197 protein-coding genes, 16 tRNA genes, 2 rRNA genes and 1 riboswitch (1 of these 216 only partly in view) are annotated in these 205179 nt (G+C 42.0%); of the genes, 51 read left to right on the top strand and 164 right to left on the bottom strand.

Annotated elements, in window-relative coordinates; all coding sequences use genetic code 11:
- The 14 genes from addB to FGG79_RS08560 all read right to left on the bottom strand — a co-directional run.
- Window positions 1-1875, bottom strand: partial view of a helicase-exonuclease AddAB subunit AddB gene (gene addB / locus FGG79_RS08495; RefSeq protein ID WP_138777274.1) — the 5' portion only. 1614 nt of this gene lie to the left of the window's left edge; the window shows 1875 of its 3489 coding nt (coding positions 1-1875); it begins with the start codon at window positions 1873-1875; its stop codon lies beyond the left edge, outside the window.
- 240 nt (window positions 1876-2115) lie between these two features.
- Window positions 2116-2502 carry a VOC family protein gene (locus FGG79_RS08500; RefSeq protein WP_138777275.1) on the bottom strand — a complete coding sequence of 129 codons (387 nt, stop codon included), beginning with the start codon at window positions 2500-2502 and terminating at the stop codon, window positions 2116-2118.
- 309 nt (window positions 2503-2811) lie between these two features.
- On the bottom strand, window positions 2812-3360 hold the full coding sequence (locus FGG79_RS08505) for a GNAT family N-acetyltransferase (RefSeq protein WP_138777276.1): 549 nt from the start codon (window positions 3358-3360) through the stop codon (window positions 2812-2814).
- Window positions 3361-3409: 49 nt separating this feature from the next.
- Window positions 3410-4897, bottom strand: coding sequence for a class I adenylate-forming enzyme family protein (locus FGG79_RS08510; protein ID WP_138777277.1), 1488 nt, complete (start codon window positions 4895-4897; stop codon window positions 3410-3412).
- 362 nt (window positions 4898-5259) lie between these two features.
- Window positions 5260-6420: an endonuclease gene (locus FGG79_RS08515; protein WP_481747259.1), complete on the bottom strand. Its 1161-nt coding sequence runs from the start codon at window positions 6418-6420 to the stop codon at window positions 5260-5262.
- A gap of 277 nt (window positions 6421-6697) precedes the next feature.
- On the bottom strand, window positions 6698-7876 hold the full coding sequence (locus tag FGG79_RS08520; protein ID WP_138777278.1) for a thiolase family protein: 1179 nt from the start codon (window positions 7874-7876) through the stop codon (window positions 6698-6700).
- Window positions 7877-7901: 25 nt separating this feature from the next.
- Window positions 7902-8645 carry a 3-oxoacyl-ACP reductase FabG gene (fabG, locus tag FGG79_RS08525; protein WP_138777279.1) on the bottom strand — a complete coding sequence of 248 codons (744 nt, stop codon included), beginning with the start codon at window positions 8643-8645 and terminating at the stop codon, window positions 7902-7904.
- On the bottom strand, window positions 8642-9553 hold the full coding sequence (phaZ, locus tag FGG79_RS08530; protein ID WP_138777280.1) for an intracellular short-chain-length polyhydroxyalkanoate depolymerase: 912 nt from the start codon (window positions 9551-9553) through the stop codon (window positions 8642-8644). Before phaZ ends, fabG begins: the two co-directional genes overlap by 4 nt.
- Before the next feature lie 15 nt (window positions 9554-9568).
- The gene (locus FGG79_RS08535; RefSeq protein WP_138777281.1) at window positions 9569-10573 is read right to left on the bottom strand and encodes a 3-oxoacyl-ACP synthase; all 1005 of its coding nucleotides are present in this window, start codon (window positions 10571-10573) and stop codon (window positions 9569-9571) included.
- 14 nt (window positions 10574-10587) lie between these two features.
- On the bottom strand, window positions 10588-11577 hold the full coding sequence (locus FGG79_RS08540) for a branched-chain amino acid ABC transporter permease (protein WP_138777282.1): 990 nt from the start codon (window positions 11575-11577) through the stop codon (window positions 10588-10590).
- Between the two features lie 4 nt (window positions 11578-11581).
- Entirely contained in the window at window positions 11582-12442 is an 861-nt protein-coding gene (locus tag FGG79_RS08545) for a branched-chain amino acid ABC transporter permease (RefSeq protein WP_138777283.1), read from the bottom strand.
- 12 nt (window positions 12443-12454) lie between these two features.
- Window positions 12455-13162, bottom strand: a complete 708-nt coding sequence (locus FGG79_RS08550) for an ABC transporter ATP-binding protein (RefSeq protein WP_138777284.1) — start codon at window positions 13160-13162, stop codon at window positions 12455-12457.
- Window positions 13146-13910 (bottom strand): ABC transporter ATP-binding protein, encoded by a 765-nt coding sequence (locus FGG79_RS08555; RefSeq protein ID WP_138777285.1) that lies wholly within the window; start codon window positions 13908-13910, stop codon window positions 13146-13148. Before FGG79_RS08555 ends, FGG79_RS08550 begins: the two co-directional genes overlap by 17 nt.
- Window positions 13911-14010: 100 nt before the next feature.
- On the bottom strand, window positions 14011-15234 hold the full coding sequence (locus FGG79_RS08560; protein ID WP_138777286.1) for a substrate-binding domain-containing protein: 1224 nt from the start codon (window positions 15232-15234) through the stop codon (window positions 14011-14013).
- Between the two features lie 347 nt (window positions 15235-15581).
- Here FGG79_RS08560 and FGG79_RS08565 point away from each other — a divergent pair, with 347 nt between their 5' ends.
- Window positions 15582-17087, top strand: a complete 1506-nt coding sequence (locus FGG79_RS08565; protein ID WP_138777287.1) for an HD-GYP domain-containing protein — start codon at window positions 15582-15584, stop codon at window positions 17085-17087.
- 99 nt (window positions 17088-17186) lie between these two features.
- On the opposite strand, the gene FGG79_RS08570 is transcribed toward FGG79_RS08565, so the two are convergent.
- The 4 genes from FGG79_RS08570 to FGG79_RS08585 form a co-directional block, all read right to left on the bottom strand.
- Window positions 17187-20408 carry an AfsR/SARP family transcriptional regulator gene (locus tag FGG79_RS08570; RefSeq protein WP_138777288.1) on the bottom strand — a complete coding sequence of 1074 codons (3222 nt, stop codon included), beginning with the start codon at window positions 20406-20408 and terminating at the stop codon, window positions 17187-17189.
- A gap of 140 nt (window positions 20409-20548) precedes the next feature.
- The gene (lepB, locus tag FGG79_RS08575; RefSeq protein ID WP_138777289.1) at window positions 20549-21109 is read right to left on the bottom strand and encodes a signal peptidase I; all 561 of its coding nucleotides are present in this window, start codon (window positions 21107-21109) and stop codon (window positions 20549-20551) included.
- Window positions 21106-21747 carry a TVP38/TMEM64 family protein gene (locus FGG79_RS08580; RefSeq protein ID WP_138777290.1) on the bottom strand — a complete coding sequence of 214 codons (642 nt, stop codon included), beginning with the start codon at window positions 21745-21747 and terminating at the stop codon, window positions 21106-21108. Before FGG79_RS08580 ends, lepB begins: the two co-directional genes overlap by 4 nt.
- Before the next feature lie 485 nt (window positions 21748-22232).
- On the bottom strand, window positions 22233-24203 hold the full coding sequence (locus FGG79_RS08585) for a S9 family peptidase (protein ID WP_138777291.1): 1971 nt from the start codon (window positions 24201-24203) through the stop codon (window positions 22233-22235).
- A gap of 240 nt (window positions 24204-24443) precedes the next feature.
- On the opposite strand from FGG79_RS08585, the gene FGG79_RS08590 reads away from it, so the two are divergent.
- The gene (locus tag FGG79_RS08590) at window positions 24444-24833 is read left to right on the top strand and encodes a YhjD family protein (protein ID WP_138777292.1); all 390 of its coding nucleotides are present in this window, start codon (window positions 24444-24446) and stop codon (window positions 24831-24833) included.
- Between the two features lie 7 nt (window positions 24834-24840).
- On the opposite strand, the gene FGG79_RS08595 is transcribed toward FGG79_RS08590, so the two are convergent.
- Window positions 24841-25410 (bottom strand): competence protein ComK, encoded by a 570-nt coding sequence (locus FGG79_RS08595; RefSeq protein WP_138777293.1) that lies wholly within the window; start codon window positions 25408-25410, stop codon window positions 24841-24843.
- Between the two features lie 197 nt (window positions 25411-25607).
- Between FGG79_RS08595 and FGG79_RS08600 the strand changes: the two genes are divergently transcribed.
- Window positions 25608-25844 carry an IDEAL domain-containing protein gene (locus tag FGG79_RS08600; RefSeq protein ID WP_138777294.1) on the top strand — a complete coding sequence of 79 codons (237 nt, stop codon included), beginning with the start codon at window positions 25608-25610 and terminating at the stop codon, window positions 25842-25844.
- A 529-nt stretch (window positions 25845-26373) separates the two neighbouring features.
- Here the strand turns inward: FGG79_RS08600 and FGG79_RS08605 are convergent.
- The 3 genes from FGG79_RS08605 to FGG79_RS08615 form a co-directional block, all read right to left on the bottom strand.
- Complete coding sequence (locus tag FGG79_RS08605) at window positions 26374-27645, bottom strand: M48 family metallopeptidase (protein WP_138777295.1); 1272 nt, start codon at window positions 27643-27645, stop codon at window positions 26374-26376.
- A gap of 284 nt (window positions 27646-27929) precedes the next feature.
- Window positions 27930-28241 carry an AzlD domain-containing protein gene (locus FGG79_RS08610; protein ID WP_138777296.1) on the bottom strand — a complete coding sequence of 104 codons (312 nt, stop codon included), beginning with the start codon at window positions 28239-28241 and terminating at the stop codon, window positions 27930-27932.
- Window positions 28234-28956, bottom strand: coding sequence for an AzlC family ABC transporter permease (locus tag FGG79_RS08615; RefSeq protein WP_138777297.1), 723 nt, complete (start codon window positions 28954-28956; stop codon window positions 28234-28236). Before FGG79_RS08615 ends, FGG79_RS08610 begins: the two co-directional genes overlap by 8 nt.
- A gap of 102 nt (window positions 28957-29058) precedes the next feature.
- Between FGG79_RS08615 and FGG79_RS08620 the strand changes: the two genes are divergently transcribed.
- Complete coding sequence (locus tag FGG79_RS08620; RefSeq protein ID WP_138777298.1) at window positions 29059-29616, top strand: helix-turn-helix domain-containing protein; 558 nt, start codon at window positions 29059-29061, stop codon at window positions 29614-29616.
- 203 nt (window positions 29617-29819) lie between these two features.
- On the top strand, window positions 29820-30893 hold the full coding sequence (locus tag FGG79_RS08625; RefSeq protein WP_138777299.1) for a CotH kinase family protein: 1074 nt from the start codon (window positions 29820-29822) through the stop codon (window positions 30891-30893).
- Between the two features lie 51 nt (window positions 30894-30944).
- Here the strand turns inward: FGG79_RS08625 and FGG79_RS08630 are convergent, their stop codons facing one another.
- From FGG79_RS08630 to FGG79_RS08675, 9 genes are all read right to left on the bottom strand, one after another.
- Window positions 30945-32195 (bottom strand): YeeE/YedE family protein, encoded by a 1251-nt coding sequence (locus FGG79_RS08630; RefSeq protein WP_138777300.1) that lies wholly within the window; start codon window positions 32193-32195, stop codon window positions 30945-30947.
- Window positions 32196-32323: 128 nt separating this feature from the next.
- On the bottom strand, window positions 32324-33226 hold the full coding sequence (locus FGG79_RS08635; protein WP_138777301.1) for an AEC family transporter: 903 nt from the start codon (window positions 33224-33226) through the stop codon (window positions 32324-32326).
- 70 nt (window positions 33227-33296) lie between these two features.
- Entirely contained in the window at window positions 33297-34619 is a 1323-nt protein-coding gene (locus tag FGG79_RS08640; protein WP_138777302.1) for a 2-hydroxycarboxylate transporter family protein, read from the bottom strand.
- 185 nt (window positions 34620-34804) lie between these two features.
- Window positions 34805-35515 (bottom strand): response regulator, encoded by a 711-nt coding sequence (locus FGG79_RS08645; RefSeq protein ID WP_138777303.1) that lies wholly within the window; start codon window positions 35513-35515, stop codon window positions 34805-34807.
- Window positions 35512-37104, bottom strand: a complete 1593-nt coding sequence (gene dcuS / locus FGG79_RS08650; protein ID WP_138777679.1) for a DcuS/MalK family sensor histidine kinase — start codon at window positions 37102-37104, stop codon at window positions 35512-35514. Before dcuS ends, FGG79_RS08645 begins: the two co-directional genes overlap by 4 nt.
- A 106-nt stretch (window positions 37105-37210) precedes the next feature.
- On the bottom strand, window positions 37211-37579 hold the full coding sequence (locus FGG79_RS08655; protein WP_138777304.1) for a nuclear transport factor 2 family protein: 369 nt from the start codon (window positions 37577-37579) through the stop codon (window positions 37211-37213).
- 59 nt (window positions 37580-37638) lie between these two features.
- On the bottom strand, window positions 37639-38568 hold the full coding sequence (locus tag FGG79_RS08660) for an alcohol dehydrogenase catalytic domain-containing protein (RefSeq protein WP_138777305.1): 930 nt from the start codon (window positions 38566-38568) through the stop codon (window positions 37639-37641).
- Between the two features lie 63 nt (window positions 38569-38631).
- Window positions 38632-39375, bottom strand: a complete 744-nt coding sequence (locus tag FGG79_RS08665) for an aminoglycoside 6-adenylyltransferase (RefSeq protein ID WP_171050841.1) — start codon at window positions 39373-39375, stop codon at window positions 38632-38634.
- 506 nt (window positions 39376-39881) lie between these two features.
- On the bottom strand, window positions 39882-40658 hold the full coding sequence (locus FGG79_RS08675) for an enoyl-CoA hydratase-related protein (protein WP_138777307.1): 777 nt from the start codon (window positions 40656-40658) through the stop codon (window positions 39882-39884).
- A 118-nt stretch (window positions 40659-40776) separates the two neighbouring features.
- On the opposite strand from FGG79_RS08675, the gene FGG79_RS22020 reads away from it, so the two are divergent.
- A complete protein-coding gene (locus FGG79_RS22020) occupies window positions 40777-41130 on the top strand; it encodes a hypothetical protein (protein ID WP_205688809.1) in 354 nt (117 codons plus the stop codon).
- 43 nt (window positions 41131-41173) lie between these two features.
- On the opposite strand, the gene FGG79_RS08685 is transcribed toward FGG79_RS22020, so the two are convergent.
- The 3 genes from FGG79_RS08685 to FGG79_RS08695 all read right to left on the bottom strand — a co-directional run bounded on the left by FGG79_RS08685 (window position 41174) and on the right by FGG79_RS08695 (window position 44633).
- Window positions 41174-42730, bottom strand: a complete 1557-nt coding sequence (locus FGG79_RS08685; RefSeq protein WP_138777308.1) for a fatty acid--CoA ligase family protein — start codon at window positions 42728-42730, stop codon at window positions 41174-41176.
- A 170-nt stretch (window positions 42731-42900) separates the two neighbouring features.
- Window positions 42901-43887 carry a lipoate--protein ligase gene (lplA, locus tag FGG79_RS08690; protein WP_138777309.1) on the bottom strand — a complete coding sequence of 329 codons (987 nt, stop codon included), beginning with the start codon at window positions 43885-43887 and terminating at the stop codon, window positions 42901-42903.
- 11 nt (window positions 43888-43898) lie between these two features.
- Complete coding sequence (locus tag FGG79_RS08695; protein WP_138777681.1) at window positions 43899-44633, bottom strand: MBL fold metallo-hydrolase; 735 nt, start codon at window positions 44631-44633, stop codon at window positions 43899-43901.
- A 196-nt stretch (window positions 44634-44829) separates the two neighbouring features.
- On the opposite strand from FGG79_RS08695, the gene yhfH reads away from it, so the two are divergent.
- Complete coding sequence (gene yhfH, locus FGG79_RS08700) at window positions 44830-44964, top strand: protein YhfH (RefSeq protein WP_138777683.1); 135 nt, start codon at window positions 44830-44832, stop codon at window positions 44962-44964.
- A 61-nt stretch (window positions 44965-45025) separates the two neighbouring features.
- On the opposite strand, the gene FGG79_RS08705 is transcribed toward yhfH, so the two are convergent.
- The 3 genes from FGG79_RS08705 to FGG79_RS08720 form a co-directional block, all read right to left on the bottom strand.
- On the bottom strand, window positions 45026-45778 hold the full coding sequence (locus FGG79_RS08705) for a FixH family protein (protein ID WP_138777310.1): 753 nt from the start codon (window positions 45776-45778) through the stop codon (window positions 45026-45028).
- Window positions 45779-46249: 471 nt separating this feature from the next.
- Complete coding sequence (locus FGG79_RS08715; protein ID WP_138777311.1) at window positions 46250-48448, bottom strand: YhgE/Pip domain-containing protein; 2199 nt, start codon at window positions 48446-48448, stop codon at window positions 46250-46252.
- 119 nt (window positions 48449-48567) lie between these two features.
- Entirely contained in the window at window positions 48568-49143 is a 576-nt protein-coding gene (locus tag FGG79_RS08720; protein WP_138777312.1) for a TetR/AcrR family transcriptional regulator, read from the bottom strand.
- Between the two features lie 185 nt (window positions 49144-49328).
- Here FGG79_RS08720 and FGG79_RS08725 point away from each other — a divergent pair, with 185 nt between their 5' ends.
- Window positions 49329-50735, top strand: a complete 1407-nt coding sequence (locus tag FGG79_RS08725; RefSeq protein WP_138777313.1) for a glycoside hydrolase family 18 protein — start codon at window positions 49329-49331, stop codon at window positions 50733-50735.
- 171 nt (window positions 50736-50906) lie between these two features.
- On the opposite strand, the gene hemY is transcribed toward FGG79_RS08725, so the two are convergent.
- The 3 genes from hemY to hemE all read right to left on the bottom strand — a co-directional run bounded on the left by hemY (window position 50907) and on the right by hemE (window position 54480).
- A complete protein-coding gene (gene hemY / locus FGG79_RS08730; RefSeq protein WP_138777685.1) occupies window positions 50907-52310 on the bottom strand; it encodes a protoporphyrinogen oxidase in 1404 nt (467 codons plus the stop codon).
- A gap of 118 nt (window positions 52311-52428) precedes the next feature.
- On the bottom strand, window positions 52429-53358 hold the full coding sequence (gene hemH / locus FGG79_RS08735; RefSeq protein ID WP_138777314.1) for a ferrochelatase: 930 nt from the start codon (window positions 53356-53358) through the stop codon (window positions 52429-52431).
- Window positions 53359-53448: 90 nt separating this feature from the next.
- Window positions 53449-54480, bottom strand: a complete 1032-nt coding sequence (gene hemE, locus FGG79_RS08740; RefSeq protein WP_138777315.1) for a uroporphyrinogen decarboxylase — start codon at window positions 54478-54480, stop codon at window positions 53449-53451.
- A 277-nt stretch (window positions 54481-54757) separates the two neighbouring features.
- On the opposite strand from hemE, the gene FGG79_RS08745 reads away from it, so the two are divergent.
- Both FGG79_RS08745 and FGG79_RS08750 read left to right on the top strand, forming a co-directional pair.
- A complete protein-coding gene (locus FGG79_RS08745; protein ID WP_138777687.1) occupies window positions 54758-55264 on the top strand; it encodes an antibiotic biosynthesis monooxygenase family protein in 507 nt (168 codons plus the stop codon).
- Window positions 55265-55428: 164 nt separating this feature from the next.
- Window positions 55429-56004, top strand: coding sequence for a cysteine hydrolase family protein (locus FGG79_RS08750; protein WP_240794222.1), 576 nt, complete (start codon window positions 55429-55431; stop codon window positions 56002-56004).
- Window positions 56005-56112: 108 nt separating this feature from the next.
- Here FGG79_RS08750 and FGG79_RS08755 read toward each other — a convergent pair whose 3' ends face one another.
- From FGG79_RS08755 to liaF, 3 genes are read right to left on the bottom strand one after another with little or no spacing between them, the layout of a single operon-like run.
- Window positions 56113-56748, bottom strand: a complete 636-nt coding sequence (locus FGG79_RS08755; RefSeq protein ID WP_138777689.1) for a response regulator transcription factor — start codon at window positions 56746-56748, stop codon at window positions 56113-56115.
- Window positions 56749-56783: 35 nt separating this feature from the next.
- Entirely contained in the window at window positions 56784-57812 is a 1029-nt protein-coding gene (locus FGG79_RS08760; protein WP_240794223.1) for a sensor histidine kinase, read from the bottom strand.
- 31 nt (window positions 57813-57843) lie between these two features.
- Entirely contained in the window at window positions 57844-58650 is an 807-nt protein-coding gene (gene liaF, locus FGG79_RS08765) for a cell wall-active antibiotics response protein LiaF (RefSeq protein ID WP_171050842.1), read from the bottom strand.
- A 241-nt stretch (window positions 58651-58891) separates the two neighbouring features.
- Between liaF and FGG79_RS08770 the strand changes: the two genes are divergently transcribed.
- A complete protein-coding gene (locus FGG79_RS08770; RefSeq protein ID WP_138777317.1) occupies window positions 58892-60289 on the top strand; it encodes a hypothetical protein in 1398 nt (465 codons plus the stop codon).
- Between the two features lie 54 nt (window positions 60290-60343).
- On the opposite strand, the gene FGG79_RS08775 is transcribed toward FGG79_RS08770, so the two are convergent.
- Complete coding sequence (locus FGG79_RS08775; protein ID WP_171050843.1) at window positions 60344-60937, bottom strand: phosphatase PAP2 family protein; 594 nt, start codon at window positions 60935-60937, stop codon at window positions 60344-60346.
- Between the two features lie 99 nt (window positions 60938-61036).
- Here FGG79_RS08775 and FGG79_RS08780 point away from each other — a divergent pair, with 99 nt between their 5' ends.
- Complete coding sequence (locus FGG79_RS08780) at window positions 61037-62239, top strand: M20 family metallopeptidase (RefSeq protein WP_138777319.1); 1203 nt, start codon at window positions 61037-61039, stop codon at window positions 62237-62239.
- A gap of 36 nt (window positions 62240-62275) precedes the next feature.
- Here FGG79_RS08780 and FGG79_RS08785 read toward each other — a convergent pair whose 3' ends face one another.
- The 4 genes from FGG79_RS08785 to FGG79_RS08800 form a co-directional block, all read right to left on the bottom strand.
- On the bottom strand, window positions 62276-62683 hold the full coding sequence (locus tag FGG79_RS08785) for a DoxX family protein (RefSeq protein WP_138777320.1): 408 nt from the start codon (window positions 62681-62683) through the stop codon (window positions 62276-62278).
- A 143-nt stretch (window positions 62684-62826) separates the two neighbouring features.
- Window positions 62827-63531 (bottom strand): EcsC family protein, encoded by a 705-nt coding sequence (locus tag FGG79_RS08790; RefSeq protein ID WP_138777321.1) that lies wholly within the window; start codon window positions 63529-63531, stop codon window positions 62827-62829.
- A gap of 63 nt (window positions 63532-63594) precedes the next feature.
- Window positions 63595-64827, bottom strand: coding sequence for an ABC transporter permease (locus FGG79_RS08795; RefSeq protein ID WP_240794224.1), 1233 nt, complete (start codon window positions 64825-64827; stop codon window positions 63595-63597).
- Window positions 64817-65560 carry an ABC transporter ATP-binding protein gene (locus FGG79_RS08800; RefSeq protein ID WP_138777323.1) on the bottom strand — a complete coding sequence of 248 codons (744 nt, stop codon included), beginning with the start codon at window positions 65558-65560 and terminating at the stop codon, window positions 64817-64819. Before FGG79_RS08800 ends, FGG79_RS08795 begins: the two co-directional genes overlap by 11 nt.
- A 705-nt stretch (window positions 65561-66265) precedes the next feature.
- Between FGG79_RS08800 and FGG79_RS08805 the strand changes: the two genes are divergently transcribed.
- Window positions 66266-66688, top strand: a complete 423-nt coding sequence (locus FGG79_RS08805; RefSeq protein WP_138777324.1) for an HIT family protein — start codon at window positions 66266-66268, stop codon at window positions 66686-66688.
- Between the two features lie 173 nt (window positions 66689-66861).
- Complete coding sequence (locus tag FGG79_RS08810; protein WP_138777325.1) at window positions 66862-67398, top strand: tryptophan transporter; 537 nt, start codon at window positions 66862-66864, stop codon at window positions 67396-67398.
- A gap of 67 nt (window positions 67399-67465) precedes the next feature.
- Here the strand turns inward: FGG79_RS08810 and yhzF are convergent, their stop codons facing one another.
- On the bottom strand, window positions 67466-67660 hold the full coding sequence (yhzF, locus tag FGG79_RS08815) for a membrane protein YhzF (RefSeq protein ID WP_138777326.1): 195 nt from the start codon (window positions 67658-67660) through the stop codon (window positions 67466-67468).
- A gap of 166 nt (window positions 67661-67826) precedes the next feature.
- Between yhzF and FGG79_RS08820 the strand changes: the two genes are divergently transcribed.
- Entirely contained in the window at window positions 67827-68198 is a 372-nt protein-coding gene (locus FGG79_RS08820) for a YtxH domain-containing protein (RefSeq protein ID WP_171050844.1), read from the top strand.
- On the opposite strand, the gene FGG79_RS22270 is transcribed toward FGG79_RS08820, so the two are convergent.
- Window positions 68179-68307, bottom strand: a complete 129-nt coding sequence (locus tag FGG79_RS22270) for a hypothetical protein (protein ID WP_276607957.1) — start codon at window positions 68305-68307, stop codon at window positions 68179-68181. The genes FGG79_RS08820 and FGG79_RS22270 overlap by 20 nt on opposite strands.
- Window positions 68308-68654: 347 nt before the next feature.
- On the opposite strand from FGG79_RS22270, the gene FGG79_RS08825 reads away from it, so the two are divergent.
- Complete coding sequence (locus FGG79_RS08825; protein WP_138777693.1) at window positions 68655-69230, top strand: HTH-type transcriptional regulator Hpr; 576 nt, start codon at window positions 68655-68657, stop codon at window positions 69228-69230.
- 1 nt (window position 69231) lies between these two features.
- Here FGG79_RS08825 and FGG79_RS08830 read toward each other — a convergent pair whose 3' ends face one another.
- Window positions 69232-69561, bottom strand: a complete 330-nt coding sequence (locus tag FGG79_RS08830) for a DUF1878 family protein (RefSeq protein WP_138777328.1) — start codon at window positions 69559-69561, stop codon at window positions 69232-69234.
- Between the two features lie 183 nt (window positions 69562-69744).
- Here FGG79_RS08830 and FGG79_RS08835 point away from each other — a divergent pair, with 183 nt between their 5' ends.
- On the top strand, window positions 69745-70281 hold the full coding sequence (locus tag FGG79_RS08835) for a DUF3267 domain-containing protein (RefSeq protein WP_138777329.1): 537 nt from the start codon (window positions 69745-69747) through the stop codon (window positions 70279-70281).
- A 198-nt stretch (window positions 70282-70479) separates the two neighbouring features.
- Entirely contained in the window at window positions 70480-70659 is a 180-nt protein-coding gene (locus FGG79_RS22110) for a hypothetical protein (RefSeq protein WP_138777330.1), read from the top strand.
- 262 nt (window positions 70660-70921) lie between these two features.
- Here FGG79_RS22110 and FGG79_RS08845 read toward each other — a convergent pair whose 3' ends face one another.
- From FGG79_RS08845 to FGG79_RS08855, 3 genes are all read right to left on the bottom strand, one after another.
- Window positions 70922-71008: a YjcZ family sporulation protein gene (locus FGG79_RS08845; RefSeq protein ID WP_082051156.1), complete on the bottom strand. Its 87-nt coding sequence runs from the start codon at window positions 71006-71008 to the stop codon at window positions 70922-70924.
- Window positions 71009-71125: 117 nt separating this feature from the next.
- On the bottom strand, window positions 71126-71209 hold the full coding sequence (locus FGG79_RS08850) for a YjcZ family sporulation protein (RefSeq protein ID WP_032089274.1): 84 nt from the start codon (window positions 71207-71209) through the stop codon (window positions 71126-71128).
- An 88-nt stretch (window positions 71210-71297) separates the two neighbouring features.
- Window positions 71298-71384, bottom strand: a complete 87-nt coding sequence (locus tag FGG79_RS08855; RefSeq protein ID WP_138777695.1) for a YjcZ family sporulation protein — start codon at window positions 71382-71384, stop codon at window positions 71298-71300.
- Window positions 71385-71571: 187 nt separating this feature from the next.
- Here FGG79_RS08855 and FGG79_RS08860 point away from each other — a divergent pair, with 187 nt between their 5' ends.
- Window positions 71572-72522 carry a peptidylprolyl isomerase gene (locus FGG79_RS08860; RefSeq protein WP_138777331.1) on the top strand — a complete coding sequence of 317 codons (951 nt, stop codon included), beginning with the start codon at window positions 71572-71574 and terminating at the stop codon, window positions 72520-72522.
- Window positions 72523-72577: 55 nt separating this feature from the next.
- Here FGG79_RS08860 and FGG79_RS08865 read toward each other — a convergent pair whose 3' ends face one another.
- The 7 genes from FGG79_RS08865 to FGG79_RS08895 form a co-directional block, all read right to left on the bottom strand.
- Window positions 72578-72757, bottom strand: coding sequence for a sporulation YhaL family protein (locus FGG79_RS08865; RefSeq protein WP_219165677.1), 180 nt, complete (start codon window positions 72755-72757; stop codon window positions 72578-72580).
- 117 nt (window positions 72758-72874) lie between these two features.
- Window positions 72875-73816, bottom strand: coding sequence for a 3'-5' exoribonuclease YhaM (gene yhaM, locus FGG79_RS08870; protein WP_138777333.1), 942 nt, complete (start codon window positions 73814-73816; stop codon window positions 72875-72877).
- A 185-nt stretch (window positions 73817-74001) separates the two neighbouring features.
- The gene (locus FGG79_RS08875; protein ID WP_138777334.1) at window positions 74002-75207 is read right to left on the bottom strand and encodes an MFS transporter; all 1206 of its coding nucleotides are present in this window, start codon (window positions 75205-75207) and stop codon (window positions 74002-74004) included.
- Between the two features lie 143 nt (window positions 75208-75350).
- Complete coding sequence (locus FGG79_RS08880) at window positions 75351-78326, bottom strand: AAA family ATPase (RefSeq protein ID WP_171050845.1); 2976 nt, start codon at window positions 78324-78326, stop codon at window positions 75351-75353.
- 17 nt (window positions 78327-78343) lie between these two features.
- Window positions 78344-79549, bottom strand: coding sequence for a metallophosphoesterase family protein (locus FGG79_RS08885; protein WP_138777336.1), 1206 nt, complete (start codon window positions 79547-79549; stop codon window positions 78344-78346).
- A 145-nt stretch (window positions 79550-79694) separates the two neighbouring features.
- Window positions 79695-80945 (bottom strand): ABC transporter permease, encoded by a 1251-nt coding sequence (locus FGG79_RS08890; protein WP_138777337.1) that lies wholly within the window; start codon window positions 80943-80945, stop codon window positions 79695-79697.
- The gene (locus FGG79_RS08895) at window positions 80938-81837 is read right to left on the bottom strand and encodes an ABC transporter ATP-binding protein (protein ID WP_138777338.1); all 900 of its coding nucleotides are present in this window, start codon (window positions 81835-81837) and stop codon (window positions 80938-80940) included. The genes FGG79_RS08890 and FGG79_RS08895 overlap by 8 nt, the downstream gene beginning before the upstream one ends.
- Window positions 81838-82030: 193 nt before the next feature.
- Between FGG79_RS08895 and FGG79_RS08900 the strand changes: the two genes are divergently transcribed.
- A complete protein-coding gene (locus FGG79_RS08900) occupies window positions 82031-82216 on the top strand; it encodes a YhzD family protein (protein ID WP_138777339.1) in 186 nt (61 codons plus the stop codon).
- Between the two features lie 128 nt (window positions 82217-82344).
- On the opposite strand, the gene FGG79_RS08905 is transcribed toward FGG79_RS08900, so the two are convergent.
- The 6 genes from FGG79_RS08905 to FGG79_RS08930 all read right to left on the bottom strand — a co-directional run bounded on the left by FGG79_RS08905 (window position 82345) and on the right by FGG79_RS08930 (window position 89501).
- On the bottom strand, window positions 82345-83139 hold the full coding sequence (locus tag FGG79_RS08905; RefSeq protein WP_171050846.1) for an enoyl-CoA hydratase: 795 nt from the start codon (window positions 83137-83139) through the stop codon (window positions 82345-82347).
- 117 nt (window positions 83140-83256) lie between these two features.
- On the bottom strand, window positions 83257-84870 hold the full coding sequence (locus tag FGG79_RS08910; RefSeq protein WP_138777341.1) for a long-chain fatty acid--CoA ligase: 1614 nt from the start codon (window positions 84868-84870) through the stop codon (window positions 83257-83259).
- A 301-nt stretch (window positions 84871-85171) separates the two neighbouring features.
- Window positions 85172-86668: a coproporphyrinogen III oxidase gene (locus FGG79_RS08915; protein ID WP_138777342.1), complete on the bottom strand. Its 1497-nt coding sequence runs from the start codon at window positions 86666-86668 to the stop codon at window positions 85172-85174.
- Window positions 86669-86809: 141 nt separating this feature from the next.
- Window positions 86810-87682 (bottom strand): Cof-type HAD-IIB family hydrolase, encoded by an 873-nt coding sequence (locus FGG79_RS08920; RefSeq protein WP_346764033.1) that lies wholly within the window; start codon window positions 87680-87682, stop codon window positions 86810-86812.
- A 230-nt stretch (window positions 87683-87912) separates the two neighbouring features.
- Window positions 87913-88266 (bottom strand): YlbF/YmcA family competence regulator, encoded by a 354-nt coding sequence (locus FGG79_RS08925; RefSeq protein ID WP_138777343.1) that lies wholly within the window; start codon window positions 88264-88266, stop codon window positions 87913-87915.
- Window positions 88267-88361: 95 nt separating this feature from the next.
- Window positions 88362-89501, bottom strand: coding sequence for a DUF445 domain-containing protein (locus FGG79_RS08930; RefSeq protein ID WP_138777344.1), 1140 nt, complete (start codon window positions 89499-89501; stop codon window positions 88362-88364).
- 131 nt (window positions 89502-89632) lie between these two features.
- On the opposite strand from FGG79_RS08930, the gene FGG79_RS08935 reads away from it, so the two are divergent.
- The 4 genes from FGG79_RS08935 to FGG79_RS08950 are packed head-to-tail and all read left to right on the top strand — an operon-like array spanning window position 89633 to window position 94629.
- Window positions 89633-90970: a YheC/YheD family endospore coat-associated protein gene (locus FGG79_RS08935; RefSeq protein WP_171050847.1), complete on the top strand. Its 1338-nt coding sequence runs from the start codon at window positions 89633-89635 to the stop codon at window positions 90968-90970.
- Window positions 90971-90974: 4 nt separating this feature from the next.
- A complete protein-coding gene (locus tag FGG79_RS08940) occupies window positions 90975-92066 on the top strand; it encodes a YheC/YheD family endospore coat-associated protein (protein WP_171050848.1) in 1092 nt (363 codons plus the stop codon).
- A complete protein-coding gene (locus FGG79_RS08945; RefSeq protein WP_138777347.1) occupies window positions 92066-93439 on the top strand; it encodes a YheC/YheD family endospore coat-associated protein in 1374 nt (457 codons plus the stop codon). Before FGG79_RS08940 ends, FGG79_RS08945 begins: the two co-directional genes overlap by 1 nt.
- A complete protein-coding gene (locus FGG79_RS08950) occupies window positions 93436-94629 on the top strand; it encodes a YheC/YheD family endospore coat-associated protein (protein WP_138777348.1) in 1194 nt (397 codons plus the stop codon). Before FGG79_RS08945 ends, FGG79_RS08950 begins: the two co-directional genes overlap by 4 nt.
- Before the next feature lie 41 nt (window positions 94630-94670).
- Here the strand turns inward: FGG79_RS08950 and FGG79_RS08955 are convergent, their stop codons facing one another.
- Complete coding sequence (locus tag FGG79_RS08955) at window positions 94671-95069, bottom strand: ferritin-like domain-containing protein (protein WP_138777349.1); 399 nt, start codon at window positions 95067-95069, stop codon at window positions 94671-94673.
- A 126-nt stretch (window positions 95070-95195) separates the two neighbouring features.
- On the opposite strand from FGG79_RS08955, the gene FGG79_RS08960 reads away from it, so the two are divergent.
- Both FGG79_RS08960 and FGG79_RS08965 read left to right on the top strand, forming a co-directional pair.
- Window positions 95196-95405, top strand: coding sequence for a YheE family protein (locus tag FGG79_RS08960; protein ID WP_138777350.1), 210 nt, complete (start codon window positions 95196-95198; stop codon window positions 95403-95405).
- A 96-nt stretch (window positions 95406-95501) separates the two neighbouring features.
- The gene (locus FGG79_RS08965; RefSeq protein WP_138777351.1) at window positions 95502-95690 is read left to right on the top strand and encodes a hypothetical protein; all 189 of its coding nucleotides are present in this window, start codon (window positions 95502-95504) and stop codon (window positions 95688-95690) included.
- A 44-nt stretch (window positions 95691-95734) separates the two neighbouring features.
- On the opposite strand, the gene FGG79_RS08970 is transcribed toward FGG79_RS08965, so the two are convergent.
- Window positions 95735-95995 carry a metal-sensitive transcriptional regulator gene (locus FGG79_RS08970; RefSeq protein ID WP_138777352.1) on the bottom strand — a complete coding sequence of 87 codons (261 nt, stop codon included), beginning with the start codon at window positions 95993-95995 and terminating at the stop codon, window positions 95735-95737.
- A 149-nt stretch (window positions 95996-96144) separates the two neighbouring features.
- Between FGG79_RS08970 and FGG79_RS08975 the strand changes: the two genes are divergently transcribed.
- The 3 genes from FGG79_RS08975 (at window position 96145) to FGG79_RS08985 (ending at window position 99083) form a co-directional block, all read left to right on the top strand.
- A complete protein-coding gene (locus FGG79_RS08975) occupies window positions 96145-97062 on the top strand; it encodes a PucR family transcriptional regulator (protein ID WP_138777353.1) in 918 nt (305 codons plus the stop codon).
- A 96-nt stretch (window positions 97063-97158) separates the two neighbouring features.
- A complete protein-coding gene (locus FGG79_RS08980; RefSeq protein WP_138777354.1) occupies window positions 97159-98256 on the top strand; it encodes an ABC transporter ATP-binding protein in 1098 nt (365 codons plus the stop codon).
- 608 nt (window positions 98257-98864) lie between these two features.
- Complete coding sequence (locus FGG79_RS08985) at window positions 98865-99083, top strand: alpha/beta-type small acid-soluble spore protein (protein WP_034763234.1); 219 nt, start codon at window positions 98865-98867, stop codon at window positions 99081-99083.
- Between the two features lie 98 nt (window positions 99084-99181).
- Here FGG79_RS08985 and fumC read toward each other — a convergent pair whose 3' ends face one another.
- The 8 genes from fumC to FGG79_RS09030 form a co-directional block, all read right to left on the bottom strand.
- Complete coding sequence (fumC, locus tag FGG79_RS08990; RefSeq protein WP_138777355.1) at window positions 99182-100567, bottom strand: class II fumarate hydratase; 1386 nt, start codon at window positions 100565-100567, stop codon at window positions 99182-99184.
- A gap of 68 nt (window positions 100568-100635) precedes the next feature.
- Complete coding sequence (locus tag FGG79_RS08995) at window positions 100636-101421, bottom strand: SDR family NAD(P)-dependent oxidoreductase (RefSeq protein ID WP_171050849.1); 786 nt, start codon at window positions 101419-101421, stop codon at window positions 100636-100638.
- A 21-nt stretch (window positions 101422-101442) separates the two neighbouring features.
- A complete protein-coding gene (locus tag FGG79_RS09000) occupies window positions 101443-102579 on the bottom strand; it encodes a thiolase family protein (protein ID WP_138777357.1) in 1137 nt (378 codons plus the stop codon).
- Window positions 102576-104036 carry an AMP-binding protein gene (locus FGG79_RS09005; protein ID WP_138777358.1) on the bottom strand — a complete coding sequence of 487 codons (1461 nt, stop codon included), beginning with the start codon at window positions 104034-104036 and terminating at the stop codon, window positions 102576-102578. The genes FGG79_RS09000 and FGG79_RS09005 overlap by 4 nt, the downstream gene beginning before the upstream one ends.
- Before the next feature lie 131 nt (window positions 104037-104167).
- Entirely contained in the window at window positions 104168-104731 is a 564-nt protein-coding gene (locus FGG79_RS09010; protein WP_138777359.1) for a biotin transporter BioY, read from the bottom strand.
- Window positions 104732-105240: 509 nt separating this feature from the next.
- A complete protein-coding gene (locus FGG79_RS09020; RefSeq protein WP_138777360.1) occupies window positions 105241-105975 on the bottom strand; it encodes an amino acid ABC transporter ATP-binding protein in 735 nt (244 codons plus the stop codon).
- An 18-nt stretch (window positions 105976-105993) separates the two neighbouring features.
- Window positions 105994-106698, bottom strand: a complete 705-nt coding sequence (locus FGG79_RS09025) for an amino acid ABC transporter permease (protein ID WP_138777361.1) — start codon at window positions 106696-106698, stop codon at window positions 105994-105996.
- Window positions 106682-107506 carry an amino acid ABC transporter substrate-binding protein gene (locus tag FGG79_RS09030; RefSeq protein ID WP_138777362.1) on the bottom strand — a complete coding sequence of 275 codons (825 nt, stop codon included), beginning with the start codon at window positions 107504-107506 and terminating at the stop codon, window positions 106682-106684. Before FGG79_RS09030 ends, FGG79_RS09025 begins: the two co-directional genes overlap by 17 nt.
- 204 nt (window positions 107507-107710) lie before the next feature.
- On the opposite strand from FGG79_RS09030, the gene FGG79_RS09035 reads away from it, so the two are divergent.
- Window positions 107711-108319: an NAD(P)-dependent oxidoreductase gene (locus FGG79_RS09035; RefSeq protein WP_138777363.1), complete on the top strand. Its 609-nt coding sequence runs from the start codon at window positions 107711-107713 to the stop codon at window positions 108317-108319.
- A gap of 72 nt (window positions 108320-108391) precedes the next feature.
- On the opposite strand, the gene FGG79_RS09040 is transcribed toward FGG79_RS09035, so the two are convergent.
- The 7 genes from FGG79_RS09040 to FGG79_RS09070 form a co-directional block, all read right to left on the bottom strand.
- The gene (locus FGG79_RS09040; RefSeq protein WP_240794225.1) at window positions 108392-108886 is read right to left on the bottom strand and encodes an endolytic transglycosylase MltG; all 495 of its coding nucleotides are present in this window, start codon (window positions 108884-108886) and stop codon (window positions 108392-108394) included.
- The gene (locus FGG79_RS09045; protein ID WP_138777364.1) at window positions 108883-109260 is read right to left on the bottom strand and encodes a hypothetical protein; all 378 of its coding nucleotides are present in this window, start codon (window positions 109258-109260) and stop codon (window positions 108883-108885) included. Before FGG79_RS09045 ends, FGG79_RS09040 begins: the two co-directional genes overlap by 4 nt.
- A 213-nt stretch (window positions 109261-109473) precedes the next feature.
- Window positions 109474-110496: an ABC transporter permease subunit gene (locus FGG79_RS09050; protein WP_138777365.1), complete on the bottom strand. Its 1023-nt coding sequence runs from the start codon at window positions 110494-110496 to the stop codon at window positions 109474-109476.
- Window positions 110489-111391, bottom strand: coding sequence for an ABC transporter permease family protein (locus FGG79_RS09055; protein ID WP_138777366.1), 903 nt, complete (start codon window positions 111389-111391; stop codon window positions 110489-110491). The genes FGG79_RS09050 and FGG79_RS09055 overlap by 8 nt, the downstream gene beginning before the upstream one ends.
- 126 nt (window positions 111392-111517) lie before the next feature.
- Window positions 111518-113536, bottom strand: a complete 2019-nt coding sequence (locus FGG79_RS09060; RefSeq protein WP_138777367.1) for an ABC transporter ATP-binding protein — start codon at window positions 113534-113536, stop codon at window positions 111518-111520.
- Window positions 113533-115290, bottom strand: a complete 1758-nt coding sequence (locus FGG79_RS09065; protein ID WP_138777368.1) for an ABC transporter ATP-binding protein — start codon at window positions 115288-115290, stop codon at window positions 113533-113535. The genes FGG79_RS09060 and FGG79_RS09065 overlap by 4 nt, the downstream gene beginning before the upstream one ends.
- Before the next feature lie 580 nt (window positions 115291-115870).
- Window positions 115871-117142, bottom strand: coding sequence for an MFS transporter (locus FGG79_RS09070; protein WP_138777369.1), 1272 nt, complete (start codon window positions 117140-117142; stop codon window positions 115871-115873).
- A 973-nt stretch (window positions 117143-118115) separates the two neighbouring features.
- Between FGG79_RS09070 and FGG79_RS09075 the strand changes: the two genes are divergently transcribed.
- Entirely contained in the window at window positions 118116-118640 is a 525-nt protein-coding gene (locus tag FGG79_RS09075) for a universal stress protein (protein ID WP_171050850.1), read from the top strand.
- A 60-nt stretch (window positions 118641-118700) separates the two neighbouring features.
- Here FGG79_RS09075 and FGG79_RS09080 read toward each other — a convergent pair whose 3' ends face one another.
- Window positions 118701-119153 carry a helix-turn-helix transcriptional regulator gene (locus FGG79_RS09080; protein WP_138777371.1) on the bottom strand — a complete coding sequence of 151 codons (453 nt, stop codon included), beginning with the start codon at window positions 119151-119153 and terminating at the stop codon, window positions 118701-118703.
- Between the two features lie 404 nt (window positions 119154-119557).
- Here FGG79_RS09080 and FGG79_RS09085 point away from each other — a divergent pair, with 404 nt between their 5' ends.
- Window positions 119558-120964, top strand: coding sequence for a cryptochrome/photolyase family protein (locus tag FGG79_RS09085; protein WP_138777372.1), 1407 nt, complete (start codon window positions 119558-119560; stop codon window positions 120962-120964).
- Window positions 120965-121088: 124 nt separating this feature from the next.
- On the opposite strand, the gene FGG79_RS09090 is transcribed toward FGG79_RS09085, so the two are convergent.
- Window positions 121089-122333, bottom strand: coding sequence for a dicarboxylate/amino acid:cation symporter (locus FGG79_RS09090; protein ID WP_138777373.1), 1245 nt, complete (start codon window positions 122331-122333; stop codon window positions 121089-121091).
- A 384-nt stretch (window positions 122334-122717) separates the two neighbouring features.
- Between FGG79_RS09090 and FGG79_RS09095 the strand changes: the two genes are divergently transcribed.
- Entirely contained in the window at window positions 122718-123146 is a 429-nt protein-coding gene (locus tag FGG79_RS09095) for a low molecular weight phosphatase family protein (protein ID WP_138777374.1), read from the top strand.
- 47 nt (window positions 123147-123193) lie between these two features.
- Here FGG79_RS09095 and splB read toward each other — a convergent pair whose 3' ends face one another.
- The 8 genes from splB to FGG79_RS09135 all read right to left on the bottom strand — a co-directional run bounded on the left by splB (window position 123194) and on the right by FGG79_RS09135 (window position 129420).
- On the bottom strand, window positions 123194-124222 hold the full coding sequence (gene splB / locus FGG79_RS09100; protein ID WP_138777375.1) for a spore photoproduct lyase: 1029 nt from the start codon (window positions 124220-124222) through the stop codon (window positions 123194-123196).
- Window positions 124223-124468: a transcriptional regulator SplA domain-containing protein gene (locus FGG79_RS09105; protein ID WP_138777376.1), complete on the bottom strand. Its 246-nt coding sequence runs from the start codon at window positions 124466-124468 to the stop codon at window positions 124223-124225.
- 127 nt (window positions 124469-124595) lie between these two features.
- Complete coding sequence (locus tag FGG79_RS09110) at window positions 124596-125375, bottom strand: TatD family hydrolase (RefSeq protein WP_138777377.1); 780 nt, start codon at window positions 125373-125375, stop codon at window positions 124596-124598.
- Window positions 125368-126105, bottom strand: coding sequence for an ABC transporter ATP-binding protein (locus FGG79_RS09115; RefSeq protein WP_138777378.1), 738 nt, complete (start codon window positions 126103-126105; stop codon window positions 125368-125370). Before FGG79_RS09115 ends, FGG79_RS09110 begins: the two co-directional genes overlap by 8 nt.
- A gap of 1 nt (window position 126106) precedes the next feature.
- On the bottom strand, window positions 126107-126868 hold the full coding sequence (locus FGG79_RS09120; RefSeq protein WP_138777379.1) for an ABC transporter permease: 762 nt from the start codon (window positions 126866-126868) through the stop codon (window positions 126107-126109).
- Window positions 126865-127158: a thiamine-binding protein gene (locus FGG79_RS09125; RefSeq protein ID WP_138777380.1), complete on the bottom strand. Its 294-nt coding sequence runs from the start codon at window positions 127156-127158 to the stop codon at window positions 126865-126867. Before FGG79_RS09125 ends, FGG79_RS09120 begins: the two co-directional genes overlap by 4 nt.
- A 12-nt stretch (window positions 127159-127170) precedes the next feature.
- On the bottom strand, window positions 127171-128157 hold the full coding sequence (locus FGG79_RS09130) for an ABC transporter substrate-binding protein (protein WP_138777381.1): 987 nt from the start codon (window positions 128155-128157) through the stop codon (window positions 127171-127173).
- A 171-nt stretch (window positions 128158-128328) separates the two neighbouring features.
- Window positions 128329-128438, bottom strand: a riboswitch (TPP riboswitch).
- 76 nt (window positions 128439-128514) lie between these two features.
- Window positions 128515-129420, bottom strand: coding sequence for a phosphotransferase enzyme family protein (locus FGG79_RS09135; protein WP_138777382.1), 906 nt, complete (start codon window positions 129418-129420; stop codon window positions 128515-128517).
- A gap of 86 nt (window positions 129421-129506) precedes the next feature.
- On the opposite strand from FGG79_RS09135, the gene FGG79_RS09140 reads away from it, so the two are divergent.
- Complete coding sequence (locus tag FGG79_RS09140; RefSeq protein ID WP_138777383.1) at window positions 129507-130409, top strand: aldo/keto reductase; 903 nt, start codon at window positions 129507-129509, stop codon at window positions 130407-130409.
- A gap of 79 nt (window positions 130410-130488) precedes the next feature.
- On the opposite strand, the gene FGG79_RS09145 is transcribed toward FGG79_RS09140, so the two are convergent.
- The 5 genes from FGG79_RS09145 to FGG79_RS09165 all read right to left on the bottom strand — a co-directional run bounded on the left by FGG79_RS09145 (window position 130489) and on the right by FGG79_RS09165 (window position 134653).
- The gene (locus tag FGG79_RS09145) at window positions 130489-130674 is read right to left on the bottom strand and encodes a Fur-regulated basic protein FbpA (RefSeq protein ID WP_138777384.1); all 186 of its coding nucleotides are present in this window, start codon (window positions 130672-130674) and stop codon (window positions 130489-130491) included.
- A gap of 88 nt (window positions 130675-130762) precedes the next feature.
- Complete coding sequence (locus FGG79_RS09150; RefSeq protein WP_138777385.1) at window positions 130763-131656, bottom strand: cation diffusion facilitator family transporter; 894 nt, start codon at window positions 131654-131656, stop codon at window positions 130763-130765.
- A 10-nt stretch (window positions 131657-131666) separates the two neighbouring features.
- A complete protein-coding gene (locus FGG79_RS09155) occupies window positions 131667-133778 on the bottom strand; it encodes a heavy metal translocating P-type ATPase (RefSeq protein ID WP_138777386.1) in 2112 nt (703 codons plus the stop codon).
- Complete coding sequence (locus FGG79_RS09160) at window positions 133768-134139, bottom strand: ArsR/SmtB family transcription factor (RefSeq protein WP_138777387.1); 372 nt, start codon at window positions 134137-134139, stop codon at window positions 133768-133770. The genes FGG79_RS09155 and FGG79_RS09160 overlap by 11 nt, the downstream gene beginning before the upstream one ends.
- A 184-nt stretch (window positions 134140-134323) precedes the next feature.
- Window positions 134324-134653 carry a hypothetical protein gene (locus FGG79_RS09165; RefSeq protein WP_138777388.1) on the bottom strand — a complete coding sequence of 110 codons (330 nt, stop codon included), beginning with the start codon at window positions 134651-134653 and terminating at the stop codon, window positions 134324-134326.
- 302 nt (window positions 134654-134955) lie between these two features.
- On the opposite strand from FGG79_RS09165, the gene FGG79_RS09170 reads away from it, so the two are divergent.
- The 3 genes from FGG79_RS09170 (at window position 134956) to FGG79_RS09180 (ending at window position 138515) form a co-directional block, all read left to right on the top strand.
- Window positions 134956-136281: a hemolysin family protein gene (locus FGG79_RS09170; protein ID WP_138777701.1), complete on the top strand. Its 1326-nt coding sequence runs from the start codon at window positions 134956-134958 to the stop codon at window positions 136279-136281.
- Between the two features lie 152 nt (window positions 136282-136433).
- Complete coding sequence (locus FGG79_RS09175; protein ID WP_138777389.1) at window positions 136434-137720, top strand: GntP family permease; 1287 nt, start codon at window positions 136434-136436, stop codon at window positions 137718-137720.
- An 18-nt stretch (window positions 137721-137738) separates the two neighbouring features.
- Window positions 137739-138515, top strand: coding sequence for a 3-hydroxybutyrate dehydrogenase (locus tag FGG79_RS09180; RefSeq protein ID WP_138777390.1), 777 nt, complete (start codon window positions 137739-137741; stop codon window positions 138513-138515).
- 458 nt (window positions 138516-138973) lie between these two features.
- On the opposite strand, the gene FGG79_RS09185 is transcribed toward FGG79_RS09180, so the two are convergent.
- Window positions 138974-140584, bottom strand: a complete 1611-nt coding sequence (locus tag FGG79_RS09185; protein ID WP_138777391.1) for an SLC13 family permease — start codon at window positions 140582-140584, stop codon at window positions 138974-138976.
- Between the two features lie 221 nt (window positions 140585-140805).
- Here FGG79_RS09185 and FGG79_RS09190 point away from each other — a divergent pair, with 221 nt between their 5' ends.
- Window positions 140806-141435 (top strand): YczE/YyaS/YitT family protein, encoded by a 630-nt coding sequence (locus FGG79_RS09190; RefSeq protein ID WP_138777392.1) that lies wholly within the window; start codon window positions 140806-140808, stop codon window positions 141433-141435.
- Between the two features lie 41 nt (window positions 141436-141476).
- On the opposite strand, the gene FGG79_RS09195 is transcribed toward FGG79_RS09190, so the two are convergent.
- From FGG79_RS09195 to FGG79_RS09210, 4 genes are all read right to left on the bottom strand, one after another.
- Entirely contained in the window at window positions 141477-141821 is a 345-nt protein-coding gene (locus FGG79_RS09195; RefSeq protein WP_138777393.1) for a hypothetical protein, read from the bottom strand.
- Window positions 141822-141945: 124 nt separating this feature from the next.
- Complete coding sequence (locus FGG79_RS09200) at window positions 141946-143358, bottom strand: SpoVR family protein (RefSeq protein ID WP_138777394.1); 1413 nt, start codon at window positions 143356-143358, stop codon at window positions 141946-141948.
- Between the two features lie 411 nt (window positions 143359-143769).
- Window positions 143770-144963, bottom strand: coding sequence for an MFS transporter (locus tag FGG79_RS09205; RefSeq protein WP_138777395.1), 1194 nt, complete (start codon window positions 144961-144963; stop codon window positions 143770-143772).
- Window positions 144964-145398: 435 nt separating this feature from the next.
- Window positions 145399-145701, bottom strand: a complete 303-nt coding sequence (locus FGG79_RS09210; protein WP_138777396.1) for a DUF3889 domain-containing protein — start codon at window positions 145699-145701, stop codon at window positions 145399-145401.
- A 166-nt stretch (window positions 145702-145867) separates the two neighbouring features.
- On the opposite strand from FGG79_RS09210, the gene FGG79_RS09215 reads away from it, so the two are divergent.
- Window positions 145868-146122: a YhdB family protein gene (locus FGG79_RS09215; RefSeq protein WP_138777397.1), complete on the top strand. Its 255-nt coding sequence runs from the start codon at window positions 145868-145870 to the stop codon at window positions 146120-146122.
- Window positions 146123-146306: 184 nt separating this feature from the next.
- On the opposite strand, the gene FGG79_RS09220 is transcribed toward FGG79_RS09215, so the two are convergent.
- From FGG79_RS09220 to FGG79_RS09240, 5 genes are all read right to left on the bottom strand, one after another.
- Window positions 146307-146846, bottom strand: a complete 540-nt coding sequence (locus tag FGG79_RS09220) for an NADPH-dependent FMN reductase (RefSeq protein WP_138777398.1) — start codon at window positions 146844-146846, stop codon at window positions 146307-146309.
- A gap of 21 nt (window positions 146847-146867) precedes the next feature.
- Window positions 146868-147503, bottom strand: coding sequence for a response regulator (locus tag FGG79_RS09225; protein WP_138777399.1), 636 nt, complete (start codon window positions 147501-147503; stop codon window positions 146868-146870).
- Window positions 147504-147515: 12 nt separating this feature from the next.
- The gene (locus FGG79_RS09230; RefSeq protein WP_138777703.1) at window positions 147516-148631 is read right to left on the bottom strand and encodes a GAF domain-containing sensor histidine kinase; all 1116 of its coding nucleotides are present in this window, start codon (window positions 148629-148631) and stop codon (window positions 147516-147518) included.
- A gap of 189 nt (window positions 148632-148820) precedes the next feature.
- Window positions 148821-150572 carry a phospho-sugar mutase gene (locus FGG79_RS09235; protein WP_171050851.1) on the bottom strand — a complete coding sequence of 584 codons (1752 nt, stop codon included), beginning with the start codon at window positions 150570-150572 and terminating at the stop codon, window positions 148821-148823.
- Between the two features lie 189 nt (window positions 150573-150761).
- Complete coding sequence (locus FGG79_RS09240; protein ID WP_138777400.1) at window positions 150762-152303, bottom strand: bifunctional GNAT family N-acetyltransferase/carbon-nitrogen hydrolase family protein; 1542 nt, start codon at window positions 152301-152303, stop codon at window positions 150762-150764.
- 416 nt (window positions 152304-152719) lie between these two features.
- Here FGG79_RS09240 and FGG79_RS09245 point away from each other — a divergent pair, with 416 nt between their 5' ends.
- Window positions 152720-153145, top strand: coding sequence for a disulfide oxidoreductase (locus FGG79_RS09245; protein WP_138777401.1), 426 nt, complete (start codon window positions 152720-152722; stop codon window positions 153143-153145).
- Window position 153146: 1 nt separating this feature from the next.
- Entirely contained in the window at window positions 153147-153620 is a 474-nt protein-coding gene (locus tag FGG79_RS09250) for a thioredoxin family protein (protein WP_138777402.1), read from the top strand.
- A gap of 182 nt (window positions 153621-153802) precedes the next feature.
- Here the strand turns inward: FGG79_RS09250 and FGG79_RS09255 are convergent, their stop codons facing one another.
- Entirely contained in the window at window positions 153803-154198 is a 396-nt protein-coding gene (locus FGG79_RS09255; protein ID WP_138777403.1) for a YhcU family protein, read from the bottom strand.
- Between the two features lie 177 nt (window positions 154199-154375).
- On the opposite strand from FGG79_RS09255, the gene FGG79_RS09260 reads away from it, so the two are divergent.
- On the top strand, window positions 154376-155275 hold the full coding sequence (locus FGG79_RS09260) for an RluA family pseudouridine synthase (RefSeq protein ID WP_138777404.1): 900 nt from the start codon (window positions 154376-154378) through the stop codon (window positions 155273-155275).
- Window positions 155276-155355: 80 nt separating this feature from the next.
- Here FGG79_RS09260 and wrbA read toward each other — a convergent pair whose 3' ends face one another.
- The 7 genes from wrbA to FGG79_RS09295 all read right to left on the bottom strand — a co-directional run bounded on the left by wrbA (window position 155356) and on the right by FGG79_RS09295 (window position 164375).
- Complete coding sequence (gene wrbA, locus FGG79_RS09265) at window positions 155356-155970, bottom strand: NAD(P)H:quinone oxidoreductase (RefSeq protein WP_138777405.1); 615 nt, start codon at window positions 155968-155970, stop codon at window positions 155356-155358.
- Between the two features lie 447 nt (window positions 155971-156417).
- The gene (locus FGG79_RS09270) at window positions 156418-157248 is read right to left on the bottom strand and encodes an aldo/keto reductase (protein WP_138777406.1); all 831 of its coding nucleotides are present in this window, start codon (window positions 157246-157248) and stop codon (window positions 156418-156420) included.
- Between the two features lie 228 nt (window positions 157249-157476).
- The gene (helD, locus tag FGG79_RS09275; protein ID WP_138777407.1) at window positions 157477-159756 is read right to left on the bottom strand and encodes an RNA polymerase recycling motor HelD; all 2280 of its coding nucleotides are present in this window, start codon (window positions 159754-159756) and stop codon (window positions 157477-157479) included.
- 555 nt (window positions 159757-160311) lie between these two features.
- Complete coding sequence (locus FGG79_RS09280; protein WP_138777408.1) at window positions 160312-161580, bottom strand: ATP-binding protein; 1269 nt, start codon at window positions 161578-161580, stop codon at window positions 160312-160314.
- 142 nt (window positions 161581-161722) lie between these two features.
- A complete protein-coding gene (locus FGG79_RS09285; RefSeq protein ID WP_138777409.1) occupies window positions 161723-162655 on the bottom strand; it encodes an ATP-grasp domain-containing protein in 933 nt (310 codons plus the stop codon).
- A 95-nt stretch (window positions 162656-162750) separates the two neighbouring features.
- The gene (mscL, locus tag FGG79_RS09290) at window positions 162751-163212 is read right to left on the bottom strand and encodes a large conductance mechanosensitive channel protein MscL (protein ID WP_138777410.1); all 462 of its coding nucleotides are present in this window, start codon (window positions 163210-163212) and stop codon (window positions 162751-162753) included.
- Between the two features lie 203 nt (window positions 163213-163415).
- Entirely contained in the window at window positions 163416-164375 is a 960-nt protein-coding gene (locus FGG79_RS09295; RefSeq protein ID WP_171050852.1) for a LacI family DNA-binding transcriptional regulator, read from the bottom strand.
- A 218-nt stretch (window positions 164376-164593) separates the two neighbouring features.
- On the opposite strand from FGG79_RS09295, the gene FGG79_RS21725 reads away from it, so the two are divergent.
- Window positions 164594-164734 carry a hypothetical protein gene (locus FGG79_RS21725; RefSeq protein ID WP_171050853.1) on the top strand — a complete coding sequence of 47 codons (141 nt, stop codon included), beginning with the start codon at window positions 164594-164596 and terminating at the stop codon, window positions 164732-164734.
- A gap of 36 nt (window positions 164735-164770) precedes the next feature.
- Here FGG79_RS21725 and FGG79_RS09300 read toward each other — a convergent pair whose 3' ends face one another.
- Window positions 164771-165079 carry a winged helix-turn-helix transcriptional regulator gene (locus tag FGG79_RS09300; protein ID WP_138777412.1) on the bottom strand — a complete coding sequence of 103 codons (309 nt, stop codon included), beginning with the start codon at window positions 165077-165079 and terminating at the stop codon, window positions 164771-164773.
- A 150-nt stretch (window positions 165080-165229) separates the two neighbouring features.
- Here FGG79_RS09300 and FGG79_RS09305 point away from each other — a divergent pair, with 150 nt between their 5' ends.
- Window positions 165230-165841 (top strand): nitroreductase family protein, encoded by a 612-nt coding sequence (locus FGG79_RS09305; protein WP_138777413.1) that lies wholly within the window; start codon window positions 165230-165232, stop codon window positions 165839-165841.
- Window positions 165842-165888: 47 nt separating this feature from the next.
- Here FGG79_RS09305 and cydC read toward each other — a convergent pair whose 3' ends face one another.
- The 3 genes from cydC to FGG79_RS09320 all read right to left on the bottom strand — a co-directional run bounded on the left by cydC (window position 165889) and on the right by FGG79_RS09320 (window position 171195).
- Window positions 165889-167607 (bottom strand): thiol reductant ABC exporter subunit CydC, encoded by a 1719-nt coding sequence (gene cydC / locus FGG79_RS09310; protein ID WP_138777414.1) that lies wholly within the window; start codon window positions 167605-167607, stop codon window positions 165889-165891.
- Entirely contained in the window at window positions 167604-169337 is a 1734-nt protein-coding gene (cydD, locus tag FGG79_RS09315) for a thiol reductant ABC exporter subunit CydD (RefSeq protein WP_138777415.1), read from the bottom strand. Before cydD ends, cydC begins: the two co-directional genes overlap by 4 nt.
- A 214-nt stretch (window positions 169338-169551) precedes the next feature.
- The gene (locus FGG79_RS09320; RefSeq protein ID WP_138777416.1) at window positions 169552-171195 is read right to left on the bottom strand and encodes a M20/M25/M40 family metallo-hydrolase; all 1644 of its coding nucleotides are present in this window, start codon (window positions 171193-171195) and stop codon (window positions 169552-169554) included.
- A 246-nt stretch (window positions 171196-171441) separates the two neighbouring features.
- Between FGG79_RS09320 and FGG79_RS09325 the strand changes: the two genes are divergently transcribed.
- Window positions 171442-172743: an NCS2 family permease gene (locus FGG79_RS09325; RefSeq protein ID WP_138777417.1), complete on the top strand. Its 1302-nt coding sequence runs from the start codon at window positions 171442-171444 to the stop codon at window positions 172741-172743.
- Between the two features lie 45 nt (window positions 172744-172788).
- Here FGG79_RS09325 and FGG79_RS09330 read toward each other — a convergent pair whose 3' ends face one another.
- The 3 genes from FGG79_RS09330 to FGG79_RS09340 all read right to left on the bottom strand — a co-directional run bounded on the left by FGG79_RS09330 (window position 172789) and on the right by FGG79_RS09340 (window position 174373).
- Window positions 172789-173364, bottom strand: a complete 576-nt coding sequence (locus FGG79_RS09330) for a histidine phosphatase family protein (protein ID WP_138777418.1) — start codon at window positions 173362-173364, stop codon at window positions 172789-172791.
- A gap of 58 nt (window positions 173365-173422) precedes the next feature.
- Entirely contained in the window at window positions 173423-173755 is a 333-nt protein-coding gene (locus tag FGG79_RS09335) for a tetratricopeptide repeat protein (RefSeq protein ID WP_138777419.1), read from the bottom strand.
- Between the two features lie 81 nt (window positions 173756-173836).
- Window positions 173837-174373, bottom strand: a complete 537-nt coding sequence (locus FGG79_RS09340; RefSeq protein WP_138777420.1) for a GNAT family N-acetyltransferase — start codon at window positions 174371-174373, stop codon at window positions 173837-173839.
- A gap of 304 nt (window positions 174374-174677) precedes the next feature.
- Between FGG79_RS09340 and FGG79_RS09345 the strand changes: the two genes are divergently transcribed.
- The 3 genes from FGG79_RS09345 to FGG79_RS09355 all read left to right on the top strand — a co-directional run bounded on the left by FGG79_RS09345 (window position 174678) and on the right by FGG79_RS09355 (window position 176869).
- Window positions 174678-175628 carry an L-lactate dehydrogenase gene (locus tag FGG79_RS09345; protein ID WP_138777422.1) on the top strand — a complete coding sequence of 317 codons (951 nt, stop codon included), beginning with the start codon at window positions 174678-174680 and terminating at the stop codon, window positions 175626-175628.
- Window positions 175629-175716: 88 nt separating this feature from the next.
- Entirely contained in the window at window positions 175717-176208 is a 492-nt protein-coding gene (locus FGG79_RS09350) for a transporter (protein WP_138777424.1), read from the top strand.
- A gap of 7 nt (window positions 176209-176215) precedes the next feature.
- On the top strand, window positions 176216-176869 hold the full coding sequence (locus tag FGG79_RS09355; RefSeq protein WP_138777426.1) for an SIMPL domain-containing protein: 654 nt from the start codon (window positions 176216-176218) through the stop codon (window positions 176867-176869).
- A 332-nt stretch (window positions 176870-177201) separates the two neighbouring features.
- Here the strand turns inward: FGG79_RS09355 and proC are convergent, their stop codons facing one another.
- The 4 genes from proC to FGG79_RS09375 all read right to left on the bottom strand — a co-directional run bounded on the left by proC (window position 177202) and on the right by FGG79_RS09375 (window position 180716).
- Complete coding sequence (gene proC, locus FGG79_RS09360) at window positions 177202-178008, bottom strand: pyrroline-5-carboxylate reductase (RefSeq protein ID WP_138777707.1); 807 nt, start codon at window positions 178006-178008, stop codon at window positions 177202-177204.
- Window positions 178009-178242: 234 nt separating this feature from the next.
- Complete coding sequence (locus FGG79_RS09365; RefSeq protein ID WP_138777428.1) at window positions 178243-179265, bottom strand: phosphotransferase enzyme family protein; 1023 nt, start codon at window positions 179263-179265, stop codon at window positions 178243-178245.
- 23 nt (window positions 179266-179288) lie between these two features.
- On the bottom strand, window positions 179289-179594 hold the full coding sequence (locus tag FGG79_RS09370) for a YciI family protein (protein ID WP_138777430.1): 306 nt from the start codon (window positions 179592-179594) through the stop codon (window positions 179289-179291).
- Window positions 179595-179726: 132 nt separating this feature from the next.
- Complete coding sequence (locus tag FGG79_RS09375) at window positions 179727-180716, bottom strand: Gfo/Idh/MocA family protein (protein ID WP_138777432.1); 990 nt, start codon at window positions 180714-180716, stop codon at window positions 179727-179729.
- 89 nt (window positions 180717-180805) lie between these two features.
- Here FGG79_RS09375 and rpiA point away from each other — a divergent pair, with 89 nt between their 5' ends.
- Window positions 180806-181474 (top strand): ribose-5-phosphate isomerase RpiA, encoded by a 669-nt coding sequence (gene rpiA, locus FGG79_RS09380; protein ID WP_138777434.1) that lies wholly within the window; start codon window positions 180806-180808, stop codon window positions 181472-181474.
- Window positions 181475-181565: 91 nt separating this feature from the next.
- Here rpiA and FGG79_RS09385 read toward each other — a convergent pair whose 3' ends face one another.
- From FGG79_RS09385 to queG, 9 genes are all read right to left on the bottom strand, one after another.
- Window positions 181566-182057, bottom strand: coding sequence for an STAS domain-containing protein (locus FGG79_RS09385; RefSeq protein ID WP_138777436.1), 492 nt, complete (start codon window positions 182055-182057; stop codon window positions 181566-181568).
- Window positions 182058-182188: 131 nt separating this feature from the next.
- The gene (yhbH, locus tag FGG79_RS09390; protein WP_481747272.1) at window positions 182189-183349 is read right to left on the bottom strand and encodes a sporulation protein YhbH; all 1161 of its coding nucleotides are present in this window, start codon (window positions 183347-183349) and stop codon (window positions 182189-182191) included.
- Window positions 183350-183942: 593 nt separating this feature from the next.
- Window positions 183943-184116, bottom strand: a complete 174-nt coding sequence (locus FGG79_RS09395; protein WP_138777440.1) for a hypothetical protein — start codon at window positions 184114-184116, stop codon at window positions 183943-183945.
- 78 nt (window positions 184117-184194) lie between these two features.
- A complete protein-coding gene (locus FGG79_RS09400) occupies window positions 184195-184377 on the bottom strand; it encodes a hypothetical protein (RefSeq protein WP_138777442.1) in 183 nt (60 codons plus the stop codon).
- A gap of 102 nt (window positions 184378-184479) precedes the next feature.
- Complete coding sequence (locus FGG79_RS09405; protein ID WP_138777444.1) at window positions 184480-186375, bottom strand: PrkA family serine protein kinase; 1896 nt, start codon at window positions 186373-186375, stop codon at window positions 184480-184482.
- A 700-nt stretch (window positions 186376-187075) separates the two neighbouring features.
- Window positions 187076-187825, bottom strand: a complete 750-nt coding sequence (gene nfsA, locus FGG79_RS09410) for an oxygen-insensitive NADPH nitroreductase (RefSeq protein WP_138777446.1) — start codon at window positions 187823-187825, stop codon at window positions 187076-187078.
- Window positions 187826-187912: 87 nt separating this feature from the next.
- Entirely contained in the window at window positions 187913-188386 is a 474-nt protein-coding gene (gene trmL, locus FGG79_RS09415) for a tRNA (uridine(34)/cytosine(34)/5-carboxymethylaminomethyluridine(34)-2'-O)-methyltransferase TrmL (protein ID WP_138777448.1), read from the bottom strand.
- 66 nt (window positions 188387-188452) lie between these two features.
- Window positions 188453-189322 carry an amidase domain-containing protein gene (locus FGG79_RS09420; RefSeq protein WP_138777450.1) on the bottom strand — a complete coding sequence of 290 codons (870 nt, stop codon included), beginning with the start codon at window positions 189320-189322 and terminating at the stop codon, window positions 188453-188455.
- A gap of 92 nt (window positions 189323-189414) precedes the next feature.
- Complete coding sequence (gene queG / locus FGG79_RS09425; RefSeq protein ID WP_138777452.1) at window positions 189415-190548, bottom strand: tRNA epoxyqueuosine(34) reductase QueG; 1134 nt, start codon at window positions 190546-190548, stop codon at window positions 189415-189417.
- A 118-nt stretch (window positions 190549-190666) separates the two neighbouring features.
- On the opposite strand from queG, the gene FGG79_RS09430 reads away from it, so the two are divergent.
- Window positions 190667-191338: a B3/B4 domain-containing protein gene (locus FGG79_RS09430; RefSeq protein WP_138777454.1), complete on the top strand. Its 672-nt coding sequence runs from the start codon at window positions 190667-190669 to the stop codon at window positions 191336-191338.
- Window positions 191339-191497: 159 nt separating this feature from the next.
- Window positions 191498-191935 carry a hypothetical protein gene (locus tag FGG79_RS09435; RefSeq protein ID WP_138777456.1) on the top strand — a complete coding sequence of 146 codons (438 nt, stop codon included), beginning with the start codon at window positions 191498-191500 and terminating at the stop codon, window positions 191933-191935.
- A gap of 150 nt (window positions 191936-192085) precedes the next feature.
- Here FGG79_RS09435 and FGG79_RS09440 read toward each other — a convergent pair whose 3' ends face one another.
- The 27 genes from FGG79_RS09440 to FGG79_RS09570 all read right to left on the bottom strand — a co-directional run.
- Window positions 192086-193054 carry a sugar phosphate isomerase/epimerase family protein gene (locus FGG79_RS09440; protein ID WP_138777458.1) on the bottom strand — a complete coding sequence of 323 codons (969 nt, stop codon included), beginning with the start codon at window positions 193052-193054 and terminating at the stop codon, window positions 192086-192088.
- Window positions 193055-193067: 13 nt separating this feature from the next.
- Window positions 193068-194108 carry a Gfo/Idh/MocA family protein gene (locus FGG79_RS09445; RefSeq protein WP_138777460.1) on the bottom strand — a complete coding sequence of 347 codons (1041 nt, stop codon included), beginning with the start codon at window positions 194106-194108 and terminating at the stop codon, window positions 193068-193070.
- A 15-nt stretch (window positions 194109-194123) separates the two neighbouring features.
- On the bottom strand, window positions 194124-195152 hold the full coding sequence (locus FGG79_RS09450; protein ID WP_138777462.1) for a Gfo/Idh/MocA family protein: 1029 nt from the start codon (window positions 195150-195152) through the stop codon (window positions 194124-194126).
- A 22-nt stretch (window positions 195153-195174) separates the two neighbouring features.
- Window positions 195175-195900 (bottom strand): ThuA domain-containing protein, encoded by a 726-nt coding sequence (locus FGG79_RS09455; protein ID WP_138777464.1) that lies wholly within the window; start codon window positions 195898-195900, stop codon window positions 195175-195177.
- Between the two features lie 15 nt (window positions 195901-195915).
- Window positions 195916-197490, bottom strand: coding sequence for a response regulator transcription factor (locus FGG79_RS09460; protein WP_138777466.1), 1575 nt, complete (start codon window positions 197488-197490; stop codon window positions 195916-195918).
- On the bottom strand, window positions 197471-199282 hold the full coding sequence (locus FGG79_RS09465; protein WP_138777468.1) for a sensor histidine kinase: 1812 nt from the start codon (window positions 199280-199282) through the stop codon (window positions 197471-197473). The genes FGG79_RS09460 and FGG79_RS09465 overlap by 20 nt, the downstream gene beginning before the upstream one ends.
- Window positions 199283-199424: 142 nt before the next feature.
- Window positions 199425-200699, bottom strand: a complete 1275-nt coding sequence (locus tag FGG79_RS09470; RefSeq protein WP_138777471.1) for an ABC transporter substrate-binding protein — start codon at window positions 200697-200699, stop codon at window positions 199425-199427.
- Window positions 200700-200781: 82 nt separating this feature from the next.
- Window positions 200782-201609 (bottom strand): carbohydrate ABC transporter permease, encoded by an 828-nt coding sequence (locus FGG79_RS09475; protein WP_138777472.1) that lies wholly within the window; start codon window positions 201607-201609, stop codon window positions 200782-200784.
- Window positions 201609-202550: a carbohydrate ABC transporter permease gene (locus FGG79_RS09480; RefSeq protein ID WP_138777474.1), complete on the bottom strand. Its 942-nt coding sequence runs from the start codon at window positions 202548-202550 to the stop codon at window positions 201609-201611. The genes FGG79_RS09475 and FGG79_RS09480 overlap by 1 nt, the downstream gene beginning before the upstream one ends.
- Window positions 202551-202940: 390 nt before the next feature.
- A tRNA-Gly gene (locus tag FGG79_RS09485) sits at window positions 202941-203014 on the bottom strand.
- A 3-nt stretch (window positions 203015-203017) separates the two neighbouring features.
- A tRNA-Leu gene (locus FGG79_RS09490) sits at window positions 203018-203101 on the bottom strand.
- A gap of 8 nt (window positions 203102-203109) precedes the next feature.
- A tRNA-Cys gene (locus tag FGG79_RS09495) sits at window positions 203110-203183 on the bottom strand.
- 7 nt (window positions 203184-203190) lie between these two features.
- Window positions 203191-203265: transfer RNA gene (locus FGG79_RS09500), tRNA-Gly, on the bottom strand.
- Between the two features lie 4 nt (window positions 203266-203269).
- Window positions 203270-203341, bottom strand: a tRNA-Gln gene (locus FGG79_RS09505).
- Window positions 203342-203380: 39 nt separating this feature from the next.
- Window positions 203381-203456, bottom strand: a tRNA-His gene (locus FGG79_RS09510).
- A gap of 11 nt (window positions 203457-203467) precedes the next feature.
- A tRNA-Trp gene (locus tag FGG79_RS09515) sits at window positions 203468-203541 on the bottom strand.
- Window positions 203542-203661: 120 nt separating this feature from the next.
- Window positions 203662-203745 (bottom strand) — tRNA-Tyr (locus FGG79_RS09520).
- Window positions 203746-203761: 16 nt separating this feature from the next.
- Window positions 203762-203837, bottom strand: a tRNA-Thr gene (locus FGG79_RS09525).
- A gap of 13 nt (window positions 203838-203850) precedes the next feature.
- Window positions 203851-203926, bottom strand: a tRNA-Phe gene (locus tag FGG79_RS09530).
- A 102-nt stretch (window positions 203927-204028) separates the two neighbouring features.
- Window positions 204029-204105, bottom strand: a tRNA-Asp gene (locus FGG79_RS09535).
- A 146-nt stretch (window positions 204106-204251) separates the two neighbouring features.
- Window positions 204252-204325 (bottom strand) — tRNA-Met (locus FGG79_RS09540).
- 75 nt (window positions 204326-204400) lie between these two features.
- A tRNA-Val gene (locus tag FGG79_RS09545) sits at window positions 204401-204476 on the bottom strand.
- Between the two features lie 40 nt (window positions 204477-204516).
- Window positions 204517-204591 (bottom strand) — tRNA-Glu (locus FGG79_RS09550).
- Between the two features lie 19 nt (window positions 204592-204610).
- Window positions 204611-204702: transfer RNA gene (locus FGG79_RS09555), tRNA-Ser, on the bottom strand.
- A gap of 6 nt (window positions 204703-204708) precedes the next feature.
- Window positions 204709-204783, bottom strand: a tRNA-Asn gene (locus FGG79_RS09560).
- Between the two features lie 7 nt (window positions 204784-204790).
- Window positions 204791-204907 (bottom strand): 5S ribosomal RNA (gene rrf, locus FGG79_RS09565).
- A 156-nt stretch (window positions 204908-205063) separates the two neighbouring features.
- Window positions 205064-205179: ribosomal RNA gene (locus FGG79_RS09570) — 23S ribosomal RNA — on the bottom strand; the annotation flags it as partial.

Genomic DNA, 205179 nt, shown 5'->3' on the forward strand with positions numbered 1-205179 from the left:
ATCTTCATCGGAGAGGACCCCGTCTTCATTCATCTTCGCAGGGAGAACTCCATCATTCGCTCCGATGATAAAAGCTGCTTTAATATCCCCAAGCCTTGATTTCTCCAAATCAGCGATAATAACCTGGTCAATGGCTGGCGGCACTAACGAGAACTGCATCGTTTCAATTCCCGCATCCAGGATGGCGGAAAATTTCTTCATCGTTGTTTCTTCATCACCAAGCATCTCTACGTACTGATCAAGCAAGTCCATCACCGCTGACCATGCTTGATCATGCTCTCTTGCAGCAATCAAGTCCCCTTTTTCTTCCGCCTCGATCCGTAAACGCTCAAGCTTTGCCGGGATATCCAATTCTTCCAGATACAAATAGAGAGATTCGCAGAATTCCCGTCCGGTCGATTGCTTTTTTAAACGTTTTCCGAGACGGATGATCGGCGCAGAAATAAATAATCGCAGTTCGTTAATCTCATGCTCAAGCTCCCGTTCACGATCCGTTTGCGTGGCATCAACATGCTCAAGACCTCGGAATCGACGGTATTTCCACCTATCTTTCTTCGTCCAGCGGTCCCCTTTAATCCCATAAGCCAATACATAGTTCTCTAACCTATCCATCTTTTCACGGAGATCGGTAGGATTCTTCTGATAGGGGAATAAGAGATCTGTTTTCACTGCCCGAAAGACAGGTTCATATCTCCAGTTTGTGTTCATGATTTCCAGTGTTGAACGAATCAATTCAATGAGGGGGTGATTCAACATCGTCCGCTTCTGATCAAGGAAGAATGGAATCTCATAGTCTTGAAATACCGTCTCTACCTTATCACGGTAATCCTGACTATTTCGGACCAATACGGCGATATCCTTATAGCGATAGCCAACTTCCCTTGCAAGCTTTCTGATTTCCCTCGCAATCCCTTCCACCTCTGCACGGCGGTTGGACGCTTCCAGAAATTCTATCTCCCCATTCCCTTTTTCAAATGGAATCGTAGGACGTTCTTCAAAATGACGCTCTAAATGGAGCATCGATTCATTATGAAAGCGAATCGGTTTGATCATTACGTCTTCTTCTCCAGATGCCCCTGCACTATGACAGATGTCTTGAAGCGTTTGATAGGTTTCGTTCGTCATCCGATACAAGCTTAATTCGTTCATGGCACCCATTTGTTGTTCCGGATCTGTTGTAAGAGCAACCGTCACCTTCTTCGTCTGTTGAATAAGCTGCTCTATGATCAGGTACTCCTGGGGTGTAAAGCTATGAAAGCCATCAATGTAGATTTCTGCCTCTTTCAGAAGCTCAGAATTTTTCACATTATCAGCCAGCAATTGAAAGTAATCTTCCGAATCAATGTATTTGCCGAGAAGCTTTTCCTCGAATTTTTCATAAATCAGTTCAAGGTCATGTAGTTTATCCCTCAGCACCTTGGTGCCTTCTCTTTCACCTTCTCTATCAAATTGATGAAGGTCCATAGGTGTGATGCAGTATCGTTTGAACTCGGTCAACATCGCTTCCACATGATGAATGAATCCCGGTTTTTCTGAAGACTTTGTGAAAATATGTAGATTTTCTTTGTTTTCATCTATAATCTTTCGAATCATCATATTCAATCCGACATCAGACAGGTGATACCTGCTCATACCGCCGGTTTCCTGGAGGATTTTCCACGCCAATCGTGTGAAGCTGAACACTTGTCCACGGATCATCCCGTTCAATCCCGGCGTATTCACAAGCTCGTATTCCGATATAAATGACATTTGATCCGGTACGATGTAGATAATAGGATCCCCGTTCGGCTTTTCTAATAAGCTTTGCTTCATCTCATCCAATATGCGAAAGGTTTTCCCCGTACCGGAGCGTCCGAGAATAAATCGTACAGACATTCCCTCACTCCTCTTCTTAATCTTATCTATTTTAACTCAGGGGTTATACGAATCATTGTATAGGTTCATTATAGTACACTAGGGCAAATCTTTCCCGTCTCAGTCTTGAATGAAAGGAATTGGAACATCCTCTTTAGTGAAGGTCATCATCCTGTAACTCCATTACGTTCAGACCTAATTCTGCATTCATGGAGGAGAGGGTCTATTATCATAACGGGAGGACAAGGACGACATGGAGGTTTATCGCCATACGTCCATTCTTTCTTGCAGGTTTGACGTGTGGAGCTCAAATTGGACATTATCGGGGGTTAAAAAATTCACACTCCAGCCTTTTCCTCTTTTTAATGGGGCTCTAGTCATATTCACATTATTCTCTTCTAACGTTTGAACAGCTTCCCAGAATCCTTCTTCATCTATGGTGAAGGCGATGTGATCGATTCCATATCCCCTGTTCAATTTAAGGTCGCTTTTTTCCTGGAGGCAGATCCATACTGGCCCCCATTCCATATAAGCATCCCTTTTTCCCTTGTGCACAAGAGTAGCTTGTAAGATTTCCAGATAAAAAGGCAATGATTCTTCTAAACTCCTGGCGTTGATCGTGACGTGATTGAAGCCTGTGATGTTCATAGGTAGTCCTCCTTTCTTTTTTTTGCAAAAAAATGAAGGGTTTCGCTCTATTAATAAAGGAAATAAGGGAGATTTTACAATTTTTATATTCATGGAACCCTAAAATCTACGCTATATTCGCTTTATTGCGTCGTTTTCAAGCTTTATGCGTCTATTATATGGTTATTGCGTCGTTTTTCTTTTTTATGCGTCATTTTAAAATTATTTGCGTCATTTATCTTGGTTTATGCGTCTATTAGTAAAAACAGCAATTGACTGAACCCTCGGTCGCTACAGCCCAATGTTCTCACCAAAAAAAGAAGGACGGCATCATCCTTCTTTCACACCTGCATTCCATTCATCTACTAGTAGACCATATAAGAGCATATCATATCGTTTTCCGTCTCTTTGTAGAAATTTGCGGTAGCTTCCTTCTTTCTGAAATCCCAATGATTCATATAATCGGATGGCTCGCTCATTATATGAAAAGACCGTCAACTGTACACGGTATAAATTCAATTCATGAAAGGCATACGCTAAGAGACATTCTATCGCTTCCTTGCCGTATCCATATCCCCATGACTGTTCGTCCCCTATGGATATGGCTATCCCTCCCACTCGATGGTTCCATAGGATGCCATCCAATTCAACAAAGCCAATGATCCTGCCATTATCCTTTAGTCGGATTGCAAACCGAAACCCATTGTGCCCTGGATTGCCCATCCATTTCTTCATTTCCTCTTCTGATTTCGGTTTGTGGGGGATGGCATCAAGTAATCTCTGAACTTCTTCATTTTGATTCCATTCCCTTATGGCCAATATATCTTCATCCTGAAAACCAGAAAGGTAGACTCTTGACCCTGTTAATAAACGTTTCATCTTTTTTCACCTCGACATATGTATTTCGGGGTCTTCCCCTCCTTTTCCTTTATTGCCCTTGTGAAAATGCCATTATCGCTTTTTTATCGACTTTACCCACGACGGTTTTCGGGAGTTCATCAATGAAATGATAGTCCTTGGGAATTTTGTATTTGCCAAACTTTTGTAAGCAATGTACTTTCACATCCTCCGTGGTCATGTTAGCACCGTTTCGAAGTGAAATATAAGCCGTTACGATTTCTCCCCATTTTTCATGAGGCAAACCGATTACTGCACACTCAGAAATGGAAGGATGCTCGCTCAGCCAATGCTCAAGCTCTTCGGGATAAATATTTTCTCCTCCTGATATGATCATGTCTTTTTTCCGTCCAACAATATAGTAATCTTCATCCCTATCATACTTCGCCAAGTCACCTGTATGCAGCCAACCGTCTTTTAATACCTCCTGTGTTTGTTCGGGATTTCGCCAATATTCCTTGAATAAATGATCTCCTCCCAATAATAGCTCTCCCACTTCCCCCTGCCGGACCGGGTTTCCCCTTTCATCGATGACTCTCACACGATTCAACATCATTGCTTTTCCCACTGACCCTTTTTTCATTCGGGATGGATCGATGTAAAAATTATTTGGACCCGCTTCGGTCAAACCATAGCCTTCTTTAAATGGAATCCCTTTCCCCTTGAAAAATTCATATACCTTCCCTGGACAAGGTGCTCCTCCTGAAAGGAATACTTTCATTTTTGGAAACCGAACATGGACGAAATCCTTATTTTCCATTAGCAAGTGATACATCGTAGGTACTAGTAGCACAATGGTGCAACCATATTCGTTCAGGGCGTGTATCGCTTGATTGGGTTCAAATCGTTCAGCAATCACGACTTTCCCACCAACCATCAACAGGGGGATCGATAAAGCATTTAAGCCCCCTGTATGAAACATTGGTAAATAGGTCATCGTGCAGTCATCCTCAGACAAATTCCAGCTCACTACCGTATTCAGGGCATTGGAAGTGATCGATTGATGGGAAAGAACGACTCCTTTTGGACTCCCCGTCGTTCCCCCTGTATAAATCATCATCCACGGATCCGAGGATAAGAGACTCGTACATAGTACTCCAGTATTCTCCTGTGAGTATACTTCCTTCATCACATCGTCTATGCAATGCCGGTGGCAGCTAAGAGGCAAATCGTGAACAAGGGATTGGAATCCGTTCTTATAAAATAATAGGGTTGGCGTACAATTGTCCACAATCGCCCTGATTTCAGATGGAGATAACCGCCAATTCAAGGGTACAAATATAGCACCAATCTTTCCACATGCAAACAACAGCTCGAAGCAGACCGTATGGTTAGTGGAAATGAACACCACCCGGTCTTTCTTCTTTATTCCGGTATCATTCATATATTGAGCCCACTTAGATGCCCGTTCATCTAAAGTGCGATAATCGATCATTTCGTTCGTAGAAGCATTTATTAATGCAACGTGATTAGGAGAGATCATTGATCGCTTCTGCAACCAATCTGTAGCTCTTTCCATGTTCATCTCCTCCTTTGGATGGTTAATTTCATGATAGATGGTGGAGGTTACAAATGAGTTACAATTGGAGATAGACCCATGGCTGATGGATAAGTTGGATTCTGAAGAGGTCATTCAGAAATCCGTTTGTGCCACTACAATTTTTTTAAAAAGGCTGTTTTCGTAAACTTTGTTGCTTTTTGATAGTGTGTAGTGATTTCCGCAGCAGGTGCTCGCTTTCCGCTGGGCGTGAGCTTGAGCCTCCTCACCATCTATCGCACTCACTCATAGACAAAGCCTTGACAGCTCCTATGTTAGAAAAAAACAATCTTTGCGAAAATAGCCAAAAAAAAGAGCCTGGGAAATCCCAGGCTCAACTAAGCTTACCAAATCATTTCTGCCCACTCAGGGTGGTCAATAAATGGGTTTCGGTTTCCTTGATATTGTTCATAAATGATGTTATTTCTGCGAATTTCCCTGGCATCGACTGGATCTTGTTCATTCCATTCAAGAAGGACGGACATTTTCCCCATATAAGGGGCACTTCCGTTGTTGACGTTATTGTTCAGTTCTAAATCCAGTTCACCACTGTCCCCTTCATAGCGGACGTCCATATAGAAAATCATACGTGCAACGTCACCTTTTACTTCATCACGGGGTTCCCAGGAATCGCTGTCGTAGTAGTTGCCCGGCGCTTCGCTATGCTGAGTCCCACCATTATCAAAGTCTAGATTTCCTCTTGTAGAGTTGACCGATACATCGGTCGGTCTTAAATGATGGAGGTCCGTTCCTGGTCCTTGGGCCGTCCCAAAGTCTCCATGGGATTTCGCCCATACGTGCTCACGGTTCCAGTCGTTTATTCCGCCGCCGTTTGTCGTTTTCGATTGGGAGCGACCGGAATATAGAAGGATGACGTTATTCGGATTGTTCGGATCTTCATCCGTATTGCGTAACGCACCCCACACAGCATCATAGGAAAGGGTTTGATGGTCGTCGATGATGTTATGTAATGTCGTTTTCAACGATTCCCCCGTTTTCCCTTCTGCTGCATTATAGTATTCTTCATAAGCAGGTGGATCGCTTGGATCTGTTCCGCCATCTTCCACTGATTCAAATGCAGTTGTCGACTTCACTCCCGGATGGGAGAAATAAGCCGTTATACTTCCGGTCACTTTGATTTTTTCACCCATCAAAGCCGGATTGCTTTGCAGTCCATAGCTTGATCGATAAGAAGATGGAATTTGAACATACACCATCTGATCGGTACTGGATTCTGACGGTGTGGATGCTAATGCTAATGCATAATCGTTCGGAAAGTTACTCGTGACAACGGATGACGTCGAAGTGGGCTGTCCGACCACATACCCCTCCACTGTCTGGTTGAATCCATTTTGATTCGATATGGCTTGATCCACTGTGTAAGGGGAACTCCACGTCCCGTTTCCGGCAGCACTCATTTGACTTGGAGATACCTGACTGCACGCAATCGTAAAAAGAAATACAAAAGCAAAAATGCCAATGACCTTTTTCTGTAATACCTTCAAACTACTTCGCCTCCTTGTAATGTGACTACATATTTAGCGTACTACACCAATTGTCATAATAGAGTAAATTTTGTGTAAATAAGGGAAAATGAGTCTAATTGCATATCTCCATTGTGTGAACGATTCGATAATTAAAAATATCTATTGATATCAGTTAAATGACTCTTTTTATTCGAAGGTATGGTATTGGTTCGAAAATTGAGTCATGATTGAATTTCGATAATCTTTATAGTAGAACAAAAAAAGCACCAGCCCCTATAAGGACCAGCACTCCCTTCTACATTCCTTCTACGAAAACCGAAGCTCCCATGCCCCCGCCAACGCATAATGAGGCAATTCCTTTTTTCAATTCACGACGCTTCAACTCATGAAGTAAAGAGACGACGAGTCGAGCACCTGTGCACCCGACCGGATGTCCGATACTGATGCCGCTTCCATTCACGTTAACTTTTTCCCGATCAAGACCAAGTTCTTTTTCTACGGCTAAATACTGTGCCGCAAATGCCTCGTTAATTTCGAATAGATCAATATCATTCAATGACCAATTATCAGTCGTATGTAACCCCTTTTGAATGGCCGGTACCGGACCGATCCCCATCACCTTCGGATCGACGCCTGCCACAGAGTAACCGACGATTCTCCCAAGAGGCTGTAATCCTCTTCGCTCTGCTTCCTCTTCACTCATTAAGATCAGGGCGGCTCCTCCGTCATTCAGGCTTGAAGAGTTTCCGGCAGTAACCGTCCCTCCTTCACGGAATGCAGGCTTCAAGTTCTGCAACTTTTCCACCTTCAGCCCTTCTCGGGGACTTTCATCTTTATCAATGACCTTCTCACCTTTACGTTCCTTTACGGTAAGTGGTACGATTTGTGAATCGAAATAGCCTTTTTCCATCGCTGCTACCGCCCGCTTATGACTGAGAGCTGCAAATTCATCTTGTTCTTCCCTGGATATGGAGTGTAATTCGGCAAGGTTTTCGGCGGTTTCCCCCATCATTATGCCATGAATTGGATCTTCAAGTACCTCCCAAACCGAATCACGAATTTCGCCGTGTTGAAGCCGTTGACCAAATCGGTGCTGTTTCAAAATATACGGACTGGAGCTCATTGCTTCGACCCCTCCTGCCAGCACAATATCCGATAAACCTGTTTGAATTTGCATGGCTGCTGAAATGATGGCCTGCATGCCACTTGCGCATTGACGTTGAATCGTATAGCCCGTCGTGGTGTCATTGAACCCTGCCAGTAACGCTGCCGTTCTTGCCGTATTCGGCTGATCGGTCCGTTGGATGCAGTGCCCGAGGATCACCTCATCTATATCACTTGAGGATAATCTGCTTTCTTTCGCTACTTCTTTCATGACAGGTACGATTAAGTCTGTCGGGAGAAGGCCCTTTAATGCCCCTCCAAATGCTCCAACCGGTGTTCGGAGAGCTGATGTGATGACTACATTTCTCATTTTGTCACTTCCCTTTCCTATCAAATTACATCATGATGCCACCATCAACATGGAGTACGGTGCCATTTACATAGTCACTATCATCTGATGCCAGATACAAGTATGCCTTCGCGATATCATCCGGTTTTCCTAATCTCCCAAGAGGAATCATCGCTTTCATTTGATCTATGACTTTTTCAGGGACTTCTGCCACCATGCTCGTTTCAGTAAAGCCAGGTGCAACTGCATTGACGTTGATTCCTTTCTTTCCTAACTCCTTTGCCCATGTTTTCGTCATTCCGACTACGGCTGCTTTTGTTGCAGCATAGTTGGTTTGACCGACATTTCCGTACACACCGCTTACAGAAGAAGTGTTGATGATTTTCCCTTTTCCATTTTCGATCAGGTGGGGGAGAACCGACTGAGTACAATTGAATACACCCGTTAAATTCACATCCAGTACCTTCTGAAAATCCTCTTGGGACAGCTTATGAACCATACCGTCCCTAGTAATCCCCGCATTATTGATCAATATATCGATCTTTCCGAAATGTTCCTTTACTTCTTTAACAAAAGAATCAACGGATGAGCGGTCCGCTACATCTCCTTGAAAAAAGGTTGCTTTTCCCGTACCCATTTTGTTCAACTGTTGTGCTTTTTCTTCCCCGGCATCCTGATTGAAATCCACCAGGGCAACATGACACCCTTCTTTTACAAATGTTTCTGCGGCTGCATATCCAATGCCGTTTGCAGCGCCCGTGATTAAGGCAACTTTCCCTACAAGTCTCATGCCAGCTCCTCCTTCGTTTGCAAGAACGATTCTATTACTTCAAGCAATTGATCTATATCATCTATTAGTGGGGAATGCCCACTATTCTTTAATTCTACAAATGTAGCGTTTTCTCCTATATCCTCGACAATTTCCTCGGTCATTTCTTTTGTAATCACATAATCCCTGTCTCCTCTTAACACCAGGACCGGGATTGCAATGGAGCCCGCTTCTCCTGTACCATCAACAAGACCATTGTGGACGTCGCTTATATTAAATGTATTTAATGCTTGATAAATATCGGCCAAATTCCGTTGGGTCCTCATATCATCGATGTATTCTTCGTATCGTTCCTCTTCCGGCTGATTATGGGAATAGATCAGGGCATTCCACAGGGTGCGTAAGAACTCCCGGTCATTTCCGTCATAGGCAGCCTGAACCGGGACTGTTTTGCCACTGTCGTCTATCACTTCATCAATCGTACCCAGGCGATTTCCTAAATCAGGTGTGCCGTCCGCTTTCGTACCGAAGAATGGATAGCCTCTTGTGGAAGCGGAAGCCAGTAAGATCAGATCTTTGCAATAATCGGGATAATCGACGACAAATTGCATGGCGACCGCTCCGCCTGTCGACCACCCCATCATGGAAAAACCACTGAGCCCTAGCAATTCCACCCAATCTTTCAAATCATCTGACAAGTCTTTTATACTCCCAATCTCACCATGATAGCTGGACTCCCCGAAACCTCTCATATCAACAGCATAAATCTTATAGCTTTCATCCATTTTATCGAGAACCACATCCCAATGTTTGGATGAGGTCATATTCCCATGCACCAGGACCAACGGGATATGTCCCCCACTCCGTTCCCTGTAAGCGAACGTTTCTCCATTTCCAAGCAATACTTTCTTTAGTTGAACCGTTTCCATATTGTTTTCCCCCTTTTATGAATTCCCCCAAAGTATGGTGGTCGCTCCCCAGGCATACCCAATACCGGCACTGACTAAGACAACTACATCCCCATCCTTCAGCTTCCCTCTTTCTTCAGCCAATTCCAGTGATAGTACTTGATCAAATTGCCCTATATGTCCGTATTCTTCAAGATAGATGGATTGCTCTTCCGTGAGTCCCAATTCTTTTAATACGTAACGATGTGCTGACTTTTTCATGTGAAGCATGGCAACATAGGAAATATCTTTTTCGTCGAATCCGCTCTGATAGAGGGATTCTCTGACGACCTTTATGAAATGGTCCATTGATTTCTGTTCTAGTCTCCTTTTCATGCCTTCAGGATCGGTCACGTCAAGCTTATATCTACCTAAGGATTCTCCTGTCAGGGGCTCTATTGTTCCGCCTACTGGGACAATGACGTCTTCTGAAAATGAGCCATCGGTGATGATGGCTGTTTCCAATACAACATTCTTCTTAAGGTTTTTTTGGAGAATTACCGCTCCACCGCCAGCGGCCAGGTTGAACATAAATCGGGTTCTGCTATTCTCATAGTCTATGAAATCACTGTTACGGTAACCTCCTGCAAGAAGCACTGTTTTAATGGAAGGGTCCGTTTCCATTAAGCTTTTTGCAAGTTTCATTGCCATAATGGTCGTTCCGCATCGCAAGGAAACGTCAAATGCCCAGGCATTGTATGCGCCGATTTCTTCCTGGAGCTTGATACCGGCTGTCCAAAGGAGGTATTCTTTATGTTCTTCCCCCACATAAATGACCACATCGATATCTTTGGGCTCGATGCCTGCTTTTCCAATTGCTTTCTGTGCCGCTTGAATCCCCATGGCACATGTATGATCCCCCGGACCTGGAACCGTTTTCTTCTTGATTCCCATTTTGCTTTCTACAACCTCTAAAGGAAGTCCTGCTTTTTCCGCAATTTCCTCACTTGTCATGATAGTTGAGGGTAAATAGAATCCGGTACTTAGTATGCCGATTGTCATGGGTATCCTCCCTTTTAACTTGCGATATTTTTCTCTTCTTTCTGTTCTTGTTTCACACGTTTCCTTTTCTTGATTTTCTTGAATGAACCCACAATTCCTGCCGGGAAGAACATGACAGCCAGAATATAAAGGATACCGAAGAAAATGATCCAACGTTCAAATATCGGATACGTTTTGGCCAGTTCTACTAACCAGTGGTGGGCAAATTCAATCAATGCAGCACCGACAATCGGACCAATCAGTGTCCCGACTCCACCGATGATGGTCATCAATAAAGCGTCCAGGGTCACATCCATTGTAAATACACTTGTATTCACGAATCGTAATGACATGCCGTACAATGAACCGGCGAAGCTAGCTACAACGCCCGCAATCACACTGGCTATTATTTTATAATGAAGAACCTGGAATCCGATTGACTCAGTCCTTTGCTCATTTTCACGGATCGCCTGAAGAACCGATCCTGCGGGAGAACGGGTAAACCTCTTTAATAACAGAAAAATGACGACCATAGCACCGAGACAGATGAAGTAGAAAACGAGACGGTCCTTCATTAACTCTGGTGTCCGAAAAGTGAACCCATCATTTCCAAAGGTTAAGCTTCTCCACTTTTCAGCACCGACAAGGAACAATCCTGCGAATGCAAGGGTCAGCATGGCATAGAAATGACTTTTAAGCCGTAACGTCAAGAGTCCGACGATATAGCTGACGATTCCCGCTATGACGGAAGCGACCAGGATGGAGACAACTAGCCAAAACATAGTAGGTTCCATCCGGTCGAGAAAGATGCCTGTCGAGTAGGCTCCGATACCAAAGAACATAGCATGCCCGAAGGAGACAATCCCTGTATATCCAAGAAGAAGGTCGTAGCTCATGGCGAAAATGCCAAAGATAAATACTTGTGTCAGGAGAATCATCATGCTTCTCGAATCATTGAAGAATGGATAGACGATAAGAATCCCTAATGCTATCCCTAAAAAGACGTTGTACCGAAGAAGCTTCATTTCCTCACCCCTTTAATGTAAATAATCCCTGTGGTCTGAAAATCAGAACCAGTGCCATTAAGATCATATTGATGGCAAGGGAAAGTTCAGGAACATAATAAGTCATAAACGAGCCTGACAATCCGACTAAGATCGCCGCAAACAATGATCCAGGAAAGCTTCCCATACCGCCGATCACTACTACGATGAATGCAAGAATTGCAAACTCCATGCCCATTTCGGCATAAATGACACCGGAGTAAGGAGCAAGCAGGACACCACCCAGTGCAGCAAGTGCAGACCCTACCATGAAGACGAACATAAATACTCTCCTTATATTAATACCAAAGGCTTCGACCATTTCTTTATTCATGACACCTGCCCGGACAATCAATCCGATTCTTGTTCTGTTCAATATTAGCTGAACAATGGTGAAAATGAGCAATCCTACGAGGATGATGAAGATGCGGTATTTAATGACGATTATATCCCCTATCGCCCAACTTCCCGCTAAGTAGTCTGGCGCTTTAGCAGGTAGCTGGTTTGGTCCCCATACGACCTTCAACATTTCGGATAGAACGAGCATGAATCCTAACGTAATGAGAATTTGTTGCACATGGTTTCCATACACAGGCTGTATGATGAACTTTTCCGTTACTAAGCCTAAAACCAATCCCGTTCCAATCGCCCCTATGATTCCTAGCACAAAGCTCCCCGTTACGGTATAAACCCAAACACCGCTATAAGCTCCCCAGGCAAACAATCCGCCATGGGCAAAGTTCAACACATCCATTAATCCGAATATGAGCGTCAAACCTGCTGCCAGTAGAAAAATCAGCATCCCGGTCGCAAGCCCATTCAGTGCTAGGTTAATGATGAGGTCCATCCCATTCCCTCCTTACGCAATTCCTAAATATTTTCTCTTCATCTCATCATCTTTCACCAATGATTTCATCTGCCCATCGTGAACAGTCGTGCCATCGTCGATAATATAGAAACGGTCCCCGATTTGACTTGCCATGATAAAGTTTTGCTCAACAAGCAGGATCGTAGTCCTTTCCTTCATTTCCTCAATCGAATGCATCACCTTTTCGACTACGATCGGAGCGAGCCCCTTACTCGGTTCATCAATCAAGATCAGATCGTTATTATTTAAATATGCTCTCGCAATGGAGAGCATCTGCTTCTGCCCTCCGCTTAAATTGCCGCCTGCTTTCCTCCAGAATTTCTTCAGGTCTGGAAACAAATCAATGATCCAGTTCATTCGATCCTCGGTTTCCTGGTCCTGTTTTTTCATGGCCACCTTCATATTCTCTTCTACGGTTAAATCGCTAAATATCCCTTGATCCTCAGGAACATACCCGATACCTTTATTGGCGACTTTAAAGGTGGGGAGCGTTTGAAGTTCCTCCCCTTTATAGATAATTTTCCCTGAGGAGGACGGTGTGAGTCCCATGATGCTCCGGAGGCTGGTCGTTTTGCCCGCACCGTTTCTTCCTAATAAAACCGTAACCTCTCCTTTCTTCACTTCAAACGAAACCCCTTGGAGGATATGATACTGTCCGATATATGTCTCGATGCTTTCTACTTTAAGCAGTGTACTCATCGTATAATCCCCCTAAATACGCCGATTGTACTTGTTCATTTTTCATGATTTCCTTCGGATGATCGTCTGCCAACAACCTTCCATTGAATAACACCATGATGCTATCGGACAAATCCATGATCATATCCATTTTGTGTTCAATGAGGACGATCGTTTTCGTTCCTTGAGATTTGATGGTTCGAATTACTTCCAGAATAGTCGGCACTTCTTCCAGGGACATCCCTGCTGTCGGTTCATCTAATAGTAGGATTTCTGTATCAAGGGCAAGAAGCATGGCAATTTCAAGCTTCCTCTTTTCTCCGTGTGCAAGATTGACTGCCAGTGATTCCGCTTTACCACTAAGCATCACAAGCTTTAATAAATCATACGATTCGGTCATCATTTCACTAAATGCATGAATATTCCGGTGCATCACATACCGGATTCCGTGCTTGGATTGTACCGCTAATCTCACATTCTCTAAAACCGTTAAGTTCGGAAATACATTGGTCATCTGAAAGGAACGACCAATCCCCAGACGGGCACGTTTTGTTGGAGATAACCTGGTAATCTTCCTCCCTTTAAGGAACACCTCTCCACTCGTTGCCTTCAATTGACCACTTAATAGATTAAAGAGCGTCGTTTTCCCTGCACCATTGGGACCGATGATGGATTTGAATTCTTTTTCGGGTACAGAAAACGTGACATCATCAACGGCAGTGTGGCCTCCAAACGTAATGCTCAAATTCTTAGTTTCTAAAATATTCAACTGTCTTCACCCCGCTAGAATTTTCTAAAGGGGGCTGACTAGAAACAAAGTGCCAAAACACACCTGTCAGTCACCCCCCTCTTATTCCCTTATGTTCTATTTAGTTACGAATCGGAGGCGCGGTTTCTTCCGGTGAAAGCTCTCTAATCAGTACCGGAACAGGATATGGAACTCCTTCTTTCTTCTCAAGCTTGATGGCGTACAGCGTTTGTAGGGCCTGATGATCTTCTTCACGGAATGTCATCGTTCCCTTCGGCGTATCAAAACTCATTCCTTCCATCGTATCTATGAGGGTGTCAGGATCCAGGTCACCTTCTGTTTTCTTGATCGCCTCTACAATAGAGATCGCTGAACTCATTCCACCAGGAGTGAAGAGATCAGGTACTTCCCCGTCATATTTCTTCTTGTGTTCTTCCACTAACCAGTCATTGACCTCATTGTTAGGGAGTTCATGGTAGTAGACACTGAAGCCTTCCATCCCAACGAGGGGCTCCATGGCGGATAGAGCAGCAATATCAGGCGCTCCTGTAGATATTTTGATCCCTTTTTCCTGCAACTTCATATCCCCGATCTGGCTCCAAGGGGAATTGGCTCCTGCCCAGATGACAAATAGATAATCCGGTTTACTATCAATGACCTTCTGGATATTGGATGTGAAATCGGTCGCCGCAGGATCTGCATACTCCTCGAGGACGATTTCTGCTCCCAGACCTTCAGCCGTTTCTTTAAATGCGGCCACCCCATCACGGCCAAAGGAGTAATCCGGTGCCAATGTGGCAATTTTCACCCCATCCTTCGCAATCGCCGCTGCTCCGGCAATGGCATCCTGAGAAGAGTTGCGAGCTGTCCTGAAGATATACCGATTAAACTCAGAACCTGTAATACTATCCGCTACCGCTGGTTCAACAATCATGACCTTCTCGTATTCTTCAGCTAGTGGAAGCACTGCCAGAGTATCACCTGAGCTTGAAGAACCGACCAGGAAATCGACTTCATCTTCCTCAAATAGTTTCGTCGCTTTCTGAACCGCTACTTCTGGTTTCGTTTCAGTGTCTTCATAAACCACTTCTATTTTCTTACCGTCGACTTCCATCGTCCCATCTGTTGCATACATGAGTCCCAATTCAAACCCACGCTGCGTCTGCTTTCCATATGACTCAAGTGCCCCTGTAAGGGAAGCAAGTACCCCTATCTTCACTGTTTCCTGTCCGTTTTCATCCCCGTCCCCCGAACCTCCGCTGCTTTTTGAGCCGCATGCACTAGCTGTTATCAATAAGCATGACATCAGCACCACTAAAGCCGTCCACCTAAACGATCGTTTCATATTTTCTCCCCCTCTGAGATTGAATTAAAGCGATAAAAGCTTTGATTTCATCATAGGGGAGGAGAGTTACAAATGAGTTACAAAAATCCGGGTACTTGGTTGGAGTAATAGACAGACCCGTTAGGATTCACATTTGCAAGATTGAAAGAAAATCGTTTTCGACCAGGATTTATATTATAGAGAGTCCGACCTGTTTATGGATTAATGATTCTTTTCGTCAGCCGAAACATGCCCTCCATTTTCAAAAACACGAAAACTCCGGCAACACATAAAACAACCATGTTCCCAACCTTCATTTTCCTATATAATGAATCTACTAAATGTTAGTGAAATTGGAGGATTGATCCTTGAATATATTTCAGCAATTTCAGCGCACAATCATCAAAAATTACCTGTTAGGAAGTTTCATAGCAGTCTTCGGTGTCGGTTCCGTGTTTATTTTTCAAACTCTTTCTCTTAAGCAGGACGAGTTATTTGCCATGGGGAGCATCATCTTCCTATCAATCATCACCATGTTCGGCTTTGAATTCTCGGTGTATCAGAAACATATCCGTCCGATTAAACGAATCTATAAAAGAGAGGGAACACCCGAATTGCCCCTTCTCCTTGCAGCCTATCAACAAGCAGAAAAGTTCCCCCTTTTAACAGTTAAACGGATCTTGCTCCCTCATTTTCTGGGGCTTGCTCTTCCGTCGACTTTGTTGACGGTCCTCTTCATCAGTGGAGGAGGTCTTTCGATTCCGTATTCATACATTTTTTATGCCTGGTGCGGTGCTTTTTTAGTGGCCATCCTTCATGCGTTAATTGAATTTTTCTTAACCTTTAAAGCTTGTCACTGGCTGCAGGGTGATCTTATCCGGGAAACGATTGAAACATATGGGGTCGATCCATCTAGCCAGTCCACAGTATTTATTAGCTTGAAGCGAAAGATCCTGGCGGCTTCACTGTTTCTTGCCCTATTTCCCATCCTGCTTTTCTCTCTTGCCTCTCAGATTCGCTTATCCATCGCAGGTTCCACACTCTTAGTAGACTATTGGAAGTGGGCTGGATCTCTGATTCTCATCATCACGCTTCTCGCTTTCTACGGAGCGCTCCTTATCTTCAAGAGCATTGAAGCTCCGGTAAAGGAACTGGTAAACCGATTTGAGAAAGTAGAGAAAGGTGATATGGCTCCTGTCGTAAATACATACACAGATGAGTTTTCCCACCTCTTCTCCGGGTTTAATCATATGGTAGAAGCCATCAATCTTCGTGATCAGAAAAACCAGCAGCTCCTCGACCAATTCTTCGCAGTGGTCGCAGGTACATTGGATGCAAGAGACCCCTACACTGCAGGTCATAGCAAGCGTGTGGCCGAATATTCTGTCCTGATTGCCAAACAGTGCAAGTGGTTAGTTAAGGATATAGACTTACTCAATAAATCGGCCCTTCTTCATGACATTGGAAAAATCGGCATTCGGGATGATGTGCTTCTAAAAGAAGGCAAATTAACTGATGAAGAGTTCGCCCAAATAAAACGTCATCCTACTATAGGTGAAGAGATTGTCAAAGGGGTCCAGTTAACGGAAGAACTTCTACCAATCTTGCCTGGTATCAAGCACCATCATGAGCGGGTCGATGGCGTTGGATACCCTGATCAATTAAAGGGAGATGAGATTCCTGTGTTCGGACGATTGATTGCGGTCGCCGATGCTTTTGACGCCATGACCTCTGACCGTCCTTATCGAAAAGGAATGCCGTTTGAGAAAGCATTCTCCATCTTGATTGAAGGCAAAGGAACACAATGGGATGAGGAATTTGTAGATGCGTTTTTAGAGGGAATGGAGTTTAAGAACAGTCGGCAGACAGGATGACGGCCGAGGCCATGTACGTCGGTACTCCTGTTTCAAGCAGCAAAAAAGGATCAGATCGCAGGTCGATCAGATCGCAGGTCGATCTGATCCTTTTCTTATTTATTTCGGCATACCTTTACCCTTTACTCCAATGATCATTTCGTACATTTCACGGGTCGCATTCATCGGCCCGACGCCAAGTTCCGTGTCAAGAATGTCCTTGCAGCGTTGGAACCATTTTAACGATTGGGGGCGGTTATTCTTCTGATAATAACCATACATGAGAATCCGGTAGGCTTCTTCCCACAGTGGATCATGTTCGATGATTTCAAGACAATAATTGATGGCTTCATCCACCTGTTCCGTCCTGACTGCGAGCTGGGCCCGTTTCTCCAATCCTCTCAAGTATAGAAGATGAAGCTTCTCTCTTTCCTTCTCGGTCCACCATGTACCTTTGCGGTCGGGCAAGAACATGCCTTTGTAGTAATGAAATCCCCTTTCCAAGTATTGAATGGACTTCTCCACATCATTTTCCTTTAATCCTTCCGTGATCCAGCCCGTAAATTGATCGGCATCGTACTCAATGCCCGCCACCGGATTTAACCCGTAGCCTTCTTGATGCCTGCCAATGAAGAATGCTTTTCCTCGTGCTTCACGGTTGGGCTCCAATACATTATTCAATGCGTTGAGCGCCACCTTGAAATCACGGTCCGACCCCGTCCCCTCCGGCCAAAGTTCCTCGATGATTTCTTCTTTCCGTTTTAATTGGTTTCCCTGGATCAGGAGGTATTGAAATAATTCCTTCGCTTTCTCCCTCTGCCATTGTTTCTCTTTGACTCTATGATCTCCTAACCGAATTTCAAAGCGACCCAGGGTTTGAACCTTGATTGTGTATCCTGGGTGAGAGGAGATGGAATCGTATCCCAATCTGGTTAGTAATTGATGGCAGTAAGGAGCATGAATACCTTCATGACAGGCTCTCACCACTAATGGAATCAGGATTTGTAAATCTTTCGGACCGAAAGTAGTCGGCTTAAAAAAGATAAATTCATACTCTCCCATTTGGACTTCATTTAAGCAGGATGTCATGCTTTCAACGAACAAGTCATCATGATCAGTTATGTGAGCGATAGCGCTTTTCCACAAGTCTGTCATCATCTTACCGTATCGATCACCGCATGCATCGAACTGGCTGCCTGCCCGGTCGAAGTATATCCTCGACTCTTCGAACGCTTCCCTGAAGAAATCCGTCATCCCCACACTCAGAAGAATAAGGGAATGCAACCACATATCTTCTACTTTCTCGGTTTCATGAAGTGCTTCTTCGGCTAGTTCTTTCGCTTTTTGAAACTCTCCTGCTCTCGCATATAGGATCGACAAACCCATCAGCGGCTCTGCTTTGCCCCGTGAAACATTGATCTGATTCATCAATTCCAATGAAGTTTCATAGCAACTTTTCGCAAGTGCTGCGTCATAATCACTGATAAGCTGAACGGCATGGCCCATCCTGATCCATCCACAGGCTTCCACGAATGGTGATTTCCCTTTGATCCCCTGACTGATTCCCTGCTGCGCCAAAGCTTTGGCTTCATTCCCATTCCCCATGAATGATTGGATGAGTGATAATAGTAATTCCTTCTCCCGGTGAGATTGGGGAAGCTGGTCTTCACTTTCTTTGAAGAGAAGGACCTGCTTAGCTTCTTGAAGCTTACCTGTACGAAGGAGCATCCTTGCTTCAAGATTTCCTTCCACTTTCATAAACCCGTTCTTCTTTCCCTTCTCATACCACAGTTTTGCCTGCATCGCTTTTCCGGAGTTCACCAGGTTTTCTGCTATCAATACGTACAGCCGGTTCTTTTCTTCAAGATATTCTTGCTTATTCCCTCCCAGGCATTCAATGGCCTTTAGTAAAAACCGCTGCGCTTTTCCTGGCTGAATCGTATCTAAGTAAATTCGCCCAATCCCCTCATACACTTTACTCAGCATAGCCGGGTCTCCCTCTGCAAGACTGATACCACTGGTATACGCTTTTTCCGCTTTTTCATAAAACGAACGATACCGAAAGAACTCTCCCTGATAAAACCATAAGGAATAATATTGATTCTTCAGCAGATCGGGTATTTCCCCTAAGTAATCACCAAGCGTTTCAAGCTGTCCTCCCTTGATCATCCCGTCGGCTTCCCGGACTAAGATAGCAGAAACAGCCTCGATGTTTTCCATTTTCATATAATGAAAAATGGCTTTCTCCCACTTCCCTTGCCGTTCAAAGAATTGGGCGCATTTCAGTTGCAACTCCCTATACAGACCCAGGTTTTCCGTTTTTAATTTCCGTTCTAAAAACGTTTGGAACAAGGCATGAAGACGGTAATAGTCTGATCCTTTCATTTCGTGGAGAAGGGCATTTTTTTCTGACAGCTGTTTTAGCATTTGCACCGACCCCGGAAGTTCAAAGATGGCTTCGCATATACCTCCGTGGATTTCTTCAAGTATCGAGATTTGCTTCAGAAACTGCTGGACAATCGGAGTCTGTTTGGAAAACACCTCATGAGCCAAATAATGAAAAAGTTCTTCAAGGGAGGAATGCTGCTTTTCAACCATTAGAATATCAGGGTTTTCCTGAAGCTGTGAATGAATCATACTGACCGCAATGACCCATCCTTCAGTTAAGTCACAAATCCCATCCAGCTGAGATTCGGGAATGGCCGTTTCATGAAAGTCAGTTAGTAGCACTTCCACCTCTTCTTTCGTAAGGCACAAATCGCTTTCCGTTATCTCCAGCAATTGACGGGATAGTTTAAGCTGTATAAACGAAGCCCACGAAGGTTTAGTTCTTGTTGAAATAAAGAAATGTAGATGGCCGGGTAAATGTTCAATGACCTTCTCCATCCACTGATTAATCAGGAAGGAATGGTCTACAAGATGGTAGTCATCGACAATAATGGTGAAGGGATGGGGGATTTTCATGCACTCGTTTATAAATAACGCACTTAATCGATAGATATCTTCATCTTTACTATATTGCCCCATAGATAGCAGTGTTTCCTTCAGTTCTTCGCCGAAATGGGGAAACTGCTTCTGAATGCTGTAGACAATATTCGTGACAAAAGGGATCAGTCCGTCATCAGTCTGCGTAATGGAGTACCAGCAATGCAACGGATTCACATCTTGCAAAAACTGACTGATGGCCGTGCTCTTTCCGTATCCGGCACCTGAGTGGACGATCATTAATTTATAGTTTGTAACCGCTCTCATCTTTTTCATTAAACTCGGACGCCTAATATATGAATCCTTAACTACAGGCGGCACAAATTTGGTTTCAATGATTGGAATTTCGATTGTCACACTACCACCCTCAAAATAAACGAATTTTCTTACTATTCTATCATATTTATATTGGATGCATGGGGACAACTAGTACTAAAATGGAAATTCTATGATAAAAAAAGATACGGCTCATTGATTGAGCCGTATCTTTCGTTTTGTTATTTTCTAAATTGCATATCCCATTCATTGATGGGCCAATAGCGGAGATCCACTTTCCCGACAATCTGTTCCCTGTCGACAAAACCGAAGTAGCGACTATCCATGCTCCCCCTGCGATTATCTCCAAGAACGAATATCTTTCCTTTCGGGACCGTTTTCTCACCAGTGATTTCCTGAAGGGTAAAGTCACCGGTAAGCTTGCTGCCGATATACTCCTGCTTGAATTTGTCCAGGTATGATTCAGGGTAATACTCCCCGTTAACATACAGCTTGTCGTCTTTGTACACTACCTTATCTCCAGGTAGTCCGATTATTCGTTTCACATAATCTTCTTTTTCATTCGCATGGAACACCACTACATCAAAGCGATCCAATTCCCCAATATGATAACCGATTTTATTCACAACTAGTTTATTTCCATCCTGCAATGTCGGCATCATGGATTCACCTTCCACCACATAGTTGGAAAAGAGAAAGGTCCGAATGATAATGAAGATAATTAGTCCAATTCCCAAGGCTTTAATCCATTCAAGTCCTTCTCTTTTTACCTCTTCTCTCAATTTGATTCCTCCTGCTTTTTCCGTTCAATTCGTTGATCTAATTCCATTTTCTTATTCAGATGTATCTCAATTCGTTTTCCTACAAACCATAAAACGAAAATAATGGCCACGACGATTACTGTACGCATAGGTTGTTTTACTAATGATATAATATCATATCCTATAAAGCTTATGGTGAAGATCATCACCATTTTCCCCGTTACCACCGCAAGCATATATTGAGCGATGCTAATGGAAGATAATCCTGCAACTACGTTCACTACGGCCGACGGAGTAAACGGGAAACACAACAAAATGAACAACGGTCCAAATCCATGCCTGTCTACCCATTTGGTTAAGCGGTTCACTTGCCTGTTCTTTCTTAAAAAGCGAAAGACCTTCGTCTCTCCGTATCGCCTAACCAGCAAAAAGACAATCAGGGCACCAAGAGTCGCGCCAATCCACGAAAACAGGAAGCCCCACCATAGCCCGAAGGCATTGGCATTGGCCGTCACGAACACCACCAAGGGAAGAAACGGAAGAAATGCCTCCAACAGTGGAAGCAAGATCCCTGGAATCGGTCCAAACGAACGATACTGTTGAATCAGATCCATCATATTTTCTAGTGTAAACCATTCTTTTATCGTATTGATATTCATATTATATGTTTCCCCTTAAACGACCATGAACACAAAAGCACATTTCATCATCACAGTACTTACTATATTCATCATATCACACCAGAACCGGATTTCCATATTGTTAACTCATGCGTCGTTTTTATTAATACAAGGTTGCCTAATATGGGGAATTGTAAACCTACTGAGAGGGGTTATTTTTAGGTTGGGGCTAGGAGTTTGGTGTGCGTGATTTGCCGGATATCGATGAATGGCAGATAAAAATGTTTTCCGGGGTGACAAATTCTGAAAACGGCAGATGATTTTCCCTCACACTTCTTCCAGCCTCCAATCTTCCTGTTCTTTCCTCTGATATTATCGACTTTTCCGTTTTATTATCGACTCTGGGCATTATTTTATCGACTTCTTCATTTTATTATCGACTTCACCACATATATTATCGACTCCCTCATTGCCCTTCCAAATAAAAAACCGCCATCTCCATCTGGGAATGACAGCTCTCTCTTTTATAAATATTCACCAAACCAATCCACTATCTCCTGTAAACGAGCTTCACGCAAGGATGGCTTTCCGGTCCTTGACAGATTATGGTTGGATTCTGGGAATCGGACGAATTTCGCCTCTTTTTTCTCACGCTTCAATGCGATGAATAGCTGTTCGGCTTGTTCGATTGGACAACGATAGTCCTTCTCGCTATGAAGGATCAACAGGGGGGTGTTCATCTCTGTCACATAAGCGAGAGGGGAGTGCTTCCAAAGGGTTTCGATGTCACCCAGGTCCCTTTGTATTTGCCATTCTGAGAAATAGTAGCCAATGTCACTTACTCCGTAAAAACTGATCCAGTTGCTGATGGATCGCTGGGTGACAGCCGCTTTAAATCGATCGCTGTGGCCGATGATCCAGTTGGTCATGAAGCCTCCGTAGCTTCCACCCGTTACGCCTAAACGGGTTTCATCGACAAAAGGGAATTCCTTCAGTACGTAATCCACTGCCCGCATGATATCCTCATAATCACCGCCGCCGTAGTCTCCTCTAACAGCATTGACAAATTCTTGACCATATCCGTGACTCCCTCTCGGATTGACGTACAAAACCGCATAACCTTTACTCGCGAGCACCTGAAATTCATGGAAGAAGGTGCTTCCGTACATCGTGTGTGGACCGCCGTGTATTTCGACGATAAGCGGGTATTTCTTTCCTTCTTTATACCCGACAGGCTTCATGATCCAGCCTTGGACAGGCCAGTCTTTTGCACCCGTATACATAAACGTTTGGGGTGAAGACAATACGCGGTCCTCTAGAAAGTCCCCGTTCAAGCTCGTGACTTTGGTCAACTCTCCAGTCGGCACATGAAGCGTATACAACTCTCCCGGTTCCGTCGGTTTACTCATGGCCAACAGGACCATTTGCCGGTCTGAATCCAGATCGAATCCGTACACATGCTGCTCTTCCTGTAAGAGTGCAGGGTAAATGGCTCCTTCGATGTGAGCATAGTAAAGAACCGTATTGCCCGAGTCCGATGCCAAAAAATAAAAGCTCTCATTATCGATTGACCACTTTATTCCCGTTTGGGATGCGCCCTGGATGCTGTCGCTATTGAGAAGATCCCCTACTTGGACATCCATGCCTTCTGTCAGGCAAACAGAATATCCAGCGCCAAGCTCATGTATCCAAATCTTATTATGGGTTGCATTCTCAAACTCCCGGCCGTGACCAATGTAGGCAAGGTGCTTTCCATCTGAAGACCAGCTCGCTCCCCCATAGTAACCGGAAGCTTCATTCATCCGCCTAGTCTCTTTTGTTTCAAGTTGAAATACATATAAATCAGACTGAAACGAGAAATCTTTGTCTTCCTTCTTATCGGTTGAAAAGGCAAGATATTTGCCATCCGGGGACCATGAGTGAAGGGTGTAATCATGGTCATCATCCATTAGCCTCTTCACTCCCTTAGACTTTAGGTTCACGATGGCGACCTGAGAGCGGCTTTCGTCAAGGAAGCCCTGATCATCACTTTTATATTTCATGCTTGTCGTAATGAATGGCTTTAGTTTCTCCTTTTCGTCTTCCTTTTGGTCGAACGTCTCACCTTTCTTCAGGCGAATCGAGAAGGCTACCTTTTCTCCACAGGGAGACCAGACTGGGTTAGAAACACCTTTCTTACAATCGGTGATCCTCTCTGCCTCCCCTCCATCCCGGTATATAAGATAAAGCTGATTGATACCGGATCGATTTGAAATAAAGACAATCCGTTTCCCATCAGGGGACCACCTGGGCGCCGACACTTTCTCTTCGCCGAAGGTCCATTGACGTGTGGACAGATTTTTAAGATTAATGCTATGTAAGGATGATAAATAGTCGTTCTTTTCTTTACACATGACAGTTTGGACAAAGATAGCTTCTTCTCCATTAGGGGAGAAGCTTGGATCCGAAACGGCCTTTAGTTTATAAAGATCGTCGATTTCTATTCCTTTATTCATATGTTGGTACCTTCCTTTCTTGCATTCCTCTGTATGATTTCGACGCTTTCAATACGATTCCCTTTATGCTCGTCCTAATCAACCGTGTTGAGATGCTTGATGGATAAAAAAGTGGATTCACTTTCATAATAGAAACAAAATCAAATTCTACAACTTTCCCTATTGAAAGTAAATTGAATTCAACGTAAAATAAAAATACGAACATTTGTTCTATAATTAAATGAAAAGGAGTCTTTTCATATGACTAGAATTCCAGAAAACGATCGGAACATTTTAGAGCAGGCGATTTATTTACCCATGGTGTTGACGATTTTAAATCGTGATCTACAAATCGTTGACAGCAGCCCATTTAAATTAAAGCGACCGTATGTAGAAATGATAGAGGAGACGATGAAGGTCATTCAGGGAGAACTGGCTCATGTCAAAAAGTACATGAGGACGAACAAAATGAAGGTTGAGAGGATGCAATCGGATGATGCCTTTACGATGTACATGTTTCTCTATAAAGGTTATGAAGAACATCATAATTACTTCAACCCCCGCCTCCGAAACCGGGTCGAGGATTTAATGAGACATTATTTGTATCGCAGATTTATGGAAACGAAGACGGATACAACCAAAGAAGCGTGATGTTATCTCACGCATCGGTTTTGTGGATATGTCGATTAAAATAGAATGTCTTCACATTATTTGTTTGGGTCTGGGCCTTTGTGTTGTATTTACTCTCCATTTCCGAAACCCTTTGAGTGTAAGCGATACGCAAATCGGATGTGCGGAGCATTTGATTTTCAAAGGAACTGTAAGATATGGGAACCATGCAGGATTCATTATTGTGAAGAAAAACCTTCGTCGTTCCATTGTGTGAGCGTTCGTATCCGCGAACATGGGAGTGGGAAACCCAGGTACATTCCTGTTTCACTGGAGAAGATGTTGGAAATAGATAGATGGACATATCAGGATTCACCATGATAGGGGCTTTATAGATGATACCCGTTAGTTTTTTCGTGCCTTCTTTTCTTCCCTCATAGGAGCAGCCAAAGAATTCACAGCTTTTCTTTAAGATATCAAACGGTTTGAATGGGGACACTAACACGTCATCTACCTCTATGATTTTAGTAAATGTCCTGGCGCCGTATTCCATAGGCTGAAGGATCATCGTATGGGGGTTCACTTCATATTCTTCTATAATTCGAGATTTTTCTCTCATTTCATCGCCTCCATTTACATTTTTCACCAAAATAATACCACAATTTTCGAGGAATGTCTTCTATATTTTTAAAAATTCTGAAATTAACTCCCCACTAGCATTGTATGAATAAAAAATTTTCAGAATATTTAATTTTTTAGTTGAATTTTTACTACTTACCCCATATACTAATAAAAAGAATTCAGAGGTGATCGTATATGGAAAATAAAAAGTCCTATACCGAATTGATGAAAGCTTCTGCGATGACCCGCAAAAAAGCCGCTGAGAGAAGCGTGTTGGAGATCTATATCGACATGGTGTTGCATGAAAGCATTCTAAAGACGCAAAAAGCCAAACTCCTAACTGACATTGACGCCGCTCTGGATAAAAAAGATAAATCCCTTTTCTTAAAACTTGCCAAAGAATTAAATCAATTGAACCTAAGCTACGGATAATGAAAAATAGCTGACTCAAAACTTGAGTCAGCTATTCCTTTTTTAATGGACGGGCCGATGGTACCGCTTTTGGACCCAAGTTATCATGATTACGGAACACCTGAGTTATATACACCTATTTCATTTACATCCCAAACGTCCATGGAAAAATTTAATTAGTAACGAAAGAAAATGAGGCTGGGATATAACGAAATCAATATATTTTAAAGACGAACAATCAGAATAAAAAACCATGTCATGATTTCATTTGACACCGCTGCCCGATTTCCGTGCAAGACTTCGCTTTCCTCGGGCAAAAGGCGAGCCCCCTCGTCGCTAACGCTCCTGCTTAGGTCTCACCTATTCCGCTTTTCCCAAAGGAGTCTTCGTCTTACACTCCAATCAACAACTAGAACCAGTTAAATACACTGTATATGCTCTTACAATAACAATAAAAAATCCGAACGTTTTCGATTTTCATGAAAGAATATCGAATAATCGTTCGGATTTTTCTTTGGCTAAACCCCTTATGTCCCAACCTCTTTTCTCTTTATTCTTCTCTTTTCTCCACTTCATACTCTTCCAGCATAGACAAGCGTTCAAGCATGGTAGGATGCCCGTAACGGAAGATTTTCACAAGCAGAGGAGGATTCACCTGGGATAACCCTACCTTTGATAACTTCTGGAATGATGAAATGGCCGCTTCTTTATCTCCGGTCATTTCGATCGCATATCGGTCTGCCCTCGTTTCCTGGTAACGGGATACCCAGTTGCTAAGGGGACTAATCGTGAACAACAGCATGGATGTGATCATCAAGAATAGTGGTAAAGAGCTCAGGTTCGAGACGCTCGATACTTTCATATTATCCTTATGATTCGCGACTATTCCCCTCATCAGCTTGGACGTCAGGAACAGTCCAAAGAAGGACAGAACAAGATAGATGCCGATTCCTATATAGATATGCTTTTCCACATAGTGAGCCATTTCATGGGCCATGACGAAAAGTATTTCTTTGTCTGTCAGCTGTTCTAGAGTCGTATCCCAAAGAACAATCCGTGAATTGGATCCTACACCTGTCACGTACGCATTAAGGGAATTGGTCTTTTCCGACATGTCAACTTCAAATACATGGTCCGCAGGGATATTCGCTCTCTCTGCAAGGGAGAGGATCTGCTGTTCTAACACTTTATCCTTCAATGGATAGAAGTCATTGTATAGCGGATCGATCAAAACCGGCTGCACAAACATCATGAAGATCGTAAAAGGCACAGACAAGGCCCAAGCCGCCAGCCACCAGCGCTGTTTGAACCGCTTCATCAGAGCATATAGAACCGAAACAATGATGAACATGAGCAGATAATTCACCCAGAAATCAGTGATTTCGTCCTTCATCCACATAGAGAAGGACTGGGTGGAAATATGGTAGCTCTTTGAGATCTTATATGAAATATACTGAAGTGGAAAAATGGCCAGGAAAGAAGCAATCGATAACCAGAACAAGTAAATGGCCGTTTGTAGGTAACCATTCTTCACCGTCCCCCTCGCCCACTTCTCAAATACCCGTGAAACACCAAGAATCAAGATCAAAAAATAAAACAACCATTCATAAGGCGTAGACAAGAAAAACAAGAGATTCTTGATTTTCGAAAAATCCTCACTCAACATAATCTCTTTTTGATTCATAAAGGTGGCAGGATCCGCACTGCTGCCCTTATACACTTCAGGTAAAGTGGAATCTGCCAGGAAAAATAAATACACATATAAAAATAAGCCTAATAGTAAATAAGCCAGTATCGACCTTAGTGCCCATTTTCTAGCCAACCTGCTTCCTCCCTTCTCATCTTCACTACTATATGTAATACCCTGTCCAAAGTTTTAGAACCTAAACACTTGTTAGTGAGAGTTCGCGGCTTGTGATGGGAAATCGATTATTTGGGTTTTGCTTACATGCGATATTTAAATTTATCTGCCATATCTTCATTATATCTGCCAAAATAAATTTTTATCTGCCATTTTTAAAATTTATCTGCCGTTTTACAAAATACGACACCCCTCGTCCCTCTCAATAAAAAAAAGCCACGATTCAAATCGTGACCAAATACTTTCTACAAGAAGATGACCGAATACAGCGACAATATTGAAATCGCCCCGATCACCACAAGGATGACGTTGGCACCGAGAAACGCAATGACAAAAGCGGAAACTGTACCCACGATACCAAAAAGGAGATCCCCTTCCTGTATCAGCAAGATGCTGGGAAAAATCAACGCACCCAATACGGCAAAAGGAACATTTTTCAACACGCCCTGGAGAAAAGGAGGAAGCTCTTTCCCTTTAAACACAAGAAAAGGAAGCATCCTCGGAATGTACGTAACCACAGCCATTCCAAGAATCATCCACACAATCGCACTATTCATCCGCTTTTCCTCCTCCCTTCTTCATCGTTACTATTTCCACAATCACTGCTGAAACGAGCGTAGCCGTCACAATCGACCACCCATTTGAAAGGTTTGTTGTATAAAGAATAATGCTATTCAAAGCACCTGCCACCACAGCCAAAAACGTGACCTTTATACTTTTTTTCATAGAGGGGACGAGGAGACCAACAAACATGGCATACAGTGCAATCGTCATACTTGCCTGCAGGAATTCTGGGAGAAGTTCTCCGATGAAATATCCGACTCCTGAATTCACGACCCAGCTTCCGTACGAAATAAGCATGACCCCAACGATGAACCCCGTTCTCACTTTTCCCTCTTTAACACTGATGACCGTAAAGGTTTCGTCTGTAATGCCAAATGCATAAAAGAGCTTCTTAAACAAGCGATCTTCTTCCAGCTTTTCACTCAAGGAAGCAGACATAAGAAAGTGACGAATGTTGACGATAAACGTGGTGAGAATGATTTCGATAATTCCTGTTCCCACCGCAATCAAACTCAACGATATGTATTGAGCGGCCCCCGCAAACACAAGCATGCTCATCAGGATCGTTTCAGTTATCGTTAGACCTGTAGTACGGGCCAATAATCCAAAGGTTAACGCCACAGGCATATATCCAATGGCGATACTCAGACCACCTTGTAATCCCAGACGAAAATCACTCACCTTTTTTGTCGAAAGAAGTGCCTCCATCCGCTCACATCCTTTATAATAGAAGTAATTTACTATTTTAATTTTTTGATAATTTATTATATTATACATATAGACGTTATAGTATACAAGAGGAGTTTTAACATGGAAAATTTCCCGATACAAATTGGTGATAATATAAGAAAGATTCGCAAGGAGCGGGGATTCAGCCTGGAACAAATGGCTGAGCGCACCGGTGTGAGCAAAGCAATGATCGGTCAAATAGAACGGGGAGATTCAAATCCTACAGTTGCGATACTGTGGAAAATAGCCAATGGTTTGAAGGTTTCCTTTTCTTCACTGATTGAAAAACCCAGCAACCAAGTATCCATCATCCACTATAAAGACGTTCAACCGGTGTTAGAAGATGATGGCAACTATATCGTTTACCCCATCTTCCCATTCGATCCTTTAAAAAAATGGGAAAGCTATCGTGTTGAAATGAAGCCTGGATGTTCGTACAACAATGAAGGGCATGCGAAGGGTGTAGAAGAATACATTACGGTCTTATCAGGGAGAATCGCCCTTATGATTGCCGAAGAAAGATACGACCTGGCGGAAGGAAGCTCAATCCGATTTGCTGCTGATTCTGGTCATGAATATGTAAATGATTCTGATGAACAGGCCGTATGCCAAATGGTTATCTATTATGGGGAAGAGTGAAGAGAAGATATAAAAAGTCATTAATAGCTGTCATTGAATGCAAATGCATTCAATGACAGCTTTTTCTTCATCGATTTCGTGTCAATGGAGCCGCCACTCAATATACTAATACATCATAAAAAAACTCTTCCAGTAAACATTGTGGCTATTTTCTCTATATTAATCCCGGAACAACAAGAAAAGGATGAAAGGAGATAGATGAGATGACTACAACATTGCCCCTGTATGAACTGAAGTTTGAGAAAGCTGATTTAAAGAAACTGGAGCGTGATGTTTGGAGTAAATCACCTGTACCCGCCAAAATCAGCATCGAGCAGGCCTTGTATGACATCGAAATACGGTATAGAGGATCCTACACGAGAAAATTAAAAAAGAAATCATATCAAATAGACTTTATTCTTCCAGACACAGACCATCGCCCATCAGAGATCCATCTGAATGCAGAAGCGTTTGATCCCTCCCACTTTCGGAACAAACTTTCACTGGATTTTATGCGGGATTTGGGGATTCACACTCCTGAAAGTCAACACATCTTCCTTACCCAGGACGGAAACCCTCTTGGTCTATATCTTAAGCTTGAATCCGTTAATGAACTGTATTTGAAAAGTAGGAACCTTCCTCGAGGAACTATTTATTATGCCGTGAACAATAAAGCTGATTTTTCACAGAAGAAAAAACGGGGCCTTACATCAGGATATCAACGAAAACTTGGAAAAATGCAAGATGATCACCACCTCATTCATTTCATTAAAATGATCAATATAAAGTCCCGTTCATCGTTCCAACAAGAAATACCGCAACTATTAAACATCGAAAACTACTTTATATGGCTGGCAGGTGCCGTATGCACGATGAATAATGATGGATTCACCCATAACTATGCATTGTACCGGAACGGTGACGATCGGCTGTTCAATATTATACCTTGGGACTATGATGCGACGTTCGGCAGGAAAGTGAACGGTGAAGTCATGGATTGGGATTATGTCCCCATCACAGGAAAAGACACAAATAAACTCACGACACAATTGATGAAAGCATCGGGATACCGCCGATTGTACAAAAGGATATTGGAAGAAATACTTGAAACAAAGTTCACTGTTGAATACCTGGAAGAGACTGTGATGGACTTGCATGCTACTTTAAGGCCTTATGTTTTGATGGACCCTCATTTTATGACAAATATCAATCTGTATGATGAAGAACCCTCATTCATCTTTCAGTTTATTAAAGATCGGAATGCTTTCTTAAAACGGCAATTAGCGTTCCTTAAATAAAAAAAACTGCTTGCGAACAAGACGTTCACAAGCAGTAACACGTTCAATAAACTAGCAAAAAGTATCCTTCGGTTTCGGTACTGACAATCCGAACAGCGGACGAAGATACAGAGCAAGGAACGTACCGGCAAGGGCCAGGATTCCCCAAATGTACCCGTGAAGGCTGAAGGAAGCGATCCCTCCGAAGTAAGCACCGATATTACAACCGAATGCCAAGCGGGCACCGTAACCCATCATCAGTCCACCGATGACGGATGCTGTGGCATTTTTTCCGGTGATCTTATTTAAACGGAACAGCCCTCCTGCAGCAGATGCAAGGAACGCTCCAAGAATGACACCGACATTCAAGACGGTTGTGGAATCAGCAAAAATCGATGCTTGAAGAGCTTGAGCATTCGCTCCAGACCAGTAGCCCCAACTTGCAACGTCGACTCCAAACACCCCGGCAACCTTGGAGCCCCAAAGAGCAAAGGCCGACGTGATTCCCCAAGGATTTCCTCTTGTCATAAGAGTGAGTGCATTTAACACAGCCAGGACGATCGCTGCAGTGAAAATTGGCCACGATCCACGGAAAATCCGCTTCCATCCTTTCGTTGAAGGAAGCGTCGCCATGCGGGGTGGATTCTTCTTCTTTTCGATTCGCAGCGTGATCCATGCTACCAATCCAAAGAATGCGATTGAAACGATCCATGCCCCGTAGTAACCTAATCCAGTAGAAGTTGCCAATGAAATAGGTTTAAAAGAAGGCAGTTCCTCGGTCCAAAATGGTAGATGATACGCACCAACTGTAGCCCCCACAATAAAGAATAATAGTGTGATGAACATTACAGAACGTCCACCACCTATCGCGTACAGGGTACCTGAAGCACATCCTCCTCCAAGTTGCATACCAACCCCGAATAAGAAAGCACCTACGATCAGGCTGACTCCGACTGGTGATACATAACCCTCGGCTTCACCTCCGAAGAACGTGTAACCTGTGGCAAGGATGGGGGCAAACAGCGTTACGGCAATAGCAAGCATGAGCATATGCGAGCGCATTGCCTGTCCGTTTCCCACAGACATCACTCTCCGAAACGCAGACGTGAAGCCAAATCGTGCATGAAATAATGTATACCCTAACAGCAACCCAAGAACGAGTAACACGAACTGGGAGATTTCTTGAGTGATAAGAAGATACAGGCCTAGAATAGCAGTGACGATGACCCCACCAGCCACAAATGAAGTCTCTGGTGAGTTCAATTCGGTACTTTGTTTCTCTGGACCCTTTTGTTCATTGATAGGTTGAACATAGCCGGTCATTTTTAATCCTCCTTAACCTGATTGATTTGGTTGGAATTCATTTTACAATCTTAATAGATTCAAAAACTCCTGTCAAAAAAAAGTTTCCATTTAAAAAAGCCACTTGAGGAATCTCAAGCGGCTTTCGGTCATGAAACAAGTGCCAACATGATCGGAATCGTCACGATACTCAAAAGGGTCGTGACCAAAGTACTTGCCGACACTAAATCTGGTTCTGTATTGAATTGCAGGGAAAACATCGTCGTATTGGCAGCAGTCGGCATGCTGGCCAATATGATTAGGATCGAACCCAAAGTCGAGGAAATAGGCAGCAAGGAGACGATCGCTAATGCCAGGATGGGTGAAGCCACCATTCTCATGATCACAATAAATGATAATGCGCCACTCTCGACTTTCTTTCCTCCAAGCGTGGCAAGCTGCATCCCGAGAACCACCATGATCGTAGGAATCGTCGCTTGGGAGATCAAATCGATCGTTTGATTTAAAAATAATGGAACGTTGAGGTGCAATACCTGAAAGGCAAGTCCGATGAACGCTCCATGCAAGATTGGCATTTTGGCGATCTTCATCCAGATTTCCTTCGACTCCCTCGCCTTATCACTTCCACTGATGGCATAATATAAGCCGATCGTATTCATAAGGAATGATTGGATGACCATCATGATGACCGCGTAACGAAAGCCGAGCTCTCCGAACCCAAATAGGATGATGGGAACGCCATAATTGCCTGAATTCATAAAAACTCCTGAAAGGATCATCGCCGAAACTTTCGGTTTCGAATAGTTTCTGAACTTAGCCACGATTTTAATCGAAACAATCAAAATGAGGCACAGAGCGATACAAAAAAGAAAAATATAAAGGTAATCCATATTCAGTTCGTTCTCGTAAAAGGTTTTGAATGCGAGAAATGGATACATTAAATATATGGCCATCTTCGAAATCGAATTGATCTCGAATCCAAGTTTTTTCTGACCGATATATCCAACAGCAAACACAAGTAATGCAGGTAGTACAATCAATATTACATCCAACTTTGTCACCACAATCTATTAAAATGAAAGATAGGCTTGACTATGAGAGCCAAGCCTCAGTGTACCATATTTATAACAACGGGATTATCAATCCGGCTAACAGCAGGATCAACGCTCCACCAAGTCGGGAAGAAATTTGAGCGAATGGCATAAGCTCCATACGTTTCGATGCTGACAGCACAGCAACATCTCCTGTTCCTCCCATATTCGCCATACATAAACCAGCTGTAATGGCTGCTTCAATCGGATAAAAACCAACGACCTTCCCCAGAATCGCAGCACCGATGATCGCACCTAACACCACTCCGAAAACAGTCAGGATGTATTGCAGGGTTAATGCTTCAAGAACTGTGTTTAAATCAGTATAAGCGACACCGATTCCAAATAGTAAAGCGAATGTCCAGTTACTCGCTACAAACTGATACCACTGACTTGCTCCTTCCACTACATTTTGAGGGATGATATTTGTAATTTTCGCTGCAGCCACGAGTATGATCATAATCGCATATGGATGCAAGGGAAGGACAGAACCCAGTAATGTCCCCACTGTAAAGAACGTCAGTGCAGCAAGTAACCCCACTCCCATCTTTTCAATGTTATACGTTTGTTTCGTTTTTTCATAGGTGAATCCTTTCATCAACTGCCCATTCCCACTGAGGGAAGGTACTTTCTTTCCGATAATATCCAGTACCGATGCTAAAATGATTGCAAACACATTCCCAAGTGCCAAAGCCGGTACCAGCATAGAAATATAATAGCTTGGGTCATTCCCCATCATTTCAGAATAAATTTGACTCATCGGAACAGCTCCTGCTCCCATTCCGCCACCCATAATCGGCATAGTGATCACAAGAATGGCTTCCCGCAGCGTAAAACCGACCAGGGAACCGAAAATCCCTGCCACAATCACTGCTCCAGCCACTGCTCCTAAAATCGGCAGGAAGTAACGTAGCCCGACTTTGACCAACACCTTCGAATTCATTCCAAGAATACTTCCCGTAATTAAAGCGGCAATGTAAAAGTTCAAAAAACCTCCTGACTTCATAAAGTCTGTCATGGACGTAACCGTCGTTTCTGGCAATAAACCTGCATACACCATATAAGCGGATCCGAAAATTGCAATGATCGCTCCCCCGCCCAGGAATGTTTTCACGATGGGGGTACGATCCCCTATCCATCCAAATGCTTCCCCGAGAACCATCATCACAAGGAGACTTCCTATCATTCCACCTGGAAGATTTCCCGTATACATGCTTACAAGGGTAACTCCCCCAAAGACTAAGAACCAAAGGATCGGTACATTAAAAATTTGAAGCGACTTATCTTTAGTGGTGCTAAGATTTTCTTTTGCTTTCTCATTTTTATACGAAAGTGTTGGTGCTGCTTGTCCCATTCTCCCATCCCCTTTTTATGAAACTTAATTGTTGTGTTGTGCTTTGTTTCAAGAAATTATTCTTATCGGCTCCCTACATAATCGTTTACAACATAAACCTATTTTATGAAAGCGCTTTATTGTTTCATAGATTATGAAACTATTGTTTGATTATTGAAATTAAAAAAAGCAGCCTGCTTAGCTGCTTATAAATAACGTTGAAGTCGTGGGCTATTCCGTTTATTCAATGTATACTGATAGACTGGCCTTCCGATTCCATAGTTCAAGGTTTCCTCCACCACTCCGATGTCTTTCAGAAACCTAAGGTATTTTCTGATCGATACTCGGGATATGGATGTTACTCCGGAAATATCATCCGTCGAAAACGATTCTTCTCCAAAACTTTCAATCTCGTCGAAAATGGACGATAGCGTACTGATCGTCAAGCCCTTTGGGAGAGGGACTTTCTCTTCGTTTTTTTGCCCATTTTTCTGTAAAAGTATATCCAACTCCCTTTGATCGATGGTCGTTTGCTTTTGCAACATTTTGTTACTCTTTCGATAAGAAATCAGTGCTTTCTTAAATCGTTCAAATTCAAATGGTTTAATTAAATAGTCCACAACTCCCATCCGGAGGGCATGTTGGATATTTTCGACTTCTGATGCAGCCGTGATGAGGATGACGTCGATCTTCCTCTGCTCCTTACGTATAAGTGTCAGAAGGTCTAATCCTGTCCTCCTCCCCGGCATATACACGTCCAAAAGAATGAGGTCGATTTTATATTCAGTTAGTTTTCCGACTGCATCTTCAAAGGAATTAGAAATTCCGATTAAATGAAACCCTATGATTTCTTCCAGATACATCTGATTTAACTGTGCAACCATTGGGTCGTCTTCTACAATCAATACATTAATCACTCATTTTCCACCGCCTTATAGAAAGCCTGAACGATCATAGTCGTCCCCGATCCTTCCTTTGATTCAACATGCATGGTCCCGTTCAGTTTTTCCAGACTCTCCTTTACCAAGAAGAGACCGTAGCCTCTTCCTTCACCCTTGGAGGAGTATCCTTTCATGAAAATGTCTCCCATCATATCTTCTTCCATTCCCTTCCCTGTATCAGTCACGACAATTATCAAGTGATCGTCCTGGTAGGAAAACTCCACCAACACTTCCTTCTCAGCACGATCTGTTGTAGCTTCAATACTATTATCCAACAAGTTTCCGATGACGGTTATCAGTTCATGTGTAATAGAAGGATCTCTTGGTTCCGGGATATAGTCGTTACATTCAATGGTCACTGTAACGTTCATCTCCCTCGCATAACTTAATTTCCCCATAATAAAACCAGCCAGGGCAGGGTCTTTCAATTTTGACGTCACCATGCTCACTTCATCGAGACGGAAGGAAACAATCTCTTTCACATACCGATCTAAATGACTGTAATCCTTCATCTTCACTAATCCCAAAATCACATGCAACTTATTCATAAATTCATGTGATTGTGCACGGAGCGCTTCTGCATAGGATTTCACACCTGTTAACTGCTCTGCCAATTGATTCACTTCCGTCTTATCACGGAACGTGGAGATCGCTCCCACCACTTCATCATTAACAATCAGCGGAACCCGGTTAACAAGTATCGAGATCCCATTGATTACCTGTTCCTCATCAAGCTCCGGTTTCCCCGTTTTGATTACCCGTTCGAGCCTGGTGTGGGGCATGTATTCTTTAATTGCCATCCCGATTGGATCTGCGGAGAGCCCTGCTTTATTGAAAATCTTCAAGGCAGACTTATTCACCAACGAGATGGTCGTGTCCTTGTTCACAGCAACCACCCCTTCATGAACCGACTGCAGCATTGTGTTCCGCTCTTCCAAAATTTTCGCAATCGCAATCGGCTCAAGCCCAAATAATATCTTTTTTATGTATCTGGCTATAATGATTGCTCCAATGATTCCTACAAATAGTCCAATAGCCGACCCTAATAAAATGTTGGAATGACTTTGATCTAGCGCTTCCTCCACACTATTTAGGGAAATCCCTACAGACACCGCTCCGATCTGCTGACTTTGTTCGTTATAAACCGGAGAAAAAGCCCGGACCGATTTCCCCAGTGTCCCTTCGGAAATGGATAAGCTTTCTTTCCCATCCAGGACGTCCTTCTCATCCCCACCAACAAAATGCTTGCCAATCCGGTCGAGAGCAGGATGAGATTTGCGTATCCCATCCATATCCATGACCACCACAAACAGAACCTCAGCTGATTCCTGGATTTCCATTGCATATTCTTGAATGTCGGCTTCATTCTTCTCATTCTCCAATCCACTCTTCACAATGGTGGAATGTGCCACAGTTCTAGACACTATCTTCGCTTTTTCTTCAATGTTTGCCTCGATGTTATCATTAATGGTCCTTGAAATGAGTATATCGGTCATGACAAGAGAAATGAGTACAACGACACAGACGAAGAGAATGATGATGGTACTTAGATTAAACTGCTTCATTTTCACAGGATCCACTCCAGTACAGGTTTGGTATGTTTATTTTACATGAAATTTGTTAATTAAAAAGGCATAAAAAAAGGAGGATCCTTATTGGAACCTCTGCTGATTAATTTTTTTCTAATGTGGTGATGGTACCCTGATGGAAAAATATTTGCCAACTTCCATTGACTTCTTTCCATATGGAACTGCGCAAAGTGTTCTGTTGTCTTGTAGAATCCTTCAGGCGATAGGTAGCGAGAACAATATCTTCGGCTAAATGCTCGATCTTAAAATCATAGAGATGAAATTCTCTGTCGCTGAGACCGCCTTCTCCCAGGCAATCTCCCCTCACCCATACATTCCCCGAACTTCCAAATTCGAAAAACTCTTCTGCTAATAGCTTGTCTAAATGGATAGGGTCAGTACGAATTTCAGGATCGAGAAGGGTTTCTTCAAGAATTTGAATATGTTCTTTTAGCGATTGATGATTTCTCATGCTTTCATCTCCAGACAATGGAAAAGTTATTTTCTACTTTGCTGATTTTAGTTACCGGTTCAATACTCTACCAAAACCTTTACAGGATGTAACCTGCCTTTGCTCAAATCATCAAAACATTCCACGAGATCTTGAGAAGTTATCACTTCCTCAAATAATCGCTTTAACCCTGAATCCTTCCCTTTGATTTGATCAAAATACCATTTAGAATGCCTATCATAATCCCAGCCATCGCTGGAACCTATGACTTTAAGTTCTTTACGAAAAAATCCAGGCTGTAATTGAAACGATTCCTTATTCCCGTCGGATAAAATACAGATTTCACCCTCATATTTGAGTGACTCTTGAAGTGTATTGAATGCACCATTAAAACCTGAACATTCGAATCCATAATCATAGATGTCGATTGGACATTCACCCACATGTTTATAGACTGTTTCCGCACCTAGATCCATGGCCAATCCGCCTCTAAAGGTATTGGGTTCACTCACTTCAATGTACTTCACATTCATATACTCTTTCAAGAAATAAATGGTCAAGAGTCCCATCGTTCCAGCACCCGTAACAAGTACTCTATCGTCTTCTTTCGGATTCAATTTTAATACTCCTTTTGCTGAATCACAGGACAAAATCACGAGCAACGCGTCTGCATGATGAATATCATTCGGAACAAAAATCGCTTTATTCTCATTCACAATCCCATAATCCTTATGCCCATAAAAGGCAACGACCCTGTCACCAATCGTGAATTGCTCCACCTCATCGCCAACACCGATAACTTCCCCATAACTTTCATAACCGGTTTCTTTCGGATAGGAAGGGGAGCGTTCTGTGACGTCACGTTCATCGTATTGAGGAAGCTCCGCCCCGATGCTGATCGCACCTGCAATGGTTTTGATCAAGACTTCATCTTTTTTAAGGGCGGGGAGCGTATGAGTTGTCCACTCCAATTTCTTTTTTGCCGTTAATACAAGTGAATGCTGTTTCATTTTGGTATCCTTTCATCTTTAGAGATCTTCTCTAATTACCTTATTGATTATCATTTTCCTGCCTTATATTATTCGGAACAGAGTTTCATCCAATGAAACTCTTGCACTCTCTTCTATTACGTTCAAAAAGAGTTCTCTCAGCCGGTCAGATGCGGCAAATAACTCTTCTATATTCATTTCACCTGGGTAAGTACTAAGGAATTCTTGGATGAACTCAGGACTCAAGGTTTCATACGCCTTAAATTGGTGAAGCTTTTTATTTTCATTCATTGCTTGAACAAGTAATGTAATTCCCCTCATTTCCTCAAGCATCTTCAGGGCATAAATTACATTGTTGCGCTTCAATTCAGTATGTAATTTTCTCATGCTATAAAAAAACTCGAAGGATAAATCATTGCTATCATTATATTTGTTTAGGTTGGTAGTAAAACGCTCATGTTCATGTTTCATCTTCTCATGAACTTTCCCTGACTTATCAACTACTACCTTCCATAGCGGAGACTTTACAGATAATTGCTCCGTTGGAAGAATTGATGCATTGAACTCCAATCCATTCTCCATGAATGCTATTACTAGATAGATATTTTCCCTGAGTTGTAAATCCTTTATATATACTGAATGGAATGAAGAGAAACACTCATGGACAAACTCCTTTGTTTTTTCTACATTTTCTTCATTTGAAGTTGATATCATGAGGTCTATGTCTGAAAACTCATCCTTATATCCTATCACTCCGGAACCTAACTGAACGATTCCCTCAATCAGTTCTGATGTCTTTATTGATTCGATTGCCTTTTTAAATGTCAATGCTCTCTCTTCTCGCGTATACATATGATCACCTCAATATGATAGTAGGACAGTTTTCTCCTAACCACAATTATTCCAAATTAATGTAAATAACTCAATATTAATTTGCATTATTAATAAGCCTGTCCAGTAATGATTTTAAAGAAAAAAATGGAGGCTGGGACATAACCAAATCAATATAATCGAAAAACGAACAATCAGGATATAAGACCCTGTGAGGGCTTCTTGTGACACCGCTGTTGATTTCCGTGCAAGACTTCGCTTTCCTCGGGGCGGAAGGCGAGCCTCCTCGTCGCTGACGCTCCTGCGGGGTCTCACCTATTCCGCTTTTCCCGCAGGAGTCTTCGTCTTGCACTCCAATCAACAGCTGGAATTAGCTCCATACATCGATCGTGCTTTCAAAATAAAAAATCCGAACGAATTCGCGTTTCATCAAAGAATCTCGAATATCGCTCGGATTTCCCCTTATCTCGAAGACTTTTGTCCCAGCCTCTTGCTATTCTATATCACTTCCCCTTAAACTCAGGCTTCCTCTTCTGACTAAACGCCAGTAATGCCTCAACCCGGTCCTCAGTAGGAATCGTCATCTCATATGCTTTTCTTTCAATCTGCAATCCTGTCTGCAGGTCTACGTTCATGCCATTCTTCACGGCAAATTTAGCCTGTTGAAGAGCAATCGGGCCATTTGCTAACATCGGTTCCACAAACCCATGAACCTCGCCAAGGAAACTTTCTTTTTCTACTACTCTTGTAACGAGTCCGATTTCCATAGCTTGTTCTGAAGTTAATCGCTTAGCCGTCAGAATAAGCTCAAGAGCCTTTGATTCTCCGACTAATCTTGGTAGGCGCTGGGTTCCTCCTGCCCCCGGGATGATGGCAAGGCTTGTTTCGGTTAGCCCCATGGTGGTTCCTTCAACGGCGATTCGGAAGTCGCATGCGAGGGCAAGTTCCATTCCCCCTCCAAATGCATAGCCATTCATGGCGGCAATGGTCGGTTGTGGAAGGGTGGCGACAGATTGGAAGACCTCGCCTATTTTGTAGACGTTTCGGATGACTTGCTGTTCAGTCAGGGTTTTCCGTTCTTTAAGATCAGCTCCCACTGAGAAGGCTTTTTCACCGCTTCCTGTGAAGATGACGACCCGGACGTCCGGGTTGATGCGGAGTGCTTCGACAACTTGCTGCAGTTCGTTCAGTGTATCGTAATTAAAGGCATTCATTGCCTGCGGTCGGTTAATGGTAACGGTTGCGACGTTTCCTTTTTGTTCTAGTAATATGGATTCCATGATTGTTCTCCCCTTTGTTTAAGTATCTTCTCTTTATGTATGATTCGACATTTCTCGAGAAAACCCTTTCATTTTTTATTTGGTATGAACACATCTCAGTTAGGTGAATAGACTAAACGTGACATATACCCATAAAGGAGCTGTTTGCATTATGTATCACCCTTCCATTCACAACCCTTATTTTCAGAATCAACAAATGAATCCCTATGGAAATGATTTTGCCTGGATGCATCAATATTACCGCGAACCCCAAAGCCTTCCCGATCAATGGGTTGAGTATATTAAACCACTTGTGACCCGAGCATTATCCGAAGTGGAAGAAGGCATCAACCTCACCCACCTCTTCCAGGAATTCATCTTATCGGGAGTACTCGTCGGCCAAGGATTTACGCCGGAGCAGGCAATCGAGCAGGTGGAAACGTGGGAAAAAGGTGAATCGAAACTTTTGCAGGCAAGTAAAGCGATGAAGTAAACGGAAAAAGATGCTCAGTGATTCACTGAACATCTTCTTTTTTTTATGATTGAAGCACTTGCTCTTTCAGTGCTCTTCTCAGGATTTTTCCTGTTGTATTTTTCGGCAGCTCTTCAATAAACTCAATCGATGCTGGAAGCTTGTACTTGGCAAGATGCTGTTTACAGTACTCCAGTACTTCCTGTTCGGTTAAGGATGGTTCGCTTTTGACAACATAACTGCTGACAGCTTCACCTAGTTCCGGATGTGGGACACCGATGACAGCTGCTTCCACAATTCCAGGGTGATTGTATAGTACTTCTTCCACCTCACGGGGATAGACGTTGTAGCCTCCGACGATGATCAACTCTTTCTTCCGATCGACGATGTAGAAATAGCCTTCTTCATCCATGCGGGCAAGATCACCGGTGTATAACCAGCCGTCCCGAATGGTTGCCGACGTTTCTTCTTCCATTTTGTAATAACCCTTCATGACATTCGGACCTTTGACAATTAGTTCCCCGACTTGTCCGACCGCTACTTCTTCACCCAATTCGTCTACGACTTTATTCTCCAGATTCATGATTGATGTACCGATAGAACCTGGTTTTCTCGGTCGATCCAACGGGTTGAAGCATGTGACCGGCGACGCTTCGGATAATCCATATCCTTCTGAGATCATGACGTTGAATTTCTTTTCAAAGTTTTTCAAGAGGGCGACAGGTAAGGAAGCCCCCCCTGAAATACAGAGACGGAGTGATGATAAATCTTCCGTATTCCCTTCTGGATATTGAAATAGGAAGTTGTACATGGTTGGTACGCCGGCGAATACAGTTGGTTGATGCTTCTTCGACAGTTCAAAGATCGTCTTCGGACTGAACCGGGGTACGATTAACAAAGTCGCCCCTGTCATCAACGGTGCATTCAGTACCACTGTCAAACAGAAAACGTGGAACATAGGAAGGGCCGTAATGACGGTATCATCTTCATTCATTCTTAAATAGCTGCCGACATCGGTTGCATTGGAATAAATATTTTTGTGGGTCAGCATCGCGCCTTTAGGTTTCCCAGTCGTTCCCGAAGTGTACAGGATGATGGCTACTTCATTCTCATCCACTACCTCCCCCTTGAACGTATGATCGCCTTTCCCAAGAACATTTGTAAACGATTTCATTTTGGGATAAGCGAGAGAAAGCTTTTCCAAATCGATGCCCTGTGCCCGTTCATCCCCAGATTCACACAGGATGAAATGCTCCACATCGGATAATAGATACTGCATCTTCTCAATTAAGGGTACAAGTAAATCCAGTGTGACGATGGCTTTCACGTCACCATTTTTCAAAATGTATCCAATCTCATCCGGTGTGTAGATCGGATTGACCGGGATGACCTTTAACCCCAGACGCAGTGCACCATATAATCCGATGACAAAATGTGGTGAATTCCCTAATACCAGCGCGATGTGATCCCCTTTTTTTAGACCCAAACGCTCTAAGCCGCTTGCAAATTTCGATACAGCTCCATTTAATTCCCCATATGTACTGGAGGTGTTCAGAAAATGATAGGCTGTTTTATCTGCTTTCTCTTGAGCGATTTGATCTAGACGTGTAGCGATATTCAATTATATCCCTCCCCTTTTAGAAAAACTGAATGAATGGTCATTCATCAAACTATTAAAAGTATTCAAAATATATTCTATATAAAGAATAGTATTAATACAAGTATTATAGACGAAAAAAGCCGCCCAAATTGGACGGCTTTTCCATATGATACGAAAGATATCTGAGTAAATCAATAAACCAAATCCACAAATTCATCCTTCGTCACATTACCGAAATAGTGTTGAATATCAACAGCCTCTAAAGCACCTGCAATGTCTTTACGTTCATAACGTGTACCTGTCAGTTTCTCTTCGATTTCTTCTACATTTCCGACTCCAAAGAAATCACCGAAGATCTTACAGTTATCAATTTTCCCTTTGTTCACTTGGAGACGGACATCAATGGAGCCCACAGGAAAGCGGTGGGAATGCTGGAGATTGAATTTCGGTGATTTCCCGTAGTTCCAATCCCAGTTCTGATAGCGCTCTGTTGATAACTCATGAATGTTCTTCCAGTCTTCCTCTGTCAGGACGTATTCTTCTACTTCACTTCCGTCAAAAATATAGTCCAACAATGTGGAACGAAACTCTTCAATGGGCATCTTTTCAGTCAGGAATTCTGAAATATTGGCCACACGGCTGCGAATCGACTTGATTCCTTTCGATTCAATTTTATCCTTTTTCACTCTGAGTGCGGACACGACGTTTTCCATTTCAGAATCGAATAATAGCGTTCCGTGACTGAACATGCGACCTTTTGTGGAGAATTGAGCGTTCCCGGAAATCTTTCTTCCTTCTGCGATAATATCATTTCGACCGCTCAGCTCCGCATTTACGCCAAGTTTGTGGAGGGCAGTCACAACGGGCTCGGTGAACTTTTTGAAATTGTGGAAGCTCTCTCCATCATCCTTCGTGATAAAGCTGAAATTCAAGTTACCTAAATCGTGATAAACCGCTCCTCCACCGGAAAGACGACGGACAACGTGAAGACCTTGCTTCTCCACATAGTCGGTATTGATCTCTTCGATCGTGTTTTGGTTCTTTCCGATAATGATGGAAGGTTCATTAATATAAAATAATAAATAACTCTCATTAATATCTAAGTTCTTCAGTGCATATTCTTCTATAGCAAGATTAATCCTGGGGTCTGTGATTCCTTTATTATCAATAAATAACATCGTACTTCCTCCTAAATAAATACTTCCATATCTTTTTCCGCTAACAGTACTTCGCCGTTATAAATGCTTTTCGCTTCGGTTACGAGCTGTAGAAGATTCCCGAAATGAGGCAGATGAGTCAGGATAAGCTTACCAGCATTCGTTTTCTGAGCCAGGTTCCCTGCATCCAAACTTGTCATATGGCCGGCATTCGAAGCATCCATTTCTCCATAAAAATTACATTCACTAAGAAGCACGTCAGCGTCCCTCCCAAATGAAACAAATTCTTCTCTGTAAGCAGAATCGGCTGTATAGAACAGTGATTTCCCACCTGCTTCGATTCTCATCCCGTAACAAGGAACGGGGTGTTTTGTCTTTACGAACGTAACCTTGAATGGGCCGATTGATAAGGATGAGTTCTCGTTATATTCATGAGCTTTCATAAATTCCTTATATGTAATCGTGTCGTAACCGTGCTGATCCTCCCGATGGGCATATACAGGAAGTGTTCTCTTATTTTTCCCAAGGAACGATTGAATCAATAAAGCGTGTTGTAGTACACCAATATCCGCTACGTGATCCGGATGATAGTGGGATAATAATACCGCATCCAAATCGGTTGCTTCTATATGAGTTTGAAGATGAGATAGTACCCCGCTGCCACAGTCAATCAGCAGTTTAAAGCCGTCATGCTCAAGTAAATAGCCTGTGCTCGCTTCTAATGCCTTGGGGTAACCGCCCCATTGGCCAATGATGGTCAGCTTCAATTTTGACCCTCCTCTTTTCACTTTGTATGTATCCTTACTATACTTCATTGGGCCTATTTTTTCATTTTTTTCGCCCATTTTAGAATTAATCGTTGACGAAGTTCATACTGTTATAATACAATAGAATAAATTAACACATCAGTTATATAACAACAACAATTGATGGGTGAATCCAAATTTACGGAGGGTGATGAACATGGTAAAAAATATTATGGAGTTCTTTCGAAATTTGCCGCCTAAGTCTTGTGCACAATGTGGAGATACAATTGAGGAGCAGCATGAATGCTACGGCATTTATTGCGAGAAATGTACGACGGATTACGAATATTAAGAAGCTGGTTATCAAGGCGTAATAAAAAGGATGCTCTTCATGAAGAGCATCCTTTTTATGTTTATTGTACTTCTACTGTTTCCATTGTGTGTTCGTGAATTTCTTCTCCTTTGGTGACATGAACCTGTACATTATATGTACCTTTTTCCGGGAAAGTATAAGAACCGCTATATTTGCCGACCTCACCTGGAGTTAGATCCACCCACTCATGTTTTTCCTGGCCGTCTTGATAAATTTCAAAACGAACTTTGGCATCTTCCAAAGCAGCTTCTTCATTTTCAACATGCACCATCATTTCCGCTTCTTCACCTGCTGTAACACTCTCAGGCTTCATCAGGTGAATGGACATGGTACTTTCATGATCACCATGTTGATGATCCTCTCCTGCTTCCTCATGTTCCCCTGCTTCTACTTCTCCAATCGCAATTTCTGATTTAGGCATCGTATGCATATCCCTGGCCGTTACATGAACTTGTACTGTATACATTCCCTCTTCTTCAAACTTCTTTTCAGCTTTGTATACACCACTTTTGTCGTGCTTCGCTTCGATCATTTCACTTTCTTCTTTATGATCATTTTTCCATATTTCATATTTCACTTCACCAGCATCCTCGACGTTCTCATCACCTTGTGTGACCTTAGTGGAAAGAGCAATAGTTTGATCCTTCTCCCCTTTATCAGGTACGTCTAATTTTGCTTCGATTGGTTCTAATTTCTCATCGTCCTTCGCTCCGTTATCTTCTTTTGAATTACCACATGCAGCAATAAACAATGCTAGAAACCCTACCAGCATAAAAATGCTAATCTTCTTCATTATACACACTCCTTCTACCATTCTATTTTCAGTGTATCACCATTATGTACCTCTCCCCAATTAGTATACACGCTCATGTTTACGAAAGGTTTGTCCATTTTATGAAGAAAAAACGAGGCTGAGACATAACCAAATCAATATAATCGAAAGACGAACAATCAGGATATAAGACCATGTTAGGGTTTCTTGTGACACCGCTGTTGATTTCCGTGCAAGACTTCGCTTTCCTCGGGGCGGAAGGCGAGCCTCCTCGTCGCTGACGCTCCTGTGGGGTCTCACCTATTCCGCTTTTCCCGCAGGAGTCTTCGTCTTGCACTCCAATCAACAGCTAGAACCAGTTAAATACACTGTGTATGCTTTTAAAATAACATTAAAAAATCCGAACGTTTTCGATTTTCATGAAAGAATATCGAATAATCGTTCGGATTTTTCTTTGGCTAAAACCCTTTTGTCCCAGCCTTGTTTTTTTCCTTAAGCTTCTACAGTTTTCGTATATTGTTTCTTGAATAATCCTACAAAGAACACAGCAGTCAATGCCACGAACACAATGAAGTACCCTATCAGGATAAAGAGATTTTGCCACATGAAGGCAAAGTCCCCGCTTGAGATGACCGCTTTGAACGCTGCCACCGAGTACGTCATCGGTAACAGTGCACTAATTGGTTGCAGTGCAGTCGGGATTAATTCCAGTGGGAAAGTACCCGCACTCGTTGTTAATTGTAGAATCAAAATGATGATAGCTACAAATCGTCCAGGATCACCAAGGATTGTAACCAGCATCTGAATCAGTGCCAGGAAGGTAAGACTCGTAATAATAGTAGAAAGTAAGAATAATGGTACACTTTCTACTTCAAGACCTAATCCAAAGAGTAAAATCGCTGATGCTATCAGTGATTGGATGATCCCCACTGAAGTAAGAACAGTGAATTTACCCAGGAACCAACTCATTCCACTTGATGGGCGGTCAGATGGTTCTCGGAGTGGGTACACAATGGAGATCAATAATGCTCCGACAAATAGTCCAAGAGATAAGAAATATGGAGCAAACCCGGTTCCATAGTTTGGAACATGATTGATTTTCTCATTTTTCACATCAACCGGTCCTGCCATCATGTCGTACGTATCGTCATCCGCTTTGACACTATTTGCTTCTTTTGCTGCATCTTTTAATTTCGTTTCATATTCTGTAGTTCCATCTGATAGTTTCGTAGATCCTTCTGCAAGCTCCGTTGAGCCATCTGCCAGTTTCTTGGATCCATCTGCTAATTGATTGGAACCATCGTATACCCGGTTGAGACCTGTGCTTAGTTCATTCGCTCCTGAAGCAAGACCTACCGTTCCTTGGTATACGTCTCCAAGTTTCTTATTTAATAAACCGTAGTTTTCTACTACTTTGTTTTGACCGGCAACAAGCTGATTTGAGCCTTCATCTAGCTGAGCTGATCCTGCTACAAGCTGATCGACGCCACCTTGTAGTTTTTTCTGACCTTCATTTAATTTACCGATATTATTAGCTAAGTCGTTTGCTCCGCCTTGTAATCCGGTTATTCCGGTGCTTAATGAACCTGTACCTGTTTCAAGTCCTGAGGCACCATTTTTAATCTTATCTATAGCCGCTTTTAACTCTTCCTGTTTTTCTTTAGGAAGGCTCCCCATAAACGGAGCTAATTCCTGTTCAAGTTTTGTTGCTCCTGCTCCAATTTCTTGTGCACCGGTTTGCGCTCTATCCGCGCCGCCTTTCAATGCACCGATCTGATCGGCAAGGTATTTAGATCCGGCCTGTAATTTTGCGGTATTGTCTACTGCACTATCCAGCCCTGTATTAACCTGTTCCAAACCTGCCTTGCTTTTATTGATTCCGCCAGCTAGGGAGTTCAACCCAGTTTGAACATCCTGCGTTCCTTTATACAATTGTTGAGATTTATCCGTCATAATCCCGACACCGTCAGATAATTCCTGAGAACCTTTTGCCAGTTTCTCAGCACCAGCACGGGTTTTTGCCACACCGTCCGTCATCTCGACGTTCTTCTCAGCAAGGACGGCTAAATTGTCCTTTAGCTTCTTTGCGCCTTGAGATAAATCAAGGGCTCCATTATTGATTTCGCCTGCTTTATCGCTGGCAGTCTGGAAACCGTCTCCCATTTCTTGAATCTTATCAAACATCGTTTCAGCATACGTTTCGGAAACAGATTTAGAGAGACTTGCTTTGATCTCTTTCATGGCCGTATCCCCGATTTGAGCAGATAAGAAGTTAAAGCCCTCATTTGGTACATATTTCAGAGAAAGCTTCTTAGGATTCTCTTCTAACAATGTTGTGCCATTTTCAGAGAAATCTTCTGGAATTTCTACAAGCATGTAATAATCCTGCTTCTCCAGGTTCTTATACCCTTCCTCTTTATCAACGAAATGAAAATCGAATTGATCACTATCCTTCAACTTATCAACCAGATCCGATCCGATATGCAATTCTTCTCCGTCAAACTCTGCACCCTGATCGCTGTTTACAACTGCAACCGGCAAATCTTTTAGCTGCTCGTATGGATCCCAGAATGCCCAAAGGAACATCCCACTGTATAGTACAGGTATAAAGAGAACAGCTAGTATTGGAATTAGCAGTTTTTTATTTCTGAAAATCGCTTTAAATTCTGAACCAATAAATGAATTCTTCATGTTTTCCTCCTAGTAATATATTATGAGTAACTATTGACCAATAAGTTCAAATGGTCACTTAAATGTATAAATTATTGACTATATTATTCAAGTAGTCAATAATTGTTGAAAATGAAGGACTATCTTTTTGATAACCCTTTAATTAAATATAGTTCAAAGAGATTGGCTATTTCATCTTTATCAAGTGGTCCATGCGTACGTTCCCAATCGAAGATTAGTGAAACATATAGTTTGAGCATGACAAATGCGGTCATATTCGGGTCGCATGGCTTAATCGCTCCTGAGGCAATCGCTTTTTCAATTCGATGACTCAAAAATTCAATGACCACTTTCTCCATTCGATCAATGACTTCTGATACAGCAGGTGTTCCCATTTCCCGTGCTTCTTGATAAAGCTTGATCGTCAGCTTATGCTCTTTACGGAATTCTAGCAAACGAAACAATGCACGGTGCACATTTACTGAAAATGTTGATTCCGACTCAATTGCCTCTTCTGCTTGCTGTTTCATTTCATTAATTAATGATGAAACAATCTCGTCAAACAATTCTTCCTTGTTTTTAAAAAACGTATAAATCGTTCCTTTGCCGACATTTGCCAATTTAGCTACTTGATCCATCGTCGTGGCTTTATATCCAAACAATGAAAACGAATTAGTGGCTGCATCCAGAATTTGTCTCTTTCGATCAATTGCCATGAATTCACTCCTCGTATTGACCGTTTGACCATTTTTGTAATTTAGTCATTTTGTTAACATTGATAAATTTACCACATCTTTCTCCGTTACACAAGTTTTTTTTCTCATCTCAGCTTAATCATATTTCATAAAGAATAAGCCCTCATGAATAGGCTATAAGAATAAGGTTTGTTTGGAGGTCTCATATGAATATTTACGTGGTGAAAAGCGGGGATTCACTTTGGTCGATTGCTTCTGGATATCGGGTTGATGTAAATCAAATCGCGTATGGTAATCAGCTAAAGAACCCGAATATACTTGTAATTGGACAAAGTCTTCTCATTCCAGAACCTTTAAAGGAATATATCGTGCAGCCAGGTGACACGTTATATGCAATTAGCCAGAAGTACTCTATTTCTGTTAAAGAACTGCTGGAATTCAATCAAATGTCAGATCCATCACAGCTGTTTGTCGGTCAATTAATTGTCATGCCTGCCTTTATCCATAAAGTAAAATCGGGAGAATCACTCTATGTTATTTCCTATAACCATAAAGTTCCCCTTCAGGAAATATTGAATGCAAACTCAATCTCTAATCCATCACTGATCTATCCGAATCAACAGATCAGGATTCCAAACCCTAAGTCTGTCATTGCAGTCAATGCCTATACAACCCGAACAGATGTTGAAGGAATAGCAGAAGTAAATGGACTGGGGAGTTATTTCTCTTATTTAGCACCTTTCACCCATACCATTACGAAAGATGGATCTATCACGGAATTGAATGATGCTGGTCTCATTTCGGCTTCATTGAATCAAAATGTCGATCCATTACTCGTTCTCACCAATTATTCAGACGGGAAGTTCAACTCTGATTTAGTTGCTACCATTTTAAGGAGTGAATCACTGCAGAATACGTTAATTGAATCTATTTTAAAGAAAATGAATACGAAAGGCTACAAGGGATTAAATATCGATTTCGAATACGTCTATCCTGAAGATCGGGAAAATTATAATTCATTCTTAAGAAGAACCGTTGCTTCATTGAGGCCTAAGGGCTATTCCGTTTCAACCGCCCTCGCCCCCAAAATAAAAGGCGATCAAAAAGGGCTCCTATACGAAGCCCATGATTATAAAGCTCATGGCGAAATTGTCGACTTTGTCATCCCCATGACATATGAGTGGGGATGGGCAGGCGGTAAACCATGGGCGATCGCCCCTATTAATGAAGTCAAGAAAGTATTGGACTATGCTGTTACCGTCATCCCAAGAAACAAAATCCTGATGGGGACTCCCCTTTATGGACGTGACTGGAAGGTCCCTTGGGTAGATGGAACCTTCGCTAAAACCGTCTCACCAGAAGGAGCAATTGATCTGGCTAGTAAATACGGTGTTAGAATTCAGTACAATGAGGAATATCAATCTCCATTCTTCACATATTGGGATGAAACCGGTCAAAAACACGAAGTATGGTTTGAAGACGCCAGGAGCATGCTGGCGAAACAAAAAACGCTTGATGACTATGGATTAAGAGGCCTAAGCTACTGGGTGCTCGGTTCTGCCTTTCCACAGAACTGGGTGCTTCAGCATTCCAGGTATCGGGTTGTGAAATGAGGAAGGCACCTTCTGTTATGAGCAGAGGGTGTTTTTCTGAGTAAAAGAGATGAACAAGAAAAAATACAACTGTGCTAACTCCATCTAGACATCCATCCCCTTGTAATTATTCCAGTGTCCTTTAGCACCATCTCCAAACAAAAAAAACCACCGGCTATCCGGCGGTCCTCATCAATACGATTTCAAATACTCCAATACCTTGGTAACGGTCTTTTCGCCCTGCCCGATGCAATCAGGAATACTTAGCCCGTTATATGAACTGCCGGCTATGAAAACGCCAGGCAGAGTGGCTTCCGCTTGATCATACATTCCTTGGATACGTTCACCATGACCTACCGTATACTGCGGCATGGAATTTTTATAACGGGAAACGATAGTAAAATCTGGCCCGCCTTCGATATCCATAATCTTTCCCAAATCTTCCAGGACGATTTGTTCAAGATGATCATCGGATAAATCCACGATGGTTTCATCGCCTGACTTGCCCAGATAACATCTCAATAGTGCTTTTCCTTCCGGTGCAGTGTGTGGCCATTTTTTATGGGTCCATGTTCCGGCAGTCAAGGAGTAGTCACTGTTACGTGAAACGAGGAATTCTGTGCCGGCAATGTCTTTTTTTATTGCATTTTGTGAAAATCCCATTGCAACTGTTGCAACAGAGGTAGCAGGCATGTCTTTCAAGAAAGCTAAGAATGGATACCTAGGGAACATGGATTGCAATACATGATGGGGGGTGGTGACGATTACACTGTCCGCTTCCATCTGTTCCCCGTTTGTAAAGGTAACCGTATAATCATTGCTGTCTTCTTTCTCAATGTCGGTTACTTTCATGCTTTTGTAGACTGTATTTGGGGCGAGACGTGCCTCCATTTCATCAATCAGGGATTGAAGGCCACCCTTGAATGTCAAGAAGTTTCCCTCTTCATTAGAGTTGGCACCGTGACCGCCCTTTTTGATACCTGCAATCAAACTTCGGTGTTTTTGTTCAATCTCATAGAGCTGCGGAAAAGTGGACATTAAGCTTAACTGATCGATATCCCCAGCGAAAATCCCAGTTAAGAGAGGTTCTATCAAATGATCAACGACTTCATCTCCCATTCTCCTTCTAAAGAATTTCCCGAGTGACTGATCTTCACTTTCTTGTGAACGTGGAAGAACAAAATCTGCTGCTGCTCTCATTTTTCCTGTTAATGAAAATAAACCTGTTGTGATGAATGGAGCGATTTGAGTTGGAATTCCTACGATGGATCCCCCGGGTATAGGATAGAGTTCACCGCCCGCTATCACATAGGACGCGCCCTTGCGATTCCGAATGAGCGCATCTTTCATTCCAAGATTTTCTGCTAAGCGAGAGACTTCCGTTTTGGTTGATAAACAGGAATCTGGTCCCTTTTCGATAACATAGCCGTCCTTTTTCAAGGTTTGGACTTTCCCACCCAGTCGATGGGTTGCTTCTACAAGCTTTATTTCGATGGGAAGTTTTTTTTCTATTATTTCCTGTTGCAAATAATAAGCCGTCGTTAATCCGGTGACCCCCCCACCAATGACTACGACCTTTTTGGTTTGTTGTTCCAACACGTTCATCGCCTTCTTTAACAAAATATCTTCAATTTCAACAATAGAGAAGGACTAAAGCAGTGAGATTGAACTCATTTGCTTCAGTCCTTCCTTTGTTTCAGCCAAAAACGAGAAATTATTTTAGGTGCTTTAACACGACATCTGCCATTGCATCGATGAATTCCGGTTTGGCATTCGGCATTTCCGGACGATAGTAGGAAGCACCGATATCATCTGTTACTACTTTGCATTCATAATCATTGTCATATAACACTTCAAGATGATCGGCTACAAACCCTACCGGGGTGTACACAAACGTCGTATAGCCTTTTTCCTTATAAAGATCTCTTGTCAGATCTTGAACGTCAGGTCCGATCCATGGATCAGGCGTGTTTCCTTCACTTTGCCATCCAACCGCATAATCTTTCACGCCTGCACCATCTGCAATCATCTTCGCTGTTTCCTCTAATTGCATTGGATAAGGGTCACCAGATTGAAGAATACGTTCAGGTAAGCTGTGAGCGGATACGATGAGGACTGCTTTGCTGCGCTCATCCTCAGACATCCCTGCATACGTTTCCTTCACTCTATCCGTCCAATACTGAATGAATTTGGGTTCCGCGTACCAGCTCTCAACGGAAGTAATCTGAGGTCCACCCAGTTTTTCTGCAGTTTCCTTCGCACGTCCATTGTAGGATTTCACGCTGAACGTTGAGAAATGTGGAGCAAGTACAATCGAAACTGCTTCTTCAATGCCGTCATTATGCATTTGTTCCACGGCGTCTTCTACAAATGGTTCAATATGTTTCAAGCCCAAGTACATGGTGAATTCAATCTCGTCTTGAATATGATTCAGATGTTCTTCCAGGCTCTGCGCTTGTTCAAGCGTGATCTTCGCCAGTGGAGAAATCCCTCCAATGGCTTCGTAACGTCCACGAAGATCTTCGAGTAATTCACTTGAAGGGGCTCTTCCGTGGCGGATGTGTGTATAGTACCGTTCCAAATCTTCTTCTTTATACGGTGTCCCGTAGGCCATCACCAATAGACCCATTTTTTTCTTTGTCATATCATTTCACCTCATTATCAGTATCATACATTTCATTATTGTGCCATGTTTCTCTCATAGAATCCATGTAAAGACACATGTGAATGTGCTCTATCTCGCACTGTATTCATGTACGAAGGCTGCTAAGCGCTTTAATGTATCCGGTTGAACTTGCGGGAATACTCCGTGCCCCAAGTTAAAGATGTGTGTAGGAAGTTCCATCCCCTGGTCGAGGATCTCTTTTGCTTTTTCTTCAATCACGTTCCACGGAGCCAGAAGAATCGCGGGATCAAGATTCCCCATAACCGTTTTGGAGATGCCTCTGTCACGTGCTTCTGTAATAGGCAGACGCCAATCCAGGCCAACAACATCAATCGGAAGGTCATGCCATTCATTCGCCAGGTGACTTGCTCCTACACCAAACATAATCAATGGTACGTTCTCTTCCTTTAATTCATTAAAGATTCTTTCCATAACCGGCTTAATGAACGTGCGGTAATCCTGTACGTTCAAGGCACCGACCCAAGAATCGAATATTTGGAAAGCAGATGCCCCCGCCTTGATCTGAGCTTTCGCATAAGTGACCGTCATCGTAGCCAATTTATCCATTAAAGCAAACCAGGCTTGTGGTTCTGCATACATGAAAGCTTTTGTCTTATTATAGTTCTTCGAAGGTCCCCCTTCAATCATGTAGCTCGCCATTGTAAAGGGTGCACCAGCAAAACCTATTAAAGGAACCGATAATTGCTCCTGCGTCAATAATTTAATAGTGTCCAGAACATAAGGAACATCATGTTCAGGATCGATTTCTCCCAACTTTTCAACATCCGCTGTCGTACGGATAGGATTATCGATGACAGGGCCTATTCCTGACTTAATCTCCACATCCACTCCAATAGAAGGAAGTGGTGACATGATATCCTTATAAAGAATCGCTGCATCGACATCATATTGTTCAACCGGCAGCCTTGTCACATATGCACAAAGCTCTGGTTGGTGTGTAATTTCAAACAGAGAGTATTTCTCTTTAATTTTACGGTATTCAGGCTGTGAACGACCAGCTTGTCTCATATACCAAACCGGAGTATAGTCCGTCTTTTCTCCCCTTGCCGCTCGTAAAAAAGTATCATTCATTTGTTTCATACCTTTGTTCGTCCACCTTTCTATGTAACTCCATTATTCCCATTGTATACTAATTTGAGTAGATTCTAAAATTGTCCTATTTTCAATATGACCGCTCGAATTGTAACCCTTTTAAACTATAGACGTTTTAATGAGAATTGTATAGTTATCAAGGGAAAATGTCATAAATTTGCCGATTTTCACTGGGTAATGAAAAAATATCCAAAAATCATGTTAGATGAGATTAGGAAAAGGGAAGAGTATATATAGAAGTAACTAATTTATAGAGGTGATTTGGATGAAGCTATATATGACAACCGGGACCCACGAATTTCTACAAAAAATAATGGATGAACACTCCAATGAAAAGATGATCTTAATGCAGGGCGAAGATGCATTGCTTTTACATGAGACTAGTGGAGAAAGCGTGTTTGAATCTCCACGACGCTATGAAATTGTCGATCAATCTGGTGAACTTGAACATAAAGGATATGTGGTGTTCAATAACATCCCCGTATCCGACGAGGGTCGTCCGCTGTTTGAATACCGCTTTAAAAATCGTGCAGGATTGATTGAAAAAGTGCCGGGCTTTACAGCGATTCGTGTCCTTCGACCGTTAGACAGTGATACATATGTGATCATGACTCTTTGGGAAGATGAAAAAAGCTTCCTGGGTTGGCAGGAGTCGAAGCAATACGAAAAAGCACACGCCAAGCGCGGAACTGAAGAAGGGATCGATAATCAGAAAGATATCTTCCCCCGGGCTTCCTATGTAAGTAAATACTACGTTTCAGGTCAGTCCTAACGACAAAGCTGCCAAACTTCTGGCAGCTTTTTTTTAATGCTTTATGAATCTTAACAATTACAGTTGAGGTGTACATACATAATTACAAAAAAATAACAGTATACTTTATCGTGTTGGTCACAGGATGTTTATTTCATACCCTGAATGAAAGGAGAGAAGTATTGATGAGTCAAACATGTCTGCTTCTGATTGATTTCCAAAAGGCATATAGTCATTCTCTATGGGGAAAACGAAATAATCCTAATATGGAAAAGAACGCTTATCAACTTTTACAAGGTTGGAGAGAAAAAGCCTGGCCAGTAGTTCATGTGCAACACTCTTCTATTAATATGGAGTCGCCACTGCATTCAAGTTCATCAGGTTTCGATATTCTAGATGATTTCCGACCTTTACGAAATGAAAAACAAATCATCAAGCACGTTAATAGCGCTTTTATCGATACCGATTTAGATTTATATTTAAAAAAGGAAAAATATACATCCCTTGTCGTGATGGGTTTCACGACGAATCACTGCGTTTCCGCTACCGTTCGCATGGCTTCTGACTTAGGGTATGAGGTAACGGTTCCTTTTGACGCCACTGCATGCTTTGAAACCTATTCATATGACGGTTCGCTATTTTCTGCAGAAATTGTTCAGAGTCTTTCACTTGCGAATCTTCATCGAGAATTTTCCACTATCGCTTCAACAGAGTCTCTGTTATCGTCACTTTTAAGACTGAGCAAACCAGCAATATTCTAAACAAATTCATGCTCTCGCAAAAGGGGCTTAGTCAAGGAGAATGGAATCATTCCCCTTGACTAAGCCCCTTTTGCGTATCTATTTGTATCTTCAACTAGATAAAAGCTCTTATTCTTTCTTTCCTCCCCGATACACGATCCCATTGCGATTCGCATAAATCGCTGCTTGCGTTCGATCCGCCACATCAAGCTTGCTCAGGATATTGCTGACATGAGTCTTAACCGTCTTTACCCCGATAAACAGACTTTCAGATATTTCCTGATTCGTCATTCCCTCCCCAAGACACTGAAGAACCTCCATCTCCCGTGATGTTAATTCTTCATGTGGTTTCCTCTCTTGAGGGCGGAATCGGTTCATCATTTTATCAGCTACCTTAGAAGCAATGACAGACTCCCCCTTCACCGCCTTATAAACAGCATCTGCCACTTCTTCTGCACTTGCCGTTTTTAATAGGTAGCTATGGGCACCAGCTTCAATGGCAGGAAACACCTTTTCATCATCATAATAGCTCGTTAAAATAATAATTTTACAATGTGGGTGAAAGCTTAGGATCTTCTTTGTCGCCTCGATCCCGTTTCCGTTTTCCATCAATAAATCCATAAGAATGACGTCTGGCATATACAATTTGGCAAGTTGGGCAGCTTCATTTCCACTCTTCGCTTCTCCTAGAAATTCAATCCTGTCCTCAGTAAGCAAATACGTTTTCATTCCCAAACGGACCATTTCGTGATCATCTACAATCATAACCTTAACCTTATCCACCAGTTTTCCTCCTTTGATTAGACCGGGATACGGAGATCGATATATGTTCCTTCACTTTCTTTCGATCGGATTTGAAACAATCCCCCTATTTCCTCGGCCCTCTCTCTCATCGTTTGAAGTCCATATGACGTCATCTTGTTTTTCTTTAAATCGAAGCCTTTTCCATTGTCACTGATGTACAAGCTTACATACCCATCCTTTTTCTCCGACACAATCTTCACTTTTGTTGCATCAGAATGACGCAGTATATTGGAAAGACTCTCCTGGATGATCCTGAACATATGCGTTTCGGTCCCTTTCGACAGGTTTTCAATTCCATCAAGATTGGCATCAATCTCGATAGACGTCTTTTCCTTTAATTCTCTTATTAAAATAGTTAACGCTTCGCAAAGACTTTCTCCCTTTAAATCAATCGGGCGGAGATGAAGAAGAAGGGCTCTCATCTCCCCTTGTGCTTTCTTTGCGATTTCGGCAACTTGCTTCACGATGATTTCAACCTTTTCACTATCCGTTCCTACACTTTTTTGCGCTGCGGAAGAAAGCATATTTAACGCGAATAATTGCTGACTGACAGAATCATGCAGATCCCTTGCCAGCCTTTGCCGCTCTTCCATTACAGCAGCTTGATGAGCCTGATCAGCAAGCTCGGATTTTTCATCAGCCAACCTCTGGAGTGATTTCACCTGTTCTTGGATAAACACAGCCAGCTGATTCAATTCATCTGATAAAATTCCAAGTTCATCATGTTCAAATCGTTCCACCCGTGCCGAAAATTTTCCGCTTCTTAGTAAAGTAATGAATGTCGAGATATCGTCGATTCGACCTTTAAACGTATAGCCTGTACGAAAGCCAAAATAAATACTTAACAATAGAAGAATAACTGCTAACCATATGGTCAAATAAATCGATAATTCAAGTGAAATGCTTGGATCATCTGAAAAAACCAAATACATTTGCAATGAAATAAAGAACAACAGAATAGCCATAACAGACATCATAAAAAAACTTTTAAAGATCCAGATTCGAATATTTGAGGATTTGTTCAAGCTCTCCCCTCCTTAATTAACAATGTTGACCCTACACTCTATTTATTCGGATGGAGCCGATTTTTACATCAACAGACAATTTTATTTTTTTGACTGCCTGTTCGTATTCCGGAGAACGGTATTGGAGCTCAGAACGGATATCAGCAGACTTCTGCTCAAACAATTTCACATCCCCCACCTGTACGTTCAAGGTGATATCCACAGGTACATTTTCCGGAATGATCATCTTCACATCGCCAATCCAGCCTTTGATATCAATGGTCGTTTCCCCTTCAGGAATAAACGCTTTGCTGAAATCAAAATAGTAATCTCCAATAGCGTTGTATAGTTTCATATTTTCCAGTGGCCAATTCGCCTCTGAAAATCGAATATCCCCTACGATGAATCCTCTGTTCATTTTATTCTTTTTCAAAGAGGCATCTTTCTCATCTTCAAAAGTCATTTTCGATGATGATTTTTCATATGGATATTCGTTGCTGATGCTTACTTTGATAGGCTTCTTACTAATTCCGCGATTAATGGCAATCGCGATAATGAAGATTGGCCACAACTTCCACCAACTTGCATAATCAAAATCCACCACCCCATACTTATCAAGAATGGCTAAAGAGCCCAGCGCTAAACTAAAGAGCCCCACAAGTAATTTCCCGAAGCTTTTCTTCAAAAAGCTGTCTAACGTCCACTTCAAACCAAGCAGTAGTAACAAAATAGGAATTATATTGACAAATATCTGCGTTATTTCCAAGGAAATGACACCGATATTCAAGAGTAACAACAAAAGCCCTATTGCCATTAATAAAAACGAGAAAAACCATTGCTTCCTTCCCCTGTACCTCATACAAGCACCACCTTCACATCTATTATTATTTTCGCTATAAATTGGACATTTCCTGTTATGTCTATCATTATAGATTGTTTTCCCTTCATGGGTGAGGAGCATCGGCATGATTCTATCTCCGTCTCAAGACGGAAAATTATCGCTATGCAGTATCACACCTTTTCCATAGTTTCATAACCTATAGTACAGATCAGGGCAAATGCCTATCAATTGAGGAACGATTTTAGAGGAGGTTTTTCTAATGGGGATTGATTTAACTTCTCTTCATTGGATTTATTTAGCTTTCATTGGGTTGATTATTCTATTTATGATTTTTCGTAAAGATACGACGGTTGTTTGTATCCTAGGAATCTTCAGTATCGCTTTGGTTGCAACAGGCTCTTTAAGTGGTTCGATCAGTAGTATATTTAATAGCTTTATCTTTGCCATCACCGAACTTCTATCTACCATTCTTGTGATTTCCATCATCGTTGCCATGAGTAAGGGGCTGACGTCTACAGGGGTTAATGATATTATGATTCGCCCTTTCACTAAATTCATCCGGACACCTGCCCTTGCTTATTGGACGATTGGTCTGGTGATGATGTTTATTTCTTGGTTCTTCTGGCCATCTCCTGCAGTAGCACTCCTGGGTGCAGTGTTGGTACCTGTTGCCCTACGGGTTGGATTACCTGCTCTCGGCATTGCCATGGCTATGAACTTATTCGGTCACGGTATTGCTCTTTCAGGCGACTTTGTCATTCAAGCAGCCCCAAAGTTGACGGCTGATGCCGCAGGAATACCGGTATCTGAGGTTATTTCAGCCAGCATTCCGCTCATTATTGTCATGGGCGTCGTCACAACCGTTACTGCCTTCATTTTCCTTAAGAGAGATATGAAGAGAGGGATCCTGACCGTGGATCCAAGCGCTCTCTCGACTATCACACAAGATCAGGATTCTTCTCCTAGTCTACTTTCAACACGCTGGAAGAAACTCATTGCTCTTCTCATCCCTATCCTCTTTGCTCTCGATATTACAGCAATGGTTGTGTTTGACCTTCAAGGCGGTGATGCAACGGCACTAATCGGCGGTACATCCATCGTCATTTTGCTCCTGATTTCACTTGCCGCTTTCAAAGGAAAAGGATTGGAAAAAACGACTAGTTTCTTGATTGACGGGTTTCAGTTTGGGTTTAAGGTTTTCGGTCCCGTGATTCCGATTGCCGCTTTCTTCTACCTGGGAGATTCAGGCTTTCAAACGATCATCGGGGACTTCCTCCCTTCAACGTCTCACGGCATCGTCAATGACCTCGGGGCATCCCTGGCTGCAGCCGTACCGCTTTCAAAAGCGGTAGGTGCAATCACACTTACAACTGTGGGGGCAATTACAGGTCTTGATGGATCGGGGTTCTCCGGCATTTCCCTTGCAGGTTCCGTGGCTCATCTGTTTGCCGAAAGCATCGGATCAGGCATCGCCACCCTAACTGCTCTAGGGCAAGTGGCAGCCATTTGGGTCGGAGGTGGCACACTTGTCCCATGGGCACTCATCCCTGCAGCAGCCATCTGCGGAGTCGACCCATTCGAACTTGCCAGACGCAACCTGTTACCTGTTGTCATTGGATTAATAGCCACCACCATCGTTGCCATGTTTTTACTCTGAATAATCGGAGGGACGGACCTAGAATTTGAGGTCCGTCCCTCCTGTTTGTTTCTCCTATTTTCCGGGTCTCTTCTCGTAAAGAAAGATACATAGTACGAAGAATGGGTATGCCAGTAGGAATCCCGCTGCAACATCTGACGGGTAATGAGCTTGTTCTGCCACTCTGCTAAACCCTGTGAGGAGGGCGAGGATCACTGCGAAGGTAAAGGTCGTCACTTTCAACCGTGTGGACGAAAATTCTTTACTGATGAAATAAGCAATCACCAATAAGAAGGTAAGTCCCACCATGGCATGACCGCTCGGAAAGCTGAATCCCTCTTCCCCATGCGAAAAAGGGGGTCTTTCTCTTTTCATTAAGCCTTTGATGGCTTTATTCAGTACGTTGCTTCCAGCTACGAGTACAACGACGGTAAGAATTCCAACATAGTCTTTCTTGACCCACCAAAGGTACAGAATCAGGGCGATTGATGCAATTCCAATCACCAGCTCGGTTCCGATCACTGAAAAACTTTCTATAAAGGAAACCCCTCTCATCTTCGTCAACAGATCATTTTCGCCGAAAATTTCCATCTCATGAAAAACATAATGTGCGATGGTCATAAATAGTACGAATGAAATAATGGCTGATATGTATTGGACTTTCTTCATTGTATTCCCCCTTGAAAATCTCTCCAATAATCCACTCATCTCTCCTCAATAAATGTTATACTATTCGTAATATTCATCAAATATAAGGAGGTTCTTCACTTGCTGAATGAATTATATCAGAAATTGGAAGATCGTTGGATAGAAATGGTTGATATCAGAAGATTTCTTCATCAACACCCGGAATTATCCTTTCAGGAAACTAACACGGCAACGTATATTGCCGATTACTATAAGGGCATCGGCGTTCCCGTTCAAGAACAGGTTGGAGGCAACGGTGTCGTGGCGAGGATCGAAGGAGCCCTTCCAGGTAAGACCGTGGCTCTTCGGGCAGATTTTGACGCTCTCCCCATCCACGATGAAAAGGACGTGGAATATCGCTCTACTGTTCCCGGTGTCATGCATGCCTGTGGTCATGACGGACATACAGCATCACTTCTAGTATTGGGAAAAACCCTTCATGAAATGCGTGATACCCTTTCAGGTACAGTGGTCCTCATTCATCAGCACGCTGAAGAATATGCACCTGGAGGGGCCAAGTCCATGATAGAGGCTGGTTGCCTGGACGGTGTGGATGTCATATTCGGCACCCATTTGTGGTCAACAGAACCCCTGGGGAAAGTTCTTTATCGAACTGGTCCGATCATGGCTGCAGCCGACCGCTTTGAAATTGTGATCAAAGGATCCGGTGGTCACGGTGCACAGCCACATAAAACGAAGGATTCTATTGTGATTGGATCGCAAATTGTTTCAGAGCTTCAGCAAATTGTCAGTAGAAGAGTGAACCCCATCGATCCTGCTGTGGTGACAATTGGTTCCTTTATGGCTGATAATGCTTTTAATGTCATCGCTGATTCAGCTAAATTAATCGGAACGGTCCGTACCTTCAATCCTGAAGTCAGGGACTTTATTGAAGAAGAAATCGAACAGATTTTGAAAGGGGCTTGCCTTTCAGGTCGATGTGGCTATGAATATGTGTATGACCGAGGATATCCTGCGGTTGTCAATCACCCTGAAGAAACAGAACTCTTTATCCAAAGTGCCGTTACTGTAGATGAAGTTCACACCGTGGATGAAATCGACATGCAAATGGGCGGTGAAGATTTCTCCTATTATTTGGAACATGTGAAGGGCACTTTCTTCTTTACCGGGGCCAAACCGGATCATGTGGATATCGCATTCCCTCACCATCATCCAAAATTCGACATTAACGAAAAAGCTCTCCTCATTGCAGCCAAATCCCTGGCAGCAGCTACAGTTCACTATCAGGAAAAGCATTCCGTCTCAAAAACGGTTACGAAATAATTCAAAAAAGGATCAGGGGCACCTGATCCTTTTCTCTTAATAAAAACGATGATTCTTTTCAATCTTGCTAACAACCAGCACCCACCATATCAAGAGTGGCTGAAATAATAACCTCACCCATAGAAGGGCTTCGTTCGCTTCTTCCTGCCCCGGTGCAGGGATCCCCTTAATAGCCGCATAAATATTTGCAGGGAAAATGAGAACTAAATAGATCGCAGTTACAATTCCGGTTTTTTCCCGCGTCTTTGGAATCAGCAGCAAAATTGACAAGATGAATTCCATGATCCCCGTAATATAAACTAGTTCTTCTCTTAGAGGAAAAAATCCTGGAATCATTTTCGAGAATCCTTGAGCTTCAATAAAATGGAACACCCCTGCTAAAAAGAAGAAGAAGGAGAAAAGAAAAAGTCCTACGATCTTCAATCCTTTTTTCCGTTTATTCATCTATTAAACACCTCTCCATCACAAAGTACCCTTACTTTATCACTATACATGAAGTCCTAATGGAAATAAAAAGATGCAGTTTGCTCTTCTCCATGGCCTAAAGAAAAGAGGATCGACCATAACGATCAATCCTCCCTACAGTACTATACTAAATCACTAAAGTAACGGATCCGATAAGCAAATTTTGCCACCTCCCCAAGATGATCCAAGAGCTGATAATTCGCATAAGCCCCGATAACAGCCCCGACTCCCGGGATGAGCTGCAGCATCTTCACAAAATCGATGTAGTCCCGATACTCTTGTTGAAAAGTCTTCCAATCTAGTTCCATCAGTTTTTCTTTTTCCACTTCCCAGTTTTCGATGACCTGGAGGATATCCTTCTTGTGAGAATCACTGGAAAACGCAAGTTGAAAAACGTATAGAATAAATAGACGTTCCTCATATTGTTTTGGATTATACCCGTGAATCGTAGCGCATTCGCTTAAAAATTTCATCTTAATGGACAGAAGCAGAGGGAAATCAGCTAGTCCAAGGAAAATCCCACCTGCTCCTGTGCCTGCCCCTTCAATGGTGGCAGCTTTCCGATAAAATTCCATTCGTTCTTTCATCAATACTTCCCGTTCTGCCAGGGAAGGCTGTAATACAATCGTCTGGAGGGAAACCCATTCACTTCCCTTCAAAGTCACTTCTACCATTCTCTTGATACTCTCCGTGACGACTTTATGGGCTTTTTCAGGAATCCATCGATTCACTTTCGTTTGGGCCTGCTTAGAAACCCTTTGAAAAATGGACGATTTCCTGGTGTATTTTCGTTTCCAGGATTCCAACTCTTCTCTTTCCCTGTTCACAGAGTACCACCATCCTTTTTGATTAGCCTTCACACATTATACGTTTCATGCTACTGGATCGTTTCACCAAAACAGGGATTCTTCCATCTTCTTCAACCGCTTCACTAGGTAGAATTGACTAAAAAAGATGGAAAAGGTTATTCCAGAGAGCAGGGTGATAAGCCCCTCAAGCCAGGCTCCTCTTACAAAGATGGGAAGGGAAAATACGACTGCTTGGACCATCATCGACTGATTCATGATTTTTTGGAAGGATGATTTCTTCAACTTCCTTGAGACTGGATAGATGAGAACCCAAATCTTATAATCAAAACGCTTAAATAATGGGATCAACTGGAAAGCGGTCAAATATAAAAACACCAATGTCGTCAAAATGCTGAAGATAAAAGAAGAATTCGAATAAATCAACAACACTCCGATCAAAGTCAAACGTATATAAAGACCTGAATATTCACTTGTCCTCACAAGCGATCGTAGATATAAATAGCGATAGGTTGACGCTTGTGAGAAAGGTGCCTTTACTAGCCAATCAAGCCATTTTCTCCGATGAACCTTCCCTTTCAGCTTCGGAACGTCCGTGAACATATTGGCAATGCGGTAAAAGATCAGCATACGCTGCTGCTCCAAATTAATTAATAAATCCCATTTAAGGTTTTTCCCTTTTGTTGATTGATAAAAATATAGGGCATATCCGATCATCAATAAAGCGACTACAATTGTCATCCATATAGGAGCTCCTGATAAAACAAGGAAAACGAGTGCCGCGCTCAAAAGAAATCGAACAAGACTATCCGTGAAGTGGACTTCCCTTTCCTGATACCTTAACATGCTAAAGCGGACATAGAGATTCCATACTTTCATGACCAATACAAAAACAAGAAGTGGTAGAAAATTGCTGAAACTGCCTCCGGTAACAGCCACATACATAGGCATAAGGGCCGCCAGAACAAGCAGTTGAATGTATGATTGGAACATGAAGCTGATCCAAATGCATTTCGTGAAGTAACTTGATAAACGCTCCTCCAATGGTAAAAGGAACACCGCGTCTGCTTCCTTCAGGAAAGTATACACAGGACTCCATGCCAATAAAAGACCCAAGATGACCGCCATAATGAGAGGAGCCGGGAAGGTGGAGTCTAGTGTCTTCACCCACTGGTTATATGTAAATGCCGCTCCCCCCAATGCAAAAATCAGAACAAATAACAAGTGGTCATTGAACATGTATTTCAAGTATTTTTGAAGTTCCTGATTATACTCTACGAGCCGCTTCTTCCAGATTCCTTCAACGCTATTCATCATCTGATTCTTCCTTTGTCAGCTGGATATAAATATCATCTAAAGTCGCATCAGGCATAGAGAATTCACGTCGAAGCTCATGTAGCGTCCCTTTCGCACGGATTTTCCCTTCATGAAGGATAATGAATGAATCACAATACCTTTCGGCCGTTGCCAATATATGAGTTGACATCAAGATGCCTGCACCGTTACGCTTCATCTCTTCCATCCAATCCAATAATGACTGAATCCCAAGGGGATCAAGACCTACAAAGGGCTCGTCAATGATATAGAGGCTAGGCTGAATTAGGAATGCGCACATGATCATCACCTTTTGCTTCATCCCCTTTGAGAAATGAGCTGGGAACCAGTTCATTTTCTTCTCCATCCGAAACGCTTTCAGGAGCTTATCGATTCTTCTCTTATATTCAGATTCTGATAAACCATAGGCCATAGCTGAAAGCTTCAGATGCTCCTCTAACGTTAATTCATCGTATAAAATCGGTGTCTCCGGTATGTATGAGAATTGTTTACGATATTGATCCGCATCGCCTTTCAACGTATGTCCATTGATGGAAACCTGGCCTACCTTTGCTTCCATCAGTCCGATGATGTGTTTGATGGTCGTACTTTTCCCTGCTCCGTTCAATCCGATTAATCCCACAATTTCGTTGGATTGTATGGAAAAGGAAATATCCCTTAAGACAGGCTTACGAGTATAGCCACCTACAAGATGTTTGATTTCTAATAATGACACGAGCAGCAACGTCCTTTCTGTACTACATGTATTATTTCTATTTTACCAAAATTTCGTGGTGAAGGCATATTTGAAAGAAATACTTTCCATAATTTAGAATTCATAACCTCCCTAAATATGCACATCATAATATCAGAAGGGGCCAGCAATAAGAAAAAGGGGATGGTTGTTAAAGACCAGCTAACCAATTTCACTATTGTTTGCGACTTGAAGGCTACGTCGTCTTCTATAGTGAATGACACACTCACCAAATTCATTTAATCAAAAAATTGATAAATGAGGTGTTTGTTAAAGCACATTTTGACTAAATCAACTTTCTTTATATGCTTACGTTAGCCTACCGAGATAAGGGGATGGTCAGTTTGCACAGAGTCATTCATGTTTCTAGAGATCTACACATATCATCCTTATAGCAAATGAGGTGTTTGTCCAAGACGGCATACAGTTTCTATTGTCTTAATTGCTTAAATAGCGAATAGATAAGGGGATGGTCGCATTGAACAATATTCATTCTACCCAAGAATGGTACACTTTTCGAAGCTACTAGCGAATGAGGTGTTTATCAAAGAGAATGAAGCCTGACATTTAACCTTTACAGTATTACCCCTTCAGAAGAGAGGCAGGAAAATCGTTCCTGTCTCTTCTTCATTTATTTTCTTATTAATGGTAAAATACATACACTATTATTGAAAGGTGGAAATGAATATGAGCGACTGTATTTTTTGTAAAATCATTGATGGTGAAATCCCTGCAATGAAAGTCTACGAAGATGAACATGTCCTTGCTTTTCTTGACATCAGCCAAGTGACGAAAGGCCATACCCTCCTTATTCCTAAAGTACATAAAGAAAATGTATACGAGCTGACACCTGATATGGCGAGTCATCTCTTCTCTGTTGCACCTAAGATTGCAAACAGTATCAAGAATGAATTTAACCCTGTCGGAATGAACCTTTTAAGCAATGCAGGTGAAGAAGCAGGACAATCAGTCTTCCATTTCCATATGCACTTCATTCCACGCTACGGCAACGGCGATGGCTTTGGGGCCGTGTGGAAAACACATAATGATGACTACAGTCAGGAAGATTTAAAAGAAATTGCCGATTCAATCTCACAGCAGATGTCATAACGTATAAAAGGGCTGATCTCTTATCACAAAAGGGATCAGCCTCTTTTTGCGAACGTTACATCTTTGACATTATCCTTCAATATGTTATAATGTACCTATCTTTTCGCTAATGGCAATAGTGCACATTAGGAGAAGCAGAATTAAAGTTTAGTTTAGTTGAGGAGAGATGAGAAATGAATACAAAAACACTTGTATCCCTATCTTTATTAGTAGGGATTGGGGCTGTCCTGCACACAGTGATTCCTGGAATTTTCTTAGGAATGAAACCGGATATGATGTTGACGATGATGTTCTTAGGCATTATTTTATTCCCGGCGAAGAAAAACGTATTGCTTTTAGGTATTTTAACAGGAGTTATTTCAGGATTGACTACACAGTTCCCTGGAGGATTCTTACCAAACCTGATTGATAAGCCAATCACTGCATTCGTTTTTTACGGATTATTCTTGGCTACAAAGAAAATCACTCGTTCAATTGTAGGCGCTTCTGTTCTAACTGCTATCGGTACACTCGTATCAGGAAGTGTATTCTTGCTTTCTGCATATGTGATTGTTGGCCTGCCTGGAGCTTTCTTCGCTCTATTCGCAGCTGTCGTACTTCCGGCTACCCTTGTGAACGCTGGAGCAATGTTCGTTGTGTATCCGATTATCAACGGTATCTTAAAACGTTCAACCATTCGAGAAGCTGTCACAACAGAACAGCTATCCTAATTGAAATCATAGAAACGCCCTCCATTTAATGTGAACCTTCACAAACAAAATGGAGGGCTTTTTTCTATCAACTGACCGCAAACCATAAAAGTATTCCAATAAGAAACGTGATCACCCCACCGGAACCCATTATAGTTGCACGCTTTTTCAATATATTCTTAGGAGGATACATTCCTGGCCTTTGAATGCTAATGAAGTTATACACCATACTTAGAAATAATACGCCACTGAGAGCAAAGAAACCAAAGATTATCCCGTCCATTATGTTAGAACCTCCTCCTCTCCACCACCTCTTATCTTTATTTTTATGCGGTCAAAGAGTAAGATATGAGCCGCCTTGTTTCAATCTGTTCTAAAAGGGAAAAGGAGAATACATACTGATTGTAGAAATATAGTATTATAGAAATAGAATATCGAGGTGAATAACAGTGAATAAAAAATCTCTTGCTTACGGCCTTTTAATCGGTGGAGTAGTTGGAGGAGTCGCTTCCCTTCTTTCATCCCCTTCATCCGGAAAGGAAATCCGTGCACAAATCAAAGAAAAGAAAGACGATTGGACTGAAGTCATTGAAGACATGAAAGGTCATATTAGTGAATTGAAAGAATCCATCGGCACTCTCTCTGGGGAAGGAAAGGAAACTGTCCTCCAGCTTTCGAAGGATCTTCAAGCTTCCTTCAAACAATGGCAGGCTTCAACCGAGCCGAATAACCAAAGGCTTCAAGAAGAAATCCAGTCCATCCAACGAACGATTGAAGACTTAGAGAAGTCGATCAACTCTGCTAATACGTCGAATCAATAACAGGATCTCCCGCATGCCTTACAACCATTAAAGGCTGCGGGGGTTTTTCTTTATCTGTTTCCCCTGCAATCACTACTCCTTTCCCCACTAATATAACAACCAACTTCACGAAAAACTCCTCAATTTAATAATAAAATATTTTTTCTTCCTAACTTCTTTCAATATAATGATGATCTTTATAAATCCCTTCATCACGGTATTCCTTCCGCATTTATTTCATGTAAAACAGTAGATATTCAAGCCAAATATTATATACTTCTAAAAATTTTGTCAATTTAGCCTTTATTAATTATTACTTTATTGGCATAATAAAATATAAGCGCTTTCTTTTTTTAGATAGTTGTTTCAAAGAGTCATTTGGCCACTGGCTACACGAAAGCGTAAACTTTCTTGAATACAACCATCAGTACGGAACAGACTACAGAAAAAGATTTTCTAGCAAAGTGGGTGAATGAGATGAAGGAAAGAGAATTTACATTAAAAGAGGCAATGCTTTTCAGTCAAAGAATGGCTCAGCTTAGTAAAGCTTTGTGGAAAGCCATCGAAAAGGACTGGCAGCAATGGATCAAGCCATACGACTTAAATATCAATGAACATCATATTCTCTGGATTGCGTATCATTTAAAGGGTGCTTCCATTTCGGACGTAGCCAAATTTGGTGTTATGCATGTGTCCACAGCATTTAATTTCTCGAAGAAATTAGAAGAGCGAGAACTATTGGAGTTTTCTAAACGGGAGAATGATAAGCGGAATACGTATATTCAATTAACAGATAAAGGGGAAAAAATTCTTCTGGAGTTAATGAAGAACTATAAGCCTGAAAGCCATTCGATCTTCCAAGGCGTTTCTCCCTTACGTGAACTATATGGAAAGTTTCCGGAAATGATCGAAATGATGACGGTTGTGCGGAATATCTATGGAAATGACTTTATGGAAATTTTCGAAAAATCGTTTCATAATATTGATAATGATTTCTCAGATGACAACGGGAAACTTGGGGAACTCTTCCAAGATGAAGAAGAACTGGCTTAAGTTACAAGCTCTTCTTTAACTGTTTCATCAAAGCAGGATAAATGTCTTGGGTTATGCAGCTATCTACTACTTCATGCACGTCAAGACTTGCATGGAGCTCAGCTTCAAATTCCTTGAAAAGCGGAGTATTATACACAAATCCTTCCGCTTTTTGCTTTTCAATTTTCATGCTCAATCTATCACAAGTATTGAAGAATCTCATTACTTCTTTCTCTGATAACCCTTTTCGAATGATTAACCGATGAAATGGAAAACCGTTCTCAGGAATCATATCAGCCATCAATCGCTGATAATATTCAAGTTTCTCTATTCTTTTTATTAATTCATTCACACTAATCACCTGCTAAAATTCTCTTATTCTTATTGTACAAAACTATAACATACCTGTCTTCAAAACAATCCCAAAAAAATAAGAAAAAAACGTTCCAAAATGTATTGATTTTTTCCGGCAATCGTAATAAAGTATGTAAAGCACTTAATTAACAACTATTCGTCTAATGGAGGCGATTTTTTTATGCATTGCTGGAAAACAATCAACCTGGAAAAACAATTTGGATTTTACCGAGTCTTTTTACTTTCATCCATCATCATGATGATGGTATTCTCATTTATATACGTACCGATTAACTTGCTATTTCCGAGCGCATTCTACGATAGTCATTTTCTTGGCTTTTTCGTAGGACTGATGAGTATATATCCATTGCATAAGTTTTTTCACATCGTACCTATTTTACCGTTTGTGAAAAAAATAAAGTGTAAATGCAATCGGAAATTGTATCTATTGCCGATACTTTCATTGCGGGTGGACCAGCCCATTTCAAAATACCGTTATTTGGTGGCACTTGTTGCTCCCTTCTTCGTATTAAACAGTATTTTGCTATACGGATGCTTCCACTTCCCGCATTATTCCCATTACTTTACGATGCTGCTCGCATTTCATTCTGGCATCTGTGCCATTGACTTTATTTATGCAAAACAGCTGATGGATTCTCCAAAGAATGCATTAATTGAAGAAAATGAAGATGGATATGAAATATTGATTTATCAGTAAGGATGATGGATGGCCATTGAAGTAATTCACTCGATGGAAGAAATCATCCTTCTCATTTTTAAAGAGGCGATTTTCAAGAACGCTGCAGGCATTTCTGTTTAAAATGCTTTGTTGACGATTTAGGCAGTACTCTCGCTACCATTCGGAGAAATAATTTGGTAATGTATAGTCTATAGGAGATAACGGGGAGGGGTTTGGATGATCTCCATGTTTTTAGTTTTTGCTGTTTTCATCTTATTTTATATAAATAAAATGACAAACGCATTATGTTTACAAAAAGAAATACCTGAAGAACGCCAACCTAAGGTGTTTAGAACCATCAATATACTAATCACTATACTGCTGATTTCTTCTTATATTGAGATATTATTTACATAGTAGACAAAGATAAGCGGAAACGGCTCGATCAGAGGCGACAAGCATAAGTTAAACCTACGGGAAAGGCTAACGTTGCCTTTTTGGTAGGTTTAACTTATGACCACGTGCGGGGGGGCTAGTAGCAGTATCAGATAGTATTGACCTCTAAGCAATCCTCATACGATCCCTAGTCATCCTCACTTCACTATCAATGCCTCCATTGACCCCCATAGTAAAAAGCAGACCCGAAAAAAAACGGATCTGCTTATTTTATCTATTTAAATTAGCAAACGTATGCTGCACCAATGATGATCAACAAAATGAATAAAACTACGATTAACGCGAAACCTCCGCCGTAAGCACCTGACATATGCGCTTCCTCCTTTCATGTATGAAAAGCCATATGAGCAAAAGGGGCCAGCCTTTTCTGAAGGTATTGCCCCCTCTTACAGTCATTATCCGATGAATCTATTCCCTGAGGCTAAAATTATAGCCATGCTGCACCCACAATGATTAACAGGATGAACAGTACTACGATTAACGCGAAACCTCCGCCGTAAGCATTACCCATAACTTTCCACCTCCTTTGAAGCGCTAATTTATCTTATTCAAGTTAGTTGCCATTTGTCTTGGAGTAATGTCAAAAATTTAATTTTTTTTTAGCAAATAAATGCGGCACCAACGATGATTAATAAGATGAACAGCACTACGATCAACGCGAATCCGGAATTGTATCCACAGCTCATATTTATTACCTCCTTTTCTCTCTTCGCTCTTATCATATGAAGGAACCTAGGAAATGGGTGTGTAAAATGCCCATTTTTCTGAAGATTAGTTTGGAAAATATTTTTTAAAATGGAAAAAGTGTGTTATAGTATGGTTTGTAGAAATTTGACAAGCTATCAAACGAATATATTGTAGGAGTTGGTCACCATGAAAAAATGGATCATTTCAGTATCTTTGGCTGCTGGAGTCGTTGGACTTGCTGGATGTAGCGGAGACGGTGCAGATGGAAGCAGTGACGTTGTTGCAACAACTAAAGCTGGAGACGTAACAAAAGATGAACTTTTCAAATCAATGAAGCAAAAATTCACTCCACAAATGGAACAAGCCCTTCAGGAACTAGTTTATACAAAAGTACTTGAAGAAAAGTATGATGTGTCTAAAGAGGAAGTTGATGAAAAGCTGAATGAGGCGAAAGATCAATTGGGTCCTCAATTCGATATGTTCTTAAAACAATATAATCTGGATGAAAAATCATTCAAACAGTACTTAAAGCTACAATTACTTCAAGAAAAAGCGGCAATTTCCGATGTGAAAGTAACGGATAAAGAGGTTAAAGATTACTTCGAGAAATGGAAGCCGGACATTCAGGTACGTCATATCCTTGTAGAAGATGAAAAGACGGCTAAAGAAGTAAAGCAAAAATTAGCTGATGGCGCAAAATTCGAAGATCTTGCTAAGGAATACTCCACTGATCCCGGTTCTACTGAAAACGGTGGAAGCCTTGGGTGGGTAGACTACGCTGGTCGTCAAAATTTCGTTCCTGAATTCTCAAAGGCTCTGGACACTCTTGAAGTAGGTAAAGTAAGCGAGCCGATCAAGACAGAATATGGTTTTCATATAATTGAAGTGACAGACAAAAAAGAAAAGAAATCCTTTGACGAAATGAAAAAGGAAATCGAAAAAGAATTGAAGCTTTCCAAAGTGGATCCTCAAAAAATCCAGGAAGCGATGAAAGCTGAAATCGAAAAAGCTGATCTTGATATTAAAGATAAAGATTTGAAGAAATCATTTGATCAAGTATTGAATCCACCAGCGGCTCCTGAAGGCGGAGAAACACCTGCACCTGAAGGTCAAGCCCCAGCAACTGAAAAAGAATAGTAACTTAAAAGGACTGATGGCCATATGTGGCCATCAGTCCTTTTTGATTGATATATTAAGACGTTAGCTGACGTCTTTTTTCTTTCTCCTCTTCCATGCGATGAATATAAACTTCTCCTTCTTTTTCAATCCATTCATCTTCCAGCGTCTTTTCTTCCTTCGCTGATTTTATCGTCATAAAGGCACTCCCGAAAATCCCTGCTACAACCAAATACATCCAAATAGGTAGTGTCAATTGCTTCATCTCCTTGTAGGTTTGTCCTCTTTTATTTACACTATATGAGGACAAGGATGAATTAATGACCATATTATTGAAAAAGGACCCGATCTATTGACCGGGTCCTGTCACTAATCATTTATGAAACGTTGGTTTGTAGAAGGAACGATTATCAAGAGCGAATACTCTTTCTGTGTACTCACCTGGTTTCACCCGTTCAAGGGCACGATCGAGCATATTCATTTTTGCATCCACATTATCAATGTAGTGCAAGATCTCGGCCTCACGGATGAGAGGTGGCTTAGGACTGCCCCACTCCGCTTTACCGTGATGACTTAACACAAGATGTTGAAGGATCATGACTTCTTCCCCTTCTATTCCCAGCTCATCGGCCGCTTTCCCGATTTCATTCACCATAATGGAGATGTGCCCGATTAAATTCCCTTCGATCGTATAGGTAGTCGAAGTTGGACCTGATAGCTCGATGACTTTTCCTAAATCATGAAGGATCACTCCTGCATACAAAAGGTCTGAATCGAGGGAAGGGTACAGTCCTGCTATTGCCTTTGACAGGTCAAGCATCGATACAACGTGATACGCAAGACCGGATACGAATTCATGATGGTTCTTTGTGGCTGCCGGATATTCAAAGAAAGGCTTTTGGTATTTTTTGATCAGATGCCTTGTGATTCGTTGGATATTTGGATTTCTCATTTCAAAAATATACTGAGTGATCTTACTCGTCATTTCCTCCATACTCACTGGAGCTGTTTCGAGGAAATCTGAAATCGCAAAACCGTCTGTTGGAGATGCCGGTCGAATCTGTTTGATCTTTAGCTGACTCTTTCCACGGTAACTATGTATATCACCGACGACCCTTACAATTGTTTCCGGCTGGTAAGCCTTCTCATCCTGCTCAGATGCATCCCAAAGCTTCGCTTCCATATCTCCGCTCTTATCTTGCAGAATCAGCGTTAAAAACGGCTTTCCTGTATTTGTCGTGCCTTTTGTCATTTGCTTGATTAAAAGGGGTAAATCTATCGTCTCACCAACATTAAAATGTGTGATACCAGACATGTCTTCTCCTCCGTTCAACTTTTATCGTGTTTTTAGTATATCATATTTTGATAGGAAACAAGGGTTGAAAGGGCTGGTGAGGGGACTGTTGTGCCAAAATGCGAACTCTCCCTTATAGATCTGTCCCTCTTCTCTCTCACCTATACCAAAAGAAGAAACCGCCTCTAATCAGAGACGGTTCCAACTTAATTCACTAACGTCTTTTTCTGTTTCTTGCTTATCCATACCTTTGTCGCCACCAAGCCTACGAGCATAACGAATGCACCAAAGTAGTAGGGAATGTGAATATTCCACTCAAACAGTGTACCAGCAAGTAAAGGACCTGCGACGTTTCCAAGACTGAGAAACGAATTATTCAGGCCCATCACCGTACCCTGACGTTCACCTGCCAATTTTGAAATCAGGGAGTTTAACGAAGGGCGAAGCATCGAATTCCCAATGAAGAAGACCGCTGTAGTAATCAGGACTCCTACAAAATTAGTGGCAAAGTTCATGATAACAAATCCTAATGCACTAATGAGCAATGAACCGGTCACAACTCTTTCTTCACCGAACCTCTTCGTGGCCCTCCCTACCCCAACCCCCTGGACAAGGGTACCGATGAGTCCGATGATCAAAATGATAATCCCCACTTCCTGAGGCCCATATCCGAAATTCTCCAGCGCATAATAGCTGAAGATGGATTGGAAATTGGCCAAGCCGAAACTCATTATGAAAACGAGCACCAACAAAAATCCGACTGGGCTCATGACAGCATTTTTCATGACTACAAAACGATTCTCTCGCTTTTCATTCAGATCGAAGCTTCTTTTTTCCTTTGGATAGGATTCAGGTAGTATGATAACAGAGACAATGGCAGCAACCGTGGCCGCAATCCCGGCAAAGATAAATGGATAAGAGAGATCAATTTCTGCGAGCCATCCACCAATTCCAGGTCCGATGACGATCCCAAGTCCCATGGAAGCACCAAGAATACCCATGCCTTGACCCCTATTTTCTTCATCCGTTACATCTGAAACATAGGCCATAGCAGTAGGCATTAAAGCTGAACCGAATATTCCTGCCAGGATTCTCGACAGGAAAAGCATCCATAAGCCTGTAGCGAAGGCGAAAATAAATTCAGCCACTGCAAAGCCGATAAGCCCGATCGTAATCAATGGCTTTCTTCCAATTCTGTCAGACAAACGCCCCCAAATGGGAGCAAATAAAAACTGCATAAAAGCAAATACCGCCACCAATGCTCCAAGTGTTTGGGCATTGGCATTGAATTTTTCTACATAGAAAGGAAGAATGGGAATGACCAGACCAATACCAACCATAACGATAAAAAGATTAAAGCTAAGTAGTGCCAGTGGTCCCCGATTTCGTTTCCATCCTTTTGTTTTTGTCATACAAATTGTTCCTTCTTTCTAGCACTCATTTCTCTCCATGCCGACATCATTCTGGTAAGTCAGCAATGGATGCTCTCTCTGATGAAACTCCCTGTAAATTGTACCGAATTCTGAAGCTTATTGCGAGTCGTTCACTTGTAAAATCAGGAGTTGGTGATCGATTCCTCTCCCATCCTTTTTAATAGAATCGTCTCCTCTGTTGTAAACGCTTCTTTGATATGGGGATGACAGGTAAACAATAGCACTTGATGTTGTCTTGCCATTTTCCTTAAAAGTGTCAGAAATGCGTTTGTTCTTTCCCTGTCAAAGTTGACTACTCCATCATCAATCAAAACCGGTAACGAATATTTGTCATGGAACGATTGGATGAGTGCGAAGCGAATAGCAATGTAGAGCTGTTCTTTTGTTCCTTGACTGAGTTCAACTGCGTGAAAGACTTCTCCATCTTTCCTCTCCACTTTGATCATTTCATCTTCCAATAAGTACATGCGATAATAATGTCCTTCAGTCAACTCCCTGAAATTATCCTCTGCCATCTCCAACACTTTGGGCATTTTCGTTTTCTGATACATTTCCATTGTCTTCTTTAATGACATCTGAGCCACAGTGTATTTAGACCAATCATAGGCAAGCTCCTGCAGCTCAGCTTTCTTGCTTTGAAACTCTTGAAGGATACCCGAGTAGCTCTTCCCTTCTTCCAGCATCTTGATTTCATATGAAAGGGAGGCAAGTTCTTTTTGATGGTCGGAAAGATTCATTAAGAGGCCATCTATTTTCTTTGATACACGACTTAGTTCTTTCCTGCTCTCTTCAAGGGAGGGAAATTCAAGAAAGGTGTGAAAAGTTCTTTCAGTCAGCCTTGTCTTCATCCCGCTGTACTGTGACGATAACCTTGTTTTTTCCTCAAATTTAAGAGCCTTTTCTCGAAAGTACATTTCATCAGAGCAATCGGCCGTCAGGAGGAGGGATTTTATTTCATCCCTGATCTTTCTCTCCTCAATCGTATGTTTTTCGATTTCAAAGGAGAGGTACTCTAATTCTGAATCGATATTTTCGTTTGTCAGTTGACGTTTTTCCGCCTCCTGGATGATACTTTTCCATTTCATCAAGGCTTCCTCTATCGTTGTAAACGTTAAAGAATGTCGTTTGAACCATTTCTGACTCTCTTCCTCGTAATCATTCATTTTCCGTACAACATGCATTTCTTCTTCATTCAATTCACCATAGGTTTCATATGCGCCAACAAGTTCTTTCATGTTAGTGAATGCATCCCGTAGCCACTTCCAATGGAAATCTGAAGGTAGGTGCATTGCTTCTTTTAAGTTGGCCATCTCTTCCTCACCAAGCAGAATCGCTTTCTCTACTTCCTTCATTCTGTTCCTTAAATTGTTGATTTTCACCTCCTGCTCTTCCAATGAAAGGATGCGTTGCTTCCATTCATTCCTGTACTCCATTTGCTGCTTCAGGTTATGTTCTGCTTTATCCAAATTGTAACTTTCGTCAACGTCCCCCGGTCGAAGCTCTTTTGCTCTTGCCTTCGTTCTTTGAAGAATGCGGGATTCTTCCCGGAGATTCCCCTTTGCCAGCATCCCTATAGCACAAATAACCAACACAATCAGCAGACTAACACCTGACAAGATGCTATTTCCGTTTACGCCACTCCAAGCACCGAGCCCCAGCAAAAGCAGAAGTGCTGCAGCGCTTAAGACAAGCTGTTTTGAAAAAGAGGATTTCTTTCTCCTATAACGTTCTTCTGCATCTTTCACTTGCATATTCAACCATTGGATCTGGTCATGTGATGCCTTTTGGGATGTGTGGGCTTTGACCTTTCTTTGCAATTCCTGATATTCATCTTCTTCCATTAACCGGTTTTCTAAGATTTCGCATTTTCTCTCTAGGGTATGTCGTTCTTCCTCTTCCCCTTCGTATACCCTTTGCAAGCTTTCCAGCTCATGTATGAGTTTCGTTTGTCGATCTAAGGCTTGTTGGATATGTTCAAACATCGTCAGGCCCGTATCCAATTTTGGTATATCTTCCATTTCAACCTGCAAACCTAATTCCCGGATCGTTTCGTTGATTTTCCTACGAATATTTTTCAATTCTCTGTTCCGTTCTGCGCCTTCTTCTTTCCATTTGAGATAGAATGCCTGTTGTGACAACATCTTTTCCATAAACGGAATATCATCCCTTAAGGATGCGTGGACATCTTCAGACTCTAATTTATGTAACAAGTTCTCTTGTTTAGCTGTCAAGGTCTCCAAATAGGACGTTAGTTGTCTTTCTTCACTCTTCAGCTCATTAAGTCGTTCTAACCCTTTTGATGGAAACTCTATGTCTGCGAGCTGTGAAAGCCGTTCCTTCACTTCCCTGAATTGTACAAGCGTGTCCCAATTTTCATTTACGGAAACGAGATTCTCTCTTCTTTCAGCCAGTACATCCCTTTCTGATTCCTGCGATAGGATCCGTTCTTCCAACAATTGACGCTTCACTATCAAAGGACCATACTGCTCATTTTTTTCTTTTCCTTCCCTTACGTCCTTCTCAAGGGATTTTAATTCCGTCAACACCATATTGATTCGGGGTTTTCGGCCGGATTTCTTAAATAGCTGCTCCCTTTCTTTCTGCCAATCCTGCTCCTTTTGTAAAAGGAAGTCAGTCCCTGTGGAGCCAGCCGAGAAGAGGTAGCGGTTTAGTTCTTCTTTTTTGAGGCGCTGGATGTTTTGAAGTCCCTCAAGGTTGAATGAGAAGATATTTTGATAAGTTGCTCTATCCATTTTCCCAAGCAATTGTTGAAGGGTCTCTTCCCCTTCCGTCCTTCCGTCTTCAAATTGGATGGTTACATCCCCTGTTGCTTTTCCTTTCGTACGCTCAATGCTCACAATCCCATGACTATCGATTTCGCACAAGAGTTTCCCTCCGTACGTAGACGATGATTTCGGCACATATCTCAGAAGTGATTGCTGCTTGGTTGGAAATCCAAATAGAATGCTATGAATAAATGACATGATCGTCGATTTACCTGCTTCATTTTCTCCATAGAATAATTGGATATCCCCTAATCTATAGTGCTTGTTTTCTATTTTTCCATATCCGTAAATATGAAGTTCGAGTAATTTCAACTCCTCCACCTCCATTCTCAGCCTTTATTGTGCAGTAAATGCTCTGTTTCTTCTATTAAAGAGTTCTTATCATCTCCCTCTAGAGGATCTAGAAATCGATAAATGGACGGATGCTCATAGAGTTCTGCAAGGACTTCCTCCCACTCATCCCCAGTCATCGCTTGGAGGGTGAGCATGACTTCCTGTTTGAATGGATCCTGCTCACTGCCGAGACCGATATTAGCAGAACCTTTGCGTATGCTATGGACCCATTTCAACTCCCCTTGCCACTCATAGTCGGATTGAAGCGCCTCTAAGAGATCTCCATTTTCGATTCTAACCCTCATTTCCTGGGACAATGATTCCACATCCGTTAAGACGATTTCAATTAACCTGTCCCCGGTCATAGAATCCATTGACTGGTGAATTCGCTGAAAAACCTCTCCAAACCGCTCTGTCCCTTGAAGGGATACGTTGCACACTTCCCACATCAAGTCATGTGTAGGTATAAACGTGAGCTCTGTATGATGCTGATTCAGTACGACTTCATAGCACCCCTTTGGCCCCGTTTCCTTACGGTGCCTTCCCTGGATGTTACCTGGGTAGACGATAAATGGCTCTTCATGTAAAATACGCCGATCATGTATGTGCCCAAGCGCCCAGTAATGGTACTTCTTCTCCAACAGTTCGTCTATGGAAAATGGGGCATACGTTTCATGAGACGAGTGAATGCTTCCTTCACTTCCATGAAGAATTCCGATCATATAGCGATCGCCTGTCCGTTTAGGGTAGCCTGCAATCCGTCTTTCTTTAATATGCCTTGAACCATAACTAAATCCGGCAATGTCGACCATTGTCCCATTATTAGTGATATGCTGTTTTACTTCTGTCTCCTCTCGGAAGATATGTATATTGTCCGGCATATCGAGCTCTAATCGATGGCTCCCCAAATGATCATGGTTGCCATGAATGACGTAAACAGGAATATTGTTTGCCCTTAAGAGATTACATTGTTTCAGTAACTTGGCCTGAGCCCGAATGCTCCGATCTTCTTCGTCAAACAGGTCTCCGCTTATGATCATGAAATCGATCTGTCTTGCAATCGCCTCTTTAACCACTTTATCAAAAGAGACGAAGGTACTATTTTGAATGCGTTCAAACACCTCATTAGGTAAATGCTTAAGTCCTTTAAATGGACTGTCCAAATGTAAGTCAGCTACATGAAAAAACCGAATACTTTCCATGAAATCCCCTCCCTATTCTACGAATGTACGTTCTTATATTCTTTCATTATATCCTAAAACAGGGGAATATTTCAGTATGTATTCTTAATTTACACGATTCATAGAAAAAGCTGCCTCTAATACCGAGACAGCCTTTCTTCATCCATTATTTTTTTGATGTTAAATCGATTGCTTTCTTAATATCTTTATAGGAATTCGATTTCCCATAAAGAAGGACACCTCCACGATAGACACGTGCACCAAACACGCCTAATAGAGTGATACTCACAAGAAGAAGCAAAATGCCGATGATCGGCTCATACACTGGTAGATTTAGCATCCCCACACGAAGGAACATGACCATCGGCGTGAAAAACGGGATATAAGACGTCACCGTAACGAAGCTTGATTCAGGATTTCCTAGCCCAAACATGGAGATGAAGAATCCAATCATAATCAGGAATGTCATCGGCATGATCATCTGCTGAACATCCTCGATTCTGCTAACAAGTGATCCCAATAATGCGGCAAGTGTAGCGTAAAGAAAATACCCTAGTAAAAAGAATATGATGGCATATATAATGACGCTGATCGACAAGGATTCAAAGCCGAAACCATCAAAAAAACCTCCAACCAACTCATCTTTCTTTCGGATCATCGTAAAATAACCAACTCCGAGGATGACGGCTAATTGAGTTAAACCTACGAGACCGATCCCGATGATCTTGGCAAACATTTGTTTCACTGGAGACACGCTTGAAATAAGGATCTCCATGACGCGCGAACTCTTCTCTGTCGCCACTTCCATAGCGGTCATGTTCGCATATGCAATCACTGAAAAATAAATGAAGAATAAAAGGACATAGACTATGCCCCGTGCCTGACTTAATTCTTCTTCAGACTTTGCTCCTTCAACCAAGGCCTCCTTTTCAAAGACAACCGGTCCGCTTAACAATGTCAATTCTTCACCTGACAGCTCAAGTTTACTGGCAGCTAGAGAAGATTTCACATTTTGCAGGGCAACTTGAAGTTCTCCAGTCACGGTAGAGTCTGATAATGAATTCGATTTAAATAAGGCTTGTGGAAGGCCGTCTGGACTTTCACTCAAAATCAGTAATCCCTTGAGTTCTTCAGATTCGATTTCGCTCTCGATCTTTTCCGTCGACTGGGAGGCAGGTTCTAATTGAAGCTCACTATTCATGACGTTTAGTTGCTGAACGAGTGGCTTATACAATTTGCCCGATTCATCCTGTACTGCTACCTTATTCACCTCATCACCGGTGAAGTTCGAAATCACACTATCAAAATTCGCCAGAAGCACGAGTGCCGCAGCTATGATAACTGTAGATATGATAAACGACTTCGCTTTGAGCTTAGACATATAAGAATGACCGAGCATTAAGAAGAAATTATTCATAAGAGGTCCCCACCTTTTCTATAAAGATATCGTTTAGAGAAGGTTCCTCTAATTCGAATTTACGAAGGAATCCCTTTTGAACCACGTCATGAAAGACGCTTTCTGCTGCTGCCTCTGATTCCACTTGAAGGAGGATCCCTTCTGTTGTTTCCTTCAATTTCACAACCCCATCCTTTCCCTTCAGGAACGTGAGATCAAAGTCTGCATGAATCACTACATTCTTCTTTCCAAAAGAGCGCTTGATTTCCTTCAGCCCGCCATGCACCACTGGACGCCCTTTATGCATGATGCACAAGCTTTCACAAAGCTCTTCCACATGCTCCATGCGATGGCTTGAAAATACGATTGTCGTTCCGTTCTTCTTGATTTCCCTGACGGCGTCCTTCAAGAGCTCGACATTCACCGGATCAAGACCACTAAACGGCTCATCTAAGATCAGTAATTTCGGTTTATGAATGACCGATGCGATAAATTGAATTTTTTGCTGATTTCCTTTTGACAGTTCTTCCACTTTCTTATTCAGGTATTGAGGAACATTGAAACGCTCTAGCCAGTATTCCAATTCCATCAGGATCGTCTTCTTTTCCATTCCCCGAAGACGGGCCAAATAGACGATTTGATCGCTTACCTTCATTTTTGGGTACAGTCCTCTTTCTTCAGGCAAATAACCGATCTCGGGACTTGTGGAATAATCAATCCCTTTCCCGTTCCATGTGATTTGTCCTTCTGTTGCATCTAACAATCCCAGCACCATTCGAAACGTCGTCGTTTTCCCTGCTCCATTCGCTCCAAGAAACCCGAACATTTCACTCGGTGGAATTTCAAGTGATAGCTCGTCAACCGCTGTAAAACTCCCAAATTTTTTAGTTACTTGTTGTATTCGCAAACTCATATCACCATCTCCCTCCTATTACCCATTGATGTCTACACATCATCCTTTTTCTCAATAGTACTCTACGATTCTACTCATAAAAAGGTTTCATTTTCCAATATTTTTTCATTATCAAACTATTTAGACTTCCCAAAAAAATGATAGTATGAAAAAATAAAAGAGTACATACTTCAATACAAAGGGGTAAACAAAAATGAACGTATACAAACTGACGGTTTTTGAAAAAGACGGAAAAAAAATCTTGGATGAATCATTCGAAGCTTCAACTGATAGCGACGCGAAGAAAATGGGGGAAACCATGTTAGAAGAAAAAGGCTATTCTGAGCATACCCACCGCTGTACGTCTCCTCTCGGGAAACTTCTGCTGTTTCATGTATAAGGGGGTCAAGGCATGACAAGTCGCATCATGTGTCTTGTCATGCTTTTTTTATCAAACTCCACAAAAGAAATCATGATCAGCACCAACGAAAAAAGAACCAACCCTCCTAAGGTTAGTTCTTATCAATATTATTCTCCCTTGAATACAGGTCTTCGTTTTTCAACAAATGCCTGAATCCCCTCCTGGTGATCGGATGTTTGACGCATGAGCCATTGACCTTCTTTTTCAAGATCCAGTGCATGCTGGAGCTTGGCTTTGTTCAATGAAACATATATTTCTTTCGTTTTCAACATAGCTTTCGTCGGCGCAGCCAATACCTGTTTCGTATAGCGCTCGATGCCTTCCTCCAATTTCCCTGAAGGAATCGCTTCGTCGACCAGGCCTTTCATCAATGCTTCTTGGCCTTCGAATACCTTTCCGTTCCAAATCAACCGTTTCGCTTTATGTGTTCCCAATCTCTCTTGAAGAAGAAAATGACTTCCTCCATCTGGAATCAAAGCGATGCCGATGAAATTCATGGCGAGCTTGCTGTCTTCTTCGCATAAGATATAGTCGGAAGCGAGAGCGAGACTCAATCCAAGACCTGCAGCTGCCCCATGAATACCTGTTAGGACCACTTTCGGCATGGAATAAAGGGTCATCACCAGTTCACTGATCGTATCCATAATCTCGCTGAACTGCGTCTCGCCACTCAATGAAAGCATGGATTTAATATCGCCACCTGATGAAAACCCCTTTCCTTCACCTGTTAGGACCAATAATGAAATCGACGGATCATTTTTCACTTCCTTCAATGCTGCAAGCAGCTCTCTCATCAGACCGGCATCCAATGCGTTCAGGGATTGAGGCCGATTCAGCTTAAGCCTCGCCACTTTCCCCTCCTTATGTAATTTTACTGTTTCATATTGATTTGACACTGTCAAAAAAATCCCTCCCCTTTCTCCAAGCATAGCGTAAATTTCAAATTTCAGGAACAATTAATTCGAATAGTTTAACTATTCAAACGAGAGATCAATCTCCTAGCCAACCTCTCGTACTGACTATTTTTGTTTCATTTGGTTCTGAACCTGATCACGAAGGGCTCTCTTTAGGAATTTCCCTACGGACGTTTTAGGAATTTCATCAAGGAATAGAATTTCATCCGGCAGCCACCATTTGGCAAACTGCGGCTTCAAGAAATCTATGATTTCCTCTTTGGATACACTTCCCTTGCCTGATTCCTTTAACACGACACATGCAATTGGCCGTTCCTGCCATTCCTCATGGGGAACTGCTACGACTGCGGCTTCAAAGATAAGCTCATGGGCCATGAGTGCATTTTCAAGATCTACTGAAGAAATCCACTCTCCGCCCGATTTAATCAGGTCTTTCGTTCGGTCAACGATTTTAATATAGCCTTCTTCATCAATAGTGACAACATCACCTGTATATAACCAGCCATCTCGGAACGCATCCTGCGTCCTTTCATCCTCATAGTACTCAGAGGCAATCCAAGGGCCCCTTAAGGCAAGCTCTCCCATTTCAATACCATCCCAAGCCACTTCCCCGTCTTTCCCGACGATTTTCATGTCCAAGCCTGGGACCAGGATTCCTTGTTTTGCTTTCAAGTCGAGTTTCTCTTCTTCAGAAAGATCATCATGATAGCTTTTTGATGCAGCGATTACTGCAAGTGGGCTTGTTTCTGTCATCCCATATGCATGCATAAAGGGTATGCCGAATTTCTCTTCAAACGACCGAATCATTCCTTTAGGGGCAGCTGATCCTCCACATAGTACGGAACGAAGACTGGAAAGATCATAATCATTCGTTTCCAGTTCATTTAATAGTCCAAGCCAAATCGTCGGCACCCCTGCAGAAATGGTTACTTTCTCATCCTGCATTAACTGGGCTAGTAACCCCGGCGTGAAATAAGGTCCCGGGAGAACCTGCTTTGTACCGAACCATACCGACGCGAAGGGAAGCCCCCATGCGTTCACATGAAACATCGGTACGACTGGGAGAGCAACATCTCTTTCGCTGACGCCAGTTGTATCAGCGAGCCCTAAAGCCATCGCATGTAACACGATTCCACGATGAGAATAGATGACTCCTTTTGGATTGCCTGTAGTGGCGGAAGTATAGCACATTCCTGCAGGAGAATTTTCATCGATGTCTTTCCTGAATTCGAAGGATGGATCTCCCTCTTCAAGTAATCTTTCGTAGTGATAAACAGGCTCTAAAGACGTCTCAGGCAAGTCTCCATCAGTCATCACAATGAAGGCTTTAACAGTTGATAGCTGGTCTTTAATCTTCTCAATTAGCGGAACAATATCAGGATCGATAAGCAAGACTTGATCTTTGGCATGATTGATAATATAAATGATGTGTTGAGGCGATAGACGAATATTGATCGTATGTAGTACGGCTCCACTACATGGGATCGCAAAGTATGCTTCAAGATGCCGATGATGATTCCAGGCAAGTGTGCCGACCTTATCTCCTTCTTCAATTCCGAGTTTTGATAGGCTGCTTGCCAGTCTCCTCGTCCGTTCCCCCCACTGTTTATACGTGAAGCGGTTGATCCCGGACTCGGTGCGTGAAACAATTTCTTTCTTCGGAAAATATTTTTCAGCTCGTTCTATCATTTGTGTAAGAAGCAGAGGTGTTTGCATCATATTCGATCTCTCCCCTCAATTAGGTAAGCGTTTACAAAAAAATTTACTTTTCTATGTCTATCTTACTAATTCTACTTTTCTAAGAGTAATCCTTTATCTATTATTGAAAAATTCCGGTAATTTATGAGCGACTTCTGGTAACAACTTACATGAGGAAGGACAGGCTCTGATAAAAGTGGGTTCATTAGTTTGTTGATCCTTTCTGGATTCATTAAAATCATCAGGGATATGTAGAATGGAAAAGATGCAACACAATAATACAAGGTGCCAAAGAGAAGCTCATTGGCACCTTGTTTTTATATTATGAAAATAAGTCATTAAGAATCTTGATTTTCTTATCGGTATACTCTTTGAAACCAAGGTTATAGGCGTTTGGCTCTTTCGGGTTCGCAAAGTGCGTGATTTTTCCGGTAGTAGGATCGATAAATTTACTCGCAGCACCGCAACCGATACCAATAATTGTTTGGACTTCTTCCATGATCATGATGTTATAAAGGCTGTCCTGTTCAGGGAGAGCGTAGCCCACATTTTCCAAATTACCGAGAATGTTTTTCTGACGGTATAAGTAATACGGCTCATAGCCATGATCCTTTGTCCATTCTTCAGCAAGGTTCATCATCTTCTCGATTTCCACACGGTCTGCCACCTTGTACTTGTCTTTATTCTTCGTCATTTCAGATGCCCGCTTGAAGGACAAGGTGTGTACGGTCAATGATTCAGGCATAAGCTTTTCTGTTTCATCCAATGAATGCTGAAGCTCTGGAAGCTCTTCACCAGGAAGTCCGATAATCAAATCCATATTGATGTTGTTCATTCCCGAGTTGCGGGATAGATGAAACTTATCGATCGTCTCTTCGACGGTATGGTGACGGCCGATTGCTTTTAATGTTTCCTGTGTGTACGACTGTGGATTGATCGAAATTCGGTCAATATTCCACTTTTTTAGTACCTCAAGCTTATCAGGAGAAATCGTATCTGGCCTTCCTGCTTCTACCGTCACTTCCCTTACTTTGTCCACATCAGGGAAGGAGCGGTACATCTCTTCATAGAGGGCGTCCATTTCTTCTGCTGTGATGGACGTCGGTGTCCCGCCTCCGTAGTAAATCGTGGTTATCTTGACATTATTCTCTTTCAACCAGCGTCCCATTTCTTGGATTTCGTAGTGAAGTCCCGACAGGAACGAATCGACCCGCCCTTGTTTCCCAAGAATTGCATATGCCGGGAAGGTACAATACGCACATTTGGTTGGACAAAACGGGATTCCAATATAAATGCTCACTTCATGTTGCAAATCATAGAGATCGGGAACAACGGATAATTGGCGATCTACGATGTTTTGCATCAGCTGAATTTTTTCATCGGTAATGAGGTATTCTTCTTTTAACTTCGTATGAATCTCTTCTTGAGGCATACCGAGCTTGGTCTGTTTATGTAGGAGCTTGGTTGGACGGATTCCTGTTAAGATCCCCCACTTTTGCCTGATACCCGTAAAGTCTTGCAGTACATTTAAATACACATGAGAAACTGCGGTTTTCAGCTGTCTAAACCTTTCTTTCTCATTCTCATAAGGTGCCCAACCATGCTCATACTGAGCAACGTATGCCTCTTCCGAAGACATCTTTGTTAGTAAAGCTTTCGCTTCTATCTTGCTTTCTATTGAAAGATCTATATGGACTTGAAGTCCAGGATTATCACACATTCCAAAGTGAATCACTGTCTCTTCAAAAAATAAATTCGCAATTAATCTCAGAGGACGCTCGAAACGCTCATCCTCGATTCCTCTTATCAAAACATTCACTTTTTAATCACCTTTCACCAAATCTAATAAGCTTTTATAAGTGTACAGAACGGGATGGGAATGGTCAATGGTCCCAAGACTCACCGTAACAAAAACGGCACTAGGCATTTCCTTAGAAAATGCCTAGTGCCTGGTATCTGGTTATGATTTGATAATGTTCATTTTTTTCAGGAATGGGATAGGGTGCTGTTTTCTAAACAGCTCTGTTACGAAGTATGGAATCCCTTTTTCACTCTGGCTTCGGGTGATCCAGTTAGCCGCTTCCCTCACTTGACGTGGGGCATCCCCCATGGCGACACCTAGACCGCAACATTCCATGGAATCGATGTCATCGATTCCAGAACCGACCATTACGATCTGATCCTTCTTCACTCCAAGCCGTTCAGACAGGTACATTAATCCCCGTAGCTTTGATGCTCCCCTCGGAACAATATCCAGTTTATAATCTGATGTCGGGATTGCGTCCACTTCCTCATACATTCCTTTTAACGAGCCCACAACATCCCAAACATCTTCTTTATGTTCCATGATGACGGATATCTTCGGGACCGACATTGGATTTTCCAAGAGATAATCACTTACTTTGTCTACATACTGTTTGCTATAAAGTAATCTGGATTCCCTTTGCCAGGAAACCTGTGCCATATCCTTGGCCTGAGTATTGGCCTTGCCAACGATAGACCGCTTTTCGTGAGATAAGTGGACTTGACTCGAGAAACCTTCCAGAAATTGCGCGATTTCATAAGTAATGTCTTCGGCTATCTTTTTCACAAACATCGGTTTTTCAAGTTCACCTGCTATATAGCACCCACTATGGGTGACGAGCGGGCTATTGAGCTTTAGGGCTTTGGCTACTTTTTTTGCTGAAGCAAAGCTTCTGCTCGTAACCAAAGTGACCGGAACCCCTTTATCTTGAACGTACTCAATTGCTTCCTTTGTTTCCTTTGCAATTTTTCCGTTTTCATTTACAATCGTTCCATCAATATTCAATGCCAGCATTCGATAGATCATCATGGTGTCCCTCCTATATGTTGTCTACTCCCTTTCTTTACTTTTATGAAGAAGATTAGACAAATATGACAAGGGGTGGGGGAATTCAGAAATATTGGTTTATGCCACCATTTTACGTGGAGCGAAGACGTATTCAGGGTGAAAATGAGATGCTAAAAGATGAAAATGGTGACTCTTCCAACCAAAAAAAAGACCGACTTCCCGTCAGGAAGTCAGTCCTTTTCTTCTTATAATTATTTCTGCATGGAACCATAAAGTTCTTCAAGTGGCTTCATGATGACTTTGTTTAAATCATTGATGACCATGCTCATGCGTTGCTCTGCTTCCATAAGCTTAGCAATTTTTTCATGTTGTTGAACAAGTTGAGCTGTCTTTTGAGCTTGCTCCACTTCTTCCTGGGAGATTTCTTCGCCGCTCATTTGCTTTTGTTGAAGTGTCATTTGAATGTTTCTGAAGTTTTCGAACATCTTGCTAGCAGATTCGTCATTGTTTACTTCATCATACATTTTCTTCAGTTCTAGAAATTCATCGCTTTGACGCATTGCACTTTCTAATTCGTTCGCTTGATCGTATAAGTTAATAGCCAAAATACGTACCTCCTATAATTTATCTCTATGTTTCCTCCATCACTATAACAAACTATAGAGTGAATTTCTAGGATGAACCCTTATAGGACAAAGAATCAAGAGATCAAGAGGGCTATCATACCTTGAACGATCCCGATCACTCCCCCGAGTAAAGCCCCTAAGTAGGTAATCATCTTAAACTCACGACGGGAAATGCCCAGAACCAATTCTTCCAATCGTCCAACAGAGAAAGATTCAACTTGTTCTTTCACGATATGCTGAAGATGCATTTTCTCCATCAGGTTTGGAATCTTCTTCGATAAGAGGTCCGTCCCTCTATCCACCCATTTAGGTAGTTGGATGTTAAGGAAGGACTGCTTGTGGGGCTCCAGCCAGTGGCTTAGTGGCTTTGACATGTGTCCGTCGATGTTCACGAGTTTAACCAGGGATGTTTGGGCTGTTTCGATCATGTCCTCTTCCGGTAATCGGTAGATGAATTCCTCAAGCTTCATTTGTTTCAGTTTCGCCCACTCATTTGTTAGCAAATTAAAGAGGATTTCCTGTGTTCCTTCATGCTTGATGAACTTTACAATTTCAGGCTGTACTTTATCTGCAACCGACGTGTTACCAAGGAACATACCAAGCATATTCCCAAGCATCCCCCGTTCTTTAAGAAAATCGTCGATCATGATTTTCACTTTCGCTTTTCCTTCCGTGCTCGTGAAATATGTTTCCGCCCTGTTTGCGATGAAATCAACAAGCTTCGGAATGCTTTCTGACACTTTTTCCTGCCATCTTTCCGGAAGAGCTTCTTCCAGTGTTCTGGAAGTATACGTTGATTTAGCAGCCTTCACCTTTACAGAAACCCACTCTTCTAGCCACTCATTCATTCGTTCTGAAGAAATGGGTATGTGGAGGATGTCCAGCCATTCATTCACCGTTTTATCTGATGTGAATACCGGCTGTAACTCTTCAGATAACCAAAGCGTTACATCTTTTTGGAACTCATCGTTCATCACTTTCTTCTGTAGACTTTCAGGGGTGATTAAATGATCCACCACCATCTTCCCCAGTTGTTCCGCCAATTCTTCCCTGCGTTTCGGGATCAACCCTGGTGTGAACGGAACTTTATATTTACCAATATAGTAAGCCCGGTATGGCCTGAATAACATTTTTATCGCTAATGAATTGGTGATCCCTCCAATAAGGGCTCCTACAATAACCATGAACAGTACTAGGATGAAAGCATTTAGCATGAGTGCACCTTCCTTTTCTACTTCTCTCGTTTGAACATTTTGCCCAGGTTTACATAGAATGCTATATCAACCTTAGCCCAATAAATCATTATAGAATCAATCTAATGGGTTATGCAAACGGGGAATGCCGGATGAAGATAAAATGTTCATTTATTTCTAGAAAAAACACAAGTGATCATCATCATTTGTATATACCAAAAAGGATGATGAATCAAACTCTCTTTCAACGGCATATGACGTTGAGGTTTGGAGATTCTCTTCTCAATGTAACATGTATAGAAACAAAAGCTGATTCTTTACAGATTATGTTGGATACGTGTGATTCATTATTCTCTTCCATACCAAACCTGGAAAATATATGGATTTCAATTGATTCGAGGCGGTCCTTGATTCATATGGGACCGGTTGTGGCTCTATTGATCAATCAGTTTACACTAACTGGGGTACATTCACACTCTTTAAAAGGATATTTTACAGAGTGTCAGAACTGGTTTCAACGAAAAGGTGGATTTTTCTACCTTCTTCCCCTCTCATCCTTTATCGGAAATAAGTCCGAAGGTGTGGCGTTTGACGGACAGGATTGGAAACTCTCTCAGCTTCCTGCCCCCCACGTCATATACAATCGATGCCATTCCCGGAAAGCAGAGGGAACCCCTCCCTACGACAAAGCTCTAACACGCACTGAGGAACAAGAAATCCATGTATTCAATTCAAGATTCCTTTCGAAAGATGAAGTTTATGATGCATTAAAAGATAGTCCAGTTCTATCAGAGCACCTGCCCAAGTCTGTAAAGGGATTGGATTCATTGGAGGAGATGCTCACTTTATATAAGGACGTTTTTGTGAAGAGGATAAATGGAAGCAAGGGACGCTACATCATGCGTATACAAAAGAACGACAGCGATTTTCTTATGCATCAAAATTCTTTTTCTGATGAGAGCCCTCTCACCTTCCACACCTTCAACGCTCTATCTGTGCAGATTCGTTCATGGTGCAAACGGTCTTCTTACTTGGTTCAAGAAACGATTCCCTTCCTTACAGTTGAAGGGTGTTCTTTAGATTTCCGATTTCTATGTCACTTGAATCAAGAGGAAGAGTGGGAGATCATCTCTTCTATTGCGAGGGTATCTTCCAAGGATCAGTTCGTGGCGAACGTGGATCAGGGTGGGCGCATTGAAAAGCCCTTATCCGTCTTGAACACTCTCTTTTCCCAAAAGCAGAGTATAGCAATTGCAAACGAAATGAGGCAGTTATGCAAATCTTCCGCAAAGCTTCTTTCTGAAAGCATAGATGGTCATTTTGCAGAATTCGGCATGGATGTTGGGATTGACGGAGAAGGGAAACCATGGCTGATTGAAGTCAACTCCAAGCCTTCGAAACGAACGTACTTGGATAATGATCGTATTCGTCCCTCTGTTAAAGCACTGTATGAATACAGTTTCACCAAATGGACATTTAAGGAGGAGTAACATCATGAATCATTCATTAGGCATCATGACCCTCACCCCAGAAGAGACGAACAGTTACTTTCTAGAAATAGCGAAGGAATCCCTCTCCCATTCTATAGACCTTTATCTGTTTTCTCCTAAAGGCATTTCTCCACTAAACGAAACGGTGGAAGGATTTCATTATAATCGTTTGTCACAGAAATGGGAGGAAGAAGCGTTCAATATCCCCGCTTATATTTATGATCGAACCTACTATCAGAAGGATATCCAATCCAGGCAGGCAAAGGCAGTCGTGCAATGGTTAAAAAATCAGAAGCAGATCCGATTTCTCGGTTACGGATTACCCAACAAATGGCACTTGTATGAAAAACTTAAACATACCTCCCTCGCCCCCTATATTCCTGAAACCTTTCTTGTTAGCGATAGAATTCATTTATTAAATCTTTTGATCCAACATAAAGATATAATAATCAAACCGGTCGATGGCGCTCATGGATATGCCGTTTACCACCTGAGTTCCCGTTCTCAAGAAATCGTCGTACGAACAACTAAGAAACAAGGGATCATGGAACAATCATTCCCAAGTAAAGAGATATTTCTTAAATGGGTGGATCGCATTTTCAAGAAACACACATTTATTTGTCAAAAGCGCCTTCCTAATCTGACGAAAGTAGAGGCCCCCTTTGATATGCGTATCCTCCTGAATAAAGATCGTAACGGAGAGTGGAGGGAATTCCAACGGGCCATCCGTGTTGGGGAAGAAAAAGGCATTCTGACAAATATCAGTCGAGGAGCAACCTATCATTCTTTCACCCACTGGAAGGAAGCCCATAGTTCAATTCCATGGAGGTTCATGGAAGAAGAGATTACCGGCATCCTTGATGAAATGCCTTTACTCCTCGAAGAGAATTTTTCAGATCTATTTGAAATTGGTGTTGATTTAATCATCGGGGAGGATCATTCTTTGTGGATTCTGGATATGAATTCTAAACCAGGTCATAAAGTGGTTGGCGCCCTTGAGCCAGATAAGCTTTCCTCTTTATACAATGCACCTTTGGATTATTGTGATTTTCTATCCTCTCAATCTCTATCATCCTTAAGAAGAGGTGACTTCTAATGCTTAATACGTACAAAGTCGACCATTTTCAAGATGAAGAAAGCATACTCTACCTTCCTTCCGGGTTTAGGTTGGACGACGACAAATTGCCTCATACAGTGATACTGGGAACGGCAAGACAATCTGCTTCATGCAGCCGTCATCCAAATGGTCGCAATGTAATCGGCATCAGCTCTGAGCTAGCCAAGAGGTTGCATCTTCCTTCTAAGGTGGATTCACTCTCCCTCTTTTGTAAAGAAGATTGTTTATATGCTGGTGTGCTGATTGGCATTTTCACTGCTGGGTTCACAAGCTTTCGGTTAAGCCCAATTGGTGAGCGTTCTTACTTTTTCAAGAAGCTCTTATCTGTTCAATCGTCCTTGGGCGTCATACCTTTTGTTTTCGGGGAGCGTCATATCGATTGGGAGAACGGACTAATCAAGGGTTATTTCCACTTTGGGGATGGGTGGGAGATCGAGGATATTCCCTTTCCCAATGTGATATATGACAGACTTCCAAACCGTCGCAGCGAGAAACGTAAAACTTATCAAAGCATCAAAGACAGACTGCAAAGAGAGTATGGCATTCCTTGGTACAATCCTGGATTCTTTAATAAATTGGACCTGTTTGAGCGCTTGGAAAATGATGAGTCTGTTCAGCACTATCTACCTGAAACTCATCGCTTCCAATCGTTCGATGAAATGGAACGCATGCTCTCGATCCATCACCATATCTACCTAAAACCAAAAAACGGAAGTCTCGGTAATGGGATTCACAAGATTACGTATAGTCGTTCATCCCAGGAATATTTCTGCCGTTTCAGAGATCAAGAACAAAAAAACCGATTACTTAAATTCAAAACCTTAGAACAGCTTACCAACACAGTCTTCAAAAACCGTAACCTGGACGCCTTCATAGTCCAACAGGGCATTTCCTTACTGAAGGAGAATAACCGTGCTATCGATTTTCGGGTGCATACGAATAAAGATGAGGAGGGAAATTGGCAAGTGAGCGCAATGGCGGGGAAAGTGGCCGGGTCAGGAAGCGTGACGACACATGCCAATAACGGGGGGGAAGTGAAAATCTTATCTGAGCTGTTCACAGATGATGCCGAACGGAAATCTATTGAAGATTCACTAAAGGAAGCAGCTTTAACACTTTCCCACTCCATCGAGCATAATCTTGAAGGATTCATTGGAGAAATCGGATTTGATTTCGGAGTCGACGAGGATCAGCAAATATGGATGTTTGAGGCAAACTCAAAGCCTGGAAGATCGATCTTTTCTCATCCCGAATTGAAGAGTTTTGACTTATTAACAAGAAGACTTGCCTTATCATTCGGGATCTTTCTTACTCAACAGAGCTTGAATAACCCTGAGGAAATGATTCCATGAACATTCTGTATGACCGTGGTAAGAAGACCTTCTTTCACGGGGAGGATTCCATTACAACCTTTGGATTTGCGAAAAGTTCCTTTCTCCTCTCCTCTAAAGATCCCAACGAGTACTATGAATTTGTGATTTCTCCCAAAAAGAAAAACATTCCTTCCATTCCATTGATAGGGATCGTTTCGAGTAAGGAAGGAAGGAACAAATATAAGGGGAACTTTGAATTATTCCGAGCGATACAACAGGATGTAGAACAGGCTGGTGGCATTTGTTTCGTCTTCTCACCGCAAGATGTATTTGGAGATACCATTGCTGGAATCATCTACAATCAGCCCTTAAATAAATGGGTCAAGTGCCTGTTCCCTGTTCCGAACGTCATATATAATCGGGTGCCCTCGAGGCTTGCCGAGCAAAATCATGCATACGAAAAGTTTCTCGATTTCATCCAGAAGCATAGGATCCCCTTTTTCAATCCTCATTTCTTTAACAAATGGGAAATTCATGAGCTTCTATCTAAGAATCAAGCTCTTCAGGCATACTTGCCTCACACTGAACGAATAACAGATGAAGAGTCCTTTATTCATTTCCTTACCACCCATAAGAAAATGTATGTGAAACATTCCCTCGCTTCCCAAGGAAAAGGGATCAGATTGATTGAAATCGACTCCTCAGGCCGAATTCTTTGTAAAAGCATCAAAAAGATAGAGAGGTTCGTGAACGTATCCCGACTCCTTCAAACATACAGAGATTGGTTTACAAGTAACCACTGGATCGTGCAGGAAGCGATCCCTTGTAAAACCTTACATGACCATCGCTATGATTTCCGAATATTAGTCCTTCATACAGGGGAGGATTTCCGGTTGATTGGTATAGGAGTCCGCATGTCACAGCGGCAGGAAGTCACTACCCATGTACCTACTGGAGGAAAGATCATATCTCTGAAGGAAGTCGCAGACACCCAGACAAAAAAAGAAATTTCCCGGATCGTTCAAGTATGCGGTGGGGAGTTGGCCAAATCCTTTGGCTATGTCGGGGAATTTTCCATCGATCTTGCCCCAAGGGAGCAAGAGGGATTCGTGTTATTCGAAATCAATTCAAAGCCCATGAGCTTTGATGAAGAGGAAATTGAAACCAATAGGAGAAAGCAGCTTGTCCGCACATTCTTTACCCTTAGTGCGAAAAACATTGAAGGTTGAATCTTCGTGGATCACACAAGGTTCAACCTCTTCTTGTACACTTATCTCAAGGAATTATAAATAGTTGAAAATCTTGTAGCATGCTCCTGTTCGTCCGTCATGGCAATAAATAGTGGCTTATACGCTTGTTGATTCGGGATTTCCAGCAGCATATCCCGATAAAACTCTGCCCCCTCCAGTTCATCCTTCAACGCACGTAACACTCCTTCTTTAAAGGTCGTAAACCCCACTTTTTCTTTCTTATGGTCGTAATACTCCCCGGTTAATAAGTAATGAAGATATTGAAACATTTCATAATGCTCTTTCTCATCCTTCTGTGCATGCTCTATAAACTCCACATATAATGGATTATTCGTACGGACTTTTAACTCTTTATAGAAATAATAACCTGTCCATTCATCACTTATCGCTTTTTGTAAATCACGAATAAACGAATTCATCCTTCGTCCCTCCTCTTTCTCTTCAGTAAATTCTATTAGAGGAAGATTCCATTTATGATACATTTCAAGGCCAATACTACACAGCCTGAATTAAAACGTTTACAATATGAATGGAGGTGATGAACGATGATCCAACATTTTCAATTCAAAAATATGTTTGAAAATAAGCAGCTACCAGGCTGGACGTTTTCGTTTTTTTTCAACGGGGTGAAATACACAGGCAATTACCATAAAGACGGCCGAATCGAATGGACAGGTGCCACCCCTCCAGAAGAGAAGGAAGATACACTCAAGAAACAGTTGCATGAACTGATGCTTTTCCATGTTTATGAATGATGGAACGTACATAAGATACCTGGAGATAAATGAATAGGGTCCTCATGCATAACTTCAGCCCCCTTTATAAAAAATAAAGAAAGGAGGCTGATGAGCATGAAAAAGGATAATAAAAATGATCAATTCCTTCCTGATACAAATTATGAAGGAAGAGAAAAAGCGTTTTTGGATGTTGACCGATTCATCAACGAGGGAATGTCAGGCGGCTCAGTCCACATGAGGGAACACACAACAAACATCGAAGAAGCCGTTGATATTACAGAATACGAAGAACCACCTAAGTAATAAAAAAAAGCTGCCTAGACTTCCTTTAGGCAGCTTTTCACCATTTAACGGCTTCTGACAAGCATATTGACGGCTTCTTGAATGGCATCTTCTGCATTTCCGCCCTCTTCTTCTGATTCCTTTATGCACGCTTCTAAATTTTTCGCAACGATGAGGCCAATTGTGCGGTCAACTGCAGTACGAACGGCAGATAATTGAGTGACGACATCTTTACAATGTTTTTCATCCTCCATCATTTTCAACACGCCACGTACTTGACCTTCAAGACGTTTCATTCGATTCGTGACTTCTTTAGTATATTCCATATTTGGCACCCCATAAGTATTTATTCATTCTACAATAGTAATAAAATTCGTATACTTTTGCAATTATACACTCTTTGAATACCTGCACTATTTCAGTACAATAGTCATTATAACCTTATTTACTATAATAATGAACAAAGAGGGATCACATGTTCACATCTTTGCGTAAAAAATATCCTACTGCTATTATTCAAGATCATTATCCAAACCGCACAGAAGCAACGAAGGTCTGGTTTACAAACGACCGGGAAGATGAATATATCGGAATAGAAAAAGAGTCGATCACACAACAAGAATTGGATCTATTATATTGCTTGTTTAAGGAGATTAAACAAAAAACCAGAATTGTGAATGATTCTCCACAGTCGTCAGAATGGTATACCTATTTATTTGAAAATGGACCCCAACCCACTACGAATGACGAAGAGTTTCGTATCATTCAGTTTAGCATGAAGGAGAGCTTTGATCAGTTGCAAATGAAAGAAGCGTTTCAACATTTATTACCACACGGCACCATACTGGTTTTTCAAGCTGATCATATGGGTATACTCATTGAAGAAAAAAATGAATGGACGATAGATGAGGAACAATTGCTGTCGATTTCCCACGTCATTGAATCTGATTTTTTCGTCAGTCCCTCTTTTTTCATAGGTCAATTTCGAGAAGTGGACGTTCATTTTCCTCTTTCGTTTACTTACGAACAGGAACTATTTTCATTTTCCAGAACAATACAGAGACAGGCTTTCCTCCAAACGGCTGTGACGGTCCTGCCTGAGTTTGCCCTCCATCATTTGCCGCAACAATGGAAAGAGCATATTTTCAAAAAGGTTGTTGATACCTTTCATGAAGATCCTGAAATGCTTCAAACGGTAAAGGCATTTCTTGAAAATCAATCCAATATCAGTCAGACAGCCAAGAAATTATTCATGCACCGCAACAGCGTTCAGTACCGAATAGATAAGTTTATTGAAAAAACAAATATAGATATTAAAACATTCCAAGGAGGAATTTTAGCCTATTTTGCCTGCTTAAGCTTCCAATCAGTCAACCTGCCTAAAAAGGATTAAGGAACTTTGTGCAAGTTGACCATATCGTTTTGAATTCGCTTTCCCTACAATAGAGTTATAGATGAAAACGATTTCATTTCAAGGAGGAGAAATAAAATGGCTGAACTAAAATTAGAACATATTCACAAAATTTATGATAGTAAGGTAACGGCAGTAAATGACTTTAATCTACATATTCAAGATAAAGAGTTTATTGTATTTGTAGGACCATCAGGTTGTGGTAAATCAACGACCCTACGGATGATTGCAGGACTTGAAGAAATTTCGAAAGGTGATTTCTCCATCGATGGCAAGCGTGTGAACGATGTGGCTCCGAAAGACCGTGACATCGCAATGGTATTCCAGAACTATGCCCTTTATCCGCATATGAGCGTATATGATAATATGGCATTCGGCCTTAAATTGCGTAAGTTCGATAAAAAGGAAATTGATCGCCGTGTACAGGAAGCAGCTAAAATCCTTGGCCTTGAAGCGTTACTTGATCGTAAACCGAAAGCATTATCAGGTGGACAGCGTCAGCGTGTAGCTCTTGGGCGTGCCATCGTCCGTGATGCGAAAGTGTTCTTGATGGACGAACCTTTATCCAATCTTGATGCAAAGCTTCGTGTACAAATGCGTGCAGAAATCGCAAAGCTTCACCAACGTCTGCAAACCACGACTATTTACGTCACACATGATCAAACAGAAGCGATGACTATGGCAACCCGGATCGTTGTCATGAAGGATGGCGTCATCCAGCAAGTTGGTTCTCCTAAAGAAGTATACGATAAGCCTGAGAATGTTTTCGTAGGTGGTTTCATCGGATCGCCTGCCATGAACTTCTTCCACGGTACACTTGAAGATGGACATTTTGTGAGCGGTCATTCGAAAGTATCCGTACCTGAAGGAAAAATGAAAGTTCTAAGAGAACAAGGTCAAATTGGTAAGAGCATTATTCTAGGGGTGCGCCCTGAAGATATCCATGATGAGCCTCTGTTCATCGATACTGCTCAAGGTGCTAAAATCACAGCGAAAATCGAAGTATCTGAATTAACAGGTGCTGAGACAATGCTTTACTCTCAATTAGAGGGGCAAGAGTTTGTAGCCCGCGTTGACTCACGTACGGATATCGTTGCCGGTCAAACGATTGAACTGGCATTTGATATGAATAAAGCACATTTCTTTGATTCAGATTCTGAGTCAAGAATCCGATAATAGCAGAAGAAAAGAGGCCGTCGACGGCCTCTTTTCGATTCTGAAACTAAGTCTGGGAATTAATTAAAACTCAGTTAATTCTAAACTTTTCCCCTCTTCTTCCCCACACCGTATACATGTGAAAAGATGAAGACATTTATCAGAGCAACTACTATTCGGTATCCCATCAGCTAATTGAAGATGTTGTATGTCCATATATGCACTATACTCATCATAATAATCATAATATCTTCCCTGATCCACTGTAGAGTCTCCACACTTCTGGCAAAGTCCCCTATATTCAACGATCCCGTTACATAATGCGCAGGCTTTCATGCTGTGTCACCATACTTTCAATCTAATTCATTGTATAGTGTTATCCTTTTTACAATCACGTTGATTTATGTAGAAAACTTATAGGGATTTAACAGGAATAAATTCCCTGTCACCCTGTTGAATATTAATCCTGAAACAAACCATAATACCTAGTAACAAGGCGGCAATAAGCCTTCTTTCACCCCACCCGATGGGTTATACCATATTAGAATGGTCGCTCATGGAATAGCGTGCTGGTGCAAACCCGGCTAACCCAACCAAAAAACTTATACATTTTAAGGAGATGACAGATTATGCAACAGCAACAATCTCGCAGCAATTCATCTAACCAACTAGTAGCTCCAGGAGCTCAACAAGCAATCGACCAAATGAAATACGAAATCGCGTCTGAATTTGGCGTACAATTAGGACCAGATGCAACAGCTCGTGCTAACGGTTCTGTAGGTGGAGAAATCACGAAACGCCTAGTTCAAATGGCTGAACAACAAATCGGTGGCGGGTACCAAAAATAATTAGCACTTTGATATGAATGGATAAATAAAACCCCCGGTCTTTGGCCGGGGGTTTTCAATTTGTCTCTCTCTTTTGTGAGGGAGCCAGTTCTTCTTATCTATTTATTATGAACCATGCTTTCAGGATCGATCCATTTGTCGTACTGCTCTTCTGTAAGATGCCCTGATTCAATGGCCGCTGCTTTTAATGTGGACCCATTCTGATGGGCCATTTTGGCAATTTGAGCTGCTTTTTCATATCCGATATGTGGATTTAGTGCAGTGACGAGCATAAGCGACTTTTGGACAAAGTCCTCAATGACTTCTTTGTTAGCCTCCAAACCCTTCACACATTTATCGTTAAAGGATTTAATCCCATCAGTAAGCAGACGGACTGATTGAAGAAGATTATAGATGATCACTGGTTTAAATACATTCAATTCAAAGTTTCCTTGACTGGATGCAAACCCAATCGATGCATCGTTCCCGAAGACTTGTGTCACAATCATTGTCACAGCTTCACTTTGAGTCGGATTCACTTTCCCTGGCATGATCGAACTCCCAGGTTCATTGGCAGGTATCGTTATTTCTCCAATTCCACTTCTGGGACCGCTTGCTAACCATCTGATGTCATTCGCTATTTTCATCAGATCGGCTGCCAGCGCCTTTATCGCGCCGTGTACATAAACGATTTCATCGTGGGATGTTAAAGCATGAAACTTATTATCGGATGAAACGAACTTGACGCCCGTTTGCATCTCTAATTGTTTTGCCACCTTATCACCAAAGGTCGGGTCGGCATTGATGCCCGTCCCTACAGCCGTGCCTCCAATGGCTAGGTTGACTAATCGTTGCAAGCTCTCTCTTGTCATACTATAAGAGCGTTCCATCATGGAGCGCCACCCACTAATTTCCTGACCTAGTGTAAGAGGAGTGGCATCCTGTAGATGGGTACGCCCAATTTTTATAATATCCTGGAATTGAATTTCTTTCTCTTTTAATGTGGCAGTAAATTCTTGAAGAACCGGGAACAGCTTTGATTCAATTTCATGATAGGCTGCGATGTGCATAGCCGTCGGGAACGTATCATTGGAGCTTTGAGACATGTTCACATCATCATTTGGATGAACTTTTTCATTTACTCCTTTTTCCCCAAGGATTTCATTCGCACGGTAGGCAACCACCTCATTTACATTCATATTGGATTGGGTACCGCTGCCTGTTTGCCATACCACAAGGGGGAAATGTGTATCCCACTTCCCTTCAAGAATTTCATCACACGCCTGGCCAATCGCCTCCATCTTACCTTGTGAAAGCTTACCAAGTGAATGATTGACGACTGCAGCCGCCTTTTTAAGCTGGGCAAATGCATATGTAACCTCAATTGGCATTTTCTCTGTACCGATTTGGAAGTTTTCTTTACTTCGCTGAGTTTGTGCTCCCCAATATTTTTCCTTTGGTACCTTCATTTCTCCAAGTGTGTCATGTTCTAAACGATATTCCATTTTCAAATCCTCCCTTGAATTTTTCTACTCATTACCATAATTCCACTAATTCAAGCGAACTAACCTTTTTATGAAAATTTCAGTTCTTTCCAGACAGGCTCTTCCCATATACCAACTTGTTTGCCATTCACGCTATAAACAGCACCACTTTGGATTGCATCTTTATTTTCAAGGAGTGTTGTGACAAATAGGGCCACGTCTTCAGCCGTTCCGATTTCCCAATAAGACTCTAATTCTCTCCCTTCTTGAGCGGCTTTTACTTTTGCCTTTTCTACGTGAGGGGAGGTCATATCCGTCAGGGCAGCTGGAGATACGGCTAAGACACGTATCCTTTCCCTTATCAACTCTTGAGATAAGGTTTTGGTCATTCCGATGATCCCTGCTTTAGCTGCACTATAATTTAATTGTCCCATCGTTCCTTTTATCCCTGCTCTGGATGTCATATTCAGGATGACTCCTTCTCCTCCTTCATTTTTCCGGTGTTGAATAAATGGTCTCACAGATGAAAAGGTTCCCTTTAAGTGAGTGGAAATGACGGCATCCCAGTCTTCTTCAGATAAACGGTGTGCCATTCGATCCCTGTTGTTTCCGGCATTGTTAATAAGAATCGTTGCACGCCCAAATTCATTGATCGCTGCTCGTACCAACGCTTCCCCCGTTTCCATGTTTTCAACCATTCCACATACTCCGACGGCCTTTCCTCCTTTTACTTTAATTTCATTTACGACTTCATCAACTGCTTCTTTTCTGGTTCCATTAATGACGACTTTGGCACCCAAATCGGCCAGAGTAAAGGCAAGATTCTTCCCAATTCCCCTTGTTGAACCTGTGATGATAACTACTTCATTTTCCATGTCCATCCTCCTCGTAATCCATTAGATCCCTTCAAATAAAGCGGCCAGTCCCATTCCTCCACCGATCCCAAGGGTAGCAAGACCCCTGGGGCCATTTCGAGTCTTCATTTCATGAAACAGGCGTGTTACAAGGATTGCACCAGATGCCCCGTATGGATGACCAAGTGCCAGTGCCCCTCCCCCGATATTGACTTTTCCTTCAGGCAGGTTCAATTCCCTTAAAGAAGCAATTACTTGACTGGCAAATGCTTCATTAAATTCCACCACATCGATATCAGTGGATGAAATATTGTTTCTTTCATACAACTTCTGGACTGCTGGAATCGGACCGATTCCTAAAAGATTAGGATCGACACCTTCCGCTTTGGCATCTATGAATTTCATAGCGGGTTCGAGACCCAGTTCAAGGCATTTTTCTTTGGATAATACTAAAACGATAGCTGCTCCATCGTTAATGGGACAAGCATTTCCAGCTGTTACCGTTCCCCGTTCTCGGAAGACAGGCGGAAGCTTTGAGAGCTTTTCCAATGATGTATGCTTTCTTGGACATTCGTCCGTTATAATCGTGTTTACGGGTACGATTTCATCTTTAAAGCGATTTTCCTTCTGAGAGCGAATCGCTTTTTCATGGCTCCTTAACGCATAAGCATCCTGGTCCTTGCGGCTTATCTCATACGCTGTTGCTACATTTTCAGCAGCCTCCCCCATTTCCGGATCCCCTATCTCTTCAGGTGAGAATCTTGCTCTTGAATATATTCTTGGAGATTGCATGGGGTTCTCAGGCTTTTCCATTTTCCAGGGAGCGAGGCTCGTACTTTCCACTCCACCTGCAATATACATGTCTCCCGCCTCAGATTGTACAAGTCTACAAGCGGATACGATTGCTTCCAATCCTGAACCACATTGTCGATCTACCGTCACTCCGGGAATCGTGACAGGCAGACCTGCAGTTAAGGCAGAAAGCCGTGCCAGGTTCCCACCTGGACCAACTGTGTTCCCAAGAATGACATCCTCTATTTCATTGGGGTCAATATTGGTTTCTTTAACCAATGCTTTCATGAGTGTGCCTACAAGGATCTCCGGTCTGATATCCTTCAGGCTTCCTCCACATTTGCCTATTGGTGTTCTTTTAGCCCATACGATTACCGCTTCCTTCATTCCGTTTCCCTCCTTAATTGTGAGGTCCGTCCCTCTAACGTGGCATTTCGGTCGATTTTTCCACTTTTTGTGTAATGAAAGGTGGGAAGGGGAACAATTTGTTTCGGGATTTTGTAGTCAGCTATTTTAGCTTTGCAGAATTGTTTCAATCCTTCCATTGTCAAGCTACTATGATTCTTCATCTGTAAGGAACATACGACCATTTCACCCCAATAGCGATCCTCCACCGGATAAACGATGGACTCCACAATATCCGGATGGGTTTGAAGAATGGCCTCTACTTCTTCAGGATAAACCTTCAATCCCCCACTCTTGATCATATTGCTTTCTCTTCCCACAAGGAATACTTCCCCTAACTCATTCTTATAACCGACGTCACCAACAGTCGCTCCATGTGCCGTTAAGACCTTTTGGGTTTCTTCTTCTTGATCAAGATAACCGGAATAGAGCATATGGCTTGTAACGAACACTTTCCCAACCTCACCAATCTTTGCTTCGTGAAAGTGTTCATCAAGAATACGTATAGAAACATCAGGAAAAGGCCGGTGTCCATTTTCCAAGTCTTTCTTGTACATGACAAAACTCAATTCCGATGCCCCGTAGTATTCAAATAAGGAGGCGTAAGGAAAAACAGATAAAGTCTTTTCCTTTGATGCAGATGACCACCCAGCTCCCGATATGATTAGGTTCTGTATACAAGAATATTGTAAGGAATGTGATTGGCATTCCTCCAACAAGGCTTCCACCATGGTGGGAACCCCTACAAACGTATTGATCCCCTCTGTATGTATTCTTTCCACCAAGGACGTTCGATTGAATGTTTCTGCCACATGAAGGGTTGCCCCCATCTGTAAAGTGTGAACAGCGGTAAACAAACTAAGGGAATGACAAAGCGGCCCCGGTGACATGATCGTATCATCTTTTGTCAGATGAAATGTTTCTTCGCAAACTGAAAAGCTTTCTGTCCATGATTTATGTGACCGTGTAAATCCTTTTGGTTTTCCAGATGAGCCCGACGTAAAGCCAACATAGAAGTCTGTCATCGGGTCTTTAGTGGCAGTAACATCGCCAACTTCTCCATTATTGAATAACTGATTAACCCCTATAAAATAATCCTTCTCTTCAATATTCCCTACACAATCTGTAATGATATAATCCGGCGATGCGATTTCATTTGCATCGTTTAGCTCTTCTTTTGTCCACTTTGAATCGATCGGCATAGCCTGCCAGCCATTACGTACGATGGCAAAGAATAATGCAAGAAATGATAGGGAATCTTCCACTTGTATCCCGATACGTTTTTCTTGTTCACCGGTATATTTCAATAGAGCTTGCTGGTAATTCTCTACCAGACCGTACATTTCTTTATAAGTCATGCTCTTTTCCTCTGATACAACTGCCTGCTTATCCGGTTGATGAAGGCTATGTTCTCTTAAGGTGCTTCCAATATAGGTCATGAACTGTTTTCTCCTCTAACATAATGATCAGAAAATTGTCTCTATTATAATGAAATCATATCTGTTTCCAGCCCACAAGTTAAAAAGGCTCAACAAGATAGTGTTTCCACTTTCTTATCAAGCCTTTCTTTCTACGCTGCTTTCTTCTCGTTATGAAATTTTGCTATTGGAGCTGCTTTATGCAGTTGAAGGGCAATAGTTCCAGCAATGACAGCCTTAACTACGTCGCCAGGTATATAGGTTAATGCTGAGATGGCTGCTTGCATCCATGTTAGCTCCGTCACCAGAGATAAGAAAGTTATTCCTCCAACATACACGATGATGATACCACCTATAACATTAAACAAAATCATATTCCAAAGCTTTAAACGGCCCTTGTACCGGTCAACTAGGAAACCGATAACGAATGCCGCAATTGGCCAACTTAGTATGTATCCCCCACTTGGCCCAATCAGGATGGGCAATCCCCCTCTTCCACCAGAAAGAATAGGTGCTCCGATACCCACTAACAGAACGAATAACCCAAGACTCAGTCCCCCAAGCCTAGCTCCTAATACGGCTCCAGCTAACATAACACCAAACGTCTGTGCTGTAATTGGAACTGGTGTAAACGGCAGAGCGATCGGTGGGATCACACCCAGCGCTGCCACAATAGCTGTAAACATCGAAACGAGAATCATGTCTTTTAATCTCATCCAATAACACCCCTTAAAAGTTCTACAATTCAAAATATATGATTTTTCTCGCTATATGTCAACCTATTATTTTTTCCTGTTTACATTTAGAGGCACACTTCGTGAGAAGATAAGTGAATAAGATGGTCTTCTAAAATGGAAAATCAGTAAAAAAGGGGCTGGGACAAAAGGGTTTTAGCCAAAGAAAAATCCGAACAATTATTCGATATTCTTTCATGAAAATCGAAAACGTTCGGATTTTTTATTGTTATTTTAAAAGCATACACAGTGTATTTAACTGGTTCTAGCTGTTGATTGGAGTGCAAGACGAAGACTCCTGCGGGAAAAGCGGAATAGGTGAGACCCCGCAGGAGCGTCAGCGACGAGGAGGCTCGCCTTCCGCCCCGAGGAAAGCGAAGTCTTGCACGGAAATCAACAGCGGTGTCACAAGAAACCCTAACATGGTCTTATATCCTGATTGTTCGTTTTTCGATTATATTGATTTGGTTATGTCCCAGCCTCTTTTTACCTCATTTAATTAAATTCAAGAATTGGCGGGTACGTTCATTTTTAGGCGCCTCGAATACTTGTTGTGGTGTGCCTTCTTCGACGATATAACCGCCATCCATAAAGATGACTTTATCGGCTGCTTCTTTCGCAAATCTCATTTCATGTGTCACAACGACCATGGTCATACCTTCTTCAACAAGATCCTTCATTACTTTCAGGACCTCTCCTACCAGTTCAGGGTCTAGTGCAGATGTGGGTTCATCAAAGAGCATCACTTCCGGCTCGATTGCCAAGGCTCTTGCGATTCCGACCCTTTGCTGTTGTCCACCTGAAAGCTGAAATGGATAGTAGTCCACTTTATCACCGAGCCCTACTTTTTCAAGCAATCTGATGGCTTTCTTCTTTGTTTCGGACTTGGAGCGTTTTTGTACAACTGTCGGCCCCTCCATGACGTTTTCCAAGGCTGTCATGTGTGGGAACAGATTATAGTTTTGGAATACCATTCCTGTTTTTCTTCTTAGGTTAATAAGTTCTTGCTTGGGTACCTTTTTGTTAAAGTTAACGGACGTTCCACCTATTGAAACGGTGCCGTCATTAGGGATTTCAAGTGAATTCAAACAGCGCAGGAAGGTAGTCTTTCCGGATCCTGAAGGTCCGATCAGGACGATGACCTGTCCTTTACCCACCTCTACATTCATTCCCTTTAACACTTCTAGTTGGTCAAATCGTTTCGTTAATCCTTTGATGGAAATCATATTCAATCTCCTTTTATATTACTTTGCAATATATCGATCTAGTCTTGCTTCAATTCGGCCTTGAATGATAGATAGGATAAAGCAGATAATCCAGTAAAGCAGGGCAGCTTCCATATACATGAGCAGGAACTCATAGTTTGTGGCAGCAATTTCCTGGGCTTTCCTGAACATTTCGGTAACCAGAATCAAGGAGGCAAGAGATGTATCCTTCACCAGGCTTATGAATGAATTCGAAAGTGGCGGAATAGATACACGGGTCGCTTGCGGCAGGATGATTCTTTTAAGTGCTTGTGAATAGGTCATACCGATTGAGTATCCTGCTTCCCATTGTCCTTTCGGAATCGATTGAATGGCTGCACGGACGATTTCTGATGAGTAGGCACCCATATTTAATGAAAACGCAATAACAGCAGCAGGGAACGGATCAAACTTGAGAAATTCTATGCCGGTTGAAGGCATACCGTAAAAAATGATGAATAATTGTACCAATAATGGCGTACCGCGTATGGCAGAAACATAAAACCTTGCGATTCCTCTTAGAATCTTGATACTTGACAATCTTGCTAAAGCAGTCAGGACAGCCAGAATCATTCCCAAAACAAATGATATTAGCGCTAGAGGGATAGAATAATACAAAGCTCCCTTTATCATTGGAAGCAGGGAGCTTTGTAAAATATCAATCATTGCTTCAGGATCCTGGTAAATACTACTTAGGAGATACATCTTCTCCGAACCATTTCTCAGAAATCTCTTTGTACGTACCGTCTTTCTTCATTTCCTCTAACGCTTTATTTACTTCTTCCACTAACTTATCGTTTCCTTTACGGAACATTAGCCCACTTTGTCCGGCATCTTCAGCTTCAGCTGCAATTTTGACATTCGCGTTCGGCTGTTTCTTCAAGTAATCCAGAATGGAAATCTTATCGTTCACTGTCACGTCCACTCTTCCCTGTTCCAGAAGTTGGATGGATTGAGACAGGCCATCTACACCTTGGATTTTGGCTCCATTTTTTTCAGCTATATCACGGTAGTTACTTGTCAGGGATTGAGCAGAAGTTAAACCTTTAATATCTTCAAATGACTTAATATCCTTATTGTCTTCAGATACAACCACTACTGCACTTGATTCGATATATGGATCAGAGAAATCATATTTCTTCTCTCGATCTTCACGAATCCCAACTTGGTTGGCGATCATATCGAATCGTTTTGAATTTAAGCCTTCAAACATGGCATCCCACTGAGTTTCTTGGAATTTCGCCTCAACGCCAAGGCGCTTCGCAACTTCACGGGCAATTTCCACGTCAAATCCAGTCAATTCCCCTGATTTGTCATGGAATGTGAAAGGAGGATATGTACCTTCCGTTCCAACGAGTATTTCACCGTCTTCCATTACTTGATCATAAAGAGATGTTTTCCCATCTTCTTTTGAATCACCTTTTGACTCTTCTTTATCATTAGATTGTCCACATGCTGCTAACACCATGGATAAAGTGATTAGCAAAATGATAGATAATTTCCATTTTTTCATTGTATAACCCCCACTATTCTTATCGGATTTAAAATTGTTACGATTGTCATCATAAAACGATACTTGCAATAAGTCAACATAAAAGTTTTCAATTCGAGATTTTTATCTTTTTCCGTATTAGTATGTATCCCCGAATACACAATCATGTAAAAAATCCTGATAATAAGATACACTATTTTTTATAAGTAGTAGGAGGTCATGAAGATGAAAATCGCATTATTCGGTAGTACTGGAAGAGTTGGTTCCGTTGTTTATCAACAAGCAAAGGAGACACATGAAATAAACCGTTTAGTAAGAAGAGAAAGTGCATTAGAGGCTTCCGGAATGGAAATTGTAGGTAATGTGCTGAATGAAGAAGCTGTTAAGGAAACCATCGAGGGCTGCGATGTAGTGATAAGCTGCTTGAATACCGATAAAAATGATGTCCTCTCGAAAAGTATGCCGATCATCTTAAAAACCATGAGATACCACGGAGTAAAACGGATCATCACCTGTGGTACGGCGGGCATTCTTCAGGGAAAAAAGGATTCAGGACTCTACCGGTTCCAGACAAGTGAATCTAAAAGGAGAAGCACCACCGCCGCAGAAGACCATTTAAGAGCCTTTTTAATTTTACAGGCCACAGAAATGGAGTGGACCGTTGTTTGTCCGACCTATTTACCGGATGGAGAAAGGGTAGGGAAATATAGGACAGAAAAGGACGTCCTCCCTCAAGGAGGAAAAAGCATCTCCATGTATGACACAGGGGATTTTATCTTTCAACAACTCGAAAACGATTCATATATCAGGAACCGTGTAGGAATTTGTTATTGAGTGATGGGACGGTCGGATAGCCCCATGGAAATAAAAAAGGGCCAGTTTATTTTGAACTGCACCCTTTTCCCCTTATTTAAAAATCGTTGAAATGATTTCGTCGGTGGTCATCCCACTTTCGACCTCAAATGTACCTGGGCGTAAGTCATTCTCAAGACCACGTTTTTCTACTTCTTTGTAAAAGTCCAGACCACTCTTGATGATGTTCGCTTTCTCAAGTGCATTCCCGACATCGATGCTGGTCATACCTGTAGAAACGGTCAGCATCGTTTTGTAAATAACCTTTCCATCGGTGTTTTGATCTTTTTTGTCTTCTCCATTCTTTTCCTGCTTCTCGTTCATGGCAGCAAGCTGCTTATTCCATTGCTCTTCTGTATGTATGACATAGCCTTTTGAGGTCAGCTGTTTCACCATCTCATCCTCTGAGGGCTTTTCAACTTTAACAGTTTCTTCTGTCGACGTACTTTTCGCCTCTGAAGGACCGAAAAGATAAACAGCTCCGATTAAACTTGTAGCAATCAATAGACCCGCAGCGAAGCTACGCAAAGAATTAGATGTCACTGTCATTGCGCCACTAATCCCCTTTCACCCTTGCCTGAAACGTAAGGTGCAAGCATATGCTCTACCTCATTTGGCTTAAGCTTTGTTTGGGCTGCGATGCTTTCAACTGAATATCCCCTTTTTTGCAGGTCAATCATTTCGCGGAGCATTAAACGTTCGTTCGATGCAGCCGGTGCCGCCCCTGCCTGTTGGGCTGTAATCTCTGCGTCCAGCTGCATATTCCGTAACTGCTTCTCAAGTTCATGAACCTCGTTCAATACCGAGATTGAAACATGCTCTATCTGTTGTTCAAGCTTTGAGTTAGACTGTGTCGTTTTAATTAACGATATAATGAGCAGCAAGACTGCTGCACCAAATAAAATGGCGATTATCCACCCCATCATGGTATCCTCCCTTATTATGAAACTTTTTCATCAATTAAATTATACATTGATATGGGAAGAATTTCGATTTAAAACGTCAAAATAACACAAAAGTCCTGTTTTCCTAACAGAAAATTGTATATTGGTTTGACTTTAAGTGAAAGCCTCAATCTGGATTTGCTTTTGCCGGTGAGCCCACTAAAGAGGATCCTTATTTCCCACACTCGCTTATTATCCCTTGTACGCCTGCTTCGTTTCCATCACAAACATTTCTTTATCCACACTATCCACTGGCTCCTCAAGCTCCATGTCCGCTCTCTTTCTTATGTCTTTAATCTTCCCTTTATCCCCAAGGAGGACCTTTTGAAGTGATGAGGCCATCAAATTATACGAAAGAACGGTTAGGGAAAGGGCGATAAGGGGTACAAAGAGGATCCATGGTGCTACCATCAATTCAAAATAGGCTTTTCCGATATTTCCTGCCCATTCGTTGGAAAGAGAAAATTTCCGGGTTACGCCTATCATGATTTCTCTTTCAATCGCCCCTCCTAGGAATACTTCTAGAAAGCCGAGATGGGCGAATAAAATTAATACCGCTACATTCCGCTGGAAAAACAACAGGATCAGTCTTGGGAATAAGTTTCTCAGTACATGTATCCTGTACAATGACACTCCTCTTGCTCCCAATGTTCTGGCACTAAGGACAAACTCTTCTTGAAGTACTTTTTTTATTTCTTTCGATAGGACAATGATCAACGGCGGAATACCGATAAGCGTGAGGATGAAGATTTGAATGCTTAATACTTTCACAAATGCTTTCTCAGGCTCATCCATGACGAAACTGATTGGCGAAAGGAGCATGAAGGCAATGACAGCAATGGGAATATACACCATGGATTCTACTAACTCTTCAAATATCCTCTGCATTTTTTTAAAGACGTTTATAAAGAGAACTGACAAGGAAAAAGCCAGTACGATTTGAAGAAAGCTGATGATCAATCCAATAATGATGGTATACTTCGCCCCTTGAACGACGTATGACCATAAGGGAATCCCTAATCGATCTGATCCTAACGGGAGAAGCTCAAACGGCGTGAACGGTGGGCCTACCCTTTCGCCATTATGATTAAAAAAACTATACATCTTCACCTTTTCTTCTATAAAAGGTTCATACAAGAAACTCATCATTAATAGCCCTGTTATGAAGAAGAACCCAATGAGGAACTGAGGTTGCTTCCATACATCTTTAAGCATATGTCCCGTCCTCCTTTAAGCCGATGCTCCTTTTCAAACGCACCTCAATCACTGTGAAAACCAGATAAAATGGCAGGAATATGATCGTTGAAATAAGTACGAAGCTCAATCCACTAGACCAGATCAATAGATCCATGATTCCCCTCATATTGAACAATCGTTCTAAAATAAACAGATTGGATAACATAAAGGAAAAAATGACCTTTGATCGATAGAATAAGCTGTAGACCACATTCCGGAAGCTATGGATCACTAATACTTGAAGTGGATTGAGTCCTTTACCGTTTGCAAGTTCTATGTACGGCTTCTGTTCTTCTTCCTTCAGTAACAAAACGATTGTTTTGATTAAAAATACGGCAGGAACAATTGTTAAGCAGGTGACAGGTAACAGATACAGTTCCTCGTCCATCATTGCGATTTCCCCTATTAAAACTCCGGTATGACGGAAGTACACAACGACAGACAACTGAACCCCAATGATGATGAATACATCCGGAAGCGATTCGAGTATGTTCACCAGGCTTAAGACTGCACGTTGAATCCATTTAGAAGTAAGAGAGATAATTAAACTTACTAAAAAAGCGGTTACTACTGCTAATCCCAATGAGAACAAAAACACTTTCATAGAATAAACATATCTTTCAACCACAACCTCCTGCAGTGGATATTCCTTATTGAATACAAACAACACCCACTGATCCTGTTGAAAGACCCCTGTGAACACATGATAAACCCCCAACAGATACTCCTTCGGATAAAAACCGAAAGAGTTCCCCTTGCCATCCATCATCAAGTAAAATAATTCTGATTTCCCTCCTCCATAAAATAAGACAGGCAGTACACTAATCAGGATGAACCCTGAAATGATCAGCAATAATTGACGAAATATCTTCATGATTTCCCCCTTGTCAAATCTCTGTATCTTAATAACTGTTCTGGTTAAATAGGGAAATACCCTTTTTTTGGATAATAGAAAAAAAGAAGAAGCATCCGACTAAATTCATCAGATGCTTCTTCAATTCTATCCTGCCATATCCTCTTTGGTTCCTTGCTGGAGCTTATACATTTGATAATAACGTCCCATATGTTTCATCAACTCGTCATGATTGCCCTGTTCCACGATTTCGCCATGATCCAATACAAGGATTTGATCAGCATTCTTGATCGTGGAAAGACGATGAGCAATGATAAAGGTCGTTCTTCCCTTCTTCAGTACTTCCATCGCTTCCTGAATGATGGCTTCTGTCTCTGTATCGATACTTGAAGTCGCTTCATCAAGGATCAGGATCGCCGGATTAAAGGCGAGAGCCCGTGCGAATGAAATCAGTTGACGCTGACCAGATGACAACGTGCTGCCTTTCTCGATTACCGGTTCATCATAGCCATTTTCAAGGTTTTTGAACACCTTCTCTGCACCTACCGCTTTAAGTGCCGCATCAACCTGTTCCCTTGAAATTCTAGGATCGTCAAGGCTTACGTTGGAGGCAATCGTTCCAGTGAACAAGTAAGGATCCTGTAAGACAATCCCCATGTGCTCTCGAATCGTTTGATAGGGAATATCCACAATATCTTTTCCATCGATCAGGATTTTGCCTTCATCGCTGTCGTAAAAACGGAAGAGCAGATTCATGATCGAGCTCTTTCCTGAACCTGTGTGCCCAACCAACGCAACGGTTTCCCCTTTGTTCGCAGTGAATGTAATATCCTTCAATACATACTCATTTTCTTTGTATCCAAAGAAGACTTTTTCAAAGCTAACATTTCCTTCATACCGATTCATCCTATCATCTTCCACAGGAGTTCCAATCTCTTCTAACAGTTTGAAAACACGCTCTCCTGCCACAAGAGCCTGCTCAAGATTAGCGAGCTGGTTCACAATGCCTGTCACCGGTTGGAATAAACGGTTGATGTAATCGACGAAGGCGTAAAGGACCCCTAATGTGACAATCGATCCGACACCAATCGAAGCACCACCAAAATACCAAATGAACGCCACAAAGGTGATATTTCGGAGTACCCCCACAAGATTATGGGAGGTCATTGAATTAAGGCTTAACAGTTTATTTTGGTACTTGAAATGAGTTTCGTTTAAATCCTCAAATTCTTGGTTCGTTTTCTTTTCCCTGCTGAAAGCCTGAATGATATTCATACCCTGTATTGACTCATTGATCATGGCATTGATATCACTCACTTTTGACCGGATGATGTGATTGTATTTCGACGCAAAAATCCGATACAGGTAAGTCCAGACAACGAGAATCGGAATCAGAATTAAACACATTGCGGCTAACTTAACATCAAGAATAAATAGTGCGATATAAATCCCGATAATGTAAATCGTGCTTGAGAAAAAGGTTGATAAAACTGTTACATAAAGATCTCTGATCGCTTCCGTATCATTTGTGATCCTGGCAACAACTTTCCCTGCAGGAAGATTATCAAAATAACGGATCGGCAGCTTTTGGATATGCTGGAACACATCATTACGCATCTTCTGAATGACCCGATTTGCTGCTTTTTGCAAATAGAATCGCTGGCCGTATTGGAAAAAGGCAGCAACTACTAGTAAGCCAAAATAAAAGGCAATCAGTTTAATGATTTTGGGGATTTCCGGATTATAGAACCGGAGCAGCTCATCCCCTGTTAACTTCTCAGCGGGGTATGTTGCCGATTCATCCCCTTTTGTAATAGTCATCTCCCCTGAATTCACCGTTCTTTTCCCGTCAAAGGAGACGGCGGTAGGAACGAAATAAAACGCTCTTCCGACCTGAAGGATGCGATTCTCAGCACCTTTGGATTCTCCTACAGAGAAATATTGGCCTCTCTTAAACCATTTCCCCTCATAGGAAACGGATTCTGCCCCTTCCACCGTTTCATACCAGGTGGATTCGATTCCCAATATGTGATCATCGATCAGTTTTTTTGCAATGAAAGGTCCAGCAAGCTCTGCTGCAACTGATACACTCAGCATCAGGAGGGCTGCGATAATGATTTTTTTGTAAATAAGGGCATATTCGGTTAATCTTCTTCCAACGTTCATGTGCCCACCTCCTCTAGTGAGGAATCTTCAACTTGTTGGCGATCGAATTGCTCTTTATACCAACCACCGTTTTCAAGGAGACGTTCATGAACGCCTTCTTCTACCACTTTCCCATCTTCGAACACGATAATCCAGTCTGCATGCTGAACGGCCGATAGTCGATGGGTCGTAATAATCGTTGTTTTTCCTTCACGTTCTTTTCGTATATTGTCAATGATCTTTGCTTCTGTTTTCGCGTCTACCGCCGATAGTGAATCATCCAGGATCAGAATTTCAGGATTTTTGATAAGTGCCCGGGCAATCGATATACGCTGCTTCTGCCCGCCTGAAAGAGCTACACCCTTTTCTCCAACGAGAGTGGTCAATCCATCCGGCAGCATTTCTAAATCTTTCTTAAAGTCAGCCAGTTCAATGGCTTTTTCCAAATCTTCCTCAGTCGCATCATGTCGGCCGAAGAATATGTTTTCTCTTACGGTTCTTGAGAAAAGAACATGATCCTGAGGTACATAACCAATCCAGTCCCTGACCTGTTGGATGGTCAAATCTGTGATTGGTACCCCTCCAATGGATAAAGATCCTTTACCGGCAGGATATTCACGGAGAAGCTGTTTGATAAAGGTCGTTTTTCCGCTTCCGGTCTTGCCTACGATTCCAAGTGTCCCCCCATGATGGATGTTCACATTAATATTGCTTAAATTAAGAACCTGGGAGGAAGGATATTGAAAATCCACTTCCTTGAATCCGATATGTTCAGGTGAATCAATCCATTTAGGATACTCAGAATCTTGAACATCCTGCACATAATCAAGTGTCTCTTGAACCCGGTCAAGAGACGCATTCCCTCGTTGCATGATATTAATTAACTCACCAATTGCAAACATCGGCCAGATTAACATTCCGAGATAGACATTAAACGAGACAAGCTCACCTAAGGTGATCGTTTGATGAAACACTAGATAAGCACCATAGCCCAGTCCGATTAAGTAACTCAATCCGACAAGTACTTTAATGGTAGGTTCAAAGAGAGAGTCTATCTTTGCCACACCAATATTTTTGTTGTACACATCCTCTGTCATATCAGAGAATCGCTTTTCATCGGCTCTTTCCTGAACGTATGCCCGAATCACACGAACCCCGGCAATCGACTCTAACACTTTGTCATTCAAGTCTCCAAATGAATCCTGCGCTTCCATAAATCGTTTATGGATTCTTGCACCGTATACCTTCATTAACATGGCCATAATCGGCAGTGGCAAAATCGCCGCGATCGTTAATTTCCAGCTGATGAGAAATCCCATCGTAAATAGAATTGTCAGCATAAACACGCTCGAGTCAATCAAGGTCAACACTCCGAACCCTGCAGTTACCGAGATCGCCTTCAAATCATTCGTAGCCCTTGCCATGAGGTCCCCTGTACGATTCTTCTCGAAGAACGTTGGCGTCATCTTCAATAAATGCCCCATAAATTTACTGCGCAGTTTTCTTTCAACGAGGAATGCTCCTCCGAATAACTGATACATCCACACATACGTCAAGGCATACGACACTATGGCAATACCAGCAATCATCCAGAGGTACTTCCCGACAACATTCCACGTCATTGCACCCAGATGAATGTCATCGATGCTATTCCCCACAAGCTTTGGGGGAATCACATCAAGAATTCCCACAATGGTTAACAGGACAATCGCCACCGCATACCTCTTCCAATTTTCAATAAAAAACCATGATAACTTCTTAAAAATACTGAACATTCCAATCTACCTCCTCATGTTGACTTACACTATCCACCTTCTGTCTCCACAGCAGACATCATCTTCTTCATTTGAACAATTAACATCATCATTTCCTCCTTCTGAAACTAAAAATATTTATATGATCAAGGATGAACCTTGAGCTACCCTTTGAACAAAAAAAGACAGACGTCAAAAGGCTTCATCAATAGATCGGTATGGTACTTTGGCCGACCTGTTGCGCCTTATAAACGTCCGTCTTTGTTATAGGACATACAAAAGCACAGATTACATACATAACCTGTGCTCATTAATGGTTTAAAATTAGTAAGGAGTTACCGGTCATGTGATGATATGAAATTAGTATGAATAGCTACTGGTACTCTATGGATTGTATACACACTCATCATCACAAACCCTCCATTCATTTTTAATTTATTCCATTAATAACCATACTATACGGGTTGAATTGTGTCAATATTATTTTTATTGATAATTTTCTATATACTATATGTTGTTTCATCTGAATCGTTAACTATCTTTAGTCTATTCAAACCCCTCTATTGAATCGTCTTATCTATTCAATAGAGCGGAATTTGTGTTATCCATTTATAACAGCCGGCTGGTTATCCTCTTCTTCTTTCACATATTTAGGAAGTATGATGGTGTAGAAGATGCCTACTATGATCAAGCAGCCTCCCACGAGCCAATAAAGCATCTCAACGGTTACAACAGACGGGAATGTGACAGCAATCACTCCGAGGGTAATGGATTGTGACAACATCATAAGTGGATTGATCCACCCCTGCACCCTCCCCATCATTTTGGGATTGATGATGCTCGGCATCCACCCGCCAATGGCAATATTCACAAGTGGCAACCCGAGTGCTGCGATGAAAATGATCATAAGGAAGGTCCATGTAGTTGTGGCAAAGGATGCTGTGATGATGAACGTTCCAGATATCACGAGCCCTGCCACAATCAATACATGAAACTTATATTTCTCTGCTAGCATCGATGAGAATATGCTTCCAATTAAGACCCCTGCTCCGAATGCTACTCCTAATAGTATCGAGTATTCTTCATAAGAATCTGGTGCTAATTTATATTTCAATATGAAGATAGGAATGACCGCAAATCCACCGTTTACCACTCCGAATACCACAAACCCGCCAATTAATGATAAGAGCAGCTTATGATTCAGGATATACTTCATTCCCTCCGTAAAATCTTTAGATACGGATCGAATGTTTAAATCTTTCCAGGAATGCTCGCCATTTGGAAGCCGTACCTCCTCAGGAATTTCACATCGCTTAATTAATAAAGCGGAAACTACAAAGGTGACGAAATCAACTGCCAGGGCACCATATATCCCGGTGGTCCAATATACAAAGATGGCAATCGCATTTCCGAGTAACATGAATAAGCTCATCACCATTTGATTCAAACCTGCAGCGGTAGAATAATCATCCTTTGAAAGGACTCCTTGCAAGATTCCTTGTTCAGCTGGAAAGAAGAATTTCTGAACGCCGCTTCGTACAAAAAGAACGAAGAATATGAAAGGCAGCCAGCCAATAAAGATGGCCCCGAATAGCAAAAGCGTAAGAAATGCACTGATCGTATCACAATGGTAAGCAATTTTTTGTCGATCGATTCTGTCAGCCAATACCCCTACAAGGAAAAACACTAACAGCGTAGGAAGTGAGTACATCATTTCGGTTATCGAAGCGTACATAGGCTTCTCAGAAAAACGATCAAGAAGGTATAACATAAATGCCGTCAGACCGATCACACTTCCCATATGCGAAGTGAAATTAGCAAAAAATAATTTCAAAAATATTCGATTCCTGAAGATTTCAATCATTTTTTTCATAAACCCGTCCCCCATCAATGATTAACATATCTTAATAGTATAGAGATTCTTCAAACAGCATGAGGGTCTGTTGGTGGTTTTTCCCTCCGTCTAGGGTCGGATAAGGACCGGGGTCTGGATTGGGACCTGGGAGGAGTATTTGGGACTTCAGGTTAGGTTTCGCCGTTATAGTTTGAATTTCGCCGATAAAAGTAAGATATCGCCGTTATATCCCAGATTCCGCCGTTAAAATGAAAATTTCGCCGTTATCCATTCAAATCAAGTAATCACCCCTCTTGACTACATGGATATCATTCAAGGATTACAGAAAAATGCTCATACTTTTTCAGAAGAAGAGCAAACTAAGAATAGCTTTTTTCATTTGGTAATAACCAGGCCCATAAAGGCTGATTATCCCGATTGCCTCATATGAGGTGTTTCATAATGAGAAAGAGGGATGGCAGACAGAAGCGATCTCCTGGACTACGGATATGTCCTCTCTGAAATCGGAGAAGTGTGAACGAAATATAGGGGCCTTTAGAGCAGTGTGATTAAACAATCAGCGGGAGGATGTTTTAACTTTTTCATAACGGGGTATCTTTACTTTAAGGTTAGAAGAAAAGACAAAACATACTTTACGATACGATAAGACGAGGTGATTTTCATGGTACGTACAATCCTTATGGTCATTGGTGCAATTGTTGTTATTGGCTGGATTATCAGCATGCTTTAAGAGTGACCGTTTCAGTTAACATTTTCTCGCTATTATTTGTGTTTTTATATTGAACAAATAGGAGCAGAATGGAACTTCCCCCCATTCTGCTCCTTCTTATTATATTCAATTTTGGTCTGTTGACGTAAAAATGAGAATAATCATTTTTAAATTTGCGACCAGAAAGTAAGCCGGCTGATTAATCGAAGGATTTACGCGAAAAGAGATTAAATTCTTTCAGACTGGGTAAATAATGGGTATCCCAATATAGAGGTGATTATGATGTATAAACATATCTTATTAGCTTATGATGAAACAGATGGCAGTAAAAAGGCATTAGATGAAGTATCGAAATTAATGAAAAGCTCTATAGACACTCACTTAACCGTTCTTCATATATCAGAGGAGAAAACAGCGAATGAATCCCGTGAAAACCATATGCCGACACATGCGATCGCTGATACGTCACCGGGCTTTGATAATCAGTACATGGGGAATCTATCCGTATCTCCGGACAATAAAGTTCATGGATCTGAGGAAGATCGCAATGAAATCAAGACGCCTGCTTCAACACATCCATTATTAAAAAGCGCTAGAGAAAAACTATCACCACATGGCATTGAAGCCAATTATATTCACCTGTCCGGTTCAGAAGCGAAGCGTATATGTGAATATGCCAAAGAAATACAGGCCGACTTGGTGGTTGTCGGAAGCAGTCAAAAATCCGGCATGAAAAAATGGGTACTTGGTAGCGTCAGTGAAAAAGTAACCCAGAACTGCGAATCCAGTGTCTTGGTCGTAAAATAATCATATAAATAAGAGAGGGACGGACCATTTAAAGGTCCGTCCCTCCTTTTTGTATATTCATTACCCACTCGTTAATTCATCAAAGCGTGTGTGGGCATTATTTTCGTCAAAGCTGCTATAGATCCGGTAGTTTTCGGCGTCTAGTATTCGATAGTGTTGACTGAACAGATTTTGTTGGAGAATGTATTCCTCGCTTCTCTTTACATCTTTCCACCATATTTTCCCACCAAGAGTTTTCTCTTTGCGATAGTCAATCCCTTCACGTGCGATTGTTTCAATGACTTCAAGAGGCTCCCCTCCCAGACTGGTGGTCAACGTTTCACTATCTTTAAACAAGGCACAAATGGCAATGGCAGCCGTCCAGCTTGCCATCACCCTCCCTTTCTCTATTTGAACGAGGGTTTTCTTCGATAATCCTATGACACTTGCCATCTTATCCTGGGTATATCCTGCTTCAGTCCGTATAAGCCTCAATTTATCCGAAATGATTAAAATAATTTCTTCTTTAGTCATCGTTTCACACCTTACTTCGTTATAGTGTAATATTACACCTAAATCCTCGCTCATTTCAATAAGCATCACATATTTTCTTTATAAACCCATTGAATTTTGAACACCAATGCCCATTTGATTATACTTTTAGTAAGGTTGTTTTCGTAAACTTTGTTGCTTTTGGATAGTGTGCAGTGATTTCCGCTGCAGGTGCTCGCTTTCCGCGGGGCGTGAGCTGAGGAGGCCTGGCCGTTCGTCCGCCGGAAAGCGAAGCCGTTCCCCTCACCATCTATCGCACTCACTCATAGACAGAGCCATGGCAGACCCTATGTTAGATAACAACAATCTATACGAAAACAGCCTTTAATAAAGTCATTACCATATCCGCTTTAAGGTATAACCATACATTCAAAGGAGGAAAAGGAATGGATCATCACATCATCGTCCTCATTAGGGAAGACCTCAGGATTCATGACCACCCCGCCCTCTATAAAGCTTCCCAAGAAGGAAAAGTCATCCCTCTATATATATTGGATGAAGGCACTTCACAATTCCCCACAGGTGAAGCAAAGAAATGGTGGCTGAATCAAAATCTAGCGTCATTTCAGACAACCCTTCAATCCATTAACGGGAAGTTATGGATTGATAAAGGTAAAGTCGAAGAAATACTTCCCAAATGGGTAAAGAGAACGAATGCCCGTGCGGTATATTGGAATCGTGTCTACGAACCTAACATCCATGAGAGGGATCGAGCACTTGCTCACTCATTATCTTCAGAAGGGATAGAAGTCCAAACCTTTGAGGGAATGCTCCTGCTCCCACCTTGGAAAATCAGAAAAGAAGATGACACCCCTTATAAGGTGTATTCGGCTTTTTACAGAGCCTTTAGGAAAGAACATATACCTAAACCGGTCCCACCCATTAAACAAATGGACGTTCCCCACCTTGACGATGAAGGCTTATCCATTAAGGATTTAGGGCTCCTTCCACCGGTTCCCTGGTACGGCATCATGGAAAGCATATGGGACCCTGGAGAAGAAGCTGCAATCAAAAGGTTTCACTCATTTATTAAGAAACGCATTCAGGATTATGCCGAGGGACGGGATTTCCCAAGTGAAGGCGGCCATTCGAGCCTTTCCCCCTACCTTGCTCTTGGCGTTATTTCAGTCCGCAGGATATTTCATATTCTAATTGAATTGGAAAACAAGCCTGTTGAATCCTTTATTAAGCAACTTATTTGGAGAGAATTTTCATATGCCGTCCTCCTCCACTTTCCACAGTCTTCTACCAGTCCAATCAATGAGAAATTCGAGTATTTCAGGTGGGAATCTGAAGAAGATCAGTGGACGAAATGGACTCAAGGAAGAACAGGCTATCCCATTGTTGATGCAGGAATGAGGGAGCTGTGGGCAACAGGGTTTATGCACAACCGGGTACGGATGATTGTCGCTTCATTCTTGACAAAGCATTTACTCATTCCATGGCAACGAGGTTCACAATGGTTCATGGATACCCTGATTGATGCAGATCTTGCCAATAATTCTATGGGATGGCAGTGGGTTGCAGGCTCAGGCTTTGATTCGTCCCCATATTTCCGCATCTTCAACCCGACGCTGCAGAGTGAAAAATTCGATAGGGACGGTACGTATATACGAATGTGGGTACCTGAATTAAATGAGGTTCCGAATCGATATATACACGCTCCTTCAAATGCACCAAGTGATGTCCTTAATAACGCTAATGTCTCCCTAGGAGCGGACTATCCCTACCCGATTGTTGATCACAAAGCATCCAGGGAAAGAGCTCTCCAACACTATAATGAAATCAAGTAAAACCCTTCCCTTAATCAGCCAGACTCCAAAATAAAAACGAAGATGAAATCATAGTGATTTCATCTTCGTTTTATCATTGGGATCCATGAAAATGCTATGCATTATCATCCCCACTTATAAGAGGTTATGATTCTCCCCTTTGAATCTTTATCGTTCGTTTTTTCTCTGACTCCGATACAAATAATGCACACGCCGCATCACCGGAAATATTGATGGACGTTCTGGCCATATCAAGTAAACGATCTATTCCTAAGATCAAGCCGATTCCTTCGACAGGTAGATTAACACTACTTAAAACCATGGCAAGGAGAATTAATCCTACCCCTGGCACCCCTGCCGTACCAATACTCGCCAAAACAGCTGTCAACACAACGGTAATGAGCTGTTCCAATGTTAGGTCTACATTGTATACCTGGGCGATAAATACAGTCGCAACCCCTTGCATGATGGCTGTACCGTCCATATTGATTGTAGCCCCAAGAGGCTGGACGAAGGAGCTTACCGATTTAGAAACGCCTAGTCGTTGCTGGGCAACATCCATTGAAATCGGAAGGGTTGCATTACTACTTGATGTACTGAATCCTACGCTCATTGCTGGACTAAAGTTCTTAAAGAACCAAATTGGGTTTTTCTTCGCCAATAATAGAATGGTTCCACCATATGTGATGATGGCATGGATGATCAACGCAGCCAGAACGACCACGAAATAAAGCCACATCGCCTTTAAGGCACTGGACCCTTGGCTTCCGATAGCTGAAGCAATCAGTCCAAACGTTCCATATGGAGCAAATTTCATCACAAGGGTTACAAGATACATCATCAGTTCGTTCCCTTGCTCCACAAGTTTGAGAATGCCTTTTGTCTTATCGCCCAATGCCGTCAATCCGAAGCCGATAAAGATGGCGAACGCGATGATTTGCAGCATATTTCCTTCCGTCATAGCCGTAAGGGGATTTTTAGGGATAATATTCATGAGCGTTTCTCCGACAGGAGGTGCTTCTTCAGTTTTAAAGCCTTTTGATTGGGATGTGTCGATTCCTTCCACTAACCCAGGGTCAATAATGTAAGCAAGTGTTAATCCAATCACGATTGCAATGCAGGTTGTAAGTAAGAAGTAGACGATCGTTTTCAATCCGATACGTCCAAGTTTCTTAGGGTCACCCAACCCAGCAGATCCGAGAACGATTGAAAGAAATACAATCGGCACCACAAGCATGCTAATCAAGTTAAGGAAAATTTTCCCTAGTGGAGTAAAAAGATATGGATCTAAAATGCCGAAGAGATCTTTAGCAAAAAGATTTAGCATCAACCCCACTACTGCCCCTAATATTAAGGCTATAATAATCTTTGTCGTTAAGTTGAATTTCATCGATGTACCTCCCTATATTTTTCCAAATAATAAAGGTTGTTTACCCTTATATCCTTTTTATGAAACCATCATTTTTCAAACCTTCAGGGGATTTACCCTCTTTTATTCTCCTTTGCTACCTTTAACATATGTTCTCTTACCAGGGTGCAGATTCAATCTCCTCCCCCTATTATACTGATTTTTTTAATAATTAAAGAAAATCCAGGAGAATTAAATCGTTTTTACTATTCATAAGTCGAAAATCATCACAATTTCAGGAAGTTCATTGATTCCATTCTACTAAAGATTGTATACCAATTTTTTCTTTTAGCAAAACAGGGATTAAAGTAAAAGAGATTGGGTAAATAGTAATAACAGCATGAAAATAGAAAGGAACATATTATTATGAATAAAACAGTCTATTTTCTTTCAAGTAGTCAACAGCGTAGCTTAATGGCCGAAGGTTGGGCCGAGAAGCTCGATGTTTCAGATTGGTCCTTCAAAAGTGCAGGATGGGTTGCTGAGAGTCGTGCTGAATTCAGCGTTATGGCGATGAAAGAATTATGTATTGATATTAGTACATTCCCACTTACACGCATTGAAATGAAAGAACTTGATGATGCTTCGGTTATTGTAGCGATTCAGGATACAGAATTCGATGATGAAATGGACCTTCCAACTGAATTAGAAGGAAAGGTCATTTATTGGAATTTACCGAATCCACAAAAGCGTGCAACCACACTAATCGAAGAATGGGTGCACTATCAAGAAGTTTGTGAAGAAATTGCCTTAAGAGTGAAAGATTTAGAAAATTTCCTTCCACAATTACATTGAGAGGACTGATTACAAATGAAATCTTTATTGTAATCAGTCCCTTTTTTTTATGTGAAATACTCAAGCTTCGCTTGTGGAAAATGTTTTTCCATATAGGCATATAAGTGATCTTTAATTTCTTGTTCTTCATCCTTCTGATAAATATACTTACCAATCCCGTATTTCCCCCATTTATATCTTCGTTCTTCTTCATTTAATTCAAGCTTTGTCATTGGATAGTTCTTCTCAATCACTCTTTTAGCAGGCTTCGTGAAACGATGCTGAATAAATTCAAAGGTTAAATCCTTTTTGGCTTCTTCAGGGAGGTGCGCTTCCAGGTGTTCGAACATTTGCTTATACCCTTCCTGCCATCCTTCATGAAGATAAATAGGGGCGACGATGAACCCAAGTGGATATCCAGCTCGTGCCACCTTTCCTGCTGCTTCCAGTCGTTTATCCAGGGAAGAGGTGCCGGGCTCAAAATTCTTGATTACATAATCGGCATTGATACTAAAACGGAATCTCGTTTTCCCATTATGCTTCGCATCGAGGAGGTGATCCACATGATGGAATTTCGTGACAAAACGCAGCTTTCCATATTCCGATTCACCAAAATGTTCTATCGCCCGTTTGAGGGTATGGGTCAGATGATCCACTCCTACGATGTCAGATGTACAAGCCGCCTCAAATCGTGTGAATTCAGGCGCTCTCTCTTCGATATATCGATCTGCTGATTCAAATATTTCATCCACATTGACATACGTCCGAATATAAGGCTTGCTTCCCATAGTCGTTTGTAAGTAGCAATAATGGCAATGCCCCATACAACCTGTTGCAAATGGAATAGCATATTCTGCCGATGGCTTGGATGTATCAAACTTCAATGTTTTTCGGACTCCGACGACTAATGTCGATTTGGCAATCCGGTATTTTTGGAAATGATTATCCCCTGGCAGATTGCGAACTTGATTATGGGATGTTGTATAGCGGATTTCAACATCCATTTTCTCGAACTTTTCCTTTAGCTGTTTCCCTAATGGATAATCTAGTGCATTGGGTTCAAAATAGACAAGTTGAGGCATAAATGGCTTTACCATCTAAATATCCCCAAACGATTGAGAATAGGCATTTTCTGCTTCTTCCTCTGATGAATAAACCGCTATTTCATGTGTTAACGGATAATACGTCTCATAAAGAAACAGAGCTAGTTCATAAGGATGCTCCGGATCGTTCACAACTACTGCTTCCTGCACATTGGCTACACTTTGAGTATGAGGATTCCGATAGATTACATATACAACATCACCAGCTTGATACGGCGTATATTGATTGTTCAATTCCATTTTTTTCACCTTTTTCTACAAGTCATTCCTATTATTTTCTGTTAATAGGGAACGATTTATGTTGGTAAAAGTTGTTTGAACCAAAACTTCTCCTTCAAAAAATGAATGCAAGAGAAGTTTCTATATCCTATACACTATAAAATTCCGCTGTATTTCTGAACAATTGATTATATATCTCTGTTTCTGGCATGCTTTTCAATTCAGCAATTTTTTCAATCGTCCGATGCATCATACCTGGATGCGTCATCCTGCCTTGAAAGACTCCTTCGAATCTCCAAGGTCCGTCTGTCTCCACCATCATCCCTTTAATAGGATACTTCCTGACGAGATCTTGGATGTCATCTTCATAAAGGATGTCAGGTGTAATGGATATAAAGTAACCATTCTCAATCATTCTTTCCACTGTCTTTCCGTCCCCTTTAAACCAGTGGAAATGCGCTTTGTGTACTGAATGCTTCTCCAGTAAGTCACATATGATGGGGGCATGCTCGTATATCCCGTGAAGAATGATTGGTTTATCCAGCTTCTTTGCTTGGATGATAAAACGTTCCAACAGCTCGATATATGCTTCTGGCACCAATGTTGGATTTTCTTTCATTTTATAATAAGGTAATCCGACTTCCCCAATTGCAATCAGCTCTTTATGGTGCAGCTCTATAAAGGAAAGAAGCTCTTCTGCATCATTGTCAGAGGGCAATTCTTGTTCCGGATGAAAGCCGGCAGCTGGCTTGATTCTACTGTCTTTTTTCGCGAATTCAATATTTTTCTTTGAAGAACGGAGGTGAAAGGATACAGAAATAAGTGCCTCTACTGAATAGAGCCCGAGCTCCTGCAAAATTTTTTCCCGTTCGATCGGCTCATATAAATCCAAATGGATATGGGAATCGATAAGGGCTGGTTTACACATATTGAGATAGCTCCTCAAATATATCCGTTTTCCATTTCAGGAACTCCTCTGTTAAGAGTATCTCCTTATTACGGGGACGGGGAAAAGGCACCGTGAATTCCTTCTGGACCCGGGCTGGCCTGGTCGATAATACGATGATCCGATCGGACAGGAATAGTGCCTCGTCGATATTATGAGTAACAAACAGGACAGAGCTCATGTCCTCCTCCCAAATGGAAAGGAGCCACTTCTGCATGTCCAATCGTGTGAATTCGTCCAAGGCAGAAAAGGGTTCATCGAGGCATAAAAAGGATTGTGGGCTGACAAGTGCTCGAATAAAAGCTACTCGCTGCTTCATCCCTCCTGAAAGATCTCCTGGATAAGCGTCCTCATATCCTTTCAATCCAGCACGCTCAATCATGCTCAATGCTCTTTCCCTGTCCCTCTTACCATGTAACTCCTGACCAAGCATCACATTTTCCATCACAGTCCTCCACGGCAGGAGAGACGGACTTTGAGGCATGTAGCTAATGGAGCCCCTCTTGCCATTTATCGACTTACCATCTAACTGTATATCTCCTGAATCTGGTGAGAACAATCCACCAATCACATGGAATAATGTACTCTTTCCGCTTCCCGATGGTCCAAGGATTGAAACAAACTCCCCTTCATCAACATGGATTGAAAGATCATCAAGAATCAACTCCTCATCAAAGGATTTAGACATATGTTGAATGGATAAGGTCGTCATGCTACTTGTCCTCCTTTCGATTCCACTTCACCATGATTTTTTCTAGTACGAGAATGATTCCAAAGAACACCAAACTAAGGAGCATGATCATGAAAATCGCAACAAAAACCCGATCGGTCCTGAACGAGGAAGATGCGAGAGTCATATACACCCCAATCCCTTTTTGAGCCCCTAACCATTCCGAGATGACGGCTCCCATTACACTATAGGTAGCTGATATTTTCAAACCAGAAAAAATGGACGGCAGCGCATGTGGCCATTCGACTTTTCGGAATATCTGACCTTTTGATGCTCCTGACATCTTCATGTACAGAATATACTCTATATTGGTCTGCCTGAATCCATCTAATGCGGATACCGCTACAGGGAAGAAACAGATCAAGGTGATGACGATGATTTTCGGCAATAGTCCAAACCCAAACCATATGACAAGGAGAGGCGCCAAGACGATAATCGGTATATTTTGAGACAATATCATGAGCGGATAAATGGCTTCCCTTACCTTTGGAAGGAGATGGAGCCCGACTGCTGAACTGATCCCAATCGAACATCCAATGACAAATCCCACAATCGTCAATAGAGTGGTAGATGAGAGATGCCCAATGAATTCAGGCCACGAGGCAACTCCCTCAATCAATATATCTGAAGGTGCCGGCATCAGCCATGCAGGTATCTCAAATATTCTTATGGTGATTTCCCAAATGATGAATAAAAGGATGAGGACCAAGAAGGGTCTCCATCCTTTTGAAATCCATGTTCTCATTCCTTGTACTTCTTTGTTAATTGATTCATTTCAATACCATCCGGCTGATACAATACTTTGATTTGCGAAATGACGTTAGTACTGCCTATTTCAATCATCCGTTCATTCATCTGCTCAATCACCTTGAATAAATCCGCCAGATTTCCCTCCATCGTCGTTTCTAACGGGTGGACTTCATATTGGACCCCGGATTTTTCAATGATTGAAATTGCTTCATCAACATACGGTATTACATCTTCACCGTTTTTAGTCTTCGGAATGATTTGTACACTTACGAGTGAGTTCCCCATTTTATTCACCTCTTATTTTGGTAAGAATTCGTTTGTGAATGCTTTTTTGCTGTCTGGCTTCTTATCTAATAAACCATTTTCATACATCCATGCTCCATAGTTGTCCCAAACCTCAAGCTTCTGCTCTCCCCATCGTTTGGCATCATCCTTATATTTAGGCGCTAACCATTCCTGACTTTTCATAACTAATTCTTTGTCTAAGTCAGGCGCTGCATCTAAAAGTATGTCACCGGCCTCTTTCGGGTTGTCGATTGTGAATTGATACCCTTCTGATGTAGCTTTCAAGAAAGCCTTGACCGTTTCAGGGTCTGAGTCGATCATTTTTTCATTTGTTGTCAGAACTGGAGTATAGTAGTCCAATTTCTCAGAGTAGTCCTTCACATACATCATGTTCAACTCTTCACCGCGAAGCTCTGCTTCAATCCCCGTCCATCCATAATAGATCCAGGCGAAATCAACATCCCGTTTTACGGCAGTAAAGAAATCAGTGTCTCCCATATTGATGAACTTCACTTTTTCTACATCAGCATCCTCTTGTTTCATAATCGATGCCATAACCGCTTTTTCAACAGGTGAACCCCAGCCACCATAGCTTTTCCCTTCGAAATCCTTTGGCTTTGTGATATCTTTGCTCTTTGGTGAAGCAAATCCGGAAGTATTATGCTGAATTACAGCAGCAATGGATACAAGGGGAACATCCTGAACCCTGGCTTGAGTCACACTTTCCTGATATCCTACCCCGAATTCCGCTTTCCCTGAAGCAACAAGCTGATCAGCCCCGGCCTCTCCTGGTAATATTATGTCTACATCCAACCCCTGCTCTTTAAAATAACCTTTTTCTTTGGCCACATACAGTCCGGTGTGATTGGTATTCGGTGTCCAGTCCAGTACGACTGATACCTTTTTAAGTTTATCATTTTGATCATCTGCTGCATTCCCTCCCCCGTTACAGGCGGCTAGTAGAAATACAGAACAGATGATGAACAACCGTTTCTTCATGATGATTCCTCCTCGAATCTTTCTATGTAGTCATAACGTTTAATCAATTATTCTTCACATACGAACGAGTTTGAATGTAAAACAAGAACAGATTAACCATCTAACCCGGGAATCGACAAAAAGCGCCCCAAGCTTCAGCCTAGGACGCATCAATAAACAAATTTATGTATCGTTTAAGAGAATGTTGTTTCCTACGCTGGTATCAGCCAGTTCAGGTTCAAAGGGTCAGCATCTAAAGGATACAATCTCAACCGGCCACTCCGGTCCCCCTACATTTAGTATATGAAATTAAACGTTATCTTCTTCCCTACTTTGCCATAGAACGGGAGGTTATTCAAGTATTTCCTATTAAAATGATTAAACATGAAAAGCATGATCATATTCACTCGATTGTACAAGCTCATTAATAAAAGAAATGTAGGTAGAACCTACTTCCGAATAGCCACATTGATGATAGAAAAATACATATTGAAGAAGGAAGGTAACAATTAGAAGTGGCAATAGCTCTTTCTCCTCTGAAGTCAAAGTACTTAACTGATCATACCCTCTTAAGAATGACCCTATATAATTTATCGAATCCTCTCTGTTCTTCTTGATCCTATCTTTGAGCATCCCAGTGAGAAAGTAACCTATGTCAGCAACACGGGGGGCCACCCGTATCCGTTCGAAGTCAATGATCCCGCTCACCACCCCCTCTTTCACCATAATATTGCCTCGGTTGTAGTCACTATGAATAAGTTGATAAGGTAATTGATTATAAAGTATCGTCCATTCATCAAGTCTTAATAGAATGTCTCTCGCCCACTTCCCTATTGGTGTCAAGCCAAGCTCATTCAACCATTGCCGGATATGTTGATCAATATGCCAACCTTTAATCTCTTTATGACAGTGATAGTTTTTGAGCAGTCCGTGAAGGTTAGCAAGCGATGTCCCCGCATTTGTCAGGTAAGATAATGAATATTCCTGTAGTGGCTCTCCTTCTATTTTTTCATAAAGGGAATAGAATTGTTGACCTTTTTTGACAAACGGCTGATGTGAGATGGTCAATAACGGAGATTCAACATTCAGTCGGTTTGCCAGTAGATAAGTAGTTAGATAATACTCTTCCATCCGGTTCTCGAATGCACTATCCTCTCTCTTTTTTAAATAGTACGACTTCCCTTCACTCACCAGCTTCACAACATTCGGATGGAGCTTGAGTGTCTCGATACAAGGATGTTTAACATTCCAATTCCATAAGATATCACCAAAAGGTTGAATCATTTTTATTTCCTTTCAAAACGTAGTAATATACGGTTAGTATGACTATGAAAGAATGTCTACATACCATTTGAAAAGAGGTCGTAATGATGCAGAGAATACATATGACAGAAGACTTGTCATTTTCACGAATCATACATGGATTGTGGAGACTTGCAGATTGGAATCAGTCGAAAGAAGATACGTTGTCCTTAATTCAACACAATATTGAAAACGGAATCACAACGTTCGACCATGCGGATATTTATGGGTCGTACACGTGTGAAGCACTATTCGGTGATTCACTTGCCCTTCTTCCTTCATTGAGGGAGAAAATGGAGATTGTAACGAAATGTGGGATCGTACTTCCTTCTGACAATCGCCCTGAGCATCACTCCCATCATTACAATACGAGCAAAAAACATATTTTAACGTCGGTTGAAAACTCTCTCCAAAATTTAAAAACAGACTACATCGACCTATTACTCATCCACAGACCAGATCCTTTCATGAATGGCGAAGAAGTGGCTGAAGCCTTCACTCAATTAAAAGAAGAAGGGAAGGTCCGTCATTTCGGAGTATCCAACTTTAAAGCTCATCAGTGGAATTTACTTCAATCTTATTTGCCTTTTCCACTAATCACCAACCAGATCGAATTGTCAGCTTACCATTTAGAAAATTTTGAAGATGGTACATTAAATCTTTGTCAGGAAAAGCGTGTAGCGCCAATGGCCTGGTCACCACTGGCAGGTGGGGTCATTTTCAAAGGGGAGGATGAGAAAGCGGTCCGTCTTCAACACATTTTAAAGAAAGTTCAAGAAGAAATAGGTGCAAAAGGGATCGACCAGGTTCTGTATGCATGGCTCCTTAACCACCCGGCTAACATCATGCCGATCGTTGGTTCAGGCAAGAAGAATCGAATTCAGCATGCAATCGATTCTCAAACTCTTTCATTGAATCATGATCAATGGTTTGAGATCCTTCAAGCTTCTATGGGACATGATGTGCCCTAACGAATTGTCGACCACCTGCATACGATCATTTTCCACACAGCAAAAAAGACGATCCTTTATGATAAAAGGTTCGTCTTTTTTATTGGGCGATATCTCCGCCAACATAATATTCCAAATAAACATCCTGTAACTCATTCATCGAAAGCTCATAAAGCTGCTTTCCGAAAGATTTATATACGCCAATCCTTAATAGTTGTTGGATATAGAAGTCCTTTTTAAATTCAGGTGTCTTTTGCTGTTGTGTTTTCGTTTCTTGATGTAACATGACAATCCCTCCAGTTGAGGATATACCCCGTTTCAAGAGCAGACTAAACATGTTTTTTCGAATTAATTTTTTCTTTATTGGTAACTGGTCATGTACAGAAGTGATGATGACCTTCTGTGACGCTTTCACCCTCTACTTGAATCGTTGAATGCTGAATCGCATATTCCCTCTCAAGAAAAGAAGACAATTGCATGAGAATCGAATCACGATTCACTCCATCCCTTACCACAACATGACAGCTCAAGGCTGTGAATTCCGAGGTGATGCACCACACATGAAGATCATGGACTTCGATCACTCCAGGCAATTGAGATAGACTGGCCTTCACTTTTTCCGGATCCACATTTTTCGGTGACCCTTCCATTAGAATGTGAATGGAATCCTTCGCCACGTTCCAGCCGGATACGATAATAAGAACGGCTACAATGACCGATGCAATTGGATCCGCCATATTCCAATTGAAGAAATAAATCAGAACCCCTGCAATGATGGCCCCTACTGAACCGAGCATATCTCCGAGGACATGAAGGAAAGCACTGCGAACATTCAGGTTATGCTCCGTGTCCCCCCTCATTAATATCCATGCAACGATCAGGTTTACAATTAAACCGATAACAGCGATGATCATCATGCCGGGTGATACCGTTGGTGTAGCAATGAAGCGGTGGTATGCTTCCCAGAATATATAAAGAGAAACCAGAATCAAAGTGATTCCGTTTATGAAAGCCGCTAGGATCTCAAACCGCTTGTAGCCATAAGTCTTTCCTTTATTCGACGCCTTCTCCCCTATATAGAAGGCTGCCAAGCTAAGACCTAAAGCTGCTGCATCACTCAGCATATGTCCTGCATCCGAAAGAAGGGCGAGACTATTCGTCATAACCCCCCCGATCACCTCTACAATCATAAAGGTAAAGATAAAGATAAAGCTGATGAATAATGCTTTTTTATTTTGATTGTGGCCATGACTGTGATCGTGACCCATTGGATACCCCTCACTTTCGATCTTTGATTCTCAATAATCTAAGTCCATTCAATGTTACTATTAACGTCGCGCCCATATCGGCAAAAATCGCAATCCACAAAGTAAGCCAACCTGGAATGACAAGTAATAAAGCAAGAAGCTTGATTCCAATAGCAAATGAAATATTTTGCTTGATGATGGTAAGCGTTTTTCGACTTAGCCTAATGATATAAGGTAATTTACGCAAATCGTCGTTCATTAACGCGATGTCTGCGGTTTCTAATGCAGTATCTGTTCCAGCCCCCCCCATAGCAATTCCGACAGTCGAAGCTGCAAGAGCAGGTGCATCATTGATTCCGTCTCCAACCATGGCGACTTTTCCGAATGAATGCATATACCGCTTGACAAAGTCCAGTTTTGCCTGTGGGAGCAATCCTGCCTTGATTTCTTTGACCCCGATCCTGTTTCCGATCGATCTGGCAGTTTTTTCATGATCTCCTGTAAGCATCATGGTTTGTTCAATCCCCATCTGATGAAGCTCTTGAATGATTTCACTGCTCGTATCCCTTACTTCATCGGCAACTCCTACAATGGCTAGTGGAGTATCCAGCACGCCAAATACCATGACGGTCTTCCCTTCATCTTGAAGCTTTTGCATTTCGGAAGAAGGGGCATCGGCAAACAGTTTTTCAGATCCAAGGAAATATTCCATCCCGTCAATAATGCCACTGATTCCTTTACCCGTATGAGATCGAAACTCAAACACATCACAACTCTTGTAGTCCAGTTCCATTTCCTCCGCTTTCTTAAGAAATGCGTGTGCAAGAGGATGTTGGGAGTGATATTCAAGTGCTGACATCTTCTTCATCAGTTCTTTTTCTTCCATCTCACCTAGAATGATCACATTTGTTACTTCCGGTTCCCCTTTTGTCAGTGTACCTGTTTTATCAAAGGCAACCGCCTTCAATCGGCCTAATTCCTCTAAATACACGCCACCTTTAATGAGAATACCATTTTTGGCTGCATTTCCAATTGCCGTCACAATCGCGACAGGAGTAGAAATAACCAAGGCACACGGGCAGCCTACCACAAGTACAGATAAACCCTGATACACCCAGATTGACCAATCCGCGCCGAATAATAAAGGTGGAACAATAGCTACAAGCAATGCAATGGCCATGATAACTGGCGTATAATACTTAGCAAATACATCCACAAATGCTTGGGAAGGGGCCCTTTCCCCCTGAGCTTCCTCGACTAAATGAATGATCTTGGCGAGGGTTGTATCTTCTATACGCTTTGTTACCTGTACTTTTAAGAACCCTTCCTCGTTTAACGTACCCGCAAACACGGTTTCGCCCTGGAATTTCTCCACTGGAACAGACTCACCTGTAATCGCAGCCTGGTTGACGTTTGAAGACCCCTCGAGAATGGTCCCGTCCATTGCAATTTTTTGGCCAGGCTTTACCAACATGATGTCTCCGATTTCTATATCCTCTGCACCTACAACCACCTCTGATCCATTTCGGATGATAAGTGCCTGTGGAGGTGCAATATCCATGAGGGAACGAATCGATTCCCTTGCCTTATCCATTGAGTAGGCTTCCAGCACTTCACTGATAGCAAAGAGAAGCACTACAATCGCTCCTTCTCCCCATTCTCCGATAATCGCTGCCCCAATAATCGCTATAGTCATTAAGGTCCTCATATCGAACTCGAATTTGAGCAGGTTCTTGAATCCCGTTTCAAATAATCGATACCCACCAACTACAATTGCCGCAGCGAATGAAAAGGTTGATAGGAATTGACTATGCCCCACTCCGGTAAAGGGAAGAGAATAAGCAATCAGGATAAATAATATGGAGGCGAGTAAATGTTTATATCTTCTATAGAAGGGTTCTTTTTCTTTTTCGAACTTTCTCATTCCGTCTTCTGATAATCGTAGACCTTCAAACGCCCCTGCTTTTTCCACCGATTCCTTTGAAGTTTCTCCGTATACGGTAATCTTTGCGGCTCCAAAATTCACCTTGGCATCTACCACTCCTTCAAGATGCTGAACGTTCTTTTCGAACTTTGCCGCGCATCCTGCACATGTGAATCCTTCTACTCTGTATGTTTGTTTATGGGCAGGTTTACCGGTCACGTTCCTCCACCTCCATTTGATGTGTGATAGCAATTTCAATTAACTGTTTTACATGATGATCATCTAAAGAGTAATAAACGAGTTTGCCTTTTTTTCTGAATTTAGCTAATCCTTGTTTTTTTAATAAACGTAAATGATGTGATGCCGTTGCAGTGGAAGAACCCACGATATTCGCCACATCGCATACACAAAGTTCGTCTTCGACCGTAAGTGCATAGGCAATCTTCATCCTGGTATGATCTGATAGTGCTTTGAAGATTTCAGCTACTTTAAACGTATTTTGTGTTAAAAGGTCTGTTTTTAAGCGATTGACCTTTTCACCTTCTACACATACCACTTCACATACTTCTGTCTCTTTCATTCCGTACACCTCTCCAACATTCAAATATCCTTTTGAATATAGTATAGAAGAAAGCATAAAAATGTTCAAACATTCTTTTGAATGTTTGAACATTTTTGCTCGATGCAGATAATGTACTGCTTGGATTTTCCCTGATAAAACAAAGTGAGCCCTGGAATATTCCAGGGCTCACTATACGCACTTATTAATTTTGCTGAAGTTTTTTCCGATCACGTTTCATAAAGAAATCAAGGGTAACCCAGAAAACAACGGATGAAACCGCAAAAATCGCAATGGTGAAGTAAATGTCTTCTGTTTTCCAACCTAATCGTGGAATAAGCAGGCCAAGTCCTCCTGATACTATATAGTAACCACCGATTAATTGCAGGTATGTTCGTCCTGATCGGGACTGAATATTTTCCAGATAGCCTTTCCCTGCTTTGCCGAAAAATATGGCGAGTCCTCTTAACATGACATAAACCGAAAAGGCAATGATGAGGGCTACAACAAACTCTTGATTGAATACGTCTGCCATAATCGTCCTCCTTTCCAACTATTCACTTTTCGAATCCTAAATGATTGTATTGTTCTTGCATATTCTCTATGATGAAACCATACTCATCATTTTGATAAATCGTTATATTTTAGAATAAACGAATGGAGATCACTTTGCAATTACACTTGGAACATTTGCGAATGGATAAGAATGTGATAGGTTTAAAAGGATGATTTAACGTGTATTCTGCTTTTATTTGTTAGGATAAATCCACATTATAATACAGGAGGTGTTTGAGGCATAAGAAAGGGGCCAAGTCCCGTTCTATTCGCTTCAGCTTATTGGACATTTTACTTAATTTATTTCTAGTTACTCTTTTAATTGCACTGACTGCGTTCTTCGTGGCTTCCGAGTTTGCCATCGTCAAGGTGAGAAGTTCACGGATCGATCAGTTGGTTTCTGAAGGAAATCAAACGGCGATAGCAGCGAAAAAGGTTATATTCCATTTGGACGAATATTTATCAGCCTGTCAGTTAGGGATCACCGTCACTGCCCTTGGACTTGGTTGGTTAGGTGAACCGACCATTGAAACACTTCTTCATCCTTTATTTGAACGAATCGACTTAAGTGCTTCGATCACGAGTGTTATTTCATTCGGTCTGGCTTTTTCTGTCATTACCTTTTTGCATGTGGTAATTGGGGAATTAGCGCCGAAAACCTTTGCCATCCAGAAGGCAGAAAAGATTACTTTATTATTTGCACGTCCACTGATATGGTTTTACAGAATCGCCTATCCTTTCATATGGACTTTAAATAGCTCTGCTCGATTATTTACAAGTATGTTCGGTTTAAAACCAGCTTCAGAGCACGAAATCGCCCACTCTGAAGAAGAGCTGAGAATCATTCTTTCTGACAGCTACAAAAGTGGGGAAATCAACTCCTCGGAATTCAAATTTGTCAATAAAATATTCGAATTCGACGAACGAATTGCTAAGGAAATCATGGTACCCAGAACGAATATCGTCACACTATCGGCAGGATCGACTATTGAGGAAGTCCTTAACGTCATTCAAGAAGAACGGTATACACGTTACCCTGTTGTGGACGGAGATAAAGACAATGTTCTCGGTGTAGTGAATGTAAAGGAATTACTGACAACCCTTGTGACTCAAAATGACGATCACAAAGACGTGACTCCCTTTATCAAGCCCGTTATTCGTGTCATTGAAACCATCCCGATTAAAGCGCTGCTCCTCAAGCTTCAAAAAGAACGGTCGCCTATGGCGGTTCTGCTGGATGAATATGGTGGTACTGCAGGGCTTGTGACACTGGAGGACATCATCGAAGAGATCGTCGGAGAGATTCAAGATGAATTTGATATCGATGAAATCCCTGAAGTGCAACAGGTGAAGGAAGATCATTATATCTTTGACGCTGTGATGCTAATTGAAGATGTGAATGACCTCCTTGGTATTTCGATTGAAGAAGAGGAAGTTGACACAATCGGTGGCTGGTTCCTTACCCAGAAATATGAAGTAAAGCCCGAAGATAAGATCGAAGAACAAGGCTATTGTTTTAAAGTAAAGGAAATCGATGGTCATCATATTCAATATCTCGAAGTCACCAAAATGGAAAAAACAGAAAATAAAAAGAACGAGTCTGATTAATGACTCGTTCTTTTTATTTGGTTCTTTTCGTAACCGATTTAAACCTTCCTAAAGAAAATATACCTAAATCCTAAAGTCCAAATCTATTTCCACATAGAATAAATCCTTTCATTAATGGAAACATAACTACAAACATTTTTGAGAGGTGAATTATGACTAGCATCATCGTTGGATTAATCCTACTTATGGTTTTAGCATATCTAGGCTGGTCAATCATCTGGATCGCTCCGTTAGTTGCCGGTTTAGTTGCACTAATGAGTGGTCTCGACCTTCTGCCAGCCTATACAGAAACATATATGACCGGTTTCGTGGATTTTGCGAAAGAATGGTTCCCTGTATTCCTTTTTGGAGCCATCTTCGGAAAGCTGATGGAGGATGTCGGGGCAGCTCAATCCGTCGCATACAAAATCACCAACATTATCGGGAAGGACAGGGCGATACTAGGTGTCCTTATTGCGGCGGCGGTTTTAACGTATGGTGGCGTCAGTTTATTCGTGGTGGTATTTGCGATTTATCCTCTGGCGATTGCCATGTTCCGTGAAGCGGATATTACGAGAAAGCTATTGCCGCCTACATTTGTATTAGGTGCTTTCACCTTTACGATGACAGCCATCCCAGGTACACCGCAGATCCAGAACCTGATTCCCATCGATTATTTCAAAACATCACCTACTGCTGCTCCGATCATCGGGATTGTCGGTGGATTAATCATGGCGGTCGGTGGGTACTTTTACTTAAGATGGCGGCAAAAGCAATTTACAAGTAAAGGAGATACTTTCACCGAGCCTAAAGGCGGAAATGATGTGAAGGAGATTAATGAATCAGAGTTGCCAAACTTTTATTTATCATTCCTTCCACTCGTCATAGTCGTCGTGACACTGAACGTTTTCAAGTGGAATATCCTGACTTCATTACTTGTAGGAATACTTTCTATTTTAATTATTAATTTCAGGCATTATAAGAAGTTCATTCCCGCTGTCAATGGTGGGGCCAAGGGGTCCGTTATGGCCGTTATCAATACGAGTGCGGCAGTTGGTTTCGGTGCTGTCGTCACGTCTGCACCTGGTTTTAAGACGTTGACAAAACTGATACTTGGAATCAAAGGGAACCCTGTGATTTCTGAAGCAATCGCTGTTCAAACACTAGCAGCCATCACCGGTTCTGCTTCTGGAGGAATGGGAATTGCCCTGGAGGCTTTGGGGGATAAATACTATGAACTGTCTCAAACAAGCGGGATCAGTGCAGAAGCATTCCATAGAATTGCTTCCATCTCATCCGGTGCATCGATTCTGCCCCATAACGGAGCCCTCCTGACCTTATTTGCCGTAACAGGACTCACCCACAAGGATTCGTATTTAGACGTAGCCGTTGTCGGTCTCTTAATTCCGACGATTGCAGAAATTGTTTCGATTATCCTTGCCAATATGGGAATTTATTAATATGAGGAGGAAATGAAAATGGTCAATGATAAAGTTGTCTTTATTACAGGTGCTGCAAGGGGAATTGGATTTGAAATAGGGGAACATTTTGCTCAAAACGGCGCGAAGGTCGTTCTATCCGATATCAATCAAGAAGGATTGGATGAAGCTGTCGATGAACTGAAAAGCAGAGGATTCGAATGCATTGGAATCAAATGCGATGTAACTAGTGAAGATGAAGTGAAAGCAGGAATTGATAAAACAGTTGAGCACTATGGCCGCATAGACGTACTGATTAATAACGCAGGTCTTCAACATATATCTCCCATTGAAGATTTCCCAATTGAAAAATTTGAGCTTTTAATCAAGATTATGCTCACCGCTCCATTTATCGCTACGAAATTTGCTTTTCCTCATATGAAAAAGCAAAAATTCGGACGCATCATCAATATGGCATCCATTAATGGATTAATTGGCTTCGGAGGTAAAGCCGCTTACAATAGCGCGAAACACGGTGTCATCGGTTTAACAAAGGTGTCTGCCCTAGAAGGTGCTGAACACGGAATTACGGTTAACGCCATGTGTCCCGGATACGTGGATACACCCCTTGTTCGCAATCAGTTGCAGGATATTTCAAACACCCGTGGAGTAGAGCTTGAAAAAGTATTGGAGGATGTCATCTATCCCCTTGTTCCACAAAAACGGTTATTGTCAGTAGAGGAGATCGCCGACTATACGATTTTCCTTTCCAGTGATAAAGCAAAGGGTGTAACAGGTCAGGCAGTCGTGTTAGATGGCGGGTATACGGCTCAATAAGATAGAATCTGGTCTGGAGGATGATTTGAGGAGGTTGTGGAAAAAACGGCGTTCGCCGATAAAAATGAAATATCGCCGTTATAATTGGAATTTCGCCGTTAAATCCAGGATTTCGCCGTTAAATTTACTTTTTCGCCGATATAACCATGAAACCAGTACAAAACTATTCAGATGAAATAAAAATCCGAACGATTATTCGAGATTCATTAATAAAAATCGAATTCGTTCGGATTTTTTTGTATTTGTAAGACTAATCAATGGATTAATCTGGTTCCAGCTGTTTAGTGGGGTGTAAGATTTGGGTCGTGGTGTGGAAAAAGACGTTCGCCGTTTTAAAATGGAATATCGCCATTATAATTGGGATTCCGCCGTTAAATTAACAATTCCACAGATATTTAGCAGGTAAGTAATGTAACCTGTTAATTTTCTATAACGGATCATGGTAGAATCCGATAATTTTATTTCATACTGTCTGGAATGACCCCAAGGTCCACTCCCCACACAATAGGCATGAAAAAGTATACCAAGAGAGTAATAAACACGATACTGATGATGTTCAACCAAACCCCTGCTTTGACCATATCCCCCATTTTGATAAACCCTGAACCAAACACAACAGCATTCGGGGGTGTGGCTACCGGCATCATGAAAGCACAGGAAGCAGCTAAACCGGCAGCTACCATCAGGCTAAACGGATGAACGTTCAGCGCAGATGAGAGTGCTGCCATAATCGGAAACATCATCGTGGCAGTCGCCGTATTAGACGTTATTTCCGTCAAGAAAATAACAAATGCTGTCACTGCAAAAAGAATAATGATGAAGGAGATTCCTTCTAGAATCGTCAATTGCTTTCCTATCCATTCAGCCAATCCCGTTTCCTGGAACCCCTTCGCAATGGCAAGCCCTCCTCCGAATAAGAGGAGAATACCCCATGGAAGCTTTTTAGCATCCTCCCAATTGAGCAAGCGTGATTGTTTTTTCCCTGGTAGCAGGAAGAGGACGAGCGCCCCCGTGATGGCAATAATTGTGTCATCTAAAGACGGAATCCATTGACTTAATAGAAATGAACGCGTAATCCAGCAAAGAGCAGTGGTAACAAAGACCGCAAGAACGAGCTTTTCTTCGAAAGAAATACGACCTAGAGAACGATTTTCCTTCTCTACGATCTCCCTTCCTCCTGGCAACTCTTTTATTTTTAGCGGAAAAGCCACTTTGATGAGATACCACCACATAACCAATAGGAGAATCACAGCAAGAGGCACTCCGAAAACCATCCACTTGGCAAAAGAGAAATCAATTCCATACAGTTGTTTGACAACCGCCGCGAATATCGTGTTTGGAGGAGTTCCAATTAATGTCCCTAATCCTCCAATCGATGCACTATAGGCAATTCCCAGCATGATGACTTTACTGAAGTGCCCCGTCCTTTTCTTCCCCTCCTTCTTTAAACTTTCATTTACCTGATAGATCACGGCTGTTCCGATTGGCATCATCATCATGGCAGTTGCCGTATTCGAAATCCACATCGACAGAAAACCTGTCGCTAACATGAAACCAAGTACAATACGTTCCGTGCTTGTCCCAATCAATAATATGATGTTCATGGCGATCCGTTTATGTAAATTCCACTTTTCCATGGCTATAGCGATGATGAATCCACCCATAAACAGAAAGATGGTCCCATCCCCATAGGCCGACGTAACGTCCCCTGACTGAAGAGCACCAGTGAGCGGAAACAGTATAATCGGTAACAGAGCAGTTGCCGGTATCGGTATCGCTTCGGTTATCCACCAAACCGCTATCCAGACTGTACCAGCGAGGACCCCGATAGCCTCTCGTGATAGTCCCTCTGGTGAAAAGGTCAATAGGATAAGAATGAATAACACTGGCCCAAGGATAAAACCGATCCCCTGTCTTGGGTTTGTTTCAGGGTCCCGCTTGCGTTCGGTTTGAACTCCGCCCGATACCGATGTGGATGTGGGTGTGCCTGAAGTGAAGAATTGAAGTGTCTCCAGCGCTTCCCGATGCCACTTCCAAAGAGTTCCCCACGCATGTTTTACTGTTAACATCTATTCATTCCTCCTTACACTGTCATACTAAAACTCTATCCACCGTCGAAAGCGCTGTCAATCCTCTCCTTTAAATTCCTGTAAAATTCCGAACATTCACTTCTTTATTCCTATATTTCTTTCATGAAAATAGTCTTATTGGAAAACAGACCATATCATCCTAAACCATTCCGTTGTAAAATGATGTTAGAAAGAGATGACAATGAAAATAAGGAGAAACGATGAAAATCTATTGGCAAATAAGCTACTTTGTAATCGGGTTACTCATTTTCAGCTATGGAATCAGTATGTCAATAAAAGTACAATACTTAGGTATCCACCCATGGGACGTTTTAAACATTGCCATGTTCGACAAATTCGGGTTAACAATCGGAACGTGGAACATCATCGTCGGGGCCACTCTGATCGTGTTCACCTTGATGTTAAAAGGGAAATATGTTCGGATAGGGACGATCCTTAACGGAGTGTTTGTAGGAATGCTGGTGGATTTTTTTCTTAAGTACGATCTATTGCCTTCTCAAATGAATCTCGGTAGTGATATCCTCATTCTTTTATCAGCCATCATTTTAATGGGAGTCGGCGGGGGATTATATTCAGCTGCTCATCTAGGTACAGGTCCTCGGGACGGATTTATGCTGACCATTTCAGATTTAACCAACTTATCAATCAGTAGAGTCCGGATCCTATGCGAATGTACAATCTTAGTGATCGGATTACTCCTCGCAGGGCCCGTATTCATCTTCACATTTATTTATACGTTCATTCAGAGTCCCATCTTTCAAAAATCCTTTTTATTTTTCACTCACAGACTCCACGCGCGTTTTTCTAATCAAAACAACATAAGTATGTAAAAAGGACAAAGTGCCTCAATTGGCACTTTGTCCTTTTTGGGCTATGACATTTCGCATGCCACCAGTCCATATTGTTGTTCCTGATCCAGCTGCTTAATAAACTGAAATAGTTGTTGTACCTGTTCATCTTCCACATCTCTCTTATAATAATCTTCTAGGACCGACAGCATTTCATAAGGATACATTAAACAAGTATGACTTCCCCAATCTGTCTGCCTGCCCTCGATTCTCTTATAATATATACCATCCAACAGGGAGAAAAAGAGCTCATGTCCATTAGGGAAAAATGGGCTGATTCTCTTCGGGTAATTGTGGTTCCAATCTCCACCTTCATAATGAAAGGTACGGTCCATTAAATCACCGATAAACACTTCAACATCTGCCATCTTAACTCCTCCTCAATAAAAATGCCTCTCTTATTATGTATAAGCCCGTCCTCTCTTTTAGAACTCGATTGTTTCAAAAAAAGAGCCGATCAGGATTCTCTCCTGAAGTCGACTCTGTGAACGTTTAGAGATATTTCCGTTGCACACTTCTTCCATCATAAGTAAATAGCATATCTCGGTTCTCCACCTGAGTTTCGATATGAACGGGTCTTCCCCACAGCTGATGCAAATATGGTAATACCTTTTCTAAATATTTAATATCAAGTTCAACATCTTCAAACCAGTGTTTGAGATATAACTCCCCGCTCTTCATATAATCCCCATCATTCACGGTAATGTAAGGGAAGCCTCCATTGACCCTCATTCCAACCAGCTGATCACGGACATGGGTCCATTCTTTATCCACAATTTTATAGTCTTTTCCCTGTTTCTGGAATAAATACATATCTTCTCTCATAACGAGATCCTTCGTTAAATAGTTCCGTAAGAAGGAAATATCAGATTCAATTTCACGAACCTCAAACATTTTTTCACGGCCTGAATTTTGCTTAACGCCACGTTTTTTCATTTCCTCTGTCGGATTATCGAAACGTTCTTCAATATCTTCAAAGATTTTCAGTCCTAAATAATACGGATTAATCTGGGTACGGGAAGGCTGTACAACACCTGCATTCAGCTTGGCAAACTCGATGGACTCTCCACTGGTCAAGTCCATTTCACGTATGATACGCTGATGCCAATAGGAAGCCCAGCCTTCATTCATTATCTTTGTTTCAAGCTGTGGCCAGAAATATAACATTTCTTCCCTCATCATCGTCAATATATCTCGCTGCCAGTCAGACAACTCCCTGCTGTATTGCTCGATAAATAGAAGGATATCCTTTTCTGGTTGTGGTGGAAATCTCTTCTTTACCTTCTTCTTTTCCCTACTCTTTGGCTTTTCATCCAGCGACCACAGATCATCATAAGGCGTCGCAAGAGGGGAGTCCACCTCTTCCCATTCCACATCTTCCATCGTCCACGACAGGTTTGGACGCATCAAGGATGGATCGATATGTTCATCAACGGCAAGAACGGCATCAAGGAAATTTTCAACCTCCCGCTTTCCATGCTCAATCTCATAACTTCTCACACGCTCAGCCGTAGCCGACATACTCTCTACCATGTCACGCTTTGTATTCTGAAAACGCACATTATTCTTAAAGAAATCACAATGGGCCAACACATGAGCAACGATCAACTTATTCTGAATAAGCGAATTCGAATCCAATAAAAATGCATAACAGGGATCCGAGTTGATCACCAGCTCGTAAATCTTACTCAATCCCAAGTCATATTGAAGCTTCATCTTATGAAATTGCTTTCCAAAACTCCAGTGAGAAAACCGGGTGGGCATCCCATAAGCACCAAATGTATAAATAATTTCAGCAGGACAAATCTCATAACGCATCGGATAATAATCAAGACCAAACCCGGCTGCAATCTCCGTAATTTCTCCTATTGCATTCTGTAACTGCCTTTGTTCCTCTAAGTTCATCGCCATCCCCCTCTTTATACTCTTATCTAAATGTATGAAGAAGAAAGGGATTTGATGAAAAGAAAAGCGGAGCCGGGTTGGTCAGGCCCGACAAGCATAAGGCGAGGTCGCTGAAAAGGCGGTCTTTGCCTTTTTGGCGACCTTGACTTATGACCTCGAGGGACTACCCGGCGGAGCTAGACAAAAAGAAAAGCGGAAGGACTTGCCCAGAGGCGACAAGCATAAGGTGAGGTGTCAAGAAGGCCCGACAAGCATAAGGCGAGGCCGCTGAAAAGGCGGTCTTTGCCTTTTTGGCGGGATTGACTTATGACCTCGAGGGCCTACCCGGTAAAGCTGGACAATTAGAAAAGCGGAGCCTGGTTGGGCAGAAAAAAAAGCTGCCTCCTTTTTGAATAGGAAACAGCTTTGTCTTTATAACGACCTTAAATTCTTTTGAAGAGCCATCACAGGGAAGAGGGTGCCTAGTAGCAATAGTGCCGAAAAGGTGAAAATTATCGGAATACTGAACACTTCCAAAAGCAAACCGACTCCCACCGATGATAGCCCAAACAACAATGTCGTCAATGCTCCTTGAGCAGCATAGATTTTTCCGAGATCTTCAGGAGGGGCACTTTCCTGAAGATACGTTTGAAGGACAACATTTTTTATCTGATCAAAGAGACCAAACACAAAAGATAAAACAAGTGCCATGAGGGCAATCTTATTCCAGGCAAACACGAGTGTCACTGCCGAGGTAAGAACCATGCAAACCGGTAGCCATCTATGTCTATGCTTTGAAAATATTCCATGAAGCTTAAAGATTACAATGGATGCAAGAACCAACCCGATAAAGAAGCTGGAGTTAATGAATCCCCACCATTCTTCCCCCCGCTGCAACTGGTGATCTACATATAGATATAATACCGCTGCGATCCATACGGTACCAGAGATCGACTCCATTCCATAGATCCAAAAAACGGCAACTAGGCCTTTACGCTTTCTTACTTCTGCCCAGCCCTCCCCAAGCTGCTGCCACCATACCTTTCGCACATCCAAGGTAGTGGTTGGAATGACGGGAAGCTTCAGCATATATAACGTACTTGCAAGAAACAGGACAATGACAACAATGAACAGATTCGTTTCATGTAAAAAGGACAAAAGGATTCCACCTAAAGCCCAGCTTGAAAATTGAATGGTCTGATCAACAGTTGATAGAAATCCATTCGCCCCCATTAACTCTTCTCGCCTCACAAGAAACGGTACATACGAGTTTCTCGCAGGCAATGCCCAACCATCCAGAAAAGAAATGATGCTAGCACAAGCCAGAAAGAACCACACATTTTCCTTATTGAGTACCATCAACAATAGGAACAGGCATAAAAAGAAGGTTTTCCCCATTTGTGAGTACGCAATTAAATTTCTCATTTGAGTGCGATTCAACAAAAGTGGGGCTGCCATACTGCTAATAAACCGTGAAAACGTGATCACTAAAGGAACAGACGTCATGTAAACCGCCGATCCTGTAAGGGTATAAACCAGGGAAATCAATCCAACGATATAGAAAACGTCCCCCATATTGGCCAGCGCTTGACCAAACCACAAATTTCGAAATGCATTAGAATGCATACCTCTTCCTCCCTCAATTAAATTTTGATTTTAGGTGAGAAAAGACAGCATCACATTGGAACAAAAATCCCCTTTCAGAATAAAACGAATATGTATAGATTTATTGTAGCAAAAAGACGCTTCAGTTGCTGAGATTAATTCATACTATTAAGAAAGCTATGTCTTGGTGAAGATGTGTTCTTTCATATACCCCAATCTGTATAAATAGACTTTCACATATTGGATTGGGCCATAATCGAGGCTAATTGGGCCACTTTCTCCGTTTATTGGGCCACTTTGGCGAATTATTGGGCCACTTTCAGGTGAAATTAAGCCAACTTGTGAACACTTTACAGTTTTAGTATGAAAATACCCTGCACTTACGCGTCCACTTTTAGATAGCACTAGCATACCTAACACAAAAAAGCCTCTAATTTAGAGACTTCTCTGCTAATACTATTCCTGTACCGTTATGTTGAGTGTTTTTTCATTATCTAGATTGTGCACGACGATCACGACGACTTTCTTATTCGCATTGTTTTCCTGGACAGTAAATTCAAATGAATCTGCCACTTTGTTCTCTGTCATTTTCCGGCGCCCCTGGTACTGATAGTCCTTTACGGCTTGGCCGGGATAATCCTCTTTAATGACGGCTGTCGCAATACGTCCAAACTTCTCATAATCGGTTGGTTGAGCATATGCCTGACCTGAAAATAGAAGGAAAATTACAGTTGATACGACTACGATTGATTTCTTCATTGTTTTCACCTCTGTTTACGTTTCATTCTTATGATGAATCAAAATCGTACATTTATTCACCCAATAGAAGGAAAACAAGCATTTGCAACATAACCAACTTTTACAGAGAAATAAATACGATTTTCTCCATACAATATGATTACCCCTTCAAAAGGAGGGAAACCAAGTGAACAAAGTCGATTACGATCGGGCCTTGTATTACACTCACCGGTCAGAGTGGGATAACCTGCTGATCCTCATGGTGAGAACGAAGGATGACCTTCTTTCGAAAAGAATTGAACATTTCTTACATGCGTATCATTTTTCAGATGATTACACGGTTGTAGAGCGTAACCTATATACGCTTTTACGATATGTTGAACATGCAAACTTCACCTATAGTGTCGAGCAACCACTTGAGGAAACCTTTGCAGAGATGTAATAACAAGAGAATTCCACCTACGGCTGATCCAATTAGTATGTACTAATGGATCAGCTTTTATTATTTTAGCACGGACATTGGCGGCTAGTTCGATGCATTCTATTTATACCTGTCAACAACGACTATTACCACTTCACTACATTCAATCAAACAAAAAAAACCGGCACAATGCCGGTTATCCCCGTTAAGATGAACTTTCACTTTTGATTAGCTCAGCTGCTTTCACATATAGCTTCAGTTCCTTCATCAAGTCATCGACTAATTGAGCTGGCTCTTCCAGTAGTCCGTCCCCCTCATAATCAAAGCAGTGTGGGTCAAGTATGAGTTGCTTCGGAATGACGTTTGCATACACTCCACGGCCGACAATGCGAAGGTTGTTCAAGCAGTTGATCCCGCCTTTTCCTCCTCCGGCACATGCAATTAGTGCCACTGGTTTATGGGCAAATTGCTCGCTGCTGAGGAAATCCAATGCATTTTTCAATGTTCCACTCATACCGCTGTGATATTCCGGGGAAGCTAAAATGACTGCGTCTGCTTCCTTTACCTTTTTCTTGAGTGATTGAACCGCTGTGAGTTCTGATTGGTCCTGCTCCCCTGTATATAAAGGCAGCGTACCGTCACTTAAGTCAATGATATCGCAAGTATAGGTCCGTGCGATGAAACGGGATGCAATTCCAGTACGTCCTTTAATTCTCGGACTTCCGTTAATAATTAATATACTCATGTGTGAAAAACCCTTTCTCCTTTAATTTGATGTCAATTGGTGTTTAACGGCATATAAGGCCGCTTGTGTCCGGTCTGCAACCTCAAGCTTAGAAAAAATGTTCGAGATATGGGTTTTGACCGTTTTTTCTGTTATATATAGGCTTGAAGCAATCTCCTTATTACTTTTCCCTTTTGTCAGCTCAATCAAAACATCCTTCTCCCGCTTTGTGAGTTCATGAATTTTGTGAGGAGGTTCTTTTTTTGAAATCCTCGTCAGGAGGTGATTGGTGGCTTTGGGATGCAGCGAGTTTTCACCGGATAAAAGCTTTCGGATACTGTTCACTAATTCATCAGGTTCAATATCTTTTAATTGGTACCCTGCTGCTCCTGCTTCGATAGCTGGAATCACATGATTTTGATCGGAAAAGCTGGTGAGCATCAGTATTTGTATGTGAGGATGCATAATTTTGATATTCTTCGTGGCCTGAATGCCATCCATAACCGGCATCATTAAATCCATTAAGATAATATCAGGCTTTAATTCTTCCGCTAATCGTACGGCTTCTGCACCATCCTTTGCTTCCCCGACGATGTCCAAATCCTTTTGTGTTTTCAAAAAGAAGACAAGTCCTCGTCTGACGACATGATGATCATCTGCTATTAACACTCTTATCATAAGTGACACCTCCTAGTAGGGTATTCGCACGGAAATGGACGTTCCTTTTCCGAGTTGACTATCGATCGTTAGTTCTCCGCCAATGCTTTTCACACGTTCTCTCATACTTTGGATTCCCAATGACGGTAGAGGTTGTTGCTTATCATATTGAAACCCGTATCCTCTATCTTCAATTAATAAATGAATCGATTTCGATTCATTTATTAATGTATAGAAAATGTTCTTTTCACCTGAATGCTTTTTACAATTATTCAGCGCTTCCTGACTGACTCGCCAAAGTACTTCTTCTATCTTGGAGCTTAAGGAAATGATTCCTTCAACTTTCGCTTCCAGATGTAATCCGAGCATTTCCGAATACCCTTTAACTGCTTCGACGACCCCATGTTCAAGTCCGTTGGGTCTCAATTGCCAGATGAGCGCTCTCATTTCCGATAACGCTTCCTGTGCAAGGCATTGAATGGTCTTGAAGGTTTCCTTCATTTCCTCTCCCCCTGCTATTTCTGCACCGCCTCTGGCCGTTAAGGTAAGAGAAAACAACAGCTGATTCACGGAGTCATGTAAATCTCTTGCTAATCGGTTTCTCTCCCCGATCAACGCAATCTCTTGTTCCTTCTTTGTCAGCATGATGCGTTTAATCGCAGAACCGATTTGAAAAGCAACCGACTCCAGAAGAGCCAGTTCATCGGCGGAAAAGTGGGTCTTATGAGGGGCAGCTACATTCAATAAACCAAAGGATTCTTGACCAGACTGAAGGGGTACCGTTGCATGATAGGTAATATCATCTGTCTCTCCCCTGTTTTCTTCGATGGCCTGCTCAATCCGCTGACATTCGATGATATTGGAAGCTTTCGTGAGCTTGCCATTCCGAAAGCGATTCACACACCAGCAGCCACCCTCTTTCATCAGTTCACATTTCCGATCAGATAGTGACTTTGGGAGGTTCTCATAGGAGACAAGCTCGTGACTTCCTTCCTTTTCAATAAAGAAAATCCATCCCGTGGTGAAGCTAGTTCCTCTGATCAACTTCTTCACTGCACCTGAAAGCATAGAAGACAGCTCTGTTTCATTGTTCAGCAATTCGGCTATCTCTTTCAAAAGCCCGATATTTGAATGGGATTCTTGATACATCTTCATCGCCCTCTCCGATCCTTCACTACTATTATATAGATTTTCCACAAAACCGGTATTATCAAAAAGAACGAAACGTTCTACGACCTTTGACTGAAAACATGTGTTCTTTTTTCAATCCAAAAAAACAAGAGATGCACCAGCACATCTCTTGTTTTTTATTACGCAATGCAATACTTCTGGAAGGCTTTACGCCTTTCCTACAGACGAACTTACCATCGTTTCCACTTTTGCCATGATGGCTTCTTGGAGAGCATGTAATTTATCATCACTGTCACTTTGTGTCTCACCAATCACGCTGAAGTAGAACTTGATTTTCGGCTCTGTTCCAGATGGGCGTAAGCAAATCCATGATCCGTCTTCAAGATAGTATTTTAAAACATTGGAAGATGGAAGGTGAATGATTGATTCTTCACCTGATTGTAAATCGACTTTCTTACTTATTTTATAATCTTCCGATGAAATGACCTGCATGCCTGCCACTTCTTTCAAAGGCTCGTTTCTGAAGTCCTTCAATATCCCCTGAATTTGTTCAGCGCCTTCTTTTCCTTTAAGAGTTAAACTCTTTAATCCCTCTTGATAGAAGCCATGCTGTTCAAATAAATCATTCAGTACATTATATAAGGTTTTGCCTTGCTTCTTATAGTAAGCAGCCGCTTCTGCTGCCATCAGTACAGCTTGAATGGCATCTTTATCTCGGGCGAAATCACCGATTAAGTAGCCGTAGCTTTCTTCATAACCAAACAGGAATGAATATTCACCGGTTTCTTCATACTTCTTGATTTTTTCACCGATAAATTTAAAGCCTGTCAGCACATCCTCAACAGAAGCGCCGTAGTGCTCAGCAACTTTACGTCCTAATTCAGATGTCACGATTGTTTTGAATACCCGTCCATTTTCAGGGATCAAGTTCTTTTCCTGTTTACGGGCAAGGATATAATCGAGCAGGATGGCACCTGTCTGGTTTCCAGTAAGGAGAATGTATTCGCCCGTTTCCCCCTTTACAGCCACACCTAAACGGTCTGCATCGGGATCTGTCGCGATCAGGATATCCGCATCAATTTCCTTCCCATCACGAATGGCATATTCAAATGCCGCTTTATCTTCCGGATTGGGAGATTTGACCGTCGCGAATTCAGGATCTGGCATTGCCTGTTCACGTACGATGTGAACCTGCTCATATCCCAAGGCTTTTAGACCTTTTTCAGCCATTTTCAGAGCTGTACCGTGAAGGGGCGAAAATACGATTTTTAGGTCGACTTCCTTAGCGATTTGAGGTTTTTCAGAAATTGAAATCAAATGCTCCAGATAAGATTGATCGATTTCTTCCCCGATCATTTTTATCAAGCCTGCTGATTTCAGCTCGTCTTCGGACTTGACGTGGATTTCAAGCTCATTTTCCACGCTATTTACTTTATCGATAACTGCATCGGCTGCAGCTGGTGGCAGTTGGGCTCCATCTTCTCCATATACCTTATACCCATTGTATTCAGGCGGATTGTGGCTTGCGGTTACAACAATCCCAGAAAATGCCTTTAGCTGTCTCAAGGCGAATGAAAGTTCTGGTGTAGGTTTTAGTTCATCGAACACATACGTTTGTATGCCATGTGTCGCCAATGTCTTTGCAGACTCCATCGCAAACTCAGGTGATTTATATCGGGAATCGTAAGCGATTACAACCCCGCGACCTTTAGCCTCTTCCCCTTGTTCTTCTATGTATCGTGCCAATCCTTCAGAAGCTTTTCTGATTGTATAGATGTTCATTCGATTGGTTCCTGGGCCAAGTTCTCCCCTCATTCCACCAGTACCGAATTCAAGATTTTTATAAAATGCGTCTTCTAAGGTTTTTTCATCGTCTTTCATTGTGTTTAAAAGATCATTCACTTCTTCATCAAGATGTAAGTAGTTGCTCCATTTTTCCCACGATGTTTTCCAATTCAAAACGATCCCCTCCTAATGCTGTATAATAATAAATTCTATCATATATTGTAGAAATCCTTCTAAAACTATCCGTCACATGTCGACAAGATTTTTCACAAATCTTATTCTAGCATAATTTTTAAAATTAATTTTCTTTTTTCATCATGAAAAAAGCCTCACCGAATAAATCAGCGAGACTTCAGGTATTGCTTACCTTTTATAATTCACCCCGTACACATCATGGCGGCGATCTTTCAGTTGACGGACGGTTCCGGATTGGCGCTGGCGCCTGAGCACTTCCAGGTCTACGTCTCCGATCATGACCATTTCGATGTTCGGGTTGGTTTCTCCAACGATTCCATCACGTGCAAACTCAAAGTCAGACGGTGCAAAAATACCTGACTGAGCGTACTGTATGTCCATGTTTTCCGTTTGGGGAAGATTCCCCACAGTACCAGAAATAACTGTATATATTTGATTCTCTACAGCACGTGCCTGCGCACAGTATCTTACACGAAGATAACCTTGGCGATCCTCTGTACAGAACGGCGTGAAGATAATCTTCGCACCTTTGTCAGTAGCAATGCGGGCAAGTTCAGGGAATTCAATATCATAGCAGATTTGAATCGCGATTTTCCCGCAATCGGTGTCGAATACTCTTACCGAATCTCCTGGACTGATTCCCCACCATTTTCGTTCATTGGGTGTGATATGAACTTTATACTGCTTTTCAATCGTCCCATCACGACGGAAGAGATACGCGATGTTGTAGATTTCATCGTCTTCCTCTTTGACGAAGTGGGATCCACCGATGATATTTACGTTGTACCGAACGGCTAGGTCTGTGAATAATTCAATGTAGTCCTCTGTGAAATCCGTCAATCTTCTTACAGCAAGGCTCGGTGATTGGATGTTTAAGAATGACATGAGCTGTGTGGTAAAGATTTCTGGGAATACCACGAAATCAGATTTCGCATCTGAAGCTACATCCGTGAAGTATTCGACCTGATTCGCAAACTCCTCGAAGGAATTGATTTTACGCATCATATATTGAACCACACAGATTCGGACAGGATAACTCGTTTTAAAGTGACGCTTGCTGGACGGACGGTAGTCTACGTTATTCCATTCCATCAGCGTAGCATATTTATGGGAGCGTTTATCATCCGGTAAGTAGTTCGGATTGATTCGCATCAGAGTGAAACCATTTAATAATTGGAATGAAAGCACCGGATCATAAATCTTATGGCGTCCAACTGAATCCACATACTCCCTTGGAGACATTTCGCCCGAGTGTTTATGATAATTGGGTATCCGGCCTCCAATGATGATACTCTTTAAGTTCCATTGACGGGCAAGATCCTTTCTTGCTTCATATAAACGGTGACCAACCTTCATGCGTCGGTATTCCGGATGCACCATGACTTCAATCCCATATAAATTATAGCCATCGGGGTTATGATTCGTTATGTAACCATTATCCGTCACATCATCCCATGTATGGCGGTCATCGTACTCATCGAAATTGATAATTAAACTTGAGCATGAGGCAATGATTTCCCCTTCTAATTCAGCGACAAGCTGTCCTTCAGGAAACACGTCCAAATGGCTTTCCAGATGCTCTACCTTCCATGGATCCATCCCTGGAAAGCAGACGGATTGCATATTGATAATATCTTGAATGTCCTTTTGTTCCATCGGACGTATGACCATTTTCTTTTCAAATTGTGATAAGTCTAATTTTTCTGCCATCTATGATCTACTCCTTCATCAAATACCTGAATAATATACCCTTATAGTGCACTGTTAAAACGAAGTTCATGACAGTCCATTTCTTTTATTTTAACAAAGGAGTGTGCATGATTTGAAGAAATTTGATTTTCAGTGGAAATATTGCATAGAACCAGGATTCTTTCATTTTCATACGTTCTAGTCTAAGCGAACTCGATAATCTTCAATGGATGTGAAACAGGCATTTGTCATCCCTAGTTCATCCCCTTGAAGTCCCTTCTTTTCGATCTATTAAATTCATTACTCAATCGTTTGATGCAAACGATTGCATTAATCGTTAAAAAAATATCACAATTTCCTTATAAAGATTTCTCATTTTACTTTTATAATGATACCATACTATAATTTGATAGAATATACGTAGAAAGGAATTCTATATGAAGAAAAAAGCAGATTCTCTGTTATTCCTTGCTTGGGCTTCCTCCCTTATCGCAACGATGGGGAGTTTATATTTCTCTGAAATCATGAAATATGAGCCTTGCGAATTATGCTGGTATCAGCGTATTTTAATGTATCCGATGGTGATTCTATTAGGAGTGGCCTATGTACGCAAAGATTTTCAAGCGGCTTTATATTCTACCATTTTTTCCGGTATCGGTCTCCTGATTTCCATTTATCACTACTCTATTCAAAAAGTTTCGATCCTAACTGAAAGTGCACCCGCTTGCGGACGTGTACCATGTACTGGTGAATACATTAACATGTTCGGTTTTGTCACTATTCCGTTCCTTGCATTTTCGGGTTTCATCATCATTTTCATTTCAAGTGTAATGGTATTAAAAGCTTTAAAGGAGGACAACTAGATTGAAGAAAATCATCATATTCCTGGTTGCGATTGTCGGACTATTCGCAGCCATCGCCATCGTCACAAGCGTCCAGAACAATCAGAAAGCAGAAGGAAATAAATTCAAAAAAGCCAAACTGGACCCTGCTACAGTAGAACTGCTGGATGATCCGAACTACCAGAATGTCATCCTTCCCGAAGAGCTGGAAGAGAAATTAAAGAATAAAGAAGAAGCAACCGTATACTTCTACAGTTCTACTTGTATCCACTGTAAAAGAACCACTCCAACCCTGGCACCTCTTGCAGAAGACATGGGCGTCGATATGGTTCAGTACAATCTACTTGAATTCGAACAAGGTTGGGAGCAATACGGAATCGAAGCTACTCCGACACTTGTCCACTACGAAGGTGGAAAAGAAGTGGCGAGAGTTGTTGGAGAACAGTCTGAAGAACAATTTAAAGCATTTTTCGAAGAAAACGTAAAATCAGAATAACAAAAAAGAGGGGCTGACTTTTCCACGAGTCAGCCCCTTTCAAGTGAGGAGGAATTTCAAGATGAAGATATTCGAATATCTTCAGGATTAACTTATTACAAGGTATTTTCCCCTCAAAAAATCTTTCTAAACATTTTTATGAGAATTTTCTAAAATATCTAATTTCTCACGAGAAGAATCGGTTATACAAGGAGCTGGTTATCTGCCCTGGAATAGATGCTTAGATTGTGCTTACAATCCGCCTCTACACTGAACTGATCAAACGATAAGGGAAAAAACATACCGAATCCCTGGAGGATCTGAGCGTTGTGGTAGAACATCTCTTCATAAACTTCTTCTCTTGATCCGCTCTCGACAATTGAAATAACGGTTTGCAAACAAGAAATCATTTGGAACGCTTCTTTAAGGGTTCCAAAATATTCAAAATTCCTCGTCGTCGTATGTAGCACTTGCATATCATCGAATTGTTCAATTTCATCATCTGTGAAATAATCAGGGAAAATAGTACAATACATGTACCGTATCAGCTCTTGAATTTTTTCTTCCTGTTCATGTGTTGATGCTAGTAAAACTTTCACCGTCATAACCCACCTTTGTAATGGTTGTAATCTCTCTGTAATAGATATATTAAGGATAACATAGAAGTAGAACCAACTGCGTGGTAATTATACCCATGAATTGGGTTGAATAGGTGTTATGGTAGGTAAAAACACCTATACGAATATAAGATTTTTGTCATTTAAAGGAGATTTTCGATGAAAACAAGGAAAAAAGGCAATCAATTTGAACTAGTTATTCCAGATAATTGGAAAAATGTGACGATTGAAACAATTCTTAGGGAGTATTGGGAGGCACCTAAGAAACTCATTCATTCGATGAGGATGGAGAAGGATATCAGAGTGAATGGTGAATTGATTCCCTGGACTGATCCTCTTTCAGCAGGTGACTTACTACAACTTCATTTATTCAAGGAAGTAGAATACGATGTCTCACCAACATATGGAGAAATCGAAGTGCTGTTTGAAGATGAACACCTTATAGTAGTAAACAAACCTGCAGGCATCGACACCCATCCCAATCATCCCGGAGAAACGGATACTCTGGCAAACTTGGTTGCCTTTCACCATCAATCTCATGGAGAAAGTTGCCGAGTGTTGCATATCCATCGATTGGATCATGATACTTCTGGAGCAATCATTTTTGCCAAACATCCGTTAAGTAAAGCAATCCTTGACCGCCTTCTTGCCGAACGAAAGATTAAGCGAACATACCATGCTCTCGTCCACGGTCGATTGAAGCAGAAAAAAGGCACGATTTCTGAACCCATCGGCAGGGACCGTCATCATAATACGAGAAGAAGAGTTTCTCCTTCAGGTCAGGATGCCGTCACTCACTATCAGGTGATGGAGAATAGGAATCCCTATACCCTCGTCGAAGTACAGCTTGATACAGGTCGCACACATCAAATCCGCGTCCATATGAGTCATCTCGGACATCCCTTGGCGGGAGACACATTATACGGTGGAAGACCTGTATTCAAGAGACAGGCGTTGCATGCGGCTCGAATTTCCTTTCCTCACCCGCTGACTGACGAGAAAATAGAGTGTGAGGCTGCATGTATGGATGATGTGGGACTTGGTGACTGGAGGACATAAATTCAATTCTTAAGTGTAAGTTGATTCGACAATGAAAAAGGAGCCCCGATTTTCTCGGGAGCTCCTTCTTTCGATATTTATTATTTCAATCCATTTTTCACTGCTTCTGCAATTTGGATCGTACGTTTTGTCTGGTGTTTGACTGCAGGCTCTACGGATTCAACCATGTTCCCTTCTTGATCGACCGTTACACTCGTTCCGTAAGGGTTTCCACCTGTTGTGAAACTTGATTGATCTGTGTAACCTGGAGCTGCAATGATGGCACCCCAGTGCATCATTGTGGTATAAAGGGCCAAGACGGTTTGTTCTTGACCACCGTGGGAATTACTTGCTGATGATGTGGCGCTGACTACCTTGTTTGCCAGTTTCCCATTGAACCAAAGTCCTCCAGTCGTATCAAGGAATGCTTTGACTTGAGAAGGAACATTTCCGAACCGGGTTGGAACGTTGAAAAGATAAGCATCTGCCCACTCCAAATCATCAAGTGTTGCAACAGGCACGATATCTTTTGTTTCATTATAGTGCTTTTCCCACGCTGAATTGGAAGCAATCGCTCCTTCAGGTGCCGTTTCTTCAAACCGAAGTAATTTAACTTCTGCACCCGCTTCCTTCGCTGCCTCTTCTGCCCATTTCGCCATTTGATAGTTTGTTCCAGTTGAACTGTAGTACATGATCGCCAATTTCACATTAGACATAATCAAAATCTCTCCTTTAAATATAGTTGTATATAGTAAATGGGTGAAACACATGATCAGTTTGCAGATAAATCCATCAATTTAAACCTGCATGTTTCATTTGCTATTATTTTTAAAGAGGTGATGTCTGTTATGCGTGCTGAGTTTCTCTAATGCTGGCATCTTTCTTCCTCCTTCGTACTTTCCCCTCAAAATTCATCTCCAAACATTTCAAATCCAAATATTCTTAAATCAACTATCTTTAATTTGAGATATATTCTAAAAAAAAGAGACTGAACTATCTCGAATATATTTATTTCGATTTCGAGATAATTGTATAACACTCTTCACTCCACTGTCAATTATTTTTTTACATTTATTGTCTACTATTATAAAAACAAATGACATAAAAATAGGTCCGTCCCTCGAAACGCTAGAGGGACGGACCTATTTCGTAGATGGTATAGATTAAAAATCAAAGTTGTCTGGATCTGGACCAAAGCGCTCGTCAAGATTCAGCTTATTGATTTGGTTCATTTCTTCTAATGATAGTTCGAAGCTGAACAGATCAGCGTTTTCTTTAATGCGGTTTTCATGGACAGATTTAGGAATGATGATAACATCATTTTGAAGATGCCAGCGCAGAATAACTTGTGCAGACGATTTCTCATGTTTTTCTGCGATGTGATTCAATGTCGGTTCATCCAATACTCGTCCTTGTGCGATTGGTGACCACGCTTCAACAGCGATATTTTGTGATGCACAGAATTCTCTTAGTTTCTCCTGATTTAACCTTGGATGCAACTCAATTTGATTTAAAACAGGTTTTTCATTACTGTTTTTCATCAAATCTTCTAGATGATGCTGATGGAAATTACTGACACCGATTGATTTCACTAATCCCTCGCTATGCAGTTTCTCCAGCGCTTTCCATGTGTCATTGTATTTTCCTTCTACCGGCCAATGAATTAAATAAAGATCCAAGTAATCCATGTCAAGCTTCTTCAGGCTCGTTTCAAATGCTTTTAATGTTGTATCGTAGCCTTGATCACTATTCCACACTTTCGATGTGATGAACAGTTCTTCTCTTGCTACTCCACCTTCTTTCACACCTTGACCCACGCTCTCTTCATTATCGTAGATCGCTGCTGTATCGATGGAACGGTACCCTGATTCAATCGCCGTACGAACGGCCTGTACCGTTTCAGACGGATCTTTCATTTGGTAAACTCCTAAACCGACATAAGGAATCTCAATTCCATTATGTAATGTCTTCGTACTCTTTAAGTTTTTTAACATATAGCATCCCTCCTGATGATTATTTTACAAACTTAGTTAGTATTATGCTAATGATATGATTGGATACATTGCGAATACCCATGCATCTTATTTCAGTATTTTTATGCTGATTGTCAAGGTGGCATAGCCCCCCTGCCTGCTCCAAACCACCTATAGATCTAATGAGATTCTCATAATAAAACAAAGAGGTCCGTCCCTTGAACTAGGGGGGACGGACCTCTCTCTTTACTAGATGTTAAACGATCGACCGATGAATTGCTCTTTTCTCTGCCCTATAAACGCAAGCTTGTGAAGGGGGCGGGTCATGGCAACGTACTGTAGCTTGATGTCTAGTTCGTTTTCCGGATGGAAAGCTTCATCCACTGCTGCGATGATTACGACATCAAATTCCAAGCCCTTTGAAAGATAAGATGGAACGACAACAATCTGATCTTTCGGAATCGATTCCTGCTCTTGTAATAGCTTCACTTTCCCAGGCTGCCGCTCGTGCAGGATTTCGCTTATCTTCAAACAATCTTTCATGCTCTTGCCGATGACAGCGAAGGTCTGAAATCCTTCTTCCCTACCATTAACCACCTTTTCATCGATTATGGAAGCTAGTACTTCAATCTCCACATACTCATCAAAGGTTGGAGACTCCCCATGCCTCACCACAGGGTTCACTTTTGGGAAATCATAGGGTAGTAGATTCAGAAGTTTATTCGCTTCCTCCATGATTTCAATTGTGGTCCGATAACTTTTTTGCAGTTCTGTATACGTGGCCCTTGGGAACACGTCCCGATAGACCGGTTCCCAAGACTGAAGACCGCGGTAAGAATGGATTCCTTGAGCAAGATCCCCTACGAGGGTGAACATATCGGTTTCCAGTGCCCTCTTCAACGAATACAGCTGCAGATAACTATAATCCTGCGCTTCATCAATGACAATGTTTTTAGCTTTGTAGAATTTATCTATGCCGAACAGGTGGGACTGCAAGTATAGAAGAATCGCCAGATCCTCTACTTCATACTTTTTTTTCTTAGCATATTTAAGCGTATATTGACAAAGTTGTTCCGCTTGCTTCCTGCTCAGCTCGCCTTTTGAGTAAGAAACAAGCCGGGCTGGGTCTGAGAATAATTCGAGGAAATATTGATCCAAGTTCTTTTTTTCAAACTGCTTCATGTACCCACTAACACTTGTGCGGATGGCTTTCTTAATCTCTGCCACACGCTCACTTTTCTTGTCCAATGCCCTCGATACATATTCTTTCCGGTTCGCAGCCTGTGTCCGTTGAAAAAGAGCTGTTTCAATTCGTTCATCGAAAAACTTCTCTACCCCCTCCACCATCTGCTTCTTGTTCGACCGAACATAGCTTTGTAAGAGAGCCTTAAGCTTGTCCATCCGGCGATATACCGGCATATACGTATATTCTTCTTTAAAAAGGTGAGTGAACTTTTTGGCGGTATAAAGCTTGTATTTATCCACATAGAAGTCCTTGGACGTATAAAATCGTTGTTCGATTTCTTCTATATAAGTATCAAGAATTCGTCTAAATCCTTTTGATCCTTTCATTCCGGATATCCAGGAAGCAGTCTCTACTTCTTCATTATGGGTTTCAATCAACTGAATGAGCTTATTATCTTCTACTAATGAAAGCTTCTTCTCCAGGCAAGTCATGACATAATCAGTGAATGTCGTTTGCCTAACCCGTTCTACCCCAAGTTCCGGCAGCGCTTCTGAGATATAATCGATGAACAAATTACTCGGTGCGAGTATCATCAATTGATTCGGATCAAAATGTTGCTTGTAATTGTAAATAAAGTAAGAAATCCTGTGAAGGGCAATCGTGGTCTTTCCACTTCCCGCCGCTCCTTGCACAATGATGGGCTTGTTTAGATCTGCCCTGATGATTCGGTTTTGTTCTTCTTGGATGGTGGATATGATTTCGGTCAATCGATTGCTGGAGCTTTTGGCTAATGAGTCCTGAAGAAGTTCATCTGTGGTGGTTAAGTCAATGTCCCGGATCTCTTCAAGTAATCCGTCCTCAATCATGTACTGTCGCTTTAATGACAAATCACCTTCGTACGTTTCGTCTTCCGCTTCATACGAAACATCGCCGATTCTTCCTTCGTAATAAAGGTTTGCGATAGGAGAGCGCCAGTCCACAATGATTTGCTCTTGACTTTCACGTTGATACAAGGAAGTCTTTCCTATATAATGCTTCTCCACTTTGTCTGAAGCCTCATGACGAAAATCAATCCTGGCAAAATACGGCTTGGTCTTAGCTTTAAGAAGTGATTCCAATTCTTCCTTCGACATCTCAAAAAAGCTTGAGTTCGTCAAGATATCTATGTAAGCTGCACTGGACTCTCCCCAATCAATATCTCCGAAAGCCTTTTCCATATTTTCTTTATACTTTTCCTTACTTGTTTGGGATGTACTGATCACAACGTCGATGTACCGTTTCGTAAACTCTAACCGTTCTGACTCAATTGAAAAATCGGGATGAATGTTCGATTCCTTCGTCATACATTTCTCCTTCCAAATGTTAGTCGCCGCAATGGAGAAAAAAACGTCTTATCGCTTCCACCAAGGTAACGACTCTCAATGGATGCACACGTTTATGCCCTGCCTCGAGGCACTAGCCACCCGAGCAAGACATCAAAAGACATATCGAAATCTGTAAAAATTATGTAGGCGTTAGGAGCAGAAATATATATTATCAGATAATTAAGGAAAGTTCAATAGAAAAGCGGAAGGGCTTTGAACAGAGGCGACAAGCATAAGGCGAGAACACCGGAAAGGCGTCCTTTGCCTTTTTGGTGTTCTTGACTTATGACCTCGAGCCTCTAAGCCCTGGAGCTGGACATCAAGAAAAGCGGAAGGGCTTTGAACAGAGGCGACAAGCATAAGGCGAGAACACCGGAAAGGCGCTCTTTGCCTTTTTGGTGTTCTTGACTTATGACCTCGAGCCTCTAAGCCCTGGAGCTGGACATCAAGAAAAGCGGAAGGGCTTTGAACAGAGGCGACAAGCATAAGGCGAACATACCGGAAAGGCGTCCGTTCAAAACAAAAACCCTCCATCTAAATAGATGAAGAGTTCTTCATTTGATCTATGGGAAAAATAATTTGGAAACTCGTCCCTTTTCCAATTTTACTCTCGACCGTTATATTTCCTCCCATCGCTTCAATGATCCGATATGAAACCATCAGACCCAGACCTGTCCCCTTTTCCTTCGTCGAAAAATAAGGTTCTCCGAGTCGAGCTTGTTGTTCAGAGGTCATCCCGTCTCCTGTGTCGCTGATGTTAATGAGCGCATTCCCTTTTTTGACCTCTGATTCGATTTTGAGGTCTCCGCCCTGAGGCATGGATTCGATTGCATTTTTGATGATGTTTAGAAATGCCTGTTGAAAACTTCTCGTATTTCCGACGATGGTGCCGTCGACGATATTTTTATGAACGAGTACCGATTGTTGATTGCTTAGTGGCTCGACCATATCAGCCAGTTTTTGGAGCTGTTCAGAGATGGAGATGTTCTCCACTTGATCCGGGTCCGGTTTGGCAAATGTAAGGTAGTCGTCAATGATTTCTTCAGCCCTTTTCAATTCAGAGGATGCAATCGTCAGGTATTGCTCTTTTTTTCCCGCTGGAAGGTTATCTTGATTGAGCAGTCTCAGGAAACCTTTGATCACGGTCAAAGGATTCTTCACCTCGTGTGAGATGCTGGCAGCCAGCTGAGAGAGTACTTCCATTTTTTCTATTTTCACGAGTGCTTGCTTAATTTGTATCTGCTTAAATAGCGTTTCACTTATGTATGTCAGAATCAGCATCCCAACTGAAGGAAGGGCGATGAAATTGATTAAATAACTTTTATCAATTACAAATACGGTCATGGCATTAGCAATAAAGGCAGCCACTATCGAATGAATCGTAAAAAGTACAACTGAGAATATGACTTTCTTCCTGCTTGTAAGAGTTGGGAAATCGAACCCCTTCATTCCCATAACTGTAATAAGATAAATAACGACATAGATGACCAATGCCACTATACTCCAACCATAGATCATGGTCCTTGATGCCAATAAAACCACTAATAAGGCAAAGCCTGTATATGGTCCTCCATACATGATGCCAAGAACAAATGGAATCATCCGCAAATCATGAACACAATATGGATTATTGTAGATGGGAGAAAGCATGCACAGGATAATGGCTATACTAAAAGATACAAGGGTCGCGCCCCTCGTATACCAGCCTTGTATAAGCTTTTTTTCGACAAGAAAAAAAATTAAAAATATACTTAAAATGATATAAAAGAAATTATTAATAACATCCTGATTAAAGATAATCATACTTAACCCTTTAACCTTTCACAGAATTGACAACGTTATTGAAATTTTACCATACTACATCACAAATCGTTACAGTTATATGTATTTTTGCCCATATAAAATAAGTTAACTCTCCTGTATTAACACAAGAGAGTTAACTAAATCACATCGTTTTCAAACGTTTTCCCAGATAGTTTGCTAATTCAAGCATGCCATACCGGCCGTACTGTTCTTCGGCATCTTTGTTATAATTGGTATTCGTATTCACATCATACGTGTAGAGCGTTCCTTCTTTATCTTGAATAAATTCGATACCTGCAACATCGATTTGGTTCGCTTGTAAAAATGATTCATAGGATGTAATGATATTGTCTGAAAAATTATCTCTAATTTGAAATTTCGGTTTATCCTCCTGCTCTCCCACAGGGCAGAACAGATCATCCACTTGGCAAACATCTGCCGGACATAACTCGAAACCTTTAGATGTATCAACGTTCACAGCGTACATGAATTTCCCGCCAATGAACTCGCATCTCGTAATGGAAGAATCCGGTGCTTCAATATATTCCTGGATAAGTGTAATTCCGTCTAACGGCTCTTCGAAATCATCACTGTACACATAGGAATTTAATGCTTCCACAGAATGAAATAACTGTACTCCCAGCCCTTTCCCTGCTCGATTATGCTTCGTAATAAAGGATGGTTTGTTTAGCTTCCGAGCCGCATCGACTATCTGCTCTTTTCCAACAGCTGCAATTGTCTGAGGTGTCTTAATATTAGAGGCGTTTAGCGCCATATACTGGTTCACTTTGCTTACTTCTAAACGAAGGGCACGGCTTCCATTCACAACGGTTCTTTCATGCCGCTCCAACCAGGAAAGAACGCTCTCTGTTAATTCTGGTGCAAAGCGATGGTTCCGCGTATGGGAAGATGCACTGATGCGATTATAAAAAATACCTTCTGGAGGTTCTGAAGATAAATCGACAATTCCCTGATCAAGGAACCATTCCTCATAAGGCAATTGGAGCTCGTCCAAACGAGCCGTTAAATGATTCGTCCATTCACTGTTTTCATGTATGATATGGATTTTTTTCACGATCCTGCCCCCATTTGTTCGTTGAATTTTTTCAAAAGTTTCACAACACAAAGTAATCCTACTATAAAAGTAGGATTTAGGTCAATGATCGTTGTTTACTTAGGCTTTCTGTCGGCTCTCATTTGAATTTTCATACCGCTCTTTGTAAGCTGATCCCCCGGTTTGGATATGGTTTGTTTCAACCTGTTCCGATTATCATCTATTAAAATATCTCTAATTTCCTGTAAAACTTCCAGGTTGGTCGTCTGTCTCACTTTGTACCGCTGTTCTCCGCCCTTTAGGTGGTTCACCACTTTGATCATAAGAAAAATACTCATGGCTACAAGTAGAAAGTCAACCAACGCTCCCAGGAACTTTCCCACTTCAATCACCTCTGCCCCTATCCGAAGCTCTAGTCCTTCGAAATTAATGCCACCAAATAAGATTCCGATTGTGGGCATCATCAAGTCCTGTACTATCGATTCTACAATCTTGCTAAATGCGGATCCAATGATGACAGCAATCGCTAAGTCGAACACATTCCCCCTCGAAATGAACTGTTTAAATTCTGACCACATCTTGAGCTCACCTACCACTTCATTACTACAACATATGGTAGAAAATAGTGGGTTATGAAGACAAGTGTATAAAATCTTACAAAATGAACTTCCCTATGATGGCAATCAATACGATCAGTGCCACTACGCCTAGTAATATGATTAACATTTTTTCTTCTTTGTTTCCTAACACATTTTTTCGCCTCCCTTTTGAGTAGATGAACTCAAACACTTCCCCGTTCAAACAGCTTGGTTTCCAGTATGACCGGAGTCGGATGTGCATTTTCCAGAAATGATTTAAAGGATTCTTCGCCCATTTTCCTTATCGGTACTTCAAATGACGTAATATCCAGTGCATCTGCAATGGGGTGGTTATCATAGCTTAGAATGGCCAAGTCTTCGGGTATTTTTATTCCCCTTTTCGCTGCCTCAGCAATAATGCCTGATGACACCTGGTCACTCGTTACGATAATGCATGAGGGTCTTTCTTTCAGTTGTTCCCAAACCTTGACCACATTACGTCCATCCTCCAGATCATAGCAGTCATTGAAGATCCATTCATCACGAACCTGGTGAGAGGCAGCTTCTAAGCTGTCACGAAATCCACGAATCCTCTCCTCACTATTGGTGCCAAACGTACGGTGGAGGCAAAGCCCAATGCAGGAATGACCTTTTGAATAAAGATACTCTACTCCTCTCCTTATCCCATGATAATGATTGATGAACACCTTCTTACAGGAGTGGGTGGACACATTTTCACAAAACACCACATTCGAGCCAATGAATGGTGCAAGAACTTCAATTGAATTGGACCTGGAAGTCAAGATCAACCCATCCACTTCTTTCATTTGCAGGCGATGGAAAGCATCAAGCTCCGCTACAGTATCATAATTCGTTTGAAAAAGTTGAACGTGATATCCATGTTTCAACGCTTCCCCTGCAATTCCTTGAAGTATTTCTCCAAAGTAAGGAAGATTCAAATACGGCAAAACCACTCCGATACTATACGTCTTTCCTTTTGATAAGTGGACGGCATTCGCGTTTTTTATATAATTTAATTGCTCAACAGCATCGAGGACCTTTTGGCGTTTCTCTTCTTTCACATAGGGGTGATCATTCAACACCCTTGAAACGGTTGAAACGGAAACCCCTGCAAGCCTCGCAATGCTTCGAATATTTGTCATACCAATTCCCCTAATATGTTTTTGTAAAGATCTTTTTCGCAAGCTCAGTTGCTTTTGAATTAGCGAGTGGTGGCTGATTACTATAACTATCATTTGGATCTTTATCCGCGCTTTACAAATAAATCCTTGCTCTGAAACGCGTTTCACACTTTACAGTGAATAATGTAAGGGTGGTAGTGTTCCTTCGCCCCCTACTATACTATAAGGAGGCTGTAACAATGGTCGGTATTTTATGTTTGCCCATTCTTTGCGCTATCATCATCGGAGGGAGCTATGCCGCATTAAAGCCCATTAATTTCTACACTCCCAGGGATCAAGGTGATCCATTCGAGCATGTGTTCACCATTGATAACAACTAGGTCGGATGCCTGCTTGCTTTTTAAAGAAGCAGGCTTTTATTCTACCCATTTCATTGCCCATTTTTGGACCTCATCCATTACAGGCTTCAGTTCTTTTCCTTTATTGGTTAAGCTATAGAGGACTTTGACAGGCTTTTCGTCAAGGACTTCCCGAAGGACGAGTCCGTTTTCCTCCAGTTCCCTCAATCTGTCAGCCAGCACCTTCTGACTGATATTCGGGATTTCTTCATGTAAATCTTTAAAACGACACTTTCCTTCAAATAATACCTTTATCATCATCCCAATCCATCGTTTGCCTAATAATTCAAAGGCAGAAGCATATTTCGGGCAAAGTTTTGTTTCCATTTCATTTAACACATCCTAAATCATTATCTCTTGACGCAAAATAAAACGTCGGTTATATTGTTCATATTGCATTTAAACTTACAAAAAGTAAGTAACGTATAAAAATATACCATAATATAACACTTTGTTAAACATCAAGGAGGCAAAATCATGGATAATTTCTTTCAAATCGTAGAGGAACGTCGTTCAACAAAAGTATACAACCCTCAAGTGGAGATCCCCCGTGAGGAATTAGTTAGTTTACTCGAGACAGCAGGAAAAGCACCTTCTGCCTGGAACCTTCAGCACTGGCAGTTCTTAGTGTTCGACAATAAAGAAGTTCAAAATCGCCTACTTCCGATTGCTTATAATCAACAACAGGTGCATGACGCATCGGCAGTCGTTGCCATACTCGGAGATCTTGAGGCAAATAAAAATATAGACCCTGTATTCGACCCCGCTGTTGAAAATGAAGAAATGACAGCAGAAATCAAAAATGTATTAAAAACTCAAATTGATGGTGCATACGGACGTGAGGAATATCCACGAGACGCAGCATTCAGTAACGCTTCTCTTGCAGCCATGCAGTTCATGCTTGCAGCGAAAGCGAAGGGCTGGGACACTTGCCCGATCGGAGGATTCAATCCGACAGCTCTTGTATCTGAATTCAATGTGTCTGAGCGCTATATCCCGATCATGCTGATTACGATTGGAAAACCACTCCAGGAAGCCCGGAAATCGGGTCGCTTGGACATCCGTAATCTAATCGATTGGGCAGAATAAATCATCTTATAACGAAAAGCCGCATCCCCCTGGATGCGGCTTTTCGTTTAGAAGAGTACACTCTTTTCGATTTGTTTCATTTCGTGGAAATATCCCTGCTTACTCATAAGTTCTTCGTACGTTCCAAGCTCAACAATCTTGCCTTGATCCATGACGACGATTCTATCCATCATCTCTAACCCTGTTAGTCGATGACTGATCAGGACGATCGTATCATCCTTGGCCACGTCATGTAGGTGATCAAATATCGCTTTTTCTGTCAGAGCGTCAACGGATGAAGTAGGTTCGTCCATCATCCATAAGGGGGAAGCTTTCAACAGAGCTCTCGAAATCGCTAATCTTTGCTTTTCTCCTCCGGAAAGATTTTCTCCTTTTTCAAGTACATTATCCTCTAAGGAGAAGTGATTCAGCTTCACTATTTCTAACGCAAACTCCATATCCTCGTCACTCAGCTCATCACCAACGAGCATGAGGTTATCCCTGATTGTCCCATAGAAGAAGTGATTCTCCTGCAGGACCACATTCGCAAGCTTCCACAATGACTCCTGACTCACTTCTTTGATGGGAGAACCATTCACAGTAATCGTACCATCATCGGTTGAATAAAAGTTTAGCAATAATTGAAGCAATGTCGATTTACCTGATCCTGATGCCCCCACAATTGCCGTCTTGGAACCCCTAGGAAGCTCAAGACTGACGCCATCCAATGTTTTTCTCTCTTCACCTTCAAATGAAAAGCTTACATCCCTCATAGTGATAGATGGTGCGCCCCCATCAAGATATACGTCCCGTGAAGGTCCGTCCCTCTCGGTGCTATGCCCTTGACCTACGGAGTATAGCCTGCTCGCGGCCCGGCGCGAATCTTCATAGTGTGTGGGCAGTATCGCCATTGGTGTGGCGTTTTCAAACACGGTCAAAGAAATCATTACAAGCATGGCAAGAAAGATTCCGTCCAATTGGCCTTCTCCGACTGAATAAGCCCCTGCCGCCAACACGAGCCACGATACAAGAAGTGACACCAGGGTGTTCGTTGAATGACTAAAGAGGGAATACATATTATCCCGTTTCTGCTCCTCCACATATTCAGAAGAAGCATGATTGAGTCTAGTTTCTTTATCACCCAGTCTTTGGTGAATTTTCAAATCCCTGAAACCATAAAGGAATTCTGTCACCTCAGTAGATAATTCTCCTCGACTTTCCCTTAAAGCCGATTCCATCTTCCTCTGTTTACGAGCGAAGAATACCGGGACAATAAACCCTGTGAATAACAGTCCCATGAGGAGTAGGAGTGCCACAGATAGAGAATAATATGCCGTGAACAAAATTGTGCTAAAGAACACCATAACTAAAATAACTGGCGGATAAAAGACGCGGAGGAAGAAATTTTGTAAGCTCTCGACATCCCCTACAATTCTTGAAAGCAGATCCCCACTTCTGTATTTGTGAAAGATCCTCGGGGCTAACGGCTCGATTTTCTCATAAATGGATACCCTCAAGTTTGCTAATATCGTAAATGTTGCCCGATGAGAAAAATAACGCTCCGCGTACCGACTTATGGCCTTCGTGAAACCAAATAGTTTCAAGAGGGCTATCATGACCGTCAGCGCATAAAGAGGGACTTCTAATGCAGCCTTCGAAATCAGGTAACCACTGGAAGCAAACAATCCGACAGATGTTAACCCTGCCAGAAAACCCAAAAGAATCGCGAACACAATATCCTTCTTTTCTTTCATCATCAGCTTTACCACTATGCCTAATTCCTTCATCCAAGATTCACCCCTTGTTGCAAAGTCACCATATCACGATAATGGGGAATGGTTTTCATTAATTCCTCATGATTTCCTATTCCAACTAGCTTTCCGTTGTCTAAAAACAGGATTTGATCGGCATTTCGAATTGTATGAAGACGATGTGCAACCGTAATCACCGTTGAATTCTTTGATAACTCATTAATTGAAGACTGTAGAATCCTCTCTGTCTGAAGATCCAAGCCAGTGGTCGGTTCATCGAATAGAATGACAGACGGATTCTTTAAAAAAGCCCGGGCGATGGCAACTCTCTGTTTTTCACCACCAGATAGCCCTCTTCCCGCTTCTCCAATCGGTGTGTCAAATCCTTTATGAAGACCCGTGATCATTCGGTAAATACCCGCTTTTTCAGCTGCGTATTCGATTTCTTCCCTAGTGACACCAACCCTTCCCCCAACCGCGATATTCTCTGCAATGGTTCCCGTAAATAAATACGGATTCTGAGAAATGTAACTCAATTGATTAAACCATTCATTTTCTTCGTATTCATTTCTTGAGTGGCCATCAATGACAATATCACCCTCTGTAGGATCAAGAAGACCCGCTACTAGATGAAGGAGAGTTGTTTTTCCCGCTCCACTTTGACCGACAATCGCTACCTTGCTGAGGGGAGGGAACGTAGCTTTCACCCCTTGAAGGGCGAATCCTTTTTCACTGTAGGAAAAGCCGACATTCTGCAATTCAATCAGTGGAGAAATCTCGATCGAGTCAAGCTTCTTCTCTCCCCATTTTACCGGCCACTCCTTCTCTTCAAGCTCCTCCATCACTTTTTTTGCTGCGCCCATACTTCCACGTCCAGTATGAAAGGCACTCCCAAGTTCTTTTAATGAGAGATAAAATTCCGGCGCCAACACGAGTACAAAAAAAGCGGTGAAGAACGAAATACTATTAAAAACGACTAATTGCAGACCCACTTCCAGAGCAATCAGGCCGATGCTTAACATGGAGATAAACTCAAGCATCAAGGAAGACAGGAAGGCTGTCTTCAGCACGTCCATTGTAGCTTCTCGGAAGTCAAGACTACTGGCGCGGATTCCTTCTTTCTGTCGACTCCCTTTTCCAAGAAGCTTCAATGTCGTCAAACCTTGTAATGTATCAAGAAAACGCCCTGAAAACGCCGTCAGCTTATCCATCTGCTTCTCTGATTTTTTTTTGGTCATGACTCCGATAATCGCCATGAATATTGGAATGAACGGTGCCGTTATGACCATGATTAAACCCGTATATACATGCTCTGTGAAAATTGTGATTAACAGCATCAACGGCATGATTGTCGTCTGGATTTTTTGAGGTATATACTGGCTGTAATAACCGTCTATCCCATCAACCGCATCCATCATTGTACTTACTTTTTGTCCTGACTGACCTTGAAGGGAGGTTTGAAGTGGGTTATTGGACCATTTCATTAAGAGCCTTTCTCTCAATCTCTTCTTGACCTCGGAAGCCATCCTAATTCCTGTTCTTCCGTTCACATATGAGAGCACAGCTCTACCAATTAGAATCAGAAGTAAAGCCCAAAGCATTGGGAGTATTTCCTGGAACTCGGCTCCGTTAATAAATAGTTTATTTACAATGCTAACCAGCAAATATGCTTGTCCAACTATAACTCCACCCATTAATAGGGATGTCAGGTATAAAGCCATCATGGATGACTTCTGCTGTTTAGCCAATCGATTAAGGTCTTTCATAAGATCTCTCAACTCCAAAAGTTAAAAGTTAGTGAAACATTTCACAAATCAATATCTTTATTATAGTAAACTTGTCCCGTTTGTGCACCTTTTTAAGATTGACCTTTTTGTGACAATTTCACATTACCGTAACTTGGTGGATAAATTCACTTGTTTTGATAGCCACCCTTATCTTCAAACTTTATAAAAAAAGAACCCTATAACAGGGTCCCATTCAAATCTTTAACAACTCTTTGGTGACCCGCTGGATAATCTCGGGCAATACTTGAAATGTGTAGGGTTTATACACTCTCTCTGTCCATTGATGACCGTCTTTTCCGTATACACCAATATTAATAGAAGGGATGTTCAGCTTTCTAATCATATCGATGGGCACGGGATACAGCTGATCAATGAGGGGCAGGTTCTTTTTGAACACTTCTATATCCTCATCTTCTTCATGCAGAGAAAGAAAGCTTCCATCTGCGAGATAAGGAAAAAAGCGTTTGATGACGAATTCTTCGCCCGTTTCAATTGAAATATCATGTAAACATTCACCTAAAACCTCTTTGACCCTTTTTCCATATTCATTTTCCTCATTCACATAGTTGTGAGGCAGAAACGGTGGTGCAAAGAATAGGATGACTCTTGGTGTCCGATCAGGATCAAGATGCTGAAGGGCTTCCACCATGGCATAAGCAATCGTTCGTCTGTCCTCTCCTTCCATATCATGAAAAATTTTCTTCATGACTGGATCCGGATCGATCCCCCGTTCCTTTAACCAGAAGATATATTCCCTTAAACTTAGTACTTCAACTTCCCATGAAAATTCTCTTTCCGGGAAGCCGTGATAGCTCCTGTATATTTCAAATTGCTGCTTGCTCCGCTCTTCTCCCTCACTTACTACTTTCAGGGCTACCTTCTTCATATCATAAAGCACTTCTCTCGCCGTTTTTTTATATACGAAATAGTTGAAGTAGAGAGACGCACTGAGGGGTGTTTGAACATTATACGTGTGCTTATCGTCTTTAAAATACAAACAGGAGGGGGGAAGGGTGAATTCTCCTGGAATATCCTCCAGATAATCTAAATTCTGATTGACTTCGAGATTAATCCTGGAAGCGATCACCGTCGGATCAATCGAGGTCAGAACATCTCCCACATGCGCCTCCCTTCCATATATATAGAAGCTTGGCAGAAGCTTACCGGCGGCTCCTGTATAAATATATCGTTTACAGTCCCCATCATAAATGGGAGAAATGAAATCCGTGTTAATCGCTGCTAAATAATCCAATCCTTCTTTTTTCAAACGATATAGATCACTTAAAGCAGCAATCATGCCTGCATGCTCACTTTCTTCGTCTCCATTAAATAGGAAGAGTAAATGTCCATCAGGCGCCTTTTCACTCGAATGGTATAAAAGGTTCGCGAGGTGTACGGCAATCCCGCTCTGCATATCGAGCGCCCCTCTGCCAAATAACCACTTTCCCGATAGGGCATCTTCTCTTACCTTTTCCTCACCCTCATAATCCATAAAGAATTTCTGAAGGAAGTCAGGATCATGGGCCATATCTTGGAGTGCGCCATAATCATCCGTGCCCACCGTATCATAGTGGGCATGAAAAAGGACGGTTTTCGATGACAGTCCTTTTACAAGGGCAAACACGTTTTTCCTTCCAATCGGATCATTGGGGACCTCTTGCATCCAAACTTGCTCAGGGTGTTCCTTAAAATAAGGAAAAGTAGAAATCATCTCATAAATAAACCGTGCTTTCTCCCCTTCTCCTATTGTTCCGTTATAGCTTTTCAGAGCGACCAAGGACCGTGTGATATATTCAATCTGTTCGGAAATTGTTTTTTGTTTCAGTTGAGTATACACGTTAGTACACCGCTCCTTTCTCTATGAAATATCAGCATGTGGGTGGTAAAACGTTTAGTGAATGGGCATTATAGAAACTGTTTCCTCTATAATTGATAACATCTTATCGAAAATGGAAGGGGTTTGGAAGGGGTTTCAAGATAATTCCTTAAAAAAATTTCGGTCTTTTCTATTGAATTATGACCTATTACCGAATATTATAGAAGATGCTCGTTTTTAATGTTCGTTTTTATTGGAGGTTTTACGATGTTTAAATTGAAGGAACACGCAACAGATCCTAAAACGGAAATACTCGCCGGGATCACAACATTTTTAACAATGGTTTACATAGTTATTGTGAATCCAATCATTTTGTCGGATGCAGGTGTCCCGTTTGATCAAGTATTCTTGGCCACCATCATTGCAGCCGTTGCAGGAACGCTATGGATGGCCCTGTTCGCTAACTACCCGATCGCCATCGCACCCGGTATGGGCTTAAATGCATATTTCACCTACTCAGTCGTTGGTGCACATGATGATATTTCGTACCTCGTTGCATTCTCTGCCGTATTTGTAGCAGGTATTGTCTTTATCTTGCTTTCCTTGACACCTTTACGAAAAAAATTGATCGAAGCTATTCCTCAAAATCTAAAGCACGGAATAACAGCAGGTATCGGGTTGTTTATTGCCTTTATTGGATTGCGACTGACAGGTCTTATCCAATCTCACCCAACGAACTTGGTACAGCTTGGAGATCTTCATTCAACTTCAGCCCTGTTGGCATTGACCGGTTTGGCTGTCACCTTGATCCTCATGGTCTTGAATGTTCATGGTGCACTCTTTATCGGAATGATCGTCACTGGATTGATTGCATATTTCACTGGACAACTCTCATTTCAAGATGGCCTTGTCGCCCTTCCACATCTTCCGGAAGGACTGATTGTCGCAAATCCGCTTACGGCGTTTGCTGACGTCTTCCAATATGGACTGTATGCCGTTGTCTTCTCCTTTCTGCTTGTCACCATCTTTGATACGACAGGTACGATGATTGGAGTCGCCCAGCAAGCAGGGCTCATGAAGGGAAATACATTACCAAGAGCCCGTCAGGCACTTCTGGCTGATTCAATCGCGACGACTATCGGAGCGATGTTCGGTACAAGCCCTACTTCCGCATACATTGAATCTTCAGCAGGAGTATCTGCAGGGGGGAGAACCGGACTGACAACCTTAACTGTTTCGATTTTGTTTATCGCTTCAGCCTTCTTCGGTCCACTTGTCAGTGCAGTGTCAGGGATTTCAGCCATAACAGCTCCTGCCCTGATCATCGTTGGAAGCTTAATGATGGGAAGCATCTCACAGATTAAATGGGATCAATTAGATGAAGCCTTCCCTGCGTTTTTAATCATCCTGAGCATGCCATTAACATCAAGCATCGCGACAGGAATTGCACTCGGATTCATTTCATATCCATTACTTAAAGTAGTAAAAGGACAATGGAAGCAAGTACATCCACTCGTATATGTGTTTGCCGTCTTGTTCTTCTATCAATTGGCATTCTTGCCTCATTAACGATAGATAGATACTTGAAAGACCGTTCATATTGAACGGTCTTTTTCATCCTATTTCAGCAGGCTGTGACCAGACTCTCGATACATCCTGCAACTCCAAACCATTAAATGTTAAGCAGTATATATCCGGCATTTCAAGTTCTTTCCAGAAGGCAACATCATATTTTTCATCAAAATGGTTCATGATGAGCACCATGATGTTTCCATGGGTTCCAATTACTACGTTTTTCCCATTATATTCTTCCACTAATTTAAATATCCCCTGTACGCCTCTTTTTTGGGCGGTATGATTCGACTCTCCACCCTCAAATGAATAGGCTGGATCCCCCCATACTATTGAGATGGCTTCATCGAAGTTTTCCAATGGCTTACTTGACAACGTCCTCTCTTTCATTTCTTCGACTAACTTGATTTCTTGATCGGTGTGATGGGCGATTCCTTCAACGGTTTCAATCGCCCTTTTGTAAGGACTTGAACAGATGATATCGATGCTTTCTTTCATTAATAATTCTGTAACGTGCCGGGCATCCCGTGTTCCTCTTTCCGATAAGGGCCTTTTCAACTCATCGGGAGTATATACAGAATGAGCATGTCTCACTAGGTACAGTTTTGTAGTGCTCACCTTTCATCACTCCTTCTTTTTTTCACCAAAAAAAAGCTGTCATCTACTACAGCCCGTCTTACTGCCACACCGTATCCAATTGCTTGGAATAGAATGCGATCGCCTTTTTATACGGCTCAAGCGTGGCGTCTTCTGATACGTCTCCAATACAGGTCAATAAAAGCTCCATCGCTTTACTATGTTCATTCAAGTTATATAGAGTCATGGAATAAAAGACCGTCATCGCTTTATTGTCAGGAAACCGTTCGATGCCTACTCTAAAAACTCTTAGGCTTTCTTCATACTTACCCAACGACCGATATGTACTTCCTAATCCTATATATGCTCCTTGTAAACCGTGATCATCTAAACCAAGGTGAATGGCTTTCTCGTAATAAGGAACCGCTTCCACATGTCTATGGAACCTTCATAGTTTCCTGCTTCTCTTAATGAAATGGCCACTTCTATTCGAGTCATCTCTTTCGTCCCTCCTTTATTCAGGAATGAACTCCATCAACCAGGAATCGTGGTATTCCCCTTCATGCAGCTCATTTTCCTCGAGTATTCTTGCCTTGCTATATCCGCATTTCTCATAGCAGCGTATTGCCCTTGTGTTCCAAGTCATCGGATCCATCACAAGCCGGTGGACCCCCTCCTTCTTAAGCAAATACTCAACCACTTCTCTAATTAATTCCGTCCCAACTCCCCTGTTCCAATACGCCTTCTCTCCGATGAATTGATCCGTACCATAAATCACTTCATCTAAATTGGTGTAGCCGTATCGAATCATCGATTCTTCGTCAAGGGGATAGTACTGCAGATAACCGATCTCATTCCCCTCATATAGAACGAGACAACTCATCACACCCCTATCTCCAAAGAATTTCTCCTCCACCATCTCAAGGCTGAAAGGACGATCCCTTCCTTCATAAAATTCCAATACCCCCGGATCCGACAACCACCTGACTAGCGCATATTTATCCCCCTCCTCCAAAGGACGAACAACCAACTCACCATTCCTCACATTCATACCAATCACCTCCCATAACACTCCTATCCTCTATACATTCATCAACCATAAGAAAAAACCCTTTTTTTGGGGACGGACCTTGATTTCTAGGACCTGGTCCTAGAAATCAAGGTCCGTCCCCAAAAAGGTAGATATGACACTTATGTGAATTCCTTCACATTTACGTGTGTTATGCTGTATGAATGAGTAGAATATCAATAGAAATCGTGTTATTATTTGGTTGTGAATCATTTCACAATATTTCATCCTTAAAGTTGATTCATGGGAACAAGATTAACAATAATTCATGAATAGGTGATGACGTATGACAATCAAATGCACAAACAAAGTAGCGTTAATCGGTACAGGATTTGTTGGTTCAAGTTATGCTTTTGCCCTTCTCAATCAAGGGATCGCTCATGAGCTTGTGATGATCGACTTGAATAAGGAAAAAGCTGATGGAGATGCACGGGATTTGAATCATGGCCTTGCCTTCGCTTCTCCAATGAAGATATCCGCCGGGGATTATAGCGACTGTCAGGATGCTGATCTTGTCGTGATTACAGCTGGAGCGAATCAGCAGCCAGGAGAAACCCGTCTGGACCTAGTTGAGAAGAATGTGAAAATCTTTAAAACAATCGTAGACTCTGTCATGGCCAGCGGGTTCAATGGGATATTCCTTGTGGCAACAAACCCGGTTGACATCTTGACGTATGCGACTTGGCAGTATTCTGGTCTTCCAAAAGAAAGAGTGATCGGATCTGGAACAATTCTTGATACAGCCCGACTTCGTTACTTAGTCGGTGAGCATTTCGATATCGATACACGAAATATTCACGCCTATATCATGGGGGAACATGGTGACACCGAGTTTCCCGTTTGGAGTCACACAACGGTCGGGGCCAGTCATCTAAGTGAACTTATCGACATGACTCAGGAGGATATTCAGACTAAACTCGATGACATTTTTGTCAATGTGAGAGACGCAGCCTATCAAATCATTGAAAGAAAAGGCGCAACCTATTATGGCATCGCCATGGGTCTTGCCCGGATTACCAAAGCCATCTTTAATAATGAGAATAGCATCTTAACCGTTTCCGCCCTTCTTGAAGGAGAGTACAAACAACAAGATATCTACATCGGTGTCCCTGCTATTATAAATCGTGAAGGAATCCGAAAAATCGTCGAGCTTCCCTTGAATGAGAAAGAATTGGCTCAATTCACACACTCAGCAGAAACGTTAAAAAACGTTATGAAAAAAGCGATTGATTCTTGATCGGGCACCCCTTTCTAACTGGATAGACACGCACGCCCATTGGACCTCCTCATAAGATAAAGAGAATTCTTTATGAGGAGGTTCTTCTATGTACGATCACAGACAATTATTCCCCGGCTTTCCGGGTGGAGGATCTGGAAGTGGCGGATTCCCTGGTGCTGGCCAAGGTTCAGGCGGTGGATTTCCAGGTTTCCCTGGAGGCGGCCAAGGTTCAGGCGGCGGTAACTTCCCTGGCATTCCCGGTTTTCCTGGCGGAGGACAAGGGGCACCAAGCTCACCACCGCCATCCGGAGGGCAAGGCGGACAAAATCAACCACCACCTGGCCCACCACCGAATTTCCAACCACAAAAGACGTCACTGCAAGGCTCTCAAGGTGGACCGAGTACCTTCGCTGTCGACGCGGGAGCCATCAGAAGGTGCTTATTCCGTTACACTTATATTTGGCTTAGAAGAGATGCCTTCTGGTTTTATCCGGTCTTTGTCGGACGCCGTTCCATTGCCGGCTGGAGATGGATTGGATTCACATGGGTATACTTCGGCATCGATTTAGACAAAATCGAATCCTTTACGTGCGTGTAGGTTTAATATGTATTCATACCCCTACTACAGAACCAACACAACCTCCGGGACCATAACCGTAACAGGTGAACACACTCTATATGTCGATCCGAATCAAGCCGTCGTTTCTATAGGTGTTGTCACAAAGGATGAAGACCTTGAAATGGCCCAGAATGAGAATAAACAACAATCAGATAAAGTCATTCAATCGCTTCTCAATAACGGAGTTGCAAAAGAAGATATCCAAACCTCAACCTATCAAGTAGTCCCTCAATACAATTATGAGGACGGAAAACAAGTGTTCACAGGTTATGAAGTCCGCCAAGTCTATCGGGTAACCATTCAAGAAATTGAAAAGGTGGGGACGATCCTGGACGATAGCTTAAAAAGCGGGGCAAATCGTATAGAGAACATTCAATTTGTGAATTCAAATCCTATTGAAACTTACCAACAGGCACTGGCCATTGCCTATCATAAGGCATACCAAAAAGCACTCACCTTAGCCAGCCAATCAGGTCAACAGCTTAACCACCTGCCAAAATCCATTGTAGAACAATCAAATTCTAATAGCCCCCCGTTCATGAATACGGCTTTCCTTAAAGCCGCGGACGAAAGCACAGCCATCCAGCCTGGCCAAATAGCTGTCACGGCCATTATATTAGTAGAATTCAGGGCCAATTAATATAAAAAACTGCCAAAGTAGATTGCTACTCAGGCAGTTTTTATATTAAGGTGGATCCCTATTCAAGGGTTTCTAGATTAAGAGAGAAACCTTATTCTATTTTCCTTTCGAATGTATGCGTGATTTAGGGGTTAAGCGCGACTTTTTTGATTTATGCGTCATCCTCAGCTTTTATGCATCACTTTTTTCATTTATGAGTCATTCTCAGCTTTTATGCATCACTTTTTTCATTTATGCGCCACTCACCCGGAATAATCACATCTAAATAAGAAACCAAAAGCCCATCCACCGTCACGAACTGGCCCACCTCATCTTACTTAACGGCTTACATTCTACTCTCCCAAGGATTTCGACTTACGGCCGCATGCCTCCATTGCCGATAGTATCGTCCCTCTAAACTGACTTTTTTCCAGGGCTGCCACCGCTTCAATCGTTGCGCCTCCCGGTGAACAAACAGCATCCTTCAGTTCTCCAGGATGTGTACCGGTTTCAAGGACCATTTTTGCCGCTCCAAGTACCGCTTGTGCTGCGAGCTCATACGCTTGTTTTCTTGGAATCCCTTGCAGGACCGCTCCGTCAGCCAGTGCTTCGATGAACATAAATACATACGCCGGGGATGATCCACTCACAGCAGGAATCGCGTCCATCAATGCCTCTTCCACCTTTTCGGCTTTCCCGAAGCTTTCTAACGTCGATTGCACATCTTTAAGATCTGAATCCGTCATTTTCTCATTCACGCAATATGCGGTCATTCCTTCTCCTACAAGAGACGGAGTATTAGGCATGGTTCTCACGATTTTCATAGACTTTGAAAGCCGCTCTTCCATCCATTCAATCGTAATTCCGGCTGCGATTGTTATAATGATGGCATCTTTTTTCAACGAGTCTTTAATTGTTGAAATCAACTCTTGATATTGATCAGGTTTGACAGCCAGGAAGACAATATCTGAAGCAGCCGCTACAGTTCGATTATCACTCGTTGTTTCAACTCCGAATTGCTCCGCTACCTTATCGAGGGTTTCTTGAGTCCGTGCACTGGCACTTACTGATTGTTTGTCCACTAATCCGGACTTCAATATTCCCCCCATGATTGCTTGCGCCATATTGCCACATCCTATAAATCCAATGGTTTTGTCCATATGTTTCACCTCGTCAGTTGGTATGTAAACAGTCTTTTGCATCATACCAAACTTTCTCCCCTTAATAAAATGTTTCAAGCTTCCAGTAAGAAAAAAAGCTTAAAGGAATCCTCCTCTAAGCCTTCAATCATTCAACTACCTTTCCCCATTGGTTATAAACAGCCCCTTTTTTAGAATAATGACTGCACGTTTTCACCTTACAGGCGATAAACCAAATCTTCTGTCATGCCCAAATCATGTTGTTCTTACTTCTCCAAGGATTTTACGATAATCTAACTCGACGATTGGTTCGTCGTTCAGCAACCGATTCCTGATTTGTGATAACAGCGACTCCTCACCATCTGATAAGTTCTCTAGATCCCATTTTTTATGGAAAACCGAGTACAATGTTAGATCTCTGAGGAGAAGGAATTGGGGAATCCGTTGCACCCATTTGTCCTCCAATTCACACTCTGTCAAATAGCCTTTCAAAAAAGAGACAAGAAACGTTTCCCCGAATCGGTTCCGGTTAGCAAGGCTCTCATTTCGAAACTTCCACCACACCGAATAATAAAGAGGAATAGCCACATCACTAACAAAAAAGAATTGTGAACTATCATCAAAGTCAAACACGTGAAGGTCACCCTCATGATAAAAAAAGTTGCCAGGATGGATGTCCGAGTGAATGAGTCCAAATGAATCTTTCGTTTCTACAAAACTGCTAATCGTCTCTATATTTGAATGTCCTTTTTTGACTATGGTCACGTCTTGCTCAGACGTTATGTATTTGTCAAAATCCAATACATCATCTTGATCCCAGCGTTCACGGACACTGTCATCCTGTTCATATTCCTTCGTTACCCTGTGCATATGTCCTGTGAGCTTCCCCCATTTATAGAATAACGGTTCATCAAACAGAGAGTCATTTATTTTCACAGAATTCCCCGGTGCCTTATCAAATAAACAGACGTAGAAATACGTGTCTCCTGCTTCCATGATTTCCACAAGATTTCCCTCTACAGAATGGTTGACTAACGAGACATTCACTTCATGCTTATGTAAATAGTTGATCCATTTCAGTTCAGCTTCCACTTCGCCTTTTGAACGATGTGAACTGTGGGTGAGTCGAAGAATGTATGGTACCCCATCCTTATGCACCTCGTACACATAGTTTTCAAAATCACCCAGTTTCTTCGCTTGAGACGTTTCACAGCCAAAGCGGGTTGCAGAGACCGACAATATTTCTTCTGTAAACAGTTCTTCTATCCACTTTTCCATCTTATCTTCTCCTACTCTAGATATTATTGGCTCACTCTTAAGAGAGCCACGCGATATGGGAACAATTCGGCCATCATAATGCCTTCTTTCACGACTGGATCATCCTCCATGAATGACCTTGCCTGATCCTCACCATCCGCTTCAAAGACCACGATCCCAAAGGCATTTTTCTCTTCGTTCAGAGTTCTGCCTGCAAGGATTACAACTCCTGAGTCAGTCCATTCTTTCAGCCTATTAAAATGTCGTTGTACAATACCCTCATCCTCGGGCGTCCAATTTTCCTCATTATGTAAACGTGGAATCAGCTTTAACATATAAATAAATTCCATTCTTTCACCTTCCTTCTTCTTTACATATACGACCCTATTGACATAGAATCCTTTTTTCTCAATCAGTGATTAAAAAAAGCCGCTGAGTCCAACTCAGCAGCTACTACCACTTACATTTCAGTAATTTTCTCATCAGCATTTATCTGCAGGGTATACCAACCCAATTTGCTTTCTTGCATTTTCCATGACCTTTGAACAAATCCTCGAATGATTATACGAGTTAATAGAAGATTCGAGGTTCTTACCTAATGTGATAATGGAAATAAATTCCTTTATTTCATAATACATCGGTGGATAATCATCGGTTTGAATATGTTGGCACGATTCTCCTTTATGACCATAAAACGTAAGATTACTGAAATCACCGATATTATCAATGGTTATCGTACCATGTTCACCTTGAATTTCTGTTGGGATACGGCTATTCGAAATCTTTGAGAATGTCGCTACAACCTCCATTTCATCATACTTCATGATGACACTCCCCGATCCATCGACGCCTGAATCCAGCATGACACTGGAAGCTTTCACTTCCTGTGGCTCTCCAAATAAAACGACCATCGGGTAAATACAATAGACACCCAGGTCCATCAGGGCACCATTGGAGAACTCCGGATTAAATGCATTTAATACCGTTCCTTCTTTATAAGCATCATATCTTGAAGAGTACTTACAACAAGTCATCAGAACTTTCCGTATTTCCCCTATGTCTTGGAGTTTTTCCTGTAGTAGTTGAAAGTTGGGAAGAAAGGTCGTCCTCACCGCTTCCATCAGTAATACATTGTTCTTCTTTGCAGCAGCAATCATTTTCCGGACTTCTCTTTCATTTGATGCGAGGGGCTTCTCACATAAAACGTGAATCCCTTTGTTCATAAAGGCGATGGCTTGGCTGCTGTGAAAAGAATTTGGGCTAGCTATATAAACAGCATCGATATACTCTGAACTTGCCATTTTATCGATATCAGTAAAGTAACGGGGAATATGATGGGTTTCTGCAAATGCTTTCGCTTTTTCTTCCGTTCTGGAGTAGACTGCTTCTAAGTGAAAACCATCCACTTCCCCTGCTGCTTGAATAAATCGATCAGTGATCCAATTGGTTCCTATTACACCAAATCTTATCATACGACCTCTCCTTCTTTCATTCATATTTATTCTAGTATAAAATTCAACTTAAACGATGAGTATACATTTACTGTGAAAGGGGAAAAAACGTGAAAAAAAAAGCAGCCGGTGAAAAAGCAGTCGATTATATACAGGACGGCATGACCATAGGTTTGGGCTCAGGCTCAACCGTTTACTGGACGATTCAAAAATTAGGTGAGCTAGTTTCTCAAGGTTTACAAATCAGTGCAATTCCCTCGTCAGCAGAAACAGAACGTTTGGCAAGACAGTTCGGGATTCCATTGACTACCTTCTCAGAAGTGGACCACTTGGATTTATCTATAGATGGTGCCGATGAAGTGGACTCAGATTACAATCTGATCAAAGGCGGAGGAGGTGCGTTGGTAAGGGAAAAGTTTGTTGATGCCTTTACTAATAAATTCATTGTCGTAATAGATGAGTCCAAATTAGTGAACAAGCTTGGAGCATTTCCCCTGCCAGTTGAGGTTGTCCCCTTTGGGTGGGAAATGACTTCGACTCAACTTGCCAAATTTGGGTGTGCACCTATTCTCAGAATGAAAGAGGGGGAGGTATTCATATCCGACAACGGAAACTACATCGTGGATTGTCAATTTTCATCGATTGAGAACCCTTCATCTCTTCACATTGAGTTAAAACAATTATTAGGTGTCATTGAAACGGGTCTTTTCACTGGAATGACAAACATGGTACTCGTCGGTAAAAAAGACGGAGTGGATATTATCGACACGAGTAAATAGATCGGTTCCATTTCTCTCCCATGATATAATGAGGGGAGTTTCATCTAATGAAACTCCCCTCATTTACTGATAAACACATACAAGAGTGCCTCTATTGATTGGTACCCTGAAATTCAAGTTCTTTCTCTCTCATCAAATACTGCAATGCTGTCCGGAATGTCAGGAAGCTTTTGATTCCATGCAACTCTCTCACTCCCGAATTGATCATCACCTGGGTAAGAGCCGGTGTAAATCCGACAAAAAGTGTCTCAATTCCCATTAATCCAATGGCCTTGACCATGTTATGGATATAGGTGCCGAAGATGTCGATTTCTCCGATTTCTTTTTCTGATATGGCTGAGAAGTCCACAATGATCGTGTTGATGTCCTCCCCGTATGATACGTCCAATATTTTTGAAATGATCATTTCAAACCGTTCTGGACTGAGTCTTCCAGTAATGGGAATTAAGATGGTTTCCGGGACGATGGATGGAATAATGGGTGCAGAGATGTCCATGATCAGCTGTTCTGATTGAGACAGCTTTTCTTTCAAGTCTTCTATTTCCTTCTTTAATTGCTGAATTTCCTTATTTTCACTTGTCATGTTAAACCTCACCGTTTATTGATTGATTTTAAGTACCTCTCTCTATTCTAGCACTTTGTATATGGCATAACCTAATGATTTCATATGTAGTGTAACGGCAGAGAAAAACCAGCCTCATCGGCTGGTTTTTTTCACGCGAATGCTTTTTCCTCTTCATTCTGGAAGAAACTTTTCATAGCATGAAACACATCTGCTTTTTGCTTGAGGATATAGTACCGGAAATCGTCGTTTTTAATATTTTTGTAGGCTGACATCAAGGTGGAGTGGCGGTTATATTGATTCACTTCACCATATCCGAACATGCTGGATACTTTCATTAGTTCCTCTACAAGCTTGACACATCGGACGTTATCAGAAGTAAGGTTATCTCCATCAGAGAAATGGAATGGGTAAATATTATAACGGCTCGGAGGATACTTTCCGTCAATAAGCTCTAATGCTTTACGATATGCAGATGAACAGATGGTTCCCCCACTTTCTCCTTTTGAGAAGAAATGCTCTTCTGACACTACTTTGGCTTCGGTATGATGAGCAATAAATTCAATTTCCACTGTTTCATATTTCGTACGCAGGAAACGGGTCATCCAGAAGAAGAAGCTTCTTGCCATATATTTCTCCCAAACTCCCATACTTCCACTTGTATCCATCATTGCTAAGACGACGGCTTTTGATTCAGGCTTCAATACTTCATTCCAAGTCCTGAACTTCAAATCTTCAGTAAAGATCGGATGGAAGCCTGGTACTCCTTTCATGGCATTCCTCTTAAAAGCAGACATCATCGTCTTCTTTTTATCAATATTCCCCATTAGTCCCGTTTTACGGATATCATTGAATTCTATATGCTCGACGGTTTGAACATCCTGCTCTTTCTTCTTGAGGTTCGGAAGTTCCAATTGACTGAATAATGCTTCTTCAATTTCAAGCATCGACACTTCTGCTTCATAATAATCTTCACCTGCTTTATCCCCGGCCCCTTGACCTTTTCCAGGACCCTGCTGCTGTTGTGAACCGTCTCTTGCAATGACGTCTCCTACCTGACTCTCACCGTCTCCTTGCCCAACATGTTTATTCTTATCGTAGTTGTAACGGATTTTATATTCATCTAAAGAACGGATCGGGATTTTGACGACGTCTCTCCCATTGGACATGACAATATTTTCTTCTGTAATCAAGTCTGGTAAGTTGTTGCGAATCGCATCCTGTACTTTCTCTTGATGTCTTTGTTGATCATCGTGACCTTTGCGGTGGAGGGCCCAATCTTCCTTGGAAATGACAAACTGATGATTATCCATCTGACTCAAATTATTCCCCTCCTTAATTTTTTCTCACATTTTCTCTTATTCCTGCATACACTATGTTGACTGTCTAATCTGCACCTATCCCGTGAAGTGAAACGGGGATTACTCTATCCTATGCAGAAGTATTGATAAATTTACAAATAATTTCGACAATTAAACGTTCTTTTATGATTGGACAAGCCTATTTTTCTGACAGGTTATATATAGGAATCGGAAAGCACATCTGAGGTCTGAGATTTTATCATTTCAAGTGATCACCCTACTGTTTTCGCTATTTCCAATGATGATTTTTTATGTGTTAGTCGTCGACTTAGGACTAGGGAATGTACATATGGGATGTAGCGGTGTTTTTTTGTCTTCGTTGGGGAACTTTTACCGCTAATTAGGCCACTTCAAGGTTTTATTGGGCCACTTTTGCTGCCTATTGGGCCACTTTCAGACTTTATTGGGCCACTTCGACCGGTTATTACGCCAAAATGTGACAATCTATAATAATTATCATTCATCCAACCGTTCCTATCATGATTTAATAAGAACCAACTCCAATATAAAGAATTCAAAAAAAATAACCAGGCAGATTCACCTGATTAAGCTTCCTCTTCATATTGAGCCGGGTCTGATACTCGATTGTGTATCTTTAATTCACCACTGGAACGCAATTTCTCCATCTGCTTCCCAAGCTTAATGACTTCCTCCATATTGGAGGCCATACTTCCGTTAAGAGGTTCTGCTTCTTCCGGCCGATTAGGTTTAGAAGACATCCTCTCCACCCACCTTCTAATAAGATAATGGGCCCAGCTCTCTATCTTCAGAATATTTTATTCAGATTTTTCTGTCAACTATTTTTTGTCTTTTTCCCTATACTGAACGGGATCTGGCTGCTTTTTGTCTTCTTTCAGCTCTTCATTTGTTCTGAGCTTTTCCATTTGCTTTCCAAGTTGCTCCATCTCTTCCATATCATTTGCCATTGATCCATTTTTAGGTTCGAAATTTCTATCTAATTCATGTTTATTTTTACTCATTTTCTCTCACCTCTTGGCTACTACTTTTCCCTTTCGGTGCGAGATTTAAACTACATATGAAAATCGGAAGGTACCAGACACCTCCCGATTTCCACTTTATTATTAACGATTCAACAGGCTGCCCACATAGCGCAGTAAGTCATTGGCGGATGTTGAGTTGTAGCCATGTTCATCGATGAGGCGGGCAACCACTTCGTTGACTTTCTTAAGCTGCTGTTCGTCAGGCGTTTTCGAGGATGTCGTGATTTTCACAACGTCCTTCAAGTCAGCGAATAGCTTCTTCTGAATGGCTTCTCGCAGGCGATCATGTGAATTATAGTCAAAACGTTTGCCTTTACGGGCATAGGCAGAGATACGAATAAGAATTTCTTCACGGAATGCTTTCTTTGCATTTTCAGAAATGCCGATTTGCTCTTCAATGGAACGCATAAGTTTCTCATCCGGGTTGATTTCTTCACCCGTCAGTGGATCATGGAGCTTCGCCTTATTGCAGTATGCTTCAACATTATCTAGATAGTTATCCATAAGTGTTTTCGCAGATTCTTCATATGAATATACGAAGGCTTTTTGCACTTCTTTTTTCGCAATGTCATCGTACTCTTTACGGGCAAGCGAGATGAAATTCAAATACTTTTCACGGAGCTCATTTGTAATCGACGGATGCTGATCCAGCCCTTCTTTGAGCGCCCGAAGAACGTCTAACGCATTAATCGTCGGTATCTCCTTCCGGATGATGGTAGAAGAGATCCGGTTGATCACATAACGCGGATCAATTCCGCTCATTCCTTCATCCTGGTATTCCTTCTTCATTTCATCCACGTCAGCGGAATTAAAGCCTTCAACATTTTCCCCATCGTACAGTCGCATTTTTTTGATTAAATCGATGTCTCCACGCTTTGGTTCCTTCATGCGGGTCAGAATCGTGAACATGGCCGCGACTCTTAACGTATGGGGTGCTACGTGGACATTGGACACATCACTTTCGTTGATCATTTTTTCATAGATTTTCTCTTCCTGGGTGACCTTCAGGTTATAAGGAACCGGCATCACGATGATACGTGAGTGTAAGGCTTCATTCTTTTTATTTGAAATGAAGGATCGATACTCGGTTTCATTCGTGTGAGCCACAATCAGCTCATCTGCAGAAATCAATGCAAATCGGCCAGCCTTAAAGTTTCCTTCCTGAGTAAGGGATAATAAATGCCATAAGAACTTTTCATCACACTTCAGCATTTCCTGAAATTCCATTAAACCCCTGTTTGCTTTATTTAATTCCCCATCAAATCGGTATGCCCGCGGATCCGATTCGGAACCGAACTCGGCTATTGTGGAAAAGTCGATACTTCCTGTTAAATCGGCGATATCCTGTGACTTTGGATCGGAAGGACTGAATGTACCAATTCCCACACGTTTATCTTCTGAGAAAAAGACTCTTTCTACCTGAACGTCCTCAATACGCCCATGATACTCTTTCTCCAGACGCATCGTATTTAATGGAGATAGATTTCCTTCAATTCGAATGCCATACTCATCGTAAAAATCTTCACGTAAATGCTGAGGTATCAAATGCAGTGGGTCTTCATGCATCGGACAGCCTTTTATGGAGAAAACGCCTCCTCTTTCTGTTCGGGAATAGTGTTCAAGTCCCCGCTTCAGCATGGAAACGAGAGTTGATTTCCCTCCACTTACAGGACCCATCAAAAGCAGGATCCTCTTTCTTACGTCCAACCGTTTCGCAGCAGGATGAAAGTATTCTTCAACGAGTCTTTCTAGCGCCTCTTCTAAGCCAAATAATTGATTGCTAAAGAATTTGTACTTCCGTTTCCCCTCGACCTCCTCGACCCCGGCATCTTTAATCATATTAAAGACTCTTGAATGAGCAGACTGCCCAATCCAAGGCTTCTCTTTCAGCAGGTCTAGATACTGAGCAAACGTCCCTTCCCATTTCAGTTTCTCTTCTTCTTCTCGGTAATGTTCGATTTTTTTTAAAATATCCATAAGGACCTCCCCCTGTCGCTTAATGAGAGACGATTAATATACTTTATGCGCTTGTTCACCTGAACATGTTAATAAGATATATTTATTAAAGACAATGTATCGATTTTCACTACAAACACTGGGATTGGCCTATAAAATTAAACTGGTTTCAAAAAACAGTTAAAAAAAAACCCTCTGCCGTTCACATCAATTTAAAAATAGGCTATACTAAAGACAGACTGTGGAATATGGAAACTTAGGAGGTTACCAAACATGGGTACTGTAATGATCGTAGGTGTATCTTTAGTATTCTTAGTAGCAATTTTCACTGCTGGATATGATGATAAACCAGGCTCAAACTAAAGCGCAGGCGGCTCGAACAGAGGCGACAAGCATAAGATGAACCTGCCGGAAAGGCGCTCTTGCCTTTTTGGCAGGTTTAGCTTATGACCTCGAGCCTCTAGCCGCAGGAGCTAGATGAAACTAAAGCGCAGGCGGCTCGAACAGAGGCGACAAGCATAAGATGGACCAACCGGAAAGGCGCACTTTGCCTTTTTGGTTGGTTTATCTTATGACCTCGAGCCTCTAGCCGCTGGAGCTAGATGAAACTCTTATATTGAGCTATTCACAATCAAATAACGATATAACAAAAACAACTGGCGTATGCCAGTTGTTTTTGTTATCCTGCACTATTAAATACTACTTTTTAGTAAACAGTCCGCTACCTCTTATTAAACCCTTTCTTCTCCACAAATTCCTTCATATACATTCGTTTGTCACCTGACAGCATCTTGGCCATTTGCACTGTCCAGCGATCCGATCGTTTCCCAGCTGTCCGTGCGTGGTAATAGGATGAAATGGTTTCGTCATAACGATCAAGATCCGCTTTCATGGTTGTTTCATCACTTTGGTAGGAGTCTTCATGGTAAACGGCTTCCATCGGTAACCGAGGCTTTACATCAGAAATTCCTTCTGGATAGCCGACAGCCAAGCCGAATAGAGGTATGACACGCTCAGGGAGTCCGAGAAGCTCACTCACTGATTCCAAATCATTACGGATCCCACCGATATAGCATATTCCAAGCCCCATTGATTCAGCGGCAATGGACGCATTTTGGGCAGCCAACGAAGCATCGATCACTGCCACCATGAATTTTTCAGTACTTTCCAATGAAGGAATTACATTCGTTTCTTCCCATTCCCCAATTCTCTCATGACGATACAGATCGGCACAGAACACGAAGAAATGACCGTTTGCTTCTACATAGCTTTGATTTCCGGCAAGCTCTGAAAGCTTCTTCTTTTTCTCCGGATCCTTCACTCCTATAATCGTGTAGGCTTGAATATAACTTGAGGTACTTGCAGCCTGGGCACTGGAAACAATCGTCCGGATTTGTTCCTCGCGTAAAGGCTCATTTTTGAATTGACGGATGGATCGATGCTTAAGAATGGTTTCAATGGTTTCGTTCATTATGTAGACTCTCCCTTCCTCTTCCTCCTCTTAGTATAAGCCAAATAAAAAAAGGAATGAAAATCATATGATTTTCATTCCACTTTTTTATAATAGTCCTGGATAGTTTCTCTGTCTTAAAGCTTCATAAATCAGAATGGCAGCTGTATTGGACAAGTTCAATGAACGTACATTTTCATTCATTGGAATACGTAAGGCCCGATCTAGGTTGTTCTGAATAATATCATCAGGAAGTCCGGATGTTTCTCTGCCGAAGATAAAGAAGTAATTCTTGTCTTCCACACTGTAATCAAAGTTCGTGTGCGGGGTCTTCCCGTATTTTGTTAAGTAGAAAAATTCTCCTCCATCATTTTTCTCGAAGAACTCTTCAATTGAATCATAGTATACAATGTTTACAAACTGCCAATAATCAAGGCCAGCCCGCTTTAACATTTTATCATCTGTCGAGAAGCCGAGTGGACGGATCAAGTGCAGTGTTGTGTCTGTGGCTGCACACGTTCTTGCGATATTCCCTGTATTTGCAGGGATTTCTGGTTGATATAATACAACATGTACTCCCATGTCAATGTCACCTCATTCATAAAACTCTAAGTGACATTATACCATTTCTGCCTCATAGAACAATACTTACCGGTCATCTACGATCGTAAAAAATCGATATTGTATATCTGGCGTATACGCTGTCGAGTCCTCGTAGTTCCAATATCTCATCCTGCTATTGAACGTATGGGCATTGACAAGGGGCATTCCCGCGGCATCCTTCCCTGTGACAATCGTCGTATGATCAAAACGTCCATCCCCCTCAAAATCATAGCAAATCACATCCCCAAGCTTTAATTCTTGCGGATCGCCTACAAGCTCCCCACGGAGGCCCATTGTTGAGTTAGGGATGTACCATCTCAAGGAATTGGCCACCGTCCAACTGTAACTCCAGTTCTGATTTCTCATCCACCATCCCTTTCCCTTGGTGGGATATCCACGCATGGGCGCATCCCCTGCGTGAAGGCATTGTGAAATATAGTTCGTACAGTCATTCTCGAACTTCTTGAAAGCGGGATTATAGCTGTTCCACCATCGTTCAGCATATTGAACGGCACTTAGCCGATCGTATTGATAACTCACCCTTTCTTCTTCAAAGGGTTGAGTCTCTTCGTGCCCCTCATTTTCTTCATATTGAATCTCTATTTCACTATCTTCATATATTCGATCTCCATAAAAAACGGCACTTCGATTCTCCACTTCTTCTTCCAAATACAGTAAATCACCTTGCTTAATAAGATATTTATAATGAACATCATATAATATGGTTCGAGTCTCATTACGTTCAGGTGTGATACGATGAACCTTACCTGCTGCATTAACCTTCACGATTTCTGCATGCCGCTCTTGACAAGATTCTTTCTTTCTTTTCACCTTTTCACTGTAGCCTGACTGACCCCGAGAAGTATATTCATCAATCACATAATCGACTCTTTCCATTAACAGCTTTCTGATCATTGTCTTCCCTCCTCCTTAATTGTTATGCGGAGAAGGAACTGTTCAAAACAAAAAGGATAAACTCGGGGAGAATTGTGAGTTTATCCTTTCGATTAGTTGGTAATAAGATCAAGACCCTTTTGGATTTCAATTAATACATCTTCATCTGTTTCTACTGACTGCTGTTTCAATAATGCCTGTTGGGAAACTTGTCCGCCAATTTTCCCTAGTGCCCAGGCAGATGTACCGCGAATGACTGGTCGCACATCATGAGTCATCACATGAACGAGCTCATCAATGGCCGTTGTATCTTTAAAATGAGCAAGAGCGATAATGGCGTTTCTCTGAATCGGCTTCTTTCCTCTCCATGATCCTGATACATGACCGTACTTTGCTTTAAACTCACGGTTACTAATTGTTAATAGAGGCTTTAACATCGGCTTCGCAATCTCCGGGTCCGGCTCCATCTCTTCATGAAAATGAAAATCCATCCCCTTGTTTTCAGGACAAACCGTTTGGCATGTATCACAACCGTAAATTCGATTGCCGAGCTTCACACGGTATTCATCTGCAAGAAAACCCTTGGTTTGCGTCAGAAAGGCAATGCATTTCTGAGAATCAAGTTGTCCGCCTTCTATCAGTGCTCCCGTTGGACATACATCCACGCATTTATTGCATGTACCACATTGATCCTCCATCGGTGAATCAGGGGCAAATGGAAGGTTTGTTACCATTTCTCCCAAATAAACATAAGATCCGAATTCAGGTGTGATAATGGAACAGTTCTTTCCGCTCCAGCCGATGCCTGCCCGCTCTGCCACAGCACGATCCACAAGTTCACCCGTATCCACCATCGATTTGAAACATGCTTGAGGAACTTTTGATACGATATATTCCTCAAGCTTTGAAAGACGATCACGGAGCACATGGTGATAATCCGTCCCCCAAGATGCCCGGCAAAAAATCCCCCGTCTTTCCCCCCGCTTACTCTGGGGAGCGTTCTTCATCTTTGAAGGGTAGGCGAGAGCAATGGCGATGATCGATTTAGGACCATCAAATATTAATGACGGATCGACTCGCTTTTCAATGTCCTTTTCCTCAAACCCCGATTGAAAGCCCAGCATCTCCTGGCGCAAGAGACGGTTTTTCATTTCTGAAAACGCACCTGCCGTCGTAAAACCGATCTTATCAATCCCGATTTCCTTGCTATACGCGATAATGTCCTTTTTCAATTGATCCATATCCATTGCTCTTTCCTCCTTTCTATCTCTAACAATATATTTTTAACACTTATAAATAAGCTTACGTGAAATAGCAACGTGTATTATGATAAACTATTTTAAAACAAATGTGGAGGGAAAATAAGTGGAAATCACGATTGATTCATCCATTACGAGTAAAATCCCTGATTTTAAAATTGGGTTCATCCAATACCATCATATCGAAGTCGAATCTTCTCCTCAAATGCTGAAAGGCAGACTCCAGCTGTTTCAGGAATCGATTTTCTTCGACCTTCATGATAAGAACGTAACGGAAATCGAAGGAATAGCAATCTGGAGAGACATTTTCAAAAAAACAGGAAAAGACCCGAATCGCTATCGTCATTCAGCCGAAGCACTTTTTCGTCGGGTCAAGAAGCAGAACTATCTGACGACCATTAATTCAGCGATTGACTTGAACAACTTCTTCTCCCTTCAATACGAAGTGCCAATCGGCATCTACGACAGCGCTAAGCTGACTAAAGAAAGCCTTGTATTGAAAGTCGGAGAGAATGGTCAAACCTACATAGGACTCAACGGCAGGGAAAATTCATTAGAGAATCTTATCGTCGCCTGTGACGGGGACGGACCTTTCGGAAGTCCATTTGTCGACTCAGATCGTGCACCGGTCGGCGAAGAAACCAGGAATGCCGTACAGATCATCTTTCTGAAGCCTTCCCTTTCTATAGAAGAAAGCGAAAAGCTGACGAAATCATTAATGGATATGTTCATTGGAATTCACGGCGGTGAAGGATCGTTTCAAGTAGTTGGTGGATAGACAGGTGTACAGGGTCCCCGTTTTGTCGGGATCCTGTTTTTTTTATGGTTGCTATCACATTCTTTCACGCATCTTTCTCACAGTGTACACGAAAGCCGTTTCCAATCATTTTCCATTTCATATAATGGTTAAATAGTACTGTCAAGGAGGTGAATGGAAATGGGTGAAAGAACGAATGGATTCAAGTTTCAGCTATACAGACAATTTACATTCCAGACTAACGATCGAATAGTGAGTTCCTTTTTTAATGATTTGGCGATGGAAGAGATCAACATCACAGGTTTGGTCCAAGTGAAAGAGAAAAATGGGACAAACTTTATGAAAGTGGTGGTGGGGACACCTGTAGTACAAACGACAAACGATTTAGAAACAACTCGTTGTGTACTGCGATCACTTGGGGTGAAATTTTTGGAATATGATATCATACAGGTTTATGGGTTCCCTCCTGAAACCCCGGGTATTGTCAACATCCTCTACAGTGCTCTTTGGTGCAAAGTGAAAGTGAGAGCCATTTATATTGGTGAAGACACACTCCTTTATATAGATGTAAGAGATACCGAGAAAGCCTTATGTATATTAAATCAAATCGTTGTTTAACCGCACCTCCTCTCCTTCCTTTCCAAAGGGGGACAACTTTATAACAAAATCATTTCATTTACTTTCGGCAGCCTCCGATCAACCTCATCCAAACTTCCAGTTTAATAATAAAAGAAGAGAGTCAACAAAGACTCTCTTCAATCTTACTATTTACACCCACCACATATCCGACGGATGTTCTTCAATCAGTATCGATTTCAAATTCTTCACGGCGCGGCCGAAACCTTCTTCGATTGACATGATCGGATCCTCATGCTCGATGCTTACTACATAATCGTACCCAAAGGTGCGCAGGGCACTCATCATATCGGACCATTCCTGTAGGCTGTGCCCACAACCCACAGAACGGAAGGACCAAGCTCTTGTTTGGATGCTTCCGTAAGGCTGCATATCCGTCAGACCATACATATTGACGTTATCCTGGTCGATATACGTATCTTTCGCATGGAAATGGTGAATCGCATTCTCTTTCCCCAGAATCTTGATTGCTGCAACCGGATCGATTCCTTGCCACCAAAGATGACTTGGGTCAAGATTGGCTCCGATAGCATCACACGTTTCTTCACGGAGCTTCAATAAAGTATATGGCGTGTGAACAAGAAACCCTCCGTGCAGCTCGAGACCGATTTTAACATTATGATCCTCTGCAAGTTTCCCCATCTCTTTCCAATAAGGAATTAACTTTTCTTCCCACTGCCATTTCAGAATATCCCCGTATTCGTTCGGCCACGGAGATACTGGCCAGTTCGGGTGCTTCGCTCCCTCATGGTCCCCTGCCGTCCCGGAAAAGCAATTGACAACCGAAACATTCATCAATCCGGCAAGCTTAATCGTTTTCTGAAGGGCTGCATGGGATTCTTCTGCAAAAGCTGCATCTGGTGAAATCGGATTTCCGTGACAACTGAAGGCACTAATTTCCAACCCTCTTGAGGTCACTTTCTCTAAGTATTCAATCCTCTTTTGTTCATTCTCTAAAAGAGTGTCAAGGTCGCAGTGGGCATTCCCAGGGTATCCTCCTGTTCCGATTTCCACAGCATGGAGTCCGGATTCTTTAACATAATCAAGCATTTCATCAAGGTTCTTCTGTGAAAATAATACGGTAAATACACCAAGTTTCATTTTCTACTTCCTCCTATTTCAACCGGATGCTTTGTCCGGTTTCACTGCTTTTATAGATGGCATCGATGATCACGGATACCTGCATCGCTTCTTTCGGCTTTACAATCAGCTCCTCTATCCCGAGACAGCTATTGATAAAGTTTTGTGCTTGTGGCAGACTTGGATCATCCTCTCCTGGGACCCAATCCGCTTCACTATTCAGGAGCATGCCATGCTTCATTTGATTCATTTGGAAAGGAAATAGATCAATTCCACCTGTTTCACCTGAGATACTCATGCTTTCTTCATCGCTCTTTACATTAGCGGACCATGACGTTTCGAAAAGCAAGGATGCACCGTTATCGAACCTGATATAGGCGGTCACGTGATCATCCACCTCAAAGCTTTCTTTATCATAGTCTCCCCATTGATTCACTTGTTCTGGCATTCTACTAAGCTTGTTATAGGTGGTCCCGGAAACTTCAACAGGTGTCGGGTTACCAAGAAGCCATAGTGATAGATCCAAGAAGTGACAGCCATAGTCGATCAAACTTCCACCACCTTGAAGCTCTTTATTGGTGAACACTCCCCAACCAGGAACTTTACGGCGCCTGATCGCTCTTGCTCTTGCCACGAACGGCTCTCCGATTTCATCTTCCATAATGACGCGTTTCGCTGCACGAGAGCCCTTCATGAAACGATAATGATACGCAATGGCTAGGACCTTTCCTGATTCCTCAGCCGCGTCGATCATCCTTTCGCATTCTTCCGGCGTCATTGCCATCGGTTTCTCACAAAAAACATGTAGGCCAGCTTTTAGAGCAGCAATCGTGATTTCTGCATGGAATTTATTAGGTGTGCAAATCGTTACGGCTTCGACTTGACCGAACATGTCCCGATAATCACTGAACACATGTGGAATGTTGAACGTTTCTGCCACGGTTTGTGCAGTGACAGGATTAATATCACTGATCGCTTCAATCGATACAGAGTCTGATAGTTTAATAAAAGTAGGGATATGACGGGTTTGGGCAATGCCCCCTACGCCAATCACGCCCATTCGAAGTTTGGTCATCGCTAACATTCACCTCTATGACAGTTTTACAATTCTCTTTGTTTCACTTGATTCAAGTGCGGACAAAACCACTTCTAATGATTTTTTTCCTTCTTCCCCTGTGACAGGTGGTTCTTCATTGTGTTGGATGCTGTGTACAAACTGATCGATCACCCGGGAGTTAGACTGGCCACCTTCATCATTCGTTTGAATGCCGCCAAGTTCATATTTAACTACTTCACCGGTTACATACTGGATGATAAGGGAGTTGACTGGATCGTCCTCTAAACGGAGGATCGCTTTTTCCCCATAAATAATCGTAGAGTTGTCTTCATTCGATACGTAAGACCAGCTTGCAGCAAGAGTGCCGATTGTTCCGCTCTCGGTTTTCAATACACAAACTGCCGTATCGTCCACATCGGCATTTTCCTTAGCACTTGTCTCCACAAAGGCACCGACTTCTACAAACTCTTCTCCCAGGATGTATCGTAATAGATCAGTTTTATGAACCCCAAGGTCACCCATGGCACCGATGAACGCTTCATCCTTCTTGAAGAACCAACTATCCTTGCCGTCAGCACTCCATCCCTCTGGGCCACCGTGACCGAAGGCAGATCGGAAACTATAGATTTTTCCGACTTCGCCACTTGAAATCAGCTGCTTCGCTTTTTGGTGAGAAGGGACGAAACGCTGGTTGTGGGCAATCATCAGTTTTTTTCCACTTTTCGTAGCTGCATCGATCATGGACTCCGCTTCATCCTTTGATGTCGCCATCGGTTTTTCACAGAGGACATGCTTCCCTGCGTTTAATGCATCGATGGAGATCGGTGCATGTAAATAGTTAGGCGTGCACACACTCACGGCTTCCACATCAACATTCGTCAGTAATTCCTTATAATTGGTATACGCCTTCGCTCCCACAGCATCGGCGATTTTCCACGCTCTTTCTTCCACGATGTCACATACTGCCACAACTTCAACGTTCTCATTGTTTACATATTCCGGAAGATGACGATGCTGCGCGATGCTCCCACATCCGATAATCCCTATTTTCAATCTATTCATGATTTTTTCCTCCTCTTTTCCTTTAGTTTGCTCCTTTGATTTCTTCTAGTGGTTGTGCATTTCCATATACCGGTCTTGCATGCTCTACAGGAGATGCCCATTTCACGGCATTTACAATCACTTTTTGAATATTTTCATTGTAATAGGTTGGATACGTCTCATGCCCTGGACGGAAGTAGAATACCTTCCCGTTCCCACGCTGATACGTGCACCCACTCCTGAACACTTCTCCACCTTCGAACCAGCTTACCATCACAAGCTGATCAGGGGCAGGGATGTCAAAATGCTCTCCATACATCTCCTCTTTCTCAAGCTCGATGTATTCTCCGAGTCCCGCTGTAATCGGGTGGCTTGGATCGACAATCCAGATGCGTTCCTTCTCATCGGCCTCACGCCACTTCAGATCGCAGGATGTCCCCATCAATGTTTTAAAGATCTTTGAGAAATGACCAGAATGGAGAACGATTAGCCCCATTCCATCCAGCACACGCTGCTTTACTCGTTCCACCACCTCGTCCGATACTTCCTCATGAGCGATATGACCCCACCAGACCAATACATCTGTTTTATTCAGCACATCTTCCGGTAACCCATGCTCACTTTCATCTAATGTAGCCGTTTTCACATTGAATGAAGCTTCTCCCAGGAAGGAAGCGATGGCACCATGAATTCCTTCAGGGTATACTTCTCTCACTTTTGGATTCTTCTGTTCATGACGATTTTCATTCCATACTGTAACGTTTAACATTGTAAAACCTCCAAGTTATGTGTTTGATTGTTTATGCCGGTATTCATTCGGTGTAACACCAATATGCTTCTTAAATACTTTGCTGAAATACTTTTCATTCCCATACCCTACGCCGTAAGCAACTTCATATATTTTTAGATACGAGTTTTCAAGAAGTTTCATTGCTTTTTCCATCCGGATGGTCGTGACGTAATCGGTGATCGTCGCTCCATAATCCTGCTTAAACTTACGGGATATGTATTCCCTGCTTAAGTAGAACCGATCCGCAATATCCTGAAGATTGATTTCCTCCTGATAATGTTGCTGCAGAAATTCTTCGATATGCTGCATATTGTTTTTTTCCTTTTGGTACTTTGCCTGACTGAGGGTCTCAATTAGTTCGATAAACTCTTTCGCTTTTTCCTCTTTGAATTTCCTGAAAGAAAATGAGCCATCCTCGTTCCAATAGTCCATGCCCCGGTAGAATGGTTCCTGACGCCTGATTTCATACTCTTTCAACCAATTATTCCTTAATTGTTCAAACTGATCTTCCCATATCTGTAACTGCTCGAGGGACAGAGTATGCTTTCGATCTAATTGAGAGAAAATTTCTTCCAATTGCTCCTGAACCTGATTCATGCTTCCTGAGCGAATCGCCCATTTCAATTCACTGGAGTGGTCTAATAAATGAAGGAGAGGGACTGTCAACAAATCTTTATGTGTGACAATCTTTCTCTGGTCAAGCAAGGTGTGCTTCGAATACACCTCAAGAGCAGATTTGTACGCTTCATTCACCTTCTTTGACTTCTTACCGAGTGCCATGACCATGAAGACTTTACTATATTGGTAGATTAATGAGTATATTTCTTCTAACAAATACGTCACATTTTTATCATTCCAGAAGAGAACCACCAGCTCCTCCTCTTTATTGCTATTACGAAAGCAAACTCCATCATTCTGTTTTCGCAAGAGCTCGTTGCATATATTGATAAGGGTAAAGAATGCCAGATCACGGTCCCCTTGAAAGGATTTCATTACGATCGGTTTGATGGGAAGGAGAGCAACGGTTTTTTCCAGTTTGGTAATCTCCACACCGAACTCTTTTTCAACCTTTTCTACCATCTCTGGTGTAATCCCCTCCATCGCACAAAGGCTTGAGAATAATCGATCCCAATAAAGGGGCTTTGCCTCATTCATGACTCGATTTTCCTCCACCTGATATCTCCTTGATCGTGCCTGATCATTCCATTCCTTCACCGCTTTATCCAGGGTTTCATTTAACACATCCGGTTCAATCGGTTTCAGGATATAATCGAAGCTTTTATAGAAAATCGCGTTTCTCATATATTCGAAATCATCATAGCCACTGACGACGATGGTTTTGCTCTTAAGCTCAGAGGTATGAAGCCACTTTAACAAAGTGATGCCATCTCGCTTAGGCATCCTCATGTCGGTGAAAATGATTTCTGGTCTATGCTCCGTGATCAATTGGATGGCTTCATCTCCATCTTCCGCCTCTAGAATAGTGTGAATGCCATGCTTATCCCATTCTGCTAATAAAAGTAACCCTTCACGCACATGTCTCTCGTCATCAATGATGATCGCTTTCATTTGCTTCACCTTCCATTCGGATTGGCAGCCTCATAGTGACCATAAAGCCTCCTGTTTCATGATTCTCAAGCTTCAGACTCGCCTGCTGATTATAATAGAGCTTTAATCGTACATACACATTTTTTAGACCGATGTTCGTCTCAGTCCCCGTTTTATTCCATGCATTCACGTTAAAGTGGTCTTCGATCTCCTGAAGTCTCTTATCCGTTACACCCACGCCATTATCACGGACGATCAATACCAGTTCTTCCCCATCTTGATAGCCATTCAGCCAGATACGTCCAACCCCATCACGGATATCGAAACCATGCTTGAAATAATTTTCTATCAGGGGCTGAAGGATCATCTTTGGAACCAGGGTTCCTCTCAAGTCTTCTTCTATTTCAACTTTGTATTCCAGGTTCTCCCTGAACCGCTCTTTCTGTAACAGAAGATAGGCGTTGGTGTAATTGATTTCCTTACTTAACGGAACCACATCCTCCTCCATATTCATCCCATATCTCATAATCTTAGATAGATGGGTAATCAAGGAATAGATTTGCGGTACCTTATTCTTTAACGCAATCGTCCCAATAGACTGGAGGGCATTGTAGAGAAAATGGGGATTGATTTGAGACTGGAGAACCTTTAATTGATTCGTCTTGTTCTCAAGTTCCAGTTTGTATTCCCGATTGATCAGATGATTAACCCGCTCGATCATCTGCTGAAAACGGAAGCCCAGTATGCCAATTTCATCTGCTCCGAACGACTCTGATTGAACCTTCATATTCCCTTTCTCTACCTCTTGAATATTTGCAAGCAGGATTCGGATCGGTGATGTGATTTTAAATGAAACAAACAGCGTTGCGAGCACGACAAGGGTCAAGCCAAGAACCCCGAACAAAATATTGATTTTCGCCACACTAAATGCGCTTTCATAAAGATTTGTATAAGATACCCTTTTCACGAGGAACCATCCACCGGCTGAAGCTGGAAGCTGATCGTACATCATCACACCATTGAATGAATCTTCCTTCCACTCAAGCGTTCCTGATACATCCTTTGACTCCATAATCCTCTTTATCCACTTCTGATTGTTACCATCATCTGATACGTCCCGATCTGAGCTATAAATCATTTCCCCTTCTGAAGACAGGAGGTAAAATTCCTCCGAGTCAGGATTATATAAATTCCTGCTCAGATCGATAATCTTATCTGGAGATACTTCCAGCGAGATATACGCCAGCACCTCATCTCCCGGAACGTTTCGGAATGCCCTGTGAATCGTGATGATTTCCTTCGACCGGTTAATATTCTCCTCTTCCTGACTATAGGTTGGTTCGATGTACATGTTATAAGGACTTCGTTCTGCTTTTCTGAAATATTCCCACTGTGAATCTTTTATTCTATTCGAAAATACAACGGTCGAACGTTTCGTCGCGGAAATAACCCTATCACCATCTGCAAAGGAAATGCGTACTCCATTGATCGTGTCCCCAGTGTAGAGAATCGTTTGCACAATATTCTTCACAATGCCGATCGTTAAGTAATTATTCTCCTGACTTGGTGACCTCATAAAATTAATAAAATCAGGATTATTATAGAGTGAGAGTGTCAGTCCATTGAGCTCATTGATATAGCTCTCCAGGTTCACCTTTCCCTGATAAAGGAGATTGCTGCTCTCCTCCACCACCTGCTCTTCTATCGAATTCTTCGTATACAAATATGTAATGATGATCGAACTGCCAAAGGGCACAATCGTCGTAATCATCAACAGCACAATCAACTTATTCCGAATGCTTTTCTTTAACATGAGGGACGGACCTCCCAGGTCTCACTTATACACTAGTATAAAGTGTTTTTCCCTGCTCTTGAAGGTGTTTTTTCGAAATATTTCTACTTAACTTATAAAATAGAAAGCATGCCTTTAGTAGACATGCTTTCTATTATTCTGTTTACTTCAAGTTATCCCACGTTTGTTGGAATCGCTCAAGTACAGTATCATAATCAATTTTTCCAGCTGCATATTCCTGGATTGTTGCAGCGAATTCTTTGTTCGCACCATCCGGCCATTTAAACCAAGTCCAAGGAATCGTCTTTTCATCCTTAGAGTAGTCAAGGATGGACTGTCCTAAGTCTCCAAGACCATTCGGCTCGATATTATCAAACGCAGGGATGAAGGCAAATTCTTCTGTGATATAACGCTTACCTGTTTCAGAAGATACCATCCAATCTAAGAATGTCTTCGCTTCTTCAAGGTGCTCAGAGTTCTTGTTCAGTACCCAGTTATTCGGTACACCGACAGGAAGGCGGTCTGCAGTATCATCATTGCTGACAGGAATCGGAAGGAAGCCCATGTTGATATCAGGATTGATTTCCGTAATCATGTTCTCAGTCCAGTTTCCTTGTTGAAGCATCGCTGTTTCACCAGAGGCAAATAGCGTTACTTGCGTATTGTAATCCGTCGTTAAAGGATTATCGTTTGCATATTTAAGCTCAGTGTCCAGAACCTCTTTGAACTGCTTGAACTTTTCGTTTCCTACAATTTTCTCAGATCCATCATAAAGTCCTGCGATGAACGCATCCGGATCTTCCTGTTGAGCAAAAGGAATGTTCAGTAAATGCTGGCCAATTACCCACCACTCGCCGTAACCTGCTGAGAAAGGCGTGATTTTCTTCGCTTCAAGCTTCTTTGCTGCGTCTTTCAACTCATCAATCGTTGCAGGAGGCTCAGTGATCCCTGCTTTTTCAAATAAATCTTTGTTATAAACAAATCCATAACCTTCTAAGTTAACCGGCATACCATACAGTTTGCCGTCTTCATCAGACATCGGAACTTTACCGATAGGAAGGACATGCTCTACCCATGGCTCACCAGAAAGATCCGCAAGCTTCTCTTTCCAAAGCTCTAACTCTTTGAATCCACCGTTGTTAAAAATATCAGGCTCTTCTCCCGAAGCAAATTTTGCTTTAAGGGCTGCACCGTAATCGGCACCTCCTCCTACTGTTTCCAGCTTGACCTTAATGTTAGGATGCTCTGCTTCGAATTCCTTGATCATTTCTTGTAGCTGATCGGCAATTTCAACCTTAAACTGGAAGAAATTAAGTGTTACAACATCGTCTGAACCGGAATCTCCACCAGAACTGCTTGTTTTGTCTTTAGAAGAACAACCGGCAATAATTCCAAATACTAACACCAAAGACATACAAAGTAATAAAATACGTTTCATAAATGGATTGACCTCCCTGATATAAAATATTTTATATAAATTTCTGTACCAATGATAGACCATCTCGACAGAAATTTAATATCTACTTGATTGAACCTGAAGCAATCCCTTTGATAATATGCTTCTGTAAGAATAAGAAGAAAATGACGATTGGCGTAATACCAAGAACCAACGCTGCAAGCCCCATATCCCATTGCTTCGTATACTGGGCAAAAAACGAACTTGCTGCCAGTGGAATTGTTCTTAGCTCCGAATCCTGTAAGACAAGAAGTGGCAACAGGTAATCATTCCAAATCCATAATGTGTTCAAAATGATCACGGTGACAGTGATTGGTTTCAGTAATGGGAAGACAATTCTCCAAAACACACCAAACTGACTACAGCCGTCGATCATCGCTGATTCCTCGATTTCGATCGGTACGGTTTTCACAAACCCGTGATACAAAAACAGAGAAAGTGGAACCCCGAAGCCGAAGTACATGATGATCAGTCCTGGAATGCTATTTGTAATCCCTAATGTTCCCCCGACCTTCATGAGGGGAATCATCACCGTCTGGAACGGAATCACCATGGCTGATACAAAGATGACAAATAGAATTTTACTGAACTTCCCAGGAGTACGTACCATTTTCCACGCCGCCATGGAGCTGATGATTACTAAACCAAGGTTACTAAAAACCGTGATGACCAAGGAATTCCAGAAAGCACGTGGGAAGTTGATGATCTCCCACACCTTAGCATAGTTAGAAAACATAAATTCCTTCGGCCACGCTGCCGCATCAATCAAGATCGCAGCGAATGGTTTCACCGAGTTGACCAGTACGAAGTAAAAAGGGATAAGGAAAATGAGCCCGATGACAATTCCGATAATCTCTAATACAAACGTTCTCTTCGTATAGCGATTGCCCATTACGCCTCAACCTCCTTCTTCTTCGTCACCATCACCTGAATCGTCGTAAACACGGCTACTACGACAAAGAACAGAATAGATTTCGCCGTTCCAAGTCCATAACGGTTATTCTGGAAGGCTTCTTGATAAATGTTAATCGCAACAGATTGTGTAGAGTTGAATGGCCCTCCGCCTGTTAGCGAGATGTTAAGATCGAATATCTTAAAGGCCATTGAAATCGTCAAGAAGAAACAAATCGTGAACGCCGGTAAGATCAATGGAATGATAATCTTCGTCAATAGCGTCCAGCTTGATGCCCCATCTATCCTCGCCGCTTCCAGAAGCGAATTATCCACCCCTTGCAATGCAGCCACATAGATGACCATCATGTACCCACTGATCTGCCACGCGAATACGATAACAATTCCCCAGAAAGCCGTCTTCTCATCACCCAACCACGGCATCTTAAAGAATCCGATATCCGTCATATTTCCAAGTGATGCAAATCCCTTAACAAAGATGAATTGCCAGATGAATCCGAGTAATAAACCACCAATTACGTTAGGTATAAAAAACACGGTCCGCAGAATATTTCGCGTCTTCAATGCTGCATTCAGGAGTAACGCAAACCCAAAGCCGATCAAATTACTAATGATCACAGCCGCAAACATAAACTTCGTTGTAAACATAAACGAATTAAAGAACGTCTTATCATCCGTGAAAATCTTCTTATAATTCTCAAAACCAACCCACTCCACAACCGAGCTGACACCATTCCATGAAGTAAAGGAATAATACACCCCCATCAAGAAGGGAACGATCTGAATCACTAAAAAGAATAAAAGTGCCGGTCCTACAAAGGCAGCGTACGTCAGCAAGCTCTTATACTTAAACTTCTTCTTCGTCACTGCCTTTATTTGCGCTTCTTTGCTCACTGGTCCAGTCTGAATCTTGGTTTCCACCCGTATCACCACCCCTAGATATGTAATCGCTTTCTTACATTATAATAGGAGGGCTTTCTTCATAAGGGAGACTGTATTGACAAAGAAGGTGCAATATTTTGACTATATTAGTTTAGTTCGGGGTCGGTGGTGGGTATATGAAAAGGTTGGGGTTAGTGAGAAAGTGGTCGGATGGAGGAACCGGTTGTGAATTGGTGAAACACTTTTTTTGAAAATAAATATATCATTTTTGAAAATAAAACCGTAGATTTGAAAATATATAGGTCAGAATTAAAAATATATAAGCGAAAGGCAGGCTACGGGGAACCAGATGGAGTGAAATAATGCTTATTTGGTTATGAGCATATAAAAAAAGCTTCCTCATAATGAGAAAGCTTGTCGTATGTAAGTTGGAGCGGGTGAAGGGAATCGAACCCTCATCATCAGCTTGGAAGGCTGAGGTTTTACCACTAAACTACACCCGCGAATGGTACCGGTGGCCGGGATCGAACCGGCACTCCAGAGGAACACGATTTTGAGTCGTGCGCGTCTGCCAATTCCGCCACACCGGCATTACATTTGGAGGCGGCAACCGGATTTGAACCGGTGATCAGGGTTTTGCAGACCCATGCCTTACCACTTGGCTATGCCGCCTTATTATTGGAGCGGAAGACGGGATTCGAACCCGCGACCCCCACCTTGGCAAGGTGGTGTTCTACCACTGAACTACTTCCGCACTACTGGGCTAGCTGGATTCGAACCAACGCATGTCGCAGTCAAAGTGCGATGCCTTACCGCTTGGCTATAGCCCACTGATAGTATATGTCACGGAAACTGAAAGGTGACTTTAATGGGGCGACTGATGGGAATCGAACCCACGAATGCCTGAACCACAATCAGGTGCGTTAACCACTTCGCCACAACCGCCATGATAAAATTGGCAGGGGTAGTAGGAATCGAACCCACACCAAAGGTTTTGGAGACCTTCGTTCTACCTTTAAACTATACCCCTATAAAAATAATTAGTTATTAGTGAATCCTCATGCTATTCGCTTTGAAGCATAATACTCCGCTTCGCTGCGCAAATATTAAGGAAGATTATTATACTTCGCTCACGCTCAGTAAAAAATCTTGGTGGAGGGGGGCAGATTCGAACTGCCGAACCCGAAGGAGCGGATTTACAGTCCGCCGCGTTTAGCCACTTCGCTACCCCTCCATTAAAATCACTCAGGTGGTGCCGGCAAGAGGACTTGAACCCCCAACCTACTGATTACAAGTCAGTTGCTCTACCAGTTGAGCTACACCGGCATCAAGAAATAAATGGTGGCTCAGGACGGAATCGAACCGCCGACACATGGATTTTCAGTCCATTGCTCTACCAACTGAGCTACTGAGCCATATAGTTTTCGGCTTCCGCAAAACTTCGATCGCTTCCTCGACCTTCTCGCTTATCGAAACCCTTTTCCTTTTCAAGAAACATAATATAACCAAATAAAAAATGGCGGTCCGGACGGGACTCGAACCCGCGACCTCCTGCGTGACAGGCAGGCATTCTAACCAACTGAACTACCGGACCAGAGTTTTTTGCGCTAGCAAAATAACTTTCATTACCTTGCGCCAGCAAAATAGGTTTCATTACCTCGCGTTAGCGAAAACAACTATCCATGCGTGACTCTTAACGAATTAGTAATAACCCATTATATAGAAGAATCAAAAATGGTATTGCGGGGACAGGATTTGAACCTGCGACCTTCGGGTTATGAGCCCGACGAGCTACCGAACTGCTCCACCCCGCGACGATAAGATATGTTAAGTTACACATAATAATTAAGGAAGATTATTTTACTCCGCTTACGCTTCGTAAAAAATCTTGGTGGAGGATGACGGGATCGAACCGCCGACCCTCTGCTTGTAAGGCAGATGCTCTCCCAGCTGAGCTAATCCTCCATATGTAATTATTGGTTATTTAATAACTTCCAAAAAAAGTTGGTGACCCATACGGGATTCGAACCCGTGTTACCGCCGTGAAAGGGCGGTGTCTTAACCGCTTGACCAATGGGCCTTAATAAGATGAGGTGTTATGGCGGAGAGCAAGGGATTTGAACCCTTGAGACAGCGGTAACCGTCTACACGATTTCCAATCGTGCTCCTTCGGCCACTCGGACAGCTCTCCATATAATGGCTCCGCAGGCAAGACTCGAACTTGCGACCGATCGGTTAACAGCCGATAGCTCTACCACTGAGCTACTGCGGAACGATATGCCTGGCGACGTCCTACTCTCACAGGGGGAGATCCCCCAACTACCATCGGCGCTGAAGAGCTTAACTTCCGTGTTCGGCATGGGAACGGGTGTGACCTCTTCGCCTTAGTCACCAGACTATTTCTTGTCTCTTTTTTAAGGACAAGTATTATTATATCGTGTAGATATAATTTTTCAAGGTTTTTTTATACTTTCGCATAAATTTTATTCCCTGAAAACTAGATAAAGAATTGATGTCAAGAAAGCCGAATATCGACCAGTCGTTGTTCATTTGTGGTTAAGTCCTCGATCGATTAGTATCAGTCAACTCCACATGTCGCCATGCTTCCATCTCTGACCTATCTACCTAGTCATCTTCTAGGGATCTTACTCACTTACGTGATGGGAAA

This window comes from Bacillus sp. BHET2 (assembly GCF_005938125.1).
GTDB lineage: Bacteria > Bacillota > Bacilli > Bacillales > Bacillaceae_B > Rossellomorea.

What these genes read in the sequence shown, in the direction of transcription:
- FGG79_RS09230 (WP_138777703.1), bottom strand. Translation starts at nt 148,631, where the DNA reads ATGTATCAAGAATCCCATTCAAATATCGGGCTTTTGAAAGAGATAGCC.
- FGG79_RS09270 (WP_138777406.1), bottom strand. Translation starts at nt 157,248, where the DNA reads ATGTTAAAAAACTTAAAGAGTACGAAGACATTACATAATGGAATTGAG.
- FGG79_RS09475 (WP_138777472.1), bottom strand. Translation starts at nt 201,609, where the DNA reads ATGGGCAATCGCTATACGAAGAGAACGTTTGTATTAGAGATTATCGGA.
- dcuS (WP_138777679.1), bottom strand. Translation starts at nt 37,104, where the DNA reads ATGAAGCAGTTTAATCTAAGTACCATCATCATTCTCTTCGTCTGTGTC.
- FGG79_RS09220 (WP_138777398.1), bottom strand. Translation starts at nt 146,846, where the DNA reads ATGAGTATATTAATTATTAACGGAAGTCCGAGAATTAAAGGACGTACT.
- FGG79_RS08505 (WP_138777276.1), bottom strand. Translation starts at nt 3,360, where the DNA reads ATGAAACGTTTATTAACAGGGTCAAGAGTCTACCTTTCTGGTTTTCAG.
- FGG79_RS08985 (WP_034763234.1), top strand. Translation starts at nt 98,865, where the DNA reads ATGCAACAGCAACAATCTCGCAGCAATTCATCTAACCAACTAGTAGCT.
- FGG79_RS09070 (WP_138777369.1), bottom strand. Translation starts at nt 117,142, where the DNA reads ATGAAAAAAATGATTGAAATCTTCAGGAATCGAATATTTTTGAAATTA.
- FGG79_RS09405 (WP_138777444.1), bottom strand. Translation starts at nt 186,375, where the DNA reads ATGGATATTTTAAAAAAAATCGAACATTACCGAGAAGAAGAAGAGAAA.
- cydD (WP_138777415.1), bottom strand. Translation starts at nt 169,337, where the DNA reads ATGAAAGACCTTAATCGATTGGCTAAACAGCAGAAGTCATCCATGATG.
- FGG79_RS09035 (WP_138777363.1), top strand. Translation starts at nt 107,711, where the DNA reads ATGAAAATCGCATTATTCGGTAGTACTGGAAGAGTTGGTTCCGTTGTT.
- FGG79_RS09385 (WP_138777436.1), bottom strand. Translation starts at nt 182,057, where the DNA reads ATGACAAGTGAAAATAAGGAAATTCAGCAATTAAAGAAGGAAATAGAA.
- FGG79_RS08900 (WP_138777339.1), top strand. Translation starts at nt 82,031, where the DNA reads ATGAACGTATACAAACTGACGGTTTTTGAAAAAGACGGAAAAAAAATC.
- FGG79_RS08960 (WP_138777350.1), top strand. Translation starts at nt 95,196, where the DNA reads ATGATCCAACATTTTCAATTCAAAAATATGTTTGAAAATAAGCAGCTA.
- hemE (WP_138777315.1), bottom strand. Translation starts at nt 54,480, where the DNA reads ATGAAACAAATGAATGATACTTTTTTACGAGCGGCAAGGGGAGAAAAG.
- liaF (WP_171050842.1), bottom strand. Translation starts at nt 58,650, where the DNA reads ATGAGGTACAGGGGAAGGAAGCAATGGTTTTTCTCGTTTTTATTAATG.
- FGG79_RS08875 (WP_138777334.1), bottom strand. Translation starts at nt 75,207, where the DNA reads ATGACAAAAACAAAAGGATGGAAACGAAATCGGGGACCACTGGCACTA.
- FGG79_RS09065 (WP_138777368.1), bottom strand. Translation starts at nt 115,290, where the DNA reads ATGTTCAGTATTTTTAAGAAGTTATCATGGTTTTTTATTGAAAATTGG.
- FGG79_RS09395 (WP_138777440.1), bottom strand. Translation starts at nt 184,116, where the DNA reads ATGTCTTCTAAACCTAATCGGCCGGAAGAAGCAGAACCTCTTAACGGA.
- FGG79_RS09120 (WP_138777379.1), bottom strand. Translation starts at nt 126,868, where the DNA reads ATGAGAACATGGATTTCAAAAGGATGGAGACCCTTCTTGGTCCTCATC.
- FGG79_RS08560 (WP_138777286.1), bottom strand. Translation starts at nt 15,234, where the DNA reads ATGAAACGATCGTTTAGGTGGACGGCTTTAGTGGTGCTGATGTCATGC.
- nfsA (WP_138777446.1), bottom strand. Translation starts at nt 187,825, where the DNA reads ATGAACGAAACCATTGAAACCATTCTTAAGCATCGATCCATCCGTCAA.
- FGG79_RS08725 (WP_138777313.1), top strand. Translation starts at nt 49,329, where the DNA reads ATGAATATTTACGTGGTGAAAAGCGGGGATTCACTTTGGTCGATTGCT.
- FGG79_RS09160 (WP_138777387.1), bottom strand. Translation starts at nt 134,139, where the DNA reads ATGAAAGAGACAGAAGTATGTGAAGTGGTATGTGTAGAAGGTGAAAAG.
- FGG79_RS09200 (WP_138777394.1), bottom strand. Translation starts at nt 143,358, where the DNA reads ATGAACTTAGAGGAACAAAGGCAGTTACAGAATGCAATAGGAGAAATT.
- FGG79_RS08955 (WP_138777349.1), bottom strand. Translation starts at nt 95,069, where the DNA reads ATGAATTCGTTTATTCGTGATTTACAAAAAGCGATAAGTGATGAATGG.
- FGG79_RS09440 (WP_138777458.1), bottom strand. Translation starts at nt 193,054, where the DNA reads ATGAAACTTGGTGTATTTACCGTATTATTTTCACAGAAGAACCTTGAT.
- FGG79_RS09020 (WP_138777360.1), bottom strand. Translation starts at nt 105,975, where the DNA reads ATGATTTCCATCAAAGGATTAACGAAACGATTTGACCAACTAGAAGTG.
- FGG79_RS09130 (WP_138777381.1), bottom strand. Translation starts at nt 128,157, where the DNA reads ATGAAGAAACGGTTGTTCATCATCTGTTCTGTATTTCTACTAGCCGCC.
- FGG79_RS09135 (WP_138777382.1), bottom strand. Translation starts at nt 129,420, where the DNA reads ATGATTCAACCTTTTGGTGATATCTTATGGAATTGGAATGTTAAACAT.
- FGG79_RS08585 (WP_138777291.1), bottom strand. Translation starts at nt 24,203, where the DNA reads ATGAATAAAGGAATAGAAATCGACGATCTTTATAAACTAAAGGCCGTT.
- FGG79_RS09165 (WP_138777388.1), bottom strand. Translation starts at nt 134,653, where the DNA reads ATGGCAGACGTATTCAATCAAGAGTTTGTTGTAGCCCTCATCATTGCC.
- FGG79_RS09465 (WP_138777468.1), bottom strand. Translation starts at nt 199,282, where the DNA reads ATGTTAAAGAAAAGCATTCGGAATAAGTTGATTGTGCTGTTGATGATT.
- FGG79_RS08755 (WP_138777689.1), bottom strand. Translation starts at nt 56,748, where the DNA reads ATGATTGTAGATGATCACGAAATGGTCCGTTTGGGAATGAAAACGTAT.
- FGG79_RS09105 (WP_138777376.1), bottom strand. Translation starts at nt 124,468, where the DNA reads ATGGAATTGAACAATCAATATACGCCGTATCAAGCTGGTGATGTTGTA.
- FGG79_RS09095 (WP_138777374.1), top strand. Translation starts at nt 122,718, where the DNA reads ATGAATAAAACAGTCTATTTTCTTTCAAGTAGTCAACAGCGTAGCTTA.
- FGG79_RS09455 (WP_138777464.1), bottom strand. Translation starts at nt 195,900, where the DNA reads ATGTTAAACGTTACAGTATGGAATGAAAATCGTCATGAACAGAAGAAT.
- FGG79_RS08940 (WP_171050848.1), top strand. Translation starts at nt 90,975, where the DNA reads ATGAATCATTCATTAGGCATCATGACCCTCACCCCAGAAGAGACGAAC.
- FGG79_RS08745 (WP_138777687.1), top strand. Translation starts at nt 54,758, where the DNA reads ATGAAGCTATATATGACAACCGGGACCCACGAATTTCTACAAAAAATA.
- FGG79_RS08945 (WP_138777347.1), top strand. Translation starts at nt 92,066, where the DNA reads ATGCTTAATACGTACAAAGTCGACCATTTTCAAGATGAAGAAAGCATA.
- yhbH (WP_481747272.1), bottom strand. Translation starts at nt 183,349, where the DNA reads ATGGATAATCATCAGTTTGTCATTTCCAAGGAAGATTGGGCCCTCCAC.
- queG (WP_138777452.1), bottom strand. Translation starts at nt 190,548, where the DNA reads ATGGATATGGATCAATTGAAAAAGGACATTATCGCGTATAGCAAGGAA.
- FGG79_RS09045 (WP_138777364.1), bottom strand. Translation starts at nt 109,260, where the DNA reads ATGGGGTGGATAATCGCCATTTTATTTGGTGCAGCAGTCTTGCTGCTC.
- mscL (WP_138777410.1), bottom strand. Translation starts at nt 163,212, where the DNA reads ATGTGGTCAGAATTTAAACAGTTCATTTCGAGGGGGAATGTGTTCGAC.
- FGG79_RS08910 (WP_138777341.1), bottom strand. Translation starts at nt 84,870, where the DNA reads ATGATGCAAACACCTCTGCTTCTTACACAAATGATAGAACGAGCTGAA.
- splB (WP_138777375.1), bottom strand. Translation starts at nt 124,222, where the DNA reads ATGGTAAAGCCATTTATGCCTCAACTTGTCTATTTTGAACCCAATGCA.
- FGG79_RS08610 (WP_138777296.1), bottom strand. Translation starts at nt 28,241, where the DNA reads ATGAATAGTGCGATTGTGTGGATGATTCTTGGAATGGCTGTGGTTACG.
- cydC (WP_138777414.1), bottom strand. Translation starts at nt 167,607, where the DNA reads ATGAAGGAATTAGGCATAGTGGTAAAGCTGATGATGAAAGAAAAGAAG.
- FGG79_RS08950 (WP_138777348.1), top strand. Translation starts at nt 93,436, where the DNA reads ATGAACATTCTGTATGACCGTGGTAAGAAGACCTTCTTTCACGGGGAG.
- FGG79_RS09055 (WP_138777366.1), bottom strand. Translation starts at nt 111,391, where the DNA reads ATGAAGATATTTCGTCAATTATTGCTGATCATTTCAGGGTTCATCCTG.
- FGG79_RS09005 (WP_138777358.1), bottom strand. Translation starts at nt 104,036, where the DNA reads ATGACCTATATTGGAAGCACCTTAAGAGAACATAGCCTTCATCAACCG.
- FGG79_RS08545 (WP_138777283.1), bottom strand. Translation starts at nt 12,442, where the DNA reads ATGGACCTCATCATTAACCTAGCACTGAATGGGCTTGCGACCGGGATG.
- FGG79_RS09180 (WP_138777390.1), top strand. Translation starts at nt 137,739, where the DNA reads ATGGTCAATGATAAAGTTGTCTTTATTACAGGTGCTGCAAGGGGAATT.
- FGG79_RS08885 (WP_138777336.1), bottom strand. Translation starts at nt 79,549, where the DNA reads ATGGAAAGTATTCGGTTTTTTCATGTAGCTGACTTACATTTGGACAGT.
- FGG79_RS09350 (WP_138777424.1), top strand. Translation starts at nt 175,717, where the DNA reads ATGTACGATCACAGACAATTATTCCCCGGCTTTCCGGGTGGAGGATCT.
- FGG79_RS08930 (WP_138777344.1), bottom strand. Translation starts at nt 89,501, where the DNA reads ATGCTAAATGCTTTCATCCTAGTACTGTTCATGGTTATTGTAGGAGCC.
- FGG79_RS09085 (WP_138777372.1), top strand. Translation starts at nt 119,558, where the DNA reads ATGGATCATCACATCATCGTCCTCATTAGGGAAGACCTCAGGATTCAT.
- FGG79_RS08920 (WP_346764033.1), bottom strand. Translation starts at nt 87,682, where the DNA reads ATGATGATCTATCGAATGCTGGCATTGAATATTGATGGAACGATTGTA.
- FGG79_RS09340 (WP_138777420.1), bottom strand. Translation starts at nt 174,373, where the DNA reads ATGAATGTGAGGAATGGTGAGTTGGTTGTTCGTCCTTTGGAGGAGGGG.
- FGG79_RS09240 (WP_138777400.1), bottom strand. Translation starts at nt 152,303, where the DNA reads ATGGCAGAAAAATTAGACTTATCACAATTTGAAAAGAAAATGGTCATA.
- FGG79_RS08770 (WP_138777317.1), top strand. Translation starts at nt 58,892, where the DNA reads ATGGGGATTGATTTAACTTCTCTTCATTGGATTTATTTAGCTTTCATT.
- phaZ (WP_138777280.1), bottom strand. Translation starts at nt 9,553, where the DNA reads ATGGAAACGGTTCAACTAAAGAAAGTATTGCTTGGAAATGGAGAAACG.
- FGG79_RS09140 (WP_138777383.1), top strand. Translation starts at nt 129,507, where the DNA reads ATGCAGAGAATACATATGACAGAAGACTTGTCATTTTCACGAATCATA.
- FGG79_RS09185 (WP_138777391.1), bottom strand. Translation starts at nt 140,584, where the DNA reads ATGTTAACAGTAAAACATGCGTGGGGAACTCTTTGGAAGTGGCATCGG.
- FGG79_RS09145 (WP_138777384.1), bottom strand. Translation starts at nt 130,674, where the DNA reads ATGTTACATCAAGAAACGAAAACACAACAGCAAAAGACACCTGAATTT.
- FGG79_RS09030 (WP_138777362.1), bottom strand. Translation starts at nt 107,506, where the DNA reads ATGAAAAAATGGAAATTATCTATCATTTTGCTAATCACTTTATCCATG.
- FGG79_RS09365 (WP_138777428.1), bottom strand. Translation starts at nt 179,265, where the DNA reads ATGGAAAAGTGGATAGAAGAACTGTTTACAGAAGAAATATTGTCGGTC.
- FGG79_RS09245 (WP_138777401.1), top strand. Translation starts at nt 152,720, where the DNA reads ATGAAGAAAAAAGCAGATTCTCTGTTATTCCTTGCTTGGGCTTCCTCC.
- FGG79_RS09435 (WP_138777456.1), top strand. Translation starts at nt 191,498, where the DNA reads ATGGGTGAAAGAACGAATGGATTCAAGTTTCAGCTATACAGACAATTT.
- FGG79_RS08980 (WP_138777354.1), top strand. Translation starts at nt 97,159, where the DNA reads ATGGCTGAACTAAAATTAGAACATATTCACAAAATTTATGATAGTAAG.
- FGG79_RS09060 (WP_138777367.1), bottom strand. Translation starts at nt 113,536, where the DNA reads ATGAACGTTGGAAGAAGATTAACCGAATATGCCCTTATTTACAAAAAA.
- FGG79_RS21725 (WP_171050853.1), top strand. Translation starts at nt 164,594, where the DNA reads ATGGTCGGTATTTTATGTTTGCCCATTCTTTGCGCTATCATCATCGGA.
- FGG79_RS08895 (WP_138777338.1), bottom strand. Translation starts at nt 81,837, where the DNA reads ATGAGTTTGCGAATACAACAAGTAACTAAAAAATTTGGGAGTTTTACA.
- FGG79_RS09115 (WP_138777378.1), bottom strand. Translation starts at nt 126,105, where the DNA reads ATGACGACCTTATCCATTCAACATATGTCTAAATCCTTTGATGAGGAG.
- FGG79_RS08620 (WP_138777298.1), top strand. Translation starts at nt 29,059, where the DNA reads ATGGAAAATTTCCCGATACAAATTGGTGATAATATAAGAAAGATTCGC.
- FGG79_RS08520 (WP_138777278.1), bottom strand. Translation starts at nt 7,876, where the DNA reads ATGAGAAATGTAGTCATCACATCAGCTCTCCGAACACCGGTTGGAGCA.
- FGG79_RS09345 (WP_138777422.1), top strand. Translation starts at nt 174,678, where the DNA reads ATGACAATCAAATGCACAAACAAAGTAGCGTTAATCGGTACAGGATTT.
- FGG79_RS08625 (WP_138777299.1), top strand. Translation starts at nt 29,820, where the DNA reads ATGACTACAACATTGCCCCTGTATGAACTGAAGTTTGAGAAAGCTGAT.
- yhaM (WP_138777333.1), bottom strand. Translation starts at nt 73,816, where the DNA reads ATGTCTGGTATCACACATTTTAATGTTGGTGAGACGATAGATTTACCC.
- FGG79_RS09470 (WP_138777471.1), bottom strand. Translation starts at nt 200,699, where the DNA reads ATGAAACGTATTTTATTACTTTGTATGTCTTTGGTGTTAGTATTTGGA.
- FGG79_RS08970 (WP_138777352.1), bottom strand. Translation starts at nt 95,995, where the DNA reads ATGGAATATACTAAAGAAGTCACGAATCGAATGAAACGTCTTGAAGGT.
- FGG79_RS08615 (WP_138777297.1), bottom strand. Translation starts at nt 28,956, where the DNA reads ATGGAGGCACTTCTTTCGACAAAAAAGGTGAGTGATTTTCGTCTGGGA.
- FGG79_RS08995 (WP_171050849.1), bottom strand. Translation starts at nt 101,421, where the DNA reads ATGGAAAATGAAGTAGTTATCATCACAGGTTCAACAAGGGGAATTGGG.
- FGG79_RS08550 (WP_138777284.1), bottom strand. Translation starts at nt 13,162, where the DNA reads ATGAGTACACTGCTTAAAGTAGAAAGCATCGAGACATATATCGGACAG.
- FGG79_RS09075 (WP_171050850.1), top strand. Translation starts at nt 118,116, where the DNA reads ATGTATAAACATATCTTATTAGCTTATGATGAAACAGATGGCAGTAAA.
- FGG79_RS09400 (WP_138777442.1), bottom strand. Translation starts at nt 184,377, where the DNA reads ATGAGTAAAAATAAACATGAATTAGATAGAAATTTCGAACCTAAAAAT.
- FGG79_RS08805 (WP_138777324.1), top strand. Translation starts at nt 66,266, where the DNA reads ATGAGCGACTGTATTTTTTGTAAAATCATTGATGGTGAAATCCCTGCA.
- FGG79_RS08660 (WP_138777305.1), bottom strand. Translation starts at nt 38,568, where the DNA reads ATGAAACAGCATTCACTTGTATTAACGGCAAAAAAGAAATTGGAGTGG.
- FGG79_RS08655 (WP_138777304.1), bottom strand. Translation starts at nt 37,579, where the DNA reads ATGAGAAATCATCAATCGCTAAAAGAACATATTCAAATTCTTGAAGAA.
- FGG79_RS09225 (WP_138777399.1), bottom strand. Translation starts at nt 147,503, where the DNA reads ATGATAAGAGTGTTAATAGCAGATGATCATCATGTCGTCAGACGAGGA.
- FGG79_RS09080 (WP_138777371.1), bottom strand. Translation starts at nt 119,153, where the DNA reads ATGACTAAAGAAGAAATTATTTTAATCATTTCGGATAAATTGAGGCTT.
- FGG79_RS08795 (WP_240794224.1), bottom strand. Translation starts at nt 64,827, where the DNA reads ATGATGAATAGCGTTGAAGGAATCTGGAAGAAGCGGCTCGTAGAGTAT.
- wrbA (WP_138777405.1), bottom strand. Translation starts at nt 155,970, where the DNA reads ATGTCTAATGTGAAATTGGCGATCATGTACTACAGTTCAACTGGAACA.
- FGG79_RS08775 (WP_171050843.1), bottom strand. Translation starts at nt 60,937, where the DNA reads ATGAAGAAAGTCCAATACATATCAGCCATTATTTCATTCGTACTATTT.
- FGG79_RS08500 (WP_138777275.1), bottom strand. Translation starts at nt 2,502, where the DNA reads ATGAACATCACAGGCTTCAATCACGTCACGATCAACGCCAGGAGTTTA.
- FGG79_RS09000 (WP_138777357.1), bottom strand. Translation starts at nt 102,579, where the DNA reads ATGAAGGAAGCGGTAATCGTATGGGCTAAAAGAACACCAATAGGCAAA.
- FGG79_RS08535 (WP_138777281.1), bottom strand. Translation starts at nt 10,573, where the DNA reads ATGACAATCGGCATACTAAGTACCGGATTCTATTTACCCTCAACTATC.
- FGG79_RS08890 (WP_138777337.1), bottom strand. Translation starts at nt 80,945, where the DNA reads ATGAATAATTTCTTCTTAATGCTCGGTCATTCTTATATGTCTAAGCTC.
- FGG79_RS08715 (WP_138777311.1), bottom strand. Translation starts at nt 48,448, where the DNA reads ATGAAGAATTCATTTATTGGTTCAGAATTTAAAGCGATTTTCAGAAAT.
- FGG79_RS08825 (WP_138777693.1), top strand. Translation starts at nt 68,655, where the DNA reads ATGAAGGAAAGAGAATTTACATTAAAAGAGGCAATGCTTTTCAGTCAA.
- FGG79_RS09375 (WP_138777432.1), bottom strand. Translation starts at nt 180,716, where the DNA reads ATGATAAGATTTGGTGTAATAGGAACCAATTGGATCACTGATCGATTT.
- FGG79_RS09190 (WP_138777392.1), top strand. Translation starts at nt 140,806, where the DNA reads ATGAAAATCTATTGGCAAATAAGCTACTTTGTAATCGGGTTACTCATT.
- FGG79_RS09280 (WP_138777408.1), bottom strand. Translation starts at nt 161,580, where the DNA reads ATGATTATCTTTAATCAGGATGTTATTAATAATTTCTTTTATATCATT.
- FGG79_RS08580 (WP_138777290.1), bottom strand. Translation starts at nt 21,747, where the DNA reads ATGAATATCAATACGATAAAAGAATGGTTTACACTAGAAAATATGATG.
- FGG79_RS08600 (WP_138777294.1), top strand. Translation starts at nt 25,608, where the DNA reads ATGGAAAATAAAAAGTCCTATACCGAATTGATGAAAGCTTCTGCGATG.
- FGG79_RS08540 (WP_138777282.1), bottom strand. Translation starts at nt 11,577, where the DNA reads ATGAAGCTTCTTCGGTACAACGTCTTTTTAGGGATAGCATTAGGGATT.
- lplA (WP_138777309.1), bottom strand. Translation starts at nt 43,887, where the DNA reads ATGTTATTTATTGATAATAAAGGAATCACAGACCCCAGGATTAATCTT.
- FGG79_RS22110 (WP_138777330.1), top strand. Translation starts at nt 70,480, where the DNA reads ATGATCTCCATGTTTTTAGTTTTTGCTGTTTTCATCTTATTTTATATA.
- FGG79_RS09305 (WP_138777413.1), top strand. Translation starts at nt 165,230, where the DNA reads ATGGATAATTTCTTTCAAATCGTAGAGGAACGTCGTTCAACAAAAGTA.
- FGG79_RS09420 (WP_138777450.1), bottom strand. Translation starts at nt 189,322, where the DNA reads ATGATCAGAAAGCTGTTAATGGAAAGAGTCGATTATGTGATTGATGAA.
- FGG79_RS08705 (WP_138777310.1), bottom strand. Translation starts at nt 45,778, where the DNA reads ATGAAGAAGATTAGCATTTTTATGCTGGTAGGGTTTCTAGCATTGTTT.
- helD (WP_138777407.1), bottom strand. Translation starts at nt 159,756, where the DNA reads ATGACGAAGGAATCGAACATTCATCCCGATTTTTCAATTGAGTCAGAA.
- yhzF (WP_138777326.1), bottom strand. Translation starts at nt 67,660, where the DNA reads ATGGACGGGATAATCTTTGGTTTCTTTGCTCTCAGTGGCGTATTATTT.
- FGG79_RS09260 (WP_138777404.1), top strand. Translation starts at nt 154,376, where the DNA reads ATGAAAACAAGGAAAAAAGGCAATCAATTTGAACTAGTTATTCCAGAT.
- FGG79_RS08835 (WP_138777329.1), top strand. Translation starts at nt 69,745, where the DNA reads ATGCATTGCTGGAAAACAATCAACCTGGAAAAACAATTTGGATTTTAC.
- FGG79_RS08855 (WP_138777695.1), bottom strand. Translation starts at nt 71,384, where the DNA reads ATGAGCTGTGGATACAATTCCGGATTCGCGTTGATCGTAGTGCTGTTC.
- trmL (WP_138777448.1), bottom strand. Translation starts at nt 188,386, where the DNA reads ATGGGAGTACATGTTGTATTATATCAACCAGAAATCCCTGCAAATACA.
- FGG79_RS09010 (WP_138777359.1), bottom strand. Translation starts at nt 104,731, where the DNA reads ATGAGATTAAAAGACATGATTCTCGTTTCGATGTTTACAGCTATTGTG.
- FGG79_RS08845 (WP_082051156.1), bottom strand. Translation starts at nt 71,008, where the DNA reads ATGTCAGGTGCTTACGGCGGAGGTTTCGCGTTAATCGTAGTTTTATTC.
- FGG79_RS08935 (WP_171050847.1), top strand. Translation starts at nt 89,633, where the DNA reads ATGAAGATAAAATGTTCATTTATTTCTAGAAAAAACACAAGTGATCAT.
- FGG79_RS08640 (WP_138777302.1), bottom strand. Translation starts at nt 34,619, where the DNA reads ATGGGACAAGCAGCACCAACACTTTCGTATAAAAATGAGAAAGCAAAA.
- FGG79_RS09040 (WP_240794225.1), bottom strand. Translation starts at nt 108,886, where the DNA reads ATGACAGTGACATCTAATTCTTTGCGTAGCTTCGCTGCGGGTCTATTG.
- hemH (WP_138777314.1), bottom strand. Translation starts at nt 53,358, where the DNA reads ATGACAAAGAAAAAAATGGGTCTATTGGTGATGGCCTACGGGACACCG.
- FGG79_RS08720 (WP_138777312.1), bottom strand. Translation starts at nt 49,143, where the DNA reads ATGGCAATTGATCGAAAGAGACAAATTCTGGATGCAGCCACTAATTCG.
- FGG79_RS08810 (WP_138777325.1), top strand. Translation starts at nt 66,862, where the DNA reads ATGAATACAAAAACACTTGTATCCCTATCTTTATTAGTAGGGATTGGG.
- FGG79_RS09050 (WP_138777365.1), bottom strand. Translation starts at nt 110,496, where the DNA reads ATGCTTAAAGATGTATGGAAGCAACCTCAGTTCCTCATTGGGTTCTTC.
- FGG79_RS09450 (WP_138777462.1), bottom strand. Translation starts at nt 195,152, where the DNA reads ATGAATAGATTGAAAATAGGGATTATCGGATGTGGGAGCATCGCGCAG.
- fumC (WP_138777355.1), bottom strand. Translation starts at nt 100,567, where the DNA reads ATGGAATATCGTTTAGAACATGACACACTTGGAGAAATGAAGGTACCA.
- fabG (WP_138777279.1), bottom strand. Translation starts at nt 8,645, where the DNA reads ATGAGACTTGTAGGGAAAGTTGCCTTAATCACGGGCGCTGCAAACGGC.
- FGG79_RS09460 (WP_138777466.1), bottom strand. Translation starts at nt 197,490, where the DNA reads ATGAAAGCGATCATCATTGATGACGAGAGACATGTGCGTGAAGGGTTA.
- FGG79_RS08675 (WP_138777307.1), bottom strand. Translation starts at nt 40,658, where the DNA reads ATGGAATCCATATTACTAGAACAAAAAGGAAACGTCGCAACCGTTACC.
- FGG79_RS09445 (WP_138777460.1), bottom strand. Translation starts at nt 194,108, where the DNA reads ATGACCAAACTTCGAATGGGCGTGATTGGCGTAGGGGGCATTGCCCAA.
- FGG79_RS09110 (WP_138777377.1), bottom strand. Translation starts at nt 125,375, where the DNA reads ATGTGTAAACCAGCCCTTATCGATTCCCATATCCATTTGGATTTATAT.
- FGG79_RS09300 (WP_138777412.1), bottom strand. Translation starts at nt 165,079, where the DNA reads ATGGAAACAAAACTTTGCCCGAAATATGCTTCTGCCTTTGAATTATTA.
- FGG79_RS09205 (WP_138777395.1), bottom strand. Translation starts at nt 144,963, where the DNA reads ATGCATTCTAATGCATTTCGAAATTTGTGGTTTGGTCAAGCGCTGGCC.
- FGG79_RS09090 (WP_138777373.1), bottom strand. Translation starts at nt 122,333, where the DNA reads ATGAAATTCAACTTAACGACAAAGATTATTATAGCCTTAATATTAGGG.
- FGG79_RS09025 (WP_138777361.1), bottom strand. Translation starts at nt 106,698, where the DNA reads ATGTATCTCCTAAGTAGTATTTACCAGGATCCTGAAGCAATGATTGAT.
- FGG79_RS09295 (WP_171050852.1), bottom strand. Translation starts at nt 164,375, where the DNA reads ATGACAAATATTCGAAGCATTGCGAGGCTTGCAGGGGTTTCCGTTTCA.
- FGG79_RS09370 (WP_138777430.1), bottom strand. Translation starts at nt 179,594, where the DNA reads ATGGAATTTATTTATATGTTAAAGCTGATTCCACGTTTACATAATGAG.
- FGG79_RS09195 (WP_138777393.1), bottom strand. Translation starts at nt 141,821, where the DNA reads ATGGCAGATGTTGAAGTGTTTATCGGTGATTTAATGGACCGTACCTTT.
- FGG79_RS08630 (WP_138777300.1), bottom strand. Translation starts at nt 32,195, where the DNA reads ATGACCGGCTATGTTCAACCTATCAATGAACAAAAGGGTCCAGAGAAA.
- FGG79_RS09175 (WP_138777389.1), top strand. Translation starts at nt 136,434, where the DNA reads ATGACTAGCATCATCGTTGGATTAATCCTACTTATGGTTTTAGCATAT.
- FGG79_RS08590 (WP_138777292.1), top strand. Translation starts at nt 24,444, where the DNA reads ATGACTAGAATTCCAGAAAACGATCGGAACATTTTAGAGCAGGCGATT.
- FGG79_RS08510 (WP_138777277.1), bottom strand. Translation starts at nt 4,897, where the DNA reads ATGGAAAGAGCTACAGATTGGTTGCAGAAGCGATCAATGATCTCTCCT.
- yhfH (WP_138777683.1), top strand. Translation starts at nt 44,830, where the DNA reads ATGGTAAAAAATATTATGGAGTTCTTTCGAAATTTGCCGCCTAAGTCT.
- FGG79_RS09325 (WP_138777417.1), top strand. Translation starts at nt 171,442, where the DNA reads ATGTTTAAATTGAAGGAACACGCAACAGATCCTAAAACGGAAATACTC.
- FGG79_RS08850 (WP_032089274.1), bottom strand. Translation starts at nt 71,209, where the DNA reads ATGGGTAATGCTTACGGCGGAGGTTTCGCGTTAATCGTAGTACTGTTC.
- FGG79_RS08965 (WP_138777351.1), top strand. Translation starts at nt 95,502, where the DNA reads ATGAAAAAGGATAATAAAAATGATCAATTCCTTCCTGATACAAATTAT.
- FGG79_RS08975 (WP_138777353.1), top strand. Translation starts at nt 96,145, where the DNA reads ATGTTCACATCTTTGCGTAAAAAATATCCTACTGCTATTATTCAAGAT.
- FGG79_RS09150 (WP_138777385.1), bottom strand. Translation starts at nt 131,656, where the DNA reads ATGGGTCACGATCACAGTCATGGCCACAATCAAAATAAAAAAGCATTA.
- FGG79_RS08785 (WP_138777320.1), bottom strand. Translation starts at nt 62,683, where the DNA reads ATGAATAAACGGAAAAAAGGATTGAAGATCGTAGGACTTTTTCTTTTC.
- proC (WP_138777707.1), bottom strand. Translation starts at nt 178,008, where the DNA reads ATGGACAAAACCATTGGATTTATAGGATGTGGCAATATGGCGCAAGCA.
- FGG79_RS09210 (WP_138777396.1), bottom strand. Translation starts at nt 145,701, where the DNA reads ATGAAGAAATCAATCGTAGTCGTATCAACTGTAATTTTCCTTCTATTT.
- FGG79_RS08750 (WP_240794222.1), top strand. Translation starts at nt 55,429, where the DNA reads ATGAGTCAAACATGTCTGCTTCTGATTGATTTCCAAAAGGCATATAGT.
- FGG79_RS09125 (WP_138777380.1), bottom strand. Translation starts at nt 127,158, where the DNA reads ATGGGGAACTCACTCGTAAGTGTACAAATCATTCCGAAGACTAAAAAC.
- FGG79_RS09355 (WP_138777426.1), top strand. Translation starts at nt 176,216, where the DNA reads ATGTATTCATACCCCTACTACAGAACCAACACAACCTCCGGGACCATA.
- FGG79_RS08595 (WP_138777293.1), bottom strand. Translation starts at nt 25,410, where the DNA reads ATGAGAGAAAAATCTCGAATTATAGAAGAATATGAAGTGAACCCCCAT.
- FGG79_RS08860 (WP_138777331.1), top strand. Translation starts at nt 71,572, where the DNA reads ATGAAAAAATGGATCATTTCAGTATCTTTGGCTGCTGGAGTCGTTGGA.